The sequence below is a fragment of the Pseudomonas umsongensis genome (assembly GCF_012647205.1).
Taxonomy (GTDB): Bacteria; Pseudomonadota; Gammaproteobacteria; order Pseudomonadales; family Pseudomonadaceae; genus Aquipseudomonas; species Aquipseudomonas umsongensis.
Genome location: NZ_CP051487.1, coordinates 2,965,116 through 3,195,801, shown reverse-complemented (window position 1 = coordinate 3,195,801; position 230,686 = coordinate 2,965,116). Strand labels below are relative to the sequence as shown.

Here is a 230,686-nt window from a genome sequence, read left to right as displayed (position 1 = left end):
GAGCAGTTGGGCGAGTCGCGCACCTACGAGAAAGACATCAACGGCATACGCCACGGCGTCATCGAGATGCGCTACGCGATCTACCCGCAACACAGCGGCGAGCTGATCATCCCGGCGCAGATATTCAATGCCGCGCTGGTAGACGCGCAACCCGTCCAGGACGCCAGCGCCCAGGCGCCGAAATCCGGCAAATTGATGCGCGTCAGTTCCGGCCAACTGCTGTTGACGGTCAAGGCGAAACCCGTCACCTACCCCGCCGACCTGCCCTGGCTGCCGGCTCGCAGCCTGACGCTCAGCGAAAGCTGGAACCCGGAACCGGAACACGTTCAGGTCGGTGACTCGCTCACCCGCAGTCTCACGGTGAAGGCCGAAGGCCTGGGCAGCTCGCAACTGCCGCCGCTGCCTGGCACCGAGGCCAGTGGCTTGCGACGCTATCCCGATCAACCGGTGCTGGGCAACCAGAACAGCGAGCGAGGCCTGGTCGGCAGCCGCGAAGACCGCGAAGCGCTGGTGCCTTCGCGCAGCGGCGCCATAGAGTTGCCTTCGGTCGAAGTGGTCTGGTGGAACACCTTCGAAGACCATCTGGAGCACACCAGCCTGCCCGCCCGGACCTTGCAGGTGGCCGCCAATCCAAGTTTGCTGGTCGACACCCCGGCCGGCACCTCGGCACTCGACAGCGGCGCCAGCAACGAAACCCTCTGGCGCTGGAAACTCAGCAGCCTGATCCTGGCCTGCACCACCCTGCTGGGATTCGGCCTCTGGTGGCGGGCGCGCTCGCAACCGGCCATCCAGCGTGCGGCGCAAACCGGCCCGAGCCCCCGTACCGTGCTCGACGACCTCAAGCGTGCCTGCCAGGCCAACGACCCCCACGCCACCCGCCAGGCGCTCGACGCCTGGGCCCGCCAGCAGCCGGAAACCCTGGCCGACATGGCCGCCCGCTTCGTCCCTCTGTCCGACGCCCTCGACGGCCTGAACGGCGCGCTCTACAGCGAAACCGGCCAGCACTGGCAAGGGGAAGACCTGTGGCGGGCGATTCGTACGATCCCGATAGCCGAACGGGTTCAGGACCCGGTTGGGGACAGTGGGTTGCCGCCACTTTATCCGAAGTAACACCCCCTCTGTAGGAGCCGGCTTGCTGGCGATAGCGGTGTGTCAGGCACCATCGAAGTCCATTGACCCACCGCTATCGCCAGCAAGCCGGCTCCTACAGGTCTACGCGCAGTGTCTGACCACACCCACCCCGTTTGCCAGTAAACTCTCCCCCTTTCGCCGTCGTCATTTTTCCCCGCGGCCATCACCTTTTTTCCTACGGAGTTCGCCTTGCGTCTGTTCCACACCTCCGACTGGCACCTCGGGCAGAATCTGCACGGCCAGGATCGCGACTTTGAGCACGGCTGTTTTCTCGACTGGCTGCTGCGTCAGCTCAAGCTGGATCAGCCGGATGTGCTGCTGATCGCCGGCGATATCTTCGACACGGTCAACCCGCCGGTCAAAGCCCAGGAACGTCTTTACGACTTCATCGTCAGCGCCCATGAGCAGCAACCGTTGCTGACCATCGTGATGATCGCCGGCAACCACGATTCCGGTTCGCGGATCGAACTGCCCGCGCCCTTGATGCGCCGTTTGCGTACTCACGCCCTGGGGCGTGTGCTGTGGCTGGATGACGGGCAACTGGACGCCGAACGCCTGTTGCTGCCACTGCCCGATGCCCGGGGTGAAATTGCCGCCTGGTGCCTGGCGCTACCGTTCCTGCGCCCAGCCGAAGTGACGGGCGCGCATTTGGGCGATGACTACCTGCGCGGCATCGGCCAGGTTCATGAATGGCTGATCGAAGCGGCCAATGCCAGGCGCCAGCCCGGTCAAGCGCTGATCGCCATCAGCCATGCGCACATGGCCGGCGGTTCGGTGTCGGAGGATTCCGAGCGCAGCCTGATCATCGGCAACGCCGAAGCCCTGTCCGCCAGCCTGTTCGGGCCGACCATCAGCTACGTCGCCCTGGGGCATTTGCACAAGCCACAGAAGGTCAATGGCGAGGCGCGCATTCGCTACAGCGGCTCGCCGATACCCCTGTCATTCTCGGAGATCGGCTACCAGCACCAGATTCTCGACATCACACTCGATGGCGAAACGCTGGTCAGCGTCGAACCGAAACTGATCCCCCGTGCCGTCAACCTGCAACGTATCGGCCCTGCGCCCCTGGCAGACATCCTGGTGCAACTGGCCGACCTGCCCATCATCGACCTGTTGGCCGACTACCAGCGCCAACCCTGGCTGGAAGTGCGAGTGCGCCTGGACGAGCCGCAACCGGATTTGCGTCATCAAGTGGAAAGCGCCCTGCAGGGCAAAGCCGTGCGCCTGGTACGCATCGCCGCCGAATACGCGGGCAACGGCAGCCGCGAAGGCGCCGATAACGGCGCCGGGTTAATTGAGCTGGACCAGCTCACGCCCCAGGAACTGTTCAGCCGCGCCTGGCAGGACAACTACGGCAGCGAGGTCGATGAGCAAACCCTCAAGGACTTTGCCGAGCTGCTGCAAGACGTGCAGATGGAGGACGAACAGCCATGAAGATCCTCGCCATCCGCCTGAAGAACCTCGCCTCACTAGCCGGTCCGTTTGAAATCGACTTCACCGCCGAGCCCCTTGCCAGTGCCGGACTGTTCGCCATTACCGGCCCGACCGGCGCGGGCAAGAGCACCCTGCTCGACGCGTTGTGCTTGGCGCTTTTCGGTGCCGTGCCGCGCCTGAACAACACCGGGCGCGACGCCAAGGTGCCGGACGCCGATGGCGAAATCGGCACCGGTGACCCACGCACCCTGCTGCGTCGCGGCACTGGCGAAGGCTATGCCGAAGTGGATTTCGTCGGCATCGATGGCCGACGTTATCGTGCGCGCTGGGAAGCCAATCGCGCCCGGGAAAAGGCCGGCGGCAAGCTGCAAGTCAGTCGCCAGAGCCTGCGCGACCTCGATCAGGATCAACTGCTGGCCAGCCAGAAAGGTGAATACAAGACCCAGCTCGAGGCCGCGCTGGGGCTGAATTTCGAGCAGTTCACCCGGGCCGTGCTGTTGGCGCAGAGCGAGTTCAGTGCCTTCCTCAAGGCCGATGACAACGACCGCAGCGAATTGTTGGAAAAACTCACCGACACCGCGCTCTACACTCGCCTGGGCCGTCGAGCGTTCGACAAGACCAAGGAAGCCCGCGAAGCGCACAAACTGCTGCAGGATCAGGCCAGCGGTGTCACGCCGCTGGCGCCTGAGGCGCGCGCCGAGCTCGATGAGCGCTTTCATGCCGCGCAACAGCAACTGAAATTGCAGCAGGCACAGCTCAAGCAGCTCGAGCTGCAAGACGCCTGGCTCAAAGAACTGCGCCGTTTGCATGACGCGCAACTGGCCGCCGCCGAACAACTGCACACTGCCCAACACACTTGGGAAAGCCTGGCTGGCGAGCGCTTGAAGCTGACACGCCTCGAACAGCTGGCCCCGCAGCGGCACCAGTTCGCCCGCAAGGCCGAGGTCGATTCGCTACTCACGCCCTTGGCAGAGCAGATTGCCCAGCATACCCGGCAACATGGCGAACTCAGCGAGCGTCAGGCGCTACTGGAACAGCAACTGGGGGCAACGCGGATCGCCCTGGGCGAGGCACAGCAACGACAAACCGAATGTGCGCCGCTGTTGCGCCAGGCTTTCGAGGAACAAAGCACCCTCGCCCGCCTGGCCAAGGACGTGACCCTGGGCGCCGAAGCCAGGCAGGCCGCCGAACAGGCCTGCACCCAAGGGCAGCAAGCGATTCAAACCTTGCACGAGCAACAGTCCCGGGCGACCGAACACTTGCAACGCATGGCGGCCGAGCTGGCCCAGAGCGCTCATCTGGCGCCGTTGAGCGATGCCTGGAATGCCTACCGTGATCGCCTGCAACAGCTGATGTTGATCGGCAATCGACTGAACAAGGGCCAGGCGGAACTGGCGAACCTCGAACAAAATGCCGAACGCACCGCACAAGCCTTCGCAGCGCAGAAACAGCAACTGGAGGTGCTGTTCAAAGAGGCTGGCGCCGAGCCGGATGCCGTCGCCGAGCAGATCGGTATCCTTGGCAGCCTGTTGCAGGACAACCGCAAGCAACTGCGTGCCATCGAAGATCTGACCCGGCTGTGGGACAGCCAACAAGACCTGGACAAGCGCGGCGCCGAGTTGCAACAACGCCAGGTCGCCGCGCAACAGGAACGTGAGCGCCTGACCCAGGACGGGGTAAAGACCAAGGCTGAACTTACCGTCGCCGAGCAAACCCTGACGGTCACCCGCGACCTGCTGGAACGCCAGCGCCTGGCCCGCAGCGCCAGCGTCGAGGAACTGCGCGCGCAATTGCACGATGACCAACCCTGCCCGGTCTGCGGCAGCCATGAGCATCCCTATCATCAACCGGAAGCCCTGTTGCAAAGTTTGGGTCGCTTTGATGAAAACGAACAGGCCACTGCGCAAAAAGCGGTCGACCTGCTCAAGGAAAAACTTGGCGAACTGCGCGCCGAAGTGGGCGGGTTGATCGCCCAGCAAAAAGAATTGCTGCAACAGCAGGAACAACTGGCGAGCGCGCAGCAAGCCCTGGCGCCCAGCCTTCAAGCGCATCCGTTGGCCACCACACTGCTCAATCAGGATGCCGACAAACGCGGCGCCTGGCTCAGCCAGCAAAACAGTCAGTTGAACCAGAGCATCACCCAGGACGAACAACGGCAAACCGCCCTGCTCACCTTGCAACAGGATGCTGCGCGTCTGACCCAGCAATTGCGCCACGCCGAAACCGCGCATCAGAGCGCGGCCCAGCACCTGGACAATCAACGGCGTGAACTGGGCAATGACCGTCAGCGCTTGGACGAAGAACTCAGCGCATTCGCCAGCCTGCTGCCAGCCGATACCCTGGAAGCACTTCGCACTGAACCCGCCGCGACCTTCATGCAACTTGATCGGCAGATCGCCGAGCGCCTGGCACAACTCGATCAGCAAAAGGAAGAGCTGGCCGAACAGCAACAGCGTCAGCAACAGCTTGAGAAGGAACAGGATCGGCAGCAGACCCGCGTGCAGCAATTGCAAATCGCCGAGCAGCAGTTCAATGCGCTGGCCGCACAACAACAGGCCAGCCAGCAGGCGCTTGGACAATTGCTCGGCTCGCACGGCAGCGCCGAGCAGTGGCAGCAGCAGCTTGAGCAGGACGTTGAACAGGCGCGTAACGCCGAAACCACGACGGCCACGGAACTGCAAAACCTACTCACCCAACGGGTGCGAATCGCGGCCGAACTCAAGGCGCAGCAAGAGCGTTTGCACACACTGGAAAGCGAAAACCGCGAACTGAGCGGCAAAATCGCCGAATGGCGCGCCCGTCATCCAGAACTGGATGACGGTGGCCTTGAAGACCTGCTGCAGGTCGACGATGCCCATGTGAGCGAACTACGCCAACGCTTGCAGCACAACGAAAAAGCCATCGAGCAGGCCAATGTCCTGCTCCAGGAACGCGACAAGCGTTTGCTCGATCACAAGGCGCAGCACATCGGCGACCTGGATGACGAGCAACTCGCCAACGCGCTCACTGAGTTGCAGAACCAGTTCACCGTCAGCGAACAACGTTGCGCCGAACTGCGTGCCGAACAGGCCGAGGATCAACGCCGGCAGAATGCCAATCAGGCCCTGGCGCAACAGATCGCCGACGCGTACACCGAGTACCAGCGCTGGGCTCGCTTGAACGCGCTGATCGGTTCGGCCACCGGCGACACCTTCCGCAAGATCGCCCAGGCCTACAACCTCGACCTGCTGGTGCACCACGCCAACGTGCAATTGCGCCAACTGGTGCGGCGCTACCGCCTCAAGCGCGGCGGCAGCATGCTGGGCTTGCTGGTGATGGACACCGAGATGGGCGACGAACTGCGCTCGGTGCATTCATTGTCTGGCGGCGAAACCTTCCTGGTGTCGCTGGCCCTGGCGTTGGGCCTGGCATCGATGGCCTCGAGCACGCTGAAGATCGAATCGCTGTTCATCGACGAAGGTTTCGGCAGCCTCGATCCGGAGTCCCTGCAATTGGCCATGGACGCCCTCGACGGCTTGCAGGCCCAGGGACGCAAGGTCGCGGTGATTTCCCATGTGCAGGAAATGCACGAGCGGATTCCGGTGCAGATCCAGGTCCGCCGCCAAGGCAATGGCTTGAGCACCCTGGAGGTGAAATGACCACCCTCTACTCGTTCCGTCGTTGCCCTTACGCCATGCGGGCACGCATGGCGCTACGCTACAGCGAAGTGGCCGTGGACATTGTCGAAGTCAGCCTGAAGGCCAAACCCGCCGAGATGCTCGCATTGTCGAGCAAAGGCACGGTTCCGGTATTGAACATAGACGGCCAGGTCATCGATGAAAGCCTGGAGATTATGCGCTGGGCCCTGTCACAGTATGATCCGCAGGATTGGCTGCTCAAGGATGATCCGCAAGGGCAGCTCGCCATCGAGGCGTTGATCGAGGAGAACGATCAGGTCTTCAAGGTGCATCTGAACCGCTACAAGTACGCTGAACGCTATCCGCAACAGCCGATGGCGTTTTACCGTGCAGAGGGTGAGGTGTTTTTGCGTAGGCTGGAGGAGTTGCTGGACGGTCGCGATTATCTGCTGGCCGACCACCCGACCCTGGCCGACGTGGCGCTGATGCCGTTCATACGGCAATTCGCCCATGTCGATCGCGAGTGGTTCGCGCAAACGCCCTATCGACGGCTGCAGGACTGGTTGCAGCGGTTTCTGGCGTCGGCGTTGTTTACATCGGTGATGGCGAAATAACCCGATCCTTGTAGGAGCGAGCATGCTCGCGATAAACCCGAGGGCGCCGCGGGGTATCAGGCACCCCACGTAATCGTTGACGACCATCGCGAGCGTGCTCGCCCCTACAGGAATCGGGGTTTCAGGCCAATACCTCGCACATGCCAATCACCGAGCAATCCACCTGGAACGGCCCGAAAAACCCGCTATCGGGCTCGTGTGGCGGGTTGCCCGCGAGCATCCCCATGGCCTTGGCTATCTCGATGTTGCGCGCGATGTTGTGGTTGGCCTCGATGGCCCGTGCCACCCCGCCTATTGACCCGTGCCCGATCCCCAGCAGGGAAAAGCCATTGGTTATGAATGCCAGGAAGGCGATAAGCAAAAGTTTGCAACGGTTCATGCTCCGGCCACTCCCGCCAGTTCGGCCGGATCGACCATCGCCTGTTGTGCGCGATGTTCAAACTGGATGCCAGGGTGCGCGACGTGAATCGGCGGCTCGACGGTTTGCCGCGACTGCGGCGAAAGACTGACAACCAGCACCATGACCAAATAGAGACCGATTGCTACGTAGGCGCCGTGTTTGGCAGAGGTGATGATGGTGCTGGCCATGATGAACTCCGTGGACATGTTTCAGAGTCCATAGAATCAATCAAAAAAGCAGCGGTAACCAACGAGTCTGATGCATAGCAAATATCAACTTCGTTGATCATTGAGCCAGTCTATCTCAGTCTTCAATAAAACTGATCATGCGCTCGCGCGCAGCGTCGGGTTCGCCGGGAATGGGGTCGGCAGCAGACAGGATCGGGGTCGAATAGAGGAACAACAGCACCACGGCAAGACGCATCGTCATTTTGGCAATCCTTTTCTTGAGAAGGAGGAGTCAAAAAATCAGCGTCAAATTTAGAGATATGGCCACCTGATATCAAGCATTACATCGATGGCTAAATGATATTGTCGCAAACGCGTTATGCAGGAGCGACATCACTTCAACGCCTTTCGCTGCCTGGGCTTCGATCGGCAAGTGTCTTCGCTCCTGCATAAAAGGCTGCTGGTCGGGTCTTTCAGTGCTGGGTTTTGTGATCCAGGGCGGCGTAGAAGTTGGCGCTCTGTTGCAGGTATTTCTGGGTGTAACTCTGGGCGTGGGCTTTCTTGTCGCTGATTTCAACGTTGGCGCTGGCTGGCAGGGCCACGGTGGCGGAAATGGCGGAAGCGGCGATTACGGAGAAGAGATTGAAGTTCATGCGGATATTCCTCGAAGTCAGTTGGCTTGCTTGCCCGGTGGGGCCGTGAAGCAAACTTAACCCTCGAGGGTTATCAGCCTGAAATGCTTTGTGACACTTACAGATATCACCCTCATTGATAGAAGGATGCAGGCCCCATCAACCGGAGCCTGCGGCCTATTGACGCACCATGAATTTCAGGTCACTCGGTGCATCCATCGGCAGTTTTTGCACGGTTTTACCCAGCAAGCCGGTGATGGCATCGCGCTCGACGACGACAATCTGGTTACTTTTCTGATTGGCGATCAGCACGAATTTGCCGCTCGGATCGAGGCTGAACTCCCGTGGATGATCGCCCTCTACCGGGCGCCTTTGCAGTTCCTTGAGATGCCCCGTCGCCGGGTCGATAGCGAACACCAGCAGCTGGTTGGCCGTACCACGGTTGCTGACATACAGGAACTTGCCGTCCCTGGATGCGTGCAAGGCCGCAGCGGCCTTGTCCGAAACGGGCTGACCGGCAGCCAGATCGACCAACTGGGTTTGCTCAAGCTTGCCGTCGCGGTAATCGAACACCGCCACTTGCGCGCTCATTTCCATGGTCAGCCAGGCGTGCTTGCCATCGGCACTGAACAGCAGATGGCGCGGCCCGCTACCGGGCGGCAGCTGCACGAACGACGGTGTTGCCGGGGTCAACGGCAAGTCAGGATTGGCCTTTGGGTCGAAGCGGTAGGCAAAGACCTTGTCCGCCCCCAGGTCGTTGGAAAACACGTATTGGCCGTCTGGCGACGGTATCGTCGCGTGCACGTGCGCCGACATCTGCCGCTCGGGGTTGACCCGGCTGGCCGGATGGCTACTCATCTGCACCACCGGCTTCAACGAGCCGTCCGCCGCCACCGGCAACACCGCCAAGGTGCCGCCCGGATCTTCAGCCACCGAGTAGTTGCTGACAAACAAGTGGCTCGCTTCAAGGCTCAGGCTCGAATGCGTTGGCTCGTTGCCCAGGCTCTGTACCTGATTGATCAGGGTCAGTACCAGGGTCTTGGGGTCGATGGCATAACTGCTGACCCGCCCGACCGGATCGGTCTGGCCCGGGCCATTTTCGTTGACCACGAACACGCGCTGCTGATCCTTGGACAGGGTCAGCCAGGACGGGTTTTCGCTCTGGATCACTTGCAGCGGCCTGGCGTCGATCTGCCCGGTCGCACTGTCGAAGTTCAGCCGGTAGATACCCTGGCTTTGCCCGGCGGTGTAGGAACCCACGAGCAATTGATAGTTATCGGCGGATGCCACCTGGACGCCCATGGCGCCGAGGCTGCCGGCGATCAGCAGTGGCCAGACGTTACGCATCCTGTTGATCATCATCATCGTCGTCGTTGTCGCCGCTGATGACGTCGCCGAGGCATACCAGACGGTGTTCGCCGACGTTATCGTGGATCAGCCAATTCTGCTCTGTGGTGTCAAAGGTCGCGGCCTGGATCTGTGCCGGGGTGAATTCCCAGTGCCTGGCCGCTCGACCGTCCATGCATTCGATGTGCAGGTTGTCGTCGACATCGAGGGCGAATTCGAAGGCGTGCAGCCCATCGATTTCCACCATCCCGCAATGTTCGAGGGCGTTGAGCAAGGTATCTGTTACGGCAGTCATGGGAGTCAATCTTTGAATGGGAAAAACGCAATGATAGCTCATGCACCCACTGATCGTTCCCACGCTCCGCGTGGTAACACCTCAACGGACGCTCCGCGTTCGGCTCTGGAAGGGACGCAGAGCGTCCCGGGCTGCATTCCCACGCAGAGCGTGGGAACGATCATGTCAAAGGGCGTCGCGAGTCGGCTTGCCATCCACCAGGCGCTGGATACCCAGCGGGTTTGCGTTCTTCAGCACATCCGGCAGCAGGCTGTCGGGGTAGTTCTGGAAACACACCGGGCGCAGGAAACGGTCGATGGCCAAGGTCCCTACCGACGTGCCGCGCGCATCCGAGGTCGCGGGATACGGCCCGCCATGCACCATCGAATCGCAGACCTCCACGCCGGTCGGATAACCATTGAGCAGGATTCGCCCGACCTTCTGCTCCAGCAACCCCGTCAGTTCGCTGAACTGTTCGAAATCGGCCTGCTCACCGATGATCGTCGCGGTCAATTGACCATGCAGACCGTTCAACGCGGCGCTCAGTTGCGCCTGATCCGCCACTTCGACGACCACTGTGGTCGGGCCGAAGACTTCCGCTTGCAGCACTTCATCAGCCTCGATCAGCAAGCTGGCATCGGCCTTGAACAATTGCGGTTGCGCCTGACGCCCTTGTTGCGGTTTACCCGCCAGGTGTTCGATACGGGGATGGTCAAGGAGCTTTTGCAAGCCCTGCGCATAGCTGCCCAGCGTCCCGGCGTTGAGCATGGTCTGCGCCGGTTGATCGGCCATCATGTCCGCCAGTGACTCGAGGAAAGCAGTGAACTGCGGCGAACGGATACCCATTACCAGGCCAGGATTGGTGCAAAACTGACCGCAGCCTTGCACCACCGAAGCCGACAGGCCGCGAGCGATGGTCTCCATGCGCACTTGCAGTGCCTGGGGCAGCACGATCACCGGATTGATGCTCGACATCTCGGCGAACACCGGGATTGGTTGTGGGCGTGCCGCTGCCATGTCGCACAGCGCGCGACCACCCGCGAGCGAACCGGTAAAGCCAACCGCCTGGATGGCCGGGTGCTTGACCAGCGCTTCACCGACTCCGCCGCCGTAGATCATGTTGAACACGCCGCCCGGCATCGCGGTTTTTTCTGCCGCACGGATGATCGCATCGGCCACCTGCTCGGCCGTGGCCATGTGGCCGCTGTGGGCCTTGAACACCACCGGGCAACCGGCAGCCAGGGCCGATGCCGTGTCGCCACCGGCGGTGGAAAACGCCAAGGGGAAGTTGCTGGCTCCGAACACTGCAACGGGGCCGAGACCGATACGGTAATGGCGCAGGTCGGGACGTGGCAAGGGCTGGCGCTCAGGTTGCGCCTGATCGATGCGCGCCCCGTAGAAATCGCCGCGCCGTAGCACATTGGCGAACAAGCGCATCTGCCCGCTGGTGCGGCCACGCTCACCGATGATCCGTGCGGCCGGCAATGCCGTTTCGCGGCACACCAGGCTGACAAACTCATCGCCCAGCGCATCCAGTTCGTTGGCGATGGCATCGAGAAATTCTGCGCGACGCTCCGCGCTCAGATTGCGATAAGCCGAATACGCCTGCGCGGCGGCCTTGGAGGCGGCATCGACTTCTTGCGGCGTGGCCTGGGTGAAATCGTGGGGCAACGCCTCGCCTGTCTCGGCGTCGACACTGTGCAATTTGACGCTGCCCAGCGCACTGCGCTGGCCGCCGATGTAGTTGTGGCCAAGAATTCGAAGCATGGGGAAATTCCTTAAAGAGTGCCGACAGTGCCGGGTTCGAACGCCGCATCGACCGCAACGATGCCATTGATTAACGGCGCGCCGAATTCGCCCTGGCTGATCTCGAACACATCGCCCGGTTGTGGGCGAATGCCGTCAGCGAAGGACAGGGTCGCGGTACCGAAGAAGTGAATGTGCACGTCCCCAGGACGCAGGAACTGGCTGTACTTGAAATGGTGGAATTCAAGGTTCGCCAGGCTGTGGCACATGTTGGCCTCACCACTGAGGAACTCGTTCTGCCACAGCACCTGGCCGTCGCGCAGGATGCGACTGGTGCCGGCCAGGTGTTGCGGCAGCTCGCCAACCCGCAACTCCGGACCGTAGCTGCAACTGCGCAGTTTCGAATGGGCCAGGTACAGGTAGTTCTTGCGCTCCATCACGTGATCGGAAAACTCGTTGCCGACTGCAAAGCCAAGGCGATACGGCTTGCCGTCGTGACCGATGACATAAAGGCCGCTGAGTTCAGGCTCTTCACCGGCGTCTTCGGCAAACGGTGGCAAGGGGAATGGCTGGCCGGGGCGCACAACGATGCTGCCATCGCCCTTGTAGAACCATTCCGGCTGCACGCCCGCCTGACCGGCCGCAGGCTTGCCGCCTTCCACGCCCCATTTGAAGATGCGCATCGTATCGGTCATCGCGGCTTCGTCACCGACCTGCTGGTGCATCTTGTCCCGGGCCGACGCGCTGCCCAGGTGAGTCAGGCCAGTGCCACTGACCAGCAGGTGCGCCGGATCCGGGTGATCCAGCGGTGGCAGGATGCGCAATTGCGCCAGCAGTTCGGCATAGTCGTGGCTGACACCCAAGCCCAGGCTCTGCACCTGTTGCTCAAGATTGACACCCGCTTCGATCGCTGCCAGCGCCAGGTCGCGAACCGTGCGTGCCTCACGAACTTCCAGGACCTGCGCCCCCTCGACCACGCCGACACGGCGCTCGCCGTTACTCAATTCGAACTGAACCAAACGCATGATTTTTCTCCTGTGACAAATCTCAAATCCAACGAAGGTCCCCGTGGGAGCGAGCCTGCTCGCGAAGAGGTCATCACATCCAACCTATCTGTTGGCTGACGCTGCGCCTTCGCGAGCAGGCTCGCTCCCACAGGAGATCGTTGTGAATCCTCAAGTACGGGTAGCCCCACGCGCACTGGCGGCAAACTCATCCGCCGGCAACACATGCTTGCGCTCCAACTGGCGGTACACCACGCCGGTCAACACCAGGCCGAACACCATCACGCAGGACAGGAAATACAGCCCCGATGCCAGGTTGCCGGTGTATTCCTTGAGCGCGCCGATCACGAACGGGCCGATGTAGCCGCCGAGATTGCCTACCGAGTTGATCAGGGCAATCCCCGCCGCCGCACTCGCGCCGGCAAAGAAGCGCCCGGGCAAGGTCCAGAAAATCGCCGTGCAGGAAAACAGTGCGAACGCCACCAGGCACAGCGCCATCAATTGCAGTACCGGAAACGTCAGCCAGGCGCTGAGGAACAAGCCGATGGCGCCCAACACATACAGCACCGCCAAGTGACCATAACGATCATTCAATCGATCGGAGCTGCGCGGGATGATCAGCAGACCAACGATCCCGAAGACATAGGGCACCGATGACACGAACCCGGTCACCAGGTCGCTGCCGCCGAACTGCTTGATCAGGGTCGGCAGCCACAGGCCCAGGCCATAGATGCTGAGGGTCACCGGCAGGTAGAACAGCGCCAGCAGCAACACGCGTTTGTCCTTGAGCGCGTGCAGCGGGTTGCCGTGGCGGGTCTGGCCGTATGCCTGCAGGTCTTTTTGCAGTTCGCCGCTCAGCCAGTCCTTCTCGGCCTGGTCCATCCACTTCACCTGTTGCGGGCCATCCGGCAACCAGCGCAGTACCGGCCAGGTCAGCAGGATCGCCGGGGTGCCGATGACGATGAACAGCCACTGCCAGCCGTGCAGGCCAAGAACGCCATCCAGGCCCAATAGCCCGCCGGACACGGGCCCGGTGATCATCATCGCGATGGGTTGGGACAGGATGAACAAGCCCAGGATCTTGCCGCGATGGCGCACCGGGAACCACTGGGTGATGTAGTACAGAACGCCAGGAAAGAACCCGGCTTCCGCCGCACCGAGCAAAAAGCGCATCAGGTAGAAGCTGTTCGGCCCCTGGACGAACGCCATGCCGATGGTAATGGCGCCCCAGGTGACCATGATTCGGGCGAACCAGCGTCGTGCGCCAAAACGGTCAAGCATCAGGTTGCTGGGGATTTCCAGGAGGAAATAGCCAATGAAGAACAGTCCTGCGCCCAACCCGTACGCCGCATCACCGAGGCCGATGTCGGCGCCCATGTGCAGTTTGGCGAAGCCCACTGCGGAGCGATCCACGTAGGCGATCAGGTACAGCAGGATCAGGAAGGGAATCAGTTTCAGTGTGATGCGGCGGATCAGCCGCAATTCCTGGCTCATGAGATCGGTCTCCGATTGTTGTTTTTATAGAACCTCGGGGGACGCCTCTCACGGCTAACCGTCAGGGCCATCCCTCCGCTGAAAACGACTATATAGTAATACTATTTAACCAACAACACTTCCAAACAGGCGAATTTGCGCTTATGTTACGCCTCAGCCCGAACAATATAGTCATACAATAAGAGAATCGATCATGTCTGATAAGAAACCCACCCTGCGCTCCGCCCACTGGTTTGGCACCGCCGACAAGAACGGCTTCATGTACCGCAGCTGGATGAAGAATCAGGGCATCGCCGATCACCAGTTTCATGGCAAGCCAATCATCGGCATCTGCAACACCTGGTCGGAACTGACCCCGTGCAACGCGCACTTCCGCCAGATCGCGGAACACGTAAAGCGCGGAGTGATCGAGGCTGGAGGCTTCCCGGTGGAATTTCCGGTGTTCTCCAACGGTGAATCCAACTTGCGCCCGACCGCCATGCTGACCCGCAACCTGGCGAGCATGGACGTGGAGGAAGCCATTCGCGGCAACCCGATCGACGGGGTGGTACTGCTGACCGGCTGCGACAAGACCACCCCGGCATTGCTGATGGGCGCGGCCAGTTGCGACGTGCCAGCGATCGTCGTCACCGGCGGGCCGATGCTCAACGGCAAGCACAAAGGCAAGGACATCGGCTCGGGTACCGTGGTCTGGCAACTGAGCGAACAGGTCAAGGCCGGCACCATCACCCTCGACGACTTCCTCGCGGCCGAGGGCGGCATGTCTCGCTCGGCCGGCACCTGCAACACCATGGGCACCGCCTCGACCATGGCCTGCATGGCCGAGGCACTGGGCACCTCCCTGCCCCACAACGCGGCGATTCCCGCCGTGGATGCTCGTCGTTATGTGTTGGCGCACATGTCCGGCATGCGTGCCGTGGAGATGGTGCGCGAGGATTTGAAGCTGTCGAAGATCCTCACCAAGGAAGCCTTCGAAAATGCCATCCGGGTCAACGCCGCCATCGGCGGTTCGACCAACGCCGTGATTCACCTCAAGGCCATCGCCGGCCGCATCGGCGTGGAGCTTGACCTGGACGACTGGACCCGCATCGGTCGCGGCATGCCGACCATCGTCGACCTGCAACCGTCCGGGCGCTTCCTGATGGAGGAGTTCTACTATGCCGGTGGCTTGCCAGCGGTATTACGCCGCCTTGGCGAAGCCAACCTGATCCCGAATCCCGATGCCTTGACCGTCAACGGCAAATCCATCGGCGAAAACACCAAGGACGCGCCGATCTATGGCGAGGACGAAGTCATCCGCACCCTCGACAACCCGATCCGCGCCGACGGCGGGATCTGCGTATTGCGCGGCAACCTCGCGCCACTGGGCGCAGTGCTCAAGCCCTCCGCCGCCACACCCGAATTGATGCAGCATCGCGGGCGAGCCGTGGTGTTCGAGAACTTCGACATGTACAAGGCACGAATCAACGATCCGGAACTGGACGTGGATGCCAACTCGATCCTGGTCATGAAGAATTGCGGGCCGAAGGGTTATCCGGGCATGGCCGAAGTCGGTAACATGGGCTTGCCGGCCAAGCTGCTGGCCCAGGGCGTGACCGACATGGTGCGCATTTCCGATGCGCGCATGAGCGGTACCGCGTATGGCACCGTTGTCTTGCATGTCGCCCCGGAAGCAGCGGCTGGCGGTCCGTTGGCAGCCGTGAAGGAAGGCGACTGGATCGAACTCGACTGCGCCAGCGGTCGTCTGCACCTGGACATCCCGGATGCCGAACTGGCGGCGCGCATGGTCGACCTGCAGCCGCCACAGCAATTGTTGGTGGGCGGCTATCGCCAGCTGTACATCGACCATGTGTTGCAGGCGGATCAGGGTTGTGACTTTGACTTCCTGGTCGGTTGCCGAGGCGCCGAGGTACCCCGCCACTCCCACTGACTCCGTTGCCCTCCCCCTGATCGTTCCCACGCTCTGCGTGGGAACGATCACTTCAAGACTTTGCCGCGCCTGTTATCATGCGCGGCATCGCCATCGCACAGGACCGCGCCGTTCCCCATGGATTACCGCAAACCCTCCGACCGCAAAAGCATGCACTCGCGCATCGTCCAGGAACTGGGCATGCAGATCGTCTCGGGACGTTTCCTGCCGGACGACAAACTGCCCGCCGAAGCCCTGCTCTGTGAGGAGTATGCCGTCAGCCGGCCGGTGTTGCGCGAAGCCACCCGTGTTTTGGTCGCCAAGGGCCTGGTCTATTCCCGTCCGCGGGTCGGCACGGTGGTCAAGCCGCGCAAGGAATGGCACATGCTCGACCCGGACGTCCTGCATTGGCTGATGCAAAGCAGCCCGCAGAACCAGTTCTTCGACCTGCTGACCAGTGTGCGCAGCATCATCGAACCGGCCGCCGCCGCCCTCGCCGCGCAGTTCGCCACCGACGCGGACATTGCCGCCATCGGTGAAGCCTACCAGCGCATGGAGGCGGCACCGACGCCGGAAGCCTTGCTGCAACCGGACCTGGATTTCCACAGCCGTATAGCCGACGCCACCCACAACGACTTGCTGGCCAACCTGTGCAACATGCTGTCGGTAGCGATTGCCGAAGCGTTGAAGCATTCCAATCAGCGGCCAAACCTGCATGAGCTGGCGTTGCCGCGGCACAAGGCGATTCTCACGGCCATCGAAAACCGCGATGCGCTGGGTGCGCGGCATGCAACGCTGGTGCAGCTGGACGATGCGCGTAGTGCGCTGAATGTGGTGCTGGGTAGCGATCCCTCGTAAAGCAAAATCAAAAGATCGCAGCCTGCGGCAGCTCCTACAGATGTACATCATTCCCCTGTAGGAGCTGCCGCAGGCTGCGATCTTTTGATCTTCACGCACAAAAAAAAGCCGCAACCCTGAGGTTGCGGCTTTTTTGTTTCAACCAGGGATCAGTGAGCAAACAGCGAATTACCCTTCTGCCCCGCCAGCTTCTCCGGTTTTATCAGGAACCGCGCCAGTGCCGGCAGCAGCCACAACGCACCGAACATGTTCCACAGCAGCATGAAGGTCAGCATCAGGCCCATGTCAGCCTGGAACTTGATGGCCGAGAAGATCCAGGTGCACACGCCGATGGCCAGGCACAAGCCGGTGAACAGCACGGCCTTGCCGGTGGATTTCAGCGTCTGGTAGTACGCCTCTTGCAACGGCAGGCCGGCACGCAGGAAGCTTTCCAGGCGGCTGTAGATGTAGATGCCGTAGTCCACGCCAATCCCCACCCCTAGCGCCACCACCGGCAGGGTCGCGACCTTCACGCCGATGCCCATGAAGGCCATCAGGGCGTTGCCCAGCACCGACGTCAGCACCAGCGGCAACACGATGCACAAGGTCGCCGCCCAGGAACGGAAGGTGATCATGCACATGACCGCGACGCAGATGTACACCAGGATCAGGATAGTCAGTTCGGACTTCTTGATCACCTCGTTGGTGGCCGCTTCAATGCCCGCGTTACCGGCAGCCAGGATGAACTCCAGGTTCTCGGTGTTGTGTTCCTTGGCGAATTCCTGCACCGCATGCACCGCACGGTCCAGGGTTTCGGCCTTGTGATCGTTGAGGAACACCAGCACCGGTGCCAATGAGCAACTGTTGTTGTACAGGCCATCGGCGCGGGCGATGGAGTTGTTCAACACGTCCGGGTTACGCGACAGGGTTTCCCATTTCAGGTTGCCCTCGTTCATGCCCTTGATCATCTGCTTGGACACGGTGACCAGCGAGATCGCCGACTGCACGCCCTCGGTGTTCTGCATCTTCCACATCAGCTCATCAATCGGCGCCATGGCTTCGTAGCGCGAGCAGCCTTCGGCCTTGGTCTTGACCATCACCACCAACACGTCGGAACTGGTGGAGTAGTTGCTGATGATGAAGTTGTTGTCCTTGTTATAGCGCGAGTCCGGACGCAATTCCGGCGCGCCCTGGTCGAGGTCACCGATCTTCAGGTTCTGGCTGTACCAGAGGCCACCGCCAAAGGCGACCAGCGCCAGGAAAATCGAAACCGGTGCAACCTTCGCGCTGGCAAAATTCGACAACAGGCGCCAGAACGGGTGCTCGCGGATCGCATCCTTCTTGCTGCGAGCCACGGCACGCTTGCTGATGCCGACGTAGGAAATCGCCACCGGCAACAGGATCAGGTTGGTGAACACAATCACTGCCACACCGATGGAAGCACCGATGGCCAGCTCGCGGATCACACCGATATCGATGATCAGCAGCGTGATGAAGCCCACCGCATCGGCGAGGATCGCGATCATCCCCGGCAGGAACAACTGGCGGAAGGTGCGCCGCGCCGCCGTCAGGGCGTTTTCCGCCTCGCTGGATTGCAGGGCGATGCCGTTGATCTTCTGCACGCCGTGGGAAATACCGATGGCGAAGATCAGGAACGGGACCAGCATCGAGTAGGGATCGAGCCCGAAGCCGAAGAAGTGCATCAACCCCAACTGCCAGACCACCGCCACCAGGGTGGTACTCAATACCGCCACTGTGCTGCGCATGCAGTTGGTGAACCAGTACAGCAGGATCAGGGTGATGACGAAGGCAACACCGAAGAACATCACCACCATCACCAGGCCGTCGATCAGGTCGCCAACTTTCTTGGCGAAACCGACGATATGGATCTTCACGTTGGGGTTCTGTTTCTCGAACTTGTCGCGGATCTTATCTTCCAGCTCGTGGGAGAACTTGCGATAGTCCAATGCCAGCAACTTGCCCTGGTCCTGCGGGTCCGGGTAGGACTCCAGCAGCGGGATGTCGACGATGCTCGACTTGAAGTCGTTGGCCACCAGGCGCCCGACCTGCCCGGACTTGAGCACGTTGTTACGCAACAGGTCGAGGCTTTGCTGGGAGCCGTTGTAGCTCTGCGGGATCACTTCCCCCCCAGCAAAGCCCTCCTCCGTCACTTCGGTCCAGCGCACGCTCGGGCTCCACAGCGACTTGAGGCCGGAGCGGTCGACGCCAGAGATGTAGAACACCTCGTCGTTGATCTGGCGTAACGTCTCCATGTACTCCTTGGAGAAGATGTCGCCGTCGGTGGCTTCCACGGAAATGCGGACGGTGTTGCCCAGGTTCGCCAGGTCGTTACGGTGCTCCATCATCTTCTGGATGAACGGATGCTCGAGCGGGATCATTTTTTCGAAGCTGGTGGACGGGCGGATCAGCGTCGCCTGCCAGAACAGGAAAACACTGACCAGCAGGCAGATGAAAATCACTGCCGGGCGGTTGTTGAAGATCAGGCGCTCAAGAAACGTCGCCTTGTCCTGATGATGGGTGCTTAAGGATGTCATGACTACGCCTTCTTATTATTAACCCGGCTCATTTGCCCAGCTCAGCGCCATTTGGCGAAGTGGCGCGAACGCCGCCCTGTCCAGCCAGAATCAGATTGCCGTTCCCTGCGGCGACGACAGATGAGAGCGAGATACGATCCCGACGGTTGAAGACGCTGAAGGTTTCACCGTTGTCGCTGCTGCTGATCACCGAACCGCCGTTGCCGACGATCACAATGGAACCATCGTCAAGCAATGTACCGCCGGACAGGCCGAATTCCAGATCACCGCGTTCAGCCTTGAGCTTGACCTGCTCCCAAGTGCTGCCGAAATCCGTGGAGCGGTAAAGATTGCCGCGCAGGCCATACGCCAACAGCGTATTGGGTTGCGCGGTGCCGATCACACCGAATAGCGAACCCTCGTACGGACCTTCGAGTTTTTCCCAGGTCTGGCCCCAATCGGCCGAGCGGAACATGCTGCCCTGCTCGCCAACGATAAACAGGCCGGCATCCTTGACCGCCGTGATGGCGTTGAGGTGGAACTGGTCTTCGTTGTCCAGGCGGTCGCTGACGTCTTCCCAGTTCTTGCCGCCGTCGGTGGTGGCCATCAACGCACCATACGCGCCTACGGCAAAACCGCTGTTGGCGTCCTGGAACCAGACGTCGAGCAGCGGCGATTCGCGTTTCAGATCTTCGAATTGCTTGGTCCAGGTGACACCACCGTCTTCGCTGGCGAGGATCTGCGCGTCATGCCCCACGGCCCAGCCGTGCTTGTCATCGACAAAGAACACTGAAGTCAGTAACTGGCGGGTCGGCACCTTGGCCTGGGTCCAGGTGGAACCCTGGTCGTCGGAATACAGAATGTGCCCGCGATCCCCGACCGCCACCAGGCGCTTGCCGGCGTGCACGACATCGAGCACCAGGCTTTTGCTGGCCTTGGCCGATTCAACGGAATAAACGACGTTGGACGCTGGCGCGTCAGCGGCCAGCACCGATGTTGACCACACGGCACAGCCCAACAGCGAGAGCGCTGTAGCCAGCAACGCGAATTTGCGCAATGCCGGCGGGCGGCAGATACCCACACCCATGACAGGCTCACTCATAGACCTTCCCCCTTTATTATTGTTAGGTCGTTCAACCTTTCAGGGCGCCGAAAGGGGTACTCACGGGACGTCCTGTTTCAAAAGCATAGTCTTGAAACCCGCAATCCAGAGCCCCTTCGGAAGCTGGCTTATCCTATCGGTGTTTTTCGACGGCTGACAATCGACGGCACGTTATGTTTTGTTAACCGCGGGTCGATGCGTCCCGGGTGAATGGTCGGGTATTACCGCGGGTGATCGTGTTATCCATGGACGGTCTATGCCGGTGTTTGGCTGATCCATGCAGTCCAGCAAATTGTATCGATGAGCGTTTTTTGTCAGAAGCCGACTTGTCGTTCCCCTATGGTGGCTCGCATTGACTCCCCATGGACAGCAAGAAATGATTCCTTCCCCAATTGGCGCCTCATCCAGCCGCCCTCTCGCAAACAACGACCGTCCGATAGTCCCTACACCCATTGCGAAAGCGGTGAATTTCGTTTGCCAGGGACAGGAGAAGTTTGTGGCACTCGCGCAATCACCGGAGGAAAAACCAGGGCGTGATTCGTCTGCGGCGGGACCGAAGCCAATCGGGGGTGGCCGTAAGAACAGAGTGGTCGCGATGCGAGAGCAAAACCAGCAGCGCTTCGAAGAGCTAAGGCAAGATCTGAAGGAGTTGCTGCCGCAACTGATACAGACGAAAAAACGCGTTGGTGTCACCTACAACGTCATGCAGAAAAAAACAAACGATCCGTCATGCTCCGAACAGGAACGGGCAAAGTTCAAACAACTTTACCTCACCGAGCTACACGCTCAACGCGCAGGCGATGTCACGATGCTGGGCTTCATCGAGGAAATGACGGGCTTGAGGCCGGATTCTTTCGCCGCTCAAACACGTTGCGACTTGCTGGAACAACTGATCAACAATGCTCGTGCGCAAATCACCATTAAAAGCCTGGATATCGACGCAGCTAAATGCAATTACACCCATTCCAATAGTGATGAGGTGCAGCTCGCTACAGCCCTGCTAACCGAAGGTACTGTCGTAGTGGATGGTTTTTTGGAATACATGGGTGAACTCTGCGAAATCTACGAAACGCTGATCAAGCTTCATACGGAGGTGGAGAGCCGTCTTCGCCAACTTCAAGGGATGTCGCACCAGGGGGCCGAGGCCTGGGAGCGATTGACCAGCAACAGACCCGATAATGAAATTAGCGTGCTGGGTACCAAGGTCTGCCAACTGACCACCTTGACCTCTCTCGGCGCCAAGGAGCCTGGCAGCGACACGTCAGCAGCACTGCTTGACGTTATGGCACCCCTGCAGTTGTTGTTCTCGTCCTATATTGAGCTTCAAATCTCAAAGCACTATAAAAGCGACGATCGTATTGCCGTACTGGATAACCTGGTCAAACACTACGACACCGCAATGGTAGGGCTCACCAGTATTGGCATCCTGAGATCCGATGAATTGCAGCCGGAGCGGTTCGCCCATCTGTGCGAAGTCGTTGGACAATTGCGCGACGATGCCGAGCACCGTCTGGCTGATGAACTGAAGAGCGCTGAAACGCCGTCCCCGACATCGAAAGCCGAACTTCCCGCTACATCACCCTCCCGCAAGCGGGTCATCCACACTGTCAAAGGCACATTGATCGGAGAGGTTCGGGCTCGAGTTGCCAATCAGGGCACAGACATTGTCGACGTCAGAAGCCCTTTCGAAGACCAGCCACTGGCCTCGTTCCGCGAAGATAAATCGAATGCCTGGGTGGAAATCGTCGAAGCGAGTAAAACCGCACCGAAAGCGCGCGTGACTCCCTACCCGCAACTCAAGGGCGATGCTCGAAAGGCGTTGGCGAAAATCGATGAGCTGGTGCACAAATTCGATGGCTACGCACGAGGGGCGGGCCATCCAAAGGGAATCGAAGAGAGCTTGCAGAACACGGCGCAGAATCTGATCGACTATGCGGACCGCCTGGAACGCCACGAAAACGCACCGTCAAACTCGCAGAGGGATGCCGACCTCGTCAAAGACCTACGGCTCAGGGCTGGAACAATCAAGGAAAAGGCAACGCAGCTGCGTGTCCAGATATCCCTGGCCCAAGCCCCTACCCGCGAAGCCGTGGAGTATCTGATGCGTCAAAAGGAAATTCACCCGCAAAAAATCGGCGAGCGCATACAACTGAAAACCGGACGCCAGGACTTTTTGCAGGAATACGTTCTGATGAACAAAAACAATCGGCCATTGTGGTATGCGCACTTTCATTACAACACATCAAATGATGCCGAGGACAATTACACCGCCGCCAGCCTGAAAACCAAAGATCAACGCTTTGAAACCAATGCCACGGCACTGGCCAAGGCACAAAACGCTCACCAGAAAATCGACATCTATCGCGGCCACATCGACAAGGAACTGGCCAAGAAAATTTTCTCGCTGCCGTAACCCGTTCGCCGCGCAGTGACTGGCACTGCGCGGCATCAGGATCAAGCCAGGCTGACTCATGCAGTCCAGCGAACTGTATCGATGAGCGTTTTTTGTCAGAAGCCGACTTGTCGTTCCCCTATGGTGGCGCGCATTGACTCCCCATGGACAGCAAGAAATGATTCCTTCCCAATTGGCGCCTCATCCAGCCGCCCTCTCGCAAACAACGACCGTCCGATAGTCCCCACACCCATTGCGAAAGCGGTGAATTTCGTTTGCCAGGGACAAGAGGAGTTTGTGGCGCTCGCGCAGTTACCGGAGGAAAAACCGGGGCGTGATTCGTCTGCGGCGGGACCGAAGCCAACCGGGGGGCGCCCGTAAGAACAGAGTCGTCGCGATGCGAGAGCAAAAGCAGCAGCGCCGAACTGTAGTCATGATCGTTTTTTGACAGATATCGAATTGCCCCCGCCCTATTTTGATTCAAATTTACTAACCATGAAGGCGTGAAATGATTTCCTCGGTAAACGGCTCCTCATCCAGTCAGTCTCTCGAACGCTGCTCCCAACCAACGGGCTCCACACCTGTTTCAAAAGGGTTGGATAAAGCATGCCAAGGAAAAGCTGAATTAGTGCTGACCAAGAACAATCGGCTAAATCAATTCACTGTTCCCAATGGGTATATCTTGACCTCCGGACGCCTAATCACCGTGGCGCGCCCTTATTCGAATGACAGCGCGGCGAAGCCACTCGAACAGACTCTGGCCAATGCGAAAACCATCCTGAACACCGCGCTCACCATGCGCAACCTGATCAAGGAAGGGCATGAACTCGCTGAACTAAAACCTGCAGGCAACTCACCGCAGATAGAACTGGCCACACGCATTCAGTCCAGCTTGGGCGACGCTACAAAGGGTCGTCTATCAGTACTCACCTCACCGATTGCCTTGACCGTCGACAACAGCAAGGTCACTTCACTCAGCCCTTCCAAGAGCGACATGGCCGTTTGGATAAAAAGCCATGACACGCCGGGCAGCTACATAGTATTGAACGGCAACAACGACGAAACCTACGTCTCATACATCGCCGACAAACTCGCGGACAGCAAGCACATCAACTTTATTACCAGCGGCTTCGGTGGCCACGGCACGACGGATCGCCATGCCATCGCGACCAACAAAACCGAAGGTGACCGCTTTAAAGAGTTGCTGATGGAAAAAGGCATCGCCCCACAACGGATCACAGTTGACCCCTTCTCGACCAACAGCGGTCAAAACGCAATTAACGTCGCGGACATCATCAACCGTGACATTCAGGATGGAAAACCACTCGGCTCGGTGATTGTCAGCGGTACGCCCGCCGCGGTGTTTCGACAAACCTACACCTATGCCCAACAACTCAAGATAAACAGCGAGACGCCATTTCAGATTGAATCATTCCCGTTCTGTGATGAAGCCAAATACACCACGCTCGCCGATAATCTCGCCATTATTCGCGAGTTTTCCACCACGCTGAATTACTTGTTTAATACTGCTTATCTACCAAGTAATGCAGGCCTCTACCCGGATGCGTTTTTTTCCTCGGTTCTGGATTGCCTGGCGACGTTCGCTGATAAGTTGACTGCGGACCATCCCAAAGATGCGGATAAACATGGAACGGTTGTCAGAGCTATTCGAACGATCGATCAACAGATGATTGAGCGATTCAAGTCAACGCAGTTGACCTCGGAAGACAAAATGGCCGTCCGCACAGTCGACGACTTCTTCAGATCTCTCTTCAACCCGCTGGAACTTACATTCAATCGCGGCACCGTATAAGCCACAAAAAAATGCCCGTAGCGCAAGATACGGGCATTTCAGTATTTCAACAGCCGTTGAGAAAAAACTCGCTCACACGGTCATCAAGCCAAGCTTTTACTCACCACCTCAAACACGTCACTGGACAACTGCCCCGAAGCACGAATGCGCTCCAGTTCGCCTTTCATCATCGCCTGACGGGCGCTGTCGTACTTGCGCCAGCGAGTCAGCGGTGCCAGTTGGCGCGAAGCGATCTGCGGGTTGAAGCCGTTCAACTCGATCACCAGATCCGCCAGGAAGCGATACCCGGAGCCATCCGCCGCATGGAAGTTGATCAGGTTCTGCCCGGCGAACGCGCCGATCAGGGCCCGCACCTTGTTCGGGTTCTTGATGTTGAACGCCGGGTGCTGCATCAATGCCTTGACCCGATCCAGGCCACCCGGCAGCACACTGCCGGCCTGGACGCTGAACCACTGGTCCATGACCAACGGGTTGTCCTTGAAGTGATCGGCGAAGCTGGCCAGTGCCTTGGCTTTCTGCTCTTCGAATGGCGAGTTGACCAGCACGGCGAGCGCAGTCAGGCGTTCGGTCATGTTGTCGCAGGCGTCGAACTGCTCCAGCGTCGCCGCCAGCACTTCGGGCTTGCCGCTGAGCATCAGGTACGACAGCGCAATGTTCTGCAGTGCGCGACGGGCAAAATGCTCGGCTTCGGCCACGTACGGGGTCTTTTTCGACAGGTCGCGGTTGGCCTGGTAACGCAGCCACAAACCTTCGAACAACGCATCGGCCAGCTGCTTGCGGGCAAACTCGCGGGCGGTGTGAATCGCCTCGACATCGGCCACTTCGCTGATTTCAGTCAGGTACGCTTCGCTTGGCAGCGACAGCATTTCGGCGACCATTGCCTGATCCAGCGTCTCGTCGGACAGCACGGTACGCAAGGCCGAAACCAGACGCTGATCCAGTACCAGCGCTTCGCCCTTCTGCTGCTGGGCGATCAGTTCCTGCAACACCTGCACCGACAGTTGCTGACCAGCATCCCAGCGGTTGAAGCCGTCGCTGTCGTGCTGCATCAGGAACATCAGTTGGTCACGGTTGTACGGGAAGCTCAGTTTCACCGGCGCCGAGAAACCGCGCAGCAGCGAAGGTAACGGCTGTTCGGCGATGTCGACGAAGGTGAACGTCTGCTCGGCTTCGGTGACCGAGAGGACCCGGGAAGTCCCCTGCGCCGACGCTTCGCCGGCAAGACGCAGGGCAATTTCACCGCCCTGGCTGTCGAGCAGGCCGAGTTCGACGGGAATCACGAACGGCAGTTTTTGAACTTTGTCCGGGGTCGGCGGGCAGCTCTGGCGGAAGGTCAGGCTGTAGGTTTTCGCCGCAGCATCATAAGACTCGCTCACCGCCAAACGAGGTGTGCCAGCCTGGCTGTACCAGCGCTTGAACTGAGTCAGGTCGACGCCATTGGCATCTTCCATGGCCTTGATGAAGTCATCGCAGGTCACGGCCTGGCCGTCATGGCGCTCGAAATACAGGTCGCTGCCTTTACGGAAGCCTTCGGCGCCGAGCAGGGTGTGGATCATGCCGACCACTTCCGAGCCCTTTTCGTACACGGTCAGGGTGTAGAAGTTGGAGATCTCGATGAAGCTGTCCGGCCGTACCGCGTGAGCCATGGGACCGGCGTCTTCGGCAAACTGGTGGGTGCGCAGGTAGGCCACGTCCTGGATGCGCTTGACCGTCGCCGAGTTCATGTCGGCGGAGAAGGCGGAATCGCGGAACACCGTGAAGCCTTCCTTGAGCGACAACTGGAACCAGTCGCGGCAGGTCACGCGGTTGCCCGACCAGTTGTGGAAGTATTCATGGGCAACGATGGCCTCGACCCGCTGGTGCGCGGCGTCGGTGGCAGTCTCGGCCTTCGCCAGCACGGCGCTGGAGTTGAAGATGTTGAGGCCCTTGTTCTCCATGGCGCCCATGTTGAAGTCGTTCACGGCGACGATCATGAAGATGTCCAGGTCGTACTCGCGGCCATAGACCTCTTCGTCCCAGCGCATGGATTTCTTCAGGCTGTTCATGGCGTGCTGGCACTTGTCGATGTTTTCCGGCTCGACATAAATGCGTAGCGCTACATTACGCTGGGTCATGGTGGTGAAAGTGTCTTCGACGCACCACAAATCACCGGCCACCAGCGCGAACAGGTACGCCGGCTTCTTGAACGGGTCTTCCCAGGTCGCCCAGTGCCTGCCGTCTTCGCCAGGGCCTGAGGCAATCGGGTTACCGTTGGACAGCAGTACCGGATAGCTGTGCTGCTCGGCGACCACCGTGGTGGTGAACGTGCTCATCACGTCCGGGCGGTCGAGGTAATAAGTGATCTTGCGGAAGCCTTCGGCCTCGCACTGGGTGCAGAACATCGTGCCGGACTTGTACAGGCCTTCCAGCGCGGTGTTGGTTTCCGGATGAATCCTGACGCTGGTATCGACCGTGAACGTGGTGCTGGTCGGCTGCAGAGTCAAATGATTCTCGGTGAGTTGGTAATCGGCAAGGCCCAGCTCGCGGTCGGCCAGGGTCACCGACAGCAACTCCAGCTGCTGGCCATCCAGCACCAGCGGCGGCAGGCCCGGACCACGCTCGGGGTTGCGGCGCATCACCAGTTGCGCATGGACCAGGCTGTGGTCCTCGAACAACTCGAAGGTCAGGTGAGTTTCGTCGATCAGGTACTCAGGCGCCTGATAGTCCTTGAGGTAGATCATCTTCGGTTGTTCGGTGCGCATGCTGGAGTCCTTAACTATGCACGGCGAGCTGATAAGCCGTGTATTTACGAATGTTGATCACGCCGGTATCGAAGATCAGGTATTGGCCCTTGACCCCCATCAACGTGCCTTCGGCAATCGGGTTCTTGTCCAGGTTGAAGCTGACGATTTTCGCCGGATACTGATCGACCGGGAAGCGGATCTCGAGCGGTTCGACGTCGGCAATAGTCTGGATCGCCTGCAGGCCGAATCGTTCCTGCAAGCCTTGCAGGCCCTCGGCGCAGCTGTCGAACAACTGGTCACGGATCTGCGGCAGGTCCACCGATACCGCGTCCCCCTTGAGCAAGGCACGCCAATTGGTCTTGTCGGCGACCTGGCTGCGAAACAGATCTTCGACGAAGCCTGATTGCTGGCGGGTCGCAACGCGCATGATGGGCAACGCCTGGCTGGCGCCCTGGTCGATCCATCGGGTCGGCAGCTGTGTGGCGCGGGTGATGCCGACTTTTACCCCGGAAGAATTCGACAGGTAGACAATGTGATCGGTCATGCAGAACGTCTGGCCCCACTCCGGCTCCCGGCAGGTACCGGCGTCGAAATGGCAGCGTTCCGGGCTCATGATGCACACATCACACTGGGCCAGCTTGGTCATGCACGGGTAGCAGTAGCCCTGGCTGAAACTGGTCTTGGTCTTGCGCCCGCAATGGGTGCAGTGGATCGCCCCCAGGTATTCCAGGCGCACCGTGGTGCCGATCAACGGATTGACCGGCACCTCGAGATCGCCCAGGCGAAAGGCATATTGCACATTCGGCCCGTCCAGGCGCGCCGACATTTTACTGATTGCACCGCGGCCAATCTCGATCAATGGATGGCATCCGACTTGAACAGGATATTGGGTACTTGAATCGATTTGGAGCTGCATTCCTGCGGCCCCATGTAGCCAGTACGTTCTTCTTCAGGCAGGTTCTTGATTTCCCAGGCGATCATCGCCTGCAACGACAGTTCGCGTTGTTCGGCGGTGAGCTTGCCACCGTCGGACCATTTACCGATCTCCACTGCCAGTTTCAGGCTCTGGTAGATATCCGGGGTGATGTTCTTGATCATTTCGTTAAAAGAGGACATTGGGTCTCCGCGCTCTTTGAATCACATAACAGTTTTAGACGGCCAGTTTACGGCGGTTGTACAAACCACCCAACAAACCGGTCAAGCATCCGACGAGCAGCCCGCCAACGTGGGCCGCGTTGGCTATTTCGCCGAAACCGATCATCGAGACCAGTCCGGACATGCACAACAATAGCCATATCAGCATCATCGCCAATACCCCTCGGGGCAGGCGATAGGCGCTGTTGGGCGACAAAACCTGAAAAATCCAGCAGTGCCCGAGCAGGCCGTACAGCACCCCGGACAATCCGCCAAACAGGGTTGGCCCGCTGAACACGAACTGGGCATAGTTGGACACGAGGCTGAACAACAAGGTCAGGCCGATGAGGTTGACACTGCCCTGGCGCGATTCGATACGTCGCCCCAACTCCCAATACCACATGCCGTTCATGGCCAGGTGCAGGAAGCCGAAGTGAATCAGCATCGGTGTCACCAGGCGCCACCACTGCCCCGCTGCCAGGCTGTCGGCCAATGGCACGAAATGGATGTACTCGCCGACCACGCGAAAATCGAGAAACGTCAGCCATCGCAACGTACTCAGGTTATCGCCCAGCAGTGTCAGCGCGCCGACGACCAGGCTCAGCAACAGCACCGCCGCGGTCGCTTTGCCATGGCGTACCTGCTCGGCGAAGTTCGGCCGGCGAATCGACTGCGCGATCGGGATATCGAGCTTGTGCTCCGGATCGCCCTCCGGATAGCGCTCGTACAACACACGCACGTCGTCGCTGATGTTGGCCGGCACCCAAAGCACCTGTTCACCAGCTTCCTCGCTGACCCGATGCGGCACCTGCATGCGCTGCAACAACTTGACGAACCCGCTCAGGTCCACCGCCAGCGGCAGGCGCAAGACTGCGACCCGGCTCATTGCAACACCTCCGGTCGCTCGACATCGACCCAGACAAACTTGTGCGGGTCGAGCCGGGTTTCCTGGTCCAGTCGATAGGCCACCAGTTTTCCGTAGAGCACCGCACTGTAGTCCAGGCACGCCAGGTTCGGACGAATCGGCGCCGGTTTGCCGCTGCGCCAGTAGTGACCGACAAACAGCAACGGCTGGTCGGCGCCGTAGCGCAGCAGGTTGTTTTTTTCGGTTGACGACAGTGGCGTTCGGGCCACCGGGTCGGGCAAGGCGTCGGGCTGGAACACGATGTCTCCGTAGGTTTGCGGATCGTCTTCCCAGAATTTGGTACGGAAGAACGAGCGTGTCAGGCCATCGCCGCTGGTCATGGTCAGGCCATGGGGCAGGCGCATGTCGGTGCCGCGCAACAGGCGGTCGAACACGGTACAGGCAAAACTGTCGGGCACGGCCGAGGCCTGGAGGAAGTGCTCGTCGATGCAGCCATCGGGGAACAATGCCCGCAGCGGCTCGATCAATCCGGCGTCCCAGCAGGCATGCACCACCCGGAAGCGTCCGGCATCGATAAACAGCGGCAGTTCATAGAACCACTGCTGGAAGTCATGCCAGTCACCCGGATGATGTTCGAACTGGGTTAACGTTTCATGCAGCAATCGAGCGTGGCGCGGCGTGTGTTCGCGCACGAACTGCTTGCCACTGCCAGGCAATGCCGGGGTTACCCAGCCCAGGGCGTTGAATTCATGGTTACCCATGATGCACAGCGCCTGCCCTGCCTCGACCATGTCGTGGACGATGTGCAGCGCCTCGCGAATCCGTGGGCCGCGGTCAATGATATCGCCGACGAACACCGCCATGCGCGAGGCATGACGCCAAACGCCGGCTTGCTTGTGATAACCGAGCCGGTCGAGCAAGTGCTCAAGGGTCAGAGCGCAACCGTGCACGTCACCGATCAGGTCGTAGCTACGCGCGGGATCGAGCATCAGTCGCCTCCACCACCCAACCTGCTGCCCCAGCCGAGTTTGGTCCGACACACTTCATAGTAGTTGTGGTCGAGGGGGTGGATCAGTCGCAACTTCTGGGCTTTCTTGCTGATGGTGATGGTGTCGCCGGGCGCACAGGTAAAGTGGTTCTGCCCGTCACACGAGACTTGCGGGTATATCTGCATATCCTTGGACACGACGATTTTCAGCTCACTGTTGCCATCGACCACAATCGGCCTGCCTGACAAGGTATGGGGGTACATCGGCACAATCACAATGGCGTCGAGCTTGGGATGCATGATCGGGCCACCGGCAGAAAGCGCATAGGCCGTGGAGCCCGTGGGCGTGGCGACGATCAGGCCGTCGGCCTTCTGGCTGCAGACGAACTGGCCGTCGATGTACAGCTCGAACTCGATCATGCGCGTCGATTTGCCGGGGTGCAGCACCACATCGTTCAGTGCATCGCCCTGGCCAATGGCTTCGGCGTGGCGACGAACTTCAGCTTGCAACAGGAAGCGGTTCTCCACCAGATAGTGGCCATCGAGCACTTCGGCGACCTTGATTTCCAGCTCATCGGGGCGGATGTCAGTGAGAAACCCCAGGCTGCCCCGGTTGATGCCGAGCACCGGGATATTGTGCCTGGCCAGCGCCCGTGCCGCGCCAAGCAGACTGCCATCACCGCCCACCACAATGACCATGTCACAGACTTCACCGAGCATCTTGCGCGACGAGGTCTGCAAACCGTGGCCCGGCAAGACTTCGGCAATGGTGTCTTCAAGGATCACGTGCAGGTGACGATCGAGCAGAAAACGTTTCAGTCGGCGGACGGTATCCAGCACCTGGGAACTGCCGAGGCGTCCGATGATGCCGATATTACGAAATTGCTCCATGGGGCTCCTATGGGGACGCGGGGGCCTGCGACGGCGAAAAACACGATTATGGGTGAAAGCGCGAGATAGACAAAATCCTTTCAGCCTCAAGGTGCACCCACGATTCGGGCTATGCTCGCAAGATGATCCTATTTCCAGATTTGCTGCAGTTACCCCACCAGTTGCGCCACCCCGAAGTGCGCGACCTGGCGTGGGTCATCCTCGCCCCGCCGATGCTCGGCGCCACGCCCTGGCCGCAGCGACATCCATTGGCAGGCAGTGACTGGGTGCAGGCACCGGAACACCTGGAAACCTGGCTTAGAAAACTCGACCGGGACAGTTACGGTTTGCTGCACTGGCTGGCCCAGGCCCGCACCCGACGCCTGGGCCTTTATTATGAACGGCTTTGGCAGTTTGCCGTGCAGCATGCGCCCGGCATCGAGTTGATTGCCGCCAACATGCCGATCCGCCGCGAAGGTCACACCCTGGGCGAGCTGGACCTGCTGCTGCGCGATCGCGACGGCGTGCATCACCTGGAACTGGCGATCAAGCTCTACCTCGGCCCGCAGAACGGCGACGGGCACGACACCGCGCAGTGGCTCGGTCCGGGCTGCCACGATCGGCTGGACCGCAAACTGGCCCACCTGAGCCAGCACCAATTGCCAATTTCCGCGCGTGCCGAGAGTCGCGAGGTGCTGGCGGCGCTGGATATCCGGGAGTTCAGCGCGCATTTGTGGTTGGGCGGTTATTTGCTCTACCCATGGCCGGGACAGGCGGCCTCGCCCAGTGGCGCGCACCCACAGCACTTGCGCGGTCGCTGGCTGCATCAAAAGGATTGGACGAGGTTTTTCGCACAGAGTCCGCCCGGCCGCTGGCAACCCCTGCCCCGCCATGCCTGGCTGGCACCGGCGCACTATCCCGCGGAGCAGACCTGGGACGATGAACAGTTGCAAGCTTGGCTCAGCGATCTGGAGCCTTTGGCGCCGGCGCAATTGCTGGTACGCCTGACGGAAAATGCCCACGGCGATTGGGAGGAAGCGGAACGGTTGTTCCTGGTGTCGGATCTTTGGCCGAATGTGCCGGGGCAGTATTGAGTTTTTCGCTGGCTGAACTCCCCCCCCTTCGCGAGCAGGCTCGCTCCCACAGGGGAATGCATTTTAACTGTGGGAGCGAGCCTGCTCGCGAAGGGGCCACCTCAGTCACAACCGAATCACATGCCCCTCCACCGGCGCGACCTGTCCATGGAACAGGCGTGAAATAACCGACTGCGCCGCTTCGTAACCCTGGCTTTCCACCACCTTCAGCAATGGCGCTTCACTGGCCGTCACTTTCCGGAAAAACGCCTGCAAACCCTCGCCGATATGCTGGCTGACCCCTTCCGGCCCCCAATCGGCATTACGCTTGCGAATCTGGATCGGCGCAAAAAAGAACACCGGCTGCGGGCCCTCGATGGCTGTCAATCGCGCCTCATCGGTGCTTTGTGCCGAGCCGGCGAAACAACTGTAGGCCAGCTGCCCGGCGAAATGCCGGTGCACCTGGTCACGCAGCTCAAGGTCGCCGGAAAAATCCACATACAGTGTTGCACGATCATTGGGCACGTCCGCCAAATCCGCGTAAGACACCGCTCGCTCGTAACAACCAAGACTCTCGACAAAAGCCTTGTTACCGGTTGAAGTCAGCGCAACGCGTTCCACGCCGGCAAGATTGCCCAGGCAGACTGCGGTGCCGTAGGCGGTTTTGCTCGAGGCGCTGGAGAACACCAGTCGAGTTGCACCAAAGAACTGCTTGTCCTGCAAAAAGTCCGCGAGCATGGAAGAGGTCAGGAACAAGGGCTTGAGTAAAATCTGCAGGTTTTCGGTTTCCGGGCTGTAGTACGAATCCCAGCTGCAGCGGGTGTATTGGTTGTACGCCGAGGTCAATCCGAGTCGATGCTCGGCACCGTCGTAGAAACCACGTTCGGTCACCCGTTCAGGGCGCATCCACAGATGGCTGGCAATCGGGAAATACCCGTAGAAACGTTCCCCGACCTTGATGCCAGCCACGTCAGAGGCCACGACATCGGCAAAGCCCCAGGCAGGGACGTGACCCCACTGCTCTAATCCTGTAGGAAAGAAACCCCAGTAGTTCATCGAATTGCCATAGGCGGCGTAAGTAATGTTATTGGTCGTCAGCGCGCAACGGTCAATCTTCAAGATCACCTCGCCGGCCGCCGGAATCAGACTTCGCTGCTGCCGTTCAATCCGACTCTGGTCCAAGGCATTTTTACGGGTTATCAGCCGTGTTACCGTACATGAACTTTGCATCCTTCAATCTCCTGCTGCGCTAGTGTGGCGGGTAGCACCAGAGTAATGGCAGCCGATGAAGAGCGGGTTCGGAAACACCAGGGGCGGCTCGCCCAACGTCAATCCCCGGGCAAAACCGCTGAAACGGCCGAGTCAGGCCCGGGCGATTTTCACCGTCGAAGCGATTTACCAGGCTTTTGTTCGGATTTGGCGCAGAAACGGTTGGCCTGGCTTGACCACCCGGGAAGTGGCACTTGAAGCAGGCGTTGCGATTGGCACGCTGTACGACTATTTCCCGAGCAAGGAAGCCCTGCTCTCCGGCTATATCCGACATCGACTGGATGCCTTGTTGCAGCATCTGGATGAAGCGGTTGTGCAAGCCAATGAACTGGACTGGGCAACCCGGATTAAACGCCTCATCCGCCTGACCTGTACCCCCGACGATGAGCACCAGCCCTTTTTCAACCATGCCGTGCTGCTCATCGAACACCAGATCGCCGAGCCCAAACACCATCGAAGGCTGTTCGACGAGCTGTCGCAGAAATGGCGCGAAGCGATCGCAGCCTGTGGCGATCTGCCTGTACCCCCCTCACAGGCGACTATCGATGCCTGGGTCATCATGGCGTGGGGCGGACGGCGTTATTGCGTCACCGCGCAACCAGCGGCGGCGCAAACCGCCGCATGGTTGTCGGAAATGGAAACAATGATCTGTAGCCGACTGGCTAACGGTTCGTAATCCGATGCATCAAAGCTTCTTGTGTTGCTCGACCCACTTGCCATAGGCATCGATGAACTTCTGCAAGAACGGCCTGACGGATTCGGACAGGTTGCCCGCCTCGTCGAACGCGGCACCGGCGCCACTGAGGTAGGCTTCCGGTTGTTGCATCATCGGCACATCGAGAAACACCATGGACTGGCGCAAGTGGTGATTCGCACCGAATCCACCGACCGCACCCGGCGAAACACTGATCACCGCACCCGGCTTGCCACTCCAGGCACTCTTGCCATAAGGGCGCGAACCCACGTCAATGGCGTTCTTCATCGGGGCAGGCACCGAACGATTGTATTCCGGGGTAACGAACAGCACTGCGTCGGATGAACTGACTTGTTGTCGGAAAGTACTGTAGGCTGCCGGCGGTGAAGCACCATCGATGTCTTCGTTGTAGAGCGGCAAATCCCCGATTTCGACGATGTTGAGCTTGAGGTTGGCCGGCGCCAGATCCGCCAGCGCGAGGGCGACCTTACGGTTGATCGATGCTTTACGCAGGCTGCCGACCACTACGGCGATGTTATAGACATTACTCATGGAAGACGCTCGATTGTCCGTGGGAGGAGCCTGTAGTTATAGATGATCAGGCGACGGTTCAGCCAATAAACACAGTATTGTGCGTCCTGATATATTTTTTTTACGTAGGAAAACTTACCGTGCCCAGTGGCGGTCTACCCCACCGCACATTGAGTGATTTATCTCCAGAGGTTCTAAGCAGATGGCAGCAGTACTCGTCGGTCAGTTCCATGCAAGAGATGCGGAAGGCCGTGTTTATTCCGTACATGAGTTCCAGGAATCCACCCAGTCCGCTGACGGCACGTCTGTCACCACGTACAAACTGGCAATTGGCGACCGCGTCAACAAACTCGATAACAACGAGTTTCAATTGGTGCAAACGGGTGTAACGCTGATCCGCGAACCGGAACCGATCGCCGCTTCATAACTCGGTGTTATGAGCAGAAGTCATATGCGCAGACTTGGGTTAGGATTCAGGCACTGACTCCTTCTTCACCTGCTGAACATGGACTTCACGCATGCGCTTACGCCATATCGAAGTGATCCAGGCGCTCCTGCAGACCGGTCACCTGGGCACCGCCGCTGAATGGCTGCAGTTGCCGGTGGCCGAAGTCGAACGCATTTTGCGCGACGCCGAGGATCAGTTGGGCTTCATGCTGTTCGCAAGCGTTCGCGGACGCTTGCAGGCCACGCGTGAGGCGCGGGCGTTGCAGGTCGAAATCACCCGTATCTACGATGCACTCGAACCGGTGCAGCGCCTGGCGAGCAGCCTGAGGCAATACCTGGCCGCGCCGTTACGCATCATCTGCACCCCGCCCCTCGCCCAGCAATTGTTGCCGCACAGCATCGCCGCTCTGCGCCGACGCTTGCCTGACGCACCCTGTACGCTCCTGAGCCAACCCACACGCGAGATCGTGCGCAGCCTGCTGCTTCGCGAAAGCGACCTGGGCTTGAGCCTGCATGATCCCGATCACGCCGATATTCATTGCCAGCCAATCGCTCACGGCAAGCTGCAGCTGCTCGCCCCTCACGGCTGGCTGCAACCCAAGCAGAAGTACATCTCGCTCCAGGACCTGGCCGGCCAGGCGATGGTCGGGCTTGAAGGCCATGACCCGCTGAGCCCGGCGCTTGAAAACAAACTGCATGCGCTGCGGCCGGCGCCGGTGATACAGACGCGGGTGCAAACCCACCAGATGATGCGCAGCATGGTCGAGGCCGGTGAAGGCTTGGCCATTGTCGACCCTTTCACCGCCCTGGGCGCCAAATCGACCGGGCTCGACGCCTGCCCGCTGGCACCGGCCGTGCCGATCACCCTCTACGCCCTGACCCTGAAAAACGGCGAGCCCTCGCCAGCCCTTCAGGCTTTGCTGGCGATCATCACGGAACAAGCCGCGGTGATGTTGGCGAACTGATGGGGCTTTCCAGCGGGTTGTCGAACAATCGGTACCAGAACAGCGCCACTTCGGCAGTATTTGGGTCAATACCCCGATAACGCAGATGGTCGATGCCACCGATCATGAAGCCGCAACGCTCGTAAAGCCGACAGGCGCCCAAGTTGTTGTTCTGGGTTTCCAGCATGACGCCGGGCAGTTTCTTCTTGCGACTCCAGAACTGCGCCACATCCAGCAACGCCTTGGCCACACCGTGTCGCCTGGCCGGCGCATGCACCGCCAACTCATCGATATGGGCAAAACCGTTCCAGTTGGTGCTGATCACCAGGTGGCCAACAGGTTCGTCGTCCAGGTACGCCATGAAAATCGCGCTGTCGGCGGCATCGCGAAAGCTGCTGAACTCTTCCGGATCGATGCCATAGCATTTGCGATAAGGGGTGATGGGCGTGACCTGCCACTTCTCTACCGGCTGGCCGATTTCGGCAGCGCCGTAGGCAGCGACTTCAAAACTGAAATCACTGCCCCATATATAAGCGGCAAAGCCCTCGTCGGCCACGCGCACCGACAGCCCTGGGTAATTCGGATTCATAACCGGTTGCATACTGGGAAAGGTCCTCATTCCTTGATGCAATCGACGGTGTAGTGCCGTCCATTGCCCTCGTCTTCGTGTTGCAATCCATGCACATCAGCGACGAAACCCGGGAAACTGCTGTCGAACGTGCGAGCAAACGCCAGGTAGTCGATGATCGAGCGGGTCGCCTCGGTAAAGCGCTCTCCGGGCATGATCAACGGAATGCCCGGCGGGTATGGCACCAGCATCACGGCGGCGATACGTCCGTCCAGCGCATCGATCGAAACCGCCTCGACTTCGCCACGTACCAGATGATCATACGCATCCGCCGGCTTCATGGCGATTTGTGGCAGTACCGTGTACATCCGCTTGAGATGCTTGGCCGTGGCATTACTGCGATAACAGACGTGCAACTGATCGCACAGGTCTCGCAAGCCCATGCCCTGATAGCGCGCGCCGTGCTGTTGCGCCACGCAAGGCAGGCAGCTGGCCAGACTGACGTTGGCGTCGTAGCTGCGCTTGAACTCCAGCAACTCGGTCAGCAACGTGCTCCACTTGCCCTTGGTGATCCCCATCGAAAACAACACCAGGAACGAATACAGCCCGGTCTTTTCGACCACCAGCCCGCGCTCCCAGAGAAACTTGCTGACCACGGCCGCCGGAATCCCGCGCTCGCTGAGCGCACCGCCCGCGGTCAGGCCCGGCATCACCAGGCTGACCTTGATCGGATCGAGCAAGACATAGTCGTCGCTCACTTCGCCAAAGCCGTGCCAGTCATCCGCAGGTTGCAGCAGCCAGTCCTCGGTCACCACACGGTCGATGCCTTCGACCGACGGCGGCTGCCAGATGGAAAACCACCAATCGTCGGCGGCGATATGCTGGCGCAGATTGGCCAGCGCCCGGCGAAAGCTCAGGGCCTCGTCGAACATCTCCTGCAACAGCGAACGCCCGGCCCCGCCCTCCATCATCGCCGACGCCACATCCAGAGACGCGATGATGCCGTACTGCGGTGACGTGGAAATATGCATCATGAAGGCTTCATTGAAACGATCACGGTCCAGTTGCCGGGCGCCACCGTCCTGCACATGGATCATCGACGCCTGGCTGAATGCCGCCAGCAGTTTGTGCGTGGAATGGGTGGTGAACACCAGGGGGCTGTCTTCACTGCGGGACGTGCCCATGCCGTAGCGCCCGGCAAAAAACTCATGGAATGCCGCATAGGCGTACCAGGCCTCGTCAAAGTGCAAGACTTCGACGCTATTGCCCAATTGCTGCTTGATCAGTTCGGCGTTGTAGCAGAGGCCGTCGTAGGTTGAATTGGTCACCACCGCCAGCTTGACCTTCGGCGTCCGGCCCTTGGTCAACGGACTGGCATCGATCTTGGCCTGGATCGATTCGCGGCTGAACTCACTCAGCGGAATCGGCCCGATGATCCCCAGTTCATTGCGCTCCGGGCACAGGTACAGCGGAATGGCACCGGTCATGATGATCGAGTGCAATACCGACTTGTGGCAATTGCGATCAACCAGCACCAGATCGTCGCGAGCAACCATCGAATGCCAGACAATCTTGTTCGCTGTCGAGGTGCCGTTGATCACGAAGAAGGTGTGATCGGCGCCAAAGTTACGCGCTGCCCGCGCCTCCGCCTCTGCCAGGGGCCCGGTGTGATCCAGCAGTGAGCCCAGTTCCGGCACCGAGACCGATAGATCCGAACGCAGGGTGTTTTCCCCGAAGAACTGATGGAAAGCCTGCCCTACCGGGCTCTTGTGATACGCCACCCCTCCACCGTGACCGGGGGTGTGCCAGGAATAATTGGAATCGGCGGTGTGCTGCACCAACGCCTTGAAGAACGGCGGCAGTAAGCCATCGAGGTACTTGCGCGCGGCCCGCGCCACCTGGCGTGCGAGGAATGGCACGGTGTCTTCGAACAGATACAGAATGCCGCGCAACTGATTGAGCTCGGCCATGGCGTCGGCGGGCGCGTTTTCCAGGGTCACTTGCTCGCCGAGGGCGAAAATGGGCAGGTCCGGCGCCCGCACTCGCGCCAGCCCGATCAGCTCGGCCATATTCTGTAACAAATGCGAATGGGCACTGGCGTCTTCTGCCGCTATCAGCATGCACGAGAGGCCATGATGGGTCGACGCGACCAGCCGGCCTTCGGTGTAGTCCATCGCCGAGACGATACTGAAACCTTCCTGCTCCAGTTCCCGGGCGATACCCCGCACGCGATCACCAGCGACGGTGTCGGCCTTGATGTCGCGATGGACGATCAGGACCGGGAATTTCAGATCTTTATACATGGGGCTCAGTGTCCTGAGGCGGCAGGCCAGAGCCTGTCAATCACCTCAGGGTAGAGGGTTGGAGCGGATGTGGCGAGTGCGACGCACTGAAATGGGTCAACTGATCGGCGTGAAGATCAAAAGATCGCAGCCTCGCTTCACTCTGTAGGAGCTGTCGAGTGAAACGAGGCTGCGATCTTGTTAACGGACCTATGCCGAAGCCTCAGCCTCAGCCTCAGCCTCAGCCAATTGCAACCAAAGCGCCGGCCCACCGGCGGATTTGCTGATGATTTCCAGGCGCGCCATGTGCTGGGCCAGCTCTTCTTCAGTGGCGCGAATGATGCGCGCTGGCTGACGGTCGGCCGGCAGGCGGCGGATTTCAGTGGCGGAGTTGTCCGCACCCTCGCCGGAACCATTACCGTCCGACGCATTGCCCGCCAGGGACAGGCTGGTCTGGCCGCCGGTCATGGTCAGGTAGACGTCGGCCAGGATCTCGGAGTCGAGCAAGGCGCCGTGCAGCTCACGGCCGGAGTTGTCGACGCCATAGCGCTTGCACAAGGCGTCGAGGCTGTTGCGCTGCCCCGGGTGACGTTCCCGGGCCATCATCAAGGTATCGAGGATCGAGCAGTGCTGGGTGATGTCCGCACGATCGTGCTGGCCCATCAGGGCAAATTCGTTGTTGATGAAGCCAACGTCGAACGCCGCGTTATGGATGATCAGCTGCGCGCCCTTGATGAATTCGAAGAACTCTTCGGCCACCTCGGCGAAACGCGGCTTGCCCACCAGAAATTCGTTGGTGATGCCGTGGACGCCGATGGCGCCCTCGTCACTTTCGCGGTCCGGTTGCAGGTAAACGTGAAAATGCCGGCCAGTGAGGCGCCGACCGATCAGCTCGACACAACCGATCTCGATAATCCGGTGGCCGTCGGTCACCGGCATGCCGGTGGTTTCGGTGTCGAGTACAACGGATCTGGTGGCCATCGGGTGCTCAGCTCTCAATCGGTCAATCGGGCAAAAGCGGCGATATTAACACGCTTGCCGGGGTCTTTCAGATACACCGTGTCACGGCCTTCGCGAGCAGGCTCGCTCCCACACTGGATCGCAGGTGAACGCAGAATTTGCGCTCAAGGAGATCAAATGTGGGAGCGAGCCTGCTCGCGAAGGCAGCGACACAGTATGTCTTTGGCGTTGAATTCAGGCCTGTTTGAAGCCGCGCACTTCATCCACGCCACGGTTGGCCAGTTGATCCGCCCGTTCGTTGCCGTGATGGCCAATGTGCCCACGTACCCATTTCCAGGTGACGTTGTGGCGATTGACCTGCTCGTCCAGCAGCATCCACAGGTCAGCGTTCTTGACCGGTTCCTTGGCTGCGGTTTTCCACCCGCGTTTTTTCCAGTTGGCCATCCACTCGTTGATGCCTTTCATCACATATTGGGAGTCGGTCACCAGCAACACATCGCACGAACGCTTGAGCTCTTCCAGGCCACGAATCGCGCCCATCAGCTCCATGCGGTTGTTGGTGGTATTGGCTTCGCCTCCCCAAAGTTCTTTCTCCACGCCCTTGCACACCAGCAATGCGCCCCAGCCGCCAGGGCCAGGGTTGCCCTTGCAGGCGCCATCGGTGAAGAGTTCTACGCTATCGCTCATGCCAATCTATCCAGAAAATGCAGTGGCCCGCCAATAGAAGATCGACGACGCCCAGGACCGGGTAACCCCGGCCGGAAAAAGGAGGTATCACGGTTCGATGTTGCGACGATTGACCTTGGCCATCGGCAACGGGATCAACTTGCCCATCGGTTCGCGGCGCTCCTGACGGACCGGTCGCAGGCCTACCACGATCTTGCGCGCCACCAGTAGATAGAAGCCGCCACCGGACAATTGCCAGTCACCGGCCTTGCGCTCCCAGCCGGCCAGGCGAGCCTGCCAGGTGGGTGAAGCCAGCGGCGGACGATAGCACCCGAAGCGGCGTTTCTCCAGCGCGAAGCCCAGCAGGTTCAGCCAGTCAGCCACCCGCGAGGGGGAAATGCAGCGTGCCTTGCGCAATCCGTCGTGGGCAAATACATGGCGCAGTCCCCAAGTGCTCCAGGGATTGATGCCGATGATCAGCAAATGCCCGCCGGGCCGCACACTGCTCGCCGCCTCCCGCAACAAGCCGTGAGGCGACAGGCAGAAATCCAGCCCATGCTGCAGTACCACCACATCGGCGGCATGCTCACTCAGCGGCCAGGCCTGCTCCTCGCAGACGATCTCGACCCCGGGCAACGGTGCACCCAGGCGCACGTTGCGCTGCACCTGCGGCGCCGACGGCGGGGTCTGGGCCGACGGCCCGTAATGCACCAGGTAGCCTCCGAAGAAACGCCCCAGCTCGTCTTCGAGCATGCGCCGCTCTTCATCCAGCAGCAGTTGCCCAAGGGGACCGGACAGCCAGTCACGTGCTGCGCTGATCAACGCCAGCCAGTCAGGATCAGCCTGAGCGAACGCTTTATCGGTCATTGCATTCTCCAACGCGCCAGGAAGTTCTAAGATGCGCCATTGTTTTCCGCTTGGCGAATCCGACGATGATACAGATCACTGCCCTGCCCGCCTTCACCGACAACTACATCTGGTTGTTACAAGACCCCGACACCCGACGTTGCGCGGTGGTCGACCCGGGCGATGCCGCGCCCGTAAACGCCTGGCTCGCGGCCAATCCGGGCTGGGTCCTGAGCGATATTCTGATCACTCACCATCATCATGACCATGTCGGTGGCGTCGAACAGCTCAAGAAAGCGACGGACGCGACCGTCTATGGTCCTGCCAGCGAAAGCATCCCCAAGCGGGACATCGCGCTCAAGGATAACGATCGTATCAATGTGCTGGGCCATGACTTCGAGATCATTTCGGTGCCCGGTCATACCCTGGGCCACATTGCCTATTATCACCCCGGCCTGCTGTTTTGTGGCGACACCCTCTTCGCGGCAGGTTGCGGGCGCCTGTTCGAAGGCACGCCCCAACAGATGTACACCTCGCTGTCGCGCCTTGCCGCGCTTCCCGAGGACACCCGGGTGTATTGCACCCATGAATACACTCTGAGCAACCTGCGCTTCGCTGCCGCGGTCGAACCCGGCAACGCCGACACCCTTGAACGCCTGGCCAGCGTGGCCCGTCAGCGCGAAGCCGGCATCATCACGCTGCCCTCCACGGTGGCCCTGGAAAAACGTACAAATCCGTTTTTGCGTACCGGTGAAACATCCGTTAAAGAAAAAGCGGATGAACGGACCGGCACCGATAACTCCGCGCCCGATATGGTTTTTGCTGCACTAAGGGCCTGGAAAGATACGTTCTGAGCAGTTTGCACGATGGTCCAAAAACTCTGAAAGGTTGACCGCAGAGGGTGTGCTTTCTAGAATCGCCCGACATTTTTGCCCGGAACTTACTTCCAGCCAATGTCGTCATCTATACGCAAAGCCATCAATTCGGACGCACTGACCCGCCTGGCGCAAGCCATAGCGGTGGCTGTGTCCGCGACATTGGCGGGCTGTTCCAGTCATGTGCCGCAGACCGATGCGGCACACGCACCGAATATTGCCGCGCGCGCCAAGCAGAAACCCGTCTTCCTCACTGAAAAGCCCAGCCCACAGATCCCGCAGGATGTCTGGGAGCGTATGCGCCAGGGTTTCCAGCTGCAGGATGGCCTGGGCGTCAACCCGCGCATCGAGCAGCAACGACTGTGGTTCGCCAGCAACCCGTCGTTTCTCGAAAACGCCGGCGATCGCGGCAGCCTGTACATCCACTACATCGTCGAGCGCCTTGAAGAACGCAACATGCCGCTGGAACTGGCGCTGCTGCCAGTGATTGAAAGCGCCTACAACCCGATGGCTTATTCCCGGGCCAATGCAGTGGGCTTGTGGCAGTTCATTCCCTCCACCGGACGTTACTTCAACCTGCGCCAGACCCGTTTTTATGATGGCCGGCGCGATATCACCGCTTCGACGACGGCGGCCATGGACTACCTGACCCGCCTGCACGACATGTTCAACGGCGACTGGCTGCTGGCCCTGGCCGCCTACAACGCCGGTGAAGGCACGGTCAGCCGTGCCATCGAACGCAACGAGCGACTCGGCCTGCCAACCGATTACTGGAACCTGCCCCTGCCCGCCGAGACCCAGGCCTATGTGCCGAAGTTGCTGGCACTCTCGCAGGTGGTGATGGCGCCGGACGCCTACGGCGTGAACCTCAACCCGATTGCCAACGAACCGTATTTCCAGGTCGTCGAAATCAACCAGCGCATGGACCTGTCCAAGGTCGCCGCGGTGGCCAACATCGACGAAGACGAACTGTTCCAGCTCAACCCCGCTTTCAAGCAACGCACCACCATCGACGGCCCGCAGCACTTGCTGGTACCCACCTCCAAAGCACAACTGCTGACCACCAGCCTGCAGACCATGCGCCCCGAAGAGTTGATCAGCAAGAAGCAGCTCAAGCCGGTTTTCGAAGGCGCGGACGATACGCAACTGGCGAGCGCCAAACGTAGCTATCGGGTCAAACGCGGCGATAACCTGGGCTCCATCGCCAAGGCCAACAATGTCGACGTCAAGGACCTGCAACGCTGGAACAAGTTGAGCGGCAAGAATCTCAAGCCTGGCCAGACGCTGGTCATGCAAGACACCGGCAAGCGCAACTCGGGACGCATCAACACCGTGGTCGCGGCCAAGTCGAAGACCCAGAAGCCGCAGTCGCAATACAAAGTCCAGCAAGGCGATTCGCTATACATGGTAGCCAAGCGCTTCAACGTTGAAATGCAGCACCTCAAGCGCTGGAATCCTCGTGTCGGCCAGGCGTTGAAGCCGGGGCAAATGTTGACGGTTTCCAGTCCGCATTAAAAATTGATGTGATGCCGAAAAGATCGCAGCCTGCGGCAGCTCCTACAGGGGAATACGTTTCCCTGTAGGAGCTGCCGCAGGCTGCGATCTTTTTTGTACCCGAACACTGCTTTCGAACCCCGTCTTTTTCCTGTCCATACAAGCTGTTACTGTACGATCCACAATGCCCAAGCCGCCCGGATCGGATTCCTTATTTGAAGCGTCCCCTCCTCCTGCTCCTGATCAGCCTGGCCTTGAGTTCCACCGCAAGCGCGACGATCAGCGAAAGCCACGGTTATGCGCAGTTCGGCACGCTCAAGTACCCGGCCAGATTTACCCACTTCGACTGGGTCAACCCGCAAGCGCCCAAGGGCGGTACGTTGCGGGTCATGGCATTTGGCACCTTCGATACGCTCAACCCCTACACTTTCAAGGGCACGAGCCCGGTTGCAACATCCAATTTCCTGCAATACGGCATCAACGAGCTCAACGAGCCGCTGATGGTCGGCACTGGCCAATACGCGCCGTCAGGTGACGAGCCGACCTCCAGTTACGGCCTGATCGCCCAATCGGTGGAATACAGTGAGGACCGCAGCTGGGTCGTCTTCAATTTGCGTCCGCAAGCCCGCTTCCACGACGGCACGCCAATCACCGCCTTTGATGTGGCATTCTCCTACCGCCTGCTGCTCAAGGAAGGCCACCCGCAATATCGCACCAACCTGCAGGAAGTGTCGCGGGTCGACATCCTCAACCCCCTGCGTATACGGTTCGTGTTCAAGCGTGCCGGCAATCCCTTGCTAATCCTGCGTCTGGGGGAGTTGCCAGTGTTGCCGCAGCATTACTGGAAAGGCCGCGACTTCAAGGCGACCACCTTCGAGCCGCCGCTGGGCAGCGGGCCGTATCGCATCACCTCGGTTGCGCCGGGACGACAGATCGTGTTCGAGCGAGTCAAGGACTATTGGGGCAAGGACCTGCCAGTCAATCGCGGCAAGTACAACGTCGATCGCATGGAAGTCGAGTTCTATCGTGACAGCGATGTCGCGTTCGAAGCGTTCAAGGCCGGCGAGTTCGACATCTATATCGAGCACCAGGCAAAAAACTGGGCCACCGGCTATGACTTTCCGGCGATTCGTCGTGGCGAGGTGATCAAGGCGCAGATCCCGCACCAGATCCCGACCCAGACCCAGGGCCTGTTCATGAACAGCCGCCGCGCGACGTTCGCCCAAGCGAGGGTTCGCGAAGCACTGGGCCTGATGTTCGACTTCGAGTGGACCAACCGCACGTTGTTCAGCGGCGCCTACCAACGCGCCATGAGTTACTACCCCAACAGCGAGTTTTCCGCCAGCGGACTTCCAGTCGGCCACGAATGGCTGTTACTCAAGCCGTATCGCGAGCAATTGCCAGCGAGGTTGTTCACCGAGCCTTTCAGCCTGCCGCAGACCCAGGGTCGCGGCATTCCCCGGGATACCCTGCGCAAAGCCTTGGCCCTGCTTGCCGAAGCCGGCTGGAAGCTCAACGGCCAGCGCTTGCAGAACGCGGCCGGGCAACCGCTGCGCCTGGAGATTTTGCTGGTCAACCCGAACCTGGAGCGCATCCTTCAACCCTATGTCGAAAACCTGGCCAGCATCGGCATCGACGCCAAGCTGCGCACGGTCGATCGTGCACAGTACAAGCAGCGCCTCGATCAGTTCGATTTCGACATGATCCTGATGACCCTTAACCAGACCCTCAGCCCGGGCCTGGAGCAATGGCAGTACTTTCATTCCAGCCAGGTCACGGTCAAGGGCAGCAAGAACTACGCAGGCATTGCCAATCCGGTGGTGGACCACCTGCTCGAACAATTGCTCGCCGCCAAGACCCGCGATGAACAAGTCGCCGCCGGCAAGGCACTCGACCGCACACTGCTGTGGCAGCACTACATCATTCCCAACTGGTACCTCAATTATCACCGCCTGGCCTACCGTAACCGGTTTGGCTTCGTCACGACGCCGCCCTACACCCTGGGCATGAGCGCGTGGTGGCTGAAATCTTCGGAGAAAGATCGATGAAACCCGCAAGCGCGCTACTCCTGCAGGCCAGCGCTCTGTTGTTTGCAGGATGGGCCTTCGCCGCCCCGCAACATGCCCTGACCCTGTACAACGAACCGCCGAAATACCCGGCTGACTTCAAACATTTCGACTACGTCGACCCGGACGCGCCCAAAGGCGGAAAATTCCGTCAGGCCGGGTTCGGCGGGTTTGACAGCCTCAATCCGTTCATCAGCAAGGGCGTGTCGGCCAACGACATCGACTTGATCTACGACACCCTGGCCCGACAGAGCCTGGATGAACCTTTCACGGAATATGGCCTGATCGCCGGCAAGATCGAAAAAGCCCCGAACAACGACTGGGTGCGTTTCTATTTGCGGCCCGAAGCGCGTTTCCATGATGGGCATCCGGTTCGCGCCGACGACGTGGTGTTCAGCTTCCAGACCTTGGTCAAGGATGGCGCACCGATGTACCGCGGCTACTACAGCGATGTCGAAGACGTAGTCGCCGAAGATCCGCTGACCGTGCTGTTCAAGTTCAAGCACAGCAACAACCGCGAATTGCCGTTGATCCTTGGCCAGTTGCCGGTGCTGCCCAAGCACTGGTGGGCCAGCCGCGACTTCACCAAGGGCAACCTGGAAGTCCCACTGGGCAGCGGCCCGTACAAGGTTACCGAAGTGAAGGCCGGGCGCTCGGTGCGCTATGAGCGGGTCAAGGATTACTGGGGCAAGGACCTGCCGATCAACCGCGGCTTCTACAACTTCGACGTGATGACTACCGACTACTACCGCGACAATACGGTCGCGCTGGAGGCCCTGAAGGCCGGGCAGTTCGATTACTGGTTGGAGATGACCGCGAAGAACTGGGCCAACGCCTACAATATCCCGGCGGTTACCGAAGGCCGGCTGATCAAGGAACAGATCCCCAATGGCAATCCCACCGGCATGCAAGGCTTCGTGTTTAACTTGCGCCGCCCGCTGTTCCAGGACGTGCGCGTGCGCCAGGCGCTGACCCTGCTGCTGGACTTCGAGTGGACCAACAAACAGCTGTTCAACGGTGCCTACGCAAGAACCCGCAGTTACTTCGAGAACTCGGAAATGGCCGCCACTGGCCTGCCCGATGCCGATGAGTTGGCAATCCTCGAACCGTTTCGCGGCAAGATCCCCGAGCAGGTATTCACCGAGGCGTTCCAGAATCCCGTGACCGACGCCAGTGGCATGATCCGCACCCAGCAACGCAAGGCTTACCAACTGCTGCAAGAGGCCGGCTGGCGCATCGTCGATGACAAGATGGTCGACGCCACCGGCAAACCGGTGAGCATCGAATTCCTGTTGGCCCAGACCGAATTCGAACGGGTCCTGTTGCCGTTCAAGCGCAACCTGAGTGACCTCGGTATCGAACTGGTGATCCGCCGGGTCGACGTTTCGCAGTACGTCAACCGCGTGCGCTCGCGGGACTTCGACATGATCGTCGGCAGCTTCCCGCAGTCCAATTCGCCGGGCAACGAACAGCGCGAGTTCTGGATGACCGCGGCCGCCGACAAACCCGGCAGCCGCAATTCCATGGGCCTGAAAGACCCGGTGGTGGACCAGTTGGTCGAACAACTCATCAACGCCGACTCACGAAGAAGCCTGGTGGCCCACGCCCGCGCGCTGGACCGCGTGCTGCAATGGGGCTATTACGTAATCCCCAACTGGCACATCAAGACCTGGCGCGTGGCGTACTGGAACCACATCGGCCACCCCAAGGTCTCGCCTAAATATGACATCGGCATCAACACCTGGTGGATCAAGCCCGATGCGAAACCGGCCATAGAGATCGAAACCAAATTGCAAGCCGACCCTGCGGGCACGGAGTAATCAGATGCTGGCGTATATTTTTCGGCGACTGCTGCTGATCATCCCGACACTGTTCGGCATCTTGCTGATCAACTTCGTGATCATCCAGGCCGCCCCCGGTGGCCCCGTGGAACAGATGATCGCCAAACTCGAAGGCTTCGAAGGCGCCACCAGCCGCATCGCCGGCGGCGGCGCCGAGGTGTCGGTGGCCGGCTCCGCCTATCGCGGCGCACAAGGCCTGGACCCGGCGCTGATCAAGGAAATCGAGCACATGTACGGCTTCGACAAATCGGCGCCGGAACGCTTATGGATCATGGTCAAGAACTATGCCTCCCTGGATTTTGGCGACAGCTTTTTCCGTGATGCCAAGGTCATCGACCTGATCAAGGAAAAGATGCCGGTATCGATCTCCCTCGGGTTGTGGAGCACCCTGATCATGTACCTGGTGTCGATCCCGTTGGGGATCGCCAAGGCCACGCGGCATGGCAGCCACTTCGACGTCTGGACCAGTTCGGCGATCATCGTCGGCTATGCGATCCCGGCATTCCTGTTCGCCATCCTGTTGATCGTGGTGTTTGCCGGCGGCAGTTACCTGGACTGGTTCCCGTTGCGCGGGCTGACCTCGAACAACTTCGACGAGTTGAGCATGGGCGGCAAGATCCTCGACTACTTCTGGCACCTGGCGCTTCCGGTGACCGCATTGGTGATCGGCAACTTCGCGACCATGACCCTGCTGACCAAAAACAGCTTCCTCGATGAAATCAACAAGCAGTACGTGGTCACCGCCAAGGCCAAGGGCCTGACCAATCAACGCGTGCTGTATGGTCATGTATTTCGCAACGCCATGCTGCTGGTGATCGCCGGTTTCCCCTCGGCATTCATCGGTATTTTCTTCACCGGTTCGTTGCTGGTGGAAGTGATCTTCTCCCTCGACGGCCTCGGCCTGATGAGTTTCGAAGCGGCGATCAACCGCGATTACCCGGTGGTCTTTGGCACCTTGTTCATCTTCACCCTGCTGGGGCTGGTGGTGAAGTTGATCGGCGACCTCACCTACACCTTCGTCGATCCGCGCATCGACTTCGAAAGCCGGGAGCATTGAGATGAACCTGTCCCCGCTCAATCGACGACGTTTCGAACTGTTCAAGGCCAACAAACGCGGCTGGTGGTCGCTGTGGCTGTTCCTGATCCTGTTCGGTGCCAGCCTCGGTGCCGAGTTGATCGCCAACGACAAGCCACTGGTAGTGCACTACGACAATGGCTGGTACTTCCCGGCCCTCAAGCGCTACCCGGAAACCACCTTCGGCGGCGAGTTCCCACTGGAAGCCAACTACAAGAGCCCGTACATCCGCGAACTGCTCAAGGCCAAGGACGCCTGGGTGTTATGGGCGCCGATTCCCTACAGCTACCAGAGCATCAATTACGACCTGAAGGTCCCTGCCCCCGCGCCGCCATCGGCCGATAACCTGCTGGGCACCGATGACCAGGGCCGCGATGTGCTGGCCCGGGTGATCTACGGCTTCCGCATTTCCGTGTTGTTTGCCCTCACGCTGACGTTGCTCAGTTCGCTCATCGGGGTGATCGCCGGCGCGCTGCAGGGTTTCTACGGTGGCTGGGTGGATCTGGCCGGGCAGCGTTTCCTGGAGATCTGGTCCGGTTTGCCGGTGCTGTACCTGCTGATCATCCTCGCGAGCTTCGTCCAGCCGAACTTCTGGTGGCTGCTGGGGATCATGCTGCTGTTTTCCTGGATGAGCCTGGTGGACGTGGTGCGCGCCGAGTTCCTGCGTGGGCGCAACCTTGAATACGTGCGTGCAGCCCGGGCCTTGGGCATGCAGAATGGCGCGATCATGTTTCGTCACATCCTGCCCAACGCCATGGTCTCGACCATGACTTTCATGCCGTTCATCCTGACCGGCGCCATTGGCACCCTGACCGCCCTGGACTTCCTTGGCTTCGGCTTGCCGGCCGGCAGTCCGTCACTGGGTGAACTGGTGGCCCAGGGCAAATCCAACCTGCAAGCGCCCTGGCTGGGCATGAGCGCGTTCGCGGTGCTGGCGTTGATGTTGAGTTTGCTGGTATTCATCGGCGAGTCCGCTCGCGATGCCTTCGACCCGAGGAAGTGAAATGAATCAGGACAATCTGATCGAAGTGCGCGACCTGGCCGTCGAATTCGTCGTTGGCGAGCGCTGCCAGCGAGTGGTCGAAGGTGTCAGCTTCGATATCAAGCGTGGCGAGACCCTGGCGCTGGTGGGTGAAAGCGGGTCCGGCAAATCGGTAACGGCGCATTCGATCCTGCGCCTGTTGCCCTACCCGCTCGCCCGGCACCCGTCGGGGACAATCGAATATTCCGGGCAGAACCTGCTCAACCTGAAAGAGAAAACCATCCGCCATATCCGCGGCAACCGGATCGCGATGATCTTCCAGGAGCCGATGACTTCGCTCAACCCGCTGCACTCGATCGAGAAGCAGATCAACGAGGTGCTGGGCATCCACAAGGGCCTGATTGGCAAGGTCGCGACCAAGCGCACCCTGGAATTGCTGGAAATGGTGGGCATTCCCGAGCCGGAAAAGCGCCTCAAGGCCCTGCCCCACGAATTGTCCGGCGGCCAACGTCAGCGCGTGATGATCGCCATGGCCCTGGCCAACGAGCCGGAACTGCTGATTGCCGACGAGCCGACCACCGCGCTGGACGTGACCGTTCAGCTTAAAATCCTCGAATTGCTCAAGGAACTGCAGGCCCGCCTGGGCATGGCGCTGCTGTTGATCAGCCACGATTTGAACCTGGTGAAAAGAATTGCGCATCGCGTATGTGTCATGCAGCGCGGTTGCATCGTCGAACAGGCATCGTGCGAACAATTGTTCCGCGCGCCGCAGCATCCGTACACTCGGGAGCTGCTGGCAGCGGAGCCCAGCGGGACGCCTGCGACCAATGTCGTCGGCCCGCCCATGCTCACGGTCGAGGACCTGAAAGTCTGGTTCCCGATCAAGAAAGGCTTGCTGAAAAAGACCGTGGATTACGTCAAGGCGGTAGACGGCATCAATTTCAGCCTGCCCCAGGGCCAGACCCTGGGGATCGTGGGAGAAAGCGGTTCCGGCAAATCGACACTGGGCCTGGCGATCCTGCGCTTGATCGGCAGTAAAGGCGGCATCCGTTTTGAAGGCAAGCAGCTGGACAGCCTGACGCAGCAACAGGTGCGGCCACTGCGGCGGGAAATGCAGGTGGTGTTCCAGGACCCCTTCGGCAGCCTGAGCCCGCGAATGTGCGTGAGCCAGATCGTCGGCGAGGGCCTGCGGATCCACAAGATGGGCACCGAGGCTGAACAGGAACAAGCGATTATTGCAGCACTCAAGGAGGTAGGTCTGGACCCGGAAACCCGGCACCGCTACCCCCACGAATTTTCCGGCGGGCAACGGCAGAGAATCGCCATTGCCCGGGCATTAGTGCTAAAACCGGCGTTGATTCTGCTGGACGAGCCGACTTCGGCCCTCGACCGCACCGTGCAACGCCAAGTGGTCGAGCTGTTACGATCACTGCAAAGCAAGTACAACCTGACGTATCTGTTTATCAGCCATGACCTGGCTGTCGTCAAGGCGCTGAGCCACCAGTTGATGGTGGTCAAGCAGGGCCAAGTGGTCGAACAGGGAGACGCGCAAAGCATTTTTGCCGCCCCCCAACATCCGTATACACAGCAGTTGCTGGAAGCCGCCTTCCTGGTTCCAGCCACTGCGCAATAACCTGAAAAGAGGAGCAACACATGGGTTTTCTCGCCGGTAAGCGCGTACTGATCGTCGGTGTCGCCAGCAAGCTGTCCATCGCATCCGGCATCGCTGCCGCCATGCATCGCGAGGGCGCTGAGCTTGCCTTCACTTATCAGAACGACAAACTCAAGGGTCGTGTCGAAGAATTCGCACAGGGCTGGGGTTCGAGCCCTGAGCTGTGCTTCCCGTGCGACGTGGCCAGCGATGCGGAAATCGCCAAAGTCTTCGAAGAGCTGAGCAAGAAGTGGGACGGCCTGGACTGCATCGTGCACTCCGTAGGCTTCGCCCCGGGCGATCAACTGGACGGCGACTTCACCGAAGCCACCACCCGTGAAGGTTTCCGCATTGCTCACGACATCAGCGCCTATAGCTTCGTGGCCCTGGCCAAGGCCGGCCGCGAAATGATGAAAGGCCGCAATGGCAGCCTGCTGACCCTGTCGTACCTGGGCGCCGAGCGCACCATGCCCAACTACAACGTGATGGGCATGGCCAAGGCTTCCCTGGAAGCCGGCGTACGCTACCTGGCCGGCTCCCTGGGCCCGGACGGTACTCGCGTGAACTGCGTATCGGCCGGCCCGATCCGCACCCTCGCCGCTTCCGGCATCAAGAACTTCCGCAAGATGCTGGCCGCCAACGAAGCGCAAACCCCTCTGCGTCGCAACGTCACCATCGAAGAAGTCGGCAACGCCGGCGCCTTCCTGTGCTCGGACCTGGCGTCCGGCATCAGTGGCGAAATCATGTACGTGGACGGTGGCTTCAACACCACGGCCATGGGCAATCTGGAAGAGTGATCTTCGGTTAGCCATTAAAAAACCCGCCTTTTTGGCGGGTTTTTTATTGGGTCAAGATCAAAAGATCGCAGCCTTCGGCAGCTCCTACGATGGATATGTGTACACCTGTAGGAGCTGCCGAAGGCTGCGATCTTTGATCTTCAAACAAGGCACTGCGCAAACAATTGCTGAATCGGCTGCGTCCGTTGGCTGTACCGCTGCGCCAACACAATCTCCCGGTAAAACGTCAACTCGCCCAACGGAATCACCCTGACGTTCGCCCCATGCTCAAGCCACAGCCCCGCTTCGGGCAGCAACGAAATGCCCAGCCCGCACTCGACCATCTTCACAATGGCTTCCAGCTCATCGAGCTCCAACGCAACGTGCACGTCGATTTGCTGTTCACGAAGAAATCTTGTCACCAGTCGCCCGCCGAATGAATTGCGGTCGTAACGCACATGGGGATGTTCGGCGAGCAACTTGAGCGGCTCGTCGCCTTCAAGATCCGTCGGCACGATCAGCACAAAAGGCTCGCGGCGGATCACTTGCGCCGACAGTTCCTTGGGCAGTTCGAACGGTGGCTTGATGAGGATCGCCAGGTCCACTTCGCCGGTGTCCACCTGGCTCAACAGGTTCAAGGACACGCCCGGCACCAGTTTTGGCTCCAGGTGCGGCGCCTGCTGACGCAATCGCAACAGCGCCTGGGGCAGCAATCCGGTCTGCACCGTGGCCACGGCGCCGATCTTCAATTCGCCCCTGTACTCGCTGACGTCATCACTGACCGCCATTCGATTGAAGATTTCCAGCATTTCCCTGGCCATCGGCAACGCGCGCTGCCCCGCCGCATTCAGCAAGGCCTGACGCCCGGTGCGATCGAACAAGCGAATGCCGAGGGCCTGTTCCAGGTTGCGGATCTGCGCGCTGACTGCCGACTGCGTGAGGCCGATGTGCATGCCCGCTGCGGCGAACGTGCCGTAGCGCGCCACCGCGATGAAGGTTTTCAGTTCCCGAAGCATGGGGCCACCGATTGATCGAAAAAATTTGAGCTCGACGCAAAAACTATCGTCTTTCAATCAAAAAGCACAGCGCTAAACTCAGCGTCAATATTCCATAACCGAGGCACGCCCGATGCAACTCTCGCCTTTCCACCTGGCCATTCCGGTCTATGACCTGGCCGCCGCGCGGCACTTCTACGGCAGCGTGTTCGGCCTGGAAGAAGGTCGCTCCAGCGAGCACTGGGTCGATTTCAACTTTTTCGGCCACCAACTGGTGATTCACCTCGCGCCAAAAAACGCCGCGCAAGAGGCCGCCCATACCAACGCGGTTGACGGCCATGACGTGCCTGTGCCGCATTTCGGTGTGGTGTTGGGCATGAAAGAGTGGGAGGCACTGGCCGAACGATTGAAGTCGCTGCAGACGCGTTTCGTGATCGAGCCGGGGATTCGTTTTCAGGGACTGGTGGGCGAACAGGCGACGATGTTTTTGTTCGATCCGTGCGGGAATGCGCTGGAATTCAAGGCGTTCAAGGATATTGGGCAGTTGTTTGCCAAATGAAGGCAGGCGTGGCCTCCAAGGCCGCCTTCGCGAGCAGGCTCGCTCCCACACTTGACCGATTTGAAATGCTATCAACTGTGGGAGCGGGCTTGCCCGCGATGGGGCCAGTCATTGCACCACAATGCTACCGGCCCAACGCTTTTTCAGCCTCAACCAGCATCTCTTCAACCGAGCCATGAACCACAGGATCATGCTCAATCTGCCCGATACTGAAACGAATCTCATACCCGCTATGCGCCGTGGCCATGCGTTCATCGAGCATTTCTTCGAGCCGCGCCTTGATCGCCTCGATGTCCACGCTGCCGGAACCTGTGAGCAAGGCCACGAAGGTGGCGCCCTCCAGCCGCCCGACCACGTCGTTTTCCCGAAAACCGATGCGCAGTACATCGGCAAAGGTTTTCAGCGCCTTATCACCTTCGGTGCGACCAAACAGGTAGTTGATGCGTTTGAACTCGTCAAGATTGAAAAACAGCAACGTCGCCGGTCGGTCCAGTTGCTGGCAGGCGTCCAGCCCCAATTGGGCCAACGCGAGGAAACCGTGCCGGTTGGGCAATAGCGTCAACTCATCCATGCTCGCCATCTGTACCCCGATCAGCTCTTGCTCTGCCTTGCGGGCCAGATCGCGCAAAAGCTCACGCTCCTGCTGTGGCGTCCCTGCACGTACACACGATTTGTGCGGTTTGCCTGAGATCAGCATCACATACTCCATAGGTGGGTATGTTCTTTAGAGTCCTCGATATCGGGTTTGACTCCATGTCGACTCGCCGTTGGTCAGCTACCCACTACCGGACACGGCCCGCCGGCGTCCGCCCAGCGCTTGAACTGTGTGACAAAAACATCGTGCGGCACCGGCACTGGCGCGCGATCACCGCCAGGATTCCAGCCCCACAACACCAGTTTGTCTTCGCTGACGTGCTTGATCAGCGCTGCAAAATCGCGATCACCGTTGCTCGCGCGGTCCTTGATCATGCTGCACAACATGTCCGGAGGCAGGCCGATCCAGGCCATTTTGTGCGCCGCCGATGGCAGGCTCCAATGCGGTGCACCAGGCGGGGCATTGGCGCCGTAACTGGCGGGTGGATTGGCCTCGGCATGGCAGCTGGCGCAAGGCAACCCCGAAGCCCCCTTGCCGTCCATGCCGCGTACCACGTTCATCGCATGGGGTAGCCCGGCGTCGAACTGCAAGGGGGCGTCCCCGGGAATGTGGCAGTTCTGGCATCGGGGGCTCTGGAACACCTTCTGTACGGTGTCGAAGGCCTTCACCGCCTCCTTGTCATCGGCGAACAGCTCTGTTGCATAGACAAAAAGGCAAATCAGTATCAGCGAGCCGAGTAACCAATGGTGTCGTTTCATCTCACACCCCCGACAGTTGCAACGGCAGTTCACGCAGGCGTTGCCCGGTCAGGGCGTACACCGCGTTGGCCACTGCTGGCGCCGTGGGTGGAACACCGGCCTCGCCGATGCCACCGGGTTTTTCGTTGCTGGGCAGGATATGCACTTCGACCACCGGCATCTCGTTGAGCCGCAGCACCTGGTAATCGTGATAGTTGGACTGCACTACCCTGCCATCCTTGATCGTCAGCTTGCTGTGCAAGGTGAAACCCAGGCCGAAGGCGATGCACGACTCCATTTGTGCGGCGATGCTCTGAGGATTGACCGCGATCCCACAGTCCACCGCACACACCACCCGATGCACACGAATCGCCAGGTTATCCTGGGAGACTTCGGCGACCTGGGCCACGTAGCTGCCAAATGACTCATGCACCGCCACGCCCAGGGCGTGGCCGTCCGGCAACGGCGCCTTCCAGTTGGCCTTCTCTGCCGCCAGGTTCAATACGCCAAGATGCCGTGGATGCGCCTTGAGCAAGGTCCGCCGGTACTCCACCGGGTCCTGGTTTGCCGCCGCGGCCAGTTCGTCGATCAACGATTCCATGACGAAGGCGGTGTGCGTATGCCCCACTGAACGCAGCCACAACACGCTGATACCGGTGTTTGGCGAATGCAGCTCAACCTGATGATTAGCCAGCCCCTGCAGGTAGGGACCGTCCGCCACGCCCTCCACGGACGTCTTGTCGATGCCGTTCTTGACCATGGCCGCTTCAAGCGAGGTGCCGGCCATGATCGACTGTCCGACCAGCACATGCTTCCAGGCCAGCGGCAGGCCATCAGCGCCCAGGCCGACTCGCGCCTGATGCAGGAACGCCGAGCGATAATAGCCCCCACGGATGTCATCCTCCCGCGCCCACACGGTTTTCACCGGCCCGCCCGCGGCCTTGGCGACCTGGACCGCTTCGGCGACAAAGTCCGAGGTCGGATTGGCGCGCCGGCCGAATCCGCCGCCCAGGAACTCGGTATGGATCTCGACCTGCTCAGGCTTGAGCCCGGTGATTTTGCCGGCGATCATCTGGTCCAGGGTCTGGAACTGCGTACCGGTCCAGATCTCGCATTTGTCCTGGGTGATGCTCACGGTGCAGTTGAGCGGCTCCATGGGTGCATGGGCCAGGTAGGGCACGCTGTACTCGACGTCGAGGGTCCTGGTCGCTTTGGCCAGTGCAGCCTGGGTATCGCCGGCCTCGCTCACGGGCAGCCCGGGCGTGGCAGCGAGCTTGCGGAATTCCTCGAGCAATTGCTCGCTGTCGAGCCCTGCGTTCGGCCCCAGGTCCCACTCGACGTGCAGCGCATCACGTCCCAGTTTCGCCGCCCAGTAGTGATCAGCAATCACCGCCACGCCGGTCGGCACCTGCACCACCTTGTGCACACCGGGTATCGCCAGCGCCTCGGCGCCTTCAAAGGATTTGACGCTGCCACCAAACACCGGAGAACGCGCGACCATCGCCGTCATCAGGCCATCGAACTGCACGTCCATGCCAAATTTGGCGCGGCCGGTGATTTTCTCCGGCGTATCCAGGCGCTTGGTGGGTTTGCCGATGATGGTCCAGTCCTTGGCCTCCTTGAGCTTGATGGTCGCAGGGTCCGGTACCGGCAGCTTGCCGGCGTCGTCAGCCAGTTCGCCGTAGGTGGCGTGCCGGTCGCCGGCAATCACCACGCCCGACTCCGTGCGAATCGCCGAGGGTGCGACGTTGAAGCGCTTGGCCGCGGCCTCGACCAGCAGCAAACGCGCCGTCGCACCGGCCTGACGGTAACGGTCGAACTCCATCCAGGTCGAGGTCGAGCCGCCGGTGATCTGCATGCCGCCGAACCCGGCCAGACCGTAATCGGCGGCCGAAGCCGGTGCGTGCTCGACGCGAATTTTCGACCAATCGGCGTCCAGCTCTTCGGCGATCAGCATGGTCAACCCGGTCCAGATACCCTGACCCATTTCCGAATGACCGAGCAACACGGTGACGCTGTTGTCATTGCCGATGCGCAGGAAGGCATTGGGTGCGAACACGTTGCCCTGGTTTTCCGCGCCCCGGGCAAAGCGATGGCCCCCGGGGATGACAAACGCTATCACCAGCCCACCGCCCAGCATGGCACTGCCCTTAAGAAAATCGCGGCGCGATAGTGGATCGCTGCTGTTCATGGCCATCAACCCAATTGGGCGGCGCGTTTGACCGCGGCGCGGATTCTTGGGTAAGTGCCGCAACGACAGATATTGCCTGACAACGCCTGGTCGATGTCGCTGTCGGTCGGTTGCGGGATCTTTGCCAGCAAGGCCGCCGCAGACATGATCTGCCCAGACTGGCAATAACCGCACTGCACCACATCGAGTTCGGCCCAGGCTTGTTGCACCGGGTGCGAGCCGTCGGTGGACAGGCCTTCGATAGTGAGGATTTTCTGTCCATGGGCCACGGCCGTGGCCGGTGTGATGCAGGAACGCAAAGGCGTGCCGTCGATGTGCACGGTACAGGCGCCGCACTGGGCCATGCCACAGCCGAACTTGGTGCCGGTCAGGTGCGCAACATCGCGCAGGACCCACAGCAGCGGCATGTCCGCAGGGACATCCAGCTCCTGGTCCTGGCCATTGATATTCAAGGTCAGCATTGCGACGGCCCTCAGACTCACGGTGTTCTGAAGTTGGCGCCGCTGTGGCGATCAGGAACCTGCGCGCGCCTTGGGGTTATCCCTACAGCTAAGCGCAAATTGTCCGGCAGGCCGAGGTGTATCGACCACCGGTCACAAAAGCTACCTGGTGACCGACCTTTTATTTGTTGTCGGAGTACATATCCGTTGAGTACATATCCATTGCTGCGGTAACGGCCACTTATGGTTTCGCTTTTACAGCGACTCCCTTTTTCAAACGCCAAAAAGGAAGCAAAAGGCTTTGCCCCACCACTCGGTGCCTCGCTTAGGCTCGGCATGCCCTCTCTCCGGCATTGCTCCGTGGGTCGCCGCGATGGGCCATCCCTGGCCCAGCGCGGCTAAACCGGCGTCCTGCCGGTTTCCTCACTGCGCAATGCCTGCGTTCGGCCATCGTGGTTGACGGGGCGCTCGCGATCAACAGCAAAGCGAGGCGGCCTTAAAGCCGACCTGACTTTTGCAGGTGCACCTCGATCCCCTGTAGGAGCGAGCCTGCTCGCGATTCATCGTTGATCGTTCCCACGCTCTGCGTGGGAATGCCGCCAGGGACGCTCCGCGTTCCGTTGACGACGCATTAATTGAGCCGTACGCAACGGTGATGCGAAGCGTCACAGGAAACTATGTGAGATTTATTGTCGGAGTGCATATCCATTGCTGCGATAACGGCCACTTATGGTTTCGCCCTTACGGCGACTCCCTTTTTCAAACGCCAAAAAGGAAGCAAAAGGCTGTGCCCCACCACTCGGTGCCTCGCTTGGGCTCGGCATGCCAGAACGAAGGCATTGCTCCGTGGGTCGCCGCGATGGGCCATCCCTGGCCCAGCGCGGCTAAACCGGCGTCCTGCCGGTTTCCCCACTGCGCAATGCCTGCGTTCGGCCATCGTGGTTAACGGGGCGCCTGCGATCAAAAACAAAGCGAGGCGGCCTTAAAGCCGACCTGACTGTTATGGGTGCACCTGGATCCCCTGTAGGAGCGAGCCTGCTCCGGGCGGCGTTCCTACGATGGTCGTTAACGATAACGCGGGGCACCTGGTAGCCCGCGGTGCTCTCAGGTTCATCGCGAGCATGCTCGCTCCTACAGGAGGTATGCGTATGGCTTCCGATCAGGCCGGCCGGTCGGCGGCCTCGCTTTTGATTGTGATCTGGCTTTTGATGTTCTTGCCCCCTCGAGAGGCCGAGTGGAGGTTCTGCGCAGTGGGTAAACCGGCATGGATGCCGGTTTAGCCGCGCTGGGCCAAGGATGGCCCATCGCGGCGACCCACGGAGCAGGACCGGAGCGAGGGCATGCCGAGCCTTAGCGAGGCACCGAACGCCAGGGGCAAGAGCCCTTGGTTACTTGGGGCTTTTCCAAGTGACTCGCTGTAAGAGCGAAACCATAAGTGGTCGTTACCGCAGAAATGGATATGTACTCAGTCAAAATTCCCCATTGGCCGTCAGGACGCCTTCGCCGGCAAGCCTGGCTCCTACAGTAAAAGCGAAACCATAAGTGATCGTTACCGCAGCAATGGATATGTACTCAGTCACAAATCCCCATTGGCCGCCAGGACGCCTTCACCGGCAAGCCTGGCTCCTACAGTAAAAGCGAAACCCTAGGTGGCCGTTACCGCAGGAACGGATATGTACACCTGAAAGACAATTATCGTCTGCCAGGACGCCTTCACCAGCAAGCCTGACTCCTACGCCCTCGGGCTGAACAAAATACCTGTGTAACGCCACAGAAACAGCACAAACGCCACACACCAAAGCAATGCCGACACCCCCAATCCCCACCCGGCGAACGGCACCAGCAACACCCGTGACAAAGCCGCCAACAGCACCAGGGCAAACCCCGCAACGATTGCTTTCGAGGGTAGCAGCGGCCGACCGGTATGCCCCAGGCTAACCCGCGCAATCATCGCCAGAATCAACCCGCCAATACCGCCCACCGCCAACGAATGCGTGGCCAGACTCTGTTGCGGCATCAGGCCGAGATGCCACAGCGCCATGGCAAACACCGCCACTACCAGCCAGGCATAAGACAGGTACAGCGACCACAATAGCGGCACACGCCACATACCCCGGTCATGCCAACGCCACAGGCGCAACAGATGCAGACTGCCCATCAATAAAAACAACGCCGCCAGCCAAAACCTGGGCACGTCATTCAAACCGATGGCAAACGTCACCGCCGCCAACAACCCGCTCACCATCAGCACCTTGGTGGGTAATGGATTGGCTGCAGGCGTCGCCGGACGGTTCAAGCCGCGTTGAATGAAGAACGGAATTACCCGCCCGCCAATCACGCTCATCAGTGCGCCTACCAGCCATAAGGCCGCTAATACACCACGCCGCTGCAAACCTGTGTCATCAGTCCAGAGCCCCCACAGTGTCATGAGCTGACAACCGGCCAGCAAGGTGATCAGCAGCAGAATCGGATAGTTCTCACGCTTGCCAGCAGCCACCAGGTCTCGTCCCAGCACCCAGGCCAACAACGGCAAGAAAGGCAGTTGCGAAAGCAGCACCCCTGCAGGAGAAATCGGCAGTAACCAGGCCAGTCGCCCCAGCAACCAGATCAGCACCAGCCCGATCAGTGGCCAACCGTTGAGCCCGGGGCGGCCGGTCCAGTTCGGCACCGCCGTCAGCAGAAAACCGGCAATGATCGCCACGGCGAACCCGAACGGCATCTCGTGCCGATGCCAGGCGAGCATGCCTCCTACCGGTTGCGCTTCGGGCAAACGCCCGTACAGCCACAGGGCCCAGATGGCCACCGCCACTGCGGCAAACGCGGCACCCGCGAGAAAAAACGGTCTAAAACCAAGGCTGAAGACGGGAGCTGCGGACAGTTTACGCATCAGGCCAGCGCCACGAACTGAGGTTTGCTCAACCGGTGTTGGGCCAGCAGGCGCATGACGTAGCCGATTTTCAGCAGGGTCGGTCCGACGATGGTCATGGCATGCAACGACACCAGTGCAACGATCGACAGATGGCCAGCATGGAGGTAAGCGCCGTAGATGCCGGCCAGTAACATCGCCAGGCCAACGCCCAACACACGGCTGGATAGGTGCAGGACATTCTGAGCATTGCTGAAGACATGGAACATTTCCGTACTCCTGTAGCAGTTCAGTTGTACGTTGGACTTATCAAGTCGCGTGCCACCCAATTAACCCATGAAAATCAGGGCCCTGAGAACGTACTGGTCACAACGACTCGCTAAAGGCGTAGTCAGCATGACTCAGGTCGCAGTCATATTGACAACATTCTGTAGAAAATCCTTACACACTCGGCGATCTACGGCACGACCAGGCCGCCCCAGGCTAGCTACGCTGATAATCCAGCCTGCAAAAACCTGCCAAGGAGACCCGCCATGCTACATGTGCAAAAACTCACCCCTTGCCTGTGGTTCGATGGTCAGGCCGAAGAGGCCGCCAAGTTCTACTGTGCGATCTTCGATCATTCGAAAATAACCGCCATCACTCACTACGGCGAGGCTGGAAAAGAGTTCCACGGCCGGGAAGTCGGTTCGGTCATGACGGTCAGCTTCGAACTCGACGGGCAAACCTTCACCGGTCTCAACGGTGGCCCGAACTTCACTTTCAACGAAGCGATCTCGTTCCAGGTCAACTGCCAGACCCAGGAAGAAGTCGACCACTTCTGGGGACGCCTGTCTGCCGGTGGGCCGGTCGAAGCACAGCAATGCGGCTGGCTCAAGGACAAATTCGGCGTGTCCTGGCAGATCGTGCCGGTCGCGATGATGGAAATGATCAAGGATCCCGACACGGTAAAATCCCAGCGCGCGATGCTGGCCATGATGCACATGAAAAAACTCGATATCGCCGAACTGAAACGAGCCTTTGAAGGCGAGAGCTAATACACTCAGGCGCTGATCTGCCAAGGATTGATCATGAAGCCCGCAAAGACCAGGGACACCGACAAGGCACCGCGCTTTTGGCGCGATGATGCCCTGCCCTTCATCGAAGCCCGCTCCATCGCCGACGGACGCGAGGTCTGTTACACCCGGCATGCCCACGAGCACTTTTCCATCGGTGCGATCACCGCCGGGCGCAGTACCTATGTCCATGAGCAATCGAACTTCGAGGTCTGCGCCGGGACCGTCGTGCTGATGAACCCCGGTGATGTCCATGCCTGCAATCCAATCGATGACCAGCCCTGGTCGTACCTGATGCTGTACGTCGACACCCCGTGGCTCACCGATTTACAGCATCAACTCGGGTTCGGCAACGATCTGGCGTTTCGCCGGTTCGCGGCCACCCACACCGCGGACCGTGCTTTGTTCGTTGGCTTGCAGGCGTTGCATCAGGTGCTGGTCGATGCCCAGCAAGACGTGTTGGGTAAACACAGCGCGGCCGTGGAATTTTTCACCGAGGTGCAACTACGCCTGAACCCGGCCGAACAACCGCTGCACGAGCCCAATTTCAAGCTCGAACGCGCCGCCGACTTCATCCGCGAGCACTGCACGCAAATGCTCAAGCTCGAAGATATCTGCGAAGCGGCGCAGTTGTCGCCCTCCTACCTGATCCGCGCGTTCAAGCAGCATTACGGCATGACGCCCCACGCCTTCCTGGTCAACCGGCGTATCCAGTTTGCCCAGGATCAACTGCGCAATGGCAAGCTGATCGCCGACGTGGCGCTGGAAGCGGGGTTTGCCGACCAGGCGCATTTCCAGCGGGCGTTCAAGCAGCATCTGGCGGCGACACCGGGGCAGTATCGGGGGTGAACACGAGCAGTTGCACAACGAGCCGCCTGCTCCGATCACCTGATGGCATATTGGTGAATACACTCGATATTCCCAGCCAATCCGCACCGTTTAATCGCGATCATACTTCAGCTGGCGCTCTTTGATCTCTTGATTAACTTCCTGACGCCCTCGATATGCCGCTGCACTTTGTCCAAATGCCTTGAATAGATTATCCGATTGCGCGACAGTTCTTTCATGATTGCGTAAATAGGCATCGTACTCTTTCGGAGATTGAAGCCCCATCACTTCTTGAGAAATCGGATCTCGACCACTCATTCCAGGAAGATACGCCTCTGGATGCCACTGCACACCCATTACTGGCGCGCCATGGCGGGTTTCGAATGCTTCGACTTTACCTTCCGAAGTTGCAGTTATAATCAATTCACTTGGGGTTGTCGGCAACTTTGATTGATTCTGCAGTTCGCGTAAACCTGGCGCTGGGGTTGGGGTTGGAGTCTCGAGTGCGCTGGCCAAGGTGCCATCCTCGTTCGCCTTCACGCTAGCCCAGTGGGTAGTGTTCACCCACCCCAATTTGTCATCTCGCATAGCAGAAGGCTGCCCGTTATATCCATGCTCGTCTTTTTTCGGCATCGTACCGCTTAGGTTTGTATGCGAAAGCGTTATGTCGACGTCGTGACCCACATTCATGGTATCAGCACCTGGGCTGTAGTGTTTTTTAAGCTCGCTGCCACCAAATGTCTCTGTGCAGCCCCCATATGCTTCGGCCAAACGCCACGCTCCGGCGCAGATAGCCAATACCGGTTTCCCATGCAACCGCGCCTCTGCAATACTTCGGTGCTCGAACTGCGCACGACTATCCAGTTCGTTGCGCTTCGATTTATGTTTGCTATTTTGGCTCGGTATGTTAATGGCTTCCCCCTGCTGACTATGCACTGCCGATGGGGCGCCCGGGATGAACAGCCCATGCACTTCACTTAGTCCGCTATTGTGTTCATGCGCTGGCTGTTGAAAAGCCTCCTGTCGGCGTTGAATGACCTCCTTACTTTTCTGCGCATCGTCTTTATTGTTTCGAGTAAAATTGATGTTGGAAAGGCTCTTGGGCAAGGTGATCGGTTCACCGATCATGGGATTCAACTGACTCATCGTACGGACCGGAGGTTTATCGTACAAAGCATGCCCAGCACCAAAGTTATCTGGCCGGTAAATGATACCGATATGGACGTCACCACTTGCAGATCCCTTTGAAAACTGCACTGAAGAATTTGAAGCTTTAATGACTTGTGCAGCGAGCCTGTCTATTGGCTGAGAATGTTGCGGGAGGCTCGCTGATGAACTTTCAATCCTATCGCCGGTGTTCGAAATACTTGCTGAGATTTGCCGCGGGGTAATTAACGTCATTCATTTTTCCTTTTATGATTGGACATTTCCCGAGGCATTGAGAAGTGGCTCCGGTCGCATGAACGACGACGGTCGACCGCGCCACAATCGCCACAAAAAATTCGACCGGCGCAGGATGCCAAACAGCCCTTGGCTGATGATTGCAAATTTCGCTCATCATGAGTCGTTGTCACGAAATACCGAAGCGGGGGCCCTCAGGGCCTGAAGCTTTCCTGAAGTCACGTTTCTGTGCACCACCTTGAAATGGGTCGGGCAGCTCTCACGGAGTAACCCTGCACACCACAAAATGGCGTGTCAGTGCATCTCTGGCAACACCAAGTACACCGCACTCACCGCCAACAACAACGCCATCAACCGATTGAACACGCGCATGCCCGTCGGGTTGTCCAGGTAGCCACGCAAGAACGTCCCGGCGTAGGCCCAGCATCCGACCGACACGTAGCAAATCACCAGGTACACCGCAGCAAACTGCCACACCAGGTGGGCCTCGCCATCGGCGACGAACGCGCCCATGCCGGCCACGCAGGCCAGCCAGGCTTTCGGGTTGAGCCATTGCATGACCGCGCCATAGAGCATCGATGGCGCGCGGCCACTGTCCTTGGCCTCCAGCTGGCCGTTGTCGGCGGCCAGTCTGAACGCCATGTACAGAAGGAACGCTACCCCGGCCCATTGCACCACTTGCGTCATTGCCGGCCACCATTGCAGTAGCTCATGCAAACCCAACCCCATCAGGACCAGCAGCAGCACAAACCCCAGCGTCGCTCCGGCCACATGCCGCTGACTGGCGCGAAAACCGAAGCGCGCGCCCGAACCCAGCGCCACGATATTCACCGGCCCCGGCGTTATTGAAGCGGCCAATGCAAACGCCGCCATGGACATGATCAAACTCATCGCACACCTGCTCAGTCAATTGAACCAGGCGTCAAGATAGAGAGCCTGATGGTGCGCGTATTGAACAAAACTGCCCAAGGATGTGCCCGTCATGAGTAATAGCCGACCACCCTCTTCACCGTCACCAATGCCTGGCTTAGCGCGTCCATGTCCACCGAGCCCAGCGCCAGGCGTAGCGCATGCGGAACATGCTGGGTAATCGCAAAGGGTTCGGCGGGCGACACCGACACCTGCTCGCGCATCAGCGCCATGGCAATCTGATCGGCCCTGGCGTCTTCGGCCAAGGGCAACCAGATGAAATACGAGGACGGATGGCTGATGCTCCGCAGTCCCGTCAGCACCTCACGAGCCAAGGCTTGGCGGGCCTGTGCGTCCGCGCGTTTTTGCGCCTCGAGCCGGCTGACAGTGCCGTCCTCTAGCCAGGCCGTGGCAATGGCGGTCATCACCCCAGGGGTGTTCCAGGTGGTCGCCATGATGGTGCGTTCAAACCCGGCAACCCATTGCGCCGGCCCGGCGACAATACCCACGCGCAAGCCTGTGGCGACATTCTTGGATAAGCCACTGACATACACGGTTCTTTCCGGTGCCATTTCCGCCAGCGGTGGCGGTGCGCTTTCGGCCAGGAAAGCGTAGGCCGCATCCTCAATGATCGTCAGGTCATACCGGCGTGCAATAGCCACCAGATGCTGGCGCTGATCGGCGTCCATTACCCAACCCAGCGGATTGTGCAGGGTCGGCATCGAATACACGGCTCGCACTGATCGAGTGCGGCAAAGTTTATCCAGGGCCGGCAGATCAGGTCCGTTGTCCGTTACGGGAATGGGCAGGACTTCGAGATGCAGTGTTTCCGCCAGCGTCTTGAAGCCCGGATAGGTCAAGGCATCCGCAACAATCACATCGCCAGGCTTGAGCAGGCTCATCAATACCACTGCCAGGCCGTGCTGGGCGCCACTGACGATGAGCACCTGTTCGGCTGGCACGTTCAGGCCACGCTCGCCCAGATGTCGGGCGAACGCTGCCCGCTCATGCAGACGCCCGGCGTGAGGCTGGTAACGCAGGAGCGACTCCAGGTCACCGGACAACGCGAGCTGACGCAGGGCGTTGCGCAACAGGTCAGCCTGCCCCGGCAAAGACGGATAGTTGAAGTTGAGGTCGATCATCCCCGCCGCGACCACCGATTGCGAAATGCCCTGGCCCGGCGGCAGTGAAGTCTCCCGGACAAAAGTCCCACGTCCGGTTTCACCACTGACCAGGCCAATGCTCTCAAGCTCGGCATACACCCGGCTCGCGGTGACCAACGCCAAACCGTGCTCAGTGGCCAGTTGCCGGTGGGTCGGCAAGCGTGTACCCGGAGGCAAACGCCCCGAGCGGATGTCAGCGGCAAAGGCGTCAACCAGCGTTTTGTAGCGGGATCGAGGCATGTACAAATGTATCCATGACAATTTTTTGATTGTATCGATGGTCAGCCATAGGATGGTTTCGTGCAATCAAACAATGAGCGTGAGTCACATGGAACGGACGTCTAACCTGCAAAACCCGACGCTGCAAAAAAATGCCAGCGGCTGGATCAACGGCCTGATTGGCGTGGTGATCTTCAGCGGCTCGCTGCCCGCGACGCGGGTGGCGGTACTCGAATTCGATCCGCTGTTCCTCACGGTAGCCCGCGCTACCCTCGCCGCAATTCTGGCGCTGTGCCTGCTGTTGCTGTTCAGGGAAAAACGCCCCGGCCGACATCAGCTTGTGCCCCTGACCATCGTGGCATTGGGCGTGGTGGTGGGGTTTCCGCTACTGACTGCGCTGGCGCTGCAGTACATCACATCCGCACACTCCATCGTGTTTGTCGGCCTGCTGCCGCTGGCAACTGCGGTGTTCGGCGTCTTGCGCGCAGGCGAACGCCCCCGGCCAGTGTTCTGGGTCTTCTCGGTGCTGGGCAGCCTGCTGGTGGTCGGGTTCGCCGTAGCCCAGGGCCTGACGGCCTCACCCCTAGGCGACATCCTGATGTTGTTGGCGATCCTGGCTTGCGGCCTGGGTTATGCCGAAGGTGCAAAGCTATCGCGCACACTCGGCGGCTGGCAGGTGATTTCCTGGGCGCTGGTACTTGCGTTGCCAGCCATGGCTGCATTGACCTTGTGGCGGTTGCCTGGCTCGTTCGCCAGCATCAGTACGCCGGCCTGGTTCAGCCTGGGGTACGTGTCGCTGTTCAGCATGCTGATAGGCTTCGTGTTCTGGTATCGCGGACTGGCGCAAGGGGGCATCGCCGTCGTCGGGCAACTGCAATTGCTGCAACCCTTTTTCGGCCTGGCACTGGCCGCCACCTTGCTGCATGAACACGTCAGCCTGTCCATGCTGGGCGTGACCGTGGCGGTGATCCTGTGTGTGGCAGGGGCGAAAAAATTCGCGCGCTAGCCACTGGTACGCTGCCTGTGTCCCTGACTGTACGGGTCAAGTCCCTGGGCAGCTGTGATAAAAATACGGCTTCTGCTGCTGGAGCCGAACATGGACCTCACCACCCTTACCCTCTTCCTTCCAGCCTGCTTCGCCCTGAACATGGCGCCAGGCCCGAACAACCTGCTGTCGGTCAGCAATTCGACCCGCTACGGCTACCGCACCGCTTGCCTGGCGGGCATGGGTCGCCTGCTCGCTTTCGCCGGCATGATCGCCCTCGCCTCGGCCGGTCTGGCGGTGGTGCTGCAAACCTCGGAATTGTTGTTCTACGCAATCAAGATTCTCGGTGCCGCGTACCTGTTTTATCTCGCCTGGCAATTGTGGCGTGCCCACCCCGACGCGGAAACCGCGGTGAGCGCCCCGTCGGTGGGGATGCTGGCGTTGGCTCGGCAAGAGTTCCTGGTGGCGGCTGGCAACCCGAAGGCAATCCTGATCTTCACCGCGTTCCTGCCGCAATTCGTCGACTCGACCCATGCCATCGCACCGCAATTTGCGCTGTTGGGCGCGTTGTTCCTGATGCTGGAATGGATTGCTATCGGCGCCTACGCTTACATGGGCCTGCACATGCGCCGCTGGTTTGCCAAACCTTCGGGCAAGCGGATGTTCAATCGCTGCTGCGCAGGGTTACTGTCGGCGGCGGCTTCAGTGTTGCTAATGGCGCGTCGGGCCTGACCAAACTACCGCTCATGGGGACACATGCCGATGGATCAATCAACGCCGGACGCACAGTCCATCTGCAGCCCCATTACCCGCAGCGCGATTTTTATCGTGGCAACCCTGGTTCCCGGCAGTGACGCCGCCAGCAAAGTGCGGGGCTGGTGCGCAGACATCGCAGCCCTCACACGCTCGGTAGGCAAACGCGTGCCCTCCGGTAACCTGTCGTGCATCTGTGGCTTTGGCTCTGCGGCGTGGGACACCTTGTTTGGCCATCCGCGTCCCGCCTCGCTGCACAACTTCCGTGAATTCGGACCCGAGGAACGACGCGCCATCTCCACCCCAGGCGATCTGTTGCTGCACATTCGGGCTGAGCAGATGGACCTCTGCTTTGAACTGGCGACGCAATTGCTCTCAGCGCTGGGCAATGCGGTGTCGGTGGTCGATGAAGTCCAGGGCTTCCGCTATTTCGACATGCGCAGCATCATCGGCTTTGTCGATGGCACCGAAAATCCCGTCGGTCGCAAGGCTGGCAGCTTCACGATGGTGGGCGATGAAGACCCCTCTTTCAGCGCAGGCAGCTATGTGCTGGTGCAGAAGTACCTGCACAAGATGGATGCCTGGAACGCGTTATCCGTCGAGGCGCAGGAGCGGATTATCGGGCGGACGAAGTTATCCGATATCGAACTCGACGATTCGGTCAAGCCGAGCAATTCGCACAGTGCCTTGACGACCATCACCAAGGACGGCGAAGAAGTAAAGATCCTGCGCGACAACATGCCCTTTGGCCGGCCAGGCGCTGGCGAATTCGGCACCTACTTCATCGGCTATGCGCGCTCGCCCGAACCTCTGGAGCAGATGCTCGAGAACATGTTTGTCGGCAAGCCCGCCGGTAATTACGACCGTTTGCTGGATTTCAGCACGGCAGTTACCGGTGGCCTGTTTTACGCTCCCTCGGCTGATCTACTGGAAGAACTGGCGGATCGCGCGCCCTTGGGCACCTGCCGGTGAACGCGGGCAATTCCCTGTCGATTTTCCGGTGGAGGGGTTCTGCCCCGCCGCTTAAGCTCAACCCATGAACCTACAAAACACGCTACTGCCGCCCCACGCCGAGATGGTCCGCGCCATGCTCGAACGAGACACCGCCTACGAGGGGGTGTTTTTTACCGCGGTCAAGACGACCGGTATTTTCTGCCGTCCTGGCTGCACCGCGCGCAGCCCGAAACCTGAAAATGTCGAGTTCTTCGCCCACGCCGATGAATGCCTGGCGGCGGGCTACCGCGCTTGCCTGCGCTGCAAACCCATGGACGCCGCGGCGATAGCGCCGCACTGGGTCCAGCAGTTGCTCAACTCAGTGGACGCCGATCCCGAGCAGCGCTGGACCGATGCCCAGTTAATCGCTGAAGGCATCGAGCCGCTGAAACTGCGTCGCTGGTTCAAGCAGCATTTGGGCATGACCTTTCATGCCTGGCTACGCACCCGACGCCTTGGCATGGCCTTGGGCGGGATCAAGCAGGGCCACTCCATCGACAGCGCCGCGTACGACTCCGGTTACGAATCCCTCAGCGGTTTTCGCGATGCATTCCAGAAGTCGTTCCACATCACGCCGGGCCGCGCCGCCAACAGTGAGCCGCTGCTGTTCACGCGCCTGACCACTCCGCTTGGGCCGATGATCGCCATGGCCGAACGTCGCGGACTGGTGTTACTGGAGTTCCTCGACCAGCCCAGCCTGAGCCGGGAAGTGCAAGCGCTGCAAAACCGCTTTGGTTACGTCGTGGCGCCAGGGCATAACGGGCATTTGCAGCAAATCGAAGACCAACTGAGCGAATATTTCGCCGGAAAACGGACTGAATTCAGCGTTGCCCTGCACATGCCCGGCAGCGAATTTTCCCGCCAGGTATGGGCCGAACTGGCACACATCCCCTACGGCCAGACCACCACCTACGGAGCGATCGCATCCACCCTGGGCAAACCCGGCGCCAGTCGGGCCGTGGGGTTGGCCAACGGTCATAACCGCCTCTCGATTGTCGTACCCTGCCATCGGGTGATCGGCGCCGACGGCTCGCTGACCGGCTACGCTGGAGGCCAGCCGCGCAAGGCGTTCCTGCTCAGGCTGGAGAAGGCGGCGGTACAGATTACCGAGCAACTGGCCTTTTGATCACAGGCTGCGTTCGTCAGCCGCTCCAAGGATGCTCTATGCCTGTCCCCTACCCACTGGCCACCCAATGGCTGGCGAACCTGGATGACGACTGGCGTCGCCACATCGACGCCATCGGCCCGTGCCTGCATCAACCTCACACAGCCCGCGATCCCTATGAGTCACTGGTGCGGGCGATCGCCTACCAGCAACTGCACGCCAAGGCCGGGGATGCGATTATCGGCCGGTTGCTGGCGCTGTACCCATCGGTGGCGTTTCCACAGCCTGGGCAGATTGTCGCGACTGATTTTGAGCGACTGCGCAGTTGCGGCTTTTCCGCCAGCAAGATCGCAACCATTCAAGGCATCGCCCAGGCTGCACTGGACGGCGTGGTGCCGGATTACGCCACGGCGCTGGCCATGGACGATGAAGCACTGATCGAACGCCTGGTAACCCTGCGCGGCGTGGGGCGCTGGACGGTCGAGATGCTATTGATCTACAGCCTGGAGCGACCGGACATCTTGCCGGCCGATGACTTTGGCGTACGCGAGGGTTATCGACGGCTCAAGGGGCTCCAGGTGCAACCGACGCGCAAGCAGATGATCGAGATCGGGTTGGCCTGGAGCCCGTATCGGACGGTGGCAGCGTGGTATTTGTGGCGGGTGCCCAGCCGTTAAACGGACTGTGGCGAGGGGATTCATCCCCGCTGGGCTGCGAAGCGGCCCCAAAAAATGGGACTGCTGCGCAGCCCAGCTCGCCACAGGTTTGCTTGGAGCTTGACTGCCCAAGCCCATCACAACCCCGATTTCAACCGGCTGAACGCCCGAATCAAAGCGCGGTTGAACGCCTTGCCATTGTCATTCTTGCTGTACAACGACGCTCGCACCGCCTGCGGCGGATAAGTCCCCGGATCATTGCGAATCGCCGGATCGATCAAGCTATCCGCCGCCGTGATGGCATTGGCATAGTGGATGGTGTCGGTAATCGGCGCGATCACTTCAGGTGTCATCAGGTAGTCCATCAATGCCAGTCCCGCCTCGGGATGCGGCGCGTCCTTGGGAATGACCATGGCATCGAACCAGATCAGCGTGCCCTCTTTCGGTATCCGGTACTTCAATGAAAACGGCTTTCCTGCCGCTTTTGCCTGGCCCGCCGCAATGGCCACGTTCCCGTTCCACGACATCGCCACGCAGGTATTGCCGTTGGCCAGGTCGCTGATGTTCAGGTCGTTGTCGAAGTAGCGAATGTAGGGGCGAATCTTCGCCAGCTGCTGTTCGGCCAGTTTCAGGTCATCGAGGTTCTGGCGGTTGATGTCCAGGCCCAGGTACTTCATGACCGCCGCGAACACTTCGTTCGGATCGTTGAGCAGGCTGACCCCGCAATCGGCGAATTTCGAAACCACCGTCGGGTCGAACAGCATTGCCCAGCTGTCCGTCGGTGCATCGGGCAGGCGCTGCTTGACCGCCTCCTCCTGATAACCCACGCCAGTGGTTCCCCAGGCGTAGATCCCGGCGTAACGGTTACCCGGATCGAACACGGCCATGTGCTGACGGAACTCTTCGCCGACGCCGGCAAAGTGCGGTATCTGCTGTTTATCCACGGTCTGGATCGCACCACTCTGGATGGCTCGCGACAGATGCTGCCCCGCCGTCAGCACCAGGTCGTAACCGCTACGACCAGTGAGCAATTTGGTCTCGACGGTTTCCAGGGAATCGAAGTGATCGACGACCACATGGATACCGGTTTTCTTCTCGAAGTTGGTCAAGGTGTCCGGGGCCAGGTACTCGCCCCAGATGTACAGGTTCACCACCGGTTTGGCGGTGTCGGCGGCCTGCACACACAGGGGTGCAAGCACCAGCAGTAACGCTTGGGTCAGTTTGTGCAGGCCCATGATCAAACTCCCTGTTCGTTGCAGGCAGTACCGGCGTACTGCGGCATGGTGATGCACGCGACATTGCCGCCACCGAGGAGAATTTCCCGGGAGTTTTCGATGCCGACGATCTTGTGCCTCGGGAACAGTTCGGCCAGGGTCGCCAACGCCACCTGATCATTGCGGTCGCCAAACAGCGGCACAACGATCGAGGTGTTACCGGCGTAGTAATTGATATAGGACGCGCAGATTTTCGTGCCAGCCCGGCGAGCATGCGTGCTGTCCTGTTGGTCCAGGCCCTCGGCCTCTTCGGCTGTCCACTCCAGCACATCCGGTTGTGGCAGCTTGTGCACGATCAGCTCGCGACCACGGCTGTCGCGGGTACTGCGCAGGATGTCGTAGGCCTCCTGGTAGATTTCCCACTGCGGGTCGTCGCGATTGTCGGTCCATTGCAGCACTACCTCGCCCGGGCGTACGAAGCACGCCAGATCGTCGACGTGGCCGTCGGTTTCGTCGAACTTGCAGCCCCGTGGCAGCCAGATGACCTGCTCGGCGCCGAGGTAATCGGTCAAGCGCCTGGTGACTTCGTCCTTGCCCAGATGCTGGTTGCGGTTACGGTTGAGCAGGCATTGCTCGGTGGTGAGAATGCTGCCCTGGCCGTCGCTCTGGATACCGCCCAGCTCTGCAATCAACGGTGCCCGATAGCGGTTGAAGCGTTCGATTTCGAGGATTTTGCTGGCGATCTGATCGTCCTTGTCCCACGGGTAGTACAAGCCGCCGTCGAGGCCGCCGTAGGCGTTGAACTCGAAATCCACGCCGCGCACTTCACCGCTCTGGTCGTTGACCACGAAGCACGGACCGCTGTCGCGGAACCAGGTGTCGTTGCAGGTCATTTCCACTACGCGTACTTGCGGCGGCAACTGGCGGCGAGCGGTGGCGAATTGCGCGGCCGAAGCGCAGACGGTAACCGGCTCGCTCTGGGAGATCGCGGTGACGATCTGCACCCAGACTTTCTGCGCAGGCTTGGCGCCATTGCGCCAGACGTCGGTGCGTTCAGGCCAACCGAGCCAGCAGCCGGACTTGGTTTCGAATTCACCGGGCAACCGGAAACCGTCAAGTTTGGGCGTGGAGTCGAGCAAACGTGCCATGGGCAAACCTCATCAGCGGGGATTGGAATGACCACAGGCTAAGGTCGCGAGCGCCCTCCTCGCCAACGATGATTATTTCGGAACACTTGAATTCAACTCATCAATCGATCAGTTGATCGTTGAACCATTCGAGCATCTGCGTCACGGCAGGCCGCTCCAGGCGAACCCGCTCGCACACCAGCGCGTATTGCCCCAATGCCGTTATGCTTGAGGTGAATGGCCGGACCAGGCGACCGCTGAGCAAATCTTCCTGGGCCGTCAGGTTATCGCCCATGGCGACGCCCTGCCCCTGGGCCGCGGCTTCCAGGGCCAATCCGGCATGGGCGAAGTACAGTTGCCGTTCGGGGCGCTGGTCACCGGCATGGCTGGTGAGCCAGGCGGTCCAGGTCTTGCCGTCCTGATCGTCATGCAGCAAGCAATGGCGGGCCAGGTCCCTGGGGGTTTTCAGGGTGCCCTGGTTGAATAGGCCAGGACTGCACACCGGAAAAAACTGCAGCGCCGGCAATGGCCGGACGAAATACGCACTGCTGTCCACCGGGCCCGTGCCGTAGGTGATCGCCAGGTCGATGTCTTCTCCCGGCGCCGTGGCATCGATCGGCTGTTCGTAGAGGTGCAAGGTGATGTGCGGATAACGCGCATAGAAATCCGAAAGGCGACTCATCAGCCACTTCTGCGCCAGCTCGGCAGTGACCGCCAGGCGCAACACCGCCAGGGACGAAGGGTCGCGAAGCTCGTCGCAGGCATCACCGATCAATTCAAAGGCCTGCTGCAAGCTTTGCATCAGGCGCCCGGCGGCCACGGTCGGACGAATCTGCCGGCCTTCGCGCACGAACAGCGAAACGCCGAGCTGTTCTTCCAACTGGCGGATCTGATGACTGACGGCGCTGTCAGTCACGCACAACTCCGCCGCCGCCCGGCCAAAATGAGCGTGACGGGCGGCGCATTCGAAGGTTCTGAGGGCTGCGAGGGAGGGTAATCGGCGCATCGGGTCGAGTCCGGGTTTCGAGGCGCCCATGCTGACCCGGTGGAAGGTAGGCGTCCAGTGGGACCGCGTTATCGTTCTTCGCGAGCAGGCTCGCTCCCACAAAGGTTTTGTGGGCTTTGCGGATCATTGTGGGAGCGAGCCTGCTCGCGAAGGCGTCGGCAATCGCGCCGCATATCTTCTAGGCTGAACCGAGTCAATTCGGCCACTGGAGATTCCCATGCAACTCGAAGGCTCATGCCATTGCGGCGCGGTGTCGTTCAACCTGACCAGCGCCCATCCCTACCCCTATCAACGCTGCTACTGCTCGATCTGCCGCAAGACCCAGGGCGGTGGCGGTTATGCGATCAATATTGCCGGTGACGCCCATAGCCTCAAGGTGCGCGGGCGCAAGAACATCGCGATCTACCATGCGCTGCTCAAGGGCGAAGGCGAGCAGCGCGCCCACCGCAGCAGTGCCGAGCGGCATTTCTGCTCGCTGTGCGGCTCGGGCTTGTGGCTATTCAGCCCTGAATGGCCGGAATTGATCCACCCATTCGCCTCGGCGATCGACACGCCGCTGCCCGTGGCGCCGCAGCACACACATTTGTTGCTGGACTCCAAGGCCTCCTGGGTGGAGGTCGAGGTGAAGCCCGGCGATAAACAGTTCGAGGGTTATCCCGAAGAATCGATCGCCGAGTGGCATGAGCGCCTGGGCTTGAGCCGTTAAGCCCGCGACTGGTTGATCTTTACGCCGCCACTGGCACGCCACTGTGGAAGCGAAACTCCACATCCGGCGATTCGATCAGTTCCTGCTCGGCGGCCCGCACCTTGTCTATCACCTGGGCGATGTCCTTGGCGTCCCCGTACTGGTACGCCAGTTTCAGGTAGCCCTGGAAGTGCCGGGCCTCGCTTTTGAGCAGGCCGAAGTAGAACTTGCCCAGTTCCTCGTCCAGGTGTGGTACCAACGCCTCGAAACGCTCGCAGCTGCGGGCCTCGATGAACGCACCGACCACGAGCGTATCCACCAGCTTGACCGGTTCGTGACTGCGTACCACCTTGCGCAGTCCCGAGGCGTAGCGCCCGGCGGACAGTTGGCGCAACCCGATCTTGCGTTTTTTCATCAGGCGCATGACCTGCTCATGGTGCACCAACTCTTCCCGGGCCAGACGCGACATCATGTTGATCAGGTCGACGTGGGAGTGGTACTTGGCAATCAGGCTAAGCGCCGTGCTGGCCGCCTTGAACTCGCAATTCTTGTGGTCGATCAGCAAGGTGTCCTGATCGGCCAAAGCGGCCTGAACCCAGCCATCCGGGGTGCGGCAGCCGAGGAACTCGTGAATTTCGGGAAGGATCATGGGGCTCACGGAAAAAGGGTAGAAAAGGTATAAAACGAAGGGCGCCGATTATACCGGCCTGCCCGAAGACCACCAGTCACACCGTTGATATGCATCAAGTCACCGATTGCCGCACAGGAACTATAGTTGTGCAACGCCATGCTTTTTCATTTTCAGGAGATCCCGATCATGCAAGCCATTCGCAGCATCCTGGTGGTCATCGACCCCGAGCATTCGGAAAGCCTGGCACTCAAACGAGCCAAACTGATCGCCGGTGTAACCCAGGCGCACCTGCATCTGCTGGTGTGTGACCGCAAGCACGATCACAGCGCCATGCTGGGCGTGCTCAAGGCTGCCCTGCTGCAAGACGGGTACAGCGTCACGACCGAGCAGGCCTGGAATGAAAGCCTGCACGAAACCATCGTCGACGTGCAGCAGGCCGAAGGCTGCGGGCTGGTCATCAAACAGCATTTCCCTGACAGCTCGCTGAAAAAGGCCCTGCTGACCCCGGTGGACTGGAAACTGCTACGCCACTGCCCTACCCCGGTGCTGCTGGTGAAAACCGCCGGTTCGTGGAAGGACAAGGTGATCCTGGCGGCTGTCGACGTTGGCAATATGGATAGTGAACACCGTCATCTGCACAACACCATCATCGATTACGGCTACGACATCGCCAGCCTGGCCAAGGCGCATCTGCATGTGATCAGTGCTCATCCTTCGCCCATGCTGTCGGCAGCCGACCCAACGTTGCAGCTGAGCGAGACCATCGAGGCGCGCTATCGCGAACAATGCAAGGCGTTCCAGGCCGAGTTCGACATCGACAACGAACACCTGCACATTGCCGAGGGCCCGGCGGATGTGTTGATTCCGTTCATGGTGCACAAGCTGCAGGCGGCCGTGACAGTGATCGGCACCGTGGCGCGCAGTGGTTTATCGGGGACGTTGATCGGCAATACGGCGGAAGTGGTGCTCGATGCGGTAGAGAGCGATGTGCTGGTGCTCAAGCCCCAGGAAGTCGAGGATCACCTGGAGGAGTTGGCGGTCAAGCATTGAGATTCGTAGCGCCTGCCAGGCCGTCTTCGCGAGCAAGCCCGCTCCCACACTCAACCGCAAATCAACTGAAGGAACGCGGTTGAATGTGGGAGCGGGCTTGCTCGCGAAGCTTTCAGGGTCTAGCCGCCAAACGCGTCCTTGAGGAACCCCGGCGCGATGTACCGCTGGTAATGCGCCTCGGACAGCAGGAAAAATTCCCGATCGATGGCGTCGCGCAGTTCCGGCAGGTTCCAATCGCGAAACTCAGGCAACAACACCATCCCATAGGCTTGCAAGTTGTTGATGACCCGCGCGCCCCTGGCGATCAACTGGTAGGCCCAGCAATACTGGGACTGATGCGGCACAAAGCGGATCTTGCGCTGTTCCAGCTGCGTTCGCAGCAACGCCGGATCGAAAATCTCCACCTTGGCGGCCATCACCTGGGACAACAACTGCTCGAGACGCAGCCATACTGCGCGCTTTTCTTCCTCGTTGTAGCCGTTCCAGTGAATCACTTCGTGGTGGAAACGCTTGCAGCCACGGCACACCAAATCACCGTAAACAGTGGAGCAAAGGCCGACGCAGGGGGTCTTGATGGTCTGATTGGGCATAGGTAGGCAAAACGCGAAAAAGCAAAACAGGACGGCATGTTAGCCCTTTGTCTAACATTGATCACCCCTCAAAGTTTCAGGTGCCAACTTACCTTTAATTTTTTTTTGCCGTAGAATCAGCCTGCCTTTTTAGGCGCCAATGTCCGTTAGAAGCTGTTTTCAAAGCGTCACGAGCACAGTCGTTCCTTCAGAGCGGTGTTGGCGAGGGGTTTTTCCAGCGGGGAAAAGCCCAACGCCAACCCTCATCAGCTCCCGTTCTGCAGGCGTAAAACTTTGAAAGCAGCTTCTGTAAGGAATTGTCGGTAATTCTGGCTAAGTGGCTCACAACGCCACGCAGCGCATGAGTACGGCAATTTCGGGATGAGCGTCCCGGACACCCATTTGGGACCACTGATGAGGGTAATAACTGTGCTTGAAGCCTACCGCAAACATATCGAAGAGCGTGCAGCACTGGGTATCGTTCCCCAGCCGCTTAACGCCGAACAAACTGCAGGCCTGGTCGAGCTGCTGAAGAACCCCCCGGCTGGCGAAGAAGCATTTCTCGTTGACCTGATCACCAATCGCGTTCCGCCTGGAGTGGACGAAGCAGCCTATGTCAAGGCCGGCTTCCTGTCCGCCATCGCCAAAGGCGAAGCCAAATCCCCCCTGATCGACAAGAAGCGCGCTGTTGAACTGCTCGGCACCATGCAGGGTGGCTACAACATCGTGACCCTGGTCAACCTGCTGGACGACGCCGAGCTGGCACCAGTAGCGGCCGAAGAACTCAAGCACACCCTGCTGATGTTCGATGCCTTCCACGACGTCGCTGAAAAAGCCAAGAACGGTAACGTACACGCCAAAGGCGTGCTGCAGTCCTGGGCTGACGGCGAGTGGTTCGTGAAACGCCCTGTGCTGGCCGACAAGATCAGCCTGCGTGTGTTCAAGGTGACTGGCGAGACCAACACCGACGACCTGTCCCCTGCACCTGATGCCTGGTCCCGCCCGGACATCCCGCTGCACGCCCTGGCCATGCTGAAAATGGCTCGCGACGGCATCGTGCCTGACGCACAAGGCGTCACCGGCCCGATGAAGCAGATCGAAGAAATGCGCAACGCCGGCTTCCCGATCGCCTACGTTGGCGACGTGGTCGGTACCGGTTCTTCGCGTAAATCGGCCACCAACTCGGTACTGTGGTTCTTCGGCGACGACGTTCCCTACGTGCCGAACAAGCGTGCCGGCGGTTTCTGCTTCGGCAGCAAGATCGCTCCGATCTTCTACAACACCATGGAAGATGCTGGCGCACTGCCAATCGAATTCGACGTATCCAACATGCACATGGGCGACGTGATCGACCTGTACCCGCATGCTGGCAAAGTCTGCAAGCACGGCACCGACGAAGTCCTGACCACCTTCGAAATGAAGACCCCGGTCCTGTTGGACGAAGTGCGCGCCGGCGGCCGTATCCCGCTGATCATCGGCCGTGGCCTGACCGAGAAAGCTCGTACCGAGCTGGGTCTGCCACCTTCGACGCTGTTCAAGAAGCCTGAAGCTCCAGCTGAAAGCACCAAGGGCTTCACCCTGGCGCAGAAAATGGTCGGCAGGGCTTGCGGCGTGACCGGCGTTCGCCCGGGCACCTACTGCGAACCGAAGATGACCACCGTGGGTTCCCAGGACACCACCGGTCCAATGACCCGTGACGAACTGAAAGACCTGGCGTGCCTGGGCTTCTCGACCGACCTGGTGATGCAGTCCTTCTGCCACACCGCGGCTTACCCCAAGCCGATCGACGTGACCACCCACCACACCCTGCCTGACTTCATCATGACCCGCGGCGGCGTTTCCCTGCGTCCGGGCGACGGCATCATCCACTCGTGGCTGAACCGCATGCTGCTGCCAGACACCGTCGGCACCGGTGGTGACTCGCACACCCGTTTCCCGATCGGCATCTCGTTCCCGGCCGGTTCCGGCCTGGTAGCATTCGCCGCGGCCACCGGCGTCATGCCGCTGGACATGCCTGAGTCGATCCTGGTTCGCTTCAAAGGCGAACTGCAGCCAGGCGTCACCCTGCGTGACCTGGTTCACGCCATTCCTTACTACGCGATCCAGAAAGGCCTGCTGACCGTAGAGAAGAAAGGCAAGAAGAACGCCTTCTCCGGCCGCATCCTGGAGATCGAAGGCCTGCCTAAGCTGACCGTAGAGCAAGCGTTCGAACTGTCTGACGCCTCGGCCGAACGTTCGGCTGCCGGTTGCACCATCCAGCTGTCCAAAGAGTCGATTGCCGAATACCTGCAGTCCAACATCACCCTGCTGCGCTGGATGATCGGCGAAGGCTACGGCGATGCACGCACTCTGGAACGTCGCGCTCAAGCGATGGAAGCCTGGCTGGCCAACCCTGAGCTGCTGCAAGCGGACAAAGACGCTGAATACGCCGAGATCATCGAGATCGACCTGGCCGACATCAAGGAGCCTGTGCTCTGCGCGCCGAACGACCCGGACGACGCTCGCCTGCTCTCCAGCGTTGCTGGCGAGAAGATCGACGAAGTGTTCATCGGTTCGTGCATGACCAACATCGGTCACTTCCGCGCTGCCGGCAAGTTGCTGGAACAGGTCAAGGGTCAGCTGCCAACCCGTCTGTGGCTGTCGCCGCCGACCAAGATGGACGCTCACCAGCTGACCGAAGAAGGCTACTACGGCATCTACGGCAAGGCTGGCGCGCGCATGGAAATGCCAGGCTGCTCGCTGTGCATGGGTAACCAGGCACGTGTAGAGCCGAACTCGACTGTAGTGTCGACTTCGACCCGTAACTTCCCGAACCGTCTGGGTGACGGCGCGAACGTCTACCTGGCTTCGGCTGAACTGGCGTCCGTGGCTTCCATCCTGGGTCGCCTGCCGACCGTCGAGGAGTACATGGAATACGCTGGCAAGATCGACAGCATGGCGGCCGATGTCTACCGCTACCTGTCCTTCGACCAGATTGCCGAGTTCCGTGAAGCTGCTGCGAACGCCAACATCCCGGTCGTTCAAGCCTAACGTTTCAACGCAATGAAAAACGCCGCCCATCGTGAGATGAGCGGCGTTTTTTTATGCCTGTACCGATCGTTCCCACGCTCCGCGTGGGAATGCAGCCCGGGACGCTCTGCGTCCCTTTCCAAAGCTGGAACGCGGAGCGTTCCCTTGAGGCATTCCCACGCAGAGCTTGGGAACGATCAAGGTGACGGGGTCAGGCGCTCAGCGAATAGATCAACGCCGAGATCGCCACCAGCCCAACTGCCACTACAAACACGTTCGACGCCTGGCCACGATAACGTGCCATCGCCGGTATCTTGCGGATAGCGTACATCGGCATCAGGAACAGGATTGCCGCGATCACCGGACCGCCCAGGGTTTCGATCATGCCGAGGATGCTCGGGTTCAGCGTGGCGACGATCCAGCACACCACCAGCATGAACGCCGCGACGATGCGGTCCAGGGTCTTGGCTGCTGGACGTTTGCCGCTCTTGACGATCAGGCCCTTGAGGCCTTCGCTGGCGCCGATGTAGTGCCCCAGGAACGACTTGGAGATGGCCACGAAGGCAATCAACGGTGCCGCGAAGGCAATGGTCGGATTGCTGAAGTGGTTGGCCAGGTACGAAAGGATCGACAGGTTCTGTGCCTTTGCCTCGGCCAGTTGCGCCGGCGACAGGGTCAACACGCAGCTGAACACGAAGAACAGCACCATCACCACCATCAACGCGTGGGCCCGGGACAGGATCTGCGAGCTGCGCTCTTCGGCGTGCTCGCCGTATCGGCGCTTCTGGTCCACGGCGAATGCCGAGATGATCGGCGAATGGTTGAACGAGAACACCATTACCGGAATCGCCAGCCACAAGGTGCGCAGCAACGCCGATGGCTCAGGCAGCGTGCTGGCCGTGGTCAGGATGCCGCCATTCCAGTGTGGAATCAGGAACACCGCCAGGAACAGCAGCGCGACGATGAACGGGTAGACCATCAGGCTCATGGCCTTGACGATCACCTGCTCGCCGCAGCGCACCACGGCCAGCAGGCCGAGGATCAGCACGAACGACAGGACCGCACGCGGTGGCGGCATGATGTGCAGTTGATGTTCGAGGAAGCTGCCCACGGTGTTGGTCAGGGCCACGCTGTAGATCAACAGGATCGGGAAGATCGCGAAGAAGTACAGCAAGGTGATCAACGCACCGGCCTTGAGCCCGAAATGCTCTTCCACCACTTCGGTGATGTCCGCGCCTTCGCGGCCAGACAGCACAAAGCGGGTCAGGCCTCGGTGTGCGTAGAACGTCATCGGAAACGCCAGCAATGCCAGGACCAAAAGCGGCCAGAATCCGCCCAGGCCCGCATTGATCGGTAAAAACAGGGTTCCCGCGCCAATCGCCGTACCAAACAAGCCCAGCATCCAGGTGGTGTCCTGGCGATTCCAGCTCGTAAGAGTTGCGGGTGTCGCTGCTACAAAGCGTTCGTTAACGCTATTGGCCTGATCATTCATCCGGTGGGATCTCCACATTCCGGTCACTTGCCACCCGGCCAGGACGCGTCGGAATACCCGACAGGCAGCGCCTGGCCGAAACAGGGGCGCGATTCTGGAGGATTAGTGAACAGAAGCAAAGACTTAGGTGAGGAACGGTGGTACCAGGTTGCACCTTTGCCCCCCTGCAAGGACTCGCAATCAATGGCAGACGACGATGTGCGCTTGATAAAGGTTATTCATCATGTATTTTTAAAGAACCTGTCAACCCTCTGGAGTCACCCCATGCCCCTGGTTCGCGTCGACCTCAAGAAACAGCAGGACCCCACCTACGCCAAACGTGTCGGACAACTGATCTACGCTGCCTTGCGCAGTGCGATTGGCGTGCCGGAAAACGATAACTTCCAGATTCTTGCCGAGCACGACGACCAGCATTTCATCTTCGATCCCCAGTACCTAGGCATCCAGCGCACCGACAACCTGGTGGTCATCCAGATCACCCTGAGCGAAGGCCGAACCCTGGAGCAGAAAAAACTGCTCTACAAAACCATCGTCGAAAGCCTCAATACGCAACTGGCCGTGCGCTTGGACGATGTTTTCATTAATCTGGTGGAAGTGAAGAAAGAGAACTGGTCGTTCGGCAATGGCATTGCCCAATACGCACTCTGATCGCCAACTTATTGACCTGTGAGCCGCCCATGCCCCGCGTTTCCCGCAAACAAGCCGACCTCAACCGTGAAATCATCGTCGATGCCGCCACACGGTTGTTTCGCGAACGCGGCCTGCACGGGATCAGCGTCGTCGACGTGATGGCGGCGGCGGGGCTGACCCATGGCGGCTTCTATGGTCACTTCCAGTCCAAGGAAGCGCTGGCCAGGGAGGCCAGCGAGCGGGCATTCAAAGAAGTGGGTACGCGATGGCGCGAACGAATCACCCAGGGCGACGACAAGGCGGCGGCGCGCCAGGCACTGATCAAGCCTTACCTGTCGGTCTACAGCCGCGATAACCCCGGTGAAAGCTGCCCGGTGGTGGCCTTTGCCGGCGACATGTGCCACGAGCACGCCGACAGCAGCCTGCGCGAGCCGTTCATGGCCGGCCTGAACCGACTGCTCGATGCCCTGGGCGAACTGATGGATTCGGACGATGCCGCCGAAAAGCGGCAGCAAGCGCTGGTGCAGTATTCACTGATGGTCGGCGCGCTGACACTGGCGCGGGCCACCCGGGGTGACGCCCTGTCGGAGGAAATCCTCGAGGCGGCCCAGAATTTTCTGACAGAGTCCCCTGCCCCGGACTGAATATTCGGCGTCATCAAAAATATTCGCTGCCTTAAAAAGATCGCAGGCTTCGCCAGCTCCTACACTGAGGAGCGACGCCAGTGAGATTGCCAAAAAGGTTCGCAACCAGCACTCTCGACCGACGTTCGCGCCCGACTGCCCGCTGCCCACAGGAGCAAAGCATGCCTGCAACCGTTCTGGTACTGGTTGAAACCATCAATGATTACTTGCCCATCCTCGAACATCAGGGCTTTCACCTGATCCTGGCGCCCACGCCTGCCGAGCGCGCCGAGGCCGTCACCCGACACAGCGGCCAGATCGACGCCGTCCTGACCCGGGGCCCTCTCGGTCTATACGCCGATGAAATCGCCGCCCTGCCCAACCTCAAGATCATCTGCGTGATTGGCGCGGGATACGAACAAGTCGACCTGCAAGCCGCCGCCGACCGGGGCATCACCGTCACCAATGGCGCCGGGGTCAACGCCTCTTCGGTGGCAGACCATGCCATGTCATTGCTGCTGTCGCTGGTGCGCGATATTCCCCGCTGCGATGCCGCGGTACGTCGGGGTGAATGGCCAAAAATCATGCGCCCTTCCCTGGCCGGCAAGCGCCTGGGCATTCTCGGCCTCGGCGCGGTCGGCATGGCCATCGCCAAACGTGCCGCCGCGGGCTTCGACATGACGGTGAGTTACCACAACCGCCAGCACCGCAGCGATGTGCCCTACAAGTTCTGCTCGACACCCACCGAACTGGCCCGTGCCTCGGACTTTTTGATCGCCGCCACCCCGGGAGGACTGGGCACCAAGCACCTGATCAATCGGCAGGTGCTCGAGGCCCTGGGGCCCAACGGATTTTTCGTCAACATCGCCCGCGCCAGCGTAGTGGTCACAGCCGACCTGATTACCGCGCTTGAGCAGCGGCGGATCGCCGGTGCTGCGCTGGATGTCTTCGATGCCGAGCCCAAGGTGCCGGATGCCCTCAAGGCCCTGGCGAACGTCATCCTCAGCCCGCATGTGGCCGGGCTTTCCCCCGAGGCCACCCAAGGCACCGTGGAACTGGTGGGGCGCAACCTCGTGGCGTATTTTTCCGGCCAGCCCGTGCTGACCCCCATCGAGTTGCCCAAGGGTGTGGTTACCCAAGCCGTCCAGTAAGGCAATTCAAACGGGTGTATCAAAAGCAATGATTGCCCGGCAACACGCTCACCTATAAGGGCTGTTCGAGGTTGTGGGTGCCGGGTGCGCGCATTAGATTAGCCAATAGTTTCAGGCCTCCAGAATAAGCAGAAGGGATAAGCATGACGCTTACTGACCAATCCACCCGCACCCGCGCCGGCGAAGAACTCGATGCCAGCCTGATCGATCCCTATCTCAAGGCCCACATTCCGGGATTGAGCGGCCTGCCACGGATCAGCCAGTTCCCGGGCGGTGCGTCCAACCTCACCTACTTGCTGGAGTACCCCGAACAGGAGTTCGTCCTGCGTCGCCCGCCCTTCGGTCACAAAGCCAAGTCCGCCCATGACATGGGGCGCGAATTCCGCATCCTCAATCAACTGCGCGACGGTTTTCCGTATTGCCCGAAGGCCTATGTGCACTGTACTGATGAAGCGGTGATCGGCGCCGAGTTCTATGTGATGGAGCGGGTCAACGGCATCATCCTGCGCTCCGAACTGCCGCCGGAACTGGGGCTGGACTCGGCAAAGACCGAAGCGCTGTGCAAGAGCTTCATCGACAAGTTCGTCGAACTGCACCGTGTCGACTACAACGCCTATGGCCTCGGCGACCTCGGCAAGCCCGAAGGCTACGTGGCGCGGCAGATCAAAGGCTGGAGCGATCGTTACGAGAAAGCCCTGACCCCCGATGCGCCGCAGTGGGAAGCCGTGAAAGCCTGGCTCAACGACAAGATGCCTGCCGATCATCCGACCTCCAGCATCGTGCACAACGACTACCGCTTCGACAACGTCATCCTCGACCCGAACAACCCGATGCAGATTATCGGCGTGCTCGACTGGGAACTGACCACCCTGGGCGACCCGTTGATGGACCTGGGCAACACCCTCGCCTACTGGATCGAAGCCGGGGATCCGGCGCCGGTACAGTTGATGCGCCGTCAGCCCAGCCACGCACCGGGCATGCTGACCCGTCGCGAATTCGTCGACTATTACGCCCAGCGTTCAGGCATCGAAATCGACAATTTCGACTTCTACTACACCTACGGCCTGTTCCGCCTGGCCGGTATCGTGCAGCAGATCTACTACCGCTTCTACCATGGCCAGACCCAGGACAAACGCTTCGCGCAGTTCATTCACATGAACAAACTCCTGGAGCAGATGAGCTTGCAGGTCATCCACAAATCCAGCCTCTGATACCACTCCCACTTGTAGGAGCCCGGCTTGCCGGCGAAGGCGGCCTCAGGTACGCCTTCGCCGGCAAGCCGGGCTCTTACAGAAGGCGATTTCGGCTCCATAAAAAGGAAAAATCATGTCCAAGACTCAGTTGTTCGACCTCGACGGCAAGATCGCATTCGTCTCCGGCGCCAGCCGCGGCATCGGTGAAGCCATCGCCAAACTGCTGGCCCAGCAAGGCGCCCACGTGATCGTCTCGAGCCGTAAACTCGAGGGCTGCCAACACGTGGCGGACGCGATCATCGCCGCCGGGGGCAAAGCCACCGCCATCGCCTGCCACATCGGCGAGATGGAACAGATCAGCCAGGTCTTCGCCGGCATCAAGGAACAGTTCGGGCGCCTGGACATCCTGGTCAACAACGCCGCGACCAATCCGCAATTCTGCAACGTGCTGGACACCGACCTCAGCGCCTTCCAGAAGACCGTCGACGTCAATATCCGCGGTTACTTCTTCATGTCAGTGGAAGCCGGCAAACTGATGCGCGAAAACGGCGGCGGCAGCATCATCAACGTCGCATCGATCAACGGCGTCTCTCCCGGGATCTTCCAGGGTATCTACTCGGTGACCAAGGCAGCCGTGATCAACATGACCAAGGTGTTTGCCAAGGAATGCGCGCAGTTTGGCATCCGCTGCAACGCCCTGCTGCCGGGCCTGACGGATACCAAGTTTGCGTCGGCGCTGGTGAAAAACGAGGCGATCTTGAACACTGCGCTGCAACAGATCCCGCTCAAGCGCGTGGCAGACCCAAGCGAGATGGCCGGCGCCGTGCTGTACCTGGCGAGCGACGCATCGAGCTACACCACGGGCGTTTCGCTGAACGTCGACGGTGGGTTCCTGTCCTGATCTGATACACCCCTATGTAGGAGCGAGCATGCTCGCGATGGACCTGAGAACGACACGGGGTGTCAGGTTCCCAGCGTTATCGTTAACGACCATCGCGAGCATGCTCGCTCCTACAGGGGGCTCACGTTTTTACTGGGTGACGCACCGCGTCACGGTTGTTTCGCGTTTTACCTCCCCTTCCGCCCGCATATCGCCCATTACCTGGGTACTATCCGAGGTCTGGCAGGTCGTTTCAGGCGGCGGTGGTGGTGCAGCAGGTGGAGGTGGCGCCGGACTGGAGCAGCCACCGATAATCACGGCACACAGTGCCACAGGAGCAAAAACGCGTTTCCCAAGACTTTTCATAGGCTGACCCGCGAAAAAGGATGTACACGTTTGTGTGACAACAGAACACCGCTGGAAAGTTCACGGTGCGGCTGCAGAAAAATCACTTTTGTACTTTCTTATCGCGTATTCACTCGTCCGGGCATGACAAACCTGGCAATTCCTACACTACCGGATCCGGGCGCTGCAGGCTGTTGCATTCCAGTTCATACCTCAATTCTTCGATAAGCGCCGCCACCGATTCGGGAGTCTGCAGCATCGTTACGTTCAATCCGCTGACGACCAGATCGACTTGTCCCGACACCGGGTGATAGAGCTTGATAGTCAAGGTATGATCGCCAGTGATATTGCACTCACAGGCCAGCGGCGAAAAGGTCTGTTCAAGCTGCGTGCGCAGCTGCGCTATGTAAATCATTGCGACAGCCCACCGCGGCCATCCAGTGCGTGGGTAATGCATTCGTCGAGCATGGCTGTTCCTTTTACGACCCAGGGAGGATGAATGATCGGTAAACGTCATTCGCCCGCTCTTAGCCTAAGGCTTGCCACCTACCTGTCAGAACCTGAGTTTGCACCCCCTCGATTAGTGCATTTGCACCTTACCCTTGAGTCTTTGGACGCCATGCACTGGAAAACAGTCCGCGTTCGCGCGCCCAGACAATCGCCTCGCTGCGGCTGTGCACGTCTAACTTGGAATACACGGTCGCAACGTGGTTGCGCACGGTATTCGTCGCCAGTTTCAGGCGCGCAGCGATTTCCTTGTCCGCCAGGCCTGCACAGATCAGTTCCAGCACGTCGCGCTCCCGAGCTGTCAGGTCGGTAAACGACACGCTGGGCAACTGCGGTGCGTTGACGTTCTTCACGTTGGCGAGTTTTTCGATCAGCGTGCGACTGAACCAGGAGGCATCTTTCATCACCTCTTCAATGGCCGCCACCAATTCCAGCTCGGTGCGTTTGCGCTCGGTGATGTCCATCAACACCAACAGGTAGCAAGGGCTACCCTGGATGTTCACGGTGTCGGCGGAAACGGCGCAATCGATCAGTTCGTTGTCTTTCCTGCGCACACGCACGTCAACGCGATCCAGCCTTGCGGTTTTCTCCAGGGTGGTAAAGAACCGCGTGCGTGCCCCTTTGTCATGGAAAACCTCGATCTCGGCGATGGTTTTACCGGACACCTCTTCGCTGGAGTACGCGAGGGTATCGAGGAACGCATCATTGACATCCATCACCACCTGGTCGCTGGCGCTGCACACCAAGGTTGGCACCGGCGTCAGGCGAAAGGCCTTGGCAAACCGCTCCTCGCTCTGGCGCAGGGCCACTTCGACCTTGCGCCGGGGCTCCATGTCGACGAAGGAAAACAGCATGCAGGCTTCGTCATGCAGCTCAAGGGGCTGCCCGGCGACGATCACCTGCTTGGTACCGCCTGCGGGCAACTGCAGTTCGGCCTGCATCTGGGGAATGGTGGTGCCGTCGCGCAAGCATTGTTTCACCAGATCCCTGTTTTCAGCCTGTGCCAGCACATCCAGCTCGTAGGTCGACGTGCCGATCACCTGGTCACGGGCGTAACCGGTCATCTCGAGGAAACCCGGATTGACCTTGATATAACGCAAATCGCTGAGACGGCAAATCACCGCGGGCGCCGGGTTGGCGGCAAAGGTTTTTTCGAAACGCTGCTCGGCGCTCGCCCAGTCGGTGACATCGTCCATGATCAATACCAGCGATTCCGGCTCGCCACGGTTGTCGGCCAGCACCAGGCTGCGCACGCGATGGACCCACATGGTCTCTTCATCCGCCGCTGGCGTCACCTCTACCAGCACATCGCTGAAGGTCTCGCCGCGAGCCACGCGGTTGATCGGATAGCTGTGCGCCGGGACCGGATGGTTATTGCGATACCGCAATGCGAAGCGCTTGGCATATTCCTTGGCATTGGCCCCCAGATCGCCGATGCGCTCGACGCCGTGCATCGCCAGCGCGGCGTCATTGGCCCAGAGAATGCACTGATCGGGGTCGAGCAGAATAACCCCGTCGGTCAGCCCTGCGATGATCTGCTGCAACTGGCGGCGATTGGTTTCGGTGGTCAGGACGTCCTGGCTCATTGCGACTCCACAAGTTGGGTGACTCTGTGAAGTCTCCGACCGCCTGTTTTTCGGATAGTGCAAAGAACCTGTGGGAGCGGGCTTGCTCGCGAAGGCGGTGTGTCATTCAACAGATTCAGGGACTGATCCACCGCCTTCGTGAGCAAGCCCGCTCCCACAAGGTTGTGCGTTAAGCCGGCCGGTCTTGCAGGACCAGCTCACGCAACGTATCGAGAAACAGCTTGAGTACCGGCGAATCGTCGTCCGCTCGGTAGGTAGCGTACAACGGCACCTCCGGCAACGCCGGGGTCAGGCGCCGGAACACCAGGCCTGCAGGCGCCAGCTGTTCGATGGAGGCCGGCAACAAGGCCACGCCGAAACCGGCGCGGACCAGGCTGAGCAAGGTTTGCACCTCGATCACCTGCTGGCGAATCTGCGGCGTGAAACCGGCCTGGATGCAGCACTGGTAGAGAAAATCGGCAAAACGCGATTGCTTGAGCTCCAGCGCCACGAACGGCTCGGGCGCCAGGTCCGCGGGTGCCAGAAGCTGTTTTGCGGCCAGCGGGTGATCGACCGGCATGACCACCCGGATCGGCTCGTAGATCAACAGTTCATTGCGCAACTGCGGATCGTCATAGCCGACCCGAAACACGCAGGCATCGATGCGTTTTTCCTTGAGCGCCTTGACCTGCGCCGCCGGCGTCATCTCATGCAGGCGCCAGCTCACCTGCGGATAACGTTCACGAAACAGGTGCAAGGCCCGAGGCAGCACACCGACCATTACCGAACTGATCATGCCGATTTCCAGCTCGCCCAACTGGCCGCGACCGGTTTGCCGTGTCAGGTCGAGCGCACGGTTGAGCTGTTCGAATACCAGCGGTGCCTGCTCCTTGAGCATTTGCCCGGCGGCGGTCAGCTCGACCCGGTGATGACTGCGCTCGAACAGCGGCGTCCCAAGTTCCTCCTCCAGCAGCCTAATCTGCTGGCTCAGCGGAGGCTGGCATATGTGCAAGCGGGTGGCGGCCCGGCCGAAATGCAGCTCTTCGGCCAGCGCCATGAAGTAGCGCAACAGACGCAAGTCCATGACAACTACCCCAGGTTCAAGGGGGTCGAGCGCTGGCGCACGCCGGTCAGGCTGAACAGGGCATTGGCGATGGCCGGGGCCACCGATGGGCTGCCCAGCTCGCCTACACCACCGGGCTTGCCCGGATCACCCTCGACCAGCAGGATGTCCAGCGCCGGCATGTCCGACATGCGCGTTACCCGGTAATCGTGGAAGTTGCTTTGCACCACCCTGCCTTGCCTGATGTCCAGGCGATCGAACAAGGCGTGCCCCAGGCCCCACATCAGGCCGCCGTAGATCTGTTCTTCGACGCCGCCAGGCGAAACGGCCAGACCGCAATCGACAACGCAGGTGAGCTTCTCGACCTTGACTACGCCATCCTGTTTCGACACCCGTGCAACCACCGCGATGAAACTGCTGTAGCCCTGGTTGGTGGCGATCCCCAACGCCGTCCCTTCAGGCAGGGGCTGGCCCCAACCGGCGCGCTCGGCAGCGCTTTTGAGCACCGCAACGTGCCGTGGCCGATCCTGCATGTTGGCCAGGCGCATGGCCAACGGGTCTTGCCCTGCGCCATGGGCCAGCTCATCCATGAAGCTCTCCACGGCGAACACGTTGGGGATGAAGCTCACCGAGCGATACCAGCCGCTGGGCACCCGGGTTTCGTGCCTGACCCATGCAAGGTCGAGGTTTGCCGGGCGATAGGCGAAATCCCACGCGGTGATGGCCTCGGTGGTGCTGTAGTCCATTTTATCGGGACGTTCGAAGTAGCCCGGTTCCCACTGCTCTGGCGAGGCGGGTGACACGGCCTCCAGCTGCAACGCCGTCAAGTGTCCCTGGGCGTCCAGCGCACCCTTGGCCCGATGGAGCGTGGCCGGGTGCATGAACAATGAACGCATTTCGTCTTCACGGCTGTTCATCAGTTTTACCGGCACCCTGGTTTGCTGCGCCAGGTACGCCACTTCGAACAACCAGTACTTGGCTTCGCGCGCGCCGAAACTGCCGCCGGACACCAACTCATGGATGGTGACCTTGTCCTGGACGATCTTGCACACCGTTTTCGCCGCTTCCAGGGCCGAGGAAGGCACCTGCACGCCGCCCCAATAGGTGATGGCGTTATCCTTGACCTGTGCGGTGATGCAAATCGGCTCGAGCGGATTCTGCACCTTGTAGGGCATGCGGTACTCGGCTTCGAACAGTTTCGCCGCGTTCGGCCATTGTCCGCTCACGTCCCCGGCAGCCATTGCACGGACCCGTTGTGCGCCCTCGTCTGCCAGCGCAGCTGCCTGGGCCTTGTGCAGCTCATCGCTGTCGAAACCGGCCAGCGGTGAGTCGCTCCATTGCACCTCGAGCAACGCGCGGCCCTGATGCGCGGCCCAGTAATGGTCCGCCAACACCGCCACGCCCTCGACGTTACCGCCGAGTACGTCGGGACGGCCCGGCACCTTGATCACCTTGCGCACGCCCGGCACCTGCAGCGCCGCCGTGCTGTCCACCGATACGACGCTCGCCCCGACCACGGGCGCGCGCTGAATCACCGCCACCAGCATGTCCGGCAGCACCACGTCGATACTGTAGGTGAAGCGCCCGCAGACCTTGGCCTGGGCGTCGCGCTTGTGCCGCAGCTTGCCGATGTACTTGAACTGCGCCGGGTCCTTGAGCGTGACCTTGGTCGGTGCCGGCAGATGCGCGGCAACCACGGCCAGTTCACCGTAACCAAGGCTGCGCTGGGTCGCCGCATGCACGACGCGCCCCTCCTCGGTGGTACAGGTGTCGGCGCTGACTTTCCACTGCCTGGAGGCGGCGGTGAGCAACAACGTGCGCGCCGTCGCCCCGGCCATGCGCAGGCGCTCGTACTCCAGCGACACGCTGGTACTGCCGCCGGTGGAGAAGACCTTCCAGATCGGGTGAATGTAGGTTTCGAAGAACGGATTTTCCGGCGAGATCACCTGCACAGACATCGGGTTGACGTCCAGCTCCTCGGCTACGCACGCGGCCAGCGCGGTGTGCGTGCCGGTGCCGGAATCGTGCTTGTGCACCACCAGTTTCACCGTGCCGTCGGGCAGGATGCGCACCCAGGCATTGGGTTCGAAGTCACTGGCCGGCGTCGGGGCCTTGGGGTCTGTCGCAGACAGGCCGCAGGGCAGGTAAAACGCGATGGCCAGGCCGCTGGCAGCGGTCGCGGTTTGCTTGAGAAACGTACGTCGCGAGAGATCCATCCGTGAAATCGACATCACGCCTCCTTCGGCGCGTTGGCCGCGCGTTTGATCGCCTTGTTGATCCGCCCGTAGGTGCCGCAGCGGCACAGGTTGCCGGACATGGCATTGCGGATCGAGTCGTCGCTCACTTCTGCACCGGTGCTGAGCAACGCGGCGGCGGACATGATCTGACCGGATTGACAGTAACCGCATTGCGGCACATCTTCGGCAACCCAGGCCAGTTGCAGCGGATGCTGCCCAGTGGGCGACAGGCCTTCGATGGTGGTGATCCGATGCCCCGCCACGGCGGCCACCGGCAATTGGCAGGACCGCACCGCGACACCGTCCAGATGCACAGTGCAGGCGCCGCACAGGCCCATGCCGCAACCGAACTTGGTGCCGGTGAGTTTCAAATGGTCGCGCAGCACCCATAACAAGGGCATGGAGGGGGACGTCTCTACCAGCTCGCGTCGTTCGCCGTTTACCGTGAATTCGATCATTGTCAGGCTCCAAGAGAGCGGCCCGTCTTTGTGCAGGCCTGGTGCTCGATTATTGGAAGCCTGGTGAAAATCGGGCCAGCGACGATTTCTGCCATCCTGTGTAAGTAGGACTAACAGCATGTACAAGCGATACCCGTCGGTGCAGTCCATGAGTGCCTTCATCCAGGCCGCCCGCAGCGGCAGTTTCTCCAGCGCCGCGCGCAAACTGGACCTGACCCACAGCGCCATCAGCCAGCAGATCCGTGCCCTGGAAGACTTCATCGGTCAGCCGCTGTTCGTGCGCGAAGGGGGTGGCAGCAACCTGACCGACGCCGGGCAGTTGTTTGCCAGCGTGTTGTCGGACGGCCTGGCGCAAATCGACCGGGCGCTGTCTTCGGTGAAGAACCGCAGTGTGGCGCAGAGGCTGACGATCGACGTAGACAGCGAACTGGCCCAGAGCTGGCTCAATCCGCGCTTGCCACAGTTGTTGGACCTGTTGCCCGAGCATGAGGTGGTGTTGTTGTCGATGCCGCGCTCGGACCGCAGCACGTTTGAACGCGTGGACCTGGCCCTGCGCTACGGCTATGGCGATTGGGACGACTGCGAGATGACGCAGATTTGCGGGGATCGGGTGATGGCGGTGGCGTCGCCCCGATTGCTTGAGCGGCACGGTTTGCAGTTACCGCTGAGCCCGGCGCAGATCCTCGAACTGCCGTTGCTGGGGTATACGCGACGGTCGTGGATTCCTTGGCTGGATGCGGCGGGAATGCCTCCCGTCGAGCCTGCGGCAAGGGTGGTGTTCGATAACGCGGCCAATCTGATTGCGGCGGCCGAGGCCGGTGTTGGCGCGGGACTGGTGCGCGGTTTGCTGGCGGCAGATGCGTTGCGTAGCGGTCGGCTGGTGATGTTGAACGAGGCGCAGATTGCGGCGCATTACAACCTGTATGCGGTGTGGCCGCCGGGCCAGGCCGAGCGAGTGGCGCCGGTGGTCGAGGCGGTCAAGCAGTTGGCTTTGCGTACACAACACTGACGCCTTCGCGAGCAGGCTCGCTCCCACAGTTGACTGCATTGGAATGCAGTTGAAGGTGGGAGCGAGCCTGCTCGCGAAGAGGCCGGAAAAGCCCACCACTCATGCTCCATATCGAACGCATATCAAACCCCTACCCAATTAATATTGTACGAACCTCTCCCCCCCTTCCAATACTCCTCCCCAAGCAGCCAGCGTCCCGAGCCGGATGCGACCAGGCGAGGGAATGCGTGAGTCTTTGCGCATAGAAATGGCCGATTGCCCGGACGTGGCTGCTAGCGAACCGCAAGGGTTCCTTTCCCCGCTATCAGGAGATCGACTTCAATGATCATCGATATCAGTTGCTATCCCACCGATCTGGTGGACCTCGCCTGGAGGCATGACGGTGACCCGTTCACCGGCGAGCGTCTGCTGCAGATGATGGATGGCCCGTACATGGTCAACGGCAAACCTCGCCGCATCGACAAAGCCTTCATCCAGCCCCCGCAGGGCAACACCATCTACACCTGGACCGACGGTGAACTCAGCGGGCGCGAATCCATCGACGCCTACATGGCCTACACGCTGAAAATGGTCCAGGCCTACCCGGATCGCTTCATCGGTTGCTTCGTCTACAACCCGCGCTGCGGCGTGGAAAACGGCGTCGAGGCCATCGAGCGCTACGTCAAGGAACACGGCTTCAAGATGGTCCAGATGCAGGCCAACATGCACGCCTACCGTCCTGACCGCGCCCTGGACTGGGTGCGCCCGGCCTTCGAGAAGTGCGCCGAACTGGGCATCCCGGTCAAGCTGCACACCGGCGATGGGCCGTACAGCATCCCGTCGGAATGGGTGCCGATGATCAAGGAGTTTCCCAACGTCGATTTCATCATGGCTCACTTCGGCGTGCAGACCGGCGGCGTCTACGTGTTCGAACCGATGCAATGGGCGATGGAGTTGCCCAACGTCTACTGCGAATCGGGTTGGTGCCTGCAATCGCGGATCGTCGAGTTCGCCAAGGTCTTGCCCACCCACAAGATTCTCTTCGGTACCGATACGCCGCCGAACGAACCGGGCATGTGGCTGCGCCTGCTGGAAGTGCTGTGCCATGAACCGCCGCAAGGCCTGAACCTCGACGAAGACACCCTTGAAGAGTACCTGGGCAACAACACCGCACGGATGATCGGCCTCGAACCCACGCCGCCACCCCGTTCCGTTTCCGAAGCAGAGGCGCAACTCAAGCGTCCCGTCACCACGCAACTGGCCAGGAGCTGAACCGATGATCATCGATACCCATCTGCACCCCACCAACCTGGTCGACGAGGCCTGGCGCCACACCGGCGAACCCTTCACCGGCGAGCGCATGCTCAAGCTGATGGACGGCCCGTACATGATCAACGGCAAGCCGCGCCGCATCGACATGGGTTTCATCCAGCCACCGCCGGGCAACACCGGTTACCGCGACGGCAACCGCCGTGGCCGTGAGGGTGTGCGGGACTACATGTCCTACGTCGCCGAACTGTGCGTGAAATACCCCGACCGTTTCATCGGCAATTTCAACTTCAACCCGCGCTGGGGGCCGGAAAACGGTGCGGCGGAGCTGGAGTTCCACATCAAGGAATACGGTTTCAAGATGCTCAAGCTGCACGCCAACATGCACGGTTATCGCCCCGACCGGGCGCTGGACTGGCTGCGTCCGGCAATGAAGGTGTGTGCCAAGTACAACATCGTGGTGCTGATCCACACGGGCGACGGCCCGTACACCATTCCAACCATGTTCTACCCGATCATCCGTGAGTTCCCGATGGTCAATTTCATCATCGGCCACTTCGGTATCCAGACCGGCGGCAACTACTCGTTCGAAGCGTTCTGGATGGCCATGGACACGCCGAACGTGTTCTGCGAATCGGGCTGGTGCTTCCAGTCACGGATTGTCGAGTTCGCCAAGGACCTGCCACGCAACAAGATCGTGTTCGGCACCGACTCGCCGCCGAACGAGCCGGGCATGTGGCTGCGCGAGCTTGAGGTGCTGTGCTCGCCCGCACCACAAGGCCTGGGCATCGACGAGGACCACCTTGAGGATTACCTGGGCAACAACATCGCCCGGTTGTGCGGCATCGAACCGACGCCGCCACCCAAGGACCTGGCCGAGGCGGACATTCGCCTGACCACGACGTACCCGTAGTACCCCATGTGGGAGCGAGCCTGCTCGCGAAAGCGGAGTGTCAGGCGGTACGGATGTCGCCTGACACGGCCTCTTCGCGAGCAGGCTCGCTCCCACAGGGACCTCGCTGTCCCTTTTTCACGAGGTGAAACCATGACCCTCTCGACGCTCGGCGATACCCAGGATTTTCATGTTTTTCTAGACGCCTATCGCCGGCAATACCCGGACGATGTGCTGACGGTCCGGCAATCCCTTTCAGCCGACCAGGACGTCACCGCCCTGGTCGATGCCCTGGCCAACCAGGGCCACGACCCGCTGCTGATCTGCGAAAAAGTCGGCACCTTCGGCGTGCCAGTGGCCACCAACCTGTTTGCCTCCCGTACCCGTATCGCACGAATGTTCGGCGTTGCCCCGGCGCAACTGCACGAGACGTTCCAGCAACGCGCCAACAACCCCATCGCCCCGCGCTACGTGGAAAGCGGCCCGGTGCTGGACGAGATCTACGAAGGCGAAGCCGTGGACCTGGCGCTGTTGCCGATGCTCAAGCATTTCGCCAGTGATCGCGGCCCCTACATCACCAACGCGATCATCATTGCCGAGGACCCGGTCAGCGGCATCGCCAACATGAGCTACCACCGCTCGATGCGCCACGCCCGGCAAACCCTCGCCACCAGCCTGCACTCACGGGGTCACCTGTGGCGCATGCTGCAAACCGCCCGCGAGCGTGGCGAAGAATTGCGCGTGGCCATGGTGGTCGGCGCGCACCCTTTGTTCATGCTCGCGGCGGCCGCACGCTTGCCGTTCGGCAGCGATGAGCGCGCCGTGGCGGGCGGATTGTTCGGCGCGCCGCTGGAGCTGGTGAAGACCCCGCGCTACGGGATCGGCGTCCCGGCCTGCGCGGAGTTTGTCCTCGAAGGCGCGATCGATCCAACGGCCTATGCCGAAGAAGGTCCGTTCGGTGAATTCAGCGGCTACTCCTCGGATCGCTCGACCAACAATGTACTGCGGGTCGATACCCTGATGCGGCGCAAGGACGCCTGGCTGGTGGACGTGGTCGGCGGTCGCTACGCCGAACACCTGACCCTGGCGCGACTGCCCCGGGAAGCGGAGATGAGCGAAAAGCTCAAGGCACGCTTCCCCGCCGTCACCGCCGTGCACTACCCGAATTCGGGTACCCATTTTCATTGCTACGTCGCGCTGGAGCAAAGCCGCGACGGCGAAGCGCGACAGATCATGCTGGCCCTGCTCGGCTGGGACCCGTACCTGAAGACCGTGATCGCGGTGGACAGCGACATCGATATCAGCGACGACAGTCAAGTGCTGTGGGCGCTGGCCACGCACTTCCAGCCGCACCAGGACATCTTCGTCATCGATGGCTTGCCTGGCAGCCCGCTGGACCCGTCATCGTCCGTCAACGGCACTACCTCGCGCATGGGCCTGGACGCTACACGCGGCTCAGGCTTCGACGGGATCAAGGCGCAACTTGAACGGGATTCGGTCGACCGCGCCCGCCAACTGCTCGCAGGCCTGCAATCATGAACCGCCAGCGCATGGTGGTCGGCATCAGCGGTGCGTCGGGTTTTATCTACGGCGTACGCCTGCTGCAATTGCTCGCCGAACTGGACATTGAAAGCCACCTGGTCATCAGCCGCGCCGCGCTGCTGACCATGGCCCACGAAACCGATTACAAACTGGCCGACGTCACGGCGCTGGCCAGCCATTACCACCGCGCCGATGACGTAGCGGCCGGGATCGCCAGCGGTTCGTTCCGCTGCCTGGGCATGGTGGTCGCGCCCTGTTCCATGCGCACCCTGGCGGAAATCGCCACCGGCACCTCTTCAGGACTGATCGGCCGGGCCGCCGACGTCACGCTCAAGGAACGCCGCACGCTGGTGCTGATGGCCCGGGAAACCCCGCTGACCCTCGCCCACCTGCGCAACATGACGGCTGTCACGGAGATGGGCGGAATCATCGCGCCGCCCGTTCCGGCCTTCTACGCCCGCCCGCAAGACCTGGCACAGATGGTCGACCACAGCCTCGGTCGCGTCCTCGACCTGTTCGGCCTCGATGCCGGCACGGCAACGCGCTGGCGAGAACCCACAACCCCCTGTGGGAGCGAGCCTGCTCGCGAAAGGGGTGAATCAGCCGCCAACTTCGCTGATTGACACGCCGCATTCGCGAGCAGGCTCGCTCCCACAGTTGATAGCACTCAGACCCTTCAGTTATTCAAGGAGCCTCACATGAACACCCCCTTCAACGCCCCAACCCCCAACACCAAAATCCCGGTGACCATCCTCACCGGCTTCCTCGGCGCCGGCAAAACCACCCTGCTCAACTACATCCTCAAGGAGAACCACGGCCGCAAGATCGCCGTGATCGAGAACGAGTTCGGTGAGGTCGGCATCGACGGCGACCTGGTGCTCAGTTCCGAAACCGAAGAAATCTACGAGATGGTCAACGGCTGCGTGTGCTGCACCGCCGAGGTTCGCGAAGACCTGGTGCGCATCGTCCGTGAACTGGTAGCGCGCCCGGTGCGCCTCGATCACATCCTGATCGAGACCAGCGGCCTGGCCGATCCCTACCCGGTGGCCCAGAGCTTTTTCATCAATGACCCGATCGCCGATGAGGTGGAACTCGACGCCATTGTCACGATGGTCGATGCCAGGCACATCGCCCAGCACCTGGAAGACCTGCAACTCGATGGTGTGGACAACCAGGCCGTGGACCAGATCGTCTGTGCCGACCGCATCGTGATCAACAAGGTCGATCTGGTCAGCGAGGATGAAGTGGCATCCCTGAGCGGCAAGATTCGGGGCCTCAATGCTACGGCGGACCTGATGACCTCCAGCTACGCCGAAATCGACCTGTCGAAAATCCTTGGCATCGGCGCCTTCGAGTCCACGCAGAAACTCATGGAAATCGGTGCCGAGCACGATGACCACGCCGATGACCATCACCACGATCATGACGATCTCGACCATGACCATGATCCGAGCGTGTCGTCGGTGGGCATCACCGTGGACGGGGCGGTCAACCTGGGCGACTTCCATCGCTGGATCACACAGTTGCGCAACGAGCAGGCCGACAACCTGTATCGCATGAAGGGCGTACTGGCGGTGGCTGATCAGGACCAACGCTACGTGCTGCAAGGGGTGCACAGCCTCGTCGAGTTCCGTGCCTCCACCGCATGGGGCGCCGAACCGCGCTCCAGCAAGATTGTGTTCATCGGCCGCGACCTGGACCGCGCGGCCCTGAACCAGGGCTTTGCCGCCTGCCTGGCAGGCTGAAAAAAGGCATCGGAGCCGGTGGATGGCGGTTCCGGGCACATGAATGACTGGTGCCCATTTTTCAGAACGACCCAAACCCTGTAGGAGCTGGCTTGCCAGCGATGACGGCTTAACAGTCACCCGATTTGTCGACTGACAATCCGCTATCGCTGGCAAGCCAGCTCCTACAAGGAATTAGGTGCCGTTGAACGGACATCAGAACGAATACCCCTCTGTACCGAATAACAACAGCTAGAGGTGATTCCCCATGTCGTCAGCCAATACCCCCGCAACACCCACCATCCACCCCGTCGACCGGGTTCTGCCGGTGCGGCAAATGCTCACCCTCGGCCTGCAACACATGGCCGTCTCGTACATCGGCGCCATCGCCGTGCCGTTGATTGTCGCCAGCGCCCTGAAAATGTCCCAGGCCGACACGGTGGTGCTGATCAGCACCACGCTGTTCTGCTCGGGCATCGCCACCCTGCTGCAAACCGTCGGTTTCTGGAAATTCGGCGTGCGCCTGCCAATTCTCCAAGGCGTGGCGTTCAGCAGCGTCGGGCCGGTGATCGCCATCGGCACCAACCCGGATGTCGGGTTCGCCGGGGTCTGCGGAGCGGTGATCGGCGCGGGGATTTTCACCATGCTGATCGCACCGTTCGTGGGTCGACTACGGCGCTTTTTTCCACCGGTGGTCACCGGTTGCATCGTCACCGTAATCGGCCTTCAGCTGTTTCCGATCGCCTATGAGTGGGTTGGCGGCGGACGGCATGCCACCGACTTCGGGGCGCCGGCGTACCTGGCCGTCGCGGCGGTGGTGTTGCTCAGCATCCTGCTGGTCAACCGGTACGGCAGCCCGATGCTGCGCAACATGGCGGTGCTGGTGGGCATGCTGGTGGGCGCGGCGCTGGCTTACGGGCTGGGCATGGGCAGTTTTCACAGCGTGCAGGACTCGCCGTGGCTCACCGTTCCCTACCCGTTCTACTTCGGCCTGCCGACCTTCAGCCTGATCCCCATCGCCACCATGGTGGTGGTGATGATCGTGCAGATGGTCGAATCGATGGGGCTGTTCGTGGCCATCGGCGACATCGTCGATAAACCGGTGGAAGAAAAACAGGTGATCAACGGCCTGCGCGCTAACGGCCTGGCGAGCACCATCGCCGGGATGTTCGCGGCGTTCCCATTCATTGCCTTCATGGAAAACGTCGGGCTGGTGATCCTCACCGGTGTGCGCAGTCGCTGGGTGGTCGCCATCAGCGGCCTGCTGATGTGCTCGGTGGCGCTGGTGCCCAAGGCCGGGGCGATCATCGCCTCGATGCCGACTGCGGCGCTGGGCGGTGCCGGGATCGCCATGTTCGGCGTGGTCGCGGCAGCAGGGATCCAGACCCTGGCCAAGGTCGACTACGAGCGTAATCGCTACAACGTGCTGATCGTCGGCTTCACCCTCGCCGCCGCCCTGGTGCCGGTGCTGGCCCCGGCCCTGTTCAAGCAATTGCCCGAGTGGTCGCAGCCTTTCCTGCACAGCAGCGTGGTGATCGCCTGCCTGGTGTCGGTGTTGCTCAACGCCACCCTCAACGGCGTCAGCGTGCCCGATGCCGCCGCCAGCAAATCCGCCACCCACAGCCTCTGACTGGAGCCGACCATGACTCAACTGCAAAACATCCTGATCAAGAACCCGCAGGCAGTAATGACCGGCCTGCGTGGCCCGCGCGCCCGGGCCGGCGCCGTGGACATCCGCGTCGTCAACGGGCGCATCGCCGAAATGGCCGCAGGCCTTCAAGTGCAACCCGGCGAACGGCTGATCGATGCGCGCCACGCGGTGGTGTATCCGGGCTGGATCAACACCCACCACCACCTGTTCCAGAACCTGCTCAAGGCCGTGCCCGAAGGATTGAACCAGGACCTGCAAGGCTGGCTGGCCAGTGTGCCTTACCCGCGTCTGAACCGCTTCACGCCGCAACTGGCGCGGATCGCCGCACAACTGGGCATGGCCGAACTGCTGCTGTCGGGCGTGACGACCTGCGCCGATCACCATTACCTCTACCATGCCAACGGCACCACCGAGACCGGTGACCTGCTGTTCGATATGGCCGATCAGTTCGGCCTGCGTTTCGTTTTGTGCCGGGGCGGCGCGCTGGAGTCGGCCAGCGCCCATCCGGGGTTCTCTAAAACCGCGCTGCAACCGGAAACCCTCGACCAGATGGTCGGTGACATCGAACGACTGAAATCCCGCTATCACCAGGACACCCCGGACGCTATGCGCCGTGTAGTGGTCGCGCCGACCACCCCGACTTTTTCGTTGCCGCCGACACTGCTGCGTGAACTGGCCCATACCGCGCGCGGCCTCGGTTTGCGCCTGCACACGCACTTGTCTGAAACGCAGAACTACGTGAATTTCTGCCGTGAAAAATACAACTGCCTGCCGGTGGAATTCGTCGCCGAACACGAGTGGCTCGGCCCGGACGTGTGGTTCGCCCATGCGGTGCACATGCAGCCCGGTGAAATCCGCATGCTCGCGCAAACCGGCACCGGCATTTCCCATTGCCCGGTGAGCAATGCACGCCTCGGTAGCGGCGTCGCGCCGGTGCCGCAGATGTTCGAGGCCGGGGTGCCGATTTCCCTCGGGGTGGATGGCGTGGCCTCCAACGAATCCGGCAGCATGGTCGGCGAAGCGAACACCGCGTGGCTGATTCACCGGGCGCAGCAAGGCGCCTCGGCCACCACCGTCGAAGATGTCATTCACTGGGGCACGTCCGGGGGCGCGCAGGTGCTGGGGCTGGGGGCGGTCGGCACCCTGGAAATCGGCCAGGCGGCGGACCTGGTGGTCTACGGTCTTGACCATCCGCGGTTCTTCGGTTTACACGACAGCGCCGTCGCGCCGGTGGTGGCGGGTGAGCCGATCGCAGTGAAGTACAGCCTGGTCGGTGGTCGGGTGGTGGTCGATAACGGCGTGATTCCGGGGCTGGATGTGCAGCGGATGCGGGCCGAGGCGTGGGATGGGGTCCGGCAGTTGATGAACATCGACGACTGATCCACCACCCCGCATTCCTGTAGGAGCTGCCGCAGGCTGCGATCTTTTGATCTAGATCTTAAAGCAAAGTCAAAAGATCGCAGCCTGCGGCAGCTCCTACAGGGTCTCCTTCGTATTCAGGAACTGATTCCATGTCCGGCCTCAATGATCTTCTACAAGCCATCGACACCGCCGCCCGCCAGGGCGAAGAAACCATCCTCGCCACCGTGGTCAAGGTTGAAGGCTCGGCCTACCGCCGTCCCGGTGCGCGGATGCTCATCCCCATACACGGCCGCACCGTTGGCACCGTCAGCGGCGGCTGCCTGGAGCAGGACCTGGCGAAAAAAGCCTGGTGGCTCACCGATTCCGGTGAACCGGTAGTACGTCGCTACAGCACGGGCGCCACCGAGGACGAGGACGACGAGCAAAGCGCCCTGACCTTTGGCCTGGGTTGCAACGGCACGGTATTCGTCATGCTCGAACGCCTGCGGGCAAAGTCACCTGCCCCGGCCATCGATCTGCTGCGACGGGTGCGCGACAGTCAACAACCTGCCGCCATGGCCACGGTGATTGCAAGCTCTCGCGATGCATCTGCCAGAGTCGGTGACCGTTTGTTGTCGAATACCGAAGGCAGCCTGCGCAACCTGCAACTGAACAGTGCTATGCGCCGTGGTCTGCACAAGACCCTGATGCAGAAGAAGTCCTCGATACGCCTCTACAGCAACGCCCGTGGTGAAGTCGAAGTATTTTTCGAGTACATCGCCCCGCCGCCTCGCCTGGTGATTATCGGTGCCGGCCACGACGCACAGCCGCTGGTGCGCATGGCCAAGTTGCTGGACTGGCACGTCAGCGTCGTAGACAGTCGCAGCCACTTCGCCCGCGCCGAACGTTTCCCGCAAGCCGACGCCGTTATCCTCGCCAGCCTCGACAACCCGTTCGACCTGGCCCCGCTGATCGACGGCGCCGCCGTCGCGGTAATGACCCACAGCTACCGCCAGGACCGCCATTGGCTCGGGCTGGCGCTGCAAGCCGCGCCCGCCTACATCGGCCAACTCGGTCCCAGAGAGCGCACCGAACGCCTGCTGGCGCAAATTGGCACGAGCACGTCTGCACTGCACTACCCGATGGGCCTCGACCTGGGTGGCGATGCGCCGCAGAGCGTGGCGCTGGCAATACTCGCCGAAATGACGGCGGTGATGAACCAGCGCCAGGGCGGGATGCTCAGGAATCGCGGGAAACCGATTCATCGGGTGGATCTTGTGGTCAGTGAAAAGCTTGAAAATACGGCAACCGTTTGAAGATCAAACAATCGCAGCCTGCAGGGACTGCCGCAGGCTGCGATCTATTGCATTTCAGGCAGCCGGAGCTGCCTTTGCCACCGCCGCCGAAGCCGCCAGCATTGCCCGCAACAGCACCGCACACCCGGCCGCCAGGTCATCCGGGGCGGCATTTTCGATTTCGTTGTGGCTGATGCCGCCTTCGCACGGCACGAAGATCATCCCGGCCGGACCCAGCTCGGCAAGGAAGATCGCGTCGTGTCCGGCGCCGCTGACGATGTCCATGTGCGACAGGCCCAGCCCTTGCGCCGCGTTACGTACCGCTTCGACGCAGCCCTTGTCGAAGTACAGCGGCGGGAAGTCGGCGGTGGGTGTCAGTTCATAGGTCAGGCCATGTTCTTCGCAGGTGGTCTCGATGACTTCGCGCACTTCAGCGATCATCGAGTCCAGTCGCGACGGCTCCAGGTGACGGAAGTCCAGGGTCATGCGCACCTCGCCCGGAATGACGTTGCGCGAGCCGGGGTAGGCTTGCAGGCAACCGACAGTGCCACAGGCATGGGGCTGATGACCGAGGGCCGCGCGGTTGACCGCACCGACGATCACTGCCGCGCCGACCAGGGCGTCCTTGCGCAGGTGCATCGGCGTTGGGCCGGCGTGGGCCTCGACGCCACGCAGTTTCAGGTCGAACCATTTCTGTCCGAGGGCGCCCATGACCACGCCGATGGTTTTGCGTTCGTCTTCGAGAATCGGACCTTGTTCGATGTGCGCCTCGAAATAGGCGCCCACCGCGTGGCCGCTAACCGCGCGTGACCCGGCATAGCCGATAGCGTTGAGCGCTTCGTCCACCGTCACGCCCTCGGCGTCAACCTTGGCCAGGGTCTCTTCCAGGGTGAATTTCTCGGCGAATACGCCGGAACCCATCATGCATGGGGCGAAACGCGAGCCTTCTTCGTTGGTCCACACCACCACTTCGAGCGGCGCTTCGGTCTCGATGCCCAGGTCATTGAGGGTACGCAGCACTTCCACGCCGGCGAGCACGCCGAAGCAACCATCGAACTTGCCCCCCGTGGGCTGGGTGTCGATGTGACTGCCGGTCATGACCGGTGGCAGGTCCGGGTTGCGCCCCGGGCGACGGGCGAAAATATTGCCGACGGCGTCGATACTGACGGTGCAACCGGCGTCCTCGCACCACCTCACGAACGTATCGCGGGCCTGGCGGTCGAGATCGGTCAGGGCCAGGCGACAGACACCGCCCTTGACCGTGGCGCCGAGCTTGGCCAGTTCCATGAGCGACTGCCACAGACGGTCGCGGTTGATGTGCTGATGGGTCGATTGCAGAACGTCTACGGCTGCGTTCATGGGGATCTCCTGAGGCTGTTTGGATCTGATAGTTCCCACGCTCCGCGTGGGAATTCATCCATGGACGCTCTGCGTCCAGGCTTGGGACGCAGAGCGTCCCGGGCTGCATTCCCACGCAGAGCGCGGGAACGATCATTACAGGGTTGACTTGGCAACCACGGGGCTCGGGCGCATCGCGCATAGCCCGTAATAAATCACCCCCCCCAGGGCCGAGCCGGTAAACCAGCCATAGCTGTAGAACCAGCTGAAGGCATCACTGCCGAGCGACAGCAGCGTCAACACCACCGGCACCCCGAAGGCGATGAAACCGTTCCAGTTCCACGCCGGATACACGTCGTCGCGGTACAGCCCGGCCAAATCCAGTTGCTGTTTCTTGATCAGGAAATAGTCCACCACCATGATCCCGGCAATCGGCCCCAGCAAGCTGGAGTAGCCGAGCAGCCAGTTGGAATAGACCGTTTCCAGGCTCAGGTCGGAAACGATCAGGCCGAGCTTTTTCAGCAGTTCATGGGCCATCAGCGCCAGCCCGACCAGCCCCGTGAGCATCACCGCCTTGGTCCGGTTGATCGCCTTGGGGGCGATGTTCTGGAAATCGTTGGTGGGCGACACGATGTTGGCTGCGGTGTTGGTCGACAGCGTCGCGATGATGATCAGCGCCATGGCCAGCGCCACCCACACCGGGCTCTGGATATGGCCGATCAGGGTCACCGGGTCGGACACCGTCACACCCACCAGCTTCACCGAGGCGGCGGTCATCACCACGCCCAGGGAGGCAAACAGGAACATGGTCAGTGGCAGGCCAATGAGCTGCCCGACAATCTGGTCTTTCTGGCTTTTCGCGTAGCGGCTGAAGTCAGGTATGTTCAGCGACAACGTGGCCCAGAACCCGACCATCGCGGTCAACCCCGCCGCAAAGTAACTGGCCACCCCCGCGCCTTCGGGACGCTTGGCCGGGATCGCCAGCAGCTCGGACATCGATACATTGGGCATGGCCCACACCAACAACCCCACCCCCACCAGTACCAGCAGTGGTGCCGAGAGGGTTTCCAGCCATTTGATCGACTCGGCGCCGCGAATCACCACCCACAGGTTCAGCGCCCAGAACACCATGAAGCCGATGACCTCGCCGGTGCCGCCCAGGGATTTCCAGCCCTCGAACACCGAGCCCAGGAACAGATGGATTGCCAGGCCACCGAACATCGTCTGGATGCCGAACCAGCCACACGCCACCAGGGCGCGGATCAGACACGGGATGTTGGAGCCGAAGATGCCGAAGGACGAACGCAGCAACACCGGAAACGGGATGCCGTATTTGGTGCCGGGAAACGCGTTGAGCGTCAGCGGGATCAATACGATGATGTTGGCGAACAGAATCGCCAGCAGCGCTTCACCGACGCTCAGGCCGAAGTACGCCGTTAGCACTCCGCCCAGGGTATAGGTGGGCACGCATATCGCCATGCCCACCCACAATGCCGTGATGTGCCATTTGTTCCAGGTTCGTTCGTGCACCTTGGTCGGTGCTATGTCGTGGTTGTAACGGGGACTGTCGAGGACATCGCTACCGGCTTCCAGCTCGAACAAGCCGTCGCGCTCGTTCACTTGCGATCTGATCTGTTGCATGGCCGCTCCACTGATCTTTGAATTATTTTTGCTCATCAGGGGCTGGCGGCTTCAATAAACGTGCCGGTTGCCCCGCTTGCGCATCGGGCAGTTCCATAAACACTCTGTAAACAACTGATGTTTATCAATTTTACTGGATCAACCAGGTAACCCTCGGTGACTTGTCATGCCACTGGAAACGATCTGCGCCAAGTTGTCCGAACAGTCAGGACTCAATCTGGTGCATCGATATTTTTCTCACGGTCGCGCATCAACCATAGACCATCCTCAAACGGCTGATTTCACATAAGAAATCTTGACCATATTTAGATCCTGTCAAGTGCGTCAAAATGGTGAGCGACCTCACCATTTTGGTGAAAACAGTGTTTTATCGTTATTTATCAGTTGGTTAAAACAGTAATAAGCTTATAAAAAATATTCTTGCTCATTCCCATAACTCAGACTAGCTTTTAATCCTGACAGCGCTGACAGGAATAGTCCGGTTAACGCTGGCGTCATACAAAACATCTAGAACCGGCATCAGTCGGTCATGCCTGCGAGGAACCCGGAATGTCTCTGTTGATCCGTGGCGCTACCGTTATTACCCATGATGAAAGTTATCGCGCCGATGTGTATTGCGCAGACGGCGTAATCAAGGCCATCGGCGAAGACCTCGACGTTCCAGCAGGTGCCGAGTTACTCGACGGCAGTGGTCAGTACCTGATGCCCGGCGGCATCGACCCCCACACCCACATGCAACTGCCCTTCATGGGCACCGTGGCCAGCGAAGACTTTTTCAGTGGCACGGCGGCGGGTCTGGCCGGTGGCACCACGTCGATCATCGACTTCGTGATCCCCAATCCGCAGCAGTCATTGATGGAGGCCTTCCATCAGTGGCGTGGCTGGGCCGAGAAGTCGGCGTCCGACTACGGCTTCCACGTCGCCATCACCTGGTGGAGCGAACAGGTCCGCGAAGAAATGGCCGAGCTGGTGATTCATCACGGGATCAACAGTTTCAAGCATTTCATGGCCTATAAGAACGCGATCATGGCGGCAGACGACACCCTGGTAGCGAGTTTTGAGCGCTGCCTGGAGCTGGGCGCGGTGCCGACCGTGCATGCGGAAAACGGTGAGCTGGTGTATCACCTGCAACGCAAACTCATGGCCCAGGGCATGACCGGGCCGGAGGCGCATCCACTGTCGCGTCCCTCGCAGGTGGAAGGCGAAGCCGCGAGCCGTGCCATCCGCATTGCCGAAACCCTCGGCACGCCGTTGTACCTGGTGCATGTATCGACCAAAGAGGCGCTGGACGAAATCACCTACGCCCGCGCCAAGGGCCAACCGGTCTACGGCGAAGTGCTGGCCGGGCATCTGCTGCTGGACGACAGCGTCTACCGGCACCCGGACTGGCAAACCGCCGCCGGCTACGTGATGAGCCCGCCGTTCCGCCCGCGGGGTCATCAAGAAGCCCTTTGGCACGGTTTGCAGGCAGGTAACCTGCACACCACCGCCACCGATCACTGCTGTTTCTGCGCGGAGCAAAAAGCCGCCGGCAAGGACGACTTCAGCAAGATCCCCAACGGCACCGCCGGCATCGAAGACCGCATGGCGGTGTTGTGGGATGAAGGCGTGAACACCGGGCGTTTTTCGATGCAGCAATTTGTGGCGCTGACCTCCACCAACACCGCGAAAATCTTCAACCTCTACCCACGCAAAGGCGCGATCCGCGTCGGTGCCGATGCCGACCTGGTGCTGTGGGATCCGCAAGGTACGCGGACAATTTCCGCCAAGACCCATCACCAGCAGGTCGACTTCAATATTTTCGAAGGCAAGACCGTGCGCGGTGTACCGAGCCACACCATCAGCCAGGGGCGCGTGGTCTGGGCCGATGGCGATCTACGGGCTGAGCGCGGTGCCGGGCGCTACATCGAGCGGCCGGCTTATCCGGCGGTGTTCGATTTGCTGAGCAAACGGGCCGAGTTGAACCAGCCGGTGGCGGTCAAACGCTGAAATCAAGGCCTTCAATCGCTCCCACATCTGGAATGCGAACCCTGTAGGAGCTGCCGCAGGCTGCGATCTTTTGATTTTGCTTCCAAGATCAAGATCAAAAGATCGCAGCCTGCGGCAGCTCCTACAGGGGATGGCGTAGCACTGAGTAATGCCCAACAGAGGCAGCACCTCAATTACCGTGAGGCCAAATACCGTGATCAAGACCCTGACCCACCTCCCGCATCCCGTTGAGAATGCGGCCGCCCTCGCCGGCCATTTCACCGATCTGGCGCCGCCACTCAATGATCGCCAGGCCCATCTGGAGGCCTCGCGCTGCCTGTATTGCTACGACGCACCCTGCGTGAATGCCTGCCCGAGTGAAATCGATATTCCCTCGTTCATCCGTAACATCCACCAGGACAACGTGCAGGGCGCGGCGCAGAAAATCCTCTCCGCCAACATCCTCGGTGGCAGTTGCGCCCGGGTCTGTCCGACAGAAATTCTTTGTCAGCAAGCCTGCGTGCGCAACAACGCCCATGAGTGCGCGCCGGTCTTGATCGGCCTGTTGCAACGTTATGCCGTGGACAACGCGCATTTCAGCCAGCATCCATTCTCCCGCGCGGCCGCCACCGGCAAGCGCATCGCCGTGGTCGGGGCCGGCCCCGCCGGGTTGTCCTGCGCCCACCGCAGTGCGATGCACGGCCATGACGTGGTGATTTTCGAGGCCAGGGAAAAGGCCGGTGGCCTGAACGAATACGGGATCGCCAAATACAAACTGGTGGACGATTACGCACAAAAGGAGCTGGACTTCCTGTTGGAGATCGGTGGCATCGAAATCCGCCATGGGCACAGGCTCGGGGAAAACCTCAGCCTCAGCGACCTGCATCTACAATTCGACGCGGTGTTCCTCGGCCTCGGCCTGGCGGCCAGCAAACAGCTTGGCCTACAGCATGAAGACGCGCCCGGCCTGGTAGCCGCCACCGACTATATCCGCGAGCTGCGCCAGGCCGACGACTTGACCCAGCTGCCGCTGGCTGACCACTGCATCGTGCTCGGCGCCGGCAACACCGCCATCGACATGGCGGTGCAGATGGCCCGGCTCGGCGCCCACGACGTCAACCTGGTGTATCGCCGTGGTGTCGAGGACATGGGGGCCACCCACCATGAACAGGAGATTGCCAAGGCCAATCAGGTACGCCTGTTGACCTGGGCCCAACCGGAGGAAGTCTTGCTCAATGACCAGGGCCAGGTGCGCGGCATGCGATTCGCTCGCACCCACCTGGTTGAAGGCCGCCTGCAAACCACTGGCGAAACTTTTGAGCTGGCTGCCGACGCGATATTCAAGGCCATCGGCCAGGCCTTCGACAGCAGCGCACTCAGCGATCCGCTGGCCCGGGAACTCAAGCGCGAGGGTGATCGCATCCAGGTGGACGAGCATCTGCGCACCAGCATTCCTGGCGTGTATGCCGGCGGCGACTGCACCAGCCTCGACCAGGATCTCACCGTTCAGGCAGTACAGCACGGCAAGCGCGCCGCCGAGGCGATCAACGCTCAACTGATGCTCAATGTGGAGGCTGCATAAATGGCCGATCTGTCGATTGTCTTCGCTGGCATCAAGTCCCCCAACCCGTTCTGGCTGGCCTCTGCACCGCCGACCGACAAGGCCTACAACGTGGTCCGCGCCTTCGAGGCTGGCTGGGGTGGCGTGGTCTGGAAAACCCTGGGGGAAGACCCGGCGGCGGTCAACGTTTCTTCGCGCTATTCGGCGCACTTCGGGGCTAATCGGGAGGTACTGGGTTTTAACAATATCGAACTGATCACCGATCGCTCGCTGGAGATCAACCTGCGGGAAATCACCCAGGTCAAGAAGGACTGGCCGGACCGCGCGCTTATCGTGTCGCTGATGGTGCCTTGCGTCGAAGAATCGTGGAAACACATCCTGCCGCTGGTGGAAGCCACGGGTGCCGACGGCATCGAGCTGAACTTCGGTTGCCCTCACGGTATGCCTGAGCGCGGCATGGGCGCAGCGGTTGGCCAAGTCCCGGAATACGTCGAGCAGGTCACCCGCTGGTGCAAGACCTATTGCTCATTGCCGGTGATCGTCAAGCTCACGCCGAACATCACCGACATCCGTGTCGCTGCCCGCGCGGCGCATCGTGGCGGTGCGGATGCGGTGTCGTTGATCAATACGATCAACTCGATCACCAGCGTCAACCTGGAGCGCATGGTCGCCAATCCCATTGTCGGCAGCCAAAGTACCCATGGCGGCTATTGTGGCTCGGCAGTCAAGCCGATCGCCTTGAACATGGTCGCCGAAATCGCCCGCGACCCGCAGACCCAGGGCCTGCCGATCAGCGGCATTGGCGGCATTGGCAACTGGCGCGATGCCGCCGAATTCATTGCGCTGGGCAGCGGCTCGGTGCAAGTGTGCACGGCGGCAATGCTGCATGGCTTCCGGATTGTCGAGGAGATGAAGGACGGCCTGTCCCGCTGGATGGACAGTCAAGGTTACGCCAACATCGCCGAGTTTTCCGGGCGTGCGGTGGGCAATACCACCGACTGGAAGTACCTGGATATCAACTATCAGGTGATCGCGAAGATCGATCAGGAGGCGTGTATTGGGTGTGGGCGCTGCCATATTGCCTGCGAAGACACCTCGCACCAGGCGGTCGCCAGCGTCAAGCAGGCGGACGGTACCCACAAGTATGAAGTGATCGATGATGAGTGCGTGGGTTGCAACCTGTGCCAGATCACCTGCCCGGTGCAGGACTGTATCGAGATGGTGCCGATGGAGAACGGCAAGCCATTTCTGGACTGGAATCATGATCCGAGGAATCCGTATCACGTCGCGGTTTGAGTTCAGCGGCGTCTGAACTCACGCCTTCGCGGGCAAGTCGGATCGCCGCACCGCCGCTCCCACAGGTTTTTCTGGCGTTCCCAAAACCTGTGGGAGCGGCGGTGCGGCGATCCGACTTGCCCGCGATGAGGCCATCAGCAACACCGAAGGCCTCAGGGCTCCAACCCGATCCCCCGCAAAATCACACTCGTCACCGTCTGCACCGCCCGCTCGAACTGCATATCGGACAACGGTTGATGATCATTCAAAATATTCACCTGATGATCAAAGTCGGCATAGTGCTGTGTCGAAGCCCAGATCATGTACAACAGGCTTGAAGGCTCCACCGGCAGGATGCGCCCGTCGTCCACCCACTGGCGGATCTTCGCTTCTTTCATCTTGGCCCAGTCATACAGGCTCGCGTCCAGCTTCGCGCCCAGGGTCGGCGCGCCGTGGATGATTTCGTTGGCCCAGACCTTTGAACCGTAGGGCCGGCTGCGCGAGTGGTTCATCTTGGCGCGGATGTAGCTGCTGAGCACCACGCGGGGGTCGTCGAACATCTCGAAGCACAGCGCGTCCTGCTTCCACACTTCCAGCAGGTCCAACAGCACGGCGCTGTACAGTTCGGTCTTGGTGCTGAAGTAGTAATGCAGGTTGGAGCGCGGCAGTTGCACCTCGGCGGCGATGTCGGCCATGGCGGTGCTACCAAAGCCTTTTTCGGCGAAGACCTTCTCGGCCCCCAGCAGAATTTTCTCGACGTTACTGCGACGAATCTCGATCTTGTGATTGCCCATGAGGGCTCCCTGACAACAACATTAAACAAGACTAGCACCGCTCTACGGCGCGGCGACAGGGGACCGTCGATTCCGGCGCATGGAAAGGGCACCTCTTGACCGCATTTCATACCTTCAAACCATGCCTGCGGTCTCTACCCATATAACCCCTTAACCCCGGGGGAACGAATTACCTCAAGTCATCGTATAACTTCCGATTGACAACCCCCAAAAATCCCGCAAATATCTGCGCCAATGTTGTACGACGACGTATGACAAATAAAAACAAAAAAAGCAGCAAGGGAGCGTCAAAGTGAGCAAGCTCGTCCTCGATTCGTCCGTCCGTACTCCACGCCCAACCATCACCCGCTTGCAGACACTGAGCCTGTACGGTTGCGCCAGCCTGGCCCTGAGCCTGGCCCTGAGCCTGCCCCTCACCTGCCAGGCCGAAGGCTTCACCGATGACGCCAAAGCCACGCTGAACCTGCGCAACGCCTACTTCAATCGCAACTACACCAACCCGGCCTACCCTCAGGGCAAGGCTGAGGAGTGGACACAGAACTTCATCCTCGACGCCAAATCCGGCTATACCCAGGGCCCGGTGGGCTTCGGTGTGGATGTGCTGGGGCTGTACTCGCAAAAGCTCGACGGCGGCAAGGGCACCACGGGAACGCAGTTGCTGCCGGTCCATGGTGACGGCCGCCCGGCCGACAACTTCGGGCGCCTGGGCGTGGCACTCAAAGGCAAGATCTCGAAAACCGAACTGAAGGTCGGCGAATGGATGCCGGTATTGCCGATCCTGCGTTCCGACGACGGCCGTTCGCTGCCGCAAACCTTCCGCGGTGGCCAGGTGACGTCCACCGAGATCAGCGGCCTGACGCTCTACGGCGGGCAGTTCCGCCAGAACAGCCCGCGCAACGATGCGAGCATGGAAGACATGTTCATGAACGGCAAGTCGGCGGCCTTCAGCTCGGATCGTTTCAACTTCGGCGGCGGTGAATACGCCTTCAACGAAAAACGCACCCAGGTCGGCGTCTGGTACGCCGAACTCAGCGACATCTACCAGCAGCAGTACTTCAACCTCAGTCACAGTCAGCCAATCGGCGACTGGACCCTGGGCGCCAACCTCGGCTACTTCATCGGCAAGGAAGACGGCAGCGCCCTGGCCGGTGACCTCGACAACAAGACCGCCTTCGCCCTGCTCTCGGCCAAATACGGTGGCAACACCTTTTATGTCGGCCTGCAAAAACTCAGCGGCGACGACGTGTGGATGCGGGTCAACGGCACCAGCGGCGGGACCCTGGCCAACGACAGCTACAACTCCAGCTACGACAACGCCAGGGAGAAGTCCTGGCAGGTGCGTCACGACTACAACTTCGTGGCCCTGGGCATTCCCGGCCTGACGCTGATGAACCGCTACATCAGCGGTGACAACGTGCACACCGGCACCATCACCGACGGCAAGGAATGGGGCCGCGAATCGGAACTGGCCTACACGGTGCAGAGCGGCGCGTTGAAAAACCTCAACGTCAAATGGCGCAATGCGAGCATCCGCAAGGATTTCAGCACCAACGAGTTCGACGAAAACCGGATTTTCATCAGCTACCCGATTTCGTTGTTGTAAGAGCAAAGGATCAACACATGCCCCTGTGGGATCGAGATTTACCGGAGCATTGATCGGGGTGACCCTCCGTCAATTTCCACCAATGTCGCGTTGACAAAAACCGGAAAGCCTACCGATACTTCAGCAAAGTCGTACGACAACCTACAACGACCCAATAACAATAACTGCTTGTCCAGGAATTCCCATGACGACCACTGCAACCGCCCAAACGCCCTTCAATCGCCTGTTGCTGACCGGTGCTGCCGGTGGCCTGGGCAAAGTCCTGCGCGAGAGCCTGCGCCCGTACGCCAACGTCATTCGCCTGTCCGACATCGCCGACATCGCCCCCGCCATCGATGATCGCGAAGAAGTCGTGCCGTGCGACCTCGCCGACAAGCACGCGGTGCATCAGTTGGTCGAAGGCGTGGATGCGATCCTGCATTTTGGCGGGGTGTCGGTTGAGCGCTCGTTCGAAGAAATCCTCGGCGCCAACATATGCGGCGTATTCCACATCTATGAAGCGGCACGCCGTCATGGCATCAAGCGCGTGATTTTCGCCAGTTCCAACCACGTCATCGGCTTCTACAAGCAGGATGAAGTCATCGACGCCCACTCCCCTCGCCGCCCGGACAGCTACTACGGCTTGTCCAAGTCCTACGGCGAAGACATGGCTACGTTCTACTTCGATCGCTACGGCATCGAGACCGTCAGCGTGCGCATCGGCTCTTCGTTCCCCGAGCCGCAAAACCGCCGGATGATGAGCACCTGGCTTAGCTTCGGTGACCTCACCCAATTGCTCGAACGCGCGCTCTACACCCCCAACGTTGGACACACCGTGGTCTACGGCGCCTCCGACAACAAGGACGTCTGGTGGGACAACCGTTATGCCACGGCCTTGGGGTATGCCCCGCAGGACAGCTCCGAAGTGTTCCGTGAAAAAGTCGAAGCCCAGCCGCTGCCGGCCGCCGATGACCCGGCGCGGATCTACCAGGGCGGTGCCTTTTGCGTGGCCGGCCCGTTCGGCGACTGATCGCCCCGGCCACGAGCCCAACCACCAACAGCCAAGGGAATGAGTTGCCATGCAAGCCGAACTGATTGTCGATGCGCGCAATACGGTGGGTGAAAGCCCGGTCTGGGTCCCCGAGGAAAACGCCCTGTACTGGGTCGATATTCCCGCCGGGGGCCTGCAATGCTGGAGCGCGCAAACCGGTCATGTGCACGCCTGGAAAGCCCCGCAAATGCTCGCCTGCATCGCCCGTCACCCCGATGGCGGCTGGGTTGCCGGCAAGGAGAGCGGGTTCTTCCATCTGCATGCACATGCCGACGGCAGCCTCGACAGCGCACCCCTGGCCCACGTCGATCACCCCCGCCCGGACATGCGCCTCAACGATGGTCGCTGCGACCGCCAGGGCCGCTTCTGGGCCGGGAGCATGGTGCTGGACATGGGCGCCAATGCCGCCGTGGGCACGCTCTATCGCTATGGCGCCGGGCAACAAGGCCCGCTCCAGGCACAACTGAACGGCCTGATCGTGCCCAACGGCCTGGCCTTCAGCCCGGACGGCCGGACGATGTACCTGTCCGACTCCCATCCGCTGGTGCAGCAGGTCTGGGCATTCGATTACGACATCGACAGCGGCACCCCTTCCAACCGCCGCGTGTTCATCGACATGAATCAATATGCCGGCCGCCCTGATGGCGCGGCGGTCGATGCCGAGGGTTGTTACTGGATCTGCGGCAACGATGCCGGGTTGGTCCACCGCTTCACCCCCGACGGTCGACTGGACCGCTCCCTTGCCGTACCGGTGAAAAAACCGAGCATGTGCGCCTTCGGCGGCAGTCGCCTGGACACCTTGTTCGTGACCTCGATTCGCCCGGGAGACGACCACGACGAGCATTCGCTGGCCGGTGGCGTGTTCGCCCTGGACCCCAGCGTCAAGGGATTGCCCGAGCCGCACTTCAAGCAATGAATGCAACTGTTGGCGCTACACCGCTGTGCCCTGAATAACAAAAACAACAAAACTGGAGACACCCCCGATGGACTTCAAACGCACCTTGCTCGCCGCAGCACTCCCTCTGGCCTTCACCCTCAGCAGCGCCGCCCATGCGCTGGAAATCAAGTTTGCCGACATCCACCCCGCGGGCTACCCCACCGTGGTCGCTGAAGAGCAATTGGGCAAGACACTGGTGGCCGACAGCGACGGCAAGCTGACCTTCAAGATGTTCGCCGGCGGTGTGCTCGGCTCGGAAAAAGAAGTGGTCGAGCAGGCCCAGGTTGGCGCGATCCAGATGGCTCGGGTCAGCCTCGGCATCGTCGGCCCGGTGGTGCCGGACGTGAACGTGTTCAACATGCCGTTCGTGTTCCGCGACCAGGCGCACATGCGCAAGGTCATCGATGGTGAAGTCGGCGACGAGATCCTCGACAAGATCACCAACTCCGAATTCAACCTCGTCGCCCTCGCCTGGATGGATGGCGGCACGCGCAACATCTACACCAAGAAACCGGTGCGCAGCCTGGAGGATCTCAAGGGCATGAAGATTCGCGTGCAAGGCAACCCGATGTTCATCGAAACCATCAACGCCATGGGCGGCAACGGCATTGCCATGGACACCGGTGAAATCTTCAGTGCCCTGCAGACCGGTGTGATCGACGGTGCGGAGAACAACCCGCCGACCCTGCTCGAACACAATCACTACCAGAACGCCAAGTTCTATAGCCTGACCGGGCACCTGATCCTGCCCGAGCCGATCGTGATGTCGAAAATCACCTGGAACAAACTCACCCCCGAGCAGCAGGTGCTGGTGAAGAAGACCGCCAAGGCGGCGCAGGCGCAGGAGCGCACCCTGTGGGATGCCAAATCGGCCAGCAGCGAAGAAAAACTCAAGGCTGCCGGCGTCGAGTTCATCACCGTCGACAAGAAACCTTTCTATGAAGCGACTGCCTCGATCCGCGAGAAATACGGCGCACCCTACGCCGACCTGATCAAGCGCATCGAAGCCGTCCAGTAACTCTCCCGCTCTCTTGAAAGGCCCGGCGCGACGTTCGTTGGTAGACGCTCGTGCGCGCCCGGTTACGGTGAAACCCGATGAAGAATCTATTGCTGCGCATCAACGACAGGATCTACATGACCTGCATCTGGGTCGCGGGCCTGTCGGTCCTGGCCATTGCCCTGATCATTCCCTGGGGCGTCTTCGCCCGCTACGTCCTCGGCACTGGCTCAAGCTGGCCTGAGCCCACGGCGATTCTGCTGATGATGGTCTTCACCTTCATCGGCGCCGCCGCCAGCTACCGCGCTGGCGCACACATGGCCGTGGCCATGCTTACCGACCGCATGCCCCCCGAACTGCGCAAGGCTGTAGGCGTGGTCTCGCAACTGTTGATGGCAACCATCGCGTTGTTCATGACCATCTGGGGCAGCAAGCTGTGCCTGTCGACCTGGAACCAGTTCATGAGCGCCCTGCCCACCCTGCGCGTAGGCATTACCTACATGCCGATTCCGATTGGCGGCCTGCTGACGCTGATCTTTGTCCTGGAAAAACTCTTGCTCGGCGACCAGAGCAATCGTCGCGTCGTGCGTTTCGACATCGTTGAAGAAAACGAAGGGGCTGCCTGAATGGACGCTGTGATTCTGTTGGGTAGCTTCATAGCATTGATCCTGATCGGCATGCCGGTCGCCTACGCGCTCGGGCTCTCTGCGCTGATCGGCGCGTTCTGGATCGACATTCCGTTCCAGGCGCTGATGATTCAGGTGGCCGGTGGCGTCAACAAATTTTCCCTGCTGGCGATTCCGTTCTTCGTCCTCGCCGGTGCGATCATGGCCGAGGGCGGCATGTCTCGGCGCCTTGTGGCATTTGCCGGTGTGCTGGTCGGGTTCGTGCGCGGTGGGCTGTCACTGGTCAACATCATGGCCTCGACCTTCTTTGGCGCGATCTCCGGCTCGTCGGTGGCGGATACCGCCTCGGTCGGTTCGGTGCTGATCCCGGAAATGGAACGCCGCGGCTATCCCCGTGAGTTCGCCACCGCCGTGACCGTCAGCGGCTCGGTGCAAGCCCTGTTGACGCCGCCAAGCCACAACTCGGTACTCTACTCGCTGGCGGCAGGTGGAACGGTGTCGATCGCCTCGCTGTTCATGGCCGGCGTGGTGCCGGGCCTGTTGATGAGCGCGTGCCTGATGGTGCTGTGCCTGATCTTCGCCAAGAAGCGTGACTACCCCAAGGGCGAAGTCATCCCGATGCGCGAAGCCTTGAAAATCTGCGGCGAAGCACTTTGGGGCCTGATGGCCATGGTGATCATCCTCGGTGGCATTCTGTCGGGCATATTCACGGCGACCGAGTCGGCGGCCATCGCGGTACTGTGGTCGTTCTTCGTGACAATGTTCATCTACCGCGACTACAAGTGGAGCGAGCTGCCGAAACTGATGCACCGCACGGTGCGCACGATTTCGATCGTGATGATCCTGATCGGCTTCGCCGCCAGCTTCGGCTACATCATGACGCTGATGCAGATCCCGGCGAAGATCACCACGATGTTCCTGACCCTGTCGGACAACCGTTACGTGATCCTGATGTGCATCAACGTCATGCTGCTGTTGCTTGGTACCGTGATGGACATGGCACCCTTGATCCTGATCCTTACGCCGATCCTGATGCCAGTGATTCTCGGCATTGGCGTGGACCCGGTGCAGTTCGGCATGATCATGCTGGTGAACCTGGGGATCGGCTTGATCACACCGCCGGTAGGCGCGGTACTCTTTGTCGGGTCGGCGGTGGGCAAGGTCAGCATCGAATCAACCGTCAAGGCCCTGCTGCCATTCTACGGCGTGCTGTTTTTGGTGCTGATGGCCGTGACCTACATTCCTGCGCTGTCGTTGTGGTTGCCGCATCTGGTGTTGTAATCCGGCTGATCCTGCAACCGCTGAACTGTAGGAGCCGGCTTGCTGGCGATGGCGTTCTCAAGGGCGCCATCGCCAGCAAGCCGGCTCCTCCAAAGGCAATCCGTGCATTCCCTTTACCGCTGGTGAACATGAAACCCACATTGCTCGAACTCGAAGACGAATTCACCCGCCTCACCCTCGCCCCCGAACTTGGCGGCAGCATCGTCAACTGGTCCGTGCACCACACCGGCCAGCCGTTGTTGCGACACGCCGATGAGCACGCATTGAACACGGGCCTTCCCGGCAAACTGGGCTGCTTCCCTTTGGTGCCGTGGTCCAACCGCATTGCCGAAGGGGGCTTCGATTGCCCGGATGGTTGGCTGGCCCTGGCGCCCAATAGCCTCACCGATCCTCTGCCGATTCATGGCAGCGCCTGGCAGCAGCCTTGGAAGGTAGTCTCCAAAACGCCTAACGACGTGGTGCTGCAACTCGATAGCACCGAGCCCTTTGCCTATTGCGCCCGCCAACGTTTCCATCTCGATAAAGGCAAGCTGAGTATCGAGTTGAGCGTTACCCATCTGGCCGAACACGCGGCCTGGCATGGCTTGGGCCTGCACCCTTATCTGCCCCGAAGCGCTGGCACGCGATTACAGGCAAAGGCCGGGCAAGTGTGGCTGTGCGACACCACCAGACTGCCAACCGGGCTGAGTGCATTACCTGCCGAATGGGATTTCCAGCAGCCCAAGGCCCTGCCCCAGACACTGGTCGACAACGGTTTCTGCAACTGGGATGGCCACTGCCTGATTCAGCAACCCGACCTTGGTTACGAGCTGGAATGCCAGGCCACCGGCAGCGATTACTACCTGCTCTATTGTCCGCCAGGACTGGGTTTTTTCTGCATCGAACCGGTCAGCCACCCGGTCAACGCGCACCACTTGCCAAGTCGGCCCGGGTTGCGTTTGCTGGAGCAGGGCCAATCGGCAGAATTGACCTTCACACTGCATTACCGCCCTTTGTAGGAGCGAGCATGCTCGCGATGAACCCAAGAACGCCGCGGGGTGTCAGGCTTCCCGCGTTATCGTTGACCTCCATCGTCGGTACGCCGCCCGGAGCATGCTCGCTCCTACAAGAATTCAGAGACCTGCCCGCAATAGCATGTAGGCGGAGACTGCCAGGCAGATGCTCGCAAATCCCACCTGCAGCGCCCGCGCCGGCACTCGCGCGCAAAGCTTTCGGCCGATGATCATGCCCACGATGCTGGCGGCGATAAAGGCCATGCCAGACCCGTCGATGCGCACCCCGGCATGCAATGCGCCGATCACGCCGATGGCCGAGATCAGGCTGATGACCATCAGGGACGTGGCAATGATGCCGCGCATCTGCACGTCGGTCAGCTGCTTGAAGGCCGGCACGATCAGAAACCCGCCGCCCACACCCAGCAAGCCAGAGACTACACCGGTCACCGCACCGAGGGCCGCGAGGGTCGCGGTGCATTTGGCGGTCCAGGAAAAGCGCCCGGTCTGCTGATCGAGCATGCAGTTCTTCTGGCCCCAGTTGGCGTGACCATGATCGCTGGGCCCCTGGTCCTTGCGCTCGCGACGCAACATCCGTGCAGCCACCATGACCATCAGCAGACTGAACAGGATCATCAGGACTTTTTCCGGCAGTCGATGGGCGAAGTAGATGCCCAGCGGGGAAAACATCGCGCCCAGCAAGGCAATCAACAGCGCCGCGCGATAGCGTACCAGGCCATGGCGCAAGCCATCGATGGCACCGACCGCCGCTGCGCTGCCTACGGCGAACAGCGCGACGGGCGCCGCCGTGGTCATGCTCCAGCCGAGTCCCAACACCAGCGCCGGCACTGCAAGAATACCGCCCCCGGCCCCGGTCAAACCGAGCACCAACCCCATGACCACACCAAAAAAACTCGCCAGCAACATAGAACGCTCGTAATCCATGACAAAGGCCGGGAACGCCCGGTATCGATAGAGTGACAGGATAGAGCCCGCAGCGTTTTTTTCATCAACTGAATGTGTCGTGGGCTGGTCAGCGCAGGGAAAATGAATCTAACCTCATGACTTGCCCCTGAAGAAAAAACCCACATGCCCGCCCTCATTGAAGCTTTTTATGACGACGCCTCGTCAACCTACAGTTACGTCATCTACGAAACCGATGGCGGACAATGCGCGATCGTCGATCCGGTACTCGACTACAACCCGGCTGCCGGACGGACCGGCACCCTGCAGGCCGACCGGATCATCGCCTTCGTGCGCGAGCACCGCTTGCAGGTGCAATGGCTGCTGGAAACCCACGCCCACGCCGATCACCTGTCCGCCGCGCCTTACCTGCGCCGGGAACTGGGCGGCAAGATCGCCATCGGCCAGTCGATCTGCAAGGTGCAGGGCGTGTTCAAGACCCTGTTCAACCTTGAGCCGGAGTTTTGCATTGACGGCTCGCAGTTCGATCACCTGTTCGCCCCGAACGAGTCATTTCGCATCGGCAACCTCAAGGCCACCGCCTTGCATGTACCTGGCCATACCCCGGCGGACATGGCTTACCTGGTCGACGGCGACGCGATCCTGGTTGGGGACACCCTGTTCATGCCCGACGTCGGAACCGCCCGCTGCGACTTTCCTGGCGGCGACGCCCATCAGATGTTTGCCTCGATCCACAAGCTGCTGGCCTTCCCTGCCAGCGTGCGCCTCTTCGTCTGCCACGACTACCCGCCCGAGGGCCGTGAACCGCACTGCATGAGCACCGTTGGCGAACAACGCAAGAGCAACATCCACGTGCGCGACGGCATCGACGAAACCGCGTTCGTCGACATGCGCACCCGACGCGATGCCGGGTTGGGCATGCCGACGCTGCTGCTGCCAGCGATTCAGGTCAATGTGCGGGCGGGGAATCTGCCGCCGGCGGAGGACAATGGCGTGGTCTACCTGAAAATCCCCCTGAACAAGTTCTGACCCCCCCCCTCGATCGTTCCCACGCTCCGCGTGGGAATGCCGCCAGGGACGCTCCGCGTTCCGCTCCGGATGTGACGCAGAGCGTCACGGGATGCATTCCCACGCGGAGCGTGGGAACGATCAAGGCAGGAGCACCGTATCAGGTGCCTAAGGTCAAGCCATTGGCAGGCAACGGCAGCGCCGTCTTGTAGCGCACCTGCTTGAGCGCAAAGCTCGAACGGATATTGGCAACGCCGGGGACTTTGGTGAGGAAATCCATCATGAAGCGTTCCAGCGACTGAATGGTCGGCACCAGCACCCGAATCAGGTAATCCGGATCGCCGGCCATCAGGTAGCACTCCATCACCTCGGGCCGATCGGAGATCGCCTCTTCGAAATGCTGCAACGCCTCCTCCACCTGCTTTTCCAGGCTGACGTGGATGAACACATTGACGTGCAGCCCAAGCAGATCGGCGTCCAGCAGGGTCACCTGCTCACGAATCAAGCCCAACTCCTCCATAGCCTTGACCCGGTTGAAGCATGGCGTCGGTGACAGGTTGACCGAGCGTGCCAGGTCGGCGTTGGTGATGCGTGCGTTCTCCTGGAGACTGTTGAGAATGCCGATATCGGTACGGTCCAGTTTGCGCATGAGACAAAAACACCTGTTTTTTATGTTTATGCAGATTTTTTATCTGGAAATGACCTTGAACGCAACGAAACACAGAAAAATATTCTTCTTGGGCGGGCCTATGATTGTTGTAGGACAAGATTTCTTCCACCGAATGAAATCTGTCAGCTCACTACAAGAAATTCACAAGATCGAGCGTAGAAGCCATGAACCAAGCGTACGAACCGCTGCGCCTGCACGTCCCCGAACCCTCGGGTCGCCCCGGCTGCAAAACCGACTTCTCCTACCTGCACCTGACCGACGCCGGCACAGTGCGCAAACCCCCTATCGACGTTGAACCGGCTGACACGGCAGACCTGGCCCGTGGCCTGATTCGTGTGCTCGACGACCAGGGCAATGCCTTGGGCCCGTGGGCCGAAGGCGTACCGGTGGACATCCTGCGCAAAGGCATGCGTGCCATGCTCAAGACGCGGATCTACGACAACCGCATGGTGGTCGCCCAGCGCCAGAAAAAAATGTCGTTCTACATGCAGAGCCTCGGCGAAGAAGCCATCGGCAGCGCCCAGGCCCTCGCCTTGAACATCGACGACATGTGCTTCCCGACCTACCGCCAGCAAAGCATCCTGATGGCCCGCGACGTACCGCTGGTGGACCTGATTTGCCAACTGCTGTCCAACGAGCGCGATCCGCTCAAGGGACGTCAGTTGCCGATCATGTACTCGGTCAAAGATGCCGGTTTCTTTACCATCTCTGGCAACCTCGCCACCCAATTCGTCCAGGCCGTAGGCTGGGCCATGGCCTCGGCGATCAAGGGCGACACCAAAATCGCCTCGGCCTGGATCGGCGACGGTGCCACCGCCGAGTCGGACTTCCACACCGCTCTCACTTTCGCTCACGTGTATCGCGCGCCGGTGATCCTCAACGTGGTCAACAACCAGTGGGCCATCTCCACCTTCCAGGCGATTGCCGGTGGTGAAGCCACCACCTTCGCCGGGCGTGGCGTCGGTTGCGGCATCGCCTCGCTGCGGGTCGACGGCAACGATTTCTATGCGGTCTACGCCGCCTCTGCCTGGGCCGCCGAACGCGCGCGCCGCAACCTCGGCCCGACCATGATCGAATGGGTCACCTACCGCGCCGGGCCGCACTCCACCTCGGACGATCCGTCCAAGTACCGCCCTGCCGACGACTGGAGCCACTTCCCGTTAGGCGATCCGATCGCGCGCCTCAAGCAGCACCTGATCAAGGTTGGCCACTGGTCCGAAGAAGAGCACACCGCCGTCAGCGCCGAACTGGAAGCCGAGGTGATCTCCGCGCAGAAAGAAGCCGAACAGTACGGCACCCTTGCCGGCGGCCAGATTCCAAGCGCCGCGACCATGTTCGAAGATGTCTATAAAGAGATGCCGGAGCATTTGAAGCGCCAGCGTCAAGAGCTGGGGATCTGACATGAACGATCACAACAACAATATCCAGCTGGATACCGCCATGACCACGACCACCATGACCATGATCCAGGCCCTGCGCTCGGCCATGGATGTGATGCTTGAGCGCGACGACAACGTCGTGGTGTTCGGCCAGGACGTCGGTTACTTCGGCGGCGTGTTCCGCTGCACCGAAGGCCTGCAGGCCAAGTACGGCACCTCCCGGGTGTTCGACGCGCCGATCTCCGAAAGCGGCATCGTCGGCACTGCAGTAGGCATGGGCGCCTACGGTCTGCGCCCGGTGGTGGAGATTCAGTTCGCCGACTACGTCTACCCGGCCTACGACCAGATCATTTCCGAAGCCGCGCGCCTGCGTTATCGCTCGGCTGGCGAATTCACCGCGCCGTTGACCTTGCGCATGCCTTGCGGTGGCGGTATCTACGGCGGCCAGACCCACAGCCAGAGTATCGAGGCGCTGTTCACCCAGGTGTGCGGCCTGCGCACCGTCATGCCGTCCAACCCCTACGACGCCAAGGGCCTGCTGATCGCCTCGATCGAAAACGATGATCCGGTGATCTTCCTCGAGCCCAAGCGCCTGTACAACGGTCCGTTCGACGGCCATCACGACCGTCCGGTAACCCCTTGGTCGAAACACCCCGCCGCCCAGGTTCCAGACGGCTATTACACCGTGCCGCTCGATGTCGCCGCCATTGCCCGTCCGGGCAAGGACGTCACGGTACTGACCTACGGCACCACCGTGTACGTGTCGCAAGTGGCCGCCGAGGAAAGCGGCGTGGATGCCGAGGTCATCGACCTGCGCAGCCTCTGGCCGCTGGACCTGGAAACCATCGTCAAGTCCGTGAAGAAAACCGGGCGCTGCGTGATCGTCCACGAAGCGACTCGTACTTGCGGTTTCGGTGCCGAACTGACGGCGCTGGTGCAAGAGCACTGCTTCCACCACCTGGAAGCGCCGATCGAACGCGTCACCGGTTGGGACACCCCCTACCCGCACGCGCAAGAGTGGGCGTATTTCCCAGGGCCGTCCCGTGTGGGCGCGGCGTTGAAACGGGTCATGGAGGTCTGAATGGGCACGCACGTTATCAAGATGCCGGACATTGGCGAAGGCATTGCAGAAGTTGAGTTGTCACAGTGGCACGTCAAGGTCGGCGACATGGTCGTCGAAGATCAGGTGCTGGCCGATGTCATGACCGACAAGGCAATGGTGGATATTCCGTCGCCGGTGCATGGCAAGGTGATTGCCCTTGGCGGTCAGCCAGGTGAAGTGATGGCGGTCGGCAGCGTGCTGATCAGCATCGAAGTCGAAGGCGCGGGCAACGTCAGGGAGTCTGCGCAACCGGCACCGGTAAAAGAAGCAACGGTCGCTGCGCCGAAAGTCGAAACCGCAGTGGAGACCAAACCGGTCGCTGCCGCTGCACCGAAAGCCGCCGCCTGCCAGGGGCCAATGGTCGCCCGCGAAGCCGATGAGCGTCCCCTGGCCTCCCCGGCGGTGCGCAAGCATGCGCTGGACCTCGGTATCCAGTTGCGCCTGGTTCGTGGCACTGGCCCGGCGGGTCGTGTGTTGCACGAAGACCTCGAGGCTTATCTGGCCCAGGCTCAGTCGAATGCGTCGACCGTCAGCAGCGCTTACGCCCAGCGCAACGACGAAGAACAGATCCCGGTGATCGGCATGCGTCGCAAGATCGCCCAGCGCATGCAGGACGCCACGCAACGCGCGGCCCATTTCAGCTATGTCGAGGAAATCGACGTCACTGCCGTGGAAGAACTGCGTGCGCACCTCAACGAAAAACACGGTGCCAGCCGCGGCAAGTTGACCTTGCTGCCATTCCTGGTGCGCGCCCTGGTCGTCGCCCTGCGTGATTTCCCGCAGATCAACGCGCGCTACGATGACGAAACCCAGGTCATCACCCGCTTGGGCGCGGTGCATGTCGGTATCGCCACCCAAGCCGATATTGGCTTGATGGTGCCCGTGGTTCGCCATGCCGAGGCTCGCAGCCTGTGGGACAGTGCCGCTGAAATCGCCCGATTGGCCACGGCCGCCCGTAACGGCAAGGCCAGCCGCGACGAACTGTCCGGCTCGTCCATCACCCTGACCAGCCTCGGCGCGCTGGGCGGCATCGTCAGCACCCCGGTGCTGAACCTGCCGGAAGTGGCGATCGTCGGCGTGAACAAAATCGTCGAGAGGCCCATGGTGATCAAAGGCCAGATCGTGATCCGCAAGATGATGAACCTCTCCAGCTCCTTCGATCACCGGGTGGTCGACGGCATGGACGCGGCACAATTCATCCAGGCCGTCCGTGGCCTGCTCGAACAACCCGCCACCCTGTTTGTGGACTGATTTTTGCCGGAGAGCACCATGCAAACTTTGCACACTACGCTGCTGATCATCGGCGGCGGCCCTGGCGGCTATGTGACCGCGATCCGTGCTGGCCAACTGGGCATTCCGACCATCCTGGTGGAAGGCCAATCCCTGGGCGGCACTTGCCTGAACATCGGCTGCATTCCGTCCAAGGCACTGATTCACGTGGCTGAACAGTTCCACCAGACGCAACAGCACAACCAGCACTCGGCCCTGGGTATCAGCGTTTCGGTGCCGACCCTGGATATCGGCAAAAGCGTGGAATGGAAGGACGGTATCGTCGACCGCCTGACCACCGGTGTCGCCGCCCTGCTGAAAAAGAACAAGGTCCAGGTCGTTCAAGGCTGGGCCAAGGTCGTCGACGGCAAAACCGTCGACGTCGGCGACACGCGCATCCAGTGCGAGCACCTGGTGCTGGCCACTGGCTCCAAAAGCGTGAACTTGCCGATGCTGCCGATTGGCGGGCCGATCATCTCCTCCACCGAAGCGCTGGCACCGAGATCCGTGCCCAAACGCCTGGTCGTGGTGGGTGGCGGCTACATCGGCCTGGAACTGGGGATTGCCTATCGCAAGCTCGGTGCCGACGTCAGCGTGGTCGAGGCCCAGGAACGCATCCTGCCGGCCTACGACGGCGAACTGACCCAGCCCGTGCACGACGAATTGAAGAAACTTGGCGTGAAACTTTACTTGAAGCATAGCGTGCAAGGCTTTGATTCATCAGCAAATACCTTACAAGTACGCGACCCGGATGGCGGCATCCTGAACCTGGAGACCGATCAGGTACTGGTGGCCGTGGGTCGCAAGCCAAACACCGAGGGCTGGAACCTAGAAACGCTGGACCTTGCGATGAACGGCGCGTCGATCAAGATCGATCACCGTTGCCAGACCAGCATGCGCAACGTCTACGCCATCGGCGACCTCAGTGGCGAGCCGATGCTCGCCCACCGGGCCATGGCCCAGGGCGAGATGGTGGCCGAACTGATCAGCGGCAAGCACCGCGAGTTCAACCCCGCCGCCATCGCCGCCGTCTGCTTTACCGACCCGGAACTGGTGGTGGTCGGCAAGACCCCGGACGAGGCCAAGGCGGCAGGTCTTGACTGCATCGTGTCGAACTTCCCGTTCGCCGCCAATGGCCGGGCAATGACGCTGGAGTCCAAGAGCGGCTTCGTGCGCGTGGTCGCTCGTCGGGACAATCATCTGATCGTTGGCTGGCAGGCGGTGGGCGTCGGCGTCTCCGAATTGTCCACGGCATTCGCGCAAAGCCTGGAAATGGGTGCGCGGCTGGAAGACATCGGCGGCACTATTCATGCGCATCCAACGCTGGGCGAGGCGGTACAGGAAGCGGCGTTGCGGGCGCTTGGCCACGCACTGCATCTGTGACCCCCACGCATGATCGTTCCCACGTTCTGCGTGGGAACGATCAAATCCGGGCTGCGAAATGGGTCCGGAATGAAGTATTGTTGTCCCCATCCAGAAAACGTCAGAAACATTGAACCGTTTCGGCGGTTGTTAAGTGATAGAGGGTGTCATGGGTAACGAAAGCATCAATTGGGACAAGCTGGGTTTTGACTACATCAAGACCGACAAGCGCTATCTGTCGCACTGGCGTAATGGCGAGTGGGACGCAGGCACCCTGACCGAAGACAATGTGCTGCACATCAGCGAAGGCTCCACGGCCCTTCACTATGGCCAGCAATGCTTCGAGGGCCTGAAGGCCTACCGCTGCAAGGACGGTTCGATCAACCTGTTCCGCCCGGACCAGAACGCCGCGCGCATGCAACGCAGCTGCGCGCGCCTGCTGATGCCACAGGTGTCCACCGAGCAGTTCATCGAAGCATGCAAGGATGTGGTGCGGGCCAACGAGCGTTTCATCCCGCCTTACGGCACTGGCGGCGCGCTGTACCTGCGTCCGTTCGTGATCGGCGTGGGTGACAACATCGGCGTGCGTACCGCACCCGAGTTCATCTTCTCGATTTTCTGCATCCCGGTCGGCGCCTACTTCAAGGGCGGCCTGACCCCGCACAACTTCCTGATCTCCAGCTACGACCGCGCGGCCCCGCAAGGCACTGGCGCAGCCAAGGTCGGTGGCAACTACGCCGCCAGCCTGATGCCAGGCTCCCAGGCCAAGAAGGCGCACTTCGCCGACGCCATCTACCTGGACCCGATGACCCACACCAAAATCGAAGAAGTCGGTTCGGCCAACTTCTTCGGGATCACCCACGACAACAAGTTCGTGACCCCGAACTCGCCGTCGGTGTTGCCGGGCATCACCCGCCTGTCGCTGATTGAGCTGGCTAAAACGCGCCTGGGCCTGGAAGTGATCGAAGGTGACGTGTTCATCGACAAGCTGTCGGACTTCAAGGAAGCCGGCGCTTGCGGTACCGCCGCCGTGATCACGCCAATCGGCGGCATCAGCTACAACGACCACCTGCACGTGTTCCATAGCGAAACCGAAGTCGGCCCGATCACCCAGAAGCTCTACAAAGAGCTGACCGGCGTGCAAACTGGCGACGTCGAGGCGCCAGCGGGCTGGATCGTCAAGGTTTGACCTGACGTCCACTGCAATAAAAAAGCGCCGCCCCCGAATTCGAGGGCGGCGTTTTTTTTGGCTCTTTCCCCTACAGGGATACAAACGGTCTCAACGGATCGGCGTTCGTGTTTCCATGTTCCGCACTCAATCGTCCCGCGTTAGCACTTCCAGCAATTCAATCTCGAATATCAGGTTCGAATTCGGCGGGATCTTGCCCATCGTACGCTCGCCATAGGCCAGGTGCGCCGGGACCAGCAATTTGCGCTTGCCACCGACCTGCATGCCCATCAGGCCCTGGTCCCAACCCTTGATCACTCGACCGGTGCCGATCACGCACTGGAACGGCTTGCCTCGACTGTAGGAAGAGTCGAATTCGCTACCGTCCTCCAGCCAGCCGCGGTATTGGGTGGTGATCAGTGCGCCTTTGACGACGGCCTTGCCGTCACCCGGTTCAAGATCAATGATTTGCAGTTCGTCGTTCATGTTCTTAACTCATCTACAGTGCCCTGGACTTGCGGGCGCGGACGCAGGTTTTCGCAGAAACTGCTGCCAATGGCAACCGGCGGAACCGAATACCCCTGCGCCGCTCACATAAGTATCGACTTCGCGCTCAGAAAGGATGCTCTGATGACTGACCTGCGCAGTTTCATTCCGCCCTACATTCTGCACCGTATCGTCGCGCATGGATCTGAACACCAGCGTTCCAGCGCAATGAGCACACTGGCCCATGTGCGTACCCTTCGGCATACGCCTGGCCCACCGGTGCGTCCAGCTGCCGCCGCGATCCTGCCGGCAACCTCCAAACGTGGCCAGGTACAGCGCAGCGTGCATGATGCCCAGGGCAAGATGCTCCTGCCCGGCATGCCGGTGCGCCTCGAAGGCCAGGCGCCGAGCGGTGATCCGGCGGTCGATGAGGCCTACGACGCGCTGGGGGCCAGCTACGATTTCTTTTGGAAAGTGTTGGGCCGCGACTCCATCGACGATAAGGGTTTCGCCCTGATCGGCAGCGTGCATTATGGCCAGGACTATGAGAACGCCTTCTGGAACGGATCGCAGATGGTCTTCGGTGACGGCGATGGGGAAATCTTCCAGCGCTTCACCCGCTCGCTGGACGTGGTCGGGCACGAGCTGACCCACGGCGTGGTCGAGAGCGAAGCGGGCCTGGTGTATGCCGACCAGTCCGGGGCGATGAATGAATCGCTGTCGGATGTGTTTGGCGTGCTGACCAAGCAATACCTGCTGGGGCACACCGCCGACCAGGCGGACTGGCTGATCGGCGCGGATTTACTGACCCCGCGGATCAAGGGCGTCGGTTTGCGCTCGATGGCCCACCCGGGCACCGCCTATGACGACCCACTGCTGGGCAAGGACCCGCAACCGGACCACATGCGCAAATTCGTGATCACCCAGGAGGACAATGGCGGCGTGCACATCAATTCCGGCATTCCCAATCGGGCGTTTTACCTGGCCGCCAAGGCCTTGGGTGGATTCGCCTGGGAAACAGCCGGGCTCATCTGGTACGACGCACTGTGTGACAAGCGCTTGAGTCATGAGACGTCATTCAGTGCCTTTGCAAAACTCACCGTGGAGCATGCGCGTCGGCGCTTCAGCGCCAATGAAGCGCGGGTGGTGCAGCGCGGCTGGTCACAAGTAGGCGTCGAGACGACGCAGGAGGCACCATGAAAACCCTGCCGACACTGGACGACCGGGCCGTTGTGCGCCTGTCTCGCCAAGGTGGCTTTGCCGCAATCCAGGCCCTGACGCGCCCCCGGGAAATCGAATTCGCGCAATGCGATCTCGAGCAGCGTTCGCGCATCCGTGGCCTGCTCGAAGGGTGCCTGCCGCTGGCCAGCTCGGCCTCGGGTGGGGGGGATCAGCGCTTTTACCAGATCGAGCTGCACTACCGCGCAGGCGAACAGGACGACCAAATGGTGCTGAAAGTGCCGGAAAACCAGGCCCCCGCTGAGCTTGTACGGCTCTGGGACCTGGGGGAATTGCTGTAGTGCGACGGCGATGTCCGCTCGACAACTGTTTTGCGCGATAGCCTTGAACCCAGGCCAGCCTTTATCCTTGTCGACCCGCCGTACCGAGTTGATGGAGTTTTTCTAATGCCCCATGAAGGCAGTCTGTTGCAAGCCGCAGTCGTATTTCTGCTCGCCGCCGTACTCACCGTTCCCCTGGCCAAGCGCCTGCAATTGGGCGCGGTGCTGGGTTATCTGTTTGCCGGCGTGATCATCGGCCCCTCGGGGCTGGGCCTGATCGGCAATACGGAAAGTGTCGCGCACATCTCTGAACTCGGCGTGGTGTTGCTGCTGTTCATCATCGGTCTGGAGTTGTCGCCACGGCGCTTATGGGTGATGCGCAAGGCGGTGTTCGGCGTCGGTCTGGCGCAAGTACTGCTGACAGGTGCGCTGCTGGGCGTATTGGCGCTGTATGTCTTCGGGCAACCGCTGAACACCTCGATCGTGCTGGGCCTGGGCCTGGCCCTGTCGTCCACCGCCTTCGGCCTGCAAAGCCTGGCTGAGCGCAAGGAACTGACCAGCCCCCACGGCCGCCTGGCGTTCGCGATCCTGCTGTTCCAGGACATCGCCGCAATCCCGCTGATCGCCATGGTACCGCTGCTGGCAGGCAGTAGCGCAAACGTCAGCGCGGTCGACGATGTCAACCAGGGCCTTCGCGTGCTCGTCAGTATTGCCATTGTGGTGATCGGCGGACGGTACTTGCTGCGTCCGGTGTTTCGCGTGGTCGCCAAGACCGGCTTGCCGGAAGTGTCCACCGCGACCGCGTTGCTGGTGGTGATGGGCACAGCCTGGCTGATGGACCTGGCCGGTATTTCCATGGCCCTCGGTGCATTTCTTGCCGGCCTGCTGCTGGCAGACTCCGAATACCGGCACGAGCTGGAAGCACAGATCGAACCCTTCAAGGGCCTGCTGTTGGGGCTGTTCTTCATGAGTGTCGGCATGGGCGCCAACCTCGGCCTGCTGCTGCGCGAGCCTATCGTGGTGCTGGGGCTGACCCTGCTGCTGATCGCCGTCAAACTGCCGTTGCTGTTTGTCGTCGGCCGACTGGCCGGCGGTTTGAACAAGATCAGCGCCATTCGCCTGGGTATTGTACTGGCGGCTGGTGGTGAATTTGCCTTTGTGGTGTTCAAGATCGGCCGTGATCATGGTCTGTTCGATCCACGCCTGTACGACTTGCTGGTGCTGGCGATCACCCTGTCGATGGCGTTGACGCCCCTGTTGATGTTGTTGTGCGCCCGACTGGTTAGCCCGAAGGTGCAACCGGTGGTGGTTCCGGAGCAATTTCGCGCAATCGACGCCGATGAGCCCCGTGTGGTGATCGCCGGCATGGGCCGTATGGGGCAGATCGTCGCGCGTATCCTGCGGGCTCAGAACATCAAGTTCGTGGCCCTCGACACCTCGGTGGAAACCATCGAGCTGTCGCGCAGCTTCGGCGGCGTACCGGTGTATTACGGCGACCCGATGCGTCCGGAAATCCTCAGCGCGGCCAAGGTTGCGGATGCCGAGTTCTTCGTCATCGCCACCGACGACCCGGACACCAACATCAAGACCGCCGAACTGGTGCACAAGCTCTATCCGCACATCAAGATCATTGCCCGCGCCCGCAACCGCCAGCATGTGCATCGCCTGGTGGACCTGGGCGCCCACGCCGTGCGCGAAACCTTTTACTCCAGTCTGGAAATGAGCCGGCAGACATTGATCGGCCTGGGACTGACGCCCGAACAGGCCGATGCACGGATCAAGCGTTTCAAGCATCACGACGAACAGGTGCTCGAAGCCCAGCACGCGATCTACGACGACGCGGTGAAGGTCAAGCAGACGGCGCAGGAAGCGCGGGCGGAACTGGCACGGTTATTCGAATCGGACCAGCTGGAAGAGCAGGCGAAGAACGGTTGAGATGAATGTGCCGGCCTCCTGGCCGGCACCCCGCCCCTATCACACACGGACTCCAACATGGCTGGCGACACCGCTCTCAAGGAAATCTTCAACGCCGAGCGCCTGCGGCACATCGCCGCCGAGATGACGGCGGTGTATCCCGACTTCGACGCCAAGGGTTTCCTGAAACTGGCCAACCATGGCCTGGCCGAATTGTCGGTGATGCGGCGCCTGGCCCGCGTCAGCGAATGCTTGCACGCGGTATTGCCGCTGGGTTATGAAGCATCGCTGGAAGTACTGCGCGCCCTCGCCCCTCGCCTCAACAGCAGTTTTGTCAGCATGTGCCTGCCGCATTACGTGGCGACCTATGGCGCGGAGCGGTTCGAACTGTCGATGGAGGCGCTCAAGTACTTCACCGCATTCGGTTCCTCGGAGTTCGCCATCCGCCATTTCCTGCGCGACGATTTGCAACGCTCGCTGCAATTGATGCATGACTGGTCGCTGGACGCCAACGAACATGTCCGGCGCCTCGCCAGCGAAGGTTGCCGGCCGCGCCTGCCCTGGTCGTTTCGCCTGGAGCCGGTCCAGGCCGACCCGCGACTGGCCGCCGGGATCCTCGACAATCTCAAGGCCGACCCCAGCCTTTACGTGCGCAAGTCCGTGGCCAATCACCTCAATGACATCACCAAGGACCAGCCCGAGTGGGTACTGGACCTGATCGAGGGCTGGTCGCTGGACAACCCGCACACCGCATGGATCGCCAGGCATGCCCTGCGCAGCCTGATCAAACAGGGCAACCTGCGCGCCCTGGCTATCATTGGCGCGGGCGGCAAACCTGAAGTCCAGATCATCGATGTGCAGGTCAATCCGCCGGTGATCGGGCTCGGCGAAAAAATCACCCTGTCCTTTGCGGTCAAGTCCACGGTACACAACAGCCAGCGCCTGGTGATCGATTACGCCATCGACTACGTCAAGGCCAACGGCAGCACCTCGGCCAAGGTCTTCAAGCTCAAGGCCTTGACGCTACCAGGCAACGCCACACAACCGATCACCCGCGGCCAACACATCAAGGAACTGACCACCCGCCGGCATTACGCGGGCAAGCATGCGGTACATGTGTTGGTGAATGGCGAGCGGCTGGCCAGTACGGCGTTTGAAATCCTCGCCTGAAACACGGTCTCCCTCTGTAGGAGCTGCCGCAGGCTGCGATCTTTTGATCTTGAAAAATCAAAAGATCGCAGCCTGCGGCAGCTCCTACAGTGGTATCCGAGGCACCGTTAAATCACGGGAGGGTTGGGGCCCAGCAGCAGCTCCTGCTCACGCTCACACAACTCCACCACGTAATCCCACATCACCCGCAACCGCACCGACTTGTGCAACTCGCGACGGGTACTGATCCAGTAACTACGCAGGATGCTCTCCTGGGGGAGCAACGGCACAAGGCCAGGATCGGCACTGGCCATGTAGCACGGCAGCACGGCGATCCCAAGACCTGCGCGCGCGGCCTGTTGCTGGGCGATGACGCTGGTGCTGTGGAACACCACCTGCGGGTTGCGGCAGAAGCTGTTGAGGAACATCAATTCCTGGCTGAACAGCAAATCGTCGACGTAGCCGATCCAGGCATGGCGCCCCAGGTCTTCACGATTGCGCAGCGCCGGGGAGCGGTCGAGGTAGTCCTGGCTGGCGTAGAGCGCCAGGCGATAGTCCGCCAGTTTGCGCGTGACCAGCATGTCGGCGGCCGGGCGCTCCAGGTGGATGCTGATTTCCGCCTCGCGGTTGAGGATGCTGACAAAGCGCGGCACCGCCACCAGTTCCACTTCCAGTCCGGGGTAGCGCTCGAACAGTCCGTTCATGCGGCTGGCAAGGAACATGATGCCCAGCCCTTCCGTCACCCCCACCCGGATCTTGCCCAGCGGCGCCGTGGATTGGGTGATTTCTTCCTGCGCCAGCAGCGCGACGTTCTCCATCGCCTCGGCGTGCTTGAGCAATGCTTCGCCCGCCGGGGTCAGCTCATACCCCTGGGCATGCTGCACGAACAGTGCGGTGCCCAGGCTCTTTTCAACGGCCTCGATGTGCCGCGCCACGGTGGCATGGGTGGTGTTCAAACGGCGCGCAGCAGTGAGCAAACGCCCGCTTCGCTGTAGCTCGAGAAAGAACCGCAGGTCATTCCAGTCGAACATCGTCCATCCCTTGGTCAGCGTTGTTTAAAAACGAACAGTAGCTGGGTAAAAACTAACATTCTTTTAACGAAAGCTAACAACTAGGATGGTCCCCAACAAGAACAACAAGCGAGGTCAGGGATGCACGCTTCCCTTGATGAATACGACTACATCGTGGTCGGGGCCGGGCCGGCCGGCTGTTTACTGGCCAATCGCCTGTCGACCAACCCGCAACACCGCGTGCTGCTGCTCGAAGCCGGCGGTCGCGACAATTACGCCTGGATCCACATCCCGGTGGGCTACCTGTTCTGCATCGGCAATCCGCGAACCGACTGGTGCTTCAAGACCGAGGCGCAACCGGGCTTGCAAGGTCGTACCCTGAGTTACCCACGCGGCAAGGTACTGGGCGGATGTTCGTCGATCAACGGCATGATCTACATGCGCGGCCAGGCCGGCGACTATGATGGCTGGGCGGCTGACGGCAACCCTGGCTGGCGTTGGCAAGACGTGCTGCCGTTGTTCAAGAAGAGCGAAAACCATTTTGCCGGCGAATCAACGTTTCACGGCGGCAGCGGCGACTGGCGGGTTGAACGCCAGCGCCTGTCCTGGCTGATTCTGGATGCTTTTCGCAGCGCCGCCGAACAAAGCGGCATCGCCAGCATCGACGACTTCAACCAGGGCGATAACGAAGGTTGCGGCTATTTCCAGGTCAACCAGAAGGCGGGCATCCGCTGGAATGCAGCCAAGGCCTTTCTCAAACCGATCCGCCAGCGCCCCAACCTGACGGTGCTGACCGGTGTCGAGGTCGACCGCGTAATGCTGGAAAACGCTCGTGCTTCGGCGGTCAGCGCCCGCTGGCAGGGCCAGGCCAAGACTTTCAAGGCGCGCAAGGAAATCGTCCTGTGCGCCGGTTCCGTTGGTTCACCGAGCATCCTGCAGCGTTCCGGCATCGGCCCTCGCCCACTGCTGCAGCGCCTGGGCATCGGTGTAGTCCATGAACTGTCCGGCGTTGGCGGCAACTTGCAGGACCACCTGCAACTGCGGCTGATCTACAAGCTGGAGAATGCCCGAACGCTCAATCAAATCGCCGGCAGCCTGTGGGGCAAGATGGGCATGGGCCTGCGTTATCTGTATGACCGCAGCGGTCCGTTGTCGATGGCGCCGAGTCAGTTGGGGGCCTTTGCGCGTTCAGGGCCCGAGCAAACCTCGGCCAACCTCGAGTACCACGTGCAGCCGCTGTCGCTGGAGCGCTTTGGTGAGCCGTTGCACGCCTTCCCGGCCTTCACCGCATCGGTTTGCGATCTGCGTCCGCAAAGCCGGGGCACGGTGCAGATCCGCTCTGCCGATCCACAACAAGCGCCGCTGATCCAGCCCAATTACCTGAGCCACCCGGAAGACTTGCGGGTCGCCGCCGATGCCATCCGCCTGACCCGGCGCATCGTTGCCGCGCCGGCCCTGAGGGCGTTCAAACCGGTCGAGTACCTGCCCGGCGACAGCCTGCAGAGCGAGGAACAGCTGCATGAAGCCGCCGCGCGGATCGGCACGACGATTTTCCATCCGGTCGGCACCTGCCGCATGGGCAACGACGCGGACGCGGTGGTCGATGCAGAACTGCGCGTGCACGGCATCCCCGGCCTGCGCATCGCCGATGCCTCGATCATGCCGCGCATCACCTCGGGCAACACCTGCTCGCCTACGCTGATGATCGCGGAGAAGGCTGCACAACTGATCCTCAACCCCGACACAAGGAGCCTCACCCCGGAAAAGGAACTGGCCACACACCCGTGAACCCTGCACGGACACTGTAGGAGCGAGCATGCTCGCGATGGCCGTCAACGATGACGCTGGAAACCTGACACCCCGCGGTGCTCTCAGGTGCATCGCGAGCATGCTCGCTCCTACGGGTAACGGGTACACCCCGATTTATGGATAAACGCGGCGCCCGCCCACAAGGAAAGCGCCGACAGTGGAACAACAAAAACAATCACTGTGAGGGATACCGATATGTCAGAACACGTTCAGCCCCTGGAAGCCGTGCGTAGCGCGGGCACCAGCCAGGAAACCCAGAAAGTCATCTTCGCCTCGTCGCTCGGGACGGTTTTCGAGTGGTATGACTTTTTCCTCTACGGCGCCCTCGCGGCGGTGATCAGCAAACAGTTCTTCGCCGGGGTCAACGACACCACCGCGTTCATCTTTGCCTTGATGGCGTTCGCCGCCGGCTTCATTGTCAGGCCATTCGGCGCCCTGGTGTTCGGCCGGTTGGGCGACATGATCGGGCGCAAATACACCTTCCTCGCCACCATCGTGCTGATGGGCCTGGCAACCTTCTGCGTCGGCCTGCTGCCCAATTACGCGAGCATCGGCATCGCCGCGCCGATCATCCTCGTGGTGCTGCGCATGCTCCAGGGCCTGGCACTGGGTGGTGAATATGGCGGCGCCGCGACCTACGTGGCAGAGCACGCGCCGATGGGCAAACGTGGCTTCCACACCAGCTGGATCCAGTCCACCGCCACCCTGGGCCTGTTGCTGTCGCTGCTGGTGGTACTGGGTTGCCGCTATTTCACGGGCGATCAGTTCGAAGTTTGGGGCTGGCGCATTCCGTTTCTGTTTTCGATCATCCTGCTGGGCATCTCGACCTGGATTCGCCTGAGCCTGCACGAGTCGCCTGCGTTCGTGAAAATGAAAGAGGAAGGCAAACTCTGCAAGTCGCCGATCCGCGATTCCTTCGGCAAGTGGGAAAACCTCAAGGTGGTATTGATCGCCCTGTTCAGCATCAACGCCGGGCAAGCGGTGACCTTCTATGCTGCGCAGTTCTATGTGCTGTTCTTCCTCACCCAGTTCCTGAAAATGGACCCCGCAGTGGCCAACGGTTTGCTGATCGTCAGTGTGACCATCGGTGCACCCTTCTTCATTTTCTTTGGCTGGCTCTCGGACAAGGTCGGGCGCAAACCGGTACTCATGCTGGGCCTGCTGCTCGCCACCGTGTTGTACTTCCCGATCTTCAAGACCCTGGCCCACTACGCCAACCCGGCCATCGACCAGGCCAGCCGCCAGGCGCCGATTACCGTGCTCGCGGACCCGGCCACCTGCACCTTCCAGTTCGACCCGGTAGGCAAGGCGAAATTCGACAGCCCATGCGACAAGGTCAAGACCTTCCTGGTCAAGCAAGGCCTGCCGTACCAGAGCGCAGCAGCCCCGGCCGGCAGCGATGTGCAGGTCAGCGTCGGTGACATGAAGATCGACGGTTTCGACGAAGCCGCCCTGCGTGGCGCGGTGACCCTGGCGGGTTACCCACAACAGGCCGACATGCAGCAGATCAACAAACCAATGATCGTGGCCCTGATCGTCGCGCTGATCATCATCTCCGCCATGTGCTACGGCCCGCTGGCGGCGCTGATGGTCGAACTGTTCCCCACCCGTATCCGCTACACCTCGATGTCCCTGCCCTACCACATCGGTAATGGCTGGTTCGGCGGTTTCCTGCCGACCGTGTCATTTGCCCTGGTGGTGTACACCGGCGACATCTTCTATGGGCTGTGGTATCCGGTGCTGATCACCGGGGTGAGCCTGGTGGTGGGGATGTTGTGCCTGCGAGAGACACGTAACGTCGATCTGGATAAGAACTGATTGAAAATCAAAAGATCGCAGCCTTCGGCAACTCCTACCCTGGAATGCGTTCCCCTGTAGGAGCTGCCGCAGGCTGCGATCTTTTAATGGCAATGGCGACTCACTCGTCGAGTTCAACGAGCTCAAATTTCACCTGATCTGGATAAAACGCCATGTATTCGCGTATCTGTGCAACCGAGACTTTCGGATTCTCGTAACTCCACACCGCATTAGCCCCTTCATGTCCCGGCACCTGCAAACTGAAATAGCTGGCATCGCCCTTGTACGGGCAATAGCTGGTGTGGTCGGTGCGGGCGAAATATTTCTCGTCGATGTCTTCTCGCGGGACGTAGTACACCGGAGGGTAATTGGCTTCCAATAGCACCAACGCACGTGAAGATGCAGCCACCTGGATACCGTGGAACTTCACCAACAGGCAGCCTGGCTGCTCGGCGATGGTGATGACAGGGCTGGGACCGGAGCTTTTCATGGAAAACAATCCTCATGACAGAAGTTGACCTGCAGGAGCGTGGCTTGCCCGCGATGGGCCGCGCAGCGACCCCAAAACCTGAGACTACGACGTATCAGGTATAACTCAGATTCCCCGATAACGATGGCCTCACAGCTAAACGGCCTGCGCAATCAAACGCAACGTAAAAACTGTACATCCATACAGATAAAGATTGCTCTCGCGCTCCTCTCACGCCATCCTGTGCACTTGCTCACATTGATCGACGATGGTGGTTATGCGGCTTTACCTCTGTGAAAAACCTTCCCAGGCCAAAGACATTGCGGCCGTCCTCGGCGCGCGGCGACGTGGCGACGGCTGCTGGCTGGGAACGGACGTCACAGTGACCTGGTGCATCGGCCACCTTTTGGAAACCGCGCCCCCGGATGCCTATGACGCGCGCTACAAGCGCTGGGTACTGGCAGACCTGCCGATCATTCCCGACCAATGGAAGATGACCGTAAAGCCGCGCACGGCCAGCCAATACAAGGTGGTCAAGCGCCTGCTCGGCGAAGCACGCGAACTGGTCATTGCCACCGACGCCGACCGCGAGGGCGAAATGATCGCCAGGGAACTGGTGGAGCATTGCCGCTATCGCGGCCCGATCCAGCGATTGTGGCTGTCGGCGCTGGACGATGCCTCGATCCGCAAGGCCCTCGCCGCCCTCAAGCCCGGTGCGCAGACCTTCAGTCTTTACCATTCGGCGCTGGGACGCTCCCGGGCCGACTGGCTGATCGGCATGAATATGAGTCGGCTATTCACCTTGTTGGGACGCCAGTCCGGGTACCAGGGTGTCCTGCCGGTCGGCCGGGTGCAGACGCCTACCTTGCGCCTGGTCGTGGATCGCGACCGCAGCATCGCTGCCTTCGTGCCCGTGCCCTACTGGGCTGTCGAGGTGCAGTTGTTGCACGACGGCACCGCCTTCACGGCACAATGGCGGGCCGCCTCCGAGGTGTGCGACGACCAGGATCGCTGCCTGAATCAGGCGCTGGCGCAACGAGCGGCAGCGGCCATGCTTGCCGCCGCAAGCGCCAGGGTCATCAAGCTGCGCACCGAACGGATGCGCGAAGTGGCGCCGCTGCCATTCGACCTCGGCACCTTGCAGGAAGTCTGCTCGAAAAAGCTCGGGCTCGGTGCCCAGGAAACCCTCGACATCGCCCAGGCGCTCTACGAAACCCACAAGGTCATCACCTACCCGCGTAGCGACTGCGGCTACTTGCCACTCAGCCAGCACAGCGAAGCACCGGGCATCCTGGCGGCGCTACGCCAGGCCGACCCGGCACTGAATGCCTTGCACGATTATTTGGAACCCCAGCGTCGTTCACGGGCCTGGAACGATGCCAAGGTCAGCGCGCACCACGGCATCATTCCCACCGCCGCGGCAAAAAACCTCGAACGCCTGGCAGGCAAGCAACGCGCGGTCTACACCTTGATCCGCGCCCGTTACCTGGCGCAGTTCCTGCCCAACCACGAGTTCGACCGCACCCAGGCCGACTTCGATTGCGCTGGCGAGGCCTTGCGTGCAGTCGGCAAGCAAATCGTCGAACCTGGCTGGAAACGCGCCTTGCCCGAAGCCCTTGCACCCGCCAAGGGCCGCGAAGCACCCGCGCCGCAAACCCTGCCCAACCTCAGGGAAGGCATTGATTGCGCGGTGGCTGACGTGCAACTCAAGGACCTCTGGACACAACCGCCCAAACCCTTCACCGAAGGCGACCTGATCAAGGCCATGAAGAACGTCGCCAAACTGGTGGAAGATCCATTGCTCAAGCAAAAACTCAAGGACACCACCGGCATCGGCACCGAAGCGACTCGAGCCTCGATCATCCAGGGGCTGCTCGACCGTGGTTACCTGATCAAGAACGGCAAGGCGCTTGCCGCGACCCCGGCCGCTTTCAGCCTGATCGATGCGGTACCGCGGGCCATTGCCGACCCGGGCACCACCGCCATCTGGGAACAGGCCCTGGACATGGTGCAGAGCGGGGAAATGAGCCTGGACGAGTTCGTCACCAAACAGGCTGCCTGGATGAGCAAGCAAGTCAGTCGCTGCGCCGGCCTGAGCCTCACCATCAGCGGCCCCGCCAGCCCTGCCGGGCGCGGTGCAACGCCTTGGAAAAACAAACGCAAGCCGGCCAAGCGCAAGCCTGCAGGCACCAGCAAACGTGGGACAAAAACGGCCCTGTAGGAACCGTCTCGCGGGCGATGGTGGTTCGTCATGCGCGGTTTTCATATCTGCGCCGCTTTTGCATTTCTGTGCGACAGATCCCACTTCAGGGGCTCCCCACCTCTCCCTCGCAGTGTTAGCTTGCGGATGTTTCTGATCTAACGATCAGATATTTCCTACAAGACACCTGCAAAGGAATGCCCCCAGCAATGGACTTTTCACTCAAGCACCTGGCCGCAGCTACCCTGGTGGTCGCCAGCCTGTCCTCGTTCACCAACGCTGCACAGGCCAACATCACCCCGCAACAGAATGCGATCATCCTCAAGACGTTCAGCGATACCTCGGTAAAGGATTTCCGCCAGTTCCTGAAAAGCCTGGCCAAGCGCGATATCGCCAAGACTGACGATCTTGGCACGGCCATCAGTGCCTTCCTCGATAACAAGACACTGTCCCCTGAGCAGCAAAACCAGATCTATCGCCTGCTTGGCCTCTACACACGGGTGAAATACGGCAGCGCGGCTACGCAAACCCTGCGTGAACTGGTAGCCATCCCGACCGTGCGCGTGGACGGCGTTGCCCAACACGACAATCCCGAGTTCATCAAGATCGCCGAGAAGATCAAGGGCCTGGCCCAGGGGTTCAACCTGAGCTTTCGCAACATCGACAACCGCGTTTATGAAATTTCCCTGGAAGGCGCTGGTGATGAAGTCGTCGGCATTCACGCCCATGCCGACGTGGTGCCGGTGACGCCAGAGAATTGGGTGCTGCAGGATGGCACCCGTCTCGATCCATTCAAGGTCACCCTGGTGGGCGATCGCATGTATGGCCGGGGTACGGAAGATGACAAGAACGGCATCGTGGTCACGCTCTACGCCATGAAGGTCATCAAGGAAGAGAAGCTGCCGCTGGCCAGGAACTTCAAGCTGCTGGTAGACACCACCGAAGAAACCACGGGCGACGCCATCCCCTATTATTTCGAACGCAACCCGACGCCCAACTACAACCTGGCGCTGGATGGCGGCTACCCGGTGGTGATTGCCGAGAAAGGCTACGGCACGGTCATGGCCAGCTTCGCCAAGCGCAAGGCTCAAGGCAAGGGCGCTGAAATCACTGCGATGACAGGCGGCCTGGCGACCAACCAGATTCCGTCGACCTCGGTCGCCACCCTGGTGGCGGACAATCCCGCAGAACTGGCGGCCAGCCTGCAGAAGGCCGGTACAGAGTACGCCATGCGCAATGGTGGCAACTTCGACGTCGCCGCCAAGGTGGTCGGCAATGACGTCATGCTGACCGTCACTGGTGTGTCCGCCCACTCCTCCGAACCCGAGTCCGGCATCAACCCGGTGGCGAGGATGCTGGACTTCATCAACAGCCTCGACGGCAAGGTCGCGCTCAAGCACAACCACATCACCGACGCCGCCCGCTACGCCGCCGACAACTGGGGGCTGGATTACCTGGGGGGTAAATTGGCAGTGGGTTTCGCCGATGAGTTCATGGGCCCGCTCACCACCTCCCTGACTTATGTCGGGATGGATGACAAAACCTTCAAGCTTGCAGTCAACCTGCGAGTACCGAAGGGCAAATTCCCGCAAGTACTGAAATCCGAAATCGCCACGAAACTGGATGCCTGGAGCAAGAACAGCAACATTATACCGGCCTTCGACTTCTCCATCGCCGAGCCGATGTACCGCAATCCCGAGGGTGAATGGGTCAAGGCCCTGCTCGCCGTGGCCAGCGAAAACCTCGGCATGGAGCACAAGTTCGGCACCTCCGCCGGCGCCACCTCGGTGCACGAACTGCCCAACGGCGTGCAATTCGGCCTGGCCATGCCGGACGTCAAATACACCGGTCACAACGACAACGAGTTCAAGACCACCGAGCAGTTCCTGCTTGACCTGCAAATCGTGACCGAGATGATGAGCCGCATCGGGCAGTTGCCGAAGCTTTGATTCACCTGGCGGGGTCGCTACGTCACGGCGCCCCCACCTTCCCCATGTATAGGCCCGCTTTGCGGCGATCCGATTTGCCGGCGAACCAGACGCCGCGGTGTACCTGTTGCACCGCGTCATCGTTCTTCGCGCTGTAGGAGCCAGGCTTGCCGGCGAACCGGGCGCCGCGGTGTACCTGTTGCACCGCGTCATCGTTCTTCGCGGGCAAGCATCGCTCCTACAGGCTAACCAGTCGCTGCCCGTTCACTCCCACAGACACATCAGGAATAACTGTTCACCAACACTATTTCCCCAACGTTCTAGCCTGAACTGACAACGCCATGATCAAGGAAGATGCACCATGCCAACCATTCACCAGGCGCATCGATTGCGCACCGGGCGCTTTTCAGCGCCGGGGCAGATCTATCTGGTCACAACCGTCGTTCAGAACCGGGACCCCGTATTCAGGGACTTCATGCAAGGCCGGCTCGTGGTCGATGCATTGAAGAAGGCGCAGGAAGAAGAGCTGGTGCTTTCGCTGGCCTGGGTTGTCATGCCGGACCATCTCCATTGGCTGTTCGAGCTCAAAAACAACACGCTTACTTGCATAATGGCGAGGACAAAATCACGCATTACACTTGCATTGAATCGTTCGCTCGAGCGCGATGGTTCACTCTGGCAACATGGCTTTCATGACCGAGCGATCCGCAGGGATGAAGACCTGCCGGCGGTGGCGCGCTATATCGTGGCCAATCCGCTGCGAGCGGGATTGGTCGAGAAAATTGGGGACTATCCGTTGTGGGATGCCGTGTGGCTGTAGGCGCTAACTGCTGCGGTGTGCCTGCTCGAACGCGTTCTTCGCGGGCAATCGGATCGCCGCACCGCTGACGCCTATAGGACTTTGCACGCGCTCCCGATTTACCTGCCAAAACGTTAATTCCCCACCCTCACCGGTCTGCGGTAGCACACGTACATCGTTGTAGATCAGCACTGATATCCGCGCCCCGGCGTTCGAACGCGTGAAATGCGTGTAGCGCTAAGTCAAGCGAACAGCGTCAAGGCACAGGCCAGTGAGTTTCGGCGCAAAATTCGTATACCATATCTCTAACTCAATCCGAACGACCGCCGCCGTGAACTCACCCAAATTTAACGCACCCGACTTGGGCAATGCGCCTTCGACATCGGAAATCATCACTCGCCATCTGCGTGACGCCATCGTCGCGGGGCATTTCGCCGAAGACGAGCCTATTCGCCAGGACGACATCGCCCGGCAGTTCAACGTCAGCAAGATCCCGGTCCGCGAGGCCCTCAAGCGTCTGGAAGCCGAAGGCCTGGTGATGTTCCAGCGCAATCGCGGGGCAATGGTCACTCGGGTGTCCGATGCCGAACTGGCACAGATGTTCGAAGTGCGCATGTTGCTCGAAGACAAGGTGCTGCGCCTGGCCATTCCCAACATGACCGAAGACACATTCGCCCGCGCCGAACGCATCTGCCAGGAGTTCATCGGCGAAGATGACGTGGGACGCTGGGCTGAGCTCAACTGGGAACTCCACGCCTGTCTCTACGAACCGGCGCAACGTCCGTTTCTGGTGAGCCTGATCCGTTCGGTCAACGACAAACTGGAACGTTATCTGCGGATGCAGATGAGCCTCTCCTCCGGGAAGGAACGGGCCGACCACGAGCACCGGGAGATCGTCGAAGCCTGTCGCGTCGGTGACGTCGACCGGGCAGTGAAGCTGCTCGACGAACACATCGCCGGGGTCTGCAAAACGTTGTTCGAGCACCTGCCCCACCACCCTTGACCGTCTGCTTGATTGTGCTGATTTCGTCATCGGCGCAGGATAAAACCATCAAGCCGCCAAACCCTCGCACGGGCCACTCTTGCGTTCACTCATCTGAACGGACGTGGCCCTGTCATGAAACGCATCACCGTGATCGACTCCCACACTGGCGGCGAACCCACCCGCCTGGTGACCGGCGGTTTTCCCGACCTGGGTACCGGCAGCATGGCCGAACGGCTTCGGCGACTTGCTGAACACCATGATCAATGGCGCGCCGCCTGCGTACTCGAACCACGGGGCAGCGACGTGCTGGTCGGCGCATTGTTGTGTGAACCGGTCGACCCCGCTGCCTGCGCCGGAGTGATTTTCTTCAACAATACCGGCTACCTCGGCATGTGTGGCCACGGGACCATTGGCCTAGTGGCGTCGCTGGCACACCTGGGCAAGATCGGTCCGGGCGTGCACAGCATCGAAACACCGGTCGGCACCGTGCAGGCCACCTTGCACGACGACTACTCCGTCAGCGTGCGCAACGTGCCGGCCTATCGTTACCGCAAAGCCGTAGCCTTGCAGGTGCCGGGGATCGGCCAGGTGGTTGGCGATATCGCCTGGGGGGGCAATTGGTTTTTCCTGATCGCCGAACATGGCCTGCGGATCGACAGTGACAACCTGGAGACGTTGACCGCTTACACCTACGCCGTGCAGCAAGCACTGGACATTCAGGGGATACGCAGTGAAGACGGCGGGTTGATCGACCACGTCGAACTGTTCGCCGATGACGCCCAGGCCGACAGCCGCAACTTTGTGCTCTGTCCCGGCAAGGCCTACGACCGTTCGCCTTGCGGCACCGGCACCAGTGCCAAGTTGGCGTGCCTGGCGGCCGACGGCAAATTGCAACCGGGACAGATCTGGCGTCAGGCAAGCGTGATCGGCAGCGAGTTCGAGGGCTCCTACGAACGTCATGGCGAGCGCATCGTACCGACCATTCGCGGCCGCGCTTTTATCAGTGCCGAAGCCAGCCTGATCATTGAACAGGCCGACCCGTTCGCCTGGGGCATTCGCCCATGAACCAAGGCCTGGTGGCCGATGTGATCGTGATCGGTGCAGGTATCATCGGCGCCGCTTGTGCCCAGACGCTGGCCCGGCGCGGCTTGCGCGTGCTGGTACTGGACGCTGGCCTGCACGGCGCGACAGCCGCTGGCATGGGCCACTTGCTGGTGCTCGATGACAACCCAGCCGAACTGGCCCTGAGCCAATACTCAGTGCAACGCTGGCGCGAACAGGCCCCGCAACTGCCCGAAAGCTGCTCTTATCGCAGCAATGGCACATTGTGGCTGGCGGCCAATGCCGAGGAAATGGCGGTGGCCCAAAGCAAACATATGAACCTTCAAGCCCGGGGCGTTACCTGCGAGCTGATCACCGGCAACGCCTTGCATGCCCGTGAGCCGGAATTGCGCGATGGCCTGGAGGGTGGTTTGTTGATCAACGGCGACGGCATTCTCTATGCCCCGGCGACCGCCAACTGGATGCTCGACACCCCCGGCATCGAACAACGGCGGGCACGGGTCAGCGAGGTCGATGGCAACCGCGTGCGACTCGATGATGGCCAGTGGTTGAACGCTGAAGCGGTCATTTTGGCCAACGGCATCCAGGCCAATGACTTGTGCCCCGAGTTGCCGATCGAACCGAAGAAGGGCCACCTGCTGATCACCGACCGCTACCCCGGCAAGGTCACCCACACGCTGGTGGAGCTGGGTTACGTCACCAGCGCCCACAATGCGACGGGACCGTCGACCGCCTGCAACATTCAGCCCCGCCCCACCGGGCAATTGTTCATTGGTGCTTCGCGACAATTCGGCACCACCGACCCGCAGGTCGAAGGTTGGATGCTCGCGAAAATGCTCAAGCGCGCCACCGAATACATGCCGGGCCTGGCTCAACTCAACGGTATCCGCGCCTGGACCGGTTTTCGCGCCGCCAGCCCGGACGGCCTGCCGCTGATTGGCCAGCACCCCAAACGCAAAGGCCTGTGGCTGGCGGTCGGGCACGAAGGACTGGGGGTCACCACGGCGCCCGGGACTGCCGATTTACTGGTCGCGCAATTGTTCAATGAGACGCCGCCTCTGGCGGTACAACCCTATCTGCCGCAACGTTTTCTCGAAGAGGCCGCCTATGCTTGATTTGATCATGGATGGCCGCGCGCTGAAGGTGGCCGCGGGCACGACGGTGGCTGCTGCACTGGCACTGGCCGGCGACGGTTGCAGTCGCACTGCCGTCAGCGGTCAGCGCCGCGCACCGCTGTGCGGCATGGGCATCTGCCAGGAATGCCGGGTGACCATCGACGGTCGCCGCCGACTGGCCTGCCAAACGCTATGCCAGCAAGGCATGCAAGTGCAGACCCGAGCATGAACGAATACGCCGACCTGCTGATCATCGGCGCTGGCCCCGCCGGCATGAGTGCCGCCCTCGCCGCAGCGTCCAGTGGCGCGCGCATTGTGGTGCTCGACGACAACCCGCTGCCGGGCGGCCAGATCTGGCGCGACGGGCCACAGGCCAGCCTGCCGAATCAGGCCCGGCAGATGCGCGAGCGCCTGCAGGCCAACAGCAATATCCGCCACCATGCCGGCACCCGTGTAATTGCCCTCGCTGGTGCCAAGCAATTGCTGGTGGAAGACGCCGACCGAGGCTGGTTGATCGGCTATGACAAACTGATTCTATGTACCGGTGCCCGTGAATTGCTGCTGCCCTTCCCCGGCTGGACGCTGCCAGGAGTGACCGGCGCGGGCGGACTTCAGGCGCTGATCAAGGGTGGCCTGCCCGTGCAGGACGAGCGTGTGGTGATCGCCGGCAGCGGTCCGTTGCTACTGGCCAGCGCGGCCACTGCGAAACACAACGGTGCCCAGGTGCTGCGCATCGCCGAGCAGGCCTCTGCGGTCGCGGTCGCAGGATTCGCCCTGCAACTGCCGCGCTGGCCGGGCAAGCTGGTGCAATCTTTCAGTCTGTTCGACCGTCATTACCGCACCGGCAGCCATGTCGTGGCGGCCTTGGGCAACGATCGGCTGGAAGCTGTGCGATTGCGGCATCGGGGCAAAATCGTCGAATTGGCGTGTGATCGCCTGGCCTGTGGTTTCGGCCTGATTCCCAACACCCAACTCGGTCAGGCCTTGGGCTGCGCGCTCGATGGCTCGGCGCTTGCCGTGGATGCCTGGCAAACCACGAGCCACACCGACCACTACGCCGCTGGCGAATGCACCGGTTTCGGCGGCAGTGAGCTGGCACTGGTTGAAGGGGCAATCGCCGGGCATGTGGCGGTGGGTAACACCGCGGCGGCACGGGATTTGTGGCCACGTCGCGCGCGCTGGCAGGGTTTCGCCAAGGCGTTGAACAGCGCCTTCAGCCTCGACCCGCAGCTCAAGTCGCTGGCGCAACCCGACACGCTGGTCTGTCGTTGCGAAGACGTACCCTACTCGGCACTGTCCGGGCACGTTGGCTGGCGCGAGGCCAAACTGGCCAGTCGCTGCGGCATGGGCGCCTGCCAGGGCCGGGTGTGTGGCGGTGCCTTGCAGTATCTGTTCGACTGGCAACCCACGGCGCCCCGGCCGCCGTTCAACCCGGCGCGCATCGAAACCCTGATGTGCCTGGATGACACGCCACCGGTGTAAACGCTCGCTTCGGGGTTTCGGGGGCGCTGCCGAGTCTTTATAGTCCCGGTAGTCGCCACCAGGCCCCTCTTGATATGTTCCCCTCACTCAATCATTTCAAACCCTGCGACCTGCCGACGCTGCTGAACAGTTTGCAGGCCATCGCGACGCTGCTCGATACCCTGACGGACGTGGTGTTTTTCATCAAGGACTGCGAGGCCCGCTACGTTTTCGTCAACCAGACCCTGGTCCGACGCTGTAGCTTCAAGCACAGTGACCAACTGCTGGGGCTGACAGCAGACCGTGTCTTCCCGGAGCGCTTTGGCCCGATTTACACCGAACAGGATCGACGGGTGTTGGCCACCGGACGCGAATTGGCCGACCAACTCGAACTGCACCTGTATTTCGGTAACCAGCCAGTCTGGTGCCTGACCCATAAACTCGCGCTGCGCGATGAACATGGGCAGATCGTCGGCCTGGCCGGCATTTCCCGTGACCTGCAGTTGCCCCAGTCCAACCACCCGGCGTTCCAGAAACTGGCAGCGGTGGACGCGCACATCCGTCGTCATTTTGCTCGACCTATCAGCCTTGCCGAACTGACGGCAATCGCGGGTTTTTCGGTTGCGCAACTCGAACGCCATTGCAAACGGGTGTTCCAGCTCACCCCACGGCAGATGATCCACAAGTCCCGGCTCGAAGAAGGTACGCGGTTGTTGCTGGAGAGCGACCTGCCCATCACCGAAATCGCCCTGCGCTGCGGCTACACCGACCACAGTGCTTTCAGCCGCCAGTTCCGTGCCCTCACCAGCCTTTCGCCCAGCCAGTTCCGCGATCGCGGTCGTTAAATGTTCCTTTAAGGGGCGCCCCGCACACAGGGTGCTCCCTTCTGTAACACCTGCCTGCCCGGCGGCACGACGCCGCTGCCCTGCTCCCGACTTGTAAACCGCCCTGACTCAAGGGCTGGAAAATATTTGCCGGTAAAAAGGCAAATCGGCACAACCGTTGCTATTGTTAATATCGTATACGAAATCCCCAATACGATATCTAACAGCACTTCCGACAACGAGGCCTCTATGAAAACCCCCGCATTTGCCGTAGCCCTCAGCGCTGTTCTCAGTACCACCTTCATCGCCACCGCACAGGCTGACAAACTCGACGACATCATCGGTTCCGGCAAGCTGCGCTGTGCCGTGACGCTGGACTTCCCGCCCATGGGTTTTCGAGATGCCAGCAACGCCCCGGCGGGTTTTGACGTGGACTATTGCACCGACCTGGCAAAGGTCCTCGGGGTCGAGGCCGAAGTGGTCGAAACACCCTTCCCGGACCGCATTCCGGCCCTGATATCCGGGCGGGCCGACGTGATTGTCGCCTCGACCTCCGACACCCTTGAGCGGGCCAAGACCGTCGGCCTGACCGTGCCGTACTTCGCCTTCCAGATGGTCGTCCTGACCCGCGACAACACCGGCATCAACAGTTTCGACGACATCAAGGGCAAGGCACTGGGCAACACCAGTGGCACCTATGAAGCCATTGCCCTGGAGAACGATGTGAAGAAATGGGGTACCGGTACCTTCCGTGCCTACCAGTCACAAAACGACACGCTGCTGGCGGTGGCCCAGGGTCATATCGACGCCACGGTGGTCACCAATACCGTCGCCGCCGCAACGATCAAGTCGGGTAAATACAAGAACCTGAAGATCGCCGGCAACGCGCCCTACACCATCGACTATGTATCCCTGGGTACCAAGCGCAACGAGTACGGCCTGCTCAATTACCTCAACCTGTTCGTCAACCAGCAGGTACGCAACGGTCGCTACAAGGAGTTGTTCACCAAATGGGTCGGCACCGAAATTTCGCCGAGCGACCTGACCGTGCCAAAGGTCTACTACTGAGGTGCCCGGCATGCCTAGGCCCACTTCTCTGACCGTTCGCAGCCTGGTCCCGGGCGCTGCCCAGGGTGCCCTGCTGTTTGCCGATGTCGGGTTGAGCTTCTGGGGCGGAGTCGACCCCTTGCGGGGTGAAATCATCGACCGTCACCATCCCCTCAGCGGCGAATACCTGACCGGTCGAGTGCTCGCCATCCCCAGTGGCCGCGGTTCGTGTACCGGCAGCAGTGTGCTGATGGAACTGATCAGCAACGGTCATGCGCCAGCCGCGCTGGTACTGGCCGAAGCCGATGAGATCCTGACCTTGGGCGTGCTGGTGGCACAAATGATTTTCGAGCGTTCGCTGCCGGTGCTCTGCATCGGCAGCGAGGCCTTCGCCGCCTTGCGCGGCAAGGCCTTTGCCCGAATCGACGGTGCCAGTCTGGCCGTGTTCGATCGCATCCCCGTCGACAACTGGCAGCCATCCGAAACGCCGATCCAGATTCGCGATACCAGCACAGCAATCGAACTCAGCGAGTTCGACCACGCGTTGCTTGACGGCGCGCATGGCAAAGCGGCGCAGATGGCTATGCAAATCGTCCTGCGCCTGGCCGAACTGCAAGGTGCCCAGCGTCTTATAGATGTTACCCAGGCGCACATCGACGGTTGCATTTACACCGGACCTGCGAGCCTGCGCTTTGCCCAACAACTGGTGCAATGGGGCGCGAAGGTTCGGATACCCACTACCCTCAATTCAATATCCGTAGACCAGCGTCGTTGGCGCGAGCTGGGCATCGACCCACTGCTCGGCGAGCCGGCCAGTGCCGTGGGCGACGCCTACATGGCCATGGGTGCACAGCTCAGTTTCACCTGTGCGCCCTATTTGCTCGACAGCGCACCGAAGGCCGGCGACCAGATCGTCTGGGCCGAATCCAACGCGGTGGTCTACGCCAACAGCGTGCTCGGCGCACGCACCCTGAAGTACCCCGACTACCTGGATATCTGCATCGCCCTGACCGGCCGCGCGCCCCTGATCGGCTGCCATCTGGACGCGCCACGCAAAGCCCGCTTGCGCGTTGAATTGCCGAAATTGGCTGAACTCGACGATGCGTTCTACCCCTTGCTCGGTTACCACATCGGCGCACTCGCGGGCAGCCGGATCCCGCTGATATTCGGCCTGGAACAACGCCAGCCAGACCTGGACGACTTGAAAGCCTTCGGCGCGGCGTTCGCCACCACGTCCGCCGCGCCGCTGTTCCACATCGCCGGGGTCACCCCCGAAGCACTCGACCCGGCGCAGGTACTGGAGCCGGATACTCCGCTGCCCGTGGCAACCATTCGCCTGGAGGACCTGCTGGTCAGTTGGCGTGAGCTCAACAGCGCCAGGGACAACCGCGTGGATGTGGTCTCGCTGGGTAACCCGCACTTCTCGCTCAGCGAGTTTGCCCGCTTGGCACAGCTGTGTCGCGACCGGGTCAAGCACCCCGAGGTGGTGCTCGCCATCACTTGCGGTCGTGCGGTGTTGGAGCAGGCCCGTGACGCCGGGTACATCGATGTCATTGAAACCTTCGGCGCCACGCTGGTGACCGATACCTGCTGGTGCATGCTCGGCGAACCGGTGATCCCGCGGGCCGCCACCACCTTAATGACCAACTCGGGCAAGTACGCCCATTACGCACCCGGCCTGGTGGGGCGCAACGTGCATTTCGCCAGCCTGGCCGAATGTGTCGATGCCGCCTGCACCGCCACCGCCAGCGGGCGTCTGCCGAGCTGGTTGCAACCTGCCTTGCCGATGGAGAACCGCTCGCATGTTTGACTACACCTTCCAATGGCGCACCGCGCTGCGCGCCTTGCCGGACATGCTCACCGGCGCGTGGGTTACGTTCGAGACCGCTGCGCTGTCGATGATTTTCGGTGTACTGATTGCCCTGGTCCTGACGGTCATGCGCGAAGCCAGGCACCCGCTGCTGCGTGGCATCGGCAACGGCTGGGTATCGATTGCCCGCAACACTCCGTCGCTGTTCCAGATTTACATCCTGTACTTCGGCCTCGGCTCACTGGGCCTGCATGTCAGCTCCTGGCTCGCGCTACTGGCCGGGATCACTTTCAACAACGCCGGTTATCTCGCGGAAAACTTCCGTGGCGGGCTCAAGGCGGTGCCCCACACCCAGGTACGTGCCGCGCGCTCACTCGGCATGAGTGCCTTCCAGACCTACCGCATGATCATCGTCCCGCAACTGCTACGAATCGTCTTCTATCCGCTCACCAATCAAATGGTGTGGGCGGTGCTGATGACATCGCTGGGGGTCATCGTCGGCCTTAACAATGACCTGACCGGAGTGACTCAGGAATACAACGTCAAGACCTTCCGCACCTTCGAATACTTCGCCATCGCAGCAGTGCTGTATTACCTGATTGCCAAGGCGATCGTCGCGGCAGCCCGGCTGATGGCCTGGCGGTTGTTCCGTTACTGAGGAGCTGTCCATGTTTTCCACCGAGTTTTCCTCCAATGACCTGTTGTTCCTGCTCGACGGCGCCTGGGTCACGCTGCAATTGACGTTCTGGGCGATCATTCTCGGTTCCATTGCAGGGCTGTTGTTCGGGTTGCTGCGCGCCCTGTTCCCACGGCTCAGCCTACCGCTGGCCTGGGTGCTGGACGTGTTTCGCAGCGTGCCGTTGCTGATCCAGTTCGTCCTGTTCAACTCGCTCAAAAGCATCGTCGGCCTGAACATCAGCGCCTTCAGCGTCGGTTGCATTGTGCTGGGGGTCTACACCGCGGCGTACTTTACCGAAATCGTGCGCGGCGGCGTGCTGTCGGTGCCGTTCACGGTGCGCCGCGCCAGTCGTTCGTTGGGCCTGAGCTTCCTGCAGGACCTGCGCTGGATCGTCCTGCCGATGGCCACTCGCGTGGCCTTTCCCGGCTGGCTGAACCTGGTGCTGGGCGTGATGAAGGACACCGCGCTGGTGATGTGGATCGGCATCGTCGAACTGCTGCGCGCCTCGCAAACCATCGTGACCCGCATCCAGGAACCGTTGGTGGTGCTATGCATCGCGGGCCTTATCTACTACGTCATGAGCCTGGTGGTCGCACGCCTGGGCGCTCGTCTGGAAAGAAGGTGGCAAGAAAATGATTGAGATCGAGAACGTACACAAATCCTTCGGCAATCTCGAAGTGGTCAAGGGAGTGAACCTCACGGTGAGCAAGGGCGAGGTGGTGTCAATCATCGGTGGCTCCGGTTCTGGCAAATCGACCTTGTTGATGTGCATCAACGGCCTGGAGCCAATCCAGAAAGGCAACATCCGGGTCGACGGCGTCGAGGTCCATCACAACGCCACCGACCTGAACCGCCTGCGGCAGAAGATCGGCATCGTGTTCCAGCAATGGAACGCTTTTCCGCATTTGACTGTGCTGGAGAACGTCATGCTGGCGCCGCGCAAAGTGCTGGGTAAAAGCAAGGCCTGCGCCGAGGAACTGGCGGTACGGCAGCTGACCCACGTGGGCCTGGGCGACAAACTCAAGACCTTCCCCGGCAAGCTGTCTGGCGGTCAGCAACAACGCATGGCCATCGCCCGCGCCCTGGCCATGTCACCGGACTACATGCTGTTCGACGAGGCCACCTCGGCTCTGGACCCACAGTTGGTCGGCGAAGTGCTGGATACGATGCGCATGCTCGCCGAGGACGGCATGACCATGGTGCTGGTGACTCACGAGATCCGTTTCGCGCGGGACGTGTCCGACCGCGTGGCGTTCTTTCGCAACGGTCTGGTGCATGAGATCGGCTCACCGGATCAGGTGATCGGCAATCCGGTGCATGCCGAGACGGCGGCGTTTCTCAAATCGGTGAAATAACCGGTGGCCCCTTCGCGAGCAGGCTCGCTCCCACAGGATCTGGTGGTGTACACACAATCACGAGCCAATCCATAAACCTGTGGGAGCGAGCCTGCTCGCGAAGGGGCCCGGACAGTCAACACAAGGAGCAGAGAATGCGTTCATCGAAAGTGATTCATGTAGTCAGTTGCCACGCCGAAGGTGAAGTCGGCGACGTCATTGTCGGCGGAGTCGCACCACCGCCCGGCGCCACGGTGTGGGAACAATCGCGCTGGATTGCCAAAGACGAAAACCTGCGCAACTTCGTACTCAACGAACCCCGGGGCGGAGTGTTCCGACACGTCAATCTGTTGGTGCCGGCCAAGGACCCGCGGGCGCAGATGGCCTGGATCATCATGGAGCCAGCGGACACGCCGCCGATGTCAGGCTCCAACTCATTGTGCGTGGCCACCGTGTTGCTCGACACCGGTATCGTGCCAATGACCGAACCGCAAACCCGGCTGGTGCTCGAAGCACCCGGCGGCCTGATCGAAGCCGTCGCCGATTGCCGTGATGGCAAGGTCGAACGGGTGGAAATCAAAAACGTGCCGTCCTTCGCCGATCGTCTCGATGCGTGGATCGAAGTGCAAGGTGTCGGCACGCTCAAGGTCGATACCGCCTACGGCGGCGACAGCTTTGTGATCGCCGATGCCCAGGACCTGGGGTTTTCAATCAGCCCCGATGAAGCGGCCGACCTGGTGGCGGTTGGGTTGAAAATCACCCGGGCCGCCAATGAGCAATTGGGCTTTGTCCATCCGCTGAACCCCGATTGGTCGCACATTTCCTTTTGCCAGATCGCCGCGCCCATCGTTCGTGAGCAGGGCATTGCCACGGGTGCCAATGCGGTGGTGATTCAACCGGGCAAGATCGACCGCTCGCCGACCGGCACTGGCTGCTCCGCGCGGATGGCCGTGTTGCAGGCCAAAGGCTTGATGGGCGTTGGGGACAGATTTATCGGTCGCTCGATCATCGGCTCAGCGTTCCACTGCCGCATTGACTCGCTGACCGAAGTGGCCGGGCGCCCTGCCATCTACCCGTGCATTTCCGGGCGGGCCTGGATTACCGGTACCCATCAATTACTGCTCGACCCAAGCGATCCGTGGCCACAAGGCTATCGACTGTCAGACACCTGGCCGGGTGCCTGAATGCTCAATCGCTGATCCCCGACCAACGGCCCGAAAAAAAACCCGAAAACGTAAACAAACCACTGGCTGATTTTTTTCACTTTCAATATCGTATACGAAATACAATAAACAATCTGGAGGCAACAATGAGCAAGCGTGTTAACTGGAGTGGCGTGTTCCCAGCGGTGACCACTCAATTCAACGATGACTTCTCCATCAACCTGGAAAAAACCCATGAGGTCATTTCCAACGTGATCCGCGACGGCGTATCAGGACTGGTGGTTTGCGGCTCGGTAGGCGAAAACACCTCGCTGAGTGCCGCCGAAAAAATTGCCGTGACCGAAGTCGCGGTCGCGGCCTCGGGCGGCCGTGTACCGGTGATTTGCGGCGTAGCCGAGTTCACCAGCGTGGAAGCGGCCAAGGTTGCTAACGCGGTACGTAGGGTCGGCGTCGATGGCGTGATGCTGATGCCGGCGCTGGTCTACGGTTCCAAGCCATTCGAAACCGCCGAGCATTACCGCTACGTAGCGAAAAACGCCGACGTGCCGCTGATGGTCTACAACAACCCGCCAATCTACAAAAACGACGTGACCCCGGACATCCTCATAGCCCTCGCCGACTGCGACAACGTGGTGTGCTTCAAGGATTCCTCGGGCGACACTCGCCGCTTCATCGACATTCGCAATGAAGTGGGAGACCGTTTCGTGTTGTTCGCCGGCCTCGACGACGTGGTGCTGGAAAGCCTCGCCGTGGGCGCTGAAGGCTGGGTGTCGGGCATGTCCAACGTATTCCCCAAAGAGGGCGAAACCATCTTCCGCCTGGCCAAGGCCGGACGCTATGCCGAAGCCATGCCGATCTACGAATGGCTGATGCCGATCCTGCACCTCGACGCCCGTGCCGACCTGGTGCAGTGCATCAAGCTGTGCGAAGCCATCGCCGGTCGCGGCAGCGCCCTGACCCGTCCGCCACGCCTGGCCCTGCCGGAAGCCGATCGCGTCTTTGTCGAGCAGATCATGGCCAAGGCCCTGGCAAACCGTCCGCACTTGCCGGACGTCGGTCTCTGAGTGATTGCCGGGTGGGTCTTCGCGGACCCGTCCCGGCTGCCTGTTTTTGCGCATCTACAGGAAACGCCAGCATGTCCAACGCTCAACACCCGTCTAGCGCAACCACACCCTCGGGACTCAAACGTGTCGTGGCCGCCGCCATGGCCGGCACCGTTGCCGAATGGTATGAATTCTTCCTTTATGGCACCGCTTCGGCACTGGTCTTCGGCCAGTTGTTCTTCCGCCAGACCGACAGCCCCATCGATGGCATCATCGCTGCCTTCGCCCTGTATGCCGTGGGCTTTCTCGCCCGTCCGCTGGGCGGGCTGGTGTTCGGTCACTACGGTGACAAGTACGGCCGCAAACGCCTGCTGCAATTAAGCCTGGTGGTGGTTGGCATCACCACCTTCCTGATGGGCTGCCTGCCCGGCTTCAACCAGATCGGCTATGCCGCGCCGGTGTTGCTGGTGCTGTTGCGGTTGATCCAGGGCTTCGCCTTTGGCGGCGAATGGGGCGGTGCGATCTTGCTGGTGTCCGAGCACTGCCCGGACAACCGTCGAGGCTTCTGGGCCAGTTGGCCACAAGCCGGTGTTCCAGCCGGCAACCTGGTGGCGACGGTTGCCCTGCTGCTGTTGTCGTCGAACCTGTCCGAGGAGCAATTCCTCGCCTGGGGCTGGCGCGTAGCATTCTGGTTCTCGGCCGTGGTGGTACTGATCGGCTACTGGATTCGCACCAGTGTCGATGACGCACCGATTTTCAAGGAGGCCCAGGCTCGTCAGGCGCAGACCAGGCATCAGCAACTGGGCGTGGTCGAAGTGCTGCGCCACCACTGGCGTTCGGTGCTGGTCGGTATCGGCGCGCGGTTTGCCGAGAACATCCTCTACTACACCGTCGTGACCTTCTCGATCACTTATCTGAAACTGGTGGTGCACAAGGACACGTCAGAGATTCTGTTGCTGATGTTCGGCGCTCACTTGCTGCACTTCTTCCTGATTCCGTTGATGGGTTATCTGTCGGATCTGGTCGGGCGCAAACCGGTTTACCTGGTGGGTGCAGTACTCACCGCGTTTTGGGGATTCGTCGGCTTCCCGATGATGGACACCGGCAACAATTGGCTGATCATGGCGGCCATCACCCTGGGCCTGGCCATCGAATCGATGACCTACGCGCCCTACTCGGCGCTGATGGCCGAGATGTTTCCGACCCACGTGCGCTACACCGCACTCTCGCTGTGCTACCAGGTGGCGCCGATCTTCGCGGGCTCGCTGGCGCCACTGATCGCGATCACCCTGCTCAACAAGTACCACAGCTCGACACCGATCGCGCTCTATCTGGTCGGCGCTTCGCTGATCTCCATCGTGGCCGTCGGGCTGACCCGGGAAACCCGTGGCAAATCGTTGCACACGGTGGATGCCGAGTCTGCTGCGCGGATTGCGGCGCTGGCCTCGCCTGCGACGACCCCACGTCGCGCCGACTCACTGGCGTAAACCCTGTAGGAGCGAGCATGCTCGCGATGGACGTCAACGATGACGCGTGCATTCTGGATTCACGCGGTGCCCTTGAGTGCCTCGCGAGCATGCTCGCTCCTACAGGGGAGTTGAATTACCCCTTTTTTGACAGGAGCCTTTTAGATGCCTGAGATCCTCGGTCACAACTACATCGGCGGTACACGCAGCGCCGACGGCAGCATCGCGCTGCGAAGCCATGATGCAAGTACTGGCGAAGCCCTGCCCTTCTCGTTCATGCAAGCCACCGCAGAAGAAGTGCACGCCGCCGCCCAGGCCGCCGCAGCCGCCTACCCGGCCTTTCGCAACCTGCCGGCCAGCCGCCGTGCGGAATTTCTCGAGGCCATCGCCACGCAACTGGACGCGCTTGACGAGGAGTTTGTCGCCCTGGTCACTCGCGAGACGGCACTGCCAACCGCTCGCATACAGGGTGAGCGTGCTCGCACCAGCGGCCAGATGCGCCTGTTCGCCCAAGTCCTGCGTCGTGGTGATTTCTACGGAGCGCGCATCGACCGCGCCTTGCCCGAACGCCAACCACTGCCACGGGTAGACCTGCGTCAGTATCGAATCGGTGTCGGCCCGGTCGCCGTTTTCGGCGCGAGCAATTTCCCCCTGGCGTTCTCCACCGCCGGTGGCGATACCGCTGCCGCCCTGGCCGCCGGTTGCCCGGTGGTGTTCAAGGCCCACAGTGGACATATGGCAACTGCCGAACGGGTGGCTGATGCGATCATTCGCGCCGCCGAGCAGACGGACATGCCCAAGGGCGTGTTCAACATGATCTACGGCTCCGGCGTGGGCGAAATCCTGGTCAAGCATCCGGCGATCCAGGCTGTTGGTTTCACCGGCTCACTCAAGGGCGGCCGTGCCCTGTGCGATATGGCCGCTGCAAGATCACAACCGATTCCGGTGTTCGCTGAAATGAGCAGCATCAACCCGGTCGTGGTGTTGCCTCAAGCCTTGCAGGTTCGTGGCGAAAAAATCGCCAGTGAGCTGGTGGCATCGGTGGTCCAGGGCTGCGGTCAGTTCTGTACCAATCCCGGCCTGGTCATCGGCATCTCGTCACCGCGATTCGATGCATTCATAGCGCTGCTCAGTGGTCTGATGAGCGAGCAACCGCCCCAGACCATGCTCAACGCCGGAACCCTTGCCAGCTATAAAAAAGCGCTACAGGCACTGCTCAGTCATCCAGGGGTGACCCACCTGGCCGGTCAAGAACAGCTGGGCAACCAGGCCCGACCACAACTGTTCAAGGCCGACGCCAGCCTGCTGCTCAAGAGTGATGCGCTGCTGCAGGAAGAGGTATTCGGCCCGACGACCGTGCTGGTTGAAGTCGCCAATGCGGGGGAACTGCAGCAAGTGTTGCAAAGCTTGCACGGTCAACTGACCGCCACGTTGATAGCAGAAACCATCGACCTGCAAATCTGCACAGGCGTCTTGCCGCTGCTGGAGCAGAAAGTCGGTCGTGTGCTGTTCAATGGCTACCCTACCGGCGTCGAAGTCTGCGATGCGATGGTACATGGCGGCCCCTACCCGGCCACTTCCGATGCTCGTGGCACCTCAGTCGGCACCCTGGCCATCGAGCGATTCCTGCGCCCGGTGTGCTACCAGAACTGCCCCGACACCTTGCTGCCCGAAGCGCTTCAGAACGCCAACCCACTGGGCCTCAATCGCCTGGTCGATGGCATCCTCCAGCGCCAGTCTCTGTAAACCGAACGGGCGCCATGGGCGCCCGTTTCCTTTTCAATCCAGCAGTGCCTGCAAATCCCTGTACAACGCCTCGGGAACCTGCACCCCCTCCACCAGGCTGCGCGCCCGCGACTCATAGCGTCGTTGCGAGGGCAAGCGCGCGCCCTGCCCTTCAATTCCCTGAAACAACGCTTCTGCCCTGGCCAGGTGTTCCTGGGTTGCATCGCCCAAAAAGCGCCGCGGATCCAGAGCAATGATCAGTTCGCCATGATAAGGCGATGACTTGCTGCCCGCGTCGTAAGCCAGTGATTCGGCGCTTGTCAAGTCACCAATCAACGGCCCGGCGATCAACTCCACCATCGCCGCGAGTGCCGATCCCTTGTGCCCGCCGAACGTCAGCATCGCGCCGCTGTCGAGCACCACGCTCGCATCGTTGCTCGGATGGCCTTGCCCATCCACTCCCCACCCTTCGGGGATCGCCTTGCCGGCTCGTCGATGCAGTTCGATATCGCCGCGAGCGATGGCGCTGGTGGCAAAGTCGAATACAAAAGGCTCTTGCCCGCCGCGCGGCCAGCCAAAGGCAATGGGATTAGTGCCGAACAGTGGTAAGTGCCCCCCGGCCGGCGCCACCCAGGCATGACTAGGATTACACGCCAGCGCGACCAGGCCGGTCTCCGTCAGTTGCTCGATCTCCACCCATAACGCGGAAAAATGCACACAGTGGTTGATCGCCAACGCGGCAATCCCGTTGGCACGGGTTTTCTCGGTCAACAGGGGGAGCCCCGCCTGAAACGCCAACTGCGAAAACCCGCCACCGGCATCCACCCGCACAATCGACGGCGCCTGGTCGATGACCCTCGGCTCGGCATCGGCCGACACCTTGCCCGCTCGCAGGGAATTGACACATCCAAGAATCCGGTACAACCCGTGAGAGGCGCAGCCATCACGCTCACCCGCGATGACCGTCGCCGCCACCGCTTGCGCATGGGCCAGATTAAAACCGTTGTGCAACAGGATCGATTCGGCCAGTTCACGGGCTTCGATCAGGGTCAGTCGAATCATGGTCATCTCCTGGGAAAGACCTGTCAGGGTGATCCGCTCGAAGCGACGAGGCTTGATGCCTTTTGATGCAGGAGGTGACGAAATCGGCATAGCCAAGGCACGCATACCCTGAGAACGGAAGGGTATCGTGCACGTCTGGAGGTCCGAGACGCGTTTCATGTGCAGGCGCGATCGCACGGCTCACGGCGGCGAGCACTGTAGGAGCGCCCCCCCCAGCAAAATGCTGACGCTGAACGCCGCCATCACTCAGTGGTCACAACAATTGATGGCATCGCAACTGATGTGGCCTCAAGCCTGCTTCCTTCAGCCGCGGCGCTTACAATTCACACATTCCTGGGCGCGCCGGATAACCTTCAGTGAGTTCAGTCCTTTCGACACAGGCGCTGACTGCTGCTGCCATCCAATGCTCCCTGATCGGAGTACGCACATGACTCAATCAATACGGTTATTCCTGACAACCGTGCTCGCGGTTGCAGCATTGGCATCGGCCAGTTTCCTGAACACTGCAGGTGCCGCCACCGCCGAGGATCTCAATACCGACTCCCGGCAAGCGTTGCAGACGCTCTACAAGACCAATCCCTTTTCCGAAACCATCTCGCACAAAGCCAAGGCCGTTCTGGTCTTTCCGAAAATCATCAAGGCCGGCCTGGTATTCGGCGGCAGCTACGGCGAAGGCGTGTTGATGAAGAGCTCGAAGGTCGTGGATTACTACAACTCCGTCAGCGGCTCCTGGGGACTGCAGGCAGGCGCCCAGTCATATGGCTATGTGGTTTTCCTGATGACCGACAAAGCGGTGAAATACATCACTGAAACCAAAGGCTGGGAAATCGGCGTAGGGCCAACCGTGGTCGTGGTGGATGAAGGGGTTGCCAAGAACCTGTCCAGCTCGACGCTGAAAGACGACGCGTACGCGTTCATCTTCGACCAACAGGGTCTGATGGCCGGCATCAGTATCGAAGGCACGAAGATTTCCCTGATCAAACGCTGAAGGGTGCGCGCCCAATGAGTTTTCTTATCATTTAAAGGAGCGCAGAATGAGCTACCTGGCGTTCGAATGACGTGTCTCGCCCAGTGGGCGTGCCAGTCATATCGGGCGCCATGGCCAAGGGACGATGAACTCGTTTGCTGTCGACTTTGGGGACTGGAGGAGGCGTTTTGAAACCATTCCCGCTCAAACCCGGCACCTCGACCCTGGACGTATTTCTTCAAGCGTGCCTGCCCCGCCGTGACGCTGTTCCGCCCACCTTGACGGAAAAAGCGGTCATCCCGGGCATTCCCGATGCTCGCTACAGGCTGGACCATGACCTGACGCCGTTCATCCAGGATGCGATTCAATCCAACAAACGTGAGAGCGAGGTGCTCGCCAAGGCCGGTAAGCCGAGCGATATCCTGCCGCCGGCCAGCATGCTGGCCGTTTCTGGTGGCGGCGATGCAGGCGCATTTGCAGCGGGACTGATTGCTGGATGGACCACCCATGGCACACGGCCAATCTTCAAGGTCGTCACGGGCATTAGTGCGGGTGCCCTGGTCGCCCCGTTCGCTTACCTGGGGCCGGAATACGACAGCGTGATCCGGCACGTCTGCAATGAAATCGGTCCAAAAGACATTTTTCATTCGCGAAACGTGCTGACCCGTCTTGCCAGCGACGGCATAGCGGACAGCAAGCCACTGTCGCGGCTCATTACAAAATACGTCACCGAGCAGATTGTGGCGGCGATCGCCGCACAATACGCCAAGGGCAGGATCCTGCTGATCGGCACCACTGACCTTGATGCAGGCCGACCCGTCACCTGGAACATGGGCGCCATTGCCGCAAGCCAGGCACCGGGAGCGCTCGACCTGTTTCGTAACATCATGATCGCGTCGATGAGCATTCCGGGTGCTGTCTCACCCGTGATGATCGATGTGGAGGTCGATGGCAAGCAGTTTCATGAAATGCACGTGGACGGCGGGGTCATCACTCAAGTGTTTCTTTACCCACCTGGCACGCTCGTGGGGCTCAACAGGGCCGCTGGCGTACCCTTGCGTCTCGAACGTCATTTCTATGTCATTCGCAACGGGACGCTGGAGCCGCAATGGTCCGGGACCAAGCGCCGTACATTGAGCATCGGCGGCCGAGCCATCAGTGCATTGATTCAAACCCAGGGAATCAGCGACCTGGAGCGAATCTACCGCATGGCGCAGCAGGATGGAGCGCATTTCAACCTGGCGTACATCGGCTCTGACTTTAACGTTGCGCGCACTCAAAAATTCGATGGAGAGTACATGAAGCGGTTGTTCGATTACGCCTTTCAACTCAGCGCGAAGGGCTATGAGTGGCACAAATCACCGCCCTCGCAAAACCCCAGGCTACGAACCCATCGCTGAAAAGCTCTGCCAGCAACTTCGTGAAAGGAGGCGATTGAGATGCAACTCATCACGTTGAAAATCGAAAAGCCGGAAGATACGAACTTCATCCTGGGTCAGACGCACTTCATCAAGTCGGTCGAGGATATCCACGAAGCATTGGTCAATGCCGTGCCGGGTATCCGTTTTGGCGTGGCCTTTTGCGAGGCCTCGGGCGAATGCCTGGTGCGATGGTCCGGCACCGATACCGCCATGATTGAACTTGCACAGAAAAATGCCAAGGCCATCGGCGCAGGCCATAGTTTCATCATCTTCCTGGGTGACGGTTTTTATCCGCTGAACGTATTGAACAGCGTAAAAACGGTGCCAGAGGTATGCCGCATTTTTTGTGCGACAGCCAATCCGACTGAAGTGATTCTCGCCGAGACGGATCAAGGGCGAGCAATCCTGGGCGTAGTGGATGGCTTCTGCGCCAACGACATTGAAGGCGACGCCGACATCCTGTGGCGCAAGAACCTGTTGCGGCAGATTGGCTACAAGCAGTGAATTGCACTCGGCCCCACTTTCAAGGAATTCAAATGAACTATCGAAGTGGGACACATGCCTTCCTGCACGGTGCTCACACCGCGTCCCCGTTTACTACCGGGGTCATTCCCTTCGGCCTGATCGCTGGCGTCAGCGCTGCCGGGATGGGGATGTCACTCACCAGTTCCATGGGCATGACGCTGCTTTTCTACTCCGGGTCGGCGCAGATTGCCGTGCTGCAGTTAATGCAAAATGGCGCCCTGCCAGTGACCATGGTGGTCACCGCACTGGTGATCAATCTTCGCTTCCTGATGTACAGCGCATCGTTGGCGCCCCACCTGCACCACTTGCCCCGAAGCAAGACCTGGCCCATGTCCTATCTGCTCGCCGACCAGGTGTTTGCGTTGTTCAGCCTGCGATCGGCCTGTGGCGACCTGGGACGATACGCTTTTCACTACTACACCGGGGCGGCGCTCACGATGTGGCTTGGCTGGAATCTTGCGGTGCTGACGGGCGTCATCCTGGGCGCGCGCATCCCCGAAGCGTGGTCATTGGGCTTTGCGATTCCGCTGTCATTCCTGGCGCTGCTGATCCCCAGCATCCGCAATGCTGCAACGCTCTGTGCCGCCGTGGCGGGAGGTGCGCTGGCGGTGCTGGCAGTCGATTTACCCTACAACCTGGGCATGCTGACGGCCTCCCTTGGCGGGGTCCTGGTCGGGCTGACCGTCGAGCACCTGCGAAAAGACCACGGCAGCGAACATAACAATGACGCCGAACAGGAGGCTACATGAGCGAGCTTTCCCAGTGGGGCCTGTTCCTGTTGATCGGCGCCGGCACCTTCGCTATTCGTCTGTCGTTTATCGAGTTTTATGGCAGCTTGCGCATTCCACCGCTGCTGCGCCGCGCCTTGCTGTACGTACCGGCGAGCGTGTTGGCGGCGCTGGTTGTGCCGGCGGTGGTGCTACCGGATCGACACGCGGCGTTTGACTGGAGCAATCCACAAATTCCCGCGGCGCTACTTGCAGCCCTGGTTGCCTGGCGAACAAAAAGTACCTTGCTGACGCTGGCGGTCGGGATGGGCGCATTGTGGGCACTGAAGTATTGGGGCGTGTAGAAAACAGCGCTTTATGGATCCAATTTGCCCCGATCACTGGCGATTTCCCCGTGCATTGCTAACCTCAGTCCTACAAGACATCCCTCACAAGGAGTGGGGCCGTGGATGGACGAGTGAAATTGGCAGTCTTGAGCGTAGGGCTCAGTGCAACCCTGTCGGCCGCAGAACTCCAGGTGCAGGTGCGGGTCGATGTGCAACGTGGCTGCCAACTGGTCGGGCAACAACGCACCGCGGGTGTCGAGCAATTGGGCGTGCTGGACTTCGGCAGCAGCGCACGCCTGGACGATCCTGCGGGGCCGCTCGGGGCGGCCCTGATGAACGAGCGCCTGCCAAGGCTCGAATGCAATCCCGATACCCCTTATCAACTACGCGTCGATGGCGGCCTGCACGGTGGCGTCGGCGACGTTCGTTACATGGCTGGTAGCGCCGAACACAGCAAGCCCATTCCTTATCGACTCTATCAAGACCCGGCACGGCGAATTCCGCTGGCGGTGGATGTGCCGGTGAGCGGTCGCGTGCCGGATACCGGCTCGGTGGATTTGCCGTTGTACGCCCGCATCGAACCCTTGGCACAGATACCCAAGGTCAGTCGCTATTCAGACCTGGTGAAGGTGACGCTCACCTGGTAATCGCATGAGCAATCAACAACCCAGGCGAAGTCCGGGTTGTGCAGGGAAGGAGGCGTTCGTGAGCGAACGACCGTATGTTTAATCCTGAAGGAATTGGGATCGGTGGCATGACCAGGTTCTGGAAGATTTTCGCCGTGGGCGCGTTGTTACTGTTGTCCGGTGTCGCACAAGCGGCCGCCAGCGGGCAGATCCAGGCGCGGCTGACCCTTATCGCCGGCTGCGAAGTGACTAACGGCGGCAATCCCGACAGCCCGGTCAGCGACTTCGGCACCCTTGATTTCGGTCAGCAAGGCCCGACCTGGAACAACCCGATCAAGGCGCGTATCGGTAACCAGGCCAGCGGCAAATTGAACGTGGCCTGCAACCCTTCCGTCACGGGCTTCACCGTCACCATCGATGGCGGCACCCATGGCGACGGCACCACCCGGCGCTTGAGCAACGGCCGCCGGACCATCGCTTACCAATTGTTCCTCGATGCCTCCGGCAACCGCAGCTACAGCATCGGCCAACAACACAATTTCGCTGTCACCAGCGGGGCGCAGATACCGATTCCGGTATTTGGCTCGGTGGTGGCGAACACCCGCGCGTTACCCGCCGGTATCTACACCGACACCCTGACGGTAACGCTCGACTGGTAACCCCGTAGAGGACGGACACCATGCGCACGCTTGCATCAAGGATAGGTTTGTCATTGCTTGGCCTGACGCTGGCGTCCGGCGCCCAGGCTGCCACCACCGTCACCGGCCAGATCACCTCCAGCCTGGTCCTGATCAGCAGTTGCCAGGTCAACGGGGGTGGCGGTTCCACCAATCTGAACTTCGGTGCCCTGAACTTCGGCACCGCCAACAGCCTGTTCACCACCGCCACCGGGCAAGTGCTGGGTGGAGGCGGCGGAGCGCTGTCGATTCTGTGCTCGGCTGGGACCACGCCAACGGTCAAGGTGCGCGCCGGGGCCCACGATGGCCAATCCGAGGGCGGGACCCGGGCGTTGTACGACGGAGTGGCCAACTATGTGCCGTACGACCTGTACACCGATGCCGGACACTCGCAGATCCTGGCGATTGACGGGGTAATCAACCTCGCCGCCAGCACCGGCGTGGCGCAGACCGTGAACATCTACGGCCAAGCGGTGGGCAAGGCCGGTTTGCCGGCGGGCACCTACACCGACACGATTTCTGTCGAACTGACGTTCTAGCGCCATGCGCCGGTATGGCTGTGCATGGTTGCTCCTACTGGGTGCAGGTGTTTTGCCGCTGCCGCTCACGGCGGCGACCAGCCAGAGCTTCCAGGTCAGCGCCACGGTGACGGCCGGCTGCTTGATCGTCGGCGGCGTCTCCACTTACGGCAGCCTGAATTTCGGCAACCGCTCGGCGCTCGCCACGGACACGGTGCAAGTCGCACTGACCGGGGGCGTGCAGTTGCAATGCACGCCGGGCGTGACGTTGAACATGAGCGTCGATGGCGGACAGTACAACAGCGGTGGCCGCCACATGCAGTTGACCAGCGGCAGCAACCGGGTGGCGTATCAACTGTTTCGCGATGCGGCCTACAGCCAGACCCTGGGGATCGGGCAAAGCGTGGCGGTGTCGTATAGCGATGCGAACAACATCAGCCTGCCGATTTACGGCCAGGTGCAGTTACCGGGCAATCAACCCGGGGGGACGTACGGCGACGTGCTGCAAGTGCAGTTGTCGTGGTGACGGGGCCAACGGATCAAGCCGCAGGGGCAAAAAGGAGCAGGCACATGTATTCACCTTCGCGACGGCGGTTGGTCGTCAGTCATATGCTGTTGGCACTGCTGTGGTTGGGGGCAACCAAGGTGCAGGCAGCCAGTTCGGTGCTGATCTGGCCGATCGATCCGGTGCTGGAGGCCGATCAACAGGCCAGTGCCTTGTGGCTGGAAAATCGCGGCAGCGAGACCGCCAATCTGCAGATACGCGTGTTTTCCTGGAGCCAGAGCGGCTTCAGCGATCAATACCAGAACCAGCGTGACGTGATCGGCAGCCCTCCGGTGGCGAAGATCGAACCGGGCCAGAAACAACTGGTGCGCCTGACCCGCACGCGGGAAATCCCGCCGGGTCAGGAACTGGCGTACCGCATCATCATCGATGAAATTCCCTCGGCGAAACCGCCCGCGGCGGACGACGGCAAGACGGCGGCGGCGATTCGCTTTCAGATGCGCTACTCGGTGCCGTTGTTCGCCTATGGCGCGGGTCTGTGGAGCAAGGAAGACACCACCCGCCAGCGCGATCCGAAAGGCGTCGGCCTGCCGGACTTGAGCTGGCGCACGGTGGCCGTGGACGGCCGTCCTTATGTCGAGGTGCGCAACCAGGGCGCGGTTCATGCGCGCCTGACCGATGTGGCTCTCAAGCAAGGCAGCCAGACCCGGCCGTTGGTGGACGGATTGCTGGGGTATGTGTTGCCCGGGGCGATCATGCGCTGGCCCGCACCCGGCCCGATGGCTGGCGACCCGGCGTTGCAGGTGCGGGTCAATGGTGCGCCGCAGGTGCAGAGTATTGCGCCGGCACGCTGAGGTCGTAGTGCTGGTCAGTTTTTCGTGGCGAGGGGAGTAAAAGGAGACCAGGTCCATTGACGGACAGAAAGCGGTAATGAGCCAGGGGTGGGCTCGCAGTTTGCGGCGTCCGTTGAGGGCCATGGGTTGTGCGTGTTGCCTGGTTGTCATTCATCACGCAGAGGCCGCAGACCTGCCGCCTCCGCCCAGCGGCATGGAGGCTGTTGCCGATGCACAATTGTTTCTGGAACTGGTGGTCAACCAGATGAACACCGGACGGATCGTGGCGGTGGAGCAGCGCAACGGGCGATTTTTTGTGCCCGCCAGTGCGCTGCATGAAACCGGCATGAAACTGCCGCAAGACATCGGCGCTGAAGTCGGCCTCGACACCCTGCCCGGCCTGCACAGCGAGTACGACAGCAAAGCCCAACGCCTGTTGCTGGATGTGCCGCCCGACTGGCTGCCGGAGCAGTTTGTCGGCCGTAGCCAAGTCTATCCGCGTACCCCGGCCCTGAGCAGCTTCGGCGCCCTCCTCAACTATGACCTGTACCTCAACGACACCGATGATGCCGGCACTTACCTGGCCGCGTGGAACGAAGTGCGGTTGTTCGACAGTTGGGGCACGCTGTCGAATACCGGGCAATATCGCCGCACTTTGTCCGGGGACGCGATCAACACGCTGAACAATGGATACCTGCGCTATGACACCACCTGGCGCTATTCCGACGATGATCGGATGCTGACCTACGAGGCAGGCGATCTGGTCAGCGGTGCCTTGCCCTGGAGCAATTCGGTGCGCCTGGGCGGCGTGAAACTGTCGCGCGACTTCGGCGTGCGCCCGGACCTGGTGACCTACCCCTTACCGCAGTTCGCCGGGGAAGCCGCGGTGCCGTCGTCGGTGGACCTGTTCATCAACGGCTACAAGTCCAGCAGTGCCGATCTGCAACCTGGCCCTTACACACTGACCAACATCCCGTTCATTAACGGTGCCGGCGAAGCCGTGGTGGTCACCACCGACGCCCTGGGACGTCAGGTTTCGACCACGGTGCCGTTCTACGTCACCAGCAGCTTGTTGCAAAAAGGCCTGTCAGACTTTTCCGTGGCGGCCGGGACTTTGCGCCAGGACTACGGCCTTCAGGATTTCAGTTATGGCCCCGGCGTCACGTCCGGCAGTTTGCGTTACGGCCTGAGTGACAACTTCACCCTGGAAAGCCACGCTGAAGCCTCGGACACGCTGGCGCTCGGCGGCGTTGGCGGCAATGTGCGGCTGGGCAATTTCGGCGTGCTCAACAGCGCCGTCAGCCAAAGCCGTTTCGACGGGCAAACCGGTCAGCAACTGAGCCTCGGTTATCAATACAGCAGCCAGCGTTACAGCTTTTCCTGGCAGCGCCTGCAACGGCGTGATCAATATGCCGACCTGACCGTGGTCGACAGTCCGTACACCACCCTCAGCAAACGCAGCGAGCAGGCAACCCTGAGCGTCAATCTCGATACCTGGGGCAGCCTTGGCGCCGGCTATTTCGACGTGCGCGCGGCGGACGACTCGCGCACCCGCCTGCTTAACCTGACCTGGAGCAAACCGTTGTGGCGCAACACCAGTTTTTACCTGTCGGCCAACCGCGAAATCGGCGACAGCAACTGGGCGGTGCAGGCGCAACTGGTGATTCCGTTCGACCTGCGTGGCAGCCTGGCCATCGGCAGTGAACGCAGCAAGACCGGCCAATCGCAGCAGCGGGTCAACTACAGCCGTGCCGTGCCGACCGAGGGCGGGGTGGGCTTCAATCTCGGTTACGCCAAGGGTGACGGACCCGATTACCGGCAGGCCGACTTGACCTGGCGTTTGCAGTCGGTGCAGTTGCAGGCCGGGGTCTATGGCACCAGCGATGCGCAAACCCGTTGGGCCGATGCCAGCGGTTCACTGGTGTGGATGGACCGCCAGGTGTTTGCCGCGAACCGTATCGACGATGCGTTTGTGGTGGTCAGCACCGACGGCTACGCCGATATTCCGGTGCGCTACGAAAACCAGCAGGTGGGCCAGACCGATCGCAACGGTCATTTGTTGGTACCGTGGAGCAGCGCCTACTACCGCGGCAAATACGAGATCGATCCGCTCAACCTGCCGGCTAACGTGCGCAGCCCTAACGTCGAGCAGCGCATTGCGGTGCGGCGTGGCAGCGGCTATCTGTTGGAGTTTCCGTTAAGCCGGGTGATCGCCGCGAGCATCGTGCTGGTGGACGTGCAGCAGCAGGATTTGCCCTTGGGCAGCGGTGTGCTGCATGAGCAGAGCGGCACGCAAACGGTGGTCGGTTGGGACGGCCTGGTGTACCTGGAAAACCTGCAGGCGCAGAACGATCTGCGGGTGACGCTGGGCGATGGCAAGACCTGCCACGTGCAGTTTGCCGCCGACCTGGCGCAGGACCAGATCCCGCTGATCGGGCCGCTGGTGTGCCGATGAAGTGGTTGATGCTGCTGGCGCTCTGTCTGCCGGCCCCCGCCTGGGCCTTGTGTTCGGTGGTCGGCACTACGCCAGTGGCCTTCGGCTTATTGAGTTCGATTGCCGTGCGCACCACCTCGCAACCCGGTTCCACGCTCAACGGCGGCTTGAGTTGCACCGGCTCGCTGTTGTCCTTGCTGAGCAGCAACGATCACTTCTGGGCCACGGTCACATCGACCCAGAGCGGTTTGCTCGGCCCCACCGGCGACGTCATCGGCTACACGATCTACGCCAACAACAGCACCAGCTACCCGCTAACCCGCGGCACCGCCTACGACTTCGCGCGCAACGGCATCATCGATGCACTTGGCCTGCTCGGTGGCACGGTCCCAAGAACCGTGCCCTTGTATTTCGGCACCACCCTTGGAAGCAACGTCGCGGCCGGGATCTATAGCGAAACGCTGAGCATTTTCTGGAACTGGAACTATTGCTCGGGCATCGGCGTTGGCGGCTTATGCCTGGGACGCGACATCAATAGCGGCACCACCACGTTGACGATCAACCTGACGGTTGCCAACGACTGCACCATCACCGCCCCGAACATCACCTTCGGCAGCGCGCCGGTGGTCAGTGCTTTCGCCCCGGTCACCGGGCAGACCATCAATCTGGCTTGTACCAAAGGCAGCGCCTACACGGTGGGACTGAGCGATGGGCAAAACCCGCTGGGTGTCGGCGGGCGACGACGGATGATCTCAAGCGGCAATTACCTGGCCTATGACATTTTCAAAAGTGCCGGCACGACCCGCTGGGGGAGCGTGGGCAGTGCACGTCGGGCCAGTTCGGACGCGGAGGTCAATCCCGGAAATGGACTGGGGACGGGGAGCCAGGTCTTCAATTACAACGCGAAGATCTACACCGATCAGGCGACACCGCCAGCGGGGACTTATCTGGACAGTGTGGTGCTGGATGTGGGGTTTTGATGTGGGTCCCGGATTTCGTGGATTTCACCCCGTTTTTCTGTAGGAGCGAGCATGATTACTTGACCAGTTCAGCATGCTCGCGATGGTCTTCAACGATAACGCGGGGGGGCTTGATACCCCGTGGCGGCCTCGGGTTTTTCGCGCGCATGCTCGCTCCTGCAGGGAAGTGCTACAACAACACATAGAACCCTGAAAATCCTGACAGGAAGCGAGCGAATGTGGATGAAACACAAACTCTGCATCGCCAGGCTGGCTCGGGTCGCATCCGCATCGCTCATCATGGTAGCCACCACTGCCGTCGCAGAGGATCTTGAACCCAGGTCCTACGCCAATACGCCGGTCGGTATCAATTTCCTGCTCCTGGGCTACAGCGATCTCCATGGCAACGTGACCGCCAACCCCTCCGTCCCACTCCAGAATGCCAAACTCCACATCAAGACGGTCGTATTTGCCTTCGCCAGGTCCCTGGACGTCTGGGGCCGCTCCGGGAAGTTCGACATCGTCGTGCCTGAAGCCAGATTGACGGGCTCGGCCCTGTTTGCCGGTGAACCCAGGGAGCGAAATGTCACTGGGCTGATTGATCCAAGATTGCGCTTCTCGGTCAACTTGTGGGGCGCCCCGGCGATGTCCCTGGCTGAGTTCCCCAGCTATCAACAAGATGTGATTATCGGCGCCAGCCTGGCAATTACGGCGCCACTTGGCCAATACGACTCCAGCAGGCTGGTCAATCTCGGCAACAACCGCTGGTCATTCAAACCCGAACTTGGGGTTTCCAAGCGCCTGGGCCCCGTGACCCTGGAATTATCCGCTGCGGGAACCTTTTACACCGACAATAACCAGTACCTTGGTGACCGTACTTTTTCCCAGAACCCGATTTACCAGGCACAGGTGCATCTTATCTATGCCTTTAGTAACGGTGTCTGGGCCTCGCTGGATGGGACCTACTTCGCTGGCGGGAGTACCTCAGTCGATGGGATCGGTAACCACGACTTTCAGGAAAATACACGCTATGGGGGTACCCTCTCGCTGCCGTTGAACCGAAATAATTCGCTAAAGCTGTTTGCGAGTGAAGGTGCGCATACCCGTACCGGCAGTGAATACGATGCCGTTGGCATCGTCTGGCAGTATCGCTTCGGTGGAGGGCTTTGAATCTCAGGATTTACATAATCCAGACTAAACCGAAGGCTGGTGACTGGTCACACAGTGGATGCCGCCACCACCTGCGGCGATTGCGTCGATGTTGAGCTGCACCACCTCGCGGTCCGGGTAAAGTTCAGACAACAGGTCAAAGGCTTTCGTATCTGCTTCCTTATCACCGAACTGGGGCGCAATGACCGCACCATTGATCACGAAGTAATTGATGTAGCCGGCGGCGAAGTCTGGATTCTTTTTGCTGAATTTGTTCTGTCGTGGATTCGTCGATGGAGAGACTGGCAACTACCGATACCTGCTTGATGAACTCGCGGCGTGTCGACATGTATGTCTCTCAATTCTGCTTCGGCATGCATGCTACGTCTGCAAAAACAGGGAAACAAACGATGTATTTTGCAGAGAATTGATTAGAGGTACTTATCAATATGTCCAAGTGCTGGCCGCAGCCTCAGCCTATTATTTAGAGCCAGCCCCGAAGAGGAGTCCGCCATGACCGTAGTCGATCGCCTCAGGTTTTTACGCGTCGCTCTAGTTTTGGCTGGCCTCGCGTGCCTTGCTCTCTACCCACTTATGTTGTTCTGGCCGTCCGGCTGGGCTTGGCACGTCGGTCACTCGGACTACCCGATGATGATCGTTGGCATCTACGCCACACTTGGCGTCTTCTTGATCCTGGCCGCACGTGATCCATTAGCCAATCTGAGCCTCATCTGGTTCACCGTGTGGTCTAGCGCTGTACATGGAGGCATCATGGCCGTCCAGGCGGTTACCCAGCCAGGGCAAATGGGGCACTTGGCAGGTGACGTGCCGGCGCTCTTCATCGTGGCGGTTGCCTTGGCCGTCTTGACGCCCCGCTCGTAATTGACCGCTAGTCTCCCGATTGGCCCTCGAGCCCGGCGCTGATCTCAACGAAGTCATCGCCAGCAAGCCGGCTCCTGCAAAGTTAAATAGCATTTCGCCCACACAATCAATTATTTATGTTACGTTATAACAACATAACGATTATCGGTTCTTAACCGACAGCATGACCCACCCCCTGCCTGCGACTTTCAATGACAAACCTTGTTCAAACCCCGCCCACCACCAGCCTGAACCAACGCCTGATATCCATAGATGCCCTCAGAGGCTTGGTGATCCTTCTGATGCTGCTGGATCATGTGCGCGAGACGTTCTTCCTGCACCGCCAGGTCACCGACCCGATGCTTGTCGACAGCACGGAGCCAACGTTGTTTTTCAGCCGCACCCTCGCACATTTGTGTGCGCCGGTGTTCGTTCTGCTCACTGGACTGTCGGCATTCCTGTACGGTGAAAAGCACCAGGGCACGCCGTCGATGTTCCTGTTCAAGCGTGGCCTGTTCCTGGTTGTGCTGGAATTCACCCTGGTGAATTTCGCCTGGACCTTTCAGTTCCCGCCTGCTGTGATCTACCTGCAGGTGATCTGGGCGATTGGTGTCAGCATGATTGCCCTCTCTGTATTGGCCTGGCTACCTCGGCCAATATTGTGTGTCCTGGGCCTGGCCATAGTCGGTTTGCACAACCTGCTCGATCCCCTGCACTTCCCGCCCGGATCGGCGCTGCACCTGCCTTGGGCGATTTTGCATGATCGCGGCTGGATCGAATTCTCCGACCACTTGCGCCTGCGCACCTCCTACCCCGTGCTGCCGTGGATCGGCGTCATCGCCCTGGGTTACTGCATCGGTCCGTGGTTCGCACGCTCTACCTCGTTCGCAATGCGTCAGCGTTATCTGTTGCTGACAGGTGCCTGTGCATTGATCGGTTTCATCGCCCTGCGCCTGGTCAACGGTTATGGCGAAGCGCAGTGGGTGGTTCATGAAAGCACGACAGAAACCCTCATGAGTTTCTTCAACATCACCAAGTACCCCCCTTCCCTGCTGTTCCTGTGCCTGACACTGGGCGTGGGGCTTTTACTGCTGCTTGGCTTCGAGCGGGCCCGGCAGCGCCAATGGATCAGCATCCTGGCGGTATTTGGCGCGGCACCGATGTTTTTCTACCTGCTCCATCTGTATGTGCTGAAAATGCTTTATCTGCTCAGCGCGGCATTTTTCGGCCTGAACCAGGGCGACTACTTCGGCTTCGACGGCATAGGTGCCGTATGGCTGATCGCCGTGCTCCTGGCGGCAACGCTGTATCCACCGGTGCGCTGGTTCGCCGCATTGAAGGCGCGTCGTCGCGATATCGCCTGGCTCAAATACTTCTGATCAGGCGATGGGTTCGCCTCGGGCGGCATGATCGACTACCATGCCGCCGCCGGTTCCCAAACGGGATTCATAGGGAATCCGTGATGCTGCCAACGCATCAAACGGAACTGCCCCCGCAACTGTAGGTGCCGAGCCTGCTCCTGAACTGCCACTGGGATCGATTCCCGGGAAGGCTGGAGCACGCCATGACGCATCAGTCAGGAGACCTGCCGGCCAAGCAACAAATCACTAACCGGCGGGGTGTCCGGGAAGGACATCTGCGCGGGCGTCACTCAGGTGATGGGCCTTGCACTGCTGTTTTCGGCAGCGCTCGATGATGTGTTTTCCAGACCTTGCACCCTGGCTGCGTGTACGGTTCAAATGGAGATTGCATCATGCTGTTGCCGCGCTTTTTCACCCTCGTCACCGGCCTGGGACTTTCTGCCCTCGCCTGTGCCTCCCCTACTCATTACCCGCTGACGATCGAGAACTGCGGCAGCACACTGACGTTCACGCACGCCCCTGTCCGGGCGGTGACTATCGGCCAGGCCGGCACCGAAATGCTCTTCGCCCTGGGACTCGGTGACAAACTGGTCGGCACTTCGCTGTGGTTCAATGATGTGCTGGGCAAATACAAGGGGCAAAACGACAGGATCGAACGCCTGGCCGATAACGAGCCGAGTTTCGAGTCGGTCATCGGCAAGCGCCCGGAACTGGTCGCTGTCGAACTTGAGTGGATGGTCGGCCCGCAAGGCGCAGTCGCTACCCGCGAGCAGTTTCACGAACTGCAGATTCCAACCTATCTCATGCCCTCGGACTGCGAATCCAAGGACAACCTGGTGGGGGCCGACGGCACCCGCCTGCAGCCGTTTCGCATTGACAGTCTCTACAGAAGCATTACCCAACTGGCCGAGATTTTTGATGTCCAGGCGCGCGGGCAGCAACTGAACGCGCAACTGCAGGCCAGCCTGGCCAAGTCCATTGCCGCGGTGCAAGGCAAAGACCTCACGCACACCAGCGCGCTGGTCTGGTTTTCCAGTGCCAGCCTGGACATCGATCCCTATGTCGCCGGGCACAAGGGCATCCCCGACTTCATGCTGGGCACCTTGGGCGTGCGCAATGTGGTGCAGTCCGACGAAGAGTGGCCAACCGTTGGCTGGGAAACCATCGCCAAGGCCAACCCGACATTCCTGGTCATCGCCCGCATGGATCGCCGGCGTTTCCCGGCTGACGACTATCAACGGAAACTGCAATTCCTGCGCAGCGATCCCGTGACCCGCAACATGGACGCGGTGAAAAACAACCGCATCATTATCCTCGACGCCATGGCCATGCAGGCCAGCTTGAGAATGTTCGACGGTCTCGAATCGCTGGCAACGGCCATCAACCGCTACGACCTGCCAAAATGACCGCGACGCTGATTCGCACTCTGCTTGCACTGGTGATGCTGCTCGTGGCCGTGATCGCCGGCGTGGCCATCGGTGAAACCCGCATCGAACCCGGCGTGGTGTTCCAGGTGTTGGCCAATAAAATGTGGATGGCCGGGTATGTCCTCGATCCTATCGATGAGGGCATCGTCTGGAACTACCGCCTGACTCGCGCGTTGGTGGCGGCGGCTTGCGGGGCGGGCCTGGCGACCTGCGGGGTGATCCTGCAATCGCTGCTGCGCAACCCGTTGGCCGATCCCTACCTGCTTGGCATTTCCGCGGGGGCCTCGACGGGTGCGGTGCTGGTGGCGTTGCTGGGCCTGGGTGCCGGAGCGATTTCGATGTCGGCCGGGGCGTTTGCCGGCGCCGTCGCCGCCTTCACCGTCGTGGTATTGCTGGGCCGTGCCAGCGGTTCGCCCGGCAGTACCGGCCAGATCATCCTGGCGGGCATTGCCGGTTCACAACTGTTCAATGCGCTCACCGCGTTCCTAATCACCAAGTCGGCCAGTTCCGAACAGGCTCGCGGCATCATGTTCTGGCTACTGGGCAATCTCAGTGGCGTGCGCTGGCCCTCCGTGTGGCTGGCTGTACCGGTTGCGGTGGCCGGCCTGGCGGTTTGCCTGTGGCACCGGCGGGCACTGGATGCCTTCACCTTTGGCGCCGACTCCGCGGCCTCACTCGGCATTGCGGTTCGTCCCGTGCAATTTCTGTTGATCAGTTGCGCCGCCCTGGTGACGGCGGTGATGGTGTCGATTGTCGGCTCTATCGGTTTCGTTGGACTGGTCATTCCCCACGCCGCCAGGCTGTTGCTGGGCACTCGGCATACCCGCCTGTTGCCGGCGAGTGCGCTGGGCGGTGCGGTGTTTCTGGTGGCCGCCGATGTGCTGTCGCGGACCTTGATCAAGGGCCAGGTGATTCCGGTCGGCGTGATTACCGCATTGGTCGGCGCGCCGGTGTTTGCGCTGATCCTGGTCGGTCGGAGGAATGCCCGATGAATGCGCTTGCGCCGGTTACCGACGAAACCGTGCTGAGTTGTTCCAGCCTCGGATTGCATATCCGCGATGTTGAACTCTTGCACCAGATTCACCTGGACATTCGTCGTGGCGAAACCCTGGGCCTTGTCGGGCCCAACGGCTCTGGAAAATCCACCCTGCTCAAATTGCTGGCCGGTGTGCGTGGGCCCAGCCGGGGAGCGGTCCATCTCAACGGCCAAGACCTCAAGGCCCTGTCCCGGCGAACCATCGCCCAAACCCTGGCGGTGGTTGAGCAGCAGGCCGACACCCTGGATGCGATCAGTGTGTTCGATGCCGTGGCCCTGGGCCGAACGCCGTGGTTGTCGGCCTTGAGTCCATGGTCGAAGGCGGACGAAGACATCGTCCATCAAGCCTTGCGCGACGTCGATGCGACGCATCTTTGCAGGCGCACGTGGCGTAGCCTCTCTGGCGGCGAGCGTCAGCGCGTGCATATCGCTCGCGCCCTGGCCCAGCGCCCGCAGATCCTGTTGCTGGACGAACCGACCAACCACCTGGATATCCAGCACCAGATGGCGATTCTGCACGTTGTTCACGCATTGCCCGTGACCACCGTGATTGCCCTGCACGACCTCAACCAGGCACTCACCTGCGATCGTCTGGCGGTGCTGGAAAAAGGGCGCTTGGTGGCCCTTGGCAAGCCGCTCGAGGTGTTGACCCCGCGACGCCTGCTGGAGACTTTCGGGGTGCACGCGCACTACCTCATTGACCCCTTCGACGGCGCGCACATCCTGCGCTTGCGCTCATCCTGATTTGTTTGTGGACACCCCGGAATGCATACCCGATCAGCCATTCTCTTCGCCCTGGCAAGCCCTCTCGCACTCGCCGATTCAGTTCAATCGCAAGCCAAGGGATTTATCCAGGACAGCGCCTGGAGCGTGCTCAATCGCACGGTTTACGACCATCGCGAGTACCTCAATGGCGCCCGCAATGGCGCTGCGCGTAATGCCTACAAACCGCGTGATGAGCGTAATGGCTACGCCGAAGAATGGGCCTACGGGCTGATGGCGACGGTGCAATCGGGCTTCACCCAGGGCTTGATCGGGGTGGGCATGGATGCCCATGCCTACCTCGGGGCACAACTCGACAGCGGCGGTGGCCGCGCAGGGAAAGCGCGATTGCTCGGTCTCGACAACCAGGGACATCCCAAGGATGCGTTCAGCCGCGGCGGTGCGGCACTCAAACTGCGCCGGTCATCGACCGTGCTGAGCTATGGCGAACAGCGCGTGAAAACGCCGGTATTCAGTTCGTCCGATAGCCGTCTGCTCCCGGAGACCGCCACCGGGGTGTTTCTCACAAGCAACGAGTTCGAGGCGCTGACGCTGGTAGCTGGTCATTTCAGCGAAAGTACCGATCGGAACGCCAGCAGCCATGACCAGGGCTTTGTGGTCAACTACTCCAACGCCGTGAAAGGCAATGCCTTCGATCTCGCGGGCGTGGTCTTCACACCGGCAAAGAAGCTGACCGTCAGCGCCTATACATCGCGCTATGAGGACACCTGGAACCAGCATTACCTGGGTAGCACCTTCATCCAGCCGCTGGGTGAAACCCGCGCGTTGTCGATCAACCTGAACCTGTACCGCACCACGGATGAGGGCAAGTCGCTGTCCGGCAGGATCGACAGCACGACCTGGAGCCTGATGTCCACTTACACCCAAGGCCCCCATGGCTTCAGCCTCGGCTATCAGAAGGTGGACGCCAACACACCGTTTGACTACGTCACCCGTGGCGCTATCTTCATCAGCAACGCCGTCCAGCTGTCGGACTTCAACGCTCCCCATGAACAGTCCTGGCAAGCCCGCTACGATTTCGATGCCAGCCCCTGGGGGTTACCGGGCCTGTCCATGAGCGCCGCCTATGTGCGCGGCAGCCGGATCGATGGAAGCCATGTCGACCCGCAAGGCGGCTACGCCTACCTGGGTTATGGCGAAGGCGGCAAACATTGGGAGCGTGACCTGCAGGTGCGCCATGTGGTGCAAGGTGGCGCGGCGAAAGGCACCACCCTGTCGTTGCAATACAATGTGCATCGGGGCAATACCGCACAGGCAGAACTGGACACCGACCAGATACGCCTGGCTGTGGAGTATCCGCTGACGGGAAGGTTTTGACGCGTGCCGCAATGACGCAATTAATGGAGCAGTCATAACAATGATCCTGGTTGTTGAAGGTATCAGCGCCAGTGGGAAAACCACTTGGTGCGCCGAGCATGGAAAGCAGCATGTCATTCCCGAAAACGGCCGTTTTGATAACGAGCCGGACCGGATAAAGAATCCAGTCGGAGCAGCCACCTTTTGGGCAGAGCGAAACGTGGATCGCTGGCAACAAACGTTGGCCATGGAAGACACCTCTTCGTGGGCCTTATGTGACAGTGATCCTCTCAAGCTCCACTACATCTGGAGCCTTTGGCAAATCGGCGAGGCGAGCGAACCCGAGTGGCGGGTAGAGTTGGACGCTACAAGAGAAACGATCGCACAAGGACGTATTGGCTTTGCTGACTGTTATATTGTTGGCCGCATCGATCCTCAGCTCGCGCGCGCGCGTGCCAAAGCAGACACCACCCGCCGACGCAGCAAATTCGAGCTACACGTGCGCCTCCAACAAGCGCTGCTGACTTGGTACTCAGCCATGGATGAAGTGCTTCCCGGCAGAGTGCGATTCGGGTTTCCTTCAAAAATGCCCACCGTCGGCAACCTTGATGGGAGATATTCGGTAACGGCATTTGATCAAATGATCGCATCGCTCCCCGGAAAGTAATCAGTACTCCAACGCTAAGATGGACCCTCTCCACTACAAGGAAGCAACATTCATGGAAAGCCCCTTTTCTCAAGTCACCGAACGTTTGAACAATCGCCGATTCACGGTAGCAGGCAATACCCACGGGCTGTCCGGTGCAGGCACGGTGTTTCACTACCAGGTCGAGGGAGATGCCATTTCAAGTACCTACCAGGGCGGCAAGATCCGCATGGGCCATCAGGTCGGCCGCGTGACAGGCCCCGAGACCATCGAGCTGCTTTTTCATTGCCTGACCACGGAGGGTGAGATTCTGTCCGGCTGGTCTCGTGGCACGGTAGGCGTTGATCACGAGGGGCGGACCACCCTGTCCTTCGTATGGGGTTGGTTGTCGGGTGCGACTGGAGGTGGGGAGTCGAGCTACGTCGAGCTTGTCGCTTGGCAAACGCCGTCAGACTGCAAAAAGCCGTGATCTTCACACAGTGCCCAAACCGGAGGACAAAATGAAAGGAAGCTGCGCTTGTGGGGCTGTAGGCTATGAGATCGACAGCATTGATATGCCGATCAGCCATTGTCACTGCAGCACCTGCCGCAAGACCCATGCCGCTGCTTATGTCTCCACGGCTGGCGTGTTGAAAGAGCATTTCAGGTGGACACGAGGCCTGGACGCGTTGAGGCCTTTCGAGTCAACTCCCGGGAAGATCCGACACTTCTGCTCGCACTGCGGATCGCACCTTGCGGCAGAGCGTAACGGCTCAAGCGCGATGATCGTGCGCGTGGCGACGCTGGACGAGGATCCTGGTTCCAGGCCCGAATATCACATCTGGACGGAGCAGGACGTGGCGTGGCTGAATGGGGAGGGTCTGCCAGGGTACTCACAATGGCAGCCTGGGCGATGATGGAAAGTTTGCTTGGCCCTCACCACTTCTGGAATGACAACAGCCGATTCACGACTCGCCATCAACCAGTCTCACCCTGTGGCAATCAGCGGGCCGCAGCGTCTGCCCGCTCGCTGAGCGCACCTCAATCGGCATCAACGGCTTGCCGGACGCGTTGTCCAACAGCACAGAACGGGTCTCCTGCGGCTCGAACAGGAATCGTTCGCCCCACTGCCTCATGCAGACCACCAACGGAAAGATCTCCCGTCCTTTCTCTGTCAGCACGTACTCCTTGTAGGCGCTGCCATCCGACGCCGGTCGGATGTCGAATATCCCGATCTCGACCAGAGTCTTCAGTCGCGAAGCCAGAATATTCTTGGCCACGCCCAGGCTCTTCTGAAATTCGCTGAACCGGCGAATGTCGTCAAAGGCATCGCGGATGATCATGAGCGACCAGCGATCGCCAATGGCTTCCAGTGTTCTTGCGACCGGGCATTCGTTGCCTTGTGGCGTAGCGTCGTCGAGCATTTTTTACTCCCGGGAATGTGGTTGCAATTTGAAACCTGTCATGCCAACAATAGATTCAGGTTTTAATTTGCAACCAGTTTAACGCCACGGAGGCGCACATGACAGCAGATACCGATTCAGCGGCCCAATGCCTGGTCAGGCGGCCTGGGCAAATCGGCGAATGCACCGGGTTCGAACACTCTCCAGGGCTTTCACCATCGCTGACGTTATTGTTTTCCATCACCTGCGCACTTGCAGTCGGCAACGTTTACTTCGCGCAACCGTTACTCGATTCCATGGCCCAGAGTCTGGGCGTGGACTCATCTATGATCGGGATTGTGGTGACGGCCACCCAGGTGGGTTACGCGCTGGGGCTGCTGTTCATCGTCCCGCTGGGGGATCTGGTCAATCACAAGCGGCTGATTCTGGCGCAAGTGCTGCTGTCGGCGTTGGCGCTGGCGGCGGTCGGTGCTGCCCAGCAATGGCTGGCCCTGTTGAGTGCCATGATCGTGATGGGCCTGCTGGCCGTGGTCGTACAGGTACTTGTGGCATACGCCGCCGCGCTCGCAACGCCCTCGCAACGCGGGCAAGCCGTCGGGACGGTAACCAGCGGGATTGTCCTGGGCATTCTTCTGGCGCGGTTTACCTCTGGCGTGATTGCGGACATCGCGGGCTGGCGCGCCGTGTACTTTGTGTCTTCAGGGCTGATGCTCACGCTCGCGGCGGTGCTGTGGAAAAGCGTGCCGGTAACGGCAGTGTCGAGGCATCAAGACAGCTACCTCACGCTCATCCGTTCGCTGTTCACCCTATTCATTACCGAGCCCACGTTACGCGCCAGAGGCCTGTTGGCGATGCTGATCTTTGCCGCTTTTTCCGTGTTGTGGACGTCCATGGTGCTGCCCTTGAGCGCCCCGCCGCTGTCGCTGTCACACACGGCTATCGGCCTGTTTGGCCTGGCCGGCGTCGCCGGTGCCCTGGCGGCCAGAAGAGCCGGTCGCTGGGCCGATCAAGGCCTGGGGCAACGAGTGACCGGCATTTCGCTAGGGCTCCTGACGCTGTCCTGGTTGCCCATTGCATTCGCCCAGACGTCCCTGGTCGCCCTGGTCTGCGGCGTCGTCCTGCTCGACTTTGCGGTGCAGGCAGTACACGTCGGCAACCAGAGCATCATCTTCGCCGCACGACCCGACGCGCACAGTCGCATGGTCGGCGCCTACATGTGCTTCTACTCGGTCGGCAGCGCGCTGGGAGCCGCCGCAGCGACCCAGGTTTATGCGCTTTGGGGCTGGATGGCCGTCAGCCTGCTGGGCGCCTCGATCAGTGCTGCTGCTCTGGTCTTGTGGTTTTTCTCGTCGCCAAGTCAAGACGATCTGCACTGAATGCAATACGTTCTGGCGCCACGAGCATGGCATCCAAGGCAACACTGTCCGCACTCCCAACGCACACCGCGCCGGGTTGTTGATTAGCGTTCCTCACCACTCTCCTGGAAGCCTTGATCATGAAAACCTTAAGCATCGACAACAGCAGCACCAACGTACAAAGCTCTTCCACGCTCGGGATCAAAACCATGGCGCTTGGCACCTACGGTGCCTACTTTGCACTCGCCGTCATTTACTTCTGGTTTGGCGGGATGAAGTTCACCCACTACGAAGCCGTCGGGCTGGTTCCGTTGGTGAGCAACAGCCCTCTGCTGGGTTGGGTCTACGACATTTTCAGTGTCGATACCTTCTCCAGCCTGCTTGGCATACTGGAGGTCTCGATCGGGGTCCTGATTGCAGGTCGCTTGCTGTCACCCAAGCTTTCATTGATCGGCGCAGCCCTGTCTGCCGGACTGTTCTTCACCACCTTGAGCTTCATGTTTTCGACCCCCGGCGTGATTGAACCCGGCCTCGGTTTTCCAGGCATCTCGGTGGCGCCGGGGCAGTTTCTGCTCAAGGACATCGGCTTGCTTGCCGCCTCGATATTTATCGCCGGCCACTCCCTGACTTAGCTGCAAAGCCGTTGAACCGATGATCGACCCTGCGCGATGGCCTGAAGCAGTTCGATGCTTTCAGGCCATTGCCCCATCATCGTCTCCCGCCAGGTCTTTCACCCAGTCCCGCGGGCTGCAGCCCGTCTTGCGTCGAAACGCACGTGCCAGTGCCGAAGGGCTTTCATAGCCGACCTCGGCGGCGATCAGCGTAATCGACCGCCCTTCACGCAGGCGTTTCTGCGCCAGGCTGATCCGCCAACTCAACAGATATTCGGCAGGTGTCTGCCCGATGACGTCGCGAAAATGCACCGCGTAGGCCGCGCGCGACATATTCGACTCGCTCGCCAGTTGCGCAATTGACCAGGCACGCTCGGGTGCGTTGTGAATTTGCACCAGGGAGCGAGCCAACCGCGGATCAGCCAGGCCGGCCATCATTCCGGTGCGCAATTGTTGGTGATCAAGCAGATGCCGAAACAACAGGATGATCAGCAGTTCAAATAAACGCTCCAGAGCTGCCTCCCTGCCACAATGCGCGCTCGCTGCCTCGCCGAACATCCACTTCAGCGTATCGGCCAGCATGGGCAGTTCATCCAGGGACAACACCAGGCAATCGGGTAACGAAGCCGCCAACGGATTATCGATTCCGCCCTCGAACTCCATTGAGGCACACAACAGTTGAGCGCCCTCGGACTCGTTGGCAAACAACTGATGTCGGCTGGGGCGTGGCATGAAAATCAGGCTGGGCCGGGTCAGCAGTAAGTCCTTGCGATCGGCGCCCAGCAACGTGACGCTGCCCGCCTGCAGCAGATGAACATAACCACGCCCTTGCGCACCATCGTAGGACGCGAGGCCGCATAACCTGCCGTTGTAAAACAGGTTTGCGCGTACGCCGAACTGCGAAAACAAGGTAGACAGGCGATCCATGGACGATCTCTTGGCCAGGCCTAGACGCTCAGATCATAGCATCGGCGGTGGGTGCTTCGACGCAAGCCCCGTGCCTGGAACCTTCGAGGCTCTCTCTTCGCGCCTGTTGCGGGCGAGGACACTGTTTCCGTCACCTGACGACGTCCGGGCCTCCCCCAAAGGAGGGGGATAAAAGCCCGGCACATCACACTATTGTGGACGCCTGTAACGGGCCGAGAATTGCTTCCATGGCCCACACTCGACACTGTTTGACGAGAGATGCCATGACTGACCTGCTGCTCAACGAACGCGAACTGCGCTTCCAGCTTTACGAGCTGCTCGATACCGAAGCGTTGCTGCAACGCCCGCGCTACGCCGAGCACGACCGCGGCGTGTTCGACGCTTCTCTCACCACCGCCCGCCAGATCGCCGCTGAGCTGTTCGCCCCGCACAATCACAAGGGCGATGCCAACGAACCGACCTTCGATGGCGAGCGGGTTCACATGATCGCCGAAACCAAAGTCGCCTGGGACGCCTTTGCCCAGGCCGGGTTCCTGGCCGCCCACCACGACTTTGCCGATGGCGGCCTGCAATTGCCGGAAGTGATCCTGCGAGCTTGCATGGCCTACTTCAACGCGGCGAATATTTCCACGGTCGCCTATTCCTTCCTGAGCATCGGCGCGACCAATCTGCTCAGGGCCTTTGCCAGTCCACCGTTGCTTGAACGCTTCCTGGCGCCGATGCTCGACGGTCGCTTCAGCGGCACGATGGCCCTCACCGAACCCGGCCAGGGCTCGGCGCTGGGCGACCTGCGCACCCTGGCACGCCCGGCTGAAAACGGCACTTACCGGATCTTCGGCCAGAAGATGTTCATCTCCGGTGGCGACCACGAACTGACCGAGAACATCGTGCACATGGTGTTGGCCCGCATCGAAGGCGCGCCGGCCGGGACCAAGGGCATTTCGCTGTTCCTGGTGCCCAAGTTCCTGGTCAATGCCGATGGCAGCGTCGGTGCGCGCAACGACGTGGCGCTGGCCGGCCTGCTGCACAAGATGGGCTATCGCAACACCACGTCCACGGTGCTCAGCTTCGGCGAGCACGACGGCGCCGTGGGCTACCTGGTCGGTGAGGAACATCAGGGCCTGAGCTACATGTTCCAGATGATGAACGAGGCCCGCATCGGTGTCGGCCTCGGGGCCGCCAGCCTCGCCTACCAGAGCTACATTCACGCCCTGGACTACGCCCGCCAGCGGCCACAGGGCCGCTTGCCCGGGAACAAGAACCCGGCGGCACCCCAGGTGCGCATCGTCGAGCACGCCGACGTGCGCCGGATGCTGCTGCAACAGAAGGTCTACGCCGAGGGCAGCCTGGCGCTGTGCTTGTATGCCAGCAGCCTGGTGGAAGATGCCCACACCGCGACCACTGCGCTGGCGCGCAACAATGCCGGCGAATTGCTCGACCTGCTGACGCCGGTGGTCAAGACCTACCCCTCGCGCTACGGCCTGCTCGCGTCCGAGATTGGCGTCCAGGTGCTTGGCGGCGCCGGTTATACCCGCGAATACCCGCTGGAACAGTACTACCGCGACAATCGCCTGAACCCGATTCATGAAGGCACCGAAGGCATCCAGGCCATCGACCTGCTGGGTCGAAAACTGGGGCCGCGCGGAGGTGATGGCTATCGACTGTTCACCGCCGAAGTGCTTGCCACCCTGCTCACCGCCAACAGCGACCCACACTGTGCGCCGCTCGCGGCACTGCTGGCCGATGCCTTGCGCGTACTCGAGCAAGTCACCGCCAGCCTGCAAACGCAGGTGACGGCCGATGCCAACCTCGGCATGGCCAATGCCACGCCCTATCTGGACCTGTTTGGACGCGTGGTGGTCGGGTGGATCTGGTTGCGCCAGGCCCTGCTGGCCAGCCGCGCCCTGGGTTCGGGCGCCGGCGACAGCGACGCCGATTTCTATCAAGGCAAGTTGCAGGCTGCGCATTACTACATGACCTGGGAACTGGCGTCGCTGGAGTCCCAGGGGCGGCTGCTCACTGAAGCCAACCATGTCGCCTACTACATGCAGGACCGCTGGTTCTAATGCCCCTCCCCTGTAGGAGCGAGCATGCTCCGGGCGGCGTTCCGACGATGGTCGTCAACGATAACGCGTGCTTTCAGGATTCACGCGGTGTTTGGAAGTTCATCGTCGGAACGCCGCCCGGAGCATGCTCGCTCCTACAGGGGGCCGTGATAACAATAAATTTCGGGAAATCAACATGAGCAACCTGGTCACCTACCACGTCGAAGACAACCTCGCCCTGATCGGCCTGGCATCAAAGCCGGTCAACGCACTGGGGCAACCCCTGCGTGCGGCCATTCTCGACGCCTGTGAGCGCGCCGCCAGCGATCCTGCCGTCTCGGCGATCATCGTGCACGGTGCAAACGGCTTGTTCTGCGCCGGTGCCGATATCAGCGAATTCGGCCTTCCCGGGTCTTTCGCCGCCCCTTCGCTGCCCGACTTGCTGTTGCGTCTGACCCAAATCGACAAACCACTGATTGCCAGCATCGATCGCTTCGCCCTCGGTGGCGGGCTGGAGCTGGCGCTGGCCTGCGGTTACCGCATCAGCGCTGCCGACAGCCGCCTCGGCCTGCCGGAAATCAATCTGGGCCTATTGCCCGGTGCGGGCGGGACCCAACGTTTGCCGCGACTGATCGGTGCCGAACCGGCACTGGAAATGATGATCTCCGGCCAGCCTGTCAGCGCAGGCAGGGCCCTTGAGCTCGGCTTGATCGACCGCTTGCCCGGGGACGGCGAATGCCTGCTCGATGGCGCACGTCACTTCGCCCAGGAGTTGATCCGCGAAAGCGCACCGGCACGCCCCGCAGAACGTCACGCCAACCCGGCCGCCGCCCTGCCCGAAGGGTATTTCACAGACTATCGGGCCAGCCACGAACCGCGCTGGAAAAACCGCCTGGCGCCCCGACTGTTGCTGGCGGCCGTCGAGTCGGCCTGCGTGCTGCCGTTGCAGGCCGGCCTGCAGCGCGAAGTCGCCCTGTTCAAGGAAGCCGAAGCCTCGACGCAATCCCAGGCCTTGCGCCATGTGTTTTTCGCCGAGCGCGAGGCCGGCAAAGTGGCCGGTGTCACCGCTAACACTGCCTTGCGTCCGGTCGCCCGGGTCGCGGTGATCGGCGCCGGGACCATGGGCGGTGGCATCGCCATGAACTTCGCCAACGTGGGCATCCCCGTCACGCTGCTGGAGCTCAAACCCGAGGCGCTGGAGCGTGGGCTGGGGCAAATCCGCAGCAGCTATGAGATCAGCCGGCAACGCGGCAAGCTGACCCAGGAACAGCTCGACCAGCGCATGGCCTTGCTCACCGGCACCCTTGACTATGCCGACATTGCCGAGTGCGACCTGGTGATCGAGGCGGTGTTCGAAAGCCTGCCGATCAAGCAACAGGTGTTCCGCACCCTGGATGAGGTGTGCAAGCCAGGCGCGATTCTGGCCAGCAACACCTCCACCCTCGATGTCGACCAGATCGCCGCGGTTACGCGCCGCCCGCAAGACGTCATCGGCCTGCACTTTTTCAGTCCGGCCAATGTGATGCGCCTGCTCGAAGTGGTTCGCGGCAAACTCACCGCGCCCGAGGTGCTGGCGACCACACTGAAACTGGGCAAGACGATTGGAAAAATCCCGGTAGTGTCCGGCGTGTGCTTCGGCTTCATCGGCAATCGCATGCTCGAACCCTACTCCCGCGAAGCCCATCGCCTGGTATTGGAGGGCGCTACGCCAGCGCAAATCGACCAGGTGCTGACTGACCTCGGCCTGGCCATGGGGGTGATGGCGATGCACGACCTGGCCGGGATCGACGTCAGCTTCCTGGTGCGCGAGTCGCGTCGTGAAGCGATTGCCCATGATCCGAGCTATTGCCGCCTGGCTGACGAACTGAACGCCCTCGGCCGCTTCGGCCAGAAGACCCGGCGCGGTGCGTATATCTATGAGGGTCGCGAGCGCAAGGAGGACTTCGAGGTCATCACCCTGGCCGAACGCATCGCCGGCGAACTGGACATCCGCCGCCGGCCGATCGCCACGCAGGAGATTCATGACCGCTGCCTGTTCATGCTGATCAACGAGGGCATCCAGCTGCTCGACGAAGGCATTGCCGAGCGCAGTGGCGATATCGACCTGGTGTGGATCAACGGTTACGGCTTCCCGGCGTGGCTCGGCGGGCCGATGCATTCTGCCGAGCAGATCGGCCTGGACAAGGTGCTGGACGGTATCCGCCATTACCGCAAGGCCCTCGGCGAATACGGCGAGATGTGGTTCCACCCTGCCCCGTTGCTGGAACACCTGGTGGCTGCCGGCAAGACCCGCATCGAACGAATCTGAGTCCCGATCGGCCGCCATGGGCGGCCGATCCACTCCCCGACAGGAACAATGCGATGAATGAAAACCCCGGTTTTTCCCTGATTGGCAAGACGGTACTGGTCACCGGTGCCTCCAGCGGCATTGGCGCGCATCTGGCGCGCGTGGCCAGCGATGCGGGTGCGCGCGTAGTGCTAGGCGCCCGGCGCGTGGAGCGCTTGCAGCAACTGGCAGACGAAATTCGCCAGACTGGCGGTGAGGCTATGGCCGTGGCCCTGGACGTTACCGATCGCGACAGCGTCGAAGCAGCGTTTGACGCCGCCCAGGCTGCTTTCGGTGTGGTGGATGTAGTGCTCAACAATGCCGGCATCGGCAACGGCCAGCGCGTGCTGGAGATCAGCGAGGCCGATTGGCGGGCGATGCTGTCGACCAACCTCGACGGCGTCTGGCGCGTTGCCCAGTGTGCAGCGCAACGCCTCGCAAAGGCACAGCGACCTGGCAGCATCGTCAACATCGCCTCGATGCTCGGGCTGCGCGTAGGCACTGGCTACAGCCACTACTGCGCGGCGAAGGCTGGCGTGGTGCAACTGAGCAAATCCCTGGCGCTGGAACTGGCGCGCTACCAGATCCGCGTGAATGCCATTGCGCCGGGTTACTTCAAGACCGAAATGAACGATGAGTATTTCGACAGCGAAAAGGGCCAGGCGTATATACGCGACACCGTGCCAATGCGACGACTGGGAAGCCTGCAGGAACTGGAAGGCCCGTTTCTCCTGCTCGCGAGCGAGGCCGGCGCCTTCATGACAGGCGCGGTCCTGGCAGTGGACGGCGGCCATCTGGTCGGCAGCCTGTAAACGCTAGCTCCCGCGAATGAACGGATATCTCTGTAGGAGCGAGCATGCTCCGGGCGGCGTTCCGACGATGGAGGTCAACGATGTTGCGAGGAGCCTGACACGCCGCGGTGCTCTCAGGTTTTTCGCGAGCATGCTCGCTCCTACAGACCGGACGCCCCCTACCCCTGCGCTTTTCTCAGGCTTTCGCCTCGTCAGCCCGAGTGCCATCAGGATCGACGGCATGGTGCGTGGCCAGTACCTTGCCGTCTCGGACCTCGAGAATCTGATCCGCAATGCGGATCACGGCAGGCCTGTGCGACACTGCGATGACCGTGATGCCAGGCGTGAGATTCTTCAGCACCTGGCATATTTCGGCCTCCGACTCGGGATCGAGGGCGCTGGTGGCTTCGTCCAGGATCAGCAGCCTGGGGCGATGGGCCAGGGCACGCGCGATGACGATACGCTGCCTTTGCCCTCCTGAGAGTTTGGCCCCGCGCTCGCCGACGATCGATTGCAGTCCGCCAGGGCATTCCTGCACAAACTGCCATGCACCGGCCTGACGCAGCGCGCGCTCTGCGTCGGCGGCGTTCAAGGCCCTGTCTCCCAAGGTGACGTTCGCCAGGATGCTATCGTGCAGCAGTAGGGTTTCCTGGGTGACGTAGCCGATCATTCGGCGCCAGGCCTTCCTGTCCAGGGCATGCAAGTCACAGTCGTCGACCCTGATGCGTCCGGACTGTGGCGCGAGCAGCGCACAGATCAGGTCGAGCACGGTGGTCTTGCCGGAGCCGGACGGACCGATCATGGTGGTGAATGAACCGACCGGGAAATTCATCGACACGTTGTTAAGAACCTGCCGCCCGCCGTAGCCAAAACTGATATTTTCAAAAGCGATATGCCGCTGCAAGGAAGGCGTGCAAGTCCCTCCGACAGGCTCGGCATCGGCAATAGCGTTGTCGATCGACTCGTTAATGGCCCAATAGGCGCTCTCTTGCGCGGCCATCCGGTGATAGCGCTGCTGTGCCTTGTGCAGCAACCCCAGCATGCGCACTACCACGAAGATCAACACCATCACCGAAGACAGCGGCATGCCGCCGATGACCAGCCCCGCGTAGAGGCCCGCCGCGGCAAGGATCGCCAGCATGGGCTCCTGCAAGGCCCTCAGCGTTTCGCGGCTCATCACTTCGCGTTCCAATGCGGTATTGAGTTCGCCGGCGTGACGACGCAGCAAGGAATCGGCGATGTCATCGCGTGCCATGGCTTTGAGCGGTTTCACCGAGCCAAGGGTGTCCGTCAGGTGGACCAGCAACTCGCGCATCAGGCGGGTCTGGCTTTTCCCGACACGCCGCGATGTCTTGACCAGACCTCGCACGGCAGCCAGCAGGACGAAGCCGATCACCAGTGACAGGATCGCGGCCTGCCACGAGACAAAAAGCGCGATTAGTGCATAGGCCGCCGCCTGGATACCCAGCGCCAGCATATTGGCCGCATGCTCATAAGCCGTGGAAGCACGGAAGGCTTCGGTTGCAACGGCATTGGCCAGTGCTCCGGAGGGTTGGCGCAGGTAATATTCCCAGCGGCTACCCAGCAATGCCTTGATGAGGCTCACACGCAGGTCGGTTGCCACGTGTGCCACGGTATAGCCCACTTGACGGTTGCCCAACAATATCAGCAGGTTGCTCAGCGTCATGCCCACGACAATGACCACCAGCATGTTCGCGATCGTCGGCTGCAGGCCGATCGAGTTCATTGCCCCGAAGACGTAGACCGCCAGCTTCGAATGAGGCTGGTCTTCAAGCATGGCCGATATCAAGGGCAGCATCGTGCTCAAACTGACGCTTTCAACCACCCCTGCCAGCAGCAGGCTCAGGAGCATCAGCACGGTGCGGGCCGGGTAGGAGCGGCCAAAGGCAAAAATAATCCGCATGACTGTGGTTCACTATGACGTAGGTAAAGATTAGCTCACCGACAGCTCACGACACTCATCAAGCGCCCGCCGTGACCTGGCCCATCGCGCCACGCAATGAAGCGAAGGCCTCGATGATCCGGTCAATTTGTTCAGGTGTATGGGCCGCACTGACGCTGCAACGCACCAGGGTGACGGCGCCGGGGGTCGCGGGAGGAAGGACCAGATTGACATAGACGCCCCTCTCTATCAGCGCCCGCCAAACGGTCAGGCCCTCTTGAGGCGACTCCAGCATGACGGCAATCACTGGACTGGCCTGCGGTCCCAACTGGTAGCCTGACTCTGCCAAACCTTGATACAGCCGTCGGGCGTTCGACCACAGCTGATGCCGCAGCTCCGGGCGTTCCTTGATGGCCGCCAGCGCCGTCCTTACCGAGGCAATCGCCGAGGGGGCTGGTGAAGCGGTAAAAATATAAGGTCTGCTGGCGTAGCGAAGCAGGTCCATTTGCGCGTCGTGACAGGCGGCGAATCCGCCGACGGCGCCCAGACTCTTGCTGAACGTTCCCAACAGGATGTCCACCTCCGAGTCCACACCCAGCTCCTCGGCCAGGCCTCGCCCGTTGGCCCCCAGGACGCCAAAGGAATGCGCCTCGTCAACCAACAGGTAACCTCCAAGGCGGCGCTTGACCTCGACTATTTCTCTGAGCGGAGCCTGGTCGCCCAGCATGCTGTAGATCCCTTCCACCAGGATAATCGCTTCCCGCGCGCGTTCGCCGAGCCGGACCATGCGCCGCTCCAGATCAGCGACATCGTTATGGCGAAAACGGATGATCTCCGCGCCTCCCAGCTTGCAAGCGTCGTAGATGCTCGCGTGGCAGTCAGCGTCAAGCAACACGACCTCGCGCGACCCTGCCAACGTCCCGATGACAGCCAGGTTGGCGACATAGCCTGTCGAGAACACGATGACGGAACTTCGCCCCAGGAAATCAACCAGTTCCTCTTCCAGCGCGCTGTGTCCGGCGTAACTGCCGTTGGCCATGCGAGAACCGGTAGTGCCGGTGCCTTCTAGCGCCAGTGAGCGCTGCGCCGCCTTGATGCTGGCGGGGTCGAAGGTGAGTCCAAGATAATTATTGGTGCCGGCGAGAATGACCCTTTGCCCCTCAATACAGCCCTCGGTGGGGGAATACATCTCATCGATGCGAATTCCAAAAGGATGGATCTGTGTGCCACAGAGACTGGCGCGCTCAGCTGCCAGCTTGCCGAACTTGTCAAACAGTCCCATTTTTACGCTCCGTCAGGGTAAGAATGGCATGAGCCAACTGGTCGGGAGTGTGCACGTCCATCAGGATATTGAGAGGGATCGACATTTTGAGCTCGTCCTCCAATACCCACAGCATGTCCATCACCTTTATCGACTCCATCCCCAAGTCTCCGGTCAGATCGGAATTCGGTTTGATTACCATTCCAGATGGTGCAAACGGCTCGATGATCTCCATGACTTTTTTGAGTATCGCTTCTTCTGTGATCATCGTGGATCTCCTGGGGTTCAGTCGTTCTTCGCCGCTCAGTACAGATGATTGCGCAATGCTTGCCCTAACAGAATCTGCGGCTCCCAACCCAATACCGCGCTGATGCGGGCATTGCTGCAAGTCCAGTCAGGGTGCATCAGCTCATTGACTTTACCGGGGGTCAGCATGGGCGCCTGGCGGGTGAAGCGCGACAGCACCAGGTTCGCTCGTGCGATCCCCTTCAACACCTTGGCAGGCACTACCGCTTGCCGTACCGGCGCATTGCGGATATCGGTGGCGATGCTGGCCAGGCTTGCCCAGTCGTACCCTTGCGCCTGGCCATCACATAATTCAAAGGTCTGCGATTGCATGACAGGCGCATCCAACCACTGCATGACGGCACTGACCAGATCGTCGACATGCAGAAAGCTAAGCAGTGAATCGCCTTTACCGGGCGTGACCAGCCAGCCCCGCAGGAGCCACTCGAACACCGGGCGCAACTCGCGGTCGCCTGGTCCATATACGGCGGTTGGCCTGAAAATGCACACGGGTATCGTCCCGGCCGCCTCCCTGACCTGGCATTCCCCTTCGAATTTGGAAGCGGCGTACCAGGACAATGTCGGATAGCGAGCGGCAAGGGACGAGATCAGCAAAAAACGCTCGCAACTCCCACTCATTCGCGCCGCCTCCATCAAGCGCTTGCTGCCCTGCACATTGACCTCGTCGAAGTCTCGGGCATTCCTGCCCCTGACCTTCCCTGCGCAATGAATGACTGTATCTGCCCCCCTGGTGAGCTCGGCCAGGGCCTGTTCATCTTCCAGTGTTCCGATGATCCACTTTGTTCCATCCGCTGTCATTGCGCTCCTGGAGCGAGCCAGGGCACGGACCTCCACGCCACGGGTGATGAGCCGTTCGCGTAGGACACTGCCTATGAAGCCAGTCGCGCCAGTGAGCGAAACAACGCGAGCACTCACGTCACCTCCAGCGCTGGATAAGGAAGGTCGGTGTTCGCCTGGGCCAAAAATCGTTCAAGGGCTTCGGCACGGGAAGGCTTGCCCGAGGAGGTTCGCGGCAACGAGTGAGGAGGCACAAGGTGCACGTCAGCAGTGAGACCGAACTCACTGGTGATCTTCGCCACCAGGGTACGGACCAGGCGTTCACGACCTTCTGGCTCACGGATGCGGCATTGAATCTGGACTACGACCTGGGTCTCATCATCGACGGGAACGACGAACACAATCGCATCGCCGGGCCTCAGTTCAGGTTCGGATTCCACCAGGTATTCAATATCCTGCGGCCAGATGTTGCGACCGCGCACAATCAGCAAATCCTTGCTCCGACCGGTGATATGCAGTTCACCCTGGGACAGGTAGCCCAGGTCACCGGTGTTCAGCCAGCCATCTTCCAGGACTGCCCAGGTGCTCTGTGGGTCATTGAAATAACCTGACATTACGCTGGGTCCCTGGACGAATATCTGCCCTACCTCACGCTCCGCAACCTGCCGCCCCGCAGCGTTGCGGATTTCCACGCGATGGCCGGGCAAAGGGGCGCCACAGTTGGTGAAAGCGCAGCTTGCCGGATCATCGGCGGCGCTCGCCTGCGCCCTGAGCTGATGCTCCAATACCGAGCGCGCGACATGGTCCACCTGCACCCCCACCCCGCGACGGGCGAAGCTGACGGCCAGCGTGCTTTCCGCCAGACCGTAGCAAGGCGTGAAGGCAGCCGGATCGAATCCGGTGTCGAGAAAACACTCGGCGAAACGGCTTAACACCGATGCCCGAATCGGTTCTGCCCCGATCCCCGCCACGCGCCAGCAGGAGAGATCCAGCGGCGTTTTTTCCAGGTCCCGGACTCGCCGGGTACAAAGGTCATAGCCAAAGGGCGGCGCCACCGAGACAGTGGCTCGATTCTGGCTGATAAGCTTGAGCCATTGCCCGGGCCGAGTGGCGAAATCCCGGGTGTGCAAGTAGTCGACAGTCAATTGCGCCGCCATGGGCGCCAAGACAAAACCCACCAGCCCCATGTCATGATAAAAGGGCAACCATGAGGCGCACCGATCCCCTGCGCGAACGCCAACACCGTCCACGACGATGCCTCTGATGTTGGCCATCACCGCACGCTGGGTAATGATCACGCCACGCGGGAAGCGGGTACTGCCGGAAGTGTATTGCAGGTAGGCGATGTCCTCCGGCACGACCGTGGGTAACGTCTGCAACGCGGGCAATTCGCCCAATGCCTCAAGCGTCCCGACGAACACCTGCCGGGTGTCCCCCAGTGCTTCGCGGATATAGGGCAGCCATTCCTCCACCCCCAAAACGGCCGCCGGCGTGCAATTGGCGAACAGCCCCTTCAACTTGTCCACATAGGAACGATGGCTTCCCAGGCTGGCAGGAACCAGCAGAGGAACGGCGATCAAGCCAGCGTACTGGCAGGCGAAAAACGACTCGATAAAGCTTGGGTGCGTATCGGCGATGAGCGCAACCCGATCGCCTTTGTTCAACTTGAGCCCAAGTAGGCGCTGGGCAATCGAGACAGCATTACTTCTGAGCGTTGAGTATTCGAGCGCTGCATTCAAGCGGCAATGTCTGTCGTAGAAGTTCATCCCGCCCAGGCCTGAAGCGGCATAATCGAGTGCTTCCACCAGCGTGGGAAAGTCCGCTAGACGTTGGGTAAGTGCCTGGTTTGAAAAGGTCGCAGACATAAGAAGACACCCATCCATTTAGCCAAGTAAGGACAAGTCAAATAGCGTATTTATCACCTGCGCCAGTAAAACACGTGCCGTTCTACTGCCCTCAAAACCGATTCCATGGAGTCGTGGCCCCAAGGATATCCGGCTCAGCCTTTTCAATTATTTACAGAGCCTAACGCAATACTAATCGGCATCTGGATGAGCGCAAATTTTTTCCCGGATGAGCGACGACCGGCGAGTAATAATCGCGATGAAAGCTTCTCGTTCTCAAGCGTGATGTTTATCACAAAGTGCGCTGATTACTGTAATACAGCTCACTTAAGCGTGGGGTTGTAGATAAGAATTGGACGGGGTGTATATCCATTGCTGCGGTAACGACGGCTTATGGTTTCGCTTTTACAGCGACTCCCTTTTTCAAACGCCGGAGTGCCGGCCCAGCAAAAAGGAAGCAAAAGGCTTTTGCCCCACCACTCGGTGCCTCGCTTGGGCTCGGCATGCCCTCTCTCCGGCATTGCTCCGTGGGTCGCCGCGATGGGCCGTCCCTGGCCCAGCGCGGCTAAACCGGCGTTCGGCCATCGTGGTTAACGGGGCGCCCGCGATCAAAAGCAAAGCGAGGCGGCCTTAAAGCCGACCTGACTTTGACAGGTGTACCTTGATCCCCTACTGGCGATTGATCGTTCCCACGCTCTGCGTGTGAATGCCGCCAGGGACGCTCCGCGTTCCACTGACAACGCATTAATTGAGTCGTGCGCAACGTTGATGCGGGGGCGTCACAAGAAGCCCTGTGTGAAATTGGTTGTCGGAGTGCATATCCATTGCCGCGGTAACGGCGGCTTATGGTTTCGCTTTTACAGCGACTCCCTTTTTCAAACGCCGGAGTGCCGGCCCAGCAAAAAGGAAGCAAAAGGCTTTGCCCCACCACTCGGTGCCTCGCTTGGGCTCGGCATGCCCTCACTCCGGCATTGCTCCGTGGGTCGCCGCGAAGGGCCATCCATGGCCCTGCGCGGCTAAACCGGCGTCCTGCCGGTTTACCCACTGCGCAATGCCTGCGTTCGGCCATCGTGGTTAACGGGGCGCTCGCGATCAACAGCAACGCGAGGCGGCCTTAAAGCCGACCTGACTTTGACGGGTGCACCTGAATCCCCTGTAGGAGCGAGCCTGCTCGCGAAGGCGGCAGCACATTGATTGATCGTTCCCACGCTCTGCGTGGGAATGCCGCCAGGGACGCTCCGCGTTCCACTGACGACGCATGACATGAGCCGTGCGCAACGTTGATGCGGTGGGCGTCACAAGAAGCCCTGTGTGAAATTGGTTGCCTGCGTACATATCCATTGCTGCGGTAACGGCCACCTATGGTTTCGCCCTTACGGCGACTCCCTTTTTCAAACGCCAAAAAGGAAGCAAAAGGCTTTGCCCCACCACTCGGTGCCTCGCTTGGGCTCGGCATGCCCTCACTCCGGCATTGCTCCGTGGGTCGCCGCGAAGGGCCATCCATGGCCCTGCGCGGCTAAACCGGCGTCCTGCCGGTTTACCCACTGCGCAATGCCTGCGTTCGGCCATCGTGGTTAACGGGGCGCCCGCGATCAACAGCAAAGCGAGGCGGCCTTAAAGCCGACCTGACTGTTACGGGTGAACCTGGATCCCCATGTAGGAGCGAGCATGCTCCGGGCGGCGTTCCGACGATGGTCGTTAACGATAACGCTGGGCAACTGTCAGCCCGCGGTGCTCTCAGGTTTTTCGCGAGCATGCTCGCTCCTACAGAAGGTACGCGCATGGCTTCCGATCAGGCCGGCCGGTCGGCCGCCTCGCTTTTGATTGTGATCTGGCTTTTGATGTTCTTGCCCCCTCGAGAGGCCGAGTGGAGGTTCTGCGCAGTGGGTAAACCGGCAAGGATGCCGGTTTAGCCGCGCTGGGCCAGGGATGGCCCATCGCGGCGACCCACGGAGCAGGACCGGAGCGAGGGCATGCCGAGCCTTAGCGAGGCACCGAACGCCAGGGGCAAGAGCCCTTGGTTACTTGGGGCTCTTCCAAGTGACTCGCTGTAAGAGCGAAACCATAGGCGGCCGTTACCGCAGCAATGGATATGTACTCAGTCACAAATCCCCATTGGCCGCCAGGACGCCATCGCCGGCAAGCCTGGCTCCTACAGGTAAAAGCGAAACCCTAGGTGGTCGTTACCGCAGCAACGGATATGTACACCTGAAAGACAATTATCGTCTGCCAGCACGCCTTCGCCGGCAAGCCTGGCTCCAACAGTAAAAGCGAAACCCTAAGTAGGCGTTACCGCAACAACGGATATACACCCAATCCAAACATGCACCTGCAACCCCCAAACCTAAAGTGAACAGCATTACACGGATTACCGAGCTTTTACTGGATCACTGGCACCCTTGTTTTCTGCACGTACGCCCTACGCCAATACTTCAGCTACGCTCTCTGAGGTACTAAGAAAGGGATACGAGTTCAACTGCTTCGGACTTTTGTGGCCAACGATGATCAATAAGAAGTTGCCAATCATTACGCGACCCGTCCTCACAAGCCTGGACCTCAAGACATTCATCAGTTTCCCCGGCACCCTGTATCGCAACGATCCTTGCTGGATCGAACCGATTCATTACGAGCGCCATGAACTCCTTTCGCAAAAGAATCCAGCCTCCCCTCACCTGACGTGGCAGGCGTGGCTGGCCTGGTCGGGAACTGAAGTGGTGGGGCGGATCACCGCACAGATCGACAGCCTTCACCGGCAATTACACGGCCATGATTCAGGGCACTTCGGAATGCTGGAAGCCGTGGACGATCCCGCTGTATTCGACAGCCTGTTCGCAGCGGCAGAAGCCTGGCTGCGCGAACATGGCGCTGCACGCATCACGGGCCCCTTCAACCTGACCATCAACCAGGAAAGCGGCTTGCTGGTAGAGGGATTCGATCATCCCCCTTCCGCCATGATGGGCCACGGACAGCGTTTTTATGACCAAAGGCTCGCCGCCCTTGGCTACCGGCAAGCCAAGGATTTGCTCGCCTACTGGATGCGCACCGATCAATTGCATTTCCCGCCAGCGTTGTCTGCGATGATGGCGCGCGAGCGAAAGCGCGTGGTGATCAGGCCGCTGGACCCGCGTCAGTTCCGGCGGGACATGCGCATCCTGCGGGAAATCTTCAATGACGCCTGGAGCCGCAACTGGGGTTTCGTCCCCTTCACCGAATCCGAATTCTACGAGCTTGGCAGCCAATTGAGGCTGCTGGTCCCCAAGGACTTGCTGTACATCGCCGAAGTCGATGGCGAGCCCTGCGCGTTTATCGTGGCCATGCCTAACATCAACGAGGCGATCGCCTCGCTCGACGGGCGCTTGCTGCCCTTTGGCTGGATACGCCTGCTGTGGCGGCTTTACGTCAAAGGCGCGCGGACTGCACGCGTGCCCCTGATGGGCGTCAAGCAGGCTTACCAGTTCAGCCGATTGGGGCCTGCACTCGCCCTGCTGTTGATCGAAGCGCTCAAGCCGCCCTTCGTCAAGCGCGGCATAGAAGCCCTGGAAATGTCGTGGATCCTGGAATCGAATGCGGTGATGCGCAAGATTCTCGAACAAATCGGCGCCACCGCCTACAAGCGCTACCGGATCTATGAAAAGCACATTTGAGGTCAGGCCGTTCACCGCGCTGGTCCTGGCTGCTGACCGGGGGCCGGCCGACCCCGTTGCTGCCGTGGCCGGGACTTGCTGCAAGGCATTGGCGCCGGTGGCGGGGGTTCCCATGGTTCGTCGAGTCGTCGAGGCGCTGGCGGCCAGTGACCGGATCGACCGGATCGTACTCGTGGGGCCTGCGCGAAATTTAATGGCGCAAGATGCCTCGTTGGCGCAACTGCTGGACTGCGCCAGCGTCAGTTGGCTGGAACCTGCCAACTCCCCCAGCGCCAGCGCGGCGCTGGCGCTGGCGCGTCAACCCGCAGACAGTCCCGTGTTGGTGACCACGGCGGATCATGCGCTGCTCAGTCCGCAGATCGTCGACTATTTCCTTGCGCAGGCGACTTCAGGCGGCCATGACTTTGTGGTGGCGGTAACGCCGCTGGACACGGTGCTGGCGGGTTTTCCAGGAACCCGGCGCACCAGCATCCGGCTTCGCGGCGGTCCTTATTGCGGCAGCAACCTGTTCGCCTTCATGACCGAGGACGCGCGACGTCTCGCCAGCTACTGGCAACGGGTCGAACACGATCGCAAGCATCCCAGGCGGGTGATCGCCGGCGCTCTGGGCGTCGAGGGAGTACTGCGATATTTGTTGGGTCGATTGACCCTGGAACAAGCGCTGCAACAGCTTTCCAACCGGTTGGGGGTGAGTCTCGGGGCGGTGGTCATGCCCTTCCCGGAGGCCGCTATCGATGTCGATTCGCCGCTGGATTATCAAATGGTGGAGAGAATTCATGCCCAGAGAAATCAATCGATACCGAGCGATACCTGATGGATCCTGGCGGCAGGAATGCTCAATCGCCCCAGCGCGGCATGGGCAAGGCGACCGGCCGGGATCCAGGGCATGTTCCTGATCGAACGCTACGTGATCGCCGAGATCCGGCGGCCGGTGATCGTGATGGTCAGCATCCTGGTGTTCATCTTTGCCAGTTATTCGGTAGAGCGGTATCTCGCTGACGCCGTCGAGGGCACTCTCGCCTTGCAAGCGGTACTGGAGATGGTGTTCTACAAGGTACTGATTGCCCTCGAAATGCTAGTGCCGGTGGCGTTGTATGCCTCGGTGACCCTGGCGGTGGGACGCCTGTGCCATGATTCTGAAATCATTGCGATAGCCGCTTCGGGTGCAAGCCCGCTGCGGATCTATCGGGCCGTCCTGTTGCTGGCCATTCCGATCTCGCTGGCGGTGGCCATGCTTTCGCTCTACGGGCGCCCCTGGGCTTATACGCAGGCCTATGTGCTGGAACAGCAATCGCGAACAGACCTGGACGTCAATCATCTGCAGGCACAACGGTTCAACCTGAACAATGAAAACGGCAGGATGATCCTGGCAGAACGCATTGACCGGACTGATGGCCGGCTCCACGATGTGCTGATCTATGACCCGGGTGACTCGAAAACCCGTGTATTTCGCGCCAGGCAGGCGAGGATCCTGGATCCGAATCCGGACGATCCGATCGTGGAGTTGACGCAAGGCCATTCCTATTTGCTCAAGCACAGTGCTTCTCGGGACATTTCGGAAAAGTTCGAGCATATGCGGCTGCACTTGCTACCCATCGAACGGGCCGCCGAGGGTAAGCGCAAGGCCGCCCCCAACGAAGTGCTGCAGGCTTCCAGCGCGCCCTCGGACAAAGCTGAATTGCAATGGCGCCAGACGCGGGGTGTAAGCGCCATGGTCCTTGCATTGCTCGCCATTCCGTTAAGCCGTACCCGGCCCAGGCAGGGACGGTTTGCGACCCTGCTGCCCGTGACCGCCGTCTTCGCGGTGATCTACTACGCAGCGGACATCTGCAAGACGATGGTGGGCAACAGCACCCTGCCCTTGTATCCGGGCTTGTGGACAGTGCCGCTGCTGATGAGCCTGGCGCTGCTGGTTTTCCTGGCGCGCGACCTGGCAAACTTTCGGTTCGGCTACCGATGAAAGTCCTCGATCGCTACATTACCCGCCATGTGTTCTTCGGTTTTGCGGCCGCGGCAGCGCTGCTGCTACCGTTGTTCACCACCCTCGACCTGGTGGGTGAATTAGACGACGTGGCGCCCGGCGGGTATCGGTTGAGCCAGGCCATCGAAGTCGTGTTCCTGACGCTGCCGCGCCGTGTCGTCGAGCTTGGCCCCTTTATCGCCCTGCTGGGTGGCATTGCCGCGCTGGGGCAATTGTCAGCCACCCGGGAACTGACGGTCATGCGCGCCACCGGGCTGTCGATTGCCCGGATCGGGTTCACGGCGACATTGGCCGGTCTCGCGCTAGCGCTGTCATGGGCGGCGCTGGATGAGTGGGTGGCCTCTCCCCTGCAGCAAAATGGCCTGGAGCTGCGCAACGAAGCCATCGCCGCCGGTGCGCAGGCGAGCAACGATCAAGGCAGTGTCTGGGCTCGACAGGACGATCAGATCGTCCGTATTGGCAATCTTGCGCACAAACGGTTGCCGGTCAATATTGAGATTTTCAGGTTCGATAACGACCGCTCACTGGTTTCCTACATCTTTGCCGAGACGGCGGACATATTGGACGCAGGCCAGTGGCGTTTGAACAATGTCCAGGTGAAACAGTGGGACCAGGGCGCTGAAACGACGCAACAACTCGACCAAATGCCCTGGCGTTCGATTTTTGGCAGTGCGCGATTGGGCGACATTACGCTGCCGACCGAAAGCCTGTCTGCCCGCCAGCTCTACCGTTACATCGCGTACCTCAAAGGCTCGGGCCAGCCCTCGGCACAATATGAAATGGCGATGTGGCAAAAGCTCGGGCGACCGATCCTGACCCTGGCGATGATCCTGTTCGCCATCCCGTTTGCCTTCGCACAACCGCGCTCGCCCAACCTGGGTGCACGGCTGGCTTTGGGTGCGCTGGTCGGGTTAATGGTCTATGTAAGTAATCAGATCATCGTAAACCTCGGTCTACTGCTAAAAATGAACATCCTGGTCACTACTTTGGGGCCGGCCCTGGTCTTGCTCGCAGTGGCTATTGTGATCGTGGCGTATCTGGACCGGGGCAGTCGTTGAAACCGTCATGCTGTTCAATGGACAGGGCGTTGGCGCCCGCTCCTTCAATCAATGTGATTCGGCGCAGGCGCAACCAACCATGAAGACTCCCGTATACCTGATCTGCAGCTGCCCGGTGCGGCTGTGGGGACTGACCTCCAGGGAGCGAGTGGGCCGTATGCTCGCAAAGTTTCCCAACGCCCATCTGTGCAACGCGAACGATCCGTTGCCGGCGCAAGGCGAGGTGGTCCTGCTGCGCGAGGATTACCTTTACGACGACCGCGTGCTCCAGGGGCTGCTGGCAACGCCTGAGATCGCGCTACAGGACCCGCGCACCGGCACCATTGTCGCCGCCCACGCCAGTGTCGAGCGGCTCGCCCACTTGCCCAGCCTGGACACTGACGCCGTCGCCGGATTACGCAAAGTGGTTCCCGGCACCGTGGCCACCGCGATGCAGACGCAACTGCGCAAATTCGATCCTCCCTGGGTCGCGCAGATCACCGCCGCCAACCAGGCGCATCTTGAGAAGTCTCTGTTCAACGGCTCCTACAAGGGCGTCACCGATTTCATCACCCGGGCGATCTGGCCTGTCCCTGCTCGCTGGGCCACCGTCTGGTGCGTGCGGCTGGGGCTCAGTCCCAATCAGGTCACGGCAGCCAGCTATGTCCTGGCCATCGCCGCAGGCTTTCTGTTCTGGCATGGATTATTTGGCGCAGGCCTGCTGGCCGGCTGGTTGATGACGTTCCTGGATACGGTCGATGGCAAGCTGGCACGCGTCACCGTGACCTCCACGCGCTTCGGAAACCTTTTCGACCATGGCCTGGACCTGATTCACCCGCCGCTCTGGTACATCGCCTGGGGATTGGGCTACGAGGCGACCTGGGATTCGGCCATACCCCTCGAGCCTGTGCTCTGGGCCATTTGCCTGGGCTATATCGCAGGCAGGGTTTGCGAAGGTGCGTTCAAGCTGGCCGCGCCTTTTTCGCTGTTTCTCTGGCGCCCCTTCGACTCACTCAACCGGCTGATCACCGCGCGGCGCAACCCCAACTTGCTCATACTGACCAGCTTATGGGCGTTCGATGCCCATGACACGGCGTTGATCTGGGTGGCCGTCTGGACCTGCGTCTCGACGCTGATCCTGGGGGTGCGCACGATGTCCGCCCTTGTCTTGAAGCACCGAGGCCAGCCGCCACAGCCCTGGCTCAGCCGAATCGACATGAGCGCTGAACGCGACCGCTTGATCGTGCGGATGTTCGCGCCCCGCTCGGGCCTCAATGATGCATGAAGCCTGCCCGCCGCCCCCTGCGAAGCTGCTTGAACAGATCAGGGAGCAGTGCACGCAGCCGATGCCCGACGAGGTGCAGGCCATTGTCCAGGCATTGCACACACGCCTGGGCGATACATTAGTGGCGCTGCTGGTCTACGGTTCATGCCTGCGCAACGGCGATCTCACCGATGGCCTGGTCGATGTGTATGCGCTGGTCGATAGCTACGCTCACGCTCATCACTCGCGCTTGCAGCAGCTTGCCAATGCCTGGCTGCCACCCACGGTGATCCTCGTCAGGGCTGCGGCGGCCGATGGGCAAATACTCCATGCCAAATGCGCCATCCTGTCGCTGCAGGACTTCGAGGCGGGTACCGGTTCATGGTTTCAAAGCTACCTCTGGGCCCGCTTCGCCCAGCCCTGCCGGCTGGTTTATTTCAAAGACGAGGAAACGCGCAAGCGTATCCATTTCGCCCTGGCTCAAGCCGTGATGACCCTGATGGGTCGCTGTGTCGCCACGCTGCCGGATCGATTCGACAGCTTCACCCTTTGGGAGAAATCCTTGTCGCTGACCTACCGGACCGAGCTGCGTCCTGAATCAGCTGATCGCCCCAGGCAGCTCGTCAGGCATGACATGGACTATTATTCGCGCATCACCCAGGCAGCCGCGCCTGCGGTGAAGCAAATGGCGGCCTGCGCGGGCGAAGAAGACAGATATCGCAACCTTTGCCCGATGGCCACGCGCCGAGGTAATGAACGTCTGTGGAAATGGCGGCGGGTCCAGGGAAGAACCTTGAACGTGGCGCGGTTGGTCAAATCCTTTTTCACCTTCGAAAATGGTGTCGACTACCTCATATGGAAGCTGGAACGCCACTTGGGTGAGCCTGTCGTCGTGACCCATCGCTTGCGTCGTTTTCCACTGCTCTTCGGCTGGCCATTGCTCTGGCGCCTGCTCAAAAGCCGCCGGCTTCGCTGAAGACGTTGCTGCTCGCAATGCGAAAAATGGAGGCACCCCATGAACAGTGGCAAAGAACGTGGTCAGTGGCACCAACGGACGACAAATTAAGCGCCAAGCCCTGTCGGGTATAGAGGATGTCCAGCAACGATGACCCGTCTCCTGCATATTTCCGATACCCATTTCGGCACCGAACAGCTCCCCGTCATGCAAGCCTTTGAAACATACGTCAAGGCCCACGGCGCCGACCTGGTCCTTTTCTCCGGGGACATCACACAGCGCGCCAGACGCGGGCAGTTCGCCTCGGCGCAGGCATTCATCAACCGCATCAAGGGCTATGGAATACCGAAAGTACTGACCATCCCCGGCAACCACGATATCCCCATGTTCAACCTGTTCGCGCGCCTGTTTTCACCCTACGGGAACTATTACAAGTACATCGACAGCAACCTCGCACCCGTTTTCGAGAATGACGATGCCTTGATCATTTGCTTGAACACAACCCACCCGGCACGCCGAAAAGATGGCAAGGTCACTGCCCGGCAAGTCGAGGAAGTGGCTGAACGGCTACAGAAATGCGATCCGCAAAAACTGCGCATCGTCGTCGCTCATCAGCCGTTCGGCGCAATCGTCGCCAGCGACCAACGCAATCTGCAGATCGGTGCAAGGGCTGCACTGGAACGCTGGGCCTCGTCCGGGCTCGACCTGGTGATGGGGGGGCACATCCATCTTCCCTATGTGCTGGCACTCAGCACGCAATACGGCGCATTGTCCAAGGAAATATGGGGGGTGCAGGCGGGAACGACCCTCTCGTCACGTTTACGTGGCAATGCCCCCAATTCGTTCAATCGAATCCATCTGGACAAACTAACAAGGCGCGTCACCGTCGAACGCTGGGAATATTCTGCCTTGCGCGACACCTTTGAGCCCAGCATCGAGTCTCATTGTGACTGCCCGCCTGGTCGATAGACGAGCTTGAAACCCCAACCTCAGGAGCAGCCCTACTCTCCCTCCGCGAGGGTAATTGCCGTCCCTTGCTTGCGGCATACCCAGGGCCTGACCAGTGCCTGCGCAGCTCTGAGATCGGCAGGAAAGTCCAGCTCGGCCCAGCCCAATCCTTCGATGGACTGCGCGAACACTTGCCCGGTAGTCCCTGCGAGGTGATCGATGATGCTCAAGTACCACCTTTGCAGGGCTTCAGGACGTCGCATGCTGTCTTCCAGCGCACTACGAAACAGTGGTCCTCCACCGGCCTGAAAATGCATCATGCCGATAGACTCCCCGTCGACATGATCGAGCGGAATCAGTTTACCGATGGCGCTGATTCGATCACCGATCAGTTGGACTTTCATATCGTCGCTGTCGTACGCCAGTTTCTTGTCGACCGCGAGCGTAATCGCCCTGGCAGGTGCATCAAGCAATCGCTCAAGGACTGGGTGGTCGAATAACGTATCGCCATTAAGCAGGATGAAATCGTCATGCATGATCTGGCGAGCCATCCAGCAACTGGCCAGGTTATCGGCAACTTCAAAGAACGGGTTGTAGATCGTGGAAATGACGCCAGGCCCGTAACGTTCGTTCAGCACCCGTTCGACCTGCTCTGCTCCATAGCCGATGACCGCGGTGATCCGGCTTATCCCGGCGGCCATCAGAGCATCGATCTGCCACTCTATGACCCGCTGCCCACCGACCTCGATCAGGCACTTGGGGGTGTTCGTCGTATAGGGAAGAAGCCGTCGTCCCTGGCCGGCGCTCAACAAGATTGCAGCTGTACGGGTGCGTTGTTCGAATAGACCCATTTCTCCCGGGCTCCCATTTAAGGATTTGAACGAGCAGGACCCTGCGATCATTTAAAGACATGGTTGGAAGACTAGAACAATCCATTCGCTGAGTTAAACCTTTCGACACCCGCCCATCGCCTCGATTCAAAAAAACACCGCACGCAAACTTTATCCTCGACTTGCGTATTTCGCTCTATGCTGTGGAGATTAATGTTCCGAGGAAACGCCCATGCGCCTGGAGGGTTCAGCACAGTCGTCCTCAAGCATCGGTACCTATGACCCCGCTACCCCAGGGGACATTGGGGAACACATCGCGATACCGCGCATCGAGCCGATCGTCTTGGCAGCCCGAGCCGGGGCACCGCAGGCACCTGCCGTGCGCATATTCCTGGGTACCGAACCTGCCCAATATCGCGCTGAGCGCATGTTTGTCTATGCGCTGGAACAGGTGCGCAACCCGGACCGCCGTTATGAGGTCTACCGCATGACGGGCCTGCCCGGCTTCAACCAGGCGGGCTGGCGTACCGGCTTCACCAATTACCGCTTCGCTATCCCGGACCTGGCGGGGCGCCACGGTCGCGCGCTGTACAACGACGTCGATCAACTCTACACCGCCGACCCGGCCGAACTGTTCGACCAACCGATGGGCGAGCACGGCTATCTGGCGCTCGCGCCCAGGGAAACGGCCGTCATGCTCATCGACTGCGAACGGATGCGCTGCTGCTGGAACATGCAAGCAGCCACCACGACCAGCAAAAAAAAGCTGCATGCGCTCGCCTCCGAGATACCGGGCTGCTTCGGCGTTCTGGATGCCATCTGGCATGCTCGGGACTTGGAATACAAACACGGCGAGTCCCGGTTGCTGCATTACACGACGCTGCATCTACAGCCCTGGAGACCTCTGCCGGCGCAATACAGCTATCAGATTCATCCCTACGCGGAAATTTTTCTCAGCCTTGAGGAAGCGGCGGACGCCAGTGGGTATGAGCTCTACACGGCAGCACAGCCCAGTCCGCGATTCGTCCACTGCAGTCGGGAAGCCACCACTCTACCGGCGCTTATCCCGCAAGATGCCAGGCTGCTCAGTCGCAAGCTGCAGTGTACGAATCTCGGATTGATCGGGCGCTGGCAACCCACGGAGGCGCACGGCCCAACGGTCAGGCAATTGGATATCGAGCAGCTTCGCCAGGTCGATTTACCTCCCCAGGATTTCATCGCGGCCCAGGGTCTTGAAAAGCTGCCGCCGGAAGACTTGCCCTGGGTCATGGATCGACTGTTCAACCAGGCTTCCCGATTGCTTTATATTCACGCAAGGCTCAGCGGTGATGGTTCGATGACCAGCTCTGTCAGCGGCTGGCGACGACTGCTGCGGCGCATCGCGCGGCGCTATCCGGATCGTTGCTGGCAGCTTGATTGCGTGGACGAAAAAGGCCACACGCAACGCTTCGTCGCGGACTATGCATTACGGCGCAAAGCGGCCGAAAACCCCAAGGTCTGGGTGCTACTGAGTCAACATGCCGGCGACAATGCACAGCTGATAGCCATGGCCGACGCACTGGGTTGGCCCTACGAATGCAAACAGATCACCACACCCCCACGCCCTTATCTGCTCGACGCCCTGTTGGGCACCCGGTTGCCCATACGGCCAGTCCCGGGCCTGAGCGCGCCCTGGCCAGACCTGGTATTGAGCGCAGGACGGCGCTGCGCCCAGGTTGCCCAATGGATCAAGCATCGCTCCAAGGGCACGGCAAAACTGGCCCATGTGGGACGTGCCCAGCTCCCGTTGTGGCGCTTCGACCTGGTCTTGTCGACCCCGCAATATGGGCTTGCCCTGGCAGACAACGTAGTGGACCTCCCTGCCCCGTACATGAATCCGCGTACGCTGGATCAGGCGCAACTGGAGCTATGGCGACAGCGCTTCACTTCGCTGCCTCGCCCTTGGATCGCCGTCCTCGTGGGAGCCAGTGCCGCACCTTATTGCATGGACACGGAATCAGAAGTTCGACTTGGCCGTGAAGCCAATGCCGCGGTCAAGGCCCTGGGTGGCTCGATCCTGTTATCGACCAGTCCGCGCTCATCGGCGACAACCACCGACGCGTTGCTGTCTGCCATTGACGTTCCATGCTGGGCGTATCGATTCGGTGAGAGGCAAGACAATCCCTACCCTGCATTTCTCGCCCTGGCGGATGGATTTATCGTCACCGGCGACAGCCTTTCAATGCTCACAGAGGCCTGCATGACCGGGCGTCCGGTTGCGGTATTTCCGCTGCCCATCCAACGCAAGGGCAAGGCCCGGCTTCGCCACTCACTGGAGCAACGACTGGGGGTCATCGACCGGACAACGGGGGTACGTGGCACGCCCAAGCAGCAGGAGGGCTTCAGCAGGTTCTATTTCAAGCTCGTGTCGGGCGGATTGATCAGGCGCGAACGACAATTCGAACAGGCGCACATCGCGCTTGGCGTCATGCCCCTGCCACAAGGGCTTTTGCAAGCGCCTTTGGTTTCCCCGCAATTGCTCGCCAGCGCACGCGAACGCGCCATTAACGCCATTCGCGGGTTGATATCCGGCGAACGCCCGTCAAGTGATTGATCAGCCCCCGCCAATAGCGCAACCGCTATTACTCGCCCCGGGGAACCTACCCCCATATATGGGGGGGTAATACCCGCTTCGCACCGGCGTTCTTCCTGGAGAAATGGCTGAAAGATGCACCGCCCAAGCGCAGCGTTGCATTGGCATGGATGCTGCTATTCACCCAAGGCTTGCTTGAGAGGTTGAAGCTGCTGAAAAGCAGCATACCCAGGAGTACTCCCTATGCCTGCAATCGACGTGCTGTATAAACGCTTTCTCCCTGGAACCGTTGACGCGATTGCACCCACTCAACAATTCAATCTCCTGCGCTGGTTTTCAATCGTCAGTTTCGTACTGATCAGCGTGATCGCTTTCGGGGTGGGTTCGTGGTCGACAAGATTTCTGGTCGCCGAAAGCCTTGAACGCGATGCGCTGATAACAGCGCAGTTCATCCAGACCATTGCCAAAGGTGAGATACGTCACCACGGGCTGGCGGGTAGACAGATCGGGGAGGTGCTCGCCTACGCTCAACACCAGTCGATGCCAGAAGAAAAGAAACAAAGCGCACAGCCCGCCAGCTTCGAGTTCCTGGACTATCTTGCGCATCTTCCGAACTCGCTCTTGATCAATATCTATTCCCCAAATCGAACAGTGGTCTGGTCAACCAACCAGAAGCTGGTTGGCCGAGCATTTTTGAATGACGAGCTTGAACAGGCATTCAGTTCCAAAGAACGGATATCCACCAAATACAGCAATGTCGCTGCGGACCGCAGTGAACAAAAATTCCTGTACCCCCCGAAAAAGTTCTTCATCGAAAGCTACATCCCTCTGGTCGATGACCGGGGAAATATTCTGGCGGTGGTTGAAATCTACAGGGAGCCCATCGACCTGATTGAACGCCTGAACCACGGTCACTGGATCATCTGGTTGTCCACCATGGGTGGCCTGCTTGTTTACTTCGGGATTTACTGGATTGCCCGACGAACATCGATCCAGTTGGCCTCGCAAGAGGCTCAAGTCGTTGCCAACAAGACCTACGTTGGCTTGGGCGAAATGTCCACTGCCGTCGCCCATAGCCTGCGTAATCCTCTGGCCTGCATCCGCTCAAGTGCGGAATTGGCAAATGACACTCAGGGCCAGCCTGCAAAGAAGCAGCTCGACGATATTATTAGTCAGGTGGAGCGGATGTCGCGATGGGTGCAGGAATTGCTCCTGTGCCTGGGTCCGATCCGCGGGGAGGCGCAACGGGTGGATCCGATGGAGATGATACAACTCACACTCAACAGTTTCAGCGCACAACTGAGTCAATCGAAAATCCAGGTCGAGTTCAAAAATGAACCCACGCCCTGGGTAATCAGCAATCCACTGCTGCTCTCGCAGATTTTAGGCAGCGTCATTGCCAATGCCATGGAAGCGATGCCGACGGCAGGAAAACTGAGCATCGTGGCTCGCCTGGATGATGCCCATCAATGGCTGCACCTGACCATTGGCGACACCGGAGGTGGATCTTCCCGGCAACAGCAAATGATGGCCTTCAAATCGTTCTACACCACCCGACAAGGCAGGCTGGGTATCGGATTTATCATGGTGAAGCAGATCATGGAAAGCTTTGGCGGCGATGCGAGCCTGATAATCGATGAAAAACAGGGCACCTGCGTGCACTTGAGTTTCAGGGTCCAGGACAGGAGAACCCACGCACCGCGCTAATCCTTGGCGGGTGCACGCTGCAATACGAACAGGATGAACAGGACGATCGCCGAACTGAAGACCAGGCGCGAGCCGAAATGGTCAGCCAACCAGCCACTGATATAGGGCAAGAAAATCAAAAGCCAAAGCAAAAGCAAGGCGGCCTTAAAGTCGAACTGAGTGCAGGTCTGTCGCCGATCCCCTGTGGGAGCGAGCCTGCTCGCGATGGACGTCAACGATAACGCGCCCTTTCTGGATGAACGCGTTGTCTGGACATTTTTCGCGAGCAGGCTCGCTCCCACAGTGGATTGCGGATATCTGAAAAAGTCAGGTCGGTTTTAAGGCCGCCTCGCTTTGGCGTTAGATTTGGGCGCATGCCGAGCCTTAGCGAGGCACCAAGTGGTGGGGCAAAGCTTTTTTGCGTGGTTGCTCTTCTGAGTAACCTGGGCACTTTGCGTCATGTCCATGGCAAGGTCAAAAGCGCCGAATTTCCAACGAAGCGCGCAATCCCCCCTCTAAGCGATTCTCCAGTTTGACCTGCCCGCCCAGGCGATCCGCGATGGCCCGAACGATGGTCAGGCCCAAGCCTGCTCCCTCGTCATTTGCCCGGCTGTAGAATCGTTCGAACAGCCTCTCACGGTCCTCTTCCTTGATCCCCGGCCCCTCGTCCTCCACGGACAATTCATAGCCCTGTTCTGTTTTGGCCAGCCTTACGGTGATCACCCCGTGCACAGGCGAGAAGTTCGCCGCATTGGTCACCAGATTGTTCAACGCAATGTCGATGGCAGCGGGATCGATTCTGACCTGGCTGACGTCGCCGCTGACATCGAACACCAGTTCCAGGTTTTTACCCAACAGCCAGGGCGTCAACTGAATCAGGCTGTCGCGAACCGTGGCCTCCAGGTCAATGTATTCCGGTGGTCGAATGGCTGCCTGGGGTTCGATGCGCGCCATCGTGAGCAATTGGTTGACCAGTCGGCTGGTACGGTCCACGCCGGCGATCAGGTGCTCCAGTGATGCGCGGCGCTCCTCCTCGCTCTCCGCCTCCATCAAGTTCTGGGCATGCACCCTCAGCACCGCCAGCGGCGTGCGCATTTCGTGGGCGGCGTCAGCGATGAACCGTCGCTCACGCCCCAGAACTTCCTGGATCTGCGCGAGCACGCGGTTGAGCGCCGCTTGCATGGGCTCCAGTTCGCTGGGCAGTGGCGACAGGTGCAAAGGCTCCAATGAACCGCTGTGCCGTGCGCGCAGGGTCGCCGCCATGTTCGCCAGCGGCTTGAGGCCCCAGCCGATGGCCAGCCAGACCATCACCGCGAGTAACAGGCTGCCCAACACGTTGGGCCAAAGGGTATGACGCACGATCCGGTCGACCAGGTCCGCTCGCACGTCGTCCCGCTCACCGACCCAGATCCGCAGGTGATTCTGCTTGTCTTCCAGCAGGAACGCGCGCCAGTGGCGGTTATTCAGGTCCACTACATCGCTAAAGCCGGGCGTAGAGGGGGCAGCAGTGAAAGAGGGAGCGCTGGCAGTGTGCACCAGCACTTCGCCCTGGGGATTCCAGACCTGGAAGGCAATTTTTCTTTCATAGGGATGACCGTCACCCCTGGGCACCGCTTCGCCCAGGGCCTCGTTGAACGCCTGGTACAACTCGGCGTGTTCCTTGCTGGCCAGTGGCATGCGGAACACGCCTTGCAGCAATCTCGCGTTTTGCGCGAGTTGGGCATCGTAGACTTCTGCAATTTCGTGATGGCTGTCGTACAGGTTCAAGGCGCTGATCACACCCAGGCCCGCGAGCATCAGGCCAATGATCAGCGTCAGGGTACGACGGCGGATCGACGTCACCGACGCTCCTCCACCAGATAACCGACGCCGCGAACGGTACGGATCAGGTCGGTGGAGAATTTCTTGCGCAGGTGATGGATGTGCACTTCCAGGGTGTTGCTTTCAGCCTCTTCGTTCCAGCCGTAGAGCAACTGCATCAAATGGTCGCGGGTCATGACCCGGCCCGGGGGCGAGAGGAGTTCATGCAGCAGCTGATACTCCTTGGGCGTGAGCGCCACCGGTTCGCCCTGGTAGCTGACTTGCTGGGTGCCAGGGTTGAGCCGGATGCCAGCGTGCTCGATCAACGCCTGTGCGCGGCCGGCACTGCGCCGCAACAGCGCCCGCAGGCGCGCCTTGAGTTCGGCTAAATCGAAAGGCTTGATCAAGTAATCGTCAGCCCCGGCGTCGAGCCCGGCTATGCGGTCTTCGGTGGCATCCCGGGCCGTGAGAATCAGCACCGGCAGGTTCGAACCGCTGTCGCGCAGGCGCCGCAGCACTTCGAGCCCGTCCATGCGCGGCAGGCCAAGGTCAAGCAATGCCAGGTCAAAGGTTTCGCTGAGCAATGCATGCAAGGCGCTGCTGCCATCGCGCAACCAGTCGACGGTATAACCTTCGCGCTCCAGGGCTTGATGAATGCCTTCACCGAGGGCCAAGTCATCTTCAATCAGTAGTATACGCACGCGGACTCCTGTCAGCCGAGTTTCTTGTTCACATCCACCAGCAGTGTTTCGATCTCTTTGCGACGCCCGGCATCGGCGGTTTCCCGCCCTGGCCGAGGGGCGGCCGACAGGGCCTTTTGCAATGCTGCCTTGGCCTCAGCGTAGCGCTTTTGACGGTAGAGGTGATCACCCCAAAAGTACAGGCTGTCGATGCCATTGGGGTTCATCTGCAAAGCGACCTTGAGCAATTGCTCGGCTTTGTCCGAGTCACCGAAACCGATGGGCCATCCCGGCACACGATCATACAACGCGCCGAGGCTGGTGTAGGCCGAACCTTGCAAGGCCTTGGGGTCCAGGGTCAGGGCTTTTTCCAGATATTGCTTCGCGTCCTTGACCTTGCCAAGGGCTCCGAGCCCCCCTTGGGCGCCGGCCCAACTGCTGGTGACGATGCCGGACCAGATCCAGGCCTCAGCCACCGATTGGCGCTCCTGGGTAAACGCTGCCGCCTGGGTGGCGAGCTTTTCGAAGGCGGCGGTGCGTTGCTCCTCTGGCAACTCGTACTGAATATGCGCCCAGCTTTGCTGGATGCCATTAAGACGTTGCTGGTCGGCGGCGTCCAGGGCCCAGACGCTCTGGCTCAAGGCTCCCAACAGCAAATACGTGGCAAATTTTTTCATGGCTCGAGGTTCTCGTTGTCTGGTTTTTGACTCAGGCGGCGAATCAGCGGCAATTGCTTGCGCAGGCCCCGATCCACCAGATTGGGCAACAGGCTGTTGAGGCGCACGAAGAAGCGCTCCGGCCAGCCCAGATACAGGTCGCGGCGGTCGCCGGCGATGGCGTGGATGACCGCCGAGGCGACGGTCTGCGGGTCGTCGACGCTGGATTTGAGAGCGTCATTCAAGGCCTGCGCCGCCGGGCTGTTCATGCTTGTATGGGTGGCGCGCGGTGCGACGTACAACACACCGACCCGGGTGTCCGCCAATTCCCGGCGCAGGGCTTCGGAAAACCCGCGCAGGGCGAATTTGCTCGCGCAATAACTGGCGTAACCGGCATAGCCAATCGAGCCATAGGTCGAGCCGACATTCACCACCATGGCGCTGTCCGCCTGCTTGAGCAGTGGCAGCAAGGTTTTGGTCAGGCAAATTGGCGCGCTGATGTTCACCGCCAGCATCGCGTTGATTTCGCTGTCTTCGAGCTGTTCGAGCATGGCGAAGTGGTTGACCCCGGCCGCATTTATCAGCAGGTTGATCCCGCCCAACGCTTCGGCGGCGGCCAGCACCTTGCGCCGGTCGGCCTGCAATGTCAGGTCGGCGCCCACCCAGAACAGCCTGTCCCGATAGCGTTCGAGCAAGGGCTCCAGCGCCTCCCGATGTCGGGCCACGGCCAGCACCGTGGCGCCACTGGCGCACAGGGCGGTGGTGATCGCCAGGCCAATGCCGCCGCTGGCACCGGTCAGTACCACGCGAGTCTCAGACAGGCGCATGCGGGTTCTCCCCGTCGTGTGGCAGGCCACGGAACATGTCGGCGTAAAGCCGGTAAACCACTTTGGAGGCGTGAATGACGGCGGCCTGATCGCCAGGGTCGTCCAGTTTGTTCATCAGTCGGCGGTAAGTTTGCATATGCTCGATGTCCAGCGACCCATGGGAATCGAGGTAGCTGAAGGCGCTTTGCGGCAGGGCCAGACGCTCGCGAATGCTGCCAGCGGCATGGGTGGCCAGGGCGATGCTGGTGCCTTCCAGCACATTGACCATGCCGAACAGCCCCACCGGGCTGCCCCGGGCAATCAAGTCGTAAAGAAAACTGACCATCAGCTCGATGGCCAACGACGGCTGGCCGCCGCGCACCGCCTCCTTGTCGCCGCCACAGGCCTGAATGTCATCGAGTACCCATTGTTCGTGGCCGTATTCATCCTCGATGTACTCGCACACGGCTTCGCGCAGCCACTCCAGGCGTGACGGCAGGCGTGCACCGCAGGCCATCATCAACGGCACGGTATGGCGCACGTGGTAGTAAGCCTGGGCCAGAAAGGCCCGGTAGCTCTCCAGGCTGACCTTGCCTTCGAGGGCATCGACGATGATCGGCAGATTGAACAGCGTACTGCGCTCCTGGTGGGTGGCCTCTTGCAGGGTGTCGAAAAAGCTCATGATGCGGGTTCCTCGAATAGTACCGACTCAGTCAGCTGCGCCCGGTATCGCTCGACGATGGCGTCGCGGCGTGGTCGACCGTTGGCTGTCAGCAGGCCATTTGTAACGGTGAAGGGTTGTTCCAGACGGGTCCAGTACTGGACCCGGGCGTAATCGGGCAAGGCCTCGTTGGCCTCGGCCACGGCGGCGGCCAATTGCTCGTCCGAGCAGTCCGCACGGTGCGGCCAGAGCAATGCATGGTTGCCCGGCAGGGCTTCGCCATGGACGAAGGCCTGGGCGATATGACGGCGCTGGGTCAGTTCGGCTTCGACCCATTCGGGATTGACGTTGCGCCCGAAACTGGTGACGAACTGATGTTTCTTGCGGCCCTTGAGGTAGAGGAATCCCTCCTCGTCGAACTCACCGAGGTCACCGCTGGGCCACCACTCATCAGCGTGCGGTGCCTCCCCCAAGTAACCCAGCAGGGTCGAGCCCTTGATCAGCACTTCGCCGTCGTCGGCCAGGCGAACCTGCACATGGGGCAAGGGGCGGCCGACACTGCCAGGACGGCAGGCTTGCGGTGTATTGAGGCACACCACCGACGCACATTCCGACAATCCGTAACCCTCGTAAGCCGGCACGCCTGCACGTTGGGCTCGATGCAACAGATCTTCGCAAACCCGTGCGCCACCCACGGCGGCAAAACGCAGGTGCTGTGGGTCGAAGGCTTTCTGCTCGGCCGCGCTGACCAGCATCAGCAGCAACTGCGGCACCAGGATCAGGCTCTGGGGCGATCGTTTCGCCAGGCACGCCAGCAGTTGCGGCACATCCACGCCACTGGCCCCCTGGATCCCGAGGGTTTTCTGGCTGGGCAGGCTCAAGGTCGCGCCGGCATACAACGCGGCATAACAACCGATGTTCTCCAGCAAAATGGCGAGCGGCAGCAGCGCCAGATGATGCTGCGGATGGCAGCTTCGACTGGCCTGATCCAGTTCGCGGGCGACTCGCAGGATGCTGTCGGCACTCAAGCACACGCCTTTGGGTGTCCCCGTGGTGCCGGAGGTAAACGTCAGTTTGGCGGTGCCTTCGGGCATCCGGTTCGAGCCACTGAAGGTACGGCGCCAGAACTCGCCGGATTTTTCATAGCCGCCCGCTTGCAGTTCGGCTGTCTGTTGCGGTTCAGCGATCACGCTTTCGGCCTGGCTCTGTTCCAGGCAATGACTGCGCTGCGCGGGGCTGAAGAAAGGCGGTAACGCAACACACGTCAAGCCTTCGAACAACGCAGCCAGGTCCCAGAGCATCGCCTCGACACCATTGTCCAACGCCAGGGCAAGCACCTTGATGTGTTCATCGCGCAGTCGCTGCTGGCGCTCGATCACTTCGGCGTACAGGGAGGCGTAGTCCAGTTTCAACTGATCGCCCCACAAGGCAATGCCATCGCCCTTGCGGGCGGCATGATCGCGCAGCGTTTGTTTGAAACGTTCCACTTCAGGCGACATGGCAACACCCCTCGATGGACGAAGGCAAACCCAGTCGACTGAACAGACCTATATTGCGTAAATGAATAAACCCACTGCGGATATTGCCAACGTGGACCCAGGGCTTGCTTTCGTAGTAACTGCCCCAGGCATGGCGGTCCTCGCCCAAGCGCGCAGGATCGGCGGCACACAGTGTCACCGGCTTCAAACCCAGGCGATGGAAGCTGTTCACCAGGCCAATATTGCCGGTGAACGCCACCCACTCCAGGCCGCCCATGGCCAGCACATAGGTCATCGCAATGATGCTCATGCGCGCGCTGCCCGTGTCGGCGGCCGCCAGATTGCCGACTTCGACGATGGCGGATCGCTCCACGGTCCGGTCCGCCGTGGCACTGATCAGCGGATCGATCGGCCCGTCCAGATAGCCCTCCAGAAACAGTGGTTGTGTGTCTGCCAGTCGCACGCCAGCCACTGCGCACAAGGCACCGTACGCGTCGTTCATGCCAAACAGCTCTGGCATGAAATGACGGATGTCGGCGCCGTGGGCCTTGCGAAAACGTTGCTGGATGAAGCTTTCGAAGACGGTCCGCTGCTCGTCGCCGGGCAATGCCCTGAGGAGACTCATTGGCGGTGTTTCGGCTTGGCCGAAATACAGCGGCAACTGCACATTCCAGTTGAATTCGGACATGAAAAAAACACCTCCCCCGGATCAATTGGGAGAAGTATCAAAGGGATTTCTTAACGAAGTCTGAAGATGACAAAAAACTGCCAGGGCGCTGAACCTCGACCTTCAGCGCCCTGCCCCCCCTCAGGCCCTCGTGGTTTTCTGCAAATTCCCTCGCAGGGGGTTGATGGTTAACGAGGGCGCCAAATCACAACTGCATTATCATCCGCCAGAACGAGTCACCCTATGGGGTCTGGAGCAAACCCCGCTACCAGCATTTGTCGGAAGCGCGCAGGCGTGGAGGCGTTTCGGGGCAGTGCAATGGCGCCCGCTGGCGCCAACCAATTTTCTTTGAACACGCCCTCCGCATTCCAGCCCCGCTTACCGCTAACTCATCGCTTCACACCGCTCCTCCAGCAACCGCACGAACATGGTCAGGCTCTGCGACACCGTGCCCCTGCGCCAAACCAGCCAGGTGCGCAAATAACGGAACGATTCCGACAATGGCCAGACGCTGACCGTGCTGCAGCCGGGCATGCTCTGCAGCATGCTGCGCGGCATCAGGGCCAGGCCGGCACCGGCGCTGACGCAGGCGAGCATGCCGTGGTAGGACTCCATTTCGAAGATCTTGCCCGGCACTGCAGCGTCGTTGGCGAACCAGCTTTCGAAGTGATGGCGGTAGGAGCAGTTGGAGCGGAAGGCGTAGATATTTTCGCCGTTCACGTCCTGAGCGCGATGGATCGGGCTGTGGTTGAGCGGTGCAATCAGCACCATTTCTTCTTCGAATGCCGGTACGCCTTCCAGCGCCGGGTGCAGCACCGGGCCATCGACAAACGCGGCGGTCAGGCGGCCCGCCAGCACCCCGTCGATCATGGTCCCGGAAGGTCCGGTGGACAGGTCCAGCTCGACCTTGGCGTACTGCTGGTTATAAGCCGCCAACAGTTCGGGAATCCGCACTGCTGCGGTGCTCTCCAGGGATCCCAGAGGGAATGTACCCTGGGGTTCTTCACCGGCCACCGTGGCGCGGGCTTCCTGGACCAGGTCGAGAATCCGCCGGGCGTAGTCGAGGAAACTCCAGCCGGCTGGCGAAAGGCGCAGGCGGCTTTTTTCGCGAATGAACAGGTCGACGCCCAGGTCCTGCTCCAGTTGCTTGATCCGCGTGGTCAGGTTCGAAGGCACCCGATGGATGTGCTGCGCGGCGACGCTGATGCTGCCGTGCTCGGCGACAGCCTTGAAAATCTCGAGCTGAACCAGGTCCAATTCATTCTCCAAACGTGAACAAGACGCTCATTATTATTCAGTTTAAAGAAAACATACAGCACCGTAACCTGAGCCCATTCTTACCCGCAGGACGGTGCCATGACCAACATATCCAGCCTTACCCACGCCATTTCGATCAACCCGGCGACCGGTGAACAGATCGGCCACTATCCTTTCGAATCCGCAGCGGCAATGGACGCGGCCCTGTCGCGTTCCGCCAACGGGTTCCGCGCCTGGCGCCGCGAGCCGGTTGCACAACGCGTGCAACGATTGATTGCCCTTGGCCAGGCATTGCGCGACAACGCCCAGGCCATGGCCACCATGATTACCCTGGAAATGGGCAAGCCGATCGCCCAGGCCCGCGGTGAAATCGAAAAATGTGCGCAGCTCTGCGACTGGTATGCCGAACATGGCCCGGCCATGCTCAGTGCTGAACCCACCCTGGTCGAAGGCAACAAGGCGCGCATCGAATATCGCCCGCTGGGCCCGATCCTCGCGGTCATGCCGTGGAACTTCCCGATCTGGCAAGTGCTGCGCGGTGCAGTCCCGACGCTCCTGGCCGGCAATACCTACGTGCTCAAGCACGCGCCCAATGTGATGGGCAGTGCCTACCTGCTGCTGGACGCCTTCAAGCAGGCGGGTTTTGCCGAGGGTGTCTTCGAGGTCATCAACGTCACGCCGGACGGCGTTTCCAAGGCGATCGCCGACCCACGCATCGCCGCCGTAACCCTGACCGGCAGTGTGCGAGCCGGCATGGCCATCGGCGCCCAGGCGGGTGCAGCACTGAAGAAGTGCGTGCTGGAACTGGGCGGTTCCGATCCATTCATCGTGCTTAATGATGCCAACCTCGACGACGCCGTCCAGGCGGCCGTGATCGGTCGCTACCAGAACACCGGGCAAGTCTGTGCGGCCGCCAAGCGGCTGATCGTCGAGCAAGGCATAGTCGAGGAATTCACCCGGCGCTTTGTCGACGCCACGCGCAAACTGGTGGTCGGTGATCCACTGTCCGCCGAGACGTACATCGGCCCGATGGCCCGCTTCGATCTGCGCGATGAACTGGATCAACAGGTGCGCGACACCCTGGAGGAAGGCGCGACCTTGTTGCTGGGCGGCAAGAAAGCCCAAGGCCCGGGCAACGTCTATGAGCCTACGGTGCTGGCGGGTGTCACTGACCAGATGACTTCATTCAAACAGGAGCTGTTTGGCCCGGTCGCTTCGATCATCACCGCTCGTGACGCAGCGCATGCGCTGGAACTGGCAAACGACAGTGAGTTCGGTCTGGCGGCTACCGTCTATACCGGCAATGTCGAGCAGGCCCAGCAGATGGCCAGCGAACTGGAAACCGGTGGGGTCTTCATCAATGGCTACTGCGCCAGTGACCCGCGCGTGACCTTTGGCGGGGTGAAGAAAAGCGGGTTCGGCCGTGAGCTTTCGCACTTTGGCGTGCGCGAATTCTGCAATGCACAGACGGTGTGGCTGGATCGCCACTGATCGAATCTGCGCAGTTGATCCAATGTGGGAGCGAGCCTGCTCGCGATGGTCGTTAACGATGACGCTGGTTTACTGAATAAACGCAGCGCTCGTCAGTCCATCGCGAGCAGGCTCGCTCCCACAAAGTCCCTAACCTCAGGCGTTGCAGTCCCACGCACGGTCACCGTGCTCGTCCTTGATGCGGGTCGGCAGGCCCATCACGTCCAAAGCCTTGAGGAACGCCTCGGCTGGCAGCTCCTCGACGTTGACCATGCGCTGCACGTCCCACTCGCCACGGGCTACCAGCAGGGCAGCAGCCACTGGTGGTACACCGGCGGTGTAGGAAATGCCCTGGCTGTCGGTTTCGGCAAAAGCTTGCTCGTGGTCCGCAACGTTGTAGATGAACACTTCGCGCGGCTGGCCGTCCTTGGTGCCCTTGACCAGGTCACCGATGCAAGTCTTGCCGGTGTAGCCAGGCGCCAGCGAGCTCGGATCAGGCAGCACGGCCTTGACCACCTTGAGCGGCACGACTTCCAGGCCTTCGGCGGTCTTGACCGGTTGCTCGGAAAGCAGGCCGAGGTTCTTGAGAACGGTGAACACATTGATGTAGTGCTCGCCGAAGCTCATCCAGAAACGTACGTTAGGCACGCCAAGGTTCTTCGACAGCGAGTGCACTTCATCGTGACCGGTCAGGTACAGGTTCTGCGAACCGACTACCGGCAGGTCGTCGGTGCGCTTGACTTCGAACATGGTGTTGCTGGTCCACTGGCTGTCCTGCCAGCTCCACACCTGCCCGGTGAACTCGCGGAAATTGATTTCCGGATCGAAATTGGTGGCGAAATATTTGCCATGGGAACCGGCATTGACGTCGAGAATATCGATCGAATCAATGCTGTCGAAATACTGTTGTTGGGCCAGTGCCGCATAGGCATTGACCACACCCGGGTCGAAGCCCACGCCGAGGATGGCGGTGACGTTCTTCTGCTGGCATTCCTCGAGGTGCTTCCACTCGTAGTTGCCATACCAGGGTGGCGTCTCGCAGATCTTGCCCGGCTCTTCGTGGATGGCGGTGTCCAGGTAGGCCGCGCCGGTATCGATGCAGGCACGCAGCACCGACATGTTGAGGAAAGCGGAGCCGACGTTGATGACGATCTGCGATTCGGTTTCACGAATCAGCGTCTTGGTCGCCTCGACGTCCAGGGCATTGAGGGTGAATGCCTTGATTTCAGCGGGCTGTTTGAGGCTGCCCTTGGCCTTGACGCTGTCGATGATGGCCTGGCATTTGGAGATGTTGCGCGACGCGATAGCAATACGACCGAGCTCGTCGTTGTGCTGCGCGCACTTGTGGGCCACCACCTTGGCGACACCTCCTGCACCAATGATAAGTACGTTCTTCTTCAATTTTTCTCTCTCTCCTTCTCAGCCAGCTTACGAGAGGCTGGACATATAGTCGTTGTAACCGAACTCACGAACCACCTCGACAGTACCGTCGAGTTGTTTCACTACGATGGACGGCATCTTCAGGCCGTTGAACCAGTTCTTCTTGACCATGGTGTAGCCCGCGGCGTCGACGAACGACAGGCGGTCGCCGATGGCCAGCGGACGATCGAACTGGTACTCACCGAAAATATCGCCGGCCAGGCAGGATTTGCCGCACACCATGTAGGTGTGCTCACCCGCGCTCGGGGCCAGCTTGGCGTTCAGGCGGTAGATCAGCAGGTCGAGCATGTGGGCTTCGATAGAGCTGTCCACGACCGCCAGGTGCTTGCCGTTGTAGAGAGTGTCCAGCACGGTGACTTCCAGCGACGCACTCTGGGTGATCGCCGCTTCGCCTGGTTCCAGGTAGACCTGCACGCCGTACTTTTGCGAAAACGCCTTGAGGCGTGCGCAGAACTCATCCAGCGCGTAGCCTTCGCCGGTGAAGTGAATACCGCCACCGAGGCTGACCCACTCGACCTTGTGCAGCAAATGACCGAAACGCTCTTCGATGGTGCACAGCATGTCGTCGAACAGGCCGAAGTCACCGTTCTCACAGTTGTTGTGGAACATGAAGCCGGAAATCTGCTCGATGACCTGCTCGATCTTCACCGGGTCCCACTCGCCCAGGCGGCTGAACGGCCGTGCCGGGTCGGCCAACAGGTAATCAGAGCTGCTCACCTGCGGATTGACCCGCAGGCCACGGACCTTGCCTTCAGACGCTTGCGTGTAGCGCTGCAACTGGCCGATGGAGTTGAAGATGATCTTGTCGCAGTTGTCGAGCATCTCCTCGATTTCGTCATCGGCCCAGGCGACGCTGTAGGCGTGAGTCTCGCCAGCGAACTTCTGCCGACCGAGCTTGAGTTCGTAGAGCGACGACGACGTGGTGCCATCCATGTATTGCTGCATCAGGTCAAACACCGACCAGGTGGCGAAGCACTTGAGTGCCAGCAGGGCCTTGGCCCCGGACTGCTCGCGCACGTAGGCAATCTTTTCCATGTTGCCCAGCAGCTTTTGCTTATCGATGAGGTAGTACGGCGTTTTGATCATTTCGAGGCCTCCGGCAAGGCCAGCCAAAAAAAGGATGCGCATTGTGCCCGCACTGGCCACATATCGAAAGAGCAGAAGTGCAGTTCGTCGGACAAGGATCCGCACGGCAACCCCGCAAAGTCGCACTCATGGACGACAAAAAGATGACACCAAGGCCAATTGCCATCTTTTTCGAGAACTCACCGACGACCGGTCATACGTTGTACCAAAACCGACTATTGTTGTTAGTGACAGGTCCGTCTCGGACCCTAGTACGCTGATGGAGTTCTCATGAATAGAACCAGTCTTGCTGCTGTTGTCACCTCCCTCCTGGCGGGCGTCGCCCCCTCATTCGCTGGCGCAACACCTTCTGAAAACCCTGTTTTTTCCGTCGGCCTGCTGGGAAGCTACAGCGAGCTGGAGTTTACAGGCCGCAGGACCAGCAGTTCCGAGCATATTCCCGAAGCAGGACTGTTCCTCAACTTCGGCAACAAGATGACGGGCCGGGGCGGCCTTGTGTATCAGGCAGAAATCACCGGGCAGTACTCCGAAGAAAAGCATCAACGCGTCACCGATGGCCAGGCCGACCTGGACCTGGGCTGGAGGATGGCCCTGGATGCCGACAATTTTTTCGACGTTTTGATCGGAGCAGGCTATAAGTGGAACCGTTATGACCCGGATTTCCACAAATACGACATCAATCTCACCAATCGCACTCCCTTCGCTAAAGTCGCAGCCGGCTACAACCACGCCTTCAGCACCTCAACCTTGCGCCTGGAAGCTGGCGTTCGCAAGGTCATCAACGGAAATGCGCAGCTGGAAATCCACAACGTGGACAGCGAGGAACAGGACCTCAAGGACACCACCAATCCATTTGTCGAACTGAGCTGGCTGTTCAACCAGGAGGGATCGATTCCGGTGATTGCCAGCCTTTACTACAACCGCTTCAAATACGACCTGGACGGTCAATTTCAGCTAACCGACTTCGACAAGCAGACCCGGGACGAGTACGGCGTAAAGCTCGGCATCGTGTTTTAACCCGAGGCCGATAACCTTTCGTCGCAAATGAAATCGCCAGGGGTAATCCCGGCCTTCTCTGGCGTGGGGATTGCACCGGCCCGCGTTAGCCATCGCGAACGACATAAAACTGACGCGATGGCCATCCAATCAACGCTAAAGGACTCCAGCAAAACGCTTGGTCAGTCACCGGAGATGTAACGTGTCAACTCTCAACGAAATCGCAGCGAACCACGCGAGAATGGCTAAGGCAAAGGAACTAGAGTCGACCGGACTGAGCGAGCGACAAGTGCATATTGTGGGAAGCATTGAAATCTCCTCCCCCGTCGAGCAACCGCATGTGCCTTTGCACCTTGTTGCGGCAGCCCAGGACAACAACCTCGTCCAGGTATCGGCCTTTGTAGCCTGACGGCACTCGATGGGAGAAACCACCCAGGCTATTTTTGCTGGATTCTTTTGGCGTACATATCCATTGCTGCGGTAACGGCTGCTTATGGTTTCGCCCTTTCTGCAGGAGCGAGCTCGCTCACGAAAAACCTGAGAGCCCCCGGGGTGTCAGGCTTCCCGCGTCATCGTTGACCTCCATCGCGACGGTGCGACGATTCGACATGCTCGCTCCTACAGGGGTCGTCGCGATGGGCCATCGTGGTTTAACGGGGCGCTCGCGATCAAAAGCAAAGCGAGGCGGCCTGATTTCAAGCGAACACGTTGATCGTTCCCACGCTCTGCGTGGGAATGCCGCCAGGGACGCTCCGCGTTCCGCTGACGACGCATGACCTGAGCCGTGCGCAACAGTGACGCAGAGCGTGGGAACCATCATCGATCACAACGCGGACAGGCACGCCTTACACAACCCTCAACCAAGGCCAGCGAACCTGATAACTCTTCGCCTTCTGCTCAAACAAGTCAGGCCTGGGGTTTGCCGGATTGATACGCAACAAGCCCTGCTCTACATCCGCCAACCCGTAGGGGGCGTAGACCTCGCCGGTGACAACGTCCAGACCAATACAAGTACCCGCCACCAGGTAGCGATCAATCCCGTCCCTGGCCGATTCAAGCCTGGGGTAAGTCCCGCCAAAGCGCTGGTGATACCAAAGGTGCACGCGCGCCTGATTCTTGAGCTCGACGTTGACCCCAAGGTCCTGGAAGACATCTTGAGCCCGCTGGATAACCTCGTTCTCGGCCTCCCAGGACAGGTCGGGGTCAAAGTAGAAAACGTCGTAATCCTTGATGCCCCAGCCAGGATCTCGTTGTGCCTTTTGATTCCATACCGCCTGGAACAGGCAACCTGCCGTGAGCATGCATTGATCAAGTCCAAGCGCTGGCAAGCGTGAGGACAATTGCACGTTGATCGGGTTGGTCATTGCGATGCCAACCAGTTTTTCGGCCGTCAATGTCATGGTTCTTCCCTTGCAAACCGATTCAGTCCCGGCGCCCAAGTTACAACAAAACCATGACAAGCCCGCACTCAGGATTGCATCTCGGCCGCGAGCAGCTTCACCAACGCCGCGGCCGGCAGTTCCCGAGCCAATGGTGCCCCCTGCCCAGCCCATTGCACGGCGAAATCGCTATTGGCCCGGGCCGCTGCCGCGGCATTAAGCGCCTTGTTGGCGTCATAGGTGAGCGGGTAGTCCGGCATTTCGATGCCTGCCCCTTCGAGGCTGGTGAAGTTGCGATTGACCATGCCCCGGGCCGGGCGGCCGGAAATGACGCTGGTGACGTGCGTCTGATGCGCGCGCGGGCCTTTGAGCGCTTCGCGGTAGGCACCGTTCGCCGACGATTCCGGGCAGAGAATGAATGCCGTGCCTAACTGCGCGGCACTGGCGCCCAACCGCATGACCGCGTTAATGCCTGCGCCGTCCATGATGCCGCCCGCGGCAATCAATGGCAGACGACAGGCATCGACCAGTACACGCACCAAAGCGCAGGTGCCCATCTGCAAATCCTGCCGCGGATCGAAGACCCCGCGATGCCCACCCGCCTCGTAACCCTGTGCCACCAGGGCATGCACCCCCGCGTCCTGCGCCGCCAACGCTTCGGCAAGGCTGGTCACGGAACACAGCAGCAGAATGCCAGCGGCCTTGAGTGCATCGATGGCCGGTTGTGGCGGCAGGCCAAAATGGAAGCTGACCACCGCCGGTTTTTCTTCCAGCAGCATCTGCAGCATGTCGGCATCCTCGACGAACGAGGTGTAGATTTCCCGCAGCGACACCGGTGTCTCGGCGCCAAACTCGGCGAAAAACCCTGCCAGAAATTGCAACCACCTGGATTCCCGCAAGGTGTCCCGGACAGCCGGCTGGTGACAGAACACATTCACATTGAAGGGTTTGTCGGTATGCGCCGCCGTCTCGCGCAGCAGGGCCCGCGCCTGCTCGACGTTGCTCGCGCCAATGCCGATGGAACCCAGCCCGCCAGCATTGGACACCGCCGCCGCAAGACGGGGTGTGGAGACGCCCACCATCGGCGCCTGAATGATCGGCCATTGGATGTTCAATAGGGACAACAGTGGATTGGACATGGCAGCACCTGGGCCTGATGAATGAAAGTGAACGCTAGAGCTCTGCAGTCAGAAATTGCGCGCGGCCACGACCGAACGACCAGTCCGCGTCGGTGTTCTCCACCAGTGAAACGATCAGGTCGTCAGGCGACAGGCCGCACTCGGCGTGCAGCTGCTCGGCCAGCAAGCGGTAGAACGCGACTTTTTGCTGCTGGGGGCGCGGACGCGAAATCAGCGTCAGCAACACCACATTGTCCGATCGCGAGTAACCCAACCCCGTGTCGTGCAGTACCAACTCCCCCGGCCGGTGTTGCGTCACGCTCTGGTAGCGATCACTAGCGGGCACCTCGAACGCCTGGACCATGGCCTGATGCGCCACCTCCAGCAAAGTGCGCAGCTGTTCGTCGCTACGGCCTTGAATGATGTCGAACTTGAGCAATGGCATCGCGGTTTACCTTGGGCAAGAAAATGGGAGCAAGCCGCCGTTGAGAAAAGGCACAGCCGCCCCCTGGGACAATGGACAGCGTGCAAGCCCGCGCCTGCACACCCTCCAACCCGAAAGCGCGTGAAGGTCTACTTGGAGGTCGGCATGGCAAACTCGGCGCCCTTGGCAATGCTGTTCGGCCAGCGCTGCATGACCGATTTCTGTTTGGTGTAGAAACGCACGCCCTCTTCGCCATAGGCGTGCATGTCACCGAACAGCGAGCGCTTCCAGCCACCGAAGCCGTGCCACGCCATCGGCACCGGAATCGGCACGTTGATGCCGACCATGCCCACCTGGATGCGGGTCGCGAATTCACGGGCGATATGACCGTCGCGTGTGTAGCACGCGGTGCCGTTGCCGAATTCGTGGGCATTGACCAGATCGACCGCCTCGGCGAAATCCTTGACCCGTATGCACGCCAGCACCGGACCGAAGATTTCCTCCTGGTAGATCTTCATCGCGGGGGTGACATGGTCGAATATTGTGCCACCGAGCCAGAAGCCCCCGGCGCAATCGGCGCCGGCCTGCGAGCCATCGAAGTCACGGCCGTCGACCAGCATCTCGGCGCCTTCAGCGATGCCTTGCTCGATGTAGCCGGTGATGCGCTGGTGCGCCACGCGCGAAACGATTGGGCCCATTTCGGCGGCCAGGTTCATGCCCTCGAGGATCTTCAGCGTGCGGGTGCGTTCCACCAGTTTCGGGATGACCTTGTCGGCCACATCACCGACAAACACCGCTACCGAGATCGCCATGCAGCGCTCGCCGGCAGAACCGAAAGCCGCCCCGATCAGCGCATCGACCACCTGCTCGACGTCGGCATCAGGCATCACCACCATGTGGTTCTTCGCCCCGCCCAACGCCTGCACACGCTTGCCGTGGCGAGCACCGGTCTCGTAGATGTAGTTGGCGATTGGCGTGGAGCCGACAAAGCTCACGGCCTTGACTTCAGGGTGATCGAGCAGCGCATCCACCGCTTCCTTATCGCCCTGCACCACGTTGAACACACCGTCCGGCAACCCGGCTTCCTTGAACAACTCGGCGATCAGCAGCGAGGGCGAAGGATCGATCGGGCTCGGCTTGAGCACGAAGGTGTTGCCGCAGGCGATGGCCACCGGAAACATCCACATCGGCACCATCACCGGGAAGTTGAAGGGCGTGATACCGGCCACCACGCCCAGGGACTGGCGCAGGGTCCAGTTATCGATGTTGGTCGAGACTTGCTCGGTGTAGTCGCCCTTGAGCAATTGCGGGATGCCGCAAGCGAACTCGACAACCTCGATGCCGCGCGTCACTTCGCCCTGGGCATCGGTGAAGACCTTGCCATGTTCGGTGGTGATCATCCGGGCCAGGGTGTCGCGGTGCTCGTTGAGCAGCGCGAGGAACTTGAACAGAATGCGCGCGCGGCGCAGCGGCGGTGTCGCCGACCAGGCGGGAAAGGCGACGGCGGCCGACTGCACCGCGGCGTCGACGTCCGAGGCACTGGCCAGGGCCACCTTGCCGATCACCACACCAGTGGCGGGGTTGGTGACGTGCTGCGAGCGACTGGAAGTGCCGGGTGTCAGGCGACCGTGAATATAGTGTGCGATGTCTGCAGGCTGGGTACTCATGGCGGGTTGTCCCCTGGTGGTGGATAAGAGCCATCTCTTGTTGTTGTCAGGCCGGGGCGTTGAGCGCTCCCGACATGGCCAAGGTAGGCCCGCCGACAAATCATGTAAAATGATGATTAATGATCTTATGGATCATATTTTATGAAGCAGCCATTTCGCCCGCTCGCCCAGGCGGCGCTTCCAGTCCGCGGCCAGGCCGACGCTGTCCGCCAGCGCGAGCAAATCGTCGATCAGCGGCCGGTGCGCCAATTGCACCTGCCAGAACTGGTCGATGGAAAACCGTTCGTTATGCCGTTCCAGCAATTCAATGCGGTCCCCCGCTTGCAGCCAGCCCGGCTCGAGCACCCGGTAATACCAGCCGGTGATTCGTTCCCGGGCGACGAACATCGACATGTGCTCGGCATCGAAACGATGGTTGATCTTCCAGCAGGGACTGCGCGGCTGGGAGACCTGCAGCAAGCTGCTGCCGATGCGGAACACGTCGCCGATGTGCACGTTGAGCTCCGAAAGCCCGAATGCGCAAATGTTCTCCCCCAGGCTCCCCGCGACCAGATGCGCGGCACTGGGCGCAAAGGCCTGCGCCAGACGCTGGTAGTTTTGCGCCGCATACTGATGCACGGCTTTTTCCGGCCCGCCGTGCACCCGGGTGTCGCCGTGCTGGTCGCCGACGATCCCCTGTAACTCCACGCGCACCGGGCCTGCCTGGCGTTGCTTGAAGATGCCCGTGCGCTGCCCTTCAGGCTGCAATACCGCCAGGCCTCCAGCGAAGACATGGTCGATTGTCGAAATCAGTGTCATGGGCCGACCTTCACTCATCAGGGGGTTTTAGTCACTTTACTAATCACCAGAAATGGCCGTAAAGTGATCGTTAAGCATGTCTGCGATCACTTCTACTGATAGATGGTGACAACAAATGGAAATGCGCCAACTGAAGATTTTCTGCGCCGTGGCCGAACTGGGCAGCTTCACCGCCGCCGCGTTGCAGGTGAATACCGTGCAGTCCAACGTCACCATGCGCGTCAAGGAACTGGAAGCCGAACTCAATCGCGAACTGTTCATCCGCAAGAAATCAGGCGTGGTACTCACCTCGGCGGGCGAGACCTTTCTCGGTTATGCGCGGCGCATCCTGCAACTCACCGACGAGAGCCGCAGCGCCCTGATGGACACCGGCAGCCCGAGCGGCCTGCTCAGGCTCGGCTCGATGGAGACCACCGCTGCCATTCGCTTGCCGCAAGTGCTGACCCGCTACCGCGAGCAGTATCCCGACGTGCAGTTGTCGTTGCTCACCGGCACCACGGTCGAGTTGATCAAGGCCATTGAAGCCCATCGCCTCGACGGTGCCTTCGTCGGCGGCTTTCACCAGAACTCGGCGCTGGCCCAGGAAGAGGTGTTTTGCGAAGAGTTGGTGCTGGTCAGCAGCAGCCAGTTCGAAACGTTGCCGGCGTTGATCGAGAAAATGCCCCAGCAGACCGTGCTGGTGTTCCGCACCGGCTGCTTCTATCGCTCGACCCTGGAGAACTGGTTCTACCAGGTGGGTCTTGTGCCCAACCAGATCATGGAACTGGGCACGCTCGACGGCATCCTGTCGTGCGTGGCGGCGGGCATGGGCGTGACCCTGTTGCCCAAGGCCATCGCAGAAAACTGCAGCGTGCGCCATGCCATCCGCTGCCACACCCTGCCAGCGGAATTCGCCAATGTCTCCACGGTGTTCATCCGCCGCAACGACACGATGATCACCTCGGCGATGAGCGCGTTCATCGGCCTGGCGCAACAACAGATCGCCCGGCCGGCGGTGGCTTGAACTACATCGGCAACCACTGTGGGAGCGAGCCTGCTCGCGAAAGCGGTGGTTCAGTCGACATCCATTCTGGATGTGCTGTCGCCTTCGCGAGCAGGCTCGCTCCCACAGGGTTCACTGCCAGCCGAGTGTCCTTCTCTGCTCGTTCAGGAACCGTCCTGTCGCAGCGTAGTCCGTGACCTTTCTCTCGGTTACAGACAACTGATCCAGCCCGCACGCCAGCTCCGCCACCCGCTCGGCCGCCGGCACGACACTGTGGATCTTGCCCACCCCCTGCCCCGCATACAGCGACAGCTTCTGCGCCATCCGTGGCTTGTCAATCGCCCGGGCCCCGCCGCCGATAAAGCGCAGCAGATTCCACTTGTCCCGATTGGGAATCACCCGGTGCGGCGTGCCGTAGGTCCAACCGAACGAATAGCCGGTGCGGTACTCCGTGTCATCGGTAGTCGCCTCGACAATCTTCTTTTTGTACAGCGGATGGGCGTTGGACTCGTCGGTGGCAATGAACGCCGTGCCCACCACCACCCCTGACGCGCCGAGCGACATCAGTGCGCGCACATCATCGCCGTGGACGATACCGCCGGCCGCCAGCACCGGCTTGCCCTCGGCGACGGCCAGGATCGACGTCAACAACGGCATGATGCCGATCGTGCCGCGATTGAGGTGCCCACCACTTTCACTGCCCTGGGCAATGATGATGTCCGCGCCCTGGGCGATGGCGATGCGAGCCAGCTCCACCGACCCCGCTTGCACCATCACCAGCAGCCCGGCGTCTTTCGCCCGGGGAATCATGTCGGCGGCATATTTCTCGGCATAGAACAGCGACAGCAATCTGGGCTTTTGCTTGAGGATCACCTGGAACTGCGCTTCGAACACATCCGGCCCGCCGAACTGCGGCACCAGGTTCACCCCGAAGGGCTGGTCGGTCAGTGCCCGTGTTTCCTCGATCCAACGACGCAAGGCCAAAGGTGGCAGGCGCAAGCCACCGAGCACGCCCATGCCCCCGGCGTTGGCCACGGCCCCGACCAGTTGCGGGCCGGAAATGGCGGCCATGCCGCCGAGGAAGATCGGGTAGTTCACGCCGCAGAGCCGGGTGACGACATTACCCGAAAAAACGTTTTTGTCCTGTTTCATGACTCACAGCTCCACATGTTTGCCAAGCATCCGCTTGAGCGTGTTGTTCTTCAGGAGAAAGTGATTTTTCGCGGCACCGAAAACATGCAGCGCGAGCCCTGCGAGGAACGCGGAGGCGCCAATGGCGAACAGCACATCGACCACATGCTTCAAGGTGGGGTTAACCGGCAGGAGCGACGGAATCCATAATCCGCCGGGCAGTTGCAGCACCTCGCCGGCGGCGGCCCGCGAAGCCCAAACCGCGATCGGCAACAGCACCATCGCCAAGGCCAGCGACACCGCCACCGAACGGCTGATGATCACTTCGATCGGGTTCGGCGTGCCTACCGGCAGCGGATGATAGGAGGTGATCCGCGCCCAGAACCGGTAGGACGAGACGAGGAACAGAATCAGCCCCAGCAGGTTTTGTACCCGGACAAGCGCCAGTTGCTGCGCCTCGCTGGAGGCGTGGCCGATCCACAGTTGCAGGCCGAAAATCGCCAGCAGCGAAATCGCCACGACCCAGTGCAGGGCAACGGTGATGGGTGAAAATCTCAGGCCATTGTCGCGTAGTTGCATGGCTGACTCCTTTTACAGAATGCGCAAATCAGGAAAGGATGGACCGCGAAGGTCTTAGTGGTTGACCGCCTGCGCGGCGCCGAGCCCGGTCTGGGCGCGGATCAACTGATCATCGAAACGCTCGCGCTCGAGCACCGCGCCACGGCTGCGGTCAGTCACCGAGCCCAGCCAGGTGAACAGGAATGCCACGTTCATCGAGATGATCGCCGGGTAGTCATAGGGGAAGATCGCCTCGGCATTGCCCAGCACCTTGACCCACACCGCCGGCGAAAGAATGACCAGCCCCACCGCACTCACCAGCCCGGCGACACCGCCAATCAGCGCGCCCCGTGTGGTCAACCCTTTCCAGTACATCGAAAGCACCAGGATCGGGAAGTTGACCGAGGCCGCCACGCCGAACGTCAGCGCGACCAGAAAGGCAATGTTCTGATCCTTGAACAGAATCCCCAGCACCACCGCGACGATGCCAATGCCCACCGAGGCAATGCGCGAAACGCGGCGTTCGTCCTTGGCTTCGGCCTTACCCTTCCTGACCACCATCACGTACAAGTCATGGGAGATCGCCGATGTGCCGGCCATGGTCAGCCCCGACACCACCGCCAGGATCGTCGCGAACGCCACGGCGGAAATGAAGCCCAGCAACAGGTCGCCACCCACGGCTTTGGCCAGGTGC

At 60.7% G+C, this 230,686-nt stretch carries 206 protein-coding genes, 1 pseudogene and 1 riboswitch (2 of these 208 only partly in view); of the genes and pseudogenes, 125 read left to right on the top strand and 82 right to left on the bottom strand.

Annotation, left to right across the window (positions count from 1 at the left end; all coding sequences use genetic code 11):
* The 4 genes from HGP31_RS14565 to HGP31_RS14550 all read left to right on the top strand — a co-directional run.
* Nucleotides 1-1,110, top strand: partial view of a BatD family protein gene (locus tag HGP31_RS14565; RefSeq protein ID WP_168758031.1) — the 3' portion only. The gene continues 543 nt to the left of window position 1, outside the view; only the last 1,110 of its 1,653 coding nucleotides appear in the window; its start codon lies beyond the left edge, outside the window; the stop codon is at nt 1,108-1,110.
* Nucleotides 1,111-1,320: 210 nt separating this feature from the next.
* Nucleotides 1,321-2,565: an exonuclease SbcCD subunit D C-terminal domain-containing protein gene (locus HGP31_RS14560; protein WP_168758030.1), complete on the top strand. Its 1,245-nt coding sequence runs from the start codon at nt 1,321-1,323 to the stop codon at nt 2,563-2,565.
* Entirely contained in the window at nt 2,562-6,203 is a 3,642-nt protein-coding gene (locus HGP31_RS14555) for an AAA family ATPase (RefSeq protein WP_168758029.1), read from the top strand. Before HGP31_RS14560 ends, HGP31_RS14555 begins: the two co-directional genes overlap by 4 nt.
* Complete coding sequence (locus HGP31_RS14550) at nt 6,200-6,796, top strand: glutathione S-transferase (RefSeq protein WP_168758028.1); 597 nt, start codon at nt 6,200-6,202, stop codon at nt 6,794-6,796. Before HGP31_RS14555 ends, HGP31_RS14550 begins: the two co-directional genes overlap by 4 nt.
* A gap of 121 nt (nt 6,797-6,917) precedes the next feature.
* Here the strand turns inward: HGP31_RS14550 and HGP31_RS14545 are convergent, their stop codons facing one another.
* The 9 genes from HGP31_RS14545 to HGP31_RS14510 form a co-directional block, all read right to left on the bottom strand.
* Nucleotides 6,918-7,175 carry a hypothetical protein gene (locus HGP31_RS14545; protein WP_020799319.1) on the bottom strand — a complete coding sequence of 86 codons (258 nt, stop codon included), beginning with the start codon at nt 7,173-7,175 and terminating at the stop codon, nt 6,918-6,920.
* A complete protein-coding gene (locus tag HGP31_RS14540) occupies nt 7,172-7,384 on the bottom strand; it encodes a hypothetical protein (RefSeq protein WP_033045345.1) in 213 nt (70 codons plus the stop codon). The genes HGP31_RS14545 and HGP31_RS14540 overlap by 4 nt, the downstream gene beginning before the upstream one ends.
* 115 nt (nt 7,385-7,499) lie before the next feature.
* Complete coding sequence (locus HGP31_RS30715; protein WP_020799317.1) at nt 7,500-7,625, bottom strand: hypothetical protein; 126 nt, start codon at nt 7,623-7,625, stop codon at nt 7,500-7,502.
* A gap of 211 nt (nt 7,626-7,836) precedes the next feature.
* Nucleotides 7,837-8,016: a hypothetical protein gene (locus HGP31_RS14535; RefSeq protein ID WP_020799315.1), complete on the bottom strand. Its 180-nt coding sequence runs from the start codon at nt 8,014-8,016 to the stop codon at nt 7,837-7,839.
* A gap of 156 nt (nt 8,017-8,172) precedes the next feature.
* Entirely contained in the window at nt 8,173-9,342 is a 1,170-nt protein-coding gene (locus HGP31_RS14530) for a lactonase family protein (RefSeq protein ID WP_168758027.1), read from the bottom strand.
* Entirely contained in the window at nt 9,335-9,637 is a 303-nt protein-coding gene (locus HGP31_RS14525; protein WP_240963550.1) for a DUF5629 family protein, read from the bottom strand. The genes HGP31_RS14530 and HGP31_RS14525 overlap by 8 nt, the downstream gene beginning before the upstream one ends.
* A gap of 165 nt (nt 9,638-9,802) precedes the next feature.
* Nucleotides 9,803-11,383, bottom strand: coding sequence for an aldehyde dehydrogenase (NADP(+)) (locus HGP31_RS14520; RefSeq protein ID WP_168758025.1), 1,581 nt, complete (start codon nt 11,381-11,383; stop codon nt 9,803-9,805).
* 11 nt (nt 11,384-11,394) lie between these two features.
* The gene (gene araD1, locus HGP31_RS14515) at nt 11,395-12,387 is read right to left on the bottom strand and encodes an AraD1 family protein (RefSeq protein ID WP_168758024.1); all 993 of its coding nucleotides are present in this window, start codon (nt 12,385-12,387) and stop codon (nt 11,395-11,397) included.
* A 150-nt stretch (nt 12,388-12,537) separates the two neighbouring features.
* Complete coding sequence (locus HGP31_RS14510; RefSeq protein ID WP_033045538.1) at nt 12,538-13,860, bottom strand: MFS transporter; 1,323 nt, start codon at nt 13,858-13,860, stop codon at nt 12,538-12,540.
* Between the two features lie 193 nt (nt 13,861-14,053).
* Here HGP31_RS14510 and HGP31_RS14505 point away from each other — a divergent pair, with 193 nt between their 5' ends.
* Nucleotides 14,054-15,790, top strand: coding sequence for an IlvD/Edd family dehydratase (locus HGP31_RS14505; protein WP_168758023.1), 1,737 nt, complete (start codon nt 14,054-14,056; stop codon nt 15,788-15,790).
* Between the two features lie 117 nt (nt 15,791-15,907).
* Nucleotides 15,908-16,627, top strand: a complete 720-nt coding sequence (locus HGP31_RS14500) for a FadR/GntR family transcriptional regulator (RefSeq protein WP_020799307.1) — start codon at nt 15,908-15,910, stop codon at nt 16,625-16,627.
* A gap of 149 nt (nt 16,628-16,776) precedes the next feature.
* Here HGP31_RS14500 and HGP31_RS14495 read toward each other — a convergent pair whose 3' ends face one another.
* Both HGP31_RS14495 and HGP31_RS14490 read right to left on the bottom strand, forming a co-directional pair.
* Nucleotides 16,777-19,161, bottom strand: coding sequence for an efflux RND transporter permease subunit (locus tag HGP31_RS14495; RefSeq protein WP_020799306.1), 2,385 nt, complete (start codon nt 19,159-19,161; stop codon nt 16,777-16,779).
* Between the two features lie 28 nt (nt 19,162-19,189).
* Complete coding sequence (locus HGP31_RS14490; protein WP_168758022.1) at nt 19,190-20,242, bottom strand: WD40/YVTN/BNR-like repeat-containing protein; 1,053 nt, start codon at nt 20,240-20,242, stop codon at nt 19,190-19,192.
* Nucleotides 20,243-20,738: 496 nt separating this feature from the next.
* Here HGP31_RS14490 and HGP31_RS14485 point away from each other — a divergent pair, with 496 nt between their 5' ends.
* Nucleotides 20,739-22,655 carry a hypothetical protein gene (locus tag HGP31_RS14485; RefSeq protein ID WP_240963549.1) on the top strand — a complete coding sequence of 639 codons (1,917 nt, stop codon included), beginning with the start codon at nt 20,739-20,741 and terminating at the stop codon, nt 22,653-22,655.
* Between the two features lie 487 nt (nt 22,656-23,142).
* Entirely contained in the window at nt 23,143-24,447 is a 1,305-nt protein-coding gene (locus HGP31_RS14480) for an ElyC/SanA/YdcF family protein (RefSeq protein ID WP_240963548.1), read from the top strand.
* 83 nt (nt 24,448-24,530) lie between these two features.
* On the opposite strand, the gene pepN is transcribed toward HGP31_RS14480, so the two are convergent.
* The 6 genes from pepN to HGP31_RS14450 are packed head-to-tail and all read right to left on the bottom strand — an operon-like array spanning nt 24,531 to nt 31,048.
* Nucleotides 24,531-27,188 carry an aminopeptidase N gene (gene pepN, locus HGP31_RS14475; RefSeq protein ID WP_168758021.1) on the bottom strand — a complete coding sequence of 886 codons (2,658 nt, stop codon included), beginning with the start codon at nt 27,186-27,188 and terminating at the stop codon, nt 24,531-24,533.
* 10 nt (nt 27,189-27,198) lie between these two features.
* Nucleotides 27,199-28,029: a DUF2797 domain-containing protein gene (locus HGP31_RS14470; protein WP_020799301.1), complete on the bottom strand. Its 831-nt coding sequence runs from the start codon at nt 28,027-28,029 to the stop codon at nt 27,199-27,201.
* Nucleotides 28,026-28,286 (bottom strand): YeaC family protein, encoded by a 261-nt coding sequence (locus HGP31_RS14465; RefSeq protein ID WP_020799300.1) that lies wholly within the window; start codon nt 28,284-28,286, stop codon nt 28,026-28,028. The genes HGP31_RS14470 and HGP31_RS14465 overlap by 4 nt, the downstream gene beginning before the upstream one ends.
* A gap of 34 nt (nt 28,287-28,320) precedes the next feature.
* Complete coding sequence (locus HGP31_RS14460; RefSeq protein WP_168758020.1) at nt 28,321-29,190, bottom strand: rhomboid family intramembrane serine protease; 870 nt, start codon at nt 29,188-29,190, stop codon at nt 28,321-28,323.
* Complete coding sequence (locus HGP31_RS14455; RefSeq protein WP_020799298.1) at nt 29,187-30,158, bottom strand: metallophosphoesterase; 972 nt, start codon at nt 30,156-30,158, stop codon at nt 29,187-29,189. Before HGP31_RS14455 ends, HGP31_RS14460 begins: the two co-directional genes overlap by 4 nt.
* Entirely contained in the window at nt 30,158-31,048 is an 891-nt protein-coding gene (locus HGP31_RS14450) for an NAD(+) kinase (protein WP_020799297.1), read from the bottom strand. Before HGP31_RS14450 ends, HGP31_RS14455 begins: the two co-directional genes overlap by 1 nt.
* A gap of 122 nt (nt 31,049-31,170) precedes the next feature.
* Between HGP31_RS14450 and HGP31_RS14445 the strand changes: the two genes are divergently transcribed.
* Nucleotides 31,171-32,121, top strand: a complete 951-nt coding sequence (locus tag HGP31_RS14445) for a DUF1853 family protein (protein WP_151142387.1) — start codon at nt 31,171-31,173, stop codon at nt 32,119-32,121.
* A gap of 105 nt (nt 32,122-32,226) precedes the next feature.
* Here HGP31_RS14445 and HGP31_RS14440 read toward each other — a convergent pair whose 3' ends face one another.
* The gene (locus HGP31_RS14440; protein ID WP_168758019.1) at nt 32,227-33,330 is read right to left on the bottom strand and encodes a DUF2855 family protein; all 1,104 of its coding nucleotides are present in this window, start codon (nt 33,328-33,330) and stop codon (nt 32,227-32,229) included.
* A 55-nt stretch (nt 33,331-33,385) separates the two neighbouring features.
* Here HGP31_RS14440 and HGP31_RS14435 point away from each other — a divergent pair, with 55 nt between their 5' ends.
* Nucleotides 33,386-34,045 carry a TetR/AcrR family transcriptional regulator gene (locus tag HGP31_RS14435; RefSeq protein ID WP_168758018.1) on the top strand — a complete coding sequence of 220 codons (660 nt, stop codon included), beginning with the start codon at nt 33,386-33,388 and terminating at the stop codon, nt 34,043-34,045.
* A 9-nt stretch (nt 34,046-34,054) separates the two neighbouring features.
* Here the strand turns inward: HGP31_RS14435 and HGP31_RS14430 are convergent, their stop codons facing one another.
* The gene (locus tag HGP31_RS14430) at nt 34,055-34,615 is read right to left on the bottom strand and encodes an NADPH-dependent FMN reductase (protein WP_033043364.1); all 561 of its coding nucleotides are present in this window, start codon (nt 34,613-34,615) and stop codon (nt 34,055-34,057) included.
* A 181-nt stretch (nt 34,616-34,796) separates the two neighbouring features.
* Here HGP31_RS14430 and HGP31_RS14425 point away from each other — a divergent pair, with 181 nt between their 5' ends.
* The gene (locus tag HGP31_RS14425) at nt 34,797-35,021 is read left to right on the top strand and encodes a hypothetical protein (protein ID WP_020799292.1); all 225 of its coding nucleotides are present in this window, start codon (nt 34,797-34,799) and stop codon (nt 35,019-35,021) included.
* A gap of 91 nt (nt 35,022-35,112) precedes the next feature.
* Nucleotides 35,113-36,006, top strand: a complete 894-nt coding sequence (locus HGP31_RS14420) for a LysR substrate-binding domain-containing protein (RefSeq protein ID WP_168758017.1) — start codon at nt 35,113-35,115, stop codon at nt 36,004-36,006.
* On the opposite strand, the gene HGP31_RS14415 is transcribed toward HGP31_RS14420, so the two are convergent.
* The 5 genes from HGP31_RS14415 to HGP31_RS14395 all read right to left on the bottom strand — a co-directional run bounded on the left by HGP31_RS14415 (nt 35,972) and on the right by HGP31_RS14395 (nt 41,328).
* Nucleotides 35,972-36,586, bottom strand: a complete 615-nt coding sequence (locus HGP31_RS14415; RefSeq protein WP_020799290.1) for a GNAT family N-acetyltransferase — start codon at nt 36,584-36,586, stop codon at nt 35,972-35,974. The two genes, HGP31_RS14420 and HGP31_RS14415, sit on opposite strands and share 35 nt — an antisense overlap.
* Before the next feature lie 14 nt (nt 36,587-36,600).
* Entirely contained in the window at nt 36,601-38,856 is a 2,256-nt protein-coding gene (locus tag HGP31_RS14410; protein WP_168758016.1) for an Orn/Lys/Arg family decarboxylase, read from the bottom strand.
* A gap of 189 nt (nt 38,857-39,045) precedes the next feature.
* Nucleotides 39,046-39,816, bottom strand: a complete 771-nt coding sequence (gene dnaQ, locus HGP31_RS14405; RefSeq protein WP_168758015.1) for a DNA polymerase III subunit epsilon — start codon at nt 39,814-39,816, stop codon at nt 39,046-39,048.
* Nucleotides 39,817-40,029: 213 nt separating this feature from the next.
* Nucleotides 40,030-40,482: a ribonuclease HI gene (rnhA, locus tag HGP31_RS14400; protein ID WP_020799287.1), complete on the bottom strand. Its 453-nt coding sequence runs from the start codon at nt 40,480-40,482 to the stop codon at nt 40,030-40,032.
* An 87-nt stretch (nt 40,483-40,569) separates the two neighbouring features.
* Nucleotides 40,570-41,328 carry a class I SAM-dependent methyltransferase gene (locus HGP31_RS14395; protein ID WP_033043369.1) on the bottom strand — a complete coding sequence of 253 codons (759 nt, stop codon included), beginning with the start codon at nt 41,326-41,328 and terminating at the stop codon, nt 40,570-40,572.
* Between the two features lie 65 nt (nt 41,329-41,393).
* Here HGP31_RS14395 and gloB point away from each other — a divergent pair, with 65 nt between their 5' ends.
* The 8 genes from gloB to fabI all read left to right on the top strand — a co-directional run bounded on the left by gloB (nt 41,394) and on the right by fabI (nt 52,088).
* Nucleotides 41,394-42,161, top strand: coding sequence for a hydroxyacylglutathione hydrolase (gene gloB / locus HGP31_RS14390; RefSeq protein WP_020799285.1), 768 nt, complete (start codon nt 41,394-41,396; stop codon nt 42,159-42,161).
* A gap of 99 nt (nt 42,162-42,260) precedes the next feature.
* Entirely contained in the window at nt 42,261-43,697 is a 1,437-nt protein-coding gene (locus tag HGP31_RS14385) for a transglycosylase SLT domain-containing protein (protein WP_020799284.1), read from the top strand.
* A gap of 212 nt (nt 43,698-43,909) precedes the next feature.
* Entirely contained in the window at nt 43,910-45,724 is a 1,815-nt protein-coding gene (locus HGP31_RS14380) for an extracellular solute-binding protein (protein ID WP_420850697.1), read from the top strand.
* Nucleotides 45,721-47,562, top strand: coding sequence for an extracellular solute-binding protein (locus tag HGP31_RS14375; RefSeq protein ID WP_168758013.1), 1,842 nt, complete (start codon nt 45,721-45,723; stop codon nt 47,560-47,562). Before HGP31_RS14380 ends, HGP31_RS14375 begins: the two co-directional genes overlap by 4 nt.
* Before the next feature lie 4 nt (nt 47,563-47,566).
* A complete protein-coding gene (locus HGP31_RS14370) occupies nt 47,567-48,640 on the top strand; it encodes a microcin C ABC transporter permease YejB (RefSeq protein ID WP_020799281.1) in 1,074 nt (357 codons plus the stop codon).
* Nucleotide 48,641: 1 nt separating this feature from the next.
* Nucleotides 48,642-49,661: an ABC transporter permease gene (locus HGP31_RS14365; protein ID WP_020799280.1), complete on the top strand. Its 1,020-nt coding sequence runs from the start codon at nt 48,642-48,644 to the stop codon at nt 49,659-49,661.
* Between the two features lies 1 nt (nt 49,662).
* The gene (locus HGP31_RS14360) at nt 49,663-51,273 is read left to right on the top strand and encodes an ABC transporter ATP-binding protein (RefSeq protein WP_168758012.1); all 1,611 of its coding nucleotides are present in this window, start codon (nt 49,663-49,665) and stop codon (nt 51,271-51,273) included.
* Nucleotides 51,274-51,293: 20 nt separating this feature from the next.
* Nucleotides 51,294-52,088, top strand: coding sequence for an enoyl-ACP reductase FabI (gene fabI / locus HGP31_RS14355; RefSeq protein ID WP_020799278.1), 795 nt, complete (start codon nt 51,294-51,296; stop codon nt 52,086-52,088).
* A gap of 140 nt (nt 52,089-52,228) precedes the next feature.
* On the opposite strand, the gene HGP31_RS14350 is transcribed toward fabI, so the two are convergent.
* Nucleotides 52,229-53,083: a LysR family transcriptional regulator gene (locus HGP31_RS14350; RefSeq protein ID WP_151142397.1), complete on the bottom strand. Its 855-nt coding sequence runs from the start codon at nt 53,081-53,083 to the stop codon at nt 52,229-52,231.
* A gap of 112 nt (nt 53,084-53,195) precedes the next feature.
* Here HGP31_RS14350 and HGP31_RS14345 point away from each other — a divergent pair, with 112 nt between their 5' ends.
* Nucleotides 53,196-53,621: a VOC family protein gene (locus tag HGP31_RS14345; protein ID WP_168758011.1), complete on the top strand. Its 426-nt coding sequence runs from the start codon at nt 53,196-53,198 to the stop codon at nt 53,619-53,621.
* Nucleotides 53,622-53,745: 124 nt separating this feature from the next.
* Here the strand turns inward: HGP31_RS14345 and HGP31_RS14340 are convergent, their stop codons facing one another.
* The 6 genes from HGP31_RS14340 to HGP31_RS14315 form a co-directional block, all read right to left on the bottom strand.
* A complete protein-coding gene (locus HGP31_RS14340; protein ID WP_020799275.1) occupies nt 53,746-54,318 on the bottom strand; it encodes a GGDEF domain-containing protein in 573 nt (190 codons plus the stop codon).
* A gap of 74 nt (nt 54,319-54,392) precedes the next feature.
* Nucleotides 54,393-54,974 (bottom strand): hypothetical protein, encoded by a 582-nt coding sequence (locus HGP31_RS14335; protein WP_168758010.1) that lies wholly within the window; start codon nt 54,972-54,974, stop codon nt 54,393-54,395.
* A 1-nt stretch (nt 54,975) separates the two neighbouring features.
* Complete coding sequence (locus HGP31_RS14330) at nt 54,976-57,144, bottom strand: xanthine dehydrogenase family protein molybdopterin-binding subunit (protein ID WP_168758009.1); 2,169 nt, start codon at nt 57,142-57,144, stop codon at nt 54,976-54,978.
* A gap of 5 nt (nt 57,145-57,149) precedes the next feature.
* Nucleotides 57,150-57,605: a (2Fe-2S)-binding protein gene (locus HGP31_RS14325; protein ID WP_020799272.1), complete on the bottom strand. Its 456-nt coding sequence runs from the start codon at nt 57,603-57,605 to the stop codon at nt 57,150-57,152.
* A 1,711-nt stretch (nt 57,606-59,316) separates the two neighbouring features.
* Nucleotides 59,317-60,471 (bottom strand): NnrS family protein, encoded by a 1,155-nt coding sequence (locus tag HGP31_RS14320; RefSeq protein ID WP_168758008.1) that lies wholly within the window; start codon nt 60,469-60,471, stop codon nt 59,317-59,319.
* Nucleotides 60,471-60,719, bottom strand: coding sequence for a hypothetical protein (locus tag HGP31_RS14315; protein WP_020796303.1), 249 nt, complete (start codon nt 60,717-60,719; stop codon nt 60,471-60,473). The genes HGP31_RS14320 and HGP31_RS14315 overlap by 1 nt, the downstream gene beginning before the upstream one ends.
* Nucleotides 60,720-60,983: 264 nt before the next feature.
* On the opposite strand from HGP31_RS14315, the gene HGP31_RS14310 reads away from it, so the two are divergent.
* Nucleotides 60,984-61,487, top strand: coding sequence for a VOC family protein (locus HGP31_RS14310; RefSeq protein ID WP_020796304.1), 504 nt, complete (start codon nt 60,984-60,986; stop codon nt 61,485-61,487).
* Nucleotides 61,488-61,520: 33 nt separating this feature from the next.
* Nucleotides 61,521-62,354: an AraC family transcriptional regulator gene (locus HGP31_RS14305; protein WP_020796305.1), complete on the top strand. Its 834-nt coding sequence runs from the start codon at nt 61,521-61,523 to the stop codon at nt 62,352-62,354.
* 90 nt (nt 62,355-62,444) lie between these two features.
* Here the strand turns inward: HGP31_RS14305 and HGP31_RS14300 are convergent, their stop codons facing one another.
* The 3 genes from HGP31_RS14300 to HGP31_RS14290 form a co-directional block, all read right to left on the bottom strand.
* Nucleotides 62,445-63,734 (bottom strand): gamma-glutamyl-gamma-aminobutyrate hydrolase family protein, encoded by a 1,290-nt coding sequence (locus HGP31_RS14300; RefSeq protein WP_020796306.1) that lies wholly within the window; start codon nt 63,732-63,734, stop codon nt 62,445-62,447.
* A 294-nt stretch (nt 63,735-64,028) separates the two neighbouring features.
* A complete protein-coding gene (locus HGP31_RS14295) occupies nt 64,029-64,625 on the bottom strand; it encodes a LysE family translocator (RefSeq protein WP_020796307.1) in 597 nt (198 codons plus the stop codon).
* Nucleotides 64,626-64,714: 89 nt separating this feature from the next.
* Nucleotides 64,715-66,046 (bottom strand): aminotransferase-like domain-containing protein, encoded by a 1,332-nt coding sequence (locus HGP31_RS14290; RefSeq protein WP_168758007.1) that lies wholly within the window; start codon nt 66,044-66,046, stop codon nt 64,715-64,717.
* Between the two features lie 88 nt (nt 66,047-66,134).
* Between HGP31_RS14290 and HGP31_RS14285 the strand changes: the two genes are divergently transcribed.
* From HGP31_RS14285 to HGP31_RS14265, 5 genes are all read left to right on the top strand, one after another.
* Nucleotides 66,135-67,031 carry a DMT family transporter gene (locus HGP31_RS14285; RefSeq protein ID WP_033045613.1) on the top strand — a complete coding sequence of 299 codons (897 nt, stop codon included), beginning with the start codon at nt 66,135-66,137 and terminating at the stop codon, nt 67,029-67,031.
* A 90-nt stretch (nt 67,032-67,121) separates the two neighbouring features.
* The gene (locus tag HGP31_RS14280) at nt 67,122-67,742 is read left to right on the top strand and encodes a LysE family translocator (RefSeq protein WP_168758006.1); all 621 of its coding nucleotides are present in this window, start codon (nt 67,122-67,124) and stop codon (nt 67,740-67,742) included.
* 30 nt (nt 67,743-67,772) lie between these two features.
* Entirely contained in the window at nt 67,773-68,735 is a 963-nt protein-coding gene (locus HGP31_RS14275; RefSeq protein ID WP_420850692.1) for a Dyp-type peroxidase, read from the top strand.
* 64 nt (nt 68,736-68,799) lie between these two features.
* Complete coding sequence (locus HGP31_RS14270) at nt 68,800-69,882, top strand: bifunctional transcriptional activator/DNA repair enzyme AdaA (protein ID WP_168758004.1); 1,083 nt, start codon at nt 68,800-68,802, stop codon at nt 69,880-69,882.
* Nucleotides 69,883-69,920: 38 nt separating this feature from the next.
* Nucleotides 69,921-70,538 carry a DNA-3-methyladenine glycosylase family protein gene (locus tag HGP31_RS14265; protein WP_083348955.1) on the top strand — a complete coding sequence of 206 codons (618 nt, stop codon included), beginning with the start codon at nt 69,921-69,923 and terminating at the stop codon, nt 70,536-70,538.
* A gap of 116 nt (nt 70,539-70,654) precedes the next feature.
* Here HGP31_RS14265 and HGP31_RS14260 read toward each other — a convergent pair whose 3' ends face one another.
* From HGP31_RS14260 to HGP31_RS14250, 3 genes are all read right to left on the bottom strand, one after another.
* Complete coding sequence (locus HGP31_RS14260) at nt 70,655-71,752, bottom strand: extracellular solute-binding protein (protein WP_020796314.1); 1,098 nt, start codon at nt 71,750-71,752, stop codon at nt 70,655-70,657.
* Nucleotides 71,753-71,754: 2 nt separating this feature from the next.
* Nucleotides 71,755-72,879 carry an agmatine deiminase gene (gene aguA / locus HGP31_RS14255; protein ID WP_168758003.1) on the bottom strand — a complete coding sequence of 375 codons (1,125 nt, stop codon included), beginning with the start codon at nt 72,877-72,879 and terminating at the stop codon, nt 71,755-71,757.
* A gap of 100 nt (nt 72,880-72,979) precedes the next feature.
* On the bottom strand, nt 72,980-73,864 hold the full coding sequence (locus HGP31_RS14250; RefSeq protein ID WP_168758002.1) for a LysR substrate-binding domain-containing protein: 885 nt from the start codon (nt 73,862-73,864) through the stop codon (nt 72,980-72,982).
* Nucleotides 73,865-74,081: 217 nt separating this feature from the next.
* Between HGP31_RS14250 and HGP31_RS14245 the strand changes: the two genes are divergently transcribed.
* Nucleotides 74,082-74,570 (top strand): GFA family protein, encoded by a 489-nt coding sequence (locus tag HGP31_RS14245; protein ID WP_168758001.1) that lies wholly within the window; start codon nt 74,082-74,084, stop codon nt 74,568-74,570.
* Nucleotides 74,571-74,589: 19 nt separating this feature from the next.
* Here the strand turns inward: HGP31_RS14245 and HGP31_RS14240 are convergent, their stop codons facing one another.
* Nucleotides 74,590-75,198 carry a MiaE family protein gene (locus tag HGP31_RS14240; protein ID WP_008063957.1) on the bottom strand — a complete coding sequence of 203 codons (609 nt, stop codon included), beginning with the start codon at nt 75,196-75,198 and terminating at the stop codon, nt 74,590-74,592.
* A 168-nt stretch (nt 75,199-75,366) separates the two neighbouring features.
* Here HGP31_RS14240 and HGP31_RS14235 point away from each other — a divergent pair, with 168 nt between their 5' ends.
* Nucleotides 75,367-76,230, top strand: a complete 864-nt coding sequence (locus HGP31_RS14235) for a universal stress protein (RefSeq protein ID WP_168758000.1) — start codon at nt 75,367-75,369, stop codon at nt 76,228-76,230.
* Between the two features lie 119 nt (nt 76,231-76,349).
* On the opposite strand, the gene HGP31_RS14230 is transcribed toward HGP31_RS14235, so the two are convergent.
* Nucleotides 76,350-76,820 carry a DUF1289 domain-containing protein gene (locus HGP31_RS14230; protein WP_033042326.1) on the bottom strand — a complete coding sequence of 157 codons (471 nt, stop codon included), beginning with the start codon at nt 76,818-76,820 and terminating at the stop codon, nt 76,350-76,352.
* A gap of 408 nt (nt 76,821-77,228) precedes the next feature.
* Here HGP31_RS14230 and acnB point away from each other — a divergent pair, with 408 nt between their 5' ends.
* On the top strand, nt 77,229-79,829 hold the full coding sequence (gene acnB / locus HGP31_RS14225) for a bifunctional aconitate hydratase 2/2-methylisocitrate dehydratase (RefSeq protein ID WP_020796321.1): 2,601 nt from the start codon (nt 77,229-77,231) through the stop codon (nt 79,827-79,829).
* Nucleotides 79,830-80,019: 190 nt separating this feature from the next.
* On the opposite strand, the gene HGP31_RS14215 is transcribed toward acnB, so the two are convergent.
* Nucleotides 80,020-81,300, bottom strand: coding sequence for a serine/threonine transporter (locus HGP31_RS14215; protein ID WP_020801253.1), 1,281 nt, complete (start codon nt 81,298-81,300; stop codon nt 80,020-80,022).
* Between the two features lie 264 nt (nt 81,301-81,564).
* Here HGP31_RS14215 and HGP31_RS14210 point away from each other — a divergent pair, with 264 nt between their 5' ends.
* The 5 genes from HGP31_RS14210 (at nt 81,565) to HGP31_RS14190 (ending at nt 85,798) form a co-directional block, all read left to right on the top strand.
* Nucleotides 81,565-81,948, top strand: a complete 384-nt coding sequence (locus HGP31_RS14210; RefSeq protein WP_033042324.1) for a tautomerase family protein — start codon at nt 81,565-81,567, stop codon at nt 81,946-81,948.
* Nucleotides 81,949-81,977: 29 nt separating this feature from the next.
* Nucleotides 81,978-82,574 (top strand): TetR/AcrR family transcriptional regulator, encoded by a 597-nt coding sequence (locus HGP31_RS14205; protein ID WP_033042322.1) that lies wholly within the window; start codon nt 81,978-81,980, stop codon nt 82,572-82,574.
* A 161-nt stretch (nt 82,575-82,735) separates the two neighbouring features.
* Complete coding sequence (locus HGP31_RS14200) at nt 82,736-83,704, top strand: 2-hydroxyacid dehydrogenase (protein WP_083348952.1); 969 nt, start codon at nt 82,736-82,738, stop codon at nt 83,702-83,704.
* A 143-nt stretch (nt 83,705-83,847) separates the two neighbouring features.
* The gene (locus HGP31_RS14195; protein WP_020801249.1) at nt 83,848-84,915 is read left to right on the top strand and encodes a phosphotransferase family protein; all 1,068 of its coding nucleotides are present in this window, start codon (nt 83,848-83,850) and stop codon (nt 84,913-84,915) included.
* A gap of 115 nt (nt 84,916-85,030) precedes the next feature.
* Nucleotides 85,031-85,798 carry an SDR family oxidoreductase gene (locus HGP31_RS14190; protein ID WP_007976320.1) on the top strand — a complete coding sequence of 256 codons (768 nt, stop codon included), beginning with the start codon at nt 85,031-85,033 and terminating at the stop codon, nt 85,796-85,798.
* Between the two features lie 487 nt (nt 85,799-86,285).
* Here HGP31_RS14190 and HGP31_RS14185 read toward each other — a convergent pair whose 3' ends face one another.
* The 5 genes from HGP31_RS14185 to HGP31_RS14165 all read right to left on the bottom strand — a co-directional run bounded on the left by HGP31_RS14185 (nt 86,286) and on the right by HGP31_RS14165 (nt 91,952).
* Nucleotides 86,286-86,537: a DUF1652 domain-containing protein gene (locus tag HGP31_RS14185; RefSeq protein ID WP_033045404.1), complete on the bottom strand. Its 252-nt coding sequence runs from the start codon at nt 86,535-86,537 to the stop codon at nt 86,286-86,288.
* Between the two features lie 181 nt (nt 86,538-86,718).
* Entirely contained in the window at nt 86,719-88,215 is a 1,497-nt protein-coding gene (locus HGP31_RS14180) for a helix-turn-helix transcriptional regulator (protein WP_168757998.1), read from the bottom strand.
* 169 nt (nt 88,216-88,384) lie between these two features.
* Nucleotides 88,385-89,278: a LysR family transcriptional regulator gene (locus HGP31_RS14175; RefSeq protein WP_020801003.1), complete on the bottom strand. Its 894-nt coding sequence runs from the start codon at nt 89,276-89,278 to the stop codon at nt 88,385-88,387.
* Between the two features lie 5 nt (nt 89,279-89,283).
* Nucleotides 89,284-91,488, bottom strand: coding sequence for a xanthine dehydrogenase family protein molybdopterin-binding subunit (locus HGP31_RS14170; protein WP_168757997.1), 2,205 nt, complete (start codon nt 91,486-91,488; stop codon nt 89,284-89,286).
* Nucleotides 91,488-91,952, bottom strand: coding sequence for a (2Fe-2S)-binding protein (locus tag HGP31_RS14165; protein WP_168757996.1), 465 nt, complete (start codon nt 91,950-91,952; stop codon nt 91,488-91,490). The genes HGP31_RS14170 and HGP31_RS14165 overlap by 1 nt, the downstream gene beginning before the upstream one ends.
* Before the next feature lie 118 nt (nt 91,953-92,070).
* On the opposite strand from HGP31_RS14165, the gene HGP31_RS14160 reads away from it, so the two are divergent.
* The 9 genes from HGP31_RS14160 to HGP31_RS14120 all read left to right on the top strand — a co-directional run bounded on the left by HGP31_RS14160 (nt 92,071) and on the right by HGP31_RS14120 (nt 102,675).
* On the top strand, nt 92,071-92,961 hold the full coding sequence (locus HGP31_RS14160) for a LysR substrate-binding domain-containing protein (RefSeq protein ID WP_168757995.1): 891 nt from the start codon (nt 92,071-92,073) through the stop codon (nt 92,959-92,961).
* A gap of 321 nt (nt 92,962-93,282) precedes the next feature.
* On the top strand, nt 93,283-94,212 hold the full coding sequence (locus tag HGP31_RS14155) for an amidohydrolase family protein (RefSeq protein WP_083348949.1): 930 nt from the start codon (nt 93,283-93,285) through the stop codon (nt 94,210-94,212).
* A gap of 4 nt (nt 94,213-94,216) precedes the next feature.
* Nucleotides 94,217-95,122 carry an amidohydrolase family protein gene (locus tag HGP31_RS14150; RefSeq protein WP_020800998.1) on the top strand — a complete coding sequence of 302 codons (906 nt, stop codon included), beginning with the start codon at nt 94,217-94,219 and terminating at the stop codon, nt 95,120-95,122.
* A gap of 132 nt (nt 95,123-95,254) precedes the next feature.
* Nucleotides 95,255-96,640 (top strand): UbiD family decarboxylase, encoded by a 1,386-nt coding sequence (locus HGP31_RS14145; protein WP_168757994.1) that lies wholly within the window; start codon nt 95,255-95,257, stop codon nt 96,638-96,640.
* A complete protein-coding gene (locus tag HGP31_RS14140) occupies nt 96,637-97,266 on the top strand; it encodes a UbiX family flavin prenyltransferase (RefSeq protein ID WP_020800996.1) in 630 nt (209 codons plus the stop codon). Before HGP31_RS14145 ends, HGP31_RS14140 begins: the two co-directional genes overlap by 4 nt.
* A gap of 75 nt (nt 97,267-97,341) precedes the next feature.
* On the top strand, nt 97,342-98,388 hold the full coding sequence (locus HGP31_RS14135; protein WP_020800995.1) for a CobW family GTP-binding protein: 1,047 nt from the start codon (nt 97,342-97,344) through the stop codon (nt 98,386-98,388).
* A 247-nt stretch (nt 98,389-98,635) separates the two neighbouring features.
* On the top strand, nt 98,636-99,997 hold the full coding sequence (locus HGP31_RS14130; protein WP_168757993.1) for a nucleobase:cation symporter-2 family protein: 1,362 nt from the start codon (nt 98,636-98,638) through the stop codon (nt 99,995-99,997).
* Between the two features lie 12 nt (nt 99,998-100,009).
* Nucleotides 100,010-101,398 (top strand): amidohydrolase family protein, encoded by a 1,389-nt coding sequence (locus tag HGP31_RS14125; RefSeq protein ID WP_168757992.1) that lies wholly within the window; start codon nt 100,010-100,012, stop codon nt 101,396-101,398.
* Between the two features lie 131 nt (nt 101,399-101,529).
* Nucleotides 101,530-102,675: an XdhC family protein gene (locus HGP31_RS14120; protein WP_168757991.1), complete on the top strand. Its 1,146-nt coding sequence runs from the start codon at nt 101,530-101,532 to the stop codon at nt 102,673-102,675.
* A 54-nt stretch (nt 102,676-102,729) separates the two neighbouring features.
* On the opposite strand, the gene HGP31_RS14115 is transcribed toward HGP31_RS14120, so the two are convergent.
* Both HGP31_RS14115 and HGP31_RS14110 read right to left on the bottom strand, forming a co-directional pair.
* Nucleotides 102,730-104,013, bottom strand: a complete 1,284-nt coding sequence (locus HGP31_RS14115; RefSeq protein WP_168757990.1) for a Zn-dependent hydrolase — start codon at nt 104,011-104,013, stop codon at nt 102,730-102,732.
* A gap of 135 nt (nt 104,014-104,148) precedes the next feature.
* Nucleotides 104,149-105,633 (bottom strand): NCS1 family nucleobase:cation symporter-1, encoded by a 1,485-nt coding sequence (locus HGP31_RS14110; protein ID WP_168757989.1) that lies wholly within the window; start codon nt 105,631-105,633, stop codon nt 104,149-104,151.
* A 549-nt stretch (nt 105,634-106,182) separates the two neighbouring features.
* On the opposite strand from HGP31_RS14110, the gene hydA reads away from it, so the two are divergent.
* From hydA to preA, 3 genes are all read left to right on the top strand, one after another.
* Nucleotides 106,183-107,622, top strand: coding sequence for a dihydropyrimidinase (hydA, locus tag HGP31_RS14105; RefSeq protein ID WP_168757988.1), 1,440 nt, complete (start codon nt 106,183-106,185; stop codon nt 107,620-107,622).
* Nucleotides 107,623-107,815: 193 nt separating this feature from the next.
* Nucleotides 107,816-109,183, top strand: coding sequence for an NAD(P)-dependent oxidoreductase (locus tag HGP31_RS14100; protein WP_168757987.1), 1,368 nt, complete (start codon nt 107,816-107,818; stop codon nt 109,181-109,183).
* Nucleotides 109,184-110,458 carry an NAD-dependent dihydropyrimidine dehydrogenase subunit PreA gene (gene preA / locus HGP31_RS14095; protein WP_020799410.1) on the top strand — a complete coding sequence of 425 codons (1,275 nt, stop codon included), beginning with the start codon at nt 109,184-109,186 and terminating at the stop codon, nt 110,456-110,458.
* A 152-nt stretch (nt 110,459-110,610) separates the two neighbouring features.
* On the opposite strand, the gene HGP31_RS14090 is transcribed toward preA, so the two are convergent.
* The gene (locus HGP31_RS14090) at nt 110,611-111,231 is read right to left on the bottom strand and encodes a TetR/AcrR family transcriptional regulator (protein ID WP_020799409.1); all 621 of its coding nucleotides are present in this window, start codon (nt 111,229-111,231) and stop codon (nt 110,611-110,613) included.
* A gap of 340 nt (nt 111,232-111,571) precedes the next feature.
* Between HGP31_RS14090 and HGP31_RS14085 the strand changes: the two genes are divergently transcribed.
* From HGP31_RS14085 to HGP31_RS14055, 7 genes are all read left to right on the top strand, one after another.
* Nucleotides 111,572-112,834 (top strand): OprD family porin, encoded by a 1,263-nt coding sequence (locus HGP31_RS14085; RefSeq protein ID WP_168759170.1) that lies wholly within the window; start codon nt 111,572-111,574, stop codon nt 112,832-112,834.
* Nucleotides 112,835-113,018: 184 nt separating this feature from the next.
* Nucleotides 113,019-113,843, top strand: coding sequence for an NAD-dependent epimerase/dehydratase family protein (locus HGP31_RS14080; RefSeq protein WP_168757986.1), 825 nt, complete (start codon nt 113,019-113,021; stop codon nt 113,841-113,843).
* 49 nt (nt 113,844-113,892) lie between these two features.
* Nucleotides 113,893-114,780 (top strand): SMP-30/gluconolactonase/LRE family protein, encoded by an 888-nt coding sequence (locus HGP31_RS14075; RefSeq protein WP_168757985.1) that lies wholly within the window; start codon nt 113,893-113,895, stop codon nt 114,778-114,780.
* A gap of 67 nt (nt 114,781-114,847) precedes the next feature.
* A complete protein-coding gene (locus HGP31_RS14070) occupies nt 114,848-115,819 on the top strand; it encodes a TRAP transporter substrate-binding protein (RefSeq protein ID WP_020799405.1) in 972 nt (323 codons plus the stop codon).
* Between the two features lie 77 nt (nt 115,820-115,896).
* Entirely contained in the window at nt 115,897-116,424 is a 528-nt protein-coding gene (locus HGP31_RS14065; RefSeq protein WP_020799404.1) for a TRAP transporter small permease, read from the top strand.
* Entirely contained in the window at nt 116,425-117,705 is a 1,281-nt protein-coding gene (locus tag HGP31_RS14060; RefSeq protein ID WP_168757984.1) for a TRAP transporter large permease, read from the top strand.
* 128 nt (nt 117,706-117,833) lie between these two features.
* The gene (locus tag HGP31_RS14055; protein WP_168757983.1) at nt 117,834-118,703 is read left to right on the top strand and encodes an aldose 1-epimerase; all 870 of its coding nucleotides are present in this window, start codon (nt 117,834-117,836) and stop codon (nt 118,701-118,703) included.
* Between the two features lie 114 nt (nt 118,704-118,817).
* Here HGP31_RS14055 and HGP31_RS14050 read toward each other — a convergent pair whose 3' ends face one another.
* Nucleotides 118,818-119,624: a sulfite exporter TauE/SafE family protein gene (locus tag HGP31_RS14050; RefSeq protein WP_020798310.1), complete on the bottom strand. Its 807-nt coding sequence runs from the start codon at nt 119,622-119,624 to the stop codon at nt 118,818-118,820.
* Nucleotides 119,625-119,786: 162 nt separating this feature from the next.
* On the opposite strand from HGP31_RS14050, the gene HGP31_RS14045 reads away from it, so the two are divergent.
* The gene (locus tag HGP31_RS14045) at nt 119,787-120,650 is read left to right on the top strand and encodes an MBL fold metallo-hydrolase (RefSeq protein ID WP_020798309.1); all 864 of its coding nucleotides are present in this window, start codon (nt 119,787-119,789) and stop codon (nt 120,648-120,650) included.
* 139 nt (nt 120,651-120,789) lie between these two features.
* On the opposite strand, the gene bkdR is transcribed toward HGP31_RS14045, so the two are convergent.
* Entirely contained in the window at nt 120,790-121,278 is a 489-nt protein-coding gene (gene bkdR, locus HGP31_RS14040; RefSeq protein WP_008059350.1) for a Bkd operon transcriptional regulator BkdR, read from the bottom strand.
* A gap of 185 nt (nt 121,279-121,463) precedes the next feature.
* Here bkdR and HGP31_RS14035 point away from each other — a divergent pair, with 185 nt between their 5' ends.
* The 5 genes from HGP31_RS14035 (at nt 121,464) to HGP31_RS14015 (ending at nt 127,600) form a co-directional block, all read left to right on the top strand.
* The gene (locus tag HGP31_RS14035; RefSeq protein ID WP_020798522.1) at nt 121,464-122,699 is read left to right on the top strand and encodes a 3-methyl-2-oxobutanoate dehydrogenase (2-methylpropanoyl-transferring) subunit alpha; all 1,236 of its coding nucleotides are present in this window, start codon (nt 121,464-121,466) and stop codon (nt 122,697-122,699) included.
* 1 nt (nt 122,700) lies between these two features.
* Complete coding sequence (locus HGP31_RS14030; protein WP_020798523.1) at nt 122,701-123,759, top strand: alpha-ketoacid dehydrogenase subunit beta; 1,059 nt, start codon at nt 122,701-122,703, stop codon at nt 123,757-123,759.
* On the top strand, nt 123,760-125,031 hold the full coding sequence (locus HGP31_RS14025) for a dihydrolipoamide acetyltransferase family protein (RefSeq protein WP_168757982.1): 1,272 nt from the start codon (nt 123,760-123,762) through the stop codon (nt 125,029-125,031). It begins immediately after the preceding gene.
* 18 nt (nt 125,032-125,049) lie between these two features.
* Complete coding sequence (lpdA, locus tag HGP31_RS14020) at nt 125,050-126,432, top strand: dihydrolipoyl dehydrogenase (RefSeq protein WP_168757981.1); 1,383 nt, start codon at nt 125,050-125,052, stop codon at nt 126,430-126,432.
* Between the two features lie 148 nt (nt 126,433-126,580).
* The gene (locus tag HGP31_RS14015; RefSeq protein WP_020798526.1) at nt 126,581-127,600 is read left to right on the top strand and encodes a branched-chain amino acid aminotransferase; all 1,020 of its coding nucleotides are present in this window, start codon (nt 126,581-126,583) and stop codon (nt 127,598-127,600) included.
* A gap of 126 nt (nt 127,601-127,726) precedes the next feature.
* Here the strand turns inward: HGP31_RS14015 and HGP31_RS14010 are convergent, their stop codons facing one another.
* Nucleotides 127,727-128,065 (bottom strand): FKBP-type peptidyl-prolyl cis-trans isomerase, encoded by a 339-nt coding sequence (locus tag HGP31_RS14010; RefSeq protein WP_151142442.1) that lies wholly within the window; start codon nt 128,063-128,065, stop codon nt 127,727-127,729.
* Between the two features lie 144 nt (nt 128,066-128,209).
* Between HGP31_RS14010 and HGP31_RS14005 the strand changes: the two genes are divergently transcribed.
* From HGP31_RS14005 to HGP31_RS13990, 4 genes are all read left to right on the top strand, one after another.
* Nucleotides 128,210-129,265, top strand: a complete 1,056-nt coding sequence (locus HGP31_RS14005) for a M4 family metallopeptidase (RefSeq protein WP_033045606.1) — start codon at nt 128,210-128,212, stop codon at nt 129,263-129,265.
* Nucleotides 129,262-129,585 (top strand): protealysin inhibitor emfourin, encoded by a 324-nt coding sequence (locus HGP31_RS14000; protein ID WP_168757980.1) that lies wholly within the window; start codon nt 129,262-129,264, stop codon nt 129,583-129,585. Before HGP31_RS14005 ends, HGP31_RS14000 begins: the two co-directional genes overlap by 4 nt.
* A gap of 105 nt (nt 129,586-129,690) precedes the next feature.
* The gene (locus HGP31_RS13995) at nt 129,691-131,499 is read left to right on the top strand and encodes a monovalent cation:proton antiporter-2 (CPA2) family protein (RefSeq protein WP_020798530.1); all 1,809 of its coding nucleotides are present in this window, start codon (nt 129,691-129,693) and stop codon (nt 131,497-131,499) included.
* Nucleotides 131,500-131,556: 57 nt separating this feature from the next.
* Nucleotides 131,557-132,648 carry a DNA alkylation repair protein gene (locus HGP31_RS13990; protein ID WP_168757979.1) on the top strand — a complete coding sequence of 364 codons (1,092 nt, stop codon included), beginning with the start codon at nt 131,557-131,559 and terminating at the stop codon, nt 132,646-132,648.
* 107 nt (nt 132,649-132,755) lie between these two features.
* On the opposite strand, the gene HGP31_RS13985 is transcribed toward HGP31_RS13990, so the two are convergent.
* A complete protein-coding gene (locus tag HGP31_RS13985) occupies nt 132,756-133,658 on the bottom strand; it encodes a LysR family transcriptional regulator (RefSeq protein ID WP_020798532.1) in 903 nt (300 codons plus the stop codon).
* Between the two features lie 120 nt (nt 133,659-133,778).
* Between HGP31_RS13985 and HGP31_RS13980 the strand changes: the two genes are divergently transcribed.
* Entirely contained in the window at nt 133,779-135,425 is a 1,647-nt protein-coding gene (locus tag HGP31_RS13980; RefSeq protein WP_168757978.1) for a GMC family oxidoreductase, read from the top strand.
* 216 nt (nt 135,426-135,641) lie between these two features.
* On the top strand, nt 135,642-137,264 hold the full coding sequence (locus HGP31_RS13975) for an MFS transporter (protein WP_020798534.1): 1,623 nt from the start codon (nt 135,642-135,644) through the stop codon (nt 137,262-137,264).
* Between the two features lie 100 nt (nt 137,265-137,364).
* Here HGP31_RS13975 and HGP31_RS13970 read toward each other — a convergent pair whose 3' ends face one another.
* Entirely contained in the window at nt 137,365-137,733 is a 369-nt protein-coding gene (locus HGP31_RS13970) for a DUF427 domain-containing protein (protein WP_020798535.1), read from the bottom strand.
* Nucleotides 137,734-137,989: 256 nt separating this feature from the next.
* On the opposite strand from HGP31_RS13970, the gene HGP31_RS13965 reads away from it, so the two are divergent.
* Together HGP31_RS13965 and HGP31_RS13960 are read left to right on the top strand one after the other, a co-directional pair.
* Nucleotides 137,990-139,933, top strand: a complete 1,944-nt coding sequence (locus tag HGP31_RS13965; protein ID WP_083350152.1) for a DNA topoisomerase III — start codon at nt 137,990-137,992, stop codon at nt 139,931-139,933.
* 188 nt (nt 139,934-140,121) lie between these two features.
* Entirely contained in the window at nt 140,122-141,861 is a 1,740-nt protein-coding gene (locus tag HGP31_RS13960) for a dipeptidase (protein ID WP_168757977.1), read from the top strand.
* A 22-nt stretch (nt 141,862-141,883) separates the two neighbouring features.
* Here the strand turns inward: HGP31_RS13960 and HGP31_RS13955 are convergent, their stop codons facing one another.
* Nucleotides 141,884-142,069 carry a hypothetical protein gene (locus HGP31_RS13955; RefSeq protein WP_168757976.1) on the bottom strand — a complete coding sequence of 62 codons (186 nt, stop codon included), beginning with the start codon at nt 142,067-142,069 and terminating at the stop codon, nt 141,884-141,886.
* A 132-nt stretch (nt 142,070-142,201) separates the two neighbouring features.
* Between HGP31_RS13955 and HGP31_RS13950 the strand changes: the two genes are divergently transcribed.
* From HGP31_RS13950 to HGP31_RS13875, 16 genes are all read left to right on the top strand, one after another.
* Nucleotides 142,202-142,660, top strand: coding sequence for an REP-associated tyrosine transposase (locus tag HGP31_RS13950; RefSeq protein ID WP_083348934.1), 459 nt, complete (start codon nt 142,202-142,204; stop codon nt 142,658-142,660).
* A 310-nt stretch (nt 142,661-142,970) separates the two neighbouring features.
* Nucleotides 142,971-143,642 carry a GntR family transcriptional regulator gene (locus tag HGP31_RS13945; protein ID WP_168757975.1) on the top strand — a complete coding sequence of 224 codons (672 nt, stop codon included), beginning with the start codon at nt 142,971-142,973 and terminating at the stop codon, nt 143,640-143,642.
* A gap of 114 nt (nt 143,643-143,756) precedes the next feature.
* Complete coding sequence (locus HGP31_RS13940) at nt 143,757-144,689, top strand: 4-hydroxyproline epimerase (RefSeq protein WP_168757974.1); 933 nt, start codon at nt 143,757-143,759, stop codon at nt 144,687-144,689.
* Complete coding sequence (locus HGP31_RS13935) at nt 144,686-145,801, top strand: NAD(P)/FAD-dependent oxidoreductase (RefSeq protein ID WP_168757973.1); 1,116 nt, start codon at nt 144,686-144,688, stop codon at nt 145,799-145,801. Before HGP31_RS13940 ends, HGP31_RS13935 begins: the two co-directional genes overlap by 4 nt.
* Nucleotides 145,794-146,030 (top strand): 2Fe-2S iron-sulfur cluster-binding protein, encoded by a 237-nt coding sequence (locus tag HGP31_RS13930; protein ID WP_083348931.1) that lies wholly within the window; start codon nt 145,794-145,796, stop codon nt 146,028-146,030. The genes HGP31_RS13935 and HGP31_RS13930 overlap by 8 nt, the downstream gene beginning before the upstream one ends.
* Nucleotides 146,027-147,283, top strand: a complete 1,257-nt coding sequence (locus HGP31_RS13925; protein WP_168757972.1) for an NAD(P)/FAD-dependent oxidoreductase — start codon at nt 146,027-146,029, stop codon at nt 147,281-147,283. Before HGP31_RS13930 ends, HGP31_RS13925 begins: the two co-directional genes overlap by 4 nt.
* Before the next feature lie 74 nt (nt 147,284-147,357).
* Entirely contained in the window at nt 147,358-148,107 is a 750-nt protein-coding gene (locus tag HGP31_RS13920) for an AraC family transcriptional regulator (RefSeq protein ID WP_020797786.1), read from the top strand.
* 228 nt (nt 148,108-148,335) lie between these two features.
* Nucleotides 148,336-149,154, top strand: coding sequence for an ABC transporter substrate-binding protein (locus HGP31_RS13915; RefSeq protein ID WP_033043154.1), 819 nt, complete (start codon nt 148,336-148,338; stop codon nt 149,152-149,154).
* Nucleotides 149,155-149,164: 10 nt separating this feature from the next.
* Nucleotides 149,165-150,943: a cis-3-hydroxy-L-proline dehydratase gene (gene lhpI / locus HGP31_RS13910; protein WP_168757971.1), complete on the top strand. Its 1,779-nt coding sequence runs from the start codon at nt 149,165-149,167 to the stop codon at nt 150,941-150,943.
* A complete protein-coding gene (locus HGP31_RS13905; RefSeq protein ID WP_020797783.1) occupies nt 150,936-151,601 on the top strand; it encodes an amino acid ABC transporter permease in 666 nt (221 codons plus the stop codon). The genes lhpI and HGP31_RS13905 overlap by 8 nt, the downstream gene beginning before the upstream one ends.
* Before the next feature lie 10 nt (nt 151,602-151,611).
* Nucleotides 151,612-152,262: an amino acid ABC transporter permease gene (locus HGP31_RS13900; protein WP_020797782.1), complete on the top strand. Its 651-nt coding sequence runs from the start codon at nt 151,612-151,614 to the stop codon at nt 152,260-152,262.
* Nucleotides 152,255-152,977: an amino acid ABC transporter ATP-binding protein gene (locus HGP31_RS13895; RefSeq protein WP_020797781.1), complete on the top strand. Its 723-nt coding sequence runs from the start codon at nt 152,255-152,257 to the stop codon at nt 152,975-152,977. Before HGP31_RS13900 ends, HGP31_RS13895 begins: the two co-directional genes overlap by 8 nt.
* Nucleotides 152,978-153,111: 134 nt before the next feature.
* Nucleotides 153,112-154,140: a trans-3-hydroxy-L-proline dehydratase gene (locus tag HGP31_RS13890; protein ID WP_020797780.1), complete on the top strand. Its 1,029-nt coding sequence runs from the start codon at nt 153,112-153,114 to the stop codon at nt 154,138-154,140.
* A gap of 125 nt (nt 154,141-154,265) precedes the next feature.
* On the top strand, nt 154,266-155,183 hold the full coding sequence (locus HGP31_RS13885; protein WP_020797778.1) for a dihydrodipicolinate synthase family protein: 918 nt from the start codon (nt 154,266-154,268) through the stop codon (nt 155,181-155,183).
* A gap of 71 nt (nt 155,184-155,254) precedes the next feature.
* The gene (gene abaF / locus HGP31_RS13880; RefSeq protein WP_033043156.1) at nt 155,255-156,649 is read left to right on the top strand and encodes a fosfomycin efflux MFS transporter AbaF; all 1,395 of its coding nucleotides are present in this window, start codon (nt 155,255-155,257) and stop codon (nt 156,647-156,649) included.
* A 144-nt stretch (nt 156,650-156,793) separates the two neighbouring features.
* Nucleotides 156,794-158,374: an aldehyde dehydrogenase (NADP(+)) gene (locus tag HGP31_RS13875; protein WP_168757970.1), complete on the top strand. Its 1,581-nt coding sequence runs from the start codon at nt 156,794-156,796 to the stop codon at nt 158,372-158,374.
* 33 nt (nt 158,375-158,407) lie between these two features.
* Here HGP31_RS13875 and HGP31_RS13870 read toward each other — a convergent pair whose 3' ends face one another.
* Complete coding sequence (locus tag HGP31_RS13870; RefSeq protein WP_168757969.1) at nt 158,408-159,415, bottom strand: Ldh family oxidoreductase; 1,008 nt, start codon at nt 159,413-159,415, stop codon at nt 158,408-158,410.
* Nucleotides 159,416-159,842: 427 nt separating this feature from the next.
* Here HGP31_RS13870 and HGP31_RS13865 point away from each other — a divergent pair, with 427 nt between their 5' ends.
* The 13 genes from HGP31_RS13865 to HGP31_RS13805 all read left to right on the top strand — a co-directional run bounded on the left by HGP31_RS13865 (nt 159,843) and on the right by HGP31_RS13805 (nt 171,104).
* The gene (locus tag HGP31_RS13865; protein WP_033043418.1) at nt 159,843-160,403 is read left to right on the top strand and encodes a lipid-binding SYLF domain-containing protein; all 561 of its coding nucleotides are present in this window, start codon (nt 159,843-159,845) and stop codon (nt 160,401-160,403) included.
* A 167-nt stretch (nt 160,404-160,570) separates the two neighbouring features.
* Nucleotides 160,571-161,782: a patatin-like phospholipase family protein gene (locus HGP31_RS13860; protein WP_168757968.1), complete on the top strand. Its 1,212-nt coding sequence runs from the start codon at nt 160,571-160,573 to the stop codon at nt 161,780-161,782.
* Between the two features lie 39 nt (nt 161,783-161,821).
* Nucleotides 161,822-162,307, top strand: a complete 486-nt coding sequence (locus HGP31_RS13855) for an adenosine-specific kinase (protein ID WP_168757967.1) — start codon at nt 161,822-161,824, stop codon at nt 162,305-162,307.
* Nucleotides 162,308-162,339: 32 nt separating this feature from the next.
* A complete protein-coding gene (locus HGP31_RS13850) occupies nt 162,340-163,077 on the top strand; it encodes an AzlC family ABC transporter permease (protein ID WP_033043420.1) in 738 nt (245 codons plus the stop codon).
* Entirely contained in the window at nt 163,074-163,400 is a 327-nt protein-coding gene (locus HGP31_RS13845) for an AzlD domain-containing protein (protein ID WP_168757966.1), read from the top strand. The genes HGP31_RS13850 and HGP31_RS13845 overlap by 4 nt, the downstream gene beginning before the upstream one ends.
* Before the next feature lie 101 nt (nt 163,401-163,501).
* Entirely contained in the window at nt 163,502-164,029 is a 528-nt protein-coding gene (locus HGP31_RS13840; protein WP_168757965.1) for a Csu type fimbrial protein, read from the top strand.
* 107 nt (nt 164,030-164,136) lie between these two features.
* On the top strand, nt 164,137-164,667 hold the full coding sequence (locus tag HGP31_RS13835) for a Csu type fimbrial protein (RefSeq protein ID WP_168757964.1): 531 nt from the start codon (nt 164,137-164,139) through the stop codon (nt 164,665-164,667).
* Nucleotides 164,668-164,687: 20 nt separating this feature from the next.
* On the top strand, nt 164,688-165,224 hold the full coding sequence (locus HGP31_RS13830; RefSeq protein WP_168757963.1) for a Csu type fimbrial protein: 537 nt from the start codon (nt 164,688-164,690) through the stop codon (nt 165,222-165,224).
* A 4-nt stretch (nt 165,225-165,228) separates the two neighbouring features.
* Nucleotides 165,229-165,729: a Csu type fimbrial protein gene (locus HGP31_RS13825; RefSeq protein WP_168757962.1), complete on the top strand. Its 501-nt coding sequence runs from the start codon at nt 165,229-165,231 to the stop codon at nt 165,727-165,729.
* A gap of 44 nt (nt 165,730-165,773) precedes the next feature.
* The gene (locus tag HGP31_RS13820; RefSeq protein WP_168757961.1) at nt 165,774-166,562 is read left to right on the top strand and encodes a fimbrial biogenesis chaperone; all 789 of its coding nucleotides are present in this window, start codon (nt 165,774-165,776) and stop codon (nt 166,560-166,562) included.
* 76 nt (nt 166,563-166,638) lie between these two features.
* Complete coding sequence (locus HGP31_RS13815) at nt 166,639-168,996, top strand: fimbria/pilus outer membrane usher protein (protein ID WP_168757960.1); 2,358 nt, start codon at nt 166,639-166,641, stop codon at nt 168,994-168,996.
* Nucleotides 168,993-169,955 (top strand): Csu type fimbrial protein, encoded by a 963-nt coding sequence (locus HGP31_RS13810; RefSeq protein WP_168757959.1) that lies wholly within the window; start codon nt 168,993-168,995, stop codon nt 169,953-169,955. Before HGP31_RS13815 ends, HGP31_RS13810 begins: the two co-directional genes overlap by 4 nt.
* Nucleotides 169,956-170,177: 222 nt before the next feature.
* Nucleotides 170,178-171,104, top strand: coding sequence for a transporter (locus tag HGP31_RS13805; protein WP_240963547.1), 927 nt, complete (start codon nt 170,178-170,180; stop codon nt 171,102-171,104).
* Nucleotides 171,105-171,128: 24 nt separating this feature from the next.
* Here HGP31_RS13805 and HGP31_RS13800 read toward each other — a convergent pair.
* A pseudogene (locus tag HGP31_RS13800) lies at nt 171,129-171,386 on the bottom strand (agmatine deiminase family protein); the annotation flags it as partial.
* Between the two features lie 210 nt (nt 171,387-171,596).
* Between HGP31_RS13800 and HGP31_RS13795 the strand changes: the two are divergent.
* The 9 genes from HGP31_RS13795 (at nt 171,597) to HGP31_RS13755 (ending at nt 179,389) form a co-directional block, all read left to right on the top strand.
* Nucleotides 171,597-171,965, top strand: a complete 369-nt coding sequence (locus tag HGP31_RS13795; RefSeq protein ID WP_168757957.1) for a DUF6632 domain-containing protein — start codon at nt 171,597-171,599, stop codon at nt 171,963-171,965.
* A gap of 191 nt (nt 171,966-172,156) precedes the next feature.
* Nucleotides 172,157-173,323: an acetyltransferase domain-containing protein gene (locus HGP31_RS13790; protein WP_168757956.1), complete on the top strand. Its 1,167-nt coding sequence runs from the start codon at nt 172,157-172,159 to the stop codon at nt 173,321-173,323.
* Between the two features lie 33 nt (nt 173,324-173,356).
* Nucleotides 173,357-173,551: riboswitch (cobalamin riboswitch) on the top strand.
* A gap of 146 nt (nt 173,552-173,697) precedes the next feature.
* Complete coding sequence (locus tag HGP31_RS13785; RefSeq protein ID WP_168757955.1) at nt 173,698-174,711, top strand: ABC transporter substrate-binding protein; 1,014 nt, start codon at nt 173,698-173,700, stop codon at nt 174,709-174,711.
* Nucleotides 174,708-175,724 (top strand): FecCD family ABC transporter permease, encoded by a 1,017-nt coding sequence (locus tag HGP31_RS13780; RefSeq protein WP_020797747.1) that lies wholly within the window; start codon nt 174,708-174,710, stop codon nt 175,722-175,724. The genes HGP31_RS13785 and HGP31_RS13780 overlap by 4 nt, the downstream gene beginning before the upstream one ends.
* Nucleotides 175,721-176,512: an ABC transporter ATP-binding protein gene (locus HGP31_RS13775; RefSeq protein WP_168757954.1), complete on the top strand. Its 792-nt coding sequence runs from the start codon at nt 175,721-175,723 to the stop codon at nt 176,510-176,512. The genes HGP31_RS13780 and HGP31_RS13775 overlap by 4 nt, the downstream gene beginning before the upstream one ends.
* A 21-nt stretch (nt 176,513-176,533) precedes the next feature.
* Nucleotides 176,534-177,868 (top strand): OprD family porin, encoded by a 1,335-nt coding sequence (locus HGP31_RS13770; protein WP_168757953.1) that lies wholly within the window; start codon nt 176,534-176,536, stop codon nt 177,866-177,868.
* Nucleotides 177,869-177,908: 40 nt separating this feature from the next.
* A complete protein-coding gene (locus HGP31_RS13765; protein WP_020797744.1) occupies nt 177,909-178,514 on the top strand; it encodes a hypothetical protein in 606 nt (201 codons plus the stop codon).
* 52 nt (nt 178,515-178,566) lie between these two features.
* Nucleotides 178,567-178,962, top strand: a complete 396-nt coding sequence (locus tag HGP31_RS13760; RefSeq protein WP_020797743.1) for an avidin-fold protein — start codon at nt 178,567-178,569, stop codon at nt 178,960-178,962.
* 31 nt (nt 178,963-178,993) lie between these two features.
* Complete coding sequence (locus HGP31_RS13755) at nt 178,994-179,389, top strand: GFA family protein (protein WP_033043439.1); 396 nt, start codon at nt 178,994-178,996, stop codon at nt 179,387-179,389.
* 48 nt (nt 179,390-179,437) lie between these two features.
* On the opposite strand, the gene HGP31_RS13750 is transcribed toward HGP31_RS13755, so the two are convergent.
* The gene (locus HGP31_RS13750) at nt 179,438-179,896 is read right to left on the bottom strand and encodes a winged helix-turn-helix transcriptional regulator (protein ID WP_168757952.1); all 459 of its coding nucleotides are present in this window, start codon (nt 179,894-179,896) and stop codon (nt 179,438-179,440) included.
* A 98-nt stretch (nt 179,897-179,994) separates the two neighbouring features.
* Between HGP31_RS13750 and HGP31_RS13745 the strand changes: the two genes are divergently transcribed.
* The gene (locus tag HGP31_RS13745) at nt 179,995-181,251 is read left to right on the top strand and encodes an MFS transporter (RefSeq protein WP_168757951.1); all 1,257 of its coding nucleotides are present in this window, start codon (nt 179,995-179,997) and stop codon (nt 181,249-181,251) included.
* Nucleotides 181,252-181,370: 119 nt separating this feature from the next.
* On the top strand, nt 181,371-181,862 hold the full coding sequence (locus tag HGP31_RS13740; RefSeq protein WP_168757950.1) for a YkgB family protein: 492 nt from the start codon (nt 181,371-181,373) through the stop codon (nt 181,860-181,862).
* Between the two features lie 60 nt (nt 181,863-181,922).
* On the opposite strand, the gene HGP31_RS13735 is transcribed toward HGP31_RS13740, so the two are convergent.
* Complete coding sequence (locus HGP31_RS13735) at nt 181,923-182,768, bottom strand: AraC family transcriptional regulator (protein ID WP_168757949.1); 846 nt, start codon at nt 182,766-182,768, stop codon at nt 181,923-181,925.
* Nucleotides 182,769-183,031: 263 nt separating this feature from the next.
* Between HGP31_RS13735 and HGP31_RS13730 the strand changes: the two genes are divergently transcribed.
* The 3 genes from HGP31_RS13730 (at nt 183,032) to HGP31_RS13720 (ending at nt 187,951) form a co-directional block, all read left to right on the top strand.
* Complete coding sequence (locus tag HGP31_RS13730; protein ID WP_168757948.1) at nt 183,032-184,834, top strand: acyl-CoA dehydrogenase; 1,803 nt, start codon at nt 183,032-183,034, stop codon at nt 184,832-184,834.
* A 175-nt stretch (nt 184,835-185,009) separates the two neighbouring features.
* Entirely contained in the window at nt 185,010-187,121 is a 2,112-nt protein-coding gene (locus HGP31_RS13725; protein ID WP_168757947.1) for a 3-hydroxyacyl-CoA dehydrogenase NAD-binding domain-containing protein, read from the top strand.
* A gap of 53 nt (nt 187,122-187,174) precedes the next feature.
* Nucleotides 187,175-187,951 (top strand): SDR family NAD(P)-dependent oxidoreductase, encoded by a 777-nt coding sequence (locus HGP31_RS13720; RefSeq protein WP_033043596.1) that lies wholly within the window; start codon nt 187,175-187,177, stop codon nt 187,949-187,951.
* A gap of 175 nt (nt 187,952-188,126) precedes the next feature.
* Here the strand turns inward: HGP31_RS13720 and HGP31_RS13715 are convergent, their stop codons facing one another.
* The 5 genes from HGP31_RS13715 to HGP31_RS13695 are packed head-to-tail and all read right to left on the bottom strand — an operon-like array spanning nt 188,127 to nt 194,042.
* Entirely contained in the window at nt 188,127-189,854 is a 1,728-nt protein-coding gene (locus tag HGP31_RS13715) for an ABC transporter ATP-binding protein (protein ID WP_168757946.1), read from the bottom strand.
* 58 nt (nt 189,855-189,912) lie between these two features.
* Nucleotides 189,913-191,115, bottom strand: a complete 1,203-nt coding sequence (gene spt, locus HGP31_RS13710) for a serine palmitoyltransferase (protein ID WP_083348912.1) — start codon at nt 191,113-191,115, stop codon at nt 189,913-189,915.
* On the bottom strand, nt 191,102-191,362 hold the full coding sequence (locus HGP31_RS13705) for an acyl carrier protein (protein ID WP_168757945.1): 261 nt from the start codon (nt 191,360-191,362) through the stop codon (nt 191,102-191,104). Before HGP31_RS13705 ends, spt begins: the two co-directional genes overlap by 14 nt.
* Before the next feature lie 35 nt (nt 191,363-191,397).
* Nucleotides 191,398-192,315: an NAD-dependent epimerase/dehydratase family protein gene (locus tag HGP31_RS13700; protein WP_168757944.1), complete on the bottom strand. Its 918-nt coding sequence runs from the start codon at nt 192,313-192,315 to the stop codon at nt 191,398-191,400.
* On the bottom strand, nt 192,312-194,042 hold the full coding sequence (locus tag HGP31_RS13695; protein ID WP_168757943.1) for a fatty acyl-AMP ligase: 1,731 nt from the start codon (nt 194,040-194,042) through the stop codon (nt 192,312-192,314). Before HGP31_RS13695 ends, HGP31_RS13700 begins: the two co-directional genes overlap by 4 nt.
* A gap of 2,480 nt (nt 194,043-196,522) precedes the next feature.
* On the opposite strand from HGP31_RS13695, the gene HGP31_RS13690 reads away from it, so the two are divergent.
* The 7 genes from HGP31_RS13690 to HGP31_RS13660 all read left to right on the top strand — a co-directional run bounded on the left by HGP31_RS13690 (nt 196,523) and on the right by HGP31_RS13660 (nt 203,871).
* Entirely contained in the window at nt 196,523-197,665 is a 1,143-nt protein-coding gene (locus HGP31_RS13690) for a hypothetical protein (protein ID WP_020801069.1), read from the top strand.
* Entirely contained in the window at nt 197,649-198,479 is an 831-nt protein-coding gene (locus HGP31_RS13685) for a nucleotidyltransferase family protein (protein WP_033045678.1), read from the top strand. The genes HGP31_RS13690 and HGP31_RS13685 overlap by 17 nt, the downstream gene beginning before the upstream one ends.
* Nucleotides 198,480-198,497: 18 nt before the next feature.
* The gene (gene lptF, locus HGP31_RS13680; RefSeq protein ID WP_240963546.1) at nt 198,498-199,625 is read left to right on the top strand and encodes an LPS export ABC transporter permease LptF; all 1,128 of its coding nucleotides are present in this window, start codon (nt 198,498-198,500) and stop codon (nt 199,623-199,625) included.
* Nucleotides 199,622-200,704, top strand: coding sequence for an LPS export ABC transporter permease LptG (gene lptG, locus HGP31_RS13675; RefSeq protein ID WP_168757942.1), 1,083 nt, complete (start codon nt 199,622-199,624; stop codon nt 200,702-200,704). Before lptF ends, lptG begins: the two co-directional genes overlap by 4 nt.
* A gap of 79 nt (nt 200,705-200,783) precedes the next feature.
* Nucleotides 200,784-201,968 carry a CDP-alcohol phosphatidyltransferase family protein gene (locus HGP31_RS13670; RefSeq protein ID WP_168757941.1) on the top strand — a complete coding sequence of 395 codons (1,185 nt, stop codon included), beginning with the start codon at nt 200,784-200,786 and terminating at the stop codon, nt 201,966-201,968.
* A gap of 121 nt (nt 201,969-202,089) precedes the next feature.
* Nucleotides 202,090-202,923: a hypothetical protein gene (locus tag HGP31_RS13665; RefSeq protein WP_237750045.1), complete on the top strand. Its 834-nt coding sequence runs from the start codon at nt 202,090-202,092 to the stop codon at nt 202,921-202,923.
* Between the two features lie 129 nt (nt 202,924-203,052).
* Nucleotides 203,053-203,871: a metallophosphoesterase family protein gene (locus HGP31_RS13660; RefSeq protein WP_168757940.1), complete on the top strand. Its 819-nt coding sequence runs from the start codon at nt 203,053-203,055 to the stop codon at nt 203,869-203,871.
* Nucleotides 203,872-203,903: 32 nt separating this feature from the next.
* Here HGP31_RS13660 and HGP31_RS13655 read toward each other — a convergent pair whose 3' ends face one another.
* Entirely contained in the window at nt 203,904-204,701 is a 798-nt protein-coding gene (locus tag HGP31_RS13655) for a phosphocholine cytidylyltransferase family protein (protein WP_020801076.1), read from the bottom strand.
* Nucleotides 204,702-204,912: 211 nt separating this feature from the next.
* Between HGP31_RS13655 and HGP31_RS13650 the strand changes: the two genes are divergently transcribed.
* Both HGP31_RS13650 and HGP31_RS13645 read left to right on the top strand, forming a co-directional pair.
* Entirely contained in the window at nt 204,913-207,273 is a 2,361-nt protein-coding gene (locus tag HGP31_RS13650; protein WP_168757939.1) for an ELM1/GtrOC1 family putative glycosyltransferase, read from the top strand.
* Between the two features lie 222 nt (nt 207,274-207,495).
* Complete coding sequence (locus tag HGP31_RS13645) at nt 207,496-208,959, top strand: sensor histidine kinase (RefSeq protein ID WP_168757938.1); 1,464 nt, start codon at nt 207,496-207,498, stop codon at nt 208,957-208,959.
* Nucleotides 208,960-209,412: 453 nt separating this feature from the next.
* Here the strand turns inward: HGP31_RS13645 and HGP31_RS13640 are convergent, their stop codons facing one another.
* The 8 genes from HGP31_RS13640 to ptrR form a co-directional block, all read right to left on the bottom strand.
* Nucleotides 209,413-210,780, bottom strand: coding sequence for a sensor histidine kinase (locus tag HGP31_RS13640; protein WP_020801080.1), 1,368 nt, complete (start codon nt 210,778-210,780; stop codon nt 209,413-209,415).
* Nucleotides 210,777-211,439 carry a response regulator gene (locus tag HGP31_RS13635; protein ID WP_168757937.1) on the bottom strand — a complete coding sequence of 221 codons (663 nt, stop codon included), beginning with the start codon at nt 211,437-211,439 and terminating at the stop codon, nt 210,777-210,779. Before HGP31_RS13635 ends, HGP31_RS13640 begins: the two co-directional genes overlap by 4 nt.
* Nucleotides 211,440-211,450: 11 nt before the next feature.
* Entirely contained in the window at nt 211,451-212,095 is a 645-nt protein-coding gene (locus tag HGP31_RS13630; protein WP_168757936.1) for a tetratricopeptide repeat protein, read from the bottom strand.
* On the bottom strand, nt 212,092-212,901 hold the full coding sequence (locus tag HGP31_RS13625) for an SDR family oxidoreductase (protein ID WP_168757935.1): 810 nt from the start codon (nt 212,899-212,901) through the stop codon (nt 212,092-212,094). The genes HGP31_RS13630 and HGP31_RS13625 overlap by 4 nt, the downstream gene beginning before the upstream one ends.
* Complete coding sequence (locus tag HGP31_RS13620) at nt 212,888-213,562, bottom strand: iron-containing redox enzyme family protein (RefSeq protein WP_168757934.1); 675 nt, start codon at nt 213,560-213,562, stop codon at nt 212,888-212,890. Before HGP31_RS13620 ends, HGP31_RS13625 begins: the two co-directional genes overlap by 14 nt.
* Complete coding sequence (locus tag HGP31_RS13615) at nt 213,559-215,040, bottom strand: AMP-binding protein (RefSeq protein ID WP_168757933.1); 1,482 nt, start codon at nt 215,038-215,040, stop codon at nt 213,559-213,561. Before HGP31_RS13615 ends, HGP31_RS13620 begins: the two co-directional genes overlap by 4 nt.
* Nucleotides 215,030-215,707 carry a thermostable hemolysin gene (locus HGP31_RS13610; protein WP_168757932.1) on the bottom strand — a complete coding sequence of 226 codons (678 nt, stop codon included), beginning with the start codon at nt 215,705-215,707 and terminating at the stop codon, nt 215,030-215,032. The genes HGP31_RS13615 and HGP31_RS13610 overlap by 11 nt, the downstream gene beginning before the upstream one ends.
* Before the next feature lie 363 nt (nt 215,708-216,070).
* Nucleotides 216,071-216,943 carry a putrescine utilization regulator PtrR gene (gene ptrR, locus HGP31_RS13605; protein ID WP_033043750.1) on the bottom strand — a complete coding sequence of 291 codons (873 nt, stop codon included), beginning with the start codon at nt 216,941-216,943 and terminating at the stop codon, nt 216,071-216,073.
* A gap of 99 nt (nt 216,944-217,042) precedes the next feature.
* On the opposite strand from ptrR, the gene HGP31_RS13600 reads away from it, so the two are divergent.
* Entirely contained in the window at nt 217,043-218,434 is a 1,392-nt protein-coding gene (locus tag HGP31_RS13600; protein WP_168757931.1) for an aldehyde dehydrogenase family protein, read from the top strand.
* 135 nt (nt 218,435-218,569) lie between these two features.
* Here HGP31_RS13600 and HGP31_RS13595 read toward each other — a convergent pair whose 3' ends face one another.
* Together HGP31_RS13595 and HGP31_RS13590 are read right to left on the bottom strand one after the other, a co-directional pair.
* Nucleotides 218,570-219,814 carry a saccharopine dehydrogenase family protein gene (locus HGP31_RS13595; RefSeq protein WP_020801089.1) on the bottom strand — a complete coding sequence of 415 codons (1,245 nt, stop codon included), beginning with the start codon at nt 219,812-219,814 and terminating at the stop codon, nt 218,570-218,572.
* Between the two features lie 27 nt (nt 219,815-219,841).
* Complete coding sequence (locus HGP31_RS13590; RefSeq protein ID WP_033044664.1) at nt 219,842-220,939, bottom strand: carboxynorspermidine decarboxylase; 1,098 nt, start codon at nt 220,937-220,939, stop codon at nt 219,842-219,844.
* A gap of 270 nt (nt 220,940-221,209) precedes the next feature.
* Here HGP31_RS13590 and HGP31_RS13585 point away from each other — a divergent pair, with 270 nt between their 5' ends.
* Both HGP31_RS13585 and HGP31_RS13580 read left to right on the top strand, forming a co-directional pair.
* Nucleotides 221,210-221,956, top strand: coding sequence for a hypothetical protein (locus tag HGP31_RS13585; RefSeq protein ID WP_168757930.1), 747 nt, complete (start codon nt 221,210-221,212; stop codon nt 221,954-221,956).
* Nucleotides 221,957-222,137: 181 nt separating this feature from the next.
* The gene (locus tag HGP31_RS13580; RefSeq protein ID WP_033044665.1) at nt 222,138-222,344 is read left to right on the top strand and encodes a hypothetical protein; all 207 of its coding nucleotides are present in this window, start codon (nt 222,138-222,140) and stop codon (nt 222,342-222,344) included.
* Between the two features lie 436 nt (nt 222,345-222,780).
* Here HGP31_RS13580 and HGP31_RS13575 read toward each other — a convergent pair whose 3' ends face one another.
* The 5 genes from HGP31_RS13575 to HGP31_RS13555 form a co-directional block, all read right to left on the bottom strand.
* Nucleotides 222,781-223,335, bottom strand: a complete 555-nt coding sequence (locus HGP31_RS13575) for a nucleotidyltransferase family protein (RefSeq protein WP_168757929.1) — start codon at nt 223,333-223,335, stop codon at nt 222,781-222,783.
* 68 nt (nt 223,336-223,403) lie between these two features.
* The gene (locus HGP31_RS13570; protein ID WP_033043774.1) at nt 223,404-224,453 is read right to left on the bottom strand and encodes an NAD(P)H-dependent flavin oxidoreductase; all 1,050 of its coding nucleotides are present in this window, start codon (nt 224,451-224,453) and stop codon (nt 223,404-223,406) included.
* Between the two features lie 34 nt (nt 224,454-224,487).
* Nucleotides 224,488-224,877, bottom strand: coding sequence for a tautomerase family protein (locus tag HGP31_RS13565; protein ID WP_033043775.1), 390 nt, complete (start codon nt 224,875-224,877; stop codon nt 224,488-224,490).
* Nucleotides 224,878-225,005: 128 nt separating this feature from the next.
* On the bottom strand, nt 225,006-226,523 hold the full coding sequence (locus HGP31_RS13560) for a CoA-acylating methylmalonate-semialdehyde dehydrogenase (RefSeq protein ID WP_168757928.1): 1,518 nt from the start codon (nt 226,521-226,523) through the stop codon (nt 225,006-225,008).
* A gap of 132 nt (nt 226,524-226,655) precedes the next feature.
* The gene (locus tag HGP31_RS13555) at nt 226,656-227,321 is read right to left on the bottom strand and encodes an MOSC domain-containing protein (protein WP_033043779.1); all 666 of its coding nucleotides are present in this window, start codon (nt 227,319-227,321) and stop codon (nt 226,656-226,658) included.
* A 115-nt stretch (nt 227,322-227,436) separates the two neighbouring features.
* Between HGP31_RS13555 and HGP31_RS13550 the strand changes: the two genes are divergently transcribed.
* The gene (locus HGP31_RS13550) at nt 227,437-228,324 is read left to right on the top strand and encodes a LysR family transcriptional regulator (RefSeq protein WP_033043782.1); all 888 of its coding nucleotides are present in this window, start codon (nt 227,437-227,439) and stop codon (nt 228,322-228,324) included.
* Between the two features lie 111 nt (nt 228,325-228,435).
* On the opposite strand, the gene HGP31_RS13545 is transcribed toward HGP31_RS13550, so the two are convergent.
* The 3 genes in view from HGP31_RS13545 to HGP31_RS13535 are tightly spaced (at most 54 nt apart) and all read right to left on the bottom strand, a layout consistent with a single transcriptional unit that may run on beyond the window.
* Nucleotides 228,436-229,455 (bottom strand): NAD(P)H-dependent flavin oxidoreductase, encoded by a 1,020-nt coding sequence (locus tag HGP31_RS13545; RefSeq protein ID WP_168757927.1) that lies wholly within the window; start codon nt 229,453-229,455, stop codon nt 228,436-228,438.
* A gap of 3 nt (nt 229,456-229,458) precedes the next feature.
* Nucleotides 229,459-230,013, bottom strand: coding sequence for a cytochrome b (locus HGP31_RS13540; protein WP_168757926.1), 555 nt, complete (start codon nt 230,011-230,013; stop codon nt 229,459-229,461).
* 54 nt (nt 230,014-230,067) lie between these two features.
* A protein-coding gene (locus HGP31_RS13535) for a cation acetate symporter (RefSeq protein WP_083348898.1) crosses the window boundary here: on the bottom strand, nt 230,068-230,686 show its 3' portion. 1,055 nt of this gene lie beyond the right edge of the window; only the last 619 of its 1,674 coding nucleotides appear in the window; the start codon falls outside the window, past its right edge; its stop codon occupies nt 230,068-230,070.

Coding starts and splice junctions, on each gene's coding strand:
- HGP31_RS14555 (WP_168758029.1), top strand. CDS start 2,562: ATGAAGATCCTCGCCATCCGCCTGAAGAACCTCGCCTCACTAGCCGGT.
- HGP31_RS14550 (WP_168758028.1), top strand. CDS start 6,200: ATGACCACCCTCTACTCGTTCCGTCGTTGCCCTTACGCCATGCGGGCA.
- HGP31_RS14545 (WP_020799319.1), bottom strand. CDS start 7,175: ATGAACCGTTGCAAACTTTTGCTTATCGCCTTCCTGGCATTCATAACC.
- HGP31_RS14540 (WP_033045345.1), bottom strand. CDS start 7,384: ATGGCCAGCACCATCATCACCTCTGCCAAACACGGCGCCTACGTAGCA.
- HGP31_RS30715 (WP_020799317.1), bottom strand. CDS start 7,625: ATGACGATGCGTCTTGCCGTGGTGCTGTTGTTCCTCTATTCGACCCCG.
- HGP31_RS14535 (WP_020799315.1), bottom strand. CDS start 8,016: ATGAACTTCAATCTCTTCTCCGTAATCGCCGCTTCCGCCATTTCCGCC.
- HGP31_RS14530 (WP_168758027.1), bottom strand. CDS start 9,342: ATGCGTAACGTCTGGCCACTGCTGATCGCCGGCAGCCTCGGCGCCATG.
- HGP31_RS14525 (WP_240963550.1), bottom strand. CDS start 9,637: ATGACTGCCGTAACAGATACCTTGCTCAACGCCCTCGAACATTGCGGG.
- HGP31_RS14520 (WP_168758025.1), bottom strand. CDS start 11,383: ATGCTTCGAATTCTTGGCCACAACTACATCGGCGGCCAGCGCAGTGCG.
- araD1 (WP_168758024.1), bottom strand. CDS start 12,387: ATGCGTTTGGTTCAGTTCGAATTGAGTAACGGCGAGCGCCGTGTCGGC.
- HGP31_RS14510 (WP_033045538.1), bottom strand. CDS start 13,860: ATGAGCCAGGAATTGCGGCTGATCCGCCGCATCACACTGAAACTGATT.
- HGP31_RS14505 (WP_168758023.1), top strand. CDS start 14,054: ATGTCTGATAAGAAACCCACCCTGCGCTCCGCCCACTGGTTTGGCACC.
- HGP31_RS14500 (WP_020799307.1), top strand. CDS start 15,908: ATGGATTACCGCAAACCCTCCGACCGCAAAAGCATGCACTCGCGCATC.
- HGP31_RS14495 (WP_020799306.1), bottom strand. CDS start 19,161: ATGACATCCTTAAGCACCCATCATCAGGACAAGGCGACGTTTCTTGAG.
- HGP31_RS14490 (WP_168758022.1), bottom strand. CDS start 20,242: ATGAGTGAGCCTGTCATGGGTGTGGGTATCTGCCGCCCGCCGGCATTG.
- HGP31_RS14480 (WP_240963548.1), top strand. CDS start 23,143: ATGATTTCCTCGGTAAACGGCTCCTCATCCAGTCAGTCTCTCGAACGC.
- pepN (WP_168758021.1), bottom strand. CDS start 27,188: ATGCGCACCGAACAACCGAAGATGATCTACCTCAAGGACTATCAGGCG.
- HGP31_RS14465 (WP_020799300.1), bottom strand. CDS start 28,286: ATGTCCTCTTTTAACGAAATGATCAAGAACATCACCCCGGATATCTAC.
- HGP31_RS14460 (WP_168758020.1), bottom strand. CDS start 29,190: ATGAGCCGGGTCGCAGTCTTGCGCCTGCCGCTGGCGGTGGACCTGAGC.
- HGP31_RS14455 (WP_020799298.1), bottom strand. CDS start 30,158: ATGCTCGATCCCGCGCGTAGCTACGACCTGATCGGTGACGTGCACGGT.
- HGP31_RS14450 (WP_020799297.1), bottom strand. CDS start 31,048: ATGGAGCAATTTCGTAATATCGGCATCATCGGACGCCTCGGCAGTTCC.
- HGP31_RS14445 (WP_151142387.1), top strand. CDS start 31,171: ATGATCCTATTTCCAGATTTGCTGCAGTTACCCCACCAGTTGCGCCAC.
- HGP31_RS14440 (WP_168758019.1), bottom strand. CDS start 33,330: ATGCAAAGTTCATGTACGGTAACACGGCTGATAACCCGTAAAAATGCC.
- HGP31_RS14435 (WP_168758018.1), top strand. CDS start 33,386: ATGAAGAGCGGGTTCGGAAACACCAGGGGCGGCTCGCCCAACGTCAAT.
- HGP31_RS14430 (WP_033043364.1), bottom strand. CDS start 34,615: ATGAGTAATGTCTATAACATCGCCGTAGTGGTCGGCAGCCTGCGTAAA.
- HGP31_RS14425 (WP_020799292.1), top strand. CDS start 34,797: ATGGCAGCAGTACTCGTCGGTCAGTTCCATGCAAGAGATGCGGAAGGC.
- HGP31_RS14420 (WP_168758017.1), top strand. CDS start 35,113: ATGCGCTTACGCCATATCGAAGTGATCCAGGCGCTCCTGCAGACCGGT.
- HGP31_RS14415 (WP_020799290.1), bottom strand. CDS start 36,586: ATGCAACCGGTTATGAATCCGAATTACCCAGGGCTGTCGGTGCGCGTG.
- HGP31_RS14410 (WP_168758016.1), bottom strand. CDS start 38,856: ATGTATAAAGATCTGAAATTCCCGGTCCTGATCGTCCATCGCGACATC.
- dnaQ (WP_168758015.1), bottom strand. CDS start 39,816: ATGGCCACCAGATCCGTTGTACTCGACACCGAAACCACCGGCATGCCG.
- rnhA (WP_020799287.1), bottom strand. CDS start 40,482: ATGAGCGATAGCGTAGAACTCTTCACCGATGGCGCCTGCAAGGGCAAC.
- HGP31_RS14395 (WP_033043369.1), bottom strand. CDS start 41,328: ATGACCGATAAAGCGTTCGCTCAGGCTGATCCTGACTGGCTGGCGTTG.
- gloB (WP_020799285.1), top strand. CDS start 41,394: ATGATACAGATCACTGCCCTGCCCGCCTTCACCGACAACTACATCTGG.
- HGP31_RS14385 (WP_020799284.1), top strand. CDS start 42,261: ATGTCGTCATCTATACGCAAAGCCATCAATTCGGACGCACTGACCCGC.
- HGP31_RS14375 (WP_168758013.1), top strand. CDS start 45,721: ATGAAACCCGCAAGCGCGCTACTCCTGCAGGCCAGCGCTCTGTTGTTT.
- HGP31_RS14370 (WP_020799281.1), top strand. CDS start 47,567: ATGCTGGCGTATATTTTTCGGCGACTGCTGCTGATCATCCCGACACTG.
- HGP31_RS14365 (WP_020799280.1), top strand. CDS start 48,642: ATGAACCTGTCCCCGCTCAATCGACGACGTTTCGAACTGTTCAAGGCC.
- HGP31_RS14360 (WP_168758012.1), top strand. CDS start 49,663: ATGAATCAGGACAATCTGATCGAAGTGCGCGACCTGGCCGTCGAATTC.
- fabI (WP_020799278.1), top strand. CDS start 51,294: ATGGGTTTTCTCGCCGGTAAGCGCGTACTGATCGTCGGTGTCGCCAGC.
- HGP31_RS14350 (WP_151142397.1), bottom strand. CDS start 53,083: ATGCTTCGGGAACTGAAAACCTTCATCGCGGTGGCGCGCTACGGCACG.
- HGP31_RS14345 (WP_168758011.1), top strand. CDS start 53,196: ATGCAACTCTCGCCTTTCCACCTGGCCATTCCGGTCTATGACCTGGCC.
- HGP31_RS14340 (WP_020799275.1), bottom strand. CDS start 54,318: ATGCTGATCTCAGGCAAACCGCACAAATCGTGTGTACGTGCAGGGACG.
- HGP31_RS14335 (WP_168758010.1), bottom strand. CDS start 54,974: ATGAAACGACACCATTGGTTACTCGGCTCGCTGATACTGATTTGCCTT.
- HGP31_RS14330 (WP_168758009.1), bottom strand. CDS start 57,144: ATGAACAGCAGCGATCCACTATCGCGCCGCGATTTTCTTAAGGGCAGT.
- HGP31_RS14325 (WP_020799272.1), bottom strand. CDS start 57,605: ATGCTGACCTTGAATATCAATGGCCAGGACCAGGAGCTGGATGTCCCT.
- HGP31_RS14320 (WP_168758008.1), bottom strand. CDS start 60,471: ATGCGTAAACTGTCCGCAGCTCCCGTCTTCAGCCTTGGTTTTAGACCG.
- HGP31_RS14315 (WP_020796303.1), bottom strand. CDS start 60,719: ATGTTCCATGTCTTCAGCAATGCTCAGAATGTCCTGCACCTATCCAGC.
- HGP31_RS14310 (WP_020796304.1), top strand. CDS start 60,984: ATGCTACATGTGCAAAAACTCACCCCTTGCCTGTGGTTCGATGGTCAG.
- HGP31_RS14305 (WP_020796305.1), top strand. CDS start 61,521: ATGAAGCCCGCAAAGACCAGGGACACCGACAAGGCACCGCGCTTTTGG.
- HGP31_RS14300 (WP_020796306.1), bottom strand. CDS start 63,734: ATGACGTTAATTACCCCGCGGCAAATCTCAGCAAGTATTTCGAACACC.
- HGP31_RS14295 (WP_020796307.1), bottom strand. CDS start 64,625: ATGAGTTTGATCATGTCCATGGCGGCGTTTGCATTGGCCGCTTCAATA.
- HGP31_RS14290 (WP_168758007.1), bottom strand. CDS start 66,046: ATGCCTCGATCCCGCTACAAAACGCTGGTTGACGCCTTTGCCGCTGAC.
- HGP31_RS14285 (WP_033045613.1), top strand. CDS start 66,135: ATGGAACGGACGTCTAACCTGCAAAACCCGACGCTGCAAAAAAATGCC.
- HGP31_RS14280 (WP_168758006.1), top strand. CDS start 67,122: ATGGACCTCACCACCCTTACCCTCTTCCTTCCAGCCTGCTTCGCCCTG.
- HGP31_RS14275 (WP_420850692.1), top strand. CDS start 67,773: ATGGATCAATCAACGCCGGACGCACAGTCCATCTGCAGCCCCATTACC.
- HGP31_RS14270 (WP_168758004.1), top strand. CDS start 68,800: ATGAACCTACAAAACACGCTACTGCCGCCCCACGCCGAGATGGTCCGC.
- HGP31_RS14265 (WP_083348955.1), top strand. CDS start 69,921: ATGCCTGTCCCCTACCCACTGGCCACCCAATGGCTGGCGAACCTGGAT.
- HGP31_RS14260 (WP_020796314.1), bottom strand. CDS start 71,752: ATGGGCCTGCACAAACTGACCCAAGCGTTACTGCTGGTGCTTGCACCC.
- aguA (WP_168758003.1), bottom strand. CDS start 72,879: ATGGCACGTTTGCTCGACTCCACGCCCAAACTTGACGGTTTCCGGTTG.
- HGP31_RS14250 (WP_168758002.1), bottom strand. CDS start 73,864: ATGCGCCGATTACCCTCCCTCGCAGCCCTCAGAACCTTCGAATGCGCC.
- HGP31_RS14245 (WP_168758001.1), top strand. CDS start 74,082: ATGCAACTCGAAGGCTCATGCCATTGCGGCGCGGTGTCGTTCAACCTG.
- HGP31_RS14240 (WP_008063957.1), bottom strand. CDS start 75,198: ATGATCCTTCCCGAAATTCACGAGTTCCTCGGCTGCCGCACCCCGGAT.
- HGP31_RS14235 (WP_168758000.1), top strand. CDS start 75,367: ATGCAAGCCATTCGCAGCATCCTGGTGGTCATCGACCCCGAGCATTCG.
- HGP31_RS14230 (WP_033042326.1), bottom strand. CDS start 76,820: ATGCCCAATCAGACCATCAAGACCCCCTGCGTCGGCCTTTGCTCCACT.
- HGP31_RS14215 (WP_020801253.1), bottom strand. CDS start 81,300: ATGAATGATCAGGCCAATAGCGTTAACGAACGCTTTGTAGCAGCGACA.
- HGP31_RS14210 (WP_033042324.1), top strand. CDS start 81,565: ATGCCCCTGGTTCGCGTCGACCTCAAGAAACAGCAGGACCCCACCTAC.
- HGP31_RS14205 (WP_033042322.1), top strand. CDS start 81,978: ATGCCCCGCGTTTCCCGCAAACAAGCCGACCTCAACCGTGAAATCATC.
- HGP31_RS14200 (WP_083348952.1), top strand. CDS start 82,736: ATGCCTGCAACCGTTCTGGTACTGGTTGAAACCATCAATGATTACTTG.
- HGP31_RS14195 (WP_020801249.1), top strand. CDS start 83,848: ATGACGCTTACTGACCAATCCACCCGCACCCGCGCCGGCGAAGAACTC.
- HGP31_RS14190 (WP_007976320.1), top strand. CDS start 85,031: ATGTCCAAGACTCAGTTGTTCGACCTCGACGGCAAGATCGCATTCGTC.
- HGP31_RS14185 (WP_033045404.1), bottom strand. CDS start 86,537: ATGATTTACATAGCGCAGCTGCGCACGCAGCTTGAACAGACCTTTTCG.
- HGP31_RS14180 (WP_168757998.1), bottom strand. CDS start 88,215: ATGAGCCAGGACGTCCTGACCACCGAAACCAATCGCCGCCAGTTGCAG.
- HGP31_RS14175 (WP_020801003.1), bottom strand. CDS start 89,278: ATGGACTTGCGTCTGTTGCGCTACTTCATGGCGCTGGCCGAAGAGCTG.
- HGP31_RS14170 (WP_168757997.1), bottom strand. CDS start 91,488: ATGTCGATTTCACGGATGGATCTCTCGCGACGTACGTTTCTCAAGCAA.
- HGP31_RS14165 (WP_168757996.1), bottom strand. CDS start 91,952: ATGATCGAATTCACGGTAAACGGCGAACGACGCGAGCTGGTAGAGACG.
- HGP31_RS14160 (WP_168757995.1), top strand. CDS start 92,071: ATGTACAAGCGATACCCGTCGGTGCAGTCCATGAGTGCCTTCATCCAG.
- HGP31_RS14155 (WP_083348949.1), top strand. CDS start 93,283: ATGATCATCGATATCAGTTGCTATCCCACCGATCTGGTGGACCTCGCC.
- HGP31_RS14150 (WP_020800998.1), top strand. CDS start 94,217: ATGATCATCGATACCCATCTGCACCCCACCAACCTGGTCGACGAGGCC.
- HGP31_RS14145 (WP_168757994.1), top strand. CDS start 95,255: ATGACCCTCTCGACGCTCGGCGATACCCAGGATTTTCATGTTTTTCTA.
- HGP31_RS14140 (WP_020800996.1), top strand. CDS start 96,637: ATGAACCGCCAGCGCATGGTGGTCGGCATCAGCGGTGCGTCGGGTTTT.
- HGP31_RS14135 (WP_020800995.1), top strand. CDS start 97,342: ATGAACACCCCCTTCAACGCCCCAACCCCCAACACCAAAATCCCGGTG.
- HGP31_RS14130 (WP_168757993.1), top strand. CDS start 98,636: ATGTCGTCAGCCAATACCCCCGCAACACCCACCATCCACCCCGTCGAC.
- HGP31_RS14125 (WP_168757992.1), top strand. CDS start 100,010: ATGACTCAACTGCAAAACATCCTGATCAAGAACCCGCAGGCAGTAATG.
- HGP31_RS14120 (WP_168757991.1), top strand. CDS start 101,530: ATGTCCGGCCTCAATGATCTTCTACAAGCCATCGACACCGCCGCCCGC.
- HGP31_RS14115 (WP_168757990.1), bottom strand. CDS start 104,013: ATGAACGCAGCCGTAGACGTTCTGCAATCGACCCATCAGCACATCAAC.
- HGP31_RS14110 (WP_168757989.1), bottom strand. CDS start 105,633: ATGCAACAGATCAGATCGCAAGTGAACGAGCGCGACGGCTTGTTCGAG.
- hydA (WP_168757988.1), top strand. CDS start 106,183: ATGTCTCTGTTGATCCGTGGCGCTACCGTTATTACCCATGATGAAAGT.
- preA (WP_020799410.1), top strand. CDS start 109,184: ATGGCCGATCTGTCGATTGTCTTCGCTGGCATCAAGTCCCCCAACCCG.
- HGP31_RS14090 (WP_020799409.1), bottom strand. CDS start 111,231: ATGGGCAATCACAAGATCGAGATTCGTCGCAGTAACGTCGAGAAAATT.
- HGP31_RS14080 (WP_168757986.1), top strand. CDS start 113,019: ATGACGACCACTGCAACCGCCCAAACGCCCTTCAATCGCCTGTTGCTG.
- HGP31_RS14075 (WP_168757985.1), top strand. CDS start 113,893: ATGCAAGCCGAACTGATTGTCGATGCGCGCAATACGGTGGGTGAAAGC.
- HGP31_RS14070 (WP_020799405.1), top strand. CDS start 114,848: ATGGACTTCAAACGCACCTTGCTCGCCGCAGCACTCCCTCTGGCCTTC.
- HGP31_RS14065 (WP_020799404.1), top strand. CDS start 115,897: ATGAAGAATCTATTGCTGCGCATCAACGACAGGATCTACATGACCTGC.
- HGP31_RS14060 (WP_168757984.1), top strand. CDS start 116,425: ATGGACGCTGTGATTCTGTTGGGTAGCTTCATAGCATTGATCCTGATC.
- HGP31_RS14055 (WP_168757983.1), top strand. CDS start 117,834: ATGAAACCCACATTGCTCGAACTCGAAGACGAATTCACCCGCCTCACC.
- HGP31_RS14050 (WP_020798310.1), bottom strand. CDS start 119,624: ATGTTGCTGGCGAGTTTTTTTGGTGTGGTCATGGGGTTGGTGCTCGGT.
- HGP31_RS14045 (WP_020798309.1), top strand. CDS start 119,787: ATGCCCGCCCTCATTGAAGCTTTTTATGACGACGCCTCGTCAACCTAC.
- bkdR (WP_008059350.1), bottom strand. CDS start 121,278: ATGCGCAAACTGGACCGTACCGATATCGGCATTCTCAACAGTCTCCAG.
- HGP31_RS14035 (WP_020798522.1), top strand. CDS start 121,464: ATGAACCAAGCGTACGAACCGCTGCGCCTGCACGTCCCCGAACCCTCG.
- HGP31_RS14030 (WP_020798523.1), top strand. CDS start 122,701: ATGAACGATCACAACAACAATATCCAGCTGGATACCGCCATGACCACG.
- HGP31_RS14025 (WP_168757982.1), top strand. CDS start 123,760: ATGGGCACGCACGTTATCAAGATGCCGGACATTGGCGAAGGCATTGCA.
- lpdA (WP_168757981.1), top strand. CDS start 125,050: ATGCAAACTTTGCACACTACGCTGCTGATCATCGGCGGCGGCCCTGGC.
- HGP31_RS14015 (WP_020798526.1), top strand. CDS start 126,581: ATGGGTAACGAAAGCATCAATTGGGACAAGCTGGGTTTTGACTACATC.
- HGP31_RS14010 (WP_151142442.1), bottom strand. CDS start 128,065: ATGAACGACGAACTGCAAATCATTGATCTTGAACCGGGTGACGGCAAG.
- HGP31_RS14005 (WP_033045606.1), top strand. CDS start 128,210: ATGACTGACCTGCGCAGTTTCATTCCGCCCTACATTCTGCACCGTATC.
- HGP31_RS14000 (WP_168757980.1), top strand. CDS start 129,262: ATGAAAACCCTGCCGACACTGGACGACCGGGCCGTTGTGCGCCTGTCT.
- HGP31_RS13995 (WP_020798530.1), top strand. CDS start 129,691: ATGCCCCATGAAGGCAGTCTGTTGCAAGCCGCAGTCGTATTTCTGCTC.
- HGP31_RS13990 (WP_168757979.1), top strand. CDS start 131,557: ATGGCTGGCGACACCGCTCTCAAGGAAATCTTCAACGCCGAGCGCCTG.
- HGP31_RS13985 (WP_020798532.1), bottom strand. CDS start 133,658: ATGTTCGACTGGAATGACCTGCGGTTCTTTCTCGAGCTACAGCGAAGC.
- HGP31_RS13980 (WP_168757978.1), top strand. CDS start 133,779: ATGCACGCTTCCCTTGATGAATACGACTACATCGTGGTCGGGGCCGGG.
- HGP31_RS13975 (WP_020798534.1), top strand. CDS start 135,642: ATGTCAGAACACGTTCAGCCCCTGGAAGCCGTGCGTAGCGCGGGCACC.
- HGP31_RS13970 (WP_020798535.1), bottom strand. CDS start 137,733: ATGAAAAGCTCCGGTCCCAGCCCTGTCATCACCATCGCCGAGCAGCCA.
- HGP31_RS13965 (WP_083350152.1), top strand. CDS start 137,990: ATGCGGCTTTACCTCTGTGAAAAACCTTCCCAGGCCAAAGACATTGCG.
- HGP31_RS13960 (WP_168757977.1), top strand. CDS start 140,122: ATGGACTTTTCACTCAAGCACCTGGCCGCAGCTACCCTGGTGGTCGCC.
- HGP31_RS13950 (WP_083348934.1), top strand. CDS start 142,202: ATGCCAACCATTCACCAGGCGCATCGATTGCGCACCGGGCGCTTTTCA.
- HGP31_RS13940 (WP_168757974.1), top strand. CDS start 143,757: ATGAAACGCATCACCGTGATCGACTCCCACACTGGCGGCGAACCCACC.
- HGP31_RS13935 (WP_168757973.1), top strand. CDS start 144,686: ATGAACCAAGGCCTGGTGGCCGATGTGATCGTGATCGGTGCAGGTATC.
- HGP31_RS13930 (WP_083348931.1), top strand. CDS start 145,794: ATGCTTGATTTGATCATGGATGGCCGCGCGCTGAAGGTGGCCGCGGGC.
- HGP31_RS13925 (WP_168757972.1), top strand. CDS start 146,027: ATGAACGAATACGCCGACCTGCTGATCATCGGCGCTGGCCCCGCCGGC.
- HGP31_RS13920 (WP_020797786.1), top strand. CDS start 147,358: ATGTTCCCCTCACTCAATCATTTCAAACCCTGCGACCTGCCGACGCTG.
- HGP31_RS13915 (WP_033043154.1), top strand. CDS start 148,336: ATGAAAACCCCCGCATTTGCCGTAGCCCTCAGCGCTGTTCTCAGTACC.
- lhpI (WP_168757971.1), top strand. CDS start 149,165: ATGCCTAGGCCCACTTCTCTGACCGTTCGCAGCCTGGTCCCGGGCGCT.
- HGP31_RS13905 (WP_020797783.1), top strand. CDS start 150,936: ATGTTTGACTACACCTTCCAATGGCGCACCGCGCTGCGCGCCTTGCCG.
- HGP31_RS13900 (WP_020797782.1), top strand. CDS start 151,612: ATGTTTTCCACCGAGTTTTCCTCCAATGACCTGTTGTTCCTGCTCGAC.
- HGP31_RS13895 (WP_020797781.1), top strand. CDS start 152,255: ATGATTGAGATCGAGAACGTACACAAATCCTTCGGCAATCTCGAAGTG.
- HGP31_RS13890 (WP_020797780.1), top strand. CDS start 153,112: ATGCGTTCATCGAAAGTGATTCATGTAGTCAGTTGCCACGCCGAAGGT.
- HGP31_RS13885 (WP_020797778.1), top strand. CDS start 154,266: ATGAGCAAGCGTGTTAACTGGAGTGGCGTGTTCCCAGCGGTGACCACT.
- abaF (WP_033043156.1), top strand. CDS start 155,255: ATGTCCAACGCTCAACACCCGTCTAGCGCAACCACACCCTCGGGACTC.
- HGP31_RS13875 (WP_168757970.1), top strand. CDS start 156,794: ATGCCTGAGATCCTCGGTCACAACTACATCGGCGGTACACGCAGCGCC.
- HGP31_RS13870 (WP_168757969.1), bottom strand. CDS start 159,415: ATGATTCGACTGACCCTGATCGAAGCCCGTGAACTGGCCGAATCGATC.
- HGP31_RS13865 (WP_033043418.1), top strand. CDS start 159,843: ATGACTCAATCAATACGGTTATTCCTGACAACCGTGCTCGCGGTTGCA.
- HGP31_RS13855 (WP_168757967.1), top strand. CDS start 161,822: ATGCAACTCATCACGTTGAAAATCGAAAAGCCGGAAGATACGAACTTC.
- HGP31_RS13850 (WP_033043420.1), top strand. CDS start 162,340: ATGAACTATCGAAGTGGGACACATGCCTTCCTGCACGGTGCTCACACC.
- HGP31_RS13845 (WP_168757966.1), top strand. CDS start 163,074: ATGAGCGAGCTTTCCCAGTGGGGCCTGTTCCTGTTGATCGGCGCCGGC.
- HGP31_RS13835 (WP_168757964.1), top strand. CDS start 164,137: ATGACCAGGTTCTGGAAGATTTTCGCCGTGGGCGCGTTGTTACTGTTG.
- HGP31_RS13830 (WP_168757963.1), top strand. CDS start 164,688: ATGCGCACGCTTGCATCAAGGATAGGTTTGTCATTGCTTGGCCTGACG.
- HGP31_RS13825 (WP_168757962.1), top strand. CDS start 165,229: ATGCGCCGGTATGGCTGTGCATGGTTGCTCCTACTGGGTGCAGGTGTT.
- HGP31_RS13820 (WP_168757961.1), top strand. CDS start 165,774: ATGTATTCACCTTCGCGACGGCGGTTGGTCGTCAGTCATATGCTGTTG.
- HGP31_RS13815 (WP_168757960.1), top strand. CDS start 166,639: ATGAGCCAGGGGTGGGCTCGCAGTTTGCGGCGTCCGTTGAGGGCCATG.
- HGP31_RS13810 (WP_168757959.1), top strand. CDS start 168,993: ATGAAGTGGTTGATGCTGCTGGCGCTCTGTCTGCCGGCCCCCGCCTGG.
- HGP31_RS13805 (WP_240963547.1), top strand. CDS start 170,178: ATGAAACACAAACTCTGCATCGCCAGGCTGGCTCGGGTCGCATCCGCA.
- HGP31_RS13795 (WP_168757957.1), top strand. CDS start 171,597: ATGACCGTAGTCGATCGCCTCAGGTTTTTACGCGTCGCTCTAGTTTTG.
- HGP31_RS13790 (WP_168757956.1), top strand. CDS start 172,157: ATGACAAACCTTGTTCAAACCCCGCCCACCACCAGCCTGAACCAACGC.
- HGP31_RS13785 (WP_168757955.1), top strand. CDS start 173,698: ATGCTGTTGCCGCGCTTTTTCACCCTCGTCACCGGCCTGGGACTTTCT.
- HGP31_RS13780 (WP_020797747.1), top strand. CDS start 174,708: ATGACCGCGACGCTGATTCGCACTCTGCTTGCACTGGTGATGCTGCTC.
- HGP31_RS13775 (WP_168757954.1), top strand. CDS start 175,721: ATGAATGCGCTTGCGCCGGTTACCGACGAAACCGTGCTGAGTTGTTCC.
- HGP31_RS13770 (WP_168757953.1), top strand. CDS start 176,534: ATGCATACCCGATCAGCCATTCTCTTCGCCCTGGCAAGCCCTCTCGCA.
- HGP31_RS13765 (WP_020797744.1), top strand. CDS start 177,909: ATGATCCTGGTTGTTGAAGGTATCAGCGCCAGTGGGAAAACCACTTGG.
- HGP31_RS13760 (WP_020797743.1), top strand. CDS start 178,567: ATGGAAAGCCCCTTTTCTCAAGTCACCGAACGTTTGAACAATCGCCGA.
- HGP31_RS13755 (WP_033043439.1), top strand. CDS start 178,994: ATGAAAGGAAGCTGCGCTTGTGGGGCTGTAGGCTATGAGATCGACAGC.
- HGP31_RS13750 (WP_168757952.1), bottom strand. CDS start 179,896: ATGCTCGACGACGCTACGCCACAAGGCAACGAATGCCCGGTCGCAAGA.
- HGP31_RS13745 (WP_168757951.1), top strand. CDS start 179,995: ATGACAGCAGATACCGATTCAGCGGCCCAATGCCTGGTCAGGCGGCCT.
- HGP31_RS13740 (WP_168757950.1), top strand. CDS start 181,371: ATGAAAACCTTAAGCATCGACAACAGCAGCACCAACGTACAAAGCTCT.
- HGP31_RS13735 (WP_168757949.1), bottom strand. CDS start 182,768: ATGGATCGCCTGTCTACCTTGTTTTCGCAGTTCGGCGTACGCGCAAAC.
- HGP31_RS13730 (WP_168757948.1), top strand. CDS start 183,032: ATGACTGACCTGCTGCTCAACGAACGCGAACTGCGCTTCCAGCTTTAC.
- HGP31_RS13725 (WP_168757947.1), top strand. CDS start 185,010: ATGAGCAACCTGGTCACCTACCACGTCGAAGACAACCTCGCCCTGATC.
- HGP31_RS13720 (WP_033043596.1), top strand. CDS start 187,175: ATGAATGAAAACCCCGGTTTTTCCCTGATTGGCAAGACGGTACTGGTC.
- HGP31_RS13715 (WP_168757946.1), bottom strand. CDS start 189,854: ATGCGGATTATTTTTGCCTTTGGCCGCTCCTACCCGGCCCGCACCGTG.
- spt (WP_083348912.1), bottom strand. CDS start 191,115: ATGGGACTGTTTGACAAGTTCGGCAAGCTGGCAGCTGAGCGCGCCAGT.
- HGP31_RS13705 (WP_168757945.1), bottom strand. CDS start 191,362: ATGATCACAGAAGAAGCGATACTCAAAAAAGTCATGGAGATCATCGAG.
- HGP31_RS13695 (WP_168757943.1), bottom strand. CDS start 194,042: ATGTCTGCGACCTTTTCAAACCAGGCACTTACCCAACGTCTAGCGGAC.
- HGP31_RS13690 (WP_020801069.1), top strand. CDS start 196,523: ATGATCAATAAGAAGTTGCCAATCATTACGCGACCCGTCCTCACAAGC.
- HGP31_RS13685 (WP_033045678.1), top strand. CDS start 197,649: ATGAAAAGCACATTTGAGGTCAGGCCGTTCACCGCGCTGGTCCTGGCT.
- lptF (WP_240963546.1), top strand. CDS start 198,498: ATGCTCAATCGCCCCAGCGCGGCATGGGCAAGGCGACCGGCCGGGATC.
- lptG (WP_168757942.1), top strand. CDS start 199,622: ATGAAAGTCCTCGATCGCTACATTACCCGCCATGTGTTCTTCGGTTTT.
- HGP31_RS13670 (WP_168757941.1), top strand. CDS start 200,784: ATGAAGACTCCCGTATACCTGATCTGCAGCTGCCCGGTGCGGCTGTGG.
- HGP31_RS13660 (WP_168757940.1), top strand. CDS start 203,053: ATGACCCGTCTCCTGCATATTTCCGATACCCATTTCGGCACCGAACAG.
- HGP31_RS13655 (WP_020801076.1), bottom strand. CDS start 204,701: ATGGGTCTATTCGAACAACGCACCCGTACAGCTGCAATCTTGTTGAGC.
- HGP31_RS13650 (WP_168757939.1), top strand. CDS start 204,913: ATGCGCCTGGAGGGTTCAGCACAGTCGTCCTCAAGCATCGGTACCTAT.
- HGP31_RS13645 (WP_168757938.1), top strand. CDS start 207,496: ATGCCTGCAATCGACGTGCTGTATAAACGCTTTCTCCCTGGAACCGTT.
- HGP31_RS13630 (WP_168757936.1), bottom strand. CDS start 212,095: ATGAAAAAATTTGCCACGTATTTGCTGTTGGGAGCCTTGAGCCAGAGC.
- HGP31_RS13625 (WP_168757935.1), bottom strand. CDS start 212,901: ATGCGCCTGTCTGAGACTCGCGTGGTACTGACCGGTGCCAGCGGCGGC.
- HGP31_RS13620 (WP_168757934.1), bottom strand. CDS start 213,562: ATGAGCTTTTTCGACACCCTGCAAGAGGCCACCCACCAGGAGCGCAGT.
- HGP31_RS13615 (WP_168757933.1), bottom strand. CDS start 215,040: ATGTCGCCTGAAGTGGAACGTTTCAAACAAACGCTGCGCGATCATGCC.
- HGP31_RS13610 (WP_168757932.1), bottom strand. CDS start 215,707: ATGTCCGAATTCAACTGGAATGTGCAGTTGCCGCTGTATTTCGGCCAA.
- HGP31_RS13600 (WP_168757931.1), top strand. CDS start 217,043: ATGACCAACATATCCAGCCTTACCCACGCCATTTCGATCAACCCGGCG.
- HGP31_RS13590 (WP_033044664.1), bottom strand. CDS start 220,939: ATGATCAAAACGCCGTACTACCTCATCGATAAGCAAAAGCTGCTGGGC.
- HGP31_RS13585 (WP_168757930.1), top strand. CDS start 221,210: ATGAATAGAACCAGTCTTGCTGCTGTTGTCACCTCCCTCCTGGCGGGC.
- HGP31_RS13575 (WP_168757929.1), bottom strand. CDS start 223,335: ATGACATTGACGGCCGAAAAACTGGTTGGCATCGCAATGACCAACCCG.
- HGP31_RS13570 (WP_033043774.1), bottom strand. CDS start 224,453: ATGTCCAATCCACTGTTGTCCCTATTGAACATCCAATGGCCGATCATT.
- HGP31_RS13565 (WP_033043775.1), bottom strand. CDS start 224,877: ATGCCATTGCTCAAGTTCGACATCATTCAAGGCCGTAGCGACGAACAG.
- HGP31_RS13560 (WP_168757928.1), bottom strand. CDS start 226,523: ATGAGTACCCAGCCTGCAGACATCGCACACTATATTCACGGTCGCCTG.
- HGP31_RS13555 (WP_033043779.1), bottom strand. CDS start 227,321: ATGACACTGATTTCGACAATCGACCATGTCTTCGCTGGAGGCCTGGCG.
- HGP31_RS13550 (WP_033043782.1), top strand. CDS start 227,437: ATGGAAATGCGCCAACTGAAGATTTTCTGCGCCGTGGCCGAACTGGGC.
- HGP31_RS13545 (WP_168757927.1), bottom strand. CDS start 229,455: ATGAAACAGGACAAAAACGTTTTTTCGGGTAATGTCGTCACCCGGCTC.
- HGP31_RS13540 (WP_168757926.1), bottom strand. CDS start 230,013: ATGCAACTACGCGACAATGGCCTGAGATTTTCACCCATCACCGTTGCC.